Genomic DNA, 208,333 nt, shown 5'->3' with positions numbered 1-208,333 from the left:
GTCATTGAATGCACGCCTATTGCGTGATTAATTCCAGCATCCGTTCCTGCTTCGCTACGCTTGCAGTAACGGGCTGTCATTGAATAGGCCGCCGCCTTTTTTTGAAGTCCCTTCATCTTACGATGGGGGGACTTTTTTTTTGCAATATATCCAAATAGGCACGCCGATGGCGTGATCAGTTCCTGTGGCCCATTGTACTGCACTGCGTTTGTACTAATAATTGGTAAACAGTAGCCGCAGAATCCAATCTGCAAATCAACCAATTGACACATTGCCACATTGTATAATTGATAAATGGTAGTTACATCTTCAACCTATCAAATCGATACATTGCTACATTGCATTATTGCTACATTAAACCATTGTTACATTTCCAAATCTACCCATCTTCAAACCATTAAATTGATACATTGTAACATTGAATAATTATAACATTGTAGCTCTAACTTCAAATCGGCTCATTTTCAAATTGAACAATTGCTACATTGAATTATTGCTACATTAAAACATTGGTACATTAAATTATTCTTCCCAACTAGCAATATTCAACGCCCTCCCAAAATAAGTTCCAACAATATCTTTTGAGTAACCCATTTTTTAATATCTTGTCTCTTCTAAAATAATCAACAAAATGAAAAATAGTTTCGCATATCTTATGAGCCTAGTATTCTGTCTAGGAATTTTGAATACAATTACTGGTCAAACAGGGGGTGATAAAAATAAAGATGGTTGGATTTCCTTGTTCAATGGCAAAAATTTGGACGGATGGAAAGTAGGCGAAAACGCCCAAACATTTTCTATAGAGGACGGGGCTATTAAAGTTGAGGGACCCAAAGCACATTTATTTTACGTTGGTGATGTGGAAAACCATGATTTTCACAATTTTGAATTCAAGGCCTCAGTGATGACCAAGCCTGGCTCCAATTCCGGTATTTATATCCATACGCGCTATCAAGAGGCCAGTTGGCCAGTATATGGGTATGAAGTTCAGGTAAACAATTCCCAAGGGGATTGGAAACGTACCGGTAGCCTATATGATATAGTAAATGTTATTGAAACCTATGTTGGCGATGATGAATGGTATACCGAATATATCAAAGTAGAAGGCAAAAGGATAATTATTAAAATAAATGATATTGTGGTGGTAGATTATACCGAACCTGAAAATCCTAAACGAGACGAAGGGGAACGCCAGCATAGGGTGCTAAAGGGAGGAACTTTTGCACTGCAAGGTCATGATCCGAAAAGTATTATTTATTACAAGGATATTATGGTGAAACCTTTGCCTTAATGGAGAATAAGATTATAATAGGAATGCGCTTGTCCAAACCTTTATCCATTATTAGTTGCCTTGTATTGGGGTTATTAATGGTTGGCTGCCAACAACAATCCAAAAACTTAATTCAAAGACCTAATGTGGTTTTTATCCTAGTCGATGATTTGGGATTGGTAGATCTGGGTATAACCGGCAGTAAATATTATGAAACACCAAACATTGATAAATTGGCAAAAGAAGGTATGGTGTTTACCCAAGGATATGCCGCCAGCCGTGTTTGTAGTCCATCCAGGGCCAGTATTATGACCGGTAAATTTACGGCTAGGCACGGAATCACAGATTGGATAGGGGCTGCATCCGGTGCCGCATGGCGATCCCATAATCGTCATGATAAATTGCTTCCCGCCGACTATGTACATAGCCTACCGGCGAAGGATGTGACCATCGCAGAGACCATGAAGAAAGAGGGGTATAAAACCTTCTTTGCAGGAAAATGGCATTTGGGGTCTGAAGGATCCTATCCCGAGGATCATGGATTTGATATCAATAAAGGTGGATGGGAGAAGGGAAGTCCTATGGGAGGTTACTTTTCACCTTGGGACAATCCAACTTTGCCTAATAAAGTTGCCGGGGAGAACCTTACCATGCGCTTGGGCAACGAAACCGCGGATTTTATTAAACAGCATAAGGATTCCACTTTTTTCGCTTTTCTTTCATTTTATGCGGTACATGGGCCTATTCAGACCACCCAAGAAAAATGGGGCAAATACAGGGACAAGGCGGAAGTATTGGGCGTAGCCGAAAAGGGCTATAAAATGGAGCGGGTCCTGCCTATTAGGCAGGAACAGGATAATCCTATTTATGCCGGACTTGTAGAGAGTATGGATGATGCTGTAGGAGTGGTGCTCCAGGCATTAAAAGATTCCGGACTTGAGGAAAATACAATTGTAATCTTTACATCCGATAACGGTGGAGTGGCCTCAGGGGATTCTTTTTCCACCAGTAATCGCCCTCTTAGGGGAGGCAAAGGATATCAGTGGGAAGGTGGTATTCGGGAACCTTATTTTATTAAGGTACCCTGGCTTAAAAATGGAGGATCGGAAAGTGATTTTCCTGTTGTAGGTACTGATTTTTATCCCACAATCCTGGATTTGGCCAATATTGATGCCTTAACGGAACAACATATAGATGGTATTAGTCTTAAACCGATCTTGGAAGGCAAGAAAATGGATGTTGTTAGACCTTTGTTTTGGCATTATCCCCATTATGGCAATCAAGGTGGAAATCCATCATCAATTATACGTGAAGAAAACTGGAAACTTATCCATTATTGGGAAGATGGGAGCGAAGAACTATATGACTTGGCTACCGATGCGGGAGAGCAGTCCAATGTGATAACCCAATATCCGGAAATCGCTAAAAAGTTAAGCAAAAAACTTCATGAATGGCTTAAGGAAGTAGGAGCCAATATGCCGTCAAAGGATCCTGAATACAATGCTGAAATGTCTCAAAAGCGACATAATCGAATTGTAAATGAAAGCTGGCCTGCTTTGGAAGCTGAGCGGTTAAAATTCTTATCTAAAGATTTTGTACCCAATGAAGACTGGTGGGGTAGCAAGGTAACCCAGGATTAATAATAAGTTTTGGACAAACAAAACAGGACTCAACCACTTTTAAACTTTATCCTAAGTTTTAATACGCTAAGGCTCTAAAATATTTTTGTTGGAGTAAAAGTTGTATTAAATTTTCTGTTGCCCCCAACTTAGGAAGGGCCTAAGCAATTTGCCTTTTCCTTGGGGTGAAATGACAGAGACTCCCGGAAATTCTGCTATATACTCATGACTCTTGCCTGATTGGAAATTTATTTTCCGTATGTTGAATCTTGTGAAGTGTTTCCTGTAATTATTCTATTTTATTGGAAAAATCAACGGTTTTTTGTTTTTTAAATTGAGGAATGTTCGTATTGTTAAGAAGAGTTTTTTTAAATAAAAGGCCAATTACAGTTTTTCACTTAACTTTTCAGCATTTTCTTCACTCCCTTCAATTTATAGTAAAAGCCGGGTTTCTCCTTACAAATTTTCAGAGTATATAATGTGTCCACAGATTTTTCATGATTTTTTTTTGACTTTATCTAAGGATACATGGGAGGGAGCCAACTTATAACATGTTTAAAAGCAAAGATTTAAATTTTATCATACTATAAAGCAAGTTATGAGCAAATGATTGGGCGATATGAGCAAGATGCCCAGTGTCCTGCTAGCCTATATTTGGGGACACTCAAACGATAACCGGGTTGGAATATTTAAAACTAATGGAGCAAATATAGTCTCCATGGATTTTTAAAATAGCAACTAATGGTTACGGAAAGGTTAAGAACCAACAAGATTTCTTGAATAACTTAAAAACTTTAAAATGAAACGAAAAAATGAACCAGTGCGGGGTTTTAAACCCGCGCAAAAGGTACTATGGACCACCTTTGTATGTTCCATGGTCATGTTTCTTGCCAATGCTAAAACGGATATAAATAGGGTATTAACACCTATCAATTCCAAGTTAATTGGCGTTGAGCTTCAAACTCAGATAAATGGGTCCATTACGGATGCTGATGGTGTTCCCCTGCCAGGAGCCAATATCGTTGAAAAAGGGACCTCCAATGGGGTTACTGCCGATTTTGATGGCAATTTCACTATTGAGGTAGCCAATGAAAATGCAACCCTTGTGGTATCTTATATAGGGTATGCCACCAAAGAAATTGCTCTAAATGGGCAAACCGCTATTTCTGTGAAGTTGGAAGAAAGTGCCGCAGGATTGGATGAAGTAGTTCTGATAGGGTATGGTACCCAAAAGAAAAGTGATTTAACAGGAGCTGTGGGTTCTGTCTCCTCTGAAGAGCTTCAGGAGAGACCCGCAGCAAACCTTACGCAATCCTTATCAGGTAAAATGCCAGGGGTTAGCGTTTCTATCAATTCTGGTAGACCAGGAGGTAAATCCAATATAAGAATCCGAGGAAATTCCTCTGTAAGTCTTGCCAATGATCCTTTGTACGTTGTAGATGGGGTTATATTGGTTTCAACAGGCCTTGCGGACAACAGCACTCCAATCGATTATATTAATCCAAATGATATTGCTTCTGTCGAAGTGTTAAAAGATGCCTCGGCCACAGCTATTTATGGTTCCAGGGGGGCCAATGGGGTTGTTTTGGTTACTACGAAAAGAGGAAGCAATGCAGGTGGTAGAATCAGTTATGATAGTTACTACAGTTTGGGTACACTCGCCAAGAAAGTGGGGGTCCTTAATTCCGAGGAATTTTTAATGATCGAAGAGGTTGCTTACCAGAATGCGGAAAAATATGATGCGGTTGGTTTTGCAAATGGTAAATATACCGATCCTGCCTTAAAAAGGAACGATCCAAGATTGTTCGATGCCAATGGAGATCCAATATACGATACAGACTGGCAGGATGAAGTTACCAGACCGGCATTTACCCAAAATCATCAATTATCTTTCACAGGAGGAAATGAGAATGGAAGTTATGGAGCCTTTTTAGGATACATGAACGAAGAGGGTATCATGAAGGATTCTTGGTTAAAACGATATTCCGGGCGATTTGTTTTTGACTCCAACATTAAAGATTGGTTAAAGGTAGGTGGTAGTTTAAGCTATAATAATCAAAATGAAAGGGTTATACATGCTTCATGGGTAGGAAGGAATATGATAGAAAATATTCCTATAATTCCAGTTAAGTACCCTGATGGTACCTGGGCCAGCAACGCGGATTATCCAGGTATGGAAGGTGGTCCCAATCCGGTAAGGGTTGCGGAAGAATATAAGAGATACCTAAAGACCAATACTGTGCTGGGGAATATATTTGCCAATATTACTTTGGCCAAAGGCTTGGACTTTAGGACGTCTTTGGGTATTAATAGTATCGACCAAAAAATTAATGAATATGCTGGTAGGGAACTTAGTTTTATCGGGACCAACACGAATGGATATGCTACTAGATCATTAAACGAGTATTTGTCATGGCAATTTGAAAATTATTTGACATATCAGAAGGAGATTGCCGAAATGCATTCACTAACTGGTTTATTGGGTATTTCATGGCAACATGTCAACAGTTCTAGTTTCAGTGCTGGTTCTCAAAATTTTTCAGATGATTTTTTCAGCTATGATAATTTGGGAGCGGGGTCTGTTGTACGTACGCCAAGTTCAAGTGCTTATGCATATGGGCTTAATTCTTATTTTGGAAGAATCAATTACGGCTTGCTGAATAAATATTTACTAACAGTTACAGGGCGTGTAGATGGATCCTCAAAGTTTGGGGCTACCAATAAATATGCGTTCTTTCCGTCAGCAGCATTGGCATGGAAAGTGTCCGAAGAAAATTTCCTAAGGGAATCCTCTTTAATTTCCAATCTTAAACTGCGTACAAGTTATGGTGTTACCGGTAACTCCGAAATTCCTGCATATGGTGCACTTTCAGGTCTTGGAAACTACGCCTACGTAGTTAATAATTCTATTGTAAATGGTATTGGTATAGATAGGTTGGCCAATCCTAACCTGCAATGGGAAAAAACAGATCAGGTAGATGCCGGTATAGAGTTGGGTCTTTTTAATGGAAGGGTTTCCATGGAGGCCGATGTTTATAGAAAGTTGACCACGGATATGCTTTTGAATTCTCCGGTACCAACAAGTAGTGGTTATGCTTCGGTATTTAGGAATATAGGTAGTATGGAAAATAAAGGATTCGAATTTTCCTTGAATACAAAGAATATAATGAATACGGATTTCTCATGGGAAACCGATTTCAATATCGCCATGAACAAGAATAAAGTGGTGGCCCTTTCCGGGGGTAGTGATATATTTTCCAGTCGTACTATTATTAGGGAAGGAGAACCTGTAGGTTCATTCTTTGGATTGGTTAATTTGGGAACTTGGGGAACCGACGAAGAGGCTGAAGCTGCAAAATATTTCAGGTTGCCAGGGGATGTAAAAATAGAGGACAGAAATAATGACGGGGTTATCAACCAGGCGGACAGAACAATTATAGGGAAAGGTATACCGGATGGATACGGTAGTTTTATAAACACCTTCCGTTATAAGAATTTTGAATTGTTGGTAGATCTTCAATTCCAGTATGGTAATGATATCATGTATATTACTACGCGTCCACAAGAAAATCGCCAGGGTATCGCAAATAGCTTATCCACTGTTTTGAACGGTTGGACTCCGGATAATCAGGACACACCAATTGCCCAGTGGAGACCTGTATCCGCAGGTTATGATAACTTGGACACTTCCCATATGATCCAGGATGGGTCTTTTATTAGGGGCAGAAACCTTCTGTTGGGCTACAATTTTCCTTCCGAAATGACTGAAAAAATAAAACTCAATAGGCTTAAGATATATACTTCTGCACAAAACTTCTTTGTTAGCACAAAATATCAAGGTTATGACCCTGAGGTGCAAACCAGTGACAATACTTTTGGACAAGGAGAGGTTAATTTTGATCAATATCCCAAACCCAGGGTATTTATGATCGGGTTGAATGCAACATTCTAATTAAAAAAAGACAAAAATGAAAAATACTATAAAAACGCGATTTGGGTTATTTACAATAGCCTTTTCACTATTCCTTACTACAGGATGTTCCGATTTTCTTGAGGAATCAGATCCAACCAATATTACGGCTGAAAGTTATTTTGAGACTGCTGAGCATGCCGAATCATCCGTTATTTCCATATACTCCAGTTTAAGAACGGTAAGAGGAGGTAGTTATGGGGGCAGTCCATGGCTAATGTTGGAATTCGCAACAGGACTTGCTGATAGTGATTTGGGACAGGCCGATAATAGCAATATTATTAGAAATTTGACCAATACCTCGGATAATGCATATGGTAAAGCGTATTGGGATAGTAGTTATAAAGGAATTGCCAATGCTAATTTGGCCATTGCAAACATTCCGGAAATTGCTATGGACGAAGCAAAGAAAAATAGACTTATGGGCGAGGCCAGGTTTTTAAGGGCCTATTATTACTATAACCTGGTTAGAATTTTTGGTTCAGTGCCTTTGATTACAGATCCTATTGATCTAGGTTCGGAAAATCTATATGCTTCTCCAGAATCTGTTGAGAATATCTATGCTTCAATTGAAGAAGATCTTACCTTGGCAGAGGCTTCTGGATTGCCTTTTAATGATACTACGGGGAAAGTTACTTTGGGCGCTGTTAAATCTTTATTGTCAAGTGTTTACCTTACCATGGCCGGCTATCCTTTGCAAAAAGGGAATGAGTATTATAAAAAGGCTGCGGACAAAGCTAAAGAAGTAATCGATTCGGATCAGTACAGCCTATTTACATCATATGCAGATCTTCACGATCCGGCCGGTAATAATATAGGTGAGAATATTTTTATGGTGCAATATGAAGCTTTTGTAGACCCTTCAAATTGGCAACCATTAATAATACCTTATAATATGAACATTTCAGCGTATTCTGAGCAGACTGGCGCTATTTATGCAAATCAGAATTTTATACAGTCCTATGAAGCTGGTGATAAAAGGGTTGAAGAAAAGGAATTTTACTACACCACCTATACTTCAAAATTCGATAGGAATGAAACCATCGTTTTGGGAGGCTACTTTTTATATAAACATTTTGATATTGTAGCCAATTTGGAAACCGCTAGTAGTGACCTTAATTGGGATTTAATTCGCTATGCGGAAGTACTTTTGATCTATGCCGAGGCCCAGAACGAGATTTCCGGACCTACCATTGATACTGAAGAGGCCTTGAACAAAATTAGGAGGAGAGCCGAACTTGATGAATATACTGGATTAAGCAAAGAGCAATTCAGGGAAGCAGTTTGGAAAGAGAAATGGCACGAATTGAGCTACGAAAATGTAACCTGGTTCGATATGGTCCGTCTAAGAAAGGCTTTGAACGTGACCACAGGAAACTTTGAGGACTTTGTTGGTCATAAATTTGCTTATGGACCCACACTTACGGCTAGAGAATTATTGTTCCCAATTCCAACAGATGAATTGCGAAACAATGAAAATCTTGTGCAGAACCCAGGATATTAATTTAAGGACAATTTAATATTGTTATGGTTGTATAACCCAAATATGTCGACTCTGGAACTTTTATTAGAGTAGGTTGCAATCAATGTGGTTTTTCCAAGATTCATAATGGCTATTCTTCTAAATAAGAAATAGTTTTATGATTGGATAATATTTTTATAGAAAATAAAAGAATTGATAACTAAATTGTTCAAAAATAAAATAGGTTTGATTATGATCATAGACAACTTACGTCCATTCGGTTATTTGGCAGGATATTTTAAGGTTTTTGTTTTAGCCATATTTGTCCTTCCAATAATTTCAAATGCCCAAAGCACGGTAAAGAAAAAACCCAACGTCATTATTGTAATTACAGATGACCAAGGTATGGGCGATTTGGGCTGCTATGGAAACCCATACATTAAGACGCCCAACATCGATGAATTTTATAAAGAGTCGGTGCGATTTACCAATTTTCATGTGTCAACCACCTGCGCTCCCACCCGTGGAGCCATAATGACCGGCAGACATACCAATAGGATCAACGTATTCCATACGATAACAGGACGTTCCCTACTTTTTGAGGATGAAGTAATTTTACCGCAAGTTTTGGCCCAAAATGGATATACCAATGGAATGTTTGGAAAATGGCATTTAGGGGATAATTATCCATACCGTCCTGAAGACAGGGGTTTTCATGAGGTTGTTAGGCATGGTGGCGGAGGAATCACACAAGGCCCCGACTATTGGGGGAACGATTATTTTGATGACACTTATTGGCACAATGGGGAAACTCAAAAATACAAGGGTTACTGTACCGATGTTTTCTTCTCCGAAGCCATGGACTTTATAGAAGAAAATAAGAACGACCCATTTTTCTGTTATATCGCTACCAATGCTCCCCATGGCCCGTTGAACCTGCCAAAGAAATATTTGGACATGTACAAGGATATTGAGAACCTTGAGGAAAAGTATCAACGATTTTATGGGATGATAACCAATATCGATGACAATTTTAAGTTGTTGCAAAAGAAATTGGAAGAGTTGAAGATAGCGGACAATACCGTCTTGATCTTTATGACAGATAATGGTACCGCGGGAGGGAACAAGGTTTTCGATGCAGGCTTAAGGGGCTCAAAAGGAAGTGAATATGAAGGTGGACATAGGGTGCCTCTCTTTATTCGCTGGCCTGATGGACAACTTACTGGTGGTAAGGACATAGACAAACTGGTTGCGGCCTATGATTTGTTGCCTACTTTTGTTGACGTATTGGGACTGGATTTTAATCCGGTGAAACCCTTGGATGGCATAAGTCTAAAGCCATTGCTATATGACACGGACGAAAATTGGCCCAAAAGAACACTATATATTGATACCCAAAGACTCCAAAACTTGGTAAAGTACAGAAAATACTCTGTTATGGATGACAATTGGAGGTTTGTGAATGGGACTGAACTATATGACATGAACACAGATCGTAGTCAAACCAAAAATGTAATAGATCAACATCCCGAGGTGGTGGAAAAACTGGCCGAAGGTTACGAAAGATGGTGGCAGTCGTTCATGGATGAGGGCGTTGACGAAAGATATGCCTATATAAAAGTAGGATCGCCCCAAGAAAATCCAAGCCGTATTTCCTCACATGATATGCTCACGGGAAAATTTAATGGAATGTGGCATCAATATGGAGCTGCAAGCGCGGTCCAAGCTACTGGAAGATGGAAAATTCAATTCGTGGAAGATGGGGAATATAAAATTAGCCTATGCCGATTTCCTAGGGAGAGTGGATTGGAAATTAACGCAACTTTCCCGGCACAGGAGAAAATCGTGGAGCTGGATAGGACTATGCCGGCCAGCGTAAAATCTGATTTCGAAAAGGCTTATTTGTATGTTGCGGACATAGATGAAACGGCTAATGTGGAAAAGGGGCAGAAGGAAGTATCCTTTACTGCTAAAGTTTCGGCAGGGAAGTATGATATGGAAGCTCAATTAATAGATAAGGATAATAGGGTGCATCCGGCCTATTATGTCTATATTGAGAAATTATAACAGTAATTTTTGATAATAAATCTGGATTATTAAAAGTAGAGGGAATCATTTTTGAAGAAGTTGAATAACGTTTTATTTGTTTTTTGTTGCTTTATGCAGGGAAGCACGTTGACGAATTTCGTAAATAATTGATATCCCCAACTTAGGACCCCTAATTTGAAAGCCATAGCCTACAAATTAGGGGTTTTGAGGTTTTTAATACTGTCTATTGATTGCCAACACGTGCAATTATATCAAGGGCTGACATCTCCTTCGCTATCTAAATTATCTTGCCAAATGTTATCATATAAAACCTAAGGAAATCACCCGGGAAACATGTTCTCGATGTGAGTTGTGTAGGGGAATCAAAGATGTTGACTTGGAACCTCATTATTACACGTTCACAACCATAAGGAGATGTCAATAGGAATAAGGTATTCTGAAACCTTAATTTGTAGAGGTAAGCTTTTTGAGAAATGGGGCTTCGGAATGCGATTTTTGTTTATAAGTCACCATTTTTTATTCTACTATCTTGGCTTTGGCCAATAAAGATGACTAGGGGAACCAATACTAGAGGTTAAGATAAAATTTTGGACAAGGTCCGAATTACTGGGTAAGAGCAGATTTTACCTGATGATATCATTGAGTTATGATGTACGAAATAAGCACCGTCCATAGAAAAAAATGTAATAGATTTTCCGACGCCTCCGACCTTAGAAATGCATAAGCCCTTTTCATTTGTGTTTTAACGGTGTTGATGGAAATCCCCTGCATTTCTGCTATTTCGGCGTAACTCCTCCCATTAATAATGGCGGAAATAAATATTTGTTTTCGGCTTTCAGGGAGTTCGTTCAGCAGTGCCTGTATCTTCCTGCCGTTTGCACTGGGTGGCTCCATAGGTTCTGGCTCGTCGTATTTTGGCGTGTTTAGACTTTGAATAAGAAATTTTTCTTTTTTTGCCTTTTCAAGAGAAAGCAAGCTCAAGTTTTTTACGGCCTTAATGGCATATGCCTTAAAGGATATTGTTATGGAAACCGACGCTGCTCGTTGCCAGTACGAGATGTAAAAATCTTGTACAATATCTTTGGCGGTATCCTTATCCTTTACGATTCCAAAAGAAATTAGGCACAACATAGGGAAATGCTCTTTAAAGAGTTTCTCCATTTCTTGGTTGCAATTTTTCTTGTTTTTGGTCATGGTTTTATAGGATTTTATATCCTAATTGATGTTTGGGCAATTGTGTTTTTGGTTAAAAAGTATCATCAATTATACTAATTTAATTTCATTTGGCATAAATATTTATCAAATTCTGAAAGAAATAATATTTTTTTGTCACCCTAAGAACGTTAATTGACAACTTATAATAAAGAACCACAAATAGGCCTTATGCAAAAGTTGAAATCCGTTTTGGTAAGTATTGAACAATCCGGTCGAATAGAGATGGATGTTCTTCAACAACTTACCCAAGAAGAGAAGGAGATTGTATATACTCTTTTTCATGAAAACTTAGTGACGGAGGCTTTGGTGTTTCTGGAAGAGATGGACACTGATTTGGAATGGCAGGAATTTATGGAGAAGGCTTATGCTTCTAAAAAACAAAGGGTTTCCCTTTTGCGACCACTTCTAAAGTATGCTGCAATTTTTATTGGAGTTATTGCAACAGGGTATTTAGTATTTAGACAAAATGAAATGGCTAGCCAAAATACCATTTCAGAAACTACCATAAAGCTCAAAATGGGGAACGATAATGTGAAGGTAATTCAGGAGGAGAGCAGTCAACAGATAGTTTCCGCTTCGGGTAAAGTGCTAGGAGTGCAAAAGGGTAATAGAATTAGCTATAAGATTGATTCGGAAATCGGTGAGTTGGTGTATAATGAATTGGAGATTCCATTTGGAAAAATATTTGAAGTAGAACTTTCTGATGGCACTTTGGTACATTTGAATTCCGGAACAAAAATAAAATATCCTGTTAAGTTCCTAAAAACTGGGAAGAGAGAAATATTTATAAATGGAGAAGCATACTTCAAGGTGGCCAAGGATATGGAACATCCATTCGTTGTGCATTCAGAGGAAGTAGCTGTAGAAGTGTTGGGTACCGAGTTTAATTTCTCTTCCTACGAGGAGGATGAAGAAATCAGGACTGTATTGGTTGAGGGTGCCGTTAGCATGACAAATACTTTAGCCCCAGAAGAGGATTTGGTGCTAGTTCCTGGGACTAAGGGAGCTTGGAATAAAATATCCCATACCACGCATGAAGAGGAGGTGGATGTTCACCTGTATACAGGATGGATCAAAGGAGAACTGGTTTTTAGAAATGTAAGCTTTTCGGATATGTCCAAAAAGCTGGAACGTAGCTATAATGTGGTTATTGAAAACAACAATGATCTTCTAAGCCGGAAAATTTTAAACGCGCGGTTTAATGTTGACATTGAGAGCATAGAGGACGTAATGAAATCTATAGGTGAGGTGCATGCTTTTAATTATGTCATAAAGAATAGAAAAATAACTATAGACTAATATGAACCATAAAAATCAATTGCTTATGCCGTAACTTTTTGAATACAGAATAGAAAGTTCAAAAAAAATCGGAAAATGCTTGAGACCATTTCCCGATTTAAGAACTAATAATTAAACGAGCTTTTCAAAATCATTTAATCAAACCAAAATTATGAAAAATAAATTTATGGGGGTCATGCTATATAGGCTTTTCCCTAAATTCGACTTGAAGATGAAACTAACTACCTTTTTGCTTATAGTTTCGTTATTTGAGATTCAAGCAAATACCTATGCACAGGGTGCCAAATTAACCCTAGAATTCGATAATGTTCCGGTGGAAGAGGTTTTTAGTGAAATAGAAGCAATTTCGGAGTTTCGGTTTTTATATGAGAGTGCACAGATAGATCTTGATCGAAAAGTAACGTTACACGTCAAAAAAAGAAAAATATCGGAGGTGTTGGCCCTGCTTTTTGCCAACACCAATATAAGTTACAAAACTTTGGATCGACAAGTAATACTTACCAAAAGTATAAATACTGCCATGCCAGCCAAGATTGAGGATGTTAGTCCAACAAAAAAGGTTGGCCTAGTACAGTTCCAGATTTCGGGTGTAATCACAGATGCCGATGGCATTCCTTTATCAGGGGCCAACATCGTGGAAAAAGGTACTTCCAATGGTGTTACGGCCGATTTTGATGGTAATTTTAATATTGAAGTAGCCAATGAAAATGTGACCATCGTTGTTTCGTACATTGGATATGCTACCAAGGAGATCCCTCTTAACGGACAAACAAATCTTACCATTACTTTAGAGGAAGATGCTGCAGGTTTGGATGAAGTTGTTGTCGTTGGTTACGGAACGGTTCGCAAGAAAGATTTAACAGGTTCGGTTTCTTCGGTTAAGGGTGTCGATTTGGAAAAAACACCTTCTAACACTTTTGTTCAGGCCTTGCAGGGTAAGGCCTCTGGCGTGGATATCAGGGCGGCTTCTAATGCGCCTGGTGGGGGAATCCGAATTAGAGTAAGAGGTACTAATTCAATAAACGCTTCTAGTCAGCCACTTTATGTAGTTGATGGATTTCCAATAGATAATGGTGACACTACTCCAGAAGCTGGAGGTAATAGAGCTTCTGCCAGTGATCCTTTAACAAGTATTAGCCCGGGTGAAATAGCCTCGATCGAAGTTTTGAAAGATGCTTCGGCCACAGCCATTTATGGTGCTAGAGGGGCAAATGGCGTTGTAATAGTTACTACCAAAAGAGGAAGCGTTGGCAAAGCTAAAATTGATTTTGAATATTCTACCGGTATAAGTACGGTAAGAAAAAAATTAGATTTGGCGAACGCAGAGGAGCTGGCCATTTTGACAAATGAATGGGCCATCAACAACAATCAACCACTTATTTATGATGGTATAAATAAACCCTTGCCAGAAGAACTTGGCGAAGGTACTGATTGGCAGGATCAAATATTTAGAACCGCCATCACCAATAATTACGGTCTTACAGTTTCAGGCGGTCGGGAAGGTACACGATATTTAGTTTCCGGTAGTTATATGGATCAGGATGGTATAATTATCGAATCTAACTTTAAAAGGGCAGGACTAAAATTTAATCTCGACCAGGATTTGGGTGAAAGACTAAAATTTGGAATGAATACCAATATTACTAGAACTATTAATGATGCTGTGGATTCAGATGGTGGAGGTTATCAAGATGATACACCACTTTGGAATGCCCTAGCTACGACTCCTGTAATTCCTGTCACCGACAATGAAGGTAATTATATTCATAATCATGACGAAACTGTGAAGGTTCTCGAAAACCCTGTGTCCATTGCCAAAACACGTACTGATATTACTTACAATACGCGTATTCTAAGTAATGCTTTTTTGCAATATGAGCTGTTCAATGGTTTTTCTTTTAAGGCCAATTTTGGTGCTGATTTAATTAATTCGAAACGGAACGCTTACACACCCACAACAGCAGAAACACAAGCACTACCCAATAACGGTATTGCTTCTATAGGGAATGTGCAGAGAACCAATTTGTTGGCGGAATATACTTTCAATTACAACAAGAGCTTTGGAGATTTGCATCGCTTGGATGCGGTTATTGGATATACTTTTCAAAGTAACAAGTTGGAAAGTGTATTTTCAAGAACGGACGACTTTTTCACAGATTTAGTGGAGTTCAATAATTTGGAACTTGGTTCTGATCCCCGACCATCAAAAAGTGGGGCAACGGAAACAGCTTTGCTGTCCTATTTAGGAAGGGTCAATTATGTATTTAATAGTAAATATATTGCAACGGCTTCAATTCGTAGGGATGGTTCTTCGAAATTCGGAAACGGTAGAAAATGGGGCGTTTTCCCTTCAGGAGCTTTGGCTTGGCGATTGATAGAGGAGGATTTTGTCAAAAACCTAAATGTGTTCAGTAGGTTAAAACTAAGAGGGAGTTATGGTTTAACAGGTAATGAGTCTATTGGAGCCTATAATTCCTTGGCGCTTTACGCAGCAACTGCACAACCTATTATCGGTGGTGTCCCAGTTGTTGGTCTTGCCCCCAATCGAATTAATAACCCCGATTTAAAATGGGAGCGTACCAAACAGACCGACCTTGGTCTAGAAATGGGTTTCCTTGATGGAAGTTTAAATTTGGAAGCAGGATACTATGTGAAAACCACGGAAGACCTTTTGTTAAGTGTGGCCATACCTACACAGTCAGGTTATTCCACCAGTGTACAAAATATAGGAAAAGTGGAAAATAAAGGGTTTGAGTTTGATCTTGGATACAATCATAATTTTGGAAAATTATCGTGGAGTTCCAATTTCAACATTTCGTTTAATCGAAATAAACTTTTGGAACTTCCAGAGGGTACAGAAGAACTTATTAATGGAATCGGAAGGGGAGAGACGGCCTATGGCTATTCTATAGCAAGAGAAGGCCAACCATTAGGCCAGTTTTTTGGTTATCGTTTTTTGGGTATCTGGGAATCGGAAGAGGAGATTACATCTGCAGGAAATGCTGTTGGTGGTGTTAACAGGGTAGGACTTCCAAAATATAAGGATTTGAACGGTGATGGATTTAAAACCAACTTGGATGATAGAGAAGTTGTTGGTGACCCCAATCCTGATTTTATTTACGGATTTACCAATACATTTTCATACAAAAACATTAATCTCTCCATCTTTATCAATGGAAGTCAAGGGAACGACTTGGCCAATATGAATACTATAGGGCTATATGCACAGCCCCAAAAACACAATGTGCTACAAAAGGCTTTTGACGAAAGATGGACGGGGCCAGGAACGAGTAATACTATTGAGGCACCCCTCACTAATGCTGGGGAATGGAAGAATTTCAGCGACAGGAATGTTGAGGATGGTTCCTATTTGCGATTTAAAACAATTAATCTTTCCTATGACTTGCCAATAAATGAACTTGGTTTGGATTGGTGTAGAAGTGCACAACTTTTTGTTGCTGCCGATAACCTAATTACCATTACCAATTATTCTGGTTTTGACCCAGAAGTGGATTTGTACGCCACGAACAATGTCAGTTTTGGTGTTGACAATGGTGCATATCCATCATCGAGAAGTTTTAGGCTGGGAGTGAAATTGGGATTTTAATTTAAAGAGGAAAATATCATGAAAAATATAAAATATCTTATAAGTGCTTCGATGTCGATCTTGCTATTCATGACATCTTGCGAAAGTTATCTGGAAGAAAATCCTGAGGGAAACATAAGTATAGCAAATTTTTATTCTTCAGAGGATGATGCCATTGCCGGACTTTACGGGGTATATAATTCTGTATATAGTTTATACGGCAATAACGCTATAAATTATGGAGAGGTAAATGCAGATAATGCAACTGTCTCGCCTAATGTATCGGATTTGTTCGAATGGGATGAATTTACCTATAATAACGGTACCACTGAAGGGTTTTGGACAAATGCATATGACGGTATTAATTTAGCTAATGAAGTGGCGAGTTATACAGCGGAAATTGATTTTGATGTAGATAAGAGGGCTGATATTGTCTCCGAAGCTAAAGCGCTTCGAGCTTTATTTTATTGGCATTTGGTCCGTACGATGGGCGGGGTGCCAATTTATGAGACCCCTACAGTTGGTTTTGATGAGGTGAATTTACCCAGGGCTACCTCAGACGAGGTCTATAGCTTAATTCTGAGGGATTTGAACGAAGCTGCATTGGAATTGCCTACCACGAGTGCAGCTGGAAGATTGAATGCTTATATAGCAGATGCTTTGCTGGCGCGTATTTACCTTTATAGAGGGGATTTTCCGAATGCTTATGCCCATGCCAAAAAGGTAATCGATGCAGATAAATATGATCTTTTTCCAGATTACGCAAACGCTTTTAAAACAGAGCACAACAATGGTGTGGAACATGTGTATCAAATCCAATATTTAAGCGGTGAGAGGAATAACTCAATTCCAGGATCATTTGGCCCACGGGCATTACCCGGGCCATATGGCAACTCTTTTTGGGCAAATACTGTGGTGGGTGGTTCAATCGCACCAAGTGCAGAGTTTAATGCTGACAATCCAATATCGTATCGTCGATCTATAACTATTTCAGATAGCTATGAACATATTGATGGAGTGACCGGTACAATAACCATGGAGGAGGCTTATGGGCCAGGAGTTTATCCGTATTACGTAAGCAAATTTGATGATCGTGCCAACGAGCTGCAGTCAGGAGTTAACTTTAATGTTATTAGGTATGCAGATATTTTGTTAATTGCTGCCGAGGCTCTTAATGAAGTTGATCCTGGTGATAACCAAAAATATATTTGGATTAACAAAGTTCGGGAAAGAGCCCGAAATGGTGTTGTGGCCGACCTTCCTGATTTGGAAGGGTTGTCTCAAGATGATTTCAGGTCTGCGGTTTTGGAAGAAAGGAGATTTGAGTTGGCATTTGAAGGTCAAAGAGCATGGGATTTAAAAAGAAGGGGACAGTTCTTAGCGGTAATGAGAGCGCAGGGAAAGAATGTTGAAGACTATATGCTGCTCTTCCCAATTCCGGATAATCAAATTCGGTTAAATACTAGTTTAACTCAGAATCCTGGTTGGTAGAAGAGCTGTTAGTGTTAATTGAATATGATATTGCTTGATATACTTATTCTTTAAATTGGAATTTAGGTTGGGGAGTTAGAATTTCCCCAGCCTATAATTTCTAGGTGTTGAAAAAGTTAAAAAAAGGACTTTTTAATCTTAGTCTTTAATTTTTAACTTCACAACTGTATTCTAAAATTATTTTTTTGAGTTCATTACGTAGTTTTATTTAAAGATATTTTGATTGTAAGATAAATGTTGTGATATGAAATTAGTTCAAACTTGGATTGTTGGCATACTATTTTTGGTGAGTTGTTCAGAAGGTCCCAAAAAAAGCAAAGACATTCCACTGGAAAAAGTAAGACCTAATATCATCCTGCTGATGGCGGATGACCAGGGTTGGGGAGATATAGAGTATAACGGACATCCCCATTTAAAAACACCCAATTTGGATGCCATGGCCGCCAATGGGGCAGTTTTTGAACGTTTCTATTCGGCGTCTGCGGTCTGTTCCCCAACACGTGGAAGTGTAATGACGGGCAGGCATCCCCTTCGATATGGGATTTGCCATGCCAACTGCGGCCACATAAAACCTGAGGAAATTACTTTGGGAGAAATGGTAAAAGATCAGGGATATACCACGGGCCATTTTGGTAAATGGCATTTGGGAACCCTGACGCGCGATATTGTTGAGGCCAATAGGGGAGGAAGGGAAAAATTCGACGGCGACTACGCCCCTCCCTGGGAGCATGGTTTCGATGTGAGTTTTGTAACAGAATCCAAGGTGCCGACTTGGAACCCAATGATCACCCCTCCACAATCATCAGGTGACGTAAATGGGGATTTAAAGGAAGGGAAACCTTTCAATACCTCTTACTGGACCGGGCCAGGCCAAATTGCCAAAGAAAATTTAGAAGGTGATGACTCCAGGGTAATCATGGACAGGGCCATCCCATTTATAGAAGATGCCGTAAAAAACGATAAACCATTTTTAAGTATTATTTGGTTCCATACTCCCCATTTGCCGGTTTTGGCAGGGGATGATGACCGAAAGCCTTATTCCGACCTATCCGAAGACCAGCAACATTATTATGGCGTTTTAACTGCTTTGGACAAGCAAGTGGGGCGTTTACGCGATAAGCTTAGGGAATTGGGAATTGCCGAAAATACGGTACTCTTCTATACTAGCGACAACGGTCCCGAGGGAAAATCGGTTACTGGTAGGACCCAAGGCCTTACCAACGGACTTACGGGTAGAAAAAGAAGCCTGCATGAAGGTGGGATCAGGGTCCCGGGTATCATGGAATGGGAAGGAAAAATCGGGCCGGGAACAAAGGTGGATATCCCCTGCTTTACTTCTGATTATTTTCCGACGATTGCCAATATCCTAGGGGTAGACCTTAAGAAAAACAAAAGGCCCTATGACGGTTTGGATATGTTGCCCATAGTAAAAGGAGAAATCAAGCGAAGAACAGAACCACTGGCCTTTGATTTTCAAGGACAGGCAGCTCTGATTGATAATGAGTACAAGATTTATAGCGATGACAACGGACAGCATTTTGCCCTTTATAATATCCTGAATGATATAGGCGAAAATAGTAATCTTTCCAGTGAGCAGCCCGAAAAGTTGAACGAAATGGTTGCCTACTGGAATCAATGGAAGGATTCTCAGGAAACAAGTGCTTCTGGCAAGGATTATTGATTATTTTAGCGAATAGGACGAATAGGTGACTACCCAATCAAAAAAAAATTATTGAGATTTAATTTTACATACCAAAAATAACTATGAGATTACTTTATTGCATACTATTACTTAGTATTTTTCTCCTTGGATCCTGTAAACCATCTGGATCTGACAAGGCAGCCGAGGTTACAGGCAAGCCCAATATCGTTTTTTTATTCGCAGATGACCAGACCTTTGAAAGTATCAGGGCCATGGGTTTTGATGAGGTCCACACCCCAAATTTAGATCGATTGGTAACCGGGGGTACTTCCTTTACCCACGCTTATAATATGGGGGGTTGGAACGGTGCCATCTGCGTGGCATCACGCGCTATGATCATATCCGGTTCCTATATTTGGAATGCACAGGATAAAAGTGAACTATGGTCCAAGGGAGATTCAACAGCATTGAACCAGACTTGGAGCAGGTTGATGCAAAAGCAAGGTTATGATACTTACATGACAGGAAAATGGCATGTGCAGGCCCCTGCGGGTACTATCTTTAATGATGCCAGGCATATTCGTCCCGGTATGCCGAAAGATCATGCCAATAAATTGGGCGCATCCATAAAGAAGTGGAAAGAGGAATCCGGTGATATGAAGGACTGGAACGACTATATGCCGCTGGGCTATGGCCGACCAACGGGTCCGGACGATACCGAGTGGTCGCCTACCGATACCCTTCAGGGCGGTTTTTGGGAAGGTGGTAAACATTGGAGCGAAGTGGTCCGTGATGATGCCCTTGCATTTATAGATTTGGCGACCAAAAAGGAAGATCCTTTTTTTATGTACCTGGCCTTTAATGCAACCCATGATCCACGGCAGGCACCCCAACGCTTTTTGGATATGTATCCGCTGGAAAATATCAAAGTGCCCGAAAACTTTTTACCGGAATATCCCTATAAGGATGATATGGGAAATGAGCCAAGTCTTAGGGATGAGGCATTGGCCCCATACCCAAGAACTGAATATGCCGTTAAAGTACACCGTCAGGAATATTATGCGCTGTTGAGCCATATGGACGAACAGATAGGGCTTATTTTGGATTCCTTGGAGGCTTCCGGAAAAATAGATAATACCTATATCTTTTTCGGTGCGGACCATGGTCTGTCTGTAGGGCATCACGGCCTGATTGGGAAACAGAGCATGTTCGATCATAGTGTGCGTATTCCGATGATGGTTGTAGGTCCTGGAATTCCCAAGGGCAAAATTTTGAATCAGGATGTCTATTTACAGGACATCATGGCCACTTCCTTGGAATTGGCAGGTGTGGAGAAGCCGGACTATGTGGAGTTCAATAGTTTTATGGATATTATAAATGGAGAAAGAACCGAGAGCCATTATAATGGAGTTTACGGTGCCTATATAGATGTACAGCGGATGATTCGCAAGGATGGTTACAAACTATTGATCTACCCAAAAATAGATAAGATACTTTTGTTCGACTTGGAAAAAGATCCGAACGAAATGAACGATCTGGCCGATAATCCGGAGTATAAGGAGAAGGTCAAAACGCTTTTTTCCGACCTTTTGGAGCTTCAAAAAACAATGGAAGATAAGTTGGATCTCGGTGGTCTATATAACAAAATGTACAATTAAAGCTTAATATCCATTCATGTTGATACAAAGAATTCTTTTTGCTTGCACCCTAGTGTTTTTTTATGGTTGTGGGGATACGGCAAAAATCAAGTCATCCACGGACGAGCAACCCCCAAACATATTGTTCATTTTGGTCGATGATCTGGGGAAGGAGTGGATCAGCGGTTACGGTGCGGAAGATATAGAGACCCCTAATATAGATGCACTGGCCAAGTCTGGCCTTAAGTTCAACAATGTGTATTCCATGCCCCAATGTACTCCAACACGGGTCACATTGCTTACAGGACAATACCCGTTTAGGCACGGTTGGGTCAATCATTGGGATGTTCCCCGCTGGGGCGGGAGTGCTCATTTTGATGAAACAGAGAACCCTACCTTGGTAAATGAAATGAAAAGAGCGGGTTACAAAACCTGCATAGCCGGTAAATGGCAGATTGATGATTTTCGGATAGAACCGGATGCATTGGAGAAAGCTGGATTTGATGAGTATTGTATGTGGACGGGTTACGAAGCGGGTATCGGGGCCAGCGCTGAAAGATATTGGGATCCCTATATTTTCACCAAAAAAGGTAGTAAGACTTATCCTGGCGCTTTTGGACCGGATATTTTTCGGGATTTTATCATAGACTTTCTGCAACAAAATAAGGAAGGTCCCATGTTTGTCTATTATCCCATGGTATTGACCCATACTCCCTTGGTAAACACCCCGGACGAAACTGCAAATGATAATTTGGGCAAGCACAAGGCCATGGTTCGCTATACCGATAAGATTATAGGGCAACTGGTAAATGCTTTAAAGGAAAATGGTCTGTTGGAAAACACCATGATTGTCTTTACTACAGATAATGGTACTACGCAATCCATCACCGGTACTTATAAAGGAGAACAGGTAAAAGGTGGTAAGTCCACTACCTTGGAGGCTGGAATTTGTGAACCATTTGTGGTTAGTTGGCCAGGACATGTAAAAGCGGGTCAGGAATCGAATGCACTTATCGATTTTACGGATATACTTCCCACTTTTTTGGATATTGCAGGGGTTAACTCAAAGGATAAGTGGACCGACACGAACGCTTCGCACACAATCGACGGTAAGTCTTTTATGAATGTTTTGCTTAAGGGCGATGAGGCCTCGGAACGAAAATGGATACTTGGCATGGGTGGAGGAAATTTTGCAAGGCTCACCGAAAATGGTGTGGAAAATCAATATAGATACAGGGATAGGGTCCTTCGAGACCAACAATTCAAATTATTTATAGATTCCAAGGGTAAACCGGAAAAGTTCTTTGATTTGGTTCAAGATCCCTTTGAGCGTCATAACCTTGTCGACAGTTTGGACAATTCAGAGAGGAAAAATAGTTATAACAAGTTGTTGGAGGTAGTTAATTCCTTTCCACTGGAGGACAGTGACCCTAGGTACAAAAATAATCCAGTTCAGGAATGGGATGTGGAAATTACCGCTGAGAGCGGTAAATGGAAAATGTAATGCCACACTTGCACTAGGACTGATGCAATAGTTGGGATATCGTTGATTTTAAATTTTGTGGAGTTATCTTTTCCAAGATGCCATCAATAAAATTATGTTATAGGCCAATACACCTTATTAATAAAAGGGAATTCTGTAGTGACAAGAATCTAAATTTGAAAAATAAAAAAAATCCGACCCATTTAAGAGGTCGGATTTTTTTTGATCTATTATTGTATTCAGAAAATATATTAAACCCTTGGAAGGTCTCCTTCTCCTTTTAATGGTAAATAGGAGGTTCCCATGAGGTAGGTATCCACATGGTAAGCCGCTTGTCTACCTTCGGAAATGGCCCAAACTATTAAGGATTGTCCTCTTCTTTGGTCACCAGCCACAAATACGCCGGGGACGTTGGTCTTGTAATCTACTTCACTGGCTTTAATGTTGGTACGTGGATCGGCTTCAAGACCCAATTGCTCGGCAATAGTCATTTCTGAACCCGTGAAACCCATGGCTAAAAGTGCCAATTCACATTTCCACTCTTTTTCTGTACCTGGAACTTCCTTAAGTATAGGACGTTTGCCCGGTTGTGAAATCCATTCTACTTCAGAAGTAATAAGTCCTTTTAAATTACCATTTTTATCACCAATAAATTTTTTGGTGGAAATGCTAAAGAATCGCTCAACACCTTCTTTGTGGGAAGAACTGGTGCGCAAACGCATGGGCCAAAATGGCCATGGTTGATCTTCCGGACGTCCTACTGGAGGTTTTCCCAATATTTCAAAGTTGGAAACTGAAGTGGCGCCGTGTCTAATTGAGGTTCCAATACAGTCAGATCCCGTATCTCCCCCGCCAATAACCACAACGTTCTTGCCAGTAGCTTTTATTTCCTCGCCCAGATCTTTAATGCCGTCTACGCGCTTATTATTTTGTTTTAAGAAATCCATGGCCTGTACCACCCCTTTAAGGTCGGCTCCTTCTATAGGCAATCCTCTTCTAACGGTAGCTCCGCCGGATAGTACAATGGCATCAAATTGATCCTTAAGTTCTGTGGCCAAAACATCAACGCCCACATTAACACCGGTCTTAATAATAATTCCTTCTTCTTCTAAAATCTTAACCCTTCTATCAATGATAGTTTTTTCCATTTTAAAATCAGGAATACCATATCTAAGAAGACCACCAACTTTTTCATCCCTTTCAAAAAGGGTGACCAGGTGTCCAGCTCTGTTCAACTGCTGGGCCGCTGCAAGTCCGGCGGGACCAGATCCAATAACGGCAACTGATTTTCCAGTCCTGCTAACGGGAGGTTCTGCTACTACCCAACCTTTTTTGAAAGCTGTTTCAACAATGTTTTTCTCAATGTTCTCTATAGTTACCGGGTCTTCATTGATACCCAATACACAGGCTTCCTCGCAAGGAGCCGGACAAAGCCTACCCGTGAATTCCGGGAAGTTGTTGGTAGAGTGCAATATCTCAGCAGCTTTATCCCATTTGCCAAGGTAAACTGCGTCGTTGAAATCAGGTATTAGATTACCTAACGGACACCCACTGTGACAAAAAGGAATGCCACAGTCCATACATCTGGCACCTTGGTCCTTTAGCTCCTTTTCTTTCATGGGGAGCGTAAATTCCTTGTAGTTTTTTACTCTATCCTCTACAGGTGCGTATTCTTCTACTTTTCTATCGAATTCCAAAAATCCTGTTATCTTTCCCATATTTCGATTATATCGTTTCTAATTTTTCTTTTTCTAAACGTATCAAAGCCTGCTTGTATTCTTCAGGGAAAATCCTGACAAATTTTGGTAGGCAATCTTCCCAATTTTCCAAGATTCTTTGGGCTATTGGGCTAAGTGTGGCGTTATAGTGATTTTCTATAAGGCCTTTCAGTTCAGCAATGTCATTGTCATCCTCTACCTTTAAAATGTTTAGGGACTCTGTATTGCAATTTTTTCTAAAGGTATTTTTTTCATCAAAGATGTAGGCAATACCACCACTCATTCCAGCTCCAAAATTTCTTCCTACTTCACCAAGAATAACCGCTGTACCACCGGTCATATACTCGCAACCATGGTCGCCAATACCTTCTACGACAGCCTGTGCTCCTGAATTTCTTACGCAGAAACGTTCACCGGCTTTTCCGTTTATATAGGCTTCTCCAGAGGTTGCGCCATAAAGCGTAACGTTTCCGGTTATCACGTTTTCCTCTGGTTTTAGAGTGGACTTGTAGGGTACTTTTATAATTAGCTTAGCTCCGGATAATCCTTTACCTAAATAATCATTGGTGTTTCCATTGACGATCATGGTAAGGCCTTTGGTTGCAAATGCACCAAAACTTTGTCCGGCCGAACCGGTGAAATTAAGTTTAAGTGTGTTTTCTGGTAATCCTTCTGCACCGTAAATTTTAGAGATTTCGTTACTGGTAATCGCTCCAACTGCTCTGTCGGTATTATGGATTGGGAAATCCAAAGAGAGTTTCTCTTTTCTGAACAAGGCCGGATGCGCTTTTTCCAAAATTTCGAACTCAATAGATTTGTCAATATCGTGTTGTTGCTTCTGGGTATTGTAGAATTTGGTTCCTTTTGGTACGTCAACTTGATATAAAATCGGAGTAAGGTCTATACCTGCGGCTTTGTAATGTGCCAAAGCTTTTTTACGGTCCAGTTTTTGTACTTGTCCAACCATTTCCTCAATAGTCCTAAACCCTAACTGAGCCATTATTTCCCTAAGCTCTTGGGCAACAAAATACATATAGTTCACAACGTGCTCCGGCTTGCCTTCAAACTTCTTGCGCAGTTCAGGATTTTGTGTCGCAATACCTACTGGGCAGGTATTTAAGTGACATACACGCATCATGATACATCCTGAGGCTACCAAGGGTGCTGTGGCAAATCCAAATTCTTCTGCTCCCAACAAACAGGCTATGGCAACATCTCTTCCTGTTTTTAACTGGCCATCACATTCCAGGACTATCCTGTTCCTAAGGTCGTTCAGTACCAAGGTTTGTTGTGCTTCGGCAATTCCCAATTCCCAAGGAAGTCCTGCGTGCTTTAATGAGGTTAATGGGGAGGCCCCTGTACCACCATCATGGCCGGATATAAGAATAACATCGGCCTTTGCTTTTGCAACACCAGCTGCAACTGTTCCCACTCCCACTTCAGAAACCAATTTAACGTTTATCCTGGCTTCGCGATTTGCAGATTTTAAATCGAAAATCAATTGGGATAAATCCTCTATTGAGTATATATCATGGTGGGGTGGAGGTGAAATCAATCCTACATATGGCGTGGAATTTCTGGTTTTGGCTATGGACGGATTTACTTTTGGTCCGGGTAACTGTCCTCCTTCACCTGGTTTAGCTCCCTGTGCCATTTTAATCTGAATTTCTTGGGCGTTGGTCAAATAATTGGAGGTAACCCCAAATCTTCCGGAAGCGACTTGCTTTATGGCACTGTTTTTCCAATCCCCTGTTTGGTTCTTGTAAAAACGTTCTGCATCTTCGCCGCCTTCACCCGAATTACTTTTTCCGCCGATCCTGTTCATAGCGATAGCCAAATTTTCATGGGCTTCCTTGCTAATGGATCCATAGGACATTGCACCAGTTTTAAAACGTTTTACTATTTCTGTCCATGGCTCCACTTCATCCAAAGGAATAGGGTCGTAATTGGAGAATTCAAAAAGACCGCGTATGGTCATCAAATCCTTGGATTGTTCGTTCACCATTTTGGCAAAGTCATTATAGGATTCCGGCTCATTGTTTCTAACCGCCTTTTGCAGTTTGGCAATACTTAAGGGGTTGAAAAGGTGTTTTTCACCATCCCTTCTCCAACGATATTGTCCGCCGATTTCCAAATCCAGATTTGCGGCTATATCTTTATCTGTGTAAGCCTTGTGATGACGCTTTGAAATTTCCTTCTCTATTTCATATAGCCCTATGCCCTGAATTCTGGTAGGTGTGTTAGGGAAGTACTTGTCTACAGTTGAGGTGTTTATTCCAATACATTCGAACAATTGGGATCCGCGGTATGAATTTAGAGTAGAAATTCCAATTTTGTTCATTACCTTGAGAATGCCCTTGCCTACTGCTTTGTTGTAGTTGTTAATGGCTTCTTCAAAAGTGTATTGGGTAATATCTTGCTCCTCAATTTGTTCCGCTATAATTTCGTTTACCAAATATGGGTTTATTGCGCTGGCACCAAATCCAAATAACAATGCAAAATGATGCACTTCCCTAGGTTCGGCAGATTCAATAATTACGCTTAGTTTGGAACGTTTCCCCAACCGTTGTAGTCCGCTGTTTACGAACGAACATGCCAATAAAGCTGGAATAGGAGCCTTCTCTTTACTTACGTTTCTATCCGATAGAATAATGATATTGGTACCTTCATCAATGGCTTGTTCTGCTTGGTGCAAAATGGATTCCAAAGCATCCTCAAGGCCATTATGTCCCTTTTCAATGTCGTAAAGCATTGAAATGGAAACTACCTTGTAGTCTGGACTGGCATCATAATTCTTTATTTTATCCAAATCTTCTTTGGATATAACTGGATTTTTAATCTTTAATTTTCTGCAATGAAGTTCGGAAAATTCAAAAATATTATGATCGCTGCCGAGGGTGAGGCTAATATCCGTAATAAGCTCTTCGCGAATACCATCCAAGGGCGGATTGGTAACCTGGGCGAACAATTGCTTAAAGTAGTTGTAAATTAATTGTGGACGATCGGATAGGATGGCGATAGGAGTGTCAGACCCCATTGATCCCAATGGTTCCTTGGCCGTTTTTCCCATGGGAAGTATAATGGTGTTTATATCTTCCAGGGTATATCCAAATACCGCTTTTCTCTTTTGTACAGATGCCTCATTAAGGAAAAGTGGGCAGTCATTGTATGGGATATCCTTAAGGTGGACCAAATTCTTGTCCAGCCATTTTTTATAGGGATACTTAACGGCAATGGCTTCCTTAATTTCTTCATCATTTATAATGCGCCCTTCTTCCATGTTTACCAAGAACATTTTTCCTGGCTCCAATCTTCCGTGCATTTCAATATTTTCGGGCTCAAGTTCTACAACCCCAACCTCAGACGACATTATAACATAACCGTCCTTGGTCACAGAATATCTGGACGGACGCAATCCGTTTCTGTCCAATACAGCACCTATGTAGTTTCCATCGGTAAAGGGGATAGAAGCAGGCCCGTCCCATGGTTCCATTAAACAGGAGTGGTATTCATAAAATGCCTTTTTTGCTTCGGACATTTCATTATTCTTTTCCCAAGCCTCAGGTACTAAGATCATCATAACCTCTGGGAGTGATCTTCCTGTCATTAACAACAGTTCAACAACCATGTCCATAGTGGCTGAATCCGATTTTCCGGGTAGTATTATAGGAATAATATTTTTTATTTCGTCCCCAAACCAATCACTCTTCATTAATTCCTCCCTAGAGCGCATTCTTGTAACATTGCCTCTAAGGGTGTTTATTTCCCCATTATGGCACATATAACGGAAAGGCTGTGCCAAATCCCAAGTAGGGAAAGTATTGGTGGAAAAACGTTGATGTACAAGGGCCAGACGGGTAACTACCCTTGGGTCCATAAGGTCCTTATAATATAAACTTATATCTTCTGGCATCAAAAGCCCTTTGAAGATTATGATTTTCGTGGAAAGACTCGGAACATAGAAAAATTTGCTTTCCGACAATTTGGAAGCGTTTACGGTATGTTCCGTAACCTTTCTGGCTATGAATAACTTTAGGTTAAAATGGAAGAAATCTTGTTCATCATTCTCTCTCGCAACAAATACTTGCTTAACGTAAGGTTCTGTCTCTGCGGCTATTCTTCCAGGAATGGATTTGTTTACAGGGACTTCTCTCCAACCCAATAATTTTAAACCTTGTTTTTTTATATTGGATTCAAAAACCTGTATACAATAGTCCCGTTGGTTTTCCTTTTGAGGTAAAAAGACATTGCCCACGGCATAACTACCAGGTTCAGGAAGCTCAAAGTTGCATACGTCCTGAAAAAAATCATGTGGAATGTCTATTAGGATTCCAGCACCGTCTCCAGTTTTTCCATCCGAACTTACAGCTCCTCTGTGCTCCAGCCTTTCTAATATTTCCAAAGCCTTATGAATAATATCATTCGACTTTTTTCCTTTCAGACTACAAATAAATCCTGCGCCACAGTTATCATGTTCAAATTCCGGTAGGTACAATCCTTGTTTTCTCAGCTTCATAAATTATCATATTTATTCAAAAATATCAAAATATTTACATTTAATGCAGTGCTATATTAAATTGTGTATAAGAAATTCAACGTTTATAATTCAACGTTAAAAAAAATGCATATTCTGATATTTGAGCCCATTAAATTGGGATTTCCTCAATATTAATCTTTATATATTGATTTTTTTCCTATTAAAGGGGGGTTAATAATGTAAAATTGGTTATTTCTGGTTAATTCCCCTTCTTAGGTTAGGGGTTGTTATTTATAAATTATATATTTTTAAGCCTTACCCCGTAAAAAACAAGGGGTATGTCAAATTTAGTGATTTTTATCCTTTTAATATACTACGCGAAATTACAATTTTCTGAATTTCGGAAGTGCCTTCATTATGGATAAAAATAATTTTATTGCCTTTCTTTTTTAATTTTAATTGGAAGCAATCTTGCTTTTAATATTGGGATTTCAACCTTTTTTGAAGTTACTCTAAAAATTAAATCCTTGACATATAAGTTATTTCAGATTTAATATCATGAAAATATACTTAAAAGCCTAACGTCTGAAAAATCGCTCGTTGAAAGGCATTATAGTAGGGCTAAATTAATCATTTTTAGTTTAAAAAATGGAATTTGATGGTATGCATCATTTTTCTTTGTAATTTATTTAACAATTCCCTCAAGAAAACCGTAAATGCGCCATCTCTTTATCCTCTTAGTGATTATGAATTATGGTCTTTTTGCACAGCAACATAAGATTGATAGTCTCAATACTTTATTGGTGATTTCTCAGGGCAATCCCAAAGTAGATATATTTCTCGAACTAGTAGAACAGTACGATTATTTGAATGATGGGAAGGCAATTACATGTGCCAAGCAAGCGAACAACTTGGCTAAACAGTTGTCCTATAAAGAAGGGGAGATTCGGAGTTATTATGAATTAGGACGGCTAATAAACAGTAAGGGAGAAAAGAACAATGCTTTGATCTATTACCAGAAAGGCATGGGATTAGCAAGGGAGATAAACGATCAATCTCTTATTGCTTTGGGGTATAAATTGATGAGTGGGTATTATGAACAGGAAAATAATTTACCCAAAGCAGTGGAATATATCGACCTTTCCTTGGCAATCTATACAGATTTGGACCAAAAGAACGGGATGGCATCGTGTTTTCATTTTTTTGGTGTCTTTTATTATCGCTTAGCCGAATATGATAGAGCATTGGCCTATTACTTTAAAGCCCTGGAAATTAGGGAAACACTTTATGATTACAGAGAAATGTCTGTAGTTTATACGAATATTGGAAATATCTACCTGCTGACTTCCAAATTGGAAAAAGCCAAGGAATATTTTTTAAAATCCTTAACCTTGAGTCTGGATATTGATGACAGGAAAGGGGTTATGAACAGTCTATTGAGATTGGGAGTCGCAAACCAGAAAATGGGCAAGTATGACAAGGCCATTGAATATTATAGTGAGGCACTAATTTCGGCTAAGGAACTTAATTTCAAATTGGTTGAGGCAATTTTGATGGGCAATCTGGGGTCCACCTTGAGGAGTCAAGGGAAATTTTCGGAATCCCTAACCTATCTTTTTGCTGCTTTGAAGATTAAAAAAGATCTTGAGAATAAGCCAAGTGCAGCCCATACTTTCAATGACATTAGTGAAACCTATTTTGCTATGGGAAGGCCATTAGAAGCAAAAAAATATGCAATGGAGGCCATTGCAATCTCGGATGGCGTTGATATTAACCAACAACGGGTTGGTTATATGCTATTGGCTCAATCGGTTCAAAGTTTGGGGGATTTGATCAATGCTTATAATTATTTGGAACAATCGTATAAGTTAAAGGATAGCATTTACACCCTTAAGGCCAAAGCGAAAATAGATGAACTCGAAATCCAATACGAAACAAGTAAAAACGAAAAGGAAATTCTTCTGTTGAAAGAGCAAAGGCAAACGGCGGACTATACTAGAAAGACTTATTTGGCAGGCGGCGTATTGACTTCTGTTATCTTATTATTAATGTTTAACCAACAGCGATTAAAAACTAATAAAAATAGACTTTTACTGGAAAAAGAGCAGGAAGTAGATCAAATGAAATCTAAATTCTTCGCCAATATTTCGCACGAGTTCAGGACGCCGCTTACCTTGATTTTGGGGCCGATAGAAACCATGCTTTGCGAAACTGATGACCAAAAAGTAAAATATAGTTTGAAGGTTATGAAAAAGAATGCCAACAGGCTTTTGAAGCTCATCAACCAGCTATTGGACTTGTCGAAACTGGAAGCTGGGAAGTTTAAGCTCAAAGTGGCCGAGATGGATATAATTCCTATCGTCCGTGGCGTTGCCATGGCGTTTCATTCCTTGGCAGAGCTAAAGAAAATAGATTTACAAATAAACTCCGATTCAAATCATTTAAAAGTTTTTGTAGATCGCGAAAAATTGGAAATGATGTTGGTGAACTTGTTGTCGAATGCTTTTAAGTTCACCCCGCAAAACGGCACGGTCAAAGTCCTTGTCGATACCAATGCCGCCAACAGTCGAGCGAGTTTTTATACCATTACGGTAAGCGATACGGGAGTGGGTATTCCGGAAAAAGATCTCGCTCAGATTTTCAATCGTTTTTATCAAAGCACAAATGACCAAGAAAATGGATATGACGGTACTGGCATCGGCTTGGCCCTAACCAAAGAATTGGTAGATCTGCACCAGGGTGCGATCAAGGTTGCGAGCCAAGTCGGGTTCGGCACCGATTTTACAATTGAGATGCCGGTTGGGAAGGAGCACTTTAAGGCAGCAGAAGTGATGTCCATGGTGCCTTTGCTGAACCAAGAACATGAAACGATGATAAACACCCTTACAGAAATTGATTTTCCGGATGACGATGGCGCGGTCGATCGATCAAAGCCCTTATTGCTGTTGGTGGAGGATAATATAGACGTGATGAATTATCTAAAGGATATTTTTCAATGGGAATATCAAATTTTGCAGGCTCAAGATGGGCAACAGGGCATTGAAATGGCGCTGGAGCACGTTCCCGATATGATCATCAGCGATGTCATGATGCCCAAGAAAGATGGGTATGTTGTGTGCAAAACGCTGAAGCAAGACGAAAAAACCAGTCATATCCCTATCATTTTGCTGACCGCCAAGGCAAGTTTGGAAGACAAAATGGAAGGGTTGGAGACCCATGCGGACGATTATGTGACTAAACCTTTTGCTCCAAAGGAATTATTGTTGAAAGTGGACAATCTTATAAGCTCTAGAGAAAAATTGAGGGAAAAATACAAGCGAGAGGCAGTGCTTAAACCCAGTGATATTGCTGTTAATTCAGTCGATGAGGCCTTTCTTGAAAGAATTATTAAAGTGGTGGAGGCAAATATGGGCGACGAACTGTTTGGTGTAGAACCTTTGGCATTGGCGATAGGTATGAGTCGTTCCCAATTACATAGAAAATTGAAGGCCTTGTTAGGTCAGGCACCGACACAATTTATAAGAACCTTTCGCTTGCAACGCGCCCACGACCTACTAAAACAAAATGCTGCCACAGCTTCCGAGATTGCCTACCAGGTCGGGTTTAGTAGCCCTTCCTATTTTTCCAAGTGCTTTCATGAACAATTTGGGCATACCCCTTCGGAAATTCAGAAATAGCATTTAGACTGCCATCTTTTTAAACGAACGGTAAAAAAAAACGCCTGTATTCGGCTGGCTTTGTTGTTTCGCTACCAATGTAATAGCTTATGCGACCAATGTGATAGGCCTTGTAGAGGCATGAGTGTTTTCTTTGGATGGTAACCAATAAAATACAAACATCATGAAAAAAGTGAAGAACAACCATAAGATGGCCCTTGTGTTGTTAACCTTAGCATTACTTTATCAATGCTCAAGCGATCCTGATTCAGGTTCAACAAAGGAAGTTAGCCCGGAAGTAGAATCTATCAATACATATTTCAATAATATCCCCGATTGGGAAAACACTTCCATTACAGCCGAGCCAGATATTCCGTTGGATGATATTATTGCATACACAGAAACGAACGTTCCTTGGAAATGTCCTGCCATCAAGAAAAATTTAGTTGCATCTCAAGAAAAGATTATTTGCGTTGGGACCAATCAAGGAAAAATATGGCCCGGTGCGATCATTGAAGGAAATTCCGTTGAACCTGGTGATATTAAGTTGGTAATAACGGATCGGGCACCCATTACTATAAATTCTGACTTAGTAATAAACAATACCTTTCGAGTGGTTGATAAGCCGAACAGTGTAACAGTTCAACAAGCAATAGCCGAAATGCAAATTGAGGCCGGAAACATGGAAGAAGGCAACCAGGCCGGTGCAGGCCAAATGAATTTTAAAATTGAAGAGTCATCATCGTTTAGTCAATCAATGTTGGCTATGGGCGTAAGTGCAGGTTTTACCGAACCGCAATCACAGGTAGGATTAGAGGGTTCAACTAATGTGTCCAATAGTCGTGAAGCAAAGACTCATACAGTAATGGCAAGGTTTGTTCAGGAAAAATTTACCGTTAGGTTGGCAGAGGATCTTCTGCCCACTTCTGCCGATTTTTTTCGCGATGGGACCACTCTTGCCGATATAGAGGCACTTGAATCTGCAGGAAAAATTGGGCAAGATAATATTCCCTTATACATTGAATCCGTAACATATGGACGCATATTATTATTTTCAATGACATCTACCTCTGTAGGTACTGCATCTGAACTCTCAGCCGCACTTGAGGCATCTTTTGCTGATTATGTAGAGGGTGGTGCTAATTTAAAGAATGAGCAAAAAGAATTGTTAGAGAATTCCACTACCAAAATATATTCTGCCGGTGGTACAGAGGATGGTGCTAACGCTGCCGTGGCAAGTCTGGATTGGAGCCAATTTTTCGTACCAGCCCCTGTTGCGACTGCCATTCCAATTTCTTTTACCGCAAGAACACTCAATGGTAATAGGGTAAAGGTAAAGATAAACAGTAATATCATTTATGAGCAAAGGCAGGATTGTCAGGAGCCAGTAGCGTACAATATTAAAATATCCTTGGATAAGGCTGAATTAACAAAAGGTATTTGTGCGGCATGTCTTTATTCTTCTTATCTTCAACAAGATGGAAAAACTTTGGGAACATTAATAGATTCTGGTGTTGTATTGGGCGTATGGTCTGGCCCCGGGAGTGGAGGTTCATTGGATATAATAAGTAAACCTGATAACCCAAGTTCAGAAACTTCCTTTACTGTTACTTCAGGTTATTGCACAACTACATCGATTTTTCCTCTAAATGTTTGCCCAATTGTAAAATTGATAAAATCTGATAATAAAAGTTATTTGTGGCCATATGCCAATTTGAAAACTAATACTGCTACAAATTTTTCACATAAAATAAGTGAAGGAATAATAAATGTTAAGACCATTGAATTTGAGTACTCTATAGTAAAAACACCTATTTGGCAATAAACATAAAAGTTAAAACATAATTATATTTCATTTGGGCTTTTTGATTATTCATAAAGAAATCAAAAAATCAAGAATGATGGGAATTAGAAAGGGAACAATTATATTATAACATATTTGTTCCCTTTCTAATTCCCATCATTCCCTCAAAATACTCCTCGAAATTACGATTTTTTGTATTTCGGAAGTGCCTTCGTAGATCTGTGTAATCTTGGCATCCCTCATCATTCTTTCTACATGATAATCTTTTACAAAGCCATTCCCGCCGTGTATCTGTACAGCTTCTATGGTGGTATCCATGGCTACCTGGGAAGCATAAAGCTTTGCCATTGCACTTGAAAGGTCATAATTATTACCTTGGTCCTTATCCCAGGCCGCCTTATAGACCAAATGTCTGGCAGCTTCGATTTGTACGTGCATATCGGCCAATTTAAAAGCTATGGCTTGGTGATTGCTAATCTCGGTACCAAAAGCCTTTCGCTCTTTAGAATATTTAAGGGCCAATTCATAGGCGCCTGCAGCAATGCCCAATGCCTGTGCTGCTATTCCTATTCTTCCCCCGGCAAGAGTTTTCATGGCAAATTTAAATCCAAATCCATCTTCCCCTATTCTATTTTCTTTGGGAACCTTCACATCGTTAAATATGAGGGAGTGAGTGTCACTGCCCCTTATTCCCAATTTATTTTCCTTAGGGCCTATTTCAAAACCGGGCATGCCCTTTTCTATAATTATAGCGTTTATCCCTTTATGTCCCTTCGAAATATCGGTCTGGGCAATTACCAAATATATTTCAGCCGAATTTCCATTGGTAATCCAGTTTTTGGTACCATTTAGGACATAGTGGTCCCCTTGATCCACAGCTGTTGTTTTTTGGGAGGTGGCATCGCTGCCTGCTTCAGGCTCGGAAAGACAGAATGCCCCAATACTTTGTCCTGTGGACAAACGGGTTAAATATTTTTCTTTTTGTTCTTCACTGCCAAAAGTTTCCAGCCCCCAACATACCAAAGAATTATTTACGGATACGATTACCGAGGCGGAGGCATCTACTTTGGAGAGTTCCTCCATAACAAGGGCATATGAAATAGTGTCCAGGCCACTTCCTCCGTACTTAGGGTCTACCATCATCCCCATAAATCCGAGTTCCCCCATTTTCTTAACTTGTTCTACAGGAAATTTCTGGGCGTCATCCCTTTCTATGACCCCGGGTAGTAATTCATTCTGGGCAAAATCCTTGGCTGCCTGTTGTATCATCAACTGTTCTTCCGAAAGTGTAAAATCCATTTGTTAGAAAAAAATTATGAGAATATTACAAATATACGAGTATAGAATGGAATAATAATGGGGAATAAAAACATTAAAACCTAATCTATATTTTTATATTTGTTCGGTTGTATACTTTTTTATCTGTAAAAGAACTTAACAATTATGAGACAACATTAGCTAGGCTGGTAAAATAAACCAAAGGATGTTAAATATCCCCTAATAGCAAGTGAAATCAATTAATTAATTGTGAGGTGCAATGAAAGAGTTATTAAAAATATATGAAAATAAAGCCCCTGAAATTGTTTTCAACTGGAAAGATCCAGAGACGGAGGCGGAAGGATGGACGGTAATAAATTCCCTTCGCGGCGGGGCCGCTGGTGGCGGTACCAGAATGAGGGAAGGATTGGATATGAACGAGGTCTTATCTTTGGCAAAAACAATGGAGGTGAAATTTACGGTTTCAGGACCTCCGATTGGAGGTGCAAAATCCGGTATTAATTTTGATCCCAACGATCCTAGAAAATCCGGAGTGCTTAAACGGTGGTACCATGCGGTAGCCCCATTGTTGAAAAGTTATTACGGTACTGGAGGGGATTTAAATGTTGATGAAATTAACGAGGTAATCCCTATTACCGAAGATGCCGGTGTTTGGCACCCGCAAGAAGGTGTTTTTAACGGGCATTTTAAACCTACTGAGGCGGACAAGATAAATAGGATCGGTCAATTGAGATTGGGAGTTGTGAAGGTTTTGGAAGGGGAAGACTACTCACCGTCGGTGACCAGAAAATTTACGGTTGCCGATATGATAACTGGTTTTGGAGTGGCGGAAGCAGTTAAACATTATTATGACATACACGGTGGTTCAGTAAGAGGGAAAAGGGCCATTGTTCAGGGTTTTGGCAATGTAGGTTCCGCAGCGGCCTTTTATTTGGCCAAAATGGGTGCTAAAGTTGTCGGGATTATCGATCGGGCCGGAGGGGTAATCAATGAGGGCGGATATACTCTGGAGGAAATAAGAACATTCTTTCTAAATAAAAAGGGAAATGAGCTTTTTGCGGATAATATTATTCCATTTGCCGAAATGAACGATAGAATATGGAATTTGCCCGCCGAGATTTTTGTCCCCTGTGCGGCATCCCGTTTGGTGACAAAAGAACAGATATCCAAAATGATCCAGGCCGGGTTGGACGTGATTAGCTGTGGGGCCAATGTGCCATTTGCCGATAAAGAAATATTTTTTGGACCAATAATGGAGTATACAGATGAACGGGTTAGTCTAATTCCCGATTTTATATCCAACTGCGGAATGGCCCGAGTCTTTGCCTATTTTATGGAGGGGAGGGTACCAATGGATGATAAACTTATTTTTAATGACACTTCGAATACCATTAGAAACGCAATTTTAAATATATTTGACCAAAATAAATCAAAAGTTAATCTCAGTAAAACCGGATTTGAGATTGCTTTGAAACAATTAATCTAATAATCTAAACCAATAATAGCATGGAGACCATTATTATTATTTTATTCGTTGCCGGTTACTTGGCAATAACATTGGAGCATAACCTGAAAATAGACAAATTAATCCCCGCTTTGGCTATGATGGCTCTGTTGTGGGCGGTTATAGCTTTGGCACATATGCCGGTTTTTGAGGTCAATGCCGAGCTCCGGGAGTTGGAGGCGACCCATATAGATGAGATTTTGCTACATCATCTTGGAAAAACTGCAGAAATATTGGTCTTCCTTCTAGGAGCCATGACCATTGTGGAAATAATAGATTATTTCGATGGCTTTGCAACCATAAAAGGATTTATAAAAACTAGGAGCAAAAGAAAATTGTTGTGGTTGTTCTCTATTTTGGCTTTTATACTTTCAGCTATTATTGATAACCTTACTGCTACAATTGTATTGATTACCATTCTTCAGAAGGTGGTCAACGATAGGGAAACAAGACTTTGGTTTGCCGGTATGATAATTATTGCCGCCAATGCGGGTGGGGCTTGGTCTCCAATTGGGGATGTTACCACTACCATGCTATGGATCGCCAATAAGGTATCTGCAGCCCAATTGATAGAACACGTTCTTTTGCCCTCTATAATATGTATGGTAGTGCCTACCTTTATAGCAAGTAGGTACAAGGCATTTTCTGGTAATATTGATACTGATATGGACGATGAGGAGCCAACTAAGTCCAGATACGGGGCTACTATGCTTTATTTAGGATTAGGGGCTATTATATTTGTTCCCTTTTTCAAAACCATAACCCATTTGCCACCTTACGTTGGTATGATGCTTTCTTTGGCCTTGGTAGCTACATTCGCCGAAATATATAGTAGTTCCAAATTCAGTATTTCCAACATAGACGGTGAAAGTGAGGCAGAATCACATCACAGCCCTGTGCATTCATCCCTTTCCAAAATTGAATTGCCAAGTATTCTTTTCTTTTTGGGTATTTTGATGGCTGTGGCCGCTTTGGAATCTTTAGGGATGTTGTTCCATTTTGCTGGTACTTTGGATGAGGTAATGCCTATGTTGGGGACAGAGTCCGGTGGGGAATTGGTTTCGGATTTGGTGGTACTTTTCCTTGGTGTTGGTTCAGCGGTAATAGATAACGTGCCACTGGTCGCGGCCAGTATAGGAATGTTCTCCGTAGGAATGGATGATCCTGTTTGGCATTTCATTGCATATTCCGCAGGAACAGGTGGTAGTATGTTGATTATTGGTTCTGCAGCAGGTGTTGTGGCAATGGGAATGGAAAAAATAGACTTCTTTTGGTATTTGAAGAAAATAGCATGGTTGGCTTTCCTAGGATTTGCTGCCGGTGCCGTAGGATTTATATTAATTAGAAATTTAGTGTTGAACGCATAATTTAATCGATAAAAGACCGTTATTAAGGCAACTTAAATAAAGAAAATATATGTTATTGATACAAGACCTGGCTCAAGAGACAGGATTAGAGGGAGTTGTGTCCGAGGAAAAGACGCTTTCTGTCATTGATTTAATAGTTAATGGCGGTACAGGAAGTATCTTGATCATAAGTGTTTTGTTTGTAATGCTTTTTGTGGCACTGTATATTTATTTTGAACGGATTTTTGCAATCAAGGCAGCTTCTAAGATAGATAGCAATTTTATGAACCAGATACGGGACCATGTTACCAATGGTAAATTGGATGCGGCCAAAATATTGTGTGCCCAGACAGATTCGCCAGTAGCTAGGTTAACGGAAAAGGGAATATCCAGAATAGGGAAGCCTTTGGACGATATTAATACCGCTATAGAAAATGCAGGTACCCTGGAGGTGTATAAATTGGAAAAAAATGTGAGTGTATTGGCCACCGTAGCCGGAGCAGCCCCAATGATTGGGTTCTTGGGAACCGTAATTGGTATGATTTTGGCATTCCATCAAATGGCAAGCAGTGGCGGGCAGGCAGAAATGGGTTCTTTGGCCTCCGGTATTTATACGGCAATGACCACTACTGTAGCGGGACTTATTGTAGGTATTATTGCTTACATAGGGTATAATCATTTGGTGAACAGGACGGATAAGGTAGTACATAAAATGGAAGCCAATGCAGTGGAATTTTTAGATTTATTGAACGAACCTCTTTAGAACATAACAAATGAAACTAAAAGGTAGAAATAAAGTTAGTCCAGATTTTAGCATGTCCTCTATGACGGACATAGTTTTCCTATTGCTTATCTTTTTTATGCTAACTGCAAATTCGCCCAATGCATTGGATCTGTTGTTGCCCAAAGCAAAAGGGAAATCTACAAATACCCAAAATGTATCTGTAAGCATCAATAAGAATCTGGAATATTTTGTGAACAACGAGAAGATAAACGGACAGTATATAGAAATTGAATTAAAAAAGGCACTAAAAGGACAGGAGAAACCTACTATTATTCTTAGGGCAGAAGAGAGCGTTGCCATCAAAGAGGCGGTGAACGTAATGGATATTGCCAATAGAAATAATTACAAGGTTATTTTGGCAGTGCGACCAAATTAATGTCATTACTTAACACGAGACACGAGAAAAAATCATTTACACTTACCACAATTCTGTTGAGTGTACTATTGCTATTGCTTTTTTATATTGGACTCACCTATTTGGATCCTCCAATAGAAAATGGTATTTCCGTCAATTTTGGTACAACCGATTTTGGTAGCGGCAGGGTACAGCCCAAAGAAAAGATTAAATCAGAACCCCTAAACACTCCTATTAAAGAACCCAAGGTTCAAGAGGAGAAGGTAGAAGAAGTGGTGGAACAGGTGCCAGAGGAAAAGGTAGCCAAGGAAAAACCTGCCGAAAAATTACTTACCCAAGAAAACGAGGAATCCATAAAAATTAAACAGCAGCAGGAAGCTAAACGCAAAGCTGACGAGGCGGCCAAAAAGGCTCAGGCCGAAGCTGAGCGGGTTGCTCGCGAAAAGAAGGAAGCCGAAGAAAAGGTTAGGAAAGAGCAACAGGCGAAAAAGAACAAGTTGGATGAGCTTATTGGAGGTATAAATAAGTCCGAAGGAACTGCATCCGGAGGGGAAGGTGATGATAATAAGGCCGGGGATAAAGGCCAGCCAGACGGCGATCCATACGCAACAAGTTATTACGGAAGTCCCGGGTCGGGCAGTGGTACCGGAGGTTATGGACTCAATGGAAGATCCTTGGTGAATAAGGGCAAGGTTCAACAAGAATGCAATCAAGAAGGAATGGTTGTAGTCAAAATTGTTGTGGACCGAAATGGTAAAGTGGTTAGTGCCACCCCTGGGGTAAAAGGGACTACCAATACGCATCCCTGTCTAATGGAACCTGCCAAGAAAACTGCTTTTATGCACCAATGGAACCTGGATTCCAATGCTCCTAGCCAACAAGTTGGTTTTGTAGTGGTGAATTTTAAATTAGGGGAATAAGGTTTTTCTGCATTGCCCGAAATCAATTTTCCTAAAGTAATTTTACATATTCATTTACTTTTTTAATTAGATTAATTGAAGGTATTGCAACGGCACTTTGTTCTAACTTCAACAGACGACTATAAATGACCTATCAGGAAACTTTGGAATGGATGTTCGCGCAACTGCCCATGTACCAACAAAAGGGAATTTCTGCATTTAAGGGTAAGTTGGACAATATACTGGCCCTCTCCGCATATTTGGGCCATCCCGAACGAAAATTTAAAAGTATACATGTGGCTGGGACCAACGGGAAAGGATCCAGTAGTCATATGCTGGCCTCAATTCTACAAGAGGCGGGTTATAGAGTCGGTTTGTATACCTCTCCACATTTAAAGGATTTTAGGGAACGGATCAGGATTAACGGGACACCGGTCAGCAAAAAATTTGTTGTCGATTTTATTAAGAAAAATAAACTTTTTTTTGAGGCGCATGACCTTTCGTTTTTCGAAATGACAGTGGGAATGGCCTTTCAGTATTTTGAAAAGGAAAAAATTGATATTGCCATTGTAGAGGTTGGACTGGGAGGTCGTTTGGATTCTACCAATATAATTATCCCAGAAGTTTCATTGATTACGAATATCGGCTATGATCATGTGGAGATGTTGGGCGATACCATTGCCAAAATAGCCTTTGAGAAAGCAGGAATCATTAAGCCAGGGATACCAGTGGTCATCAGCGAACTGCAGGAAGAAACAGCCACTGTTTTTAACAGTATAGCTGGCGAAAGAGGCTCCAAAATAATTTTTGCAGGCGAGGTAATCCCTGGAAACTATAAAACTTCCTTGTTGGGGAGTTACCAGGCGAAAAATGTCAAGGGGGTTGTTGCCACCATTAAGGAATTGAAGGGTTTTGACATTAGGGAGAAGCATATTGCTGAAGGCTTGTTGAATGTTTCTACTAATACCGGATTACTGGGGAGATGGCAAACTATTGGTGAAAACCCAACGATGGTTTGTGATACTGCCCACAATACGGAGGGTTTGTCCATTGTTTTGGATCAAATAAAACAACAGAAATATACCGCTCTCCATTTGGTCATCGGGTTTGTAAAAGACAAGAATTTGGAACAAATTTTACCTCTTTTTCCAAAAAATGCACATTACTATTTTTGCAGACCTAACATTCAGAGAGGTTTGGATGAACTTGTACTCAAAACCAGGTCCTTGGAGTTTGGCTTGAATGGTAATGCTTATTCTTCTGTAAATGAAGCGGTTAATGCTGCTTTGGGCGTAGCGGATAAAACCGATTTTGTGTTTGTAGGGGGCAGTACTTTTGTAGTTGCAGAAATCGTATAAATTTTTCTATTTTTTCCTTTGGGGAAATTAAAAACTATTCTATATTTGCACTCGCTTCTGGAGAAATTAGGAAGCGATTTTAAATACTGATTAATTAGGGCTCTTAGCTCAGCTGGTTCAGAGCACCTGCCTTACAAGCAGGGGGTCACTGGTTCGAACCCAGTAGGGCCCACGGTAACAAAGACAAGGCTTCCAAGAAATTGGGAGCCTTTTTTGGTTTTACAAATTACATCTTTACGCTCACTTTACGCTCACTTTTACTTTTAACAAAACTTTAATATATTTTGAACCCAAATGACCTCATTTGAGTTCATTTGTAGTACTTAGTCTGAGTATTTGGACCTCCGACATGTTCGCGACGGATGGAGTCTAATTTTATTAACCCTTACATTTTTAGCATCGATCTGAATTTTGAATATTATTTACTTGTGTTAATTCCTACATTTATTGTATCTTTTTGGGAGTTAAATGTAAGTGAAGTCATTTTTAAAGATTATCCTAGTGATTTATAGATATTGGATACGTTGAGTAGTTTGTATCCTTTTCTAATTGGAACAATACATTTTAATGAATAAATTCATTTAGCTAGTTCGCCCAATCAACTTTTCCTGCAAGAATTCCATGCAGGAATTGCATAGGTTTTTGAGTACGATAAGTAGTTCGTACGATTTTTATCTGTAAAAGTTATTCAAGACTAATCGGTCGTCATTTATAAACCATCTTCAAAGTCTAAAGGTTCATCTGAATTTTTGGGTTATTTTGAGATATTGTAATTGGAATGCAGATGAAGTTTGGTACCAGCCATTTTCCGAATTACCGCCAGCTCGATCAAATGGATTGTGGTCCCGCATGTCTAAAAATCATCACCAAACATTACGGAAAGGATTATAATTTGGAGTATCTAAGACAAATTTCCAACCTTAGAAGGGGAGGTGCATCGCTAGCAGGACTTTCAGAGGCTTTGGAAACCATCGGGATCGACGCCATAGGAATACGATCTGATATCGAGGAATTGGTGAATGACGTTCCATTGCCAGCTATTGCACATTGGGAGAACAATCATTTTCTCGTGGTCTACAAGGCAACTAAGGGGTATGTATATGTTTCAGATCCCGCAATTGGGATAGCAAAATATGGTCATAAGGAATTTATTCAGAAATGGGCATCCCCGGACAATGAAAAAGGCATTCTTTTACTAGTGGAACCCAACCACAGTTTTACCAACATCCCAGGAGAGGATACCTCTCACACGGGGTTAGGCTTCCTGATTAAATATTTAATGCCATTTAAGGTTTATATTGGCCAATTGTGCCTTGGACTTTTACTTGCCACCACAATTCAATTGCTTCTTCCATTCTTGACACAGAGCCTTGTGGATTATGGAATTGATTTTGAAAATATTGGTTTTATCCACCTTGTTGTAATCGCCCAGATTTTTCTTTTTTTGACTCGTTTGGCCTCCGAGATTATTAGAGACTGGCTGTTACTACATATGTCCACTCAAATCAACATTTCCATGATTTCCGATTTTTTGGACAAATTGCTGCTTATGCCCTTTGCCTATTTTGATTCTAAGACCACGGGAGATTTTATGCAACGAATCTATGACCACCATCGCATTGACGAATTTTTGGGCGGTCGTTCCCTTTCCATTGTGTTTGATATGTTCAGCATCTTGGTCTTTGGAATTGTACTGGGTTACTTCAATATTGACATTTTGGTAATTTTTATGTTGGGCACTTTGCTCTTTATGGGTTGGACCGTATTGTTTCTAAAACGTAAAGCTCTACTTGACCATAAGCTATTCAATCTGAACCGCTCGGAACAGTCGCTTTTGATCCAACTGATAACAGCTATTCGTGATATAAGGCTGAATGGTTCCGAACGTCGGCGCAAAATGGAATGGAAGAAAGTCCAAGGAAGGTTGTACAGGTTAAAGATAGATATCTTGAAACTAGATCAGATCCAGCTCAAAGGAGGTTCCTTTCTTAATGAAATGACCAGCATTTTCATAATTTTTTGGTCCGCAAAAGCGGTGGTATATGGCGAAATTACACTCGGAACTATGTTGGCCATACAATTTATTGTAGGCAGTCTTTCCATTCCAATTTCTAATACTTTGGATTTTATAGTAGGATTACAACGTGCAACCCTTTCCCTAAAGCGTTTGTCCGAAGTCCATTCTGAAAAAAATGGGTCTTTGCCAATTGCCAAGACCGAAATCATTGAACCAGGACACATTGGCATTACAAATCTCGATTTTGTTTATGGAGAAAGTACTTCACATAAGGTGTTGGACAATATTACGCTAACCATTCCCAAAGGGAAAATTACGGCTATTGTTGGTTCTAGTGGTTCTGGAAAGACAACTCTTCTAAAATTATTGCTCAAATTATATGAACCTGTAAAGGGTAAAATAAATATAGGAAAGGATAACCTGAGATTTATGAACACGAAAAAATGGAGAGAACATTGTGGTGCCGTTCTTCAAGATAGTTCCTTGTTCAATGATACTTTGGGACGAAATATTACGGAATCGAGGGCAAACCGACCTACGGATCGGAACAGATTGTTCGAGGTGGTCGTCATGGCCAATCTTAGCGAATTAGTGGAGAATCTTCCCTTGGGCTTGGACACCTTGATAGGCGAACATGGCAATCTCCTTAGTGGTGGTGAAAAACAGCGCCTGCTAATTGCAAGGGCCATCTATAAAAATCCAGACTATCTCTTTTTTGATGAGGCGACCAGTGCCCTTGATGCCAAAAATGAGAAGGTCATTTCTGAAAACCTAAAGTCTTTTTATGTCGACAAAACGGTAATCTTAGTTGCCCATAGGTTGTCCACGGTGCGCAATGCAGATCAGATATTGGTCATGGACAAGGGAAAGATTGTGGAAAAGGGCAGCCATAAGGAATTGGTAGAACTAAATGGTTTTTATCATCAACTAATCCTTAATCAATTATAGAACACATGGAAGACCAGGGTATTTACATATATGAGAAAGAGGCCTATATAAGTAGGGAATCCAATTGGATGCTTAAATGGGGAATAGTATTGGTGATTTCTTTTTTTGTCCTTGTTGTAGTGTTTGCCTCTTTTTTCTCCTTTAACGAGAGCATTAAAGCATCGGTGGTATTGACCACATTGGATCCACCTGTACATTTAAGGGCAAAACAGACTGGTAAATTAATCGAGGTAAATTATAATCCAGGGGATACAGTTTCCAAAGGTGACATTTTAGGAGTGTTGGAAAACACTGGGGAAGCCAAGGACATGGTCATGCTAAAACAAAAACTGACATCTGGATATCCTTTGGTATTAAAACCGCAGACCTTATCATATCAATTCCCAAACCAATTGAGGCTTAGCGGGCAGATTCGACCTTTTTATAATAGATTTCTAAATGCCTATCGCAATCTTATATTTTATCGATCCCTGGACAACGAAGCGTTGAAAGAAACTGAACTTAAACAACAACTTCTTGGACAATCCACTGCCATTAAAAACAAAAAGGAAGAAATTATTGTTCTTCAACGTGACCTTGAAATAGCCCAAATTGATTTTGATCGATATCAAGAGCTTTTAAAAAAGGGAGTCATATCACTTGGTGATTTAGAAAAAAAGGAAAAGGAATATTTGAAAGTCCAACGTGAATATGGGAATCTAGAACAGGAACTAAATCAATTACGCATGGTGGAAACGAGTATTCGGAACACTCAAATGCAGTTCGATAATTCTCGACTAAAAAACGAGAATACGCATGGTTCCATTTTAGAATTGGAGCAAGAAGAACTCATATCTGCATTGACCGAGTGGGAGGAACAATATTTATTAACGAGCCCTATTGCCGGACGGATCTCTTTTTTCGATGTTTGGGGAAAACATCAAAATGTTAAGGAAAATCAGGTAGTTTTTACGGTGGTTCCATTAAGAAACCAAGGGTTATTAGGAAGGTGCCAGGTACCCATCCTAAACTCAGGAAAGATAAGGCCGGGTCAGCGTGTCATCATTAAATTGGAAAACTATCCCTATCGCGAATGGGGGTCCCTTAAGGGAGAAGTAAAAACAATTTCCGAAGTCCCCAGAACGGGCGAAAATGAAGGTTATGTGGTATATGTAAAGATCAAGGACTTAGTGACTTCATACGGTAGAACTTTGGAATTTAAACAGGAAATGATCGGCAGCGCCGAAATCATTTTAGAGGAGGTAACGTTACTACAGCGTATTTTTTATCAGTTTAGAAATCTCTGGTCAAATACACAATAATGACTAGGACCGTAATCAAATATAGAGTCTATAGATTTAGCCCTTTGGCAATATTAGTTTTGTTGTTTGCTACATTGAGCGTCTGCTTTGCTCAAGAACCCAACTTTCTCAAGGATACTCTTTTATTGACTACGGATTACTTATCGGATACGACCTATCAAAGCATTATGGACTTGGAGGATGAAGCCTATGAAAATGGTGATTTACAAAAGCTAAGATATCTAACCGAGGTCCATATCAATAAAGCTAAAAGCGAATCCAACGTAATGGAGCTTGCCAGTGGTTATTATTACCGAACTATTATTGAAGAACCGGAATTAGCAATTTCCTATTCCGATTCAATTATTTTGGTTACCGCTCAAAGTGACCATCTCGAATATCCCACTTTTGGTTATATACTCAAGGCTATTATTTTCTATGACAAAGGAGATTATCAACTTTCCCTGCAGAATTACATTACCGCTTATAATCTAGCGGTAGAGAAAAACAATCTTAACGATCAACTTACATGTTCCATGGCCATTGCTGCAATTCGCAACCTTAATGGCCAGCCTCATGCTGCAGCAGATATTTACACCAGGTCATTAAAGGTGTTGAAAAAGGAAAAAGACTTTGAAAACACGTATTATAATGACTATATGATCTTGATGTACAATCTTGCCTTAGCCCACCTAAGGCTTTCACAATTGGACTCCTCACGGCAATATTACAAAGCCGGCATTGATAAGGCATTGTCCAATAATGACAAAATGGAATACCGTGATTTTGTTCTGGTGGGCGCTCAATTGGATTATTATGAAGGGGACTATCAAATAGCGAGGGATACTCTTCTAAAATATGTCTTTCAATTGGAAGGAAAAAGCAAGGCGATCAAACTTTATTATTTGGCCAAGATAGCTCAATACTCAGGTAACAATAAACAGGCCATAACTTATTTTCAACAAATCGATTCCATCGTGGGCGCGTCCCGGGAACCCTTTGATAATATTAAAGAGGTTTACCAACAGCTGGTTATGTATTACAGTTTGGAGGAGAATCAAAAACGTGAAATCGATGCCATTGAAAAACTTATATTTTTTGATAGCGTGATGACATCGGAACAAAAAGGAATTATAGAACAGGCCACTGTTGCCTATGATATTCCTTATCTGAAGCGTCAAAAAAGCAAAGCAGAGGAACAACTCAAGGCCAAAGGTATTTGGATATTTGTATTAGGGTCAATGGCAAGCCTTGCAATCTTGATAGGTGTATACTTCTATATTAAGGCCCAAAAGACTAAAACCAAAGTAAAGGAATTATTGGCAGGATCTAAGCGGCCTAAACCTCTTTCACCCAAAGTCGAGGAATATCCAACATCTGTACCTAAAGAAATAAGAGATGATATTTTGATGAAATTGGAGGCTTTTGAAAAGTCTGACCACTATTTAAGCAAAGAATTGGATATGGCTCAATTGGCACAGGAAATGGATACGAACACCTCCTATTTGTCCACTGTTATTAACCATTACAAAGAAATGAGTTTCCCGAACTACTTGAAGGATTTAAAAATCACAACGGCAATTGATAGGCTTTCCAGTGAGCCTGAATTGTTAAAATACAACTATCAGGGGTTGGCGGACACCTTTGGTTTTAAAACAGGGGAATCCTTTTCCAGAGCATTTTATTCCAAGACCGGAGTGTATCCTTCCAAGGTATTAAAGGAGCTTAAGAATAGACAAATTGGACGTCATTTATAAATGGTAGGATATATTATTTGTAGTTTTTTACAACACGGGCTATCTTGGGATAAACCTTTAATTTATTAACTATTAAAACCGGAAATCATGAGAAAAAAAATGGAAGACTTCAAAAAAAGAGCATTAAAGAACTTGACTAAAATTAAGGGCGGTGGAGATGGGCCTATCGATACTGATAAAATTAAAAGGCCGAAAAGGGGACACAGAGACTAATACTTTAAGTTACTATAAATTCAGCGATCGCTTCGGCCGGTCTTAGATTTCTACGTTTTAAAATTAAAAAACAATGATAAGGTACATCTTATTATATTCTGGTCTTTTTTGCTTGATTACTTCCTGTAACAATAGGCAGGAAGCGGATTCTTGGAATTATCCAGAAATTGCCGAATACTCTATATCCCATAAGCATTTTGGAATGTCAGTGGTGGATAGTTACCATAATTTAACGAATTTGAAAGACCCCAAAGTCCAAAATTGGTTGAAAGCACAGGATTCTTTGGCCGAAACTTATTTTTTAAACAATCAACGTTTTAGGCAGTTTAAAAAGCGTTTCCAGGAATTAGAAGGTAGGAGCAGAGGTAATATCAGTAACATACGTATAGATGAAAAAGGGAATTACTTCTATTTGCGCTATGACGAAACAAAGGATATTGACCTGCTATACTATAAGGAAAAACTGTCCAATAAAGAAACTGTTCTTTTTGATCCGAGTACTTATGCCATCAAGAGTAAAAATATAAGCTATTTAGAACCCTCTTTTGACGGAAGTAAGATAGCGATTGGGTTGGATCCAAGGGAGGAATTTACCTCTACCATTATCTTTTATGATTTGGAAACTAAAAAAATTTTAAAGGACCAAATAACACAAATTAATCCGGATTTTGGAGGAATACAGTGGTTGCCTGATAACTCAGGGATAATATATCTTTACTTTCCTTTTGTTGAACAGTCGGACGCCAGGTACAAAAGGCAATCTTTTTCAGCTATCCATTTTTTTGGGGATAATCCTCAAAAACGAACGCCTATTTTTGGAGATGATAGTTTTTTGGGAATTGCCTCTGATTATTTCCCCAAGGTAAAAATAGGCTCTAGTTGGGATTCCTACATAATAGGATATTCTGCTAAATCAGGCATGTTTTACGATAGTTTTATTGCCAAATTAAGTGATGTAATGAAAGGAAGTCCCCAGTGGAAGCCGTTCTTTAAGACTATAGATAAGATTTATTATAATCAGGGCGAAATAAGGGGCCAACATTTTATATATCGTAGAGCTACTCCAAACGGAAATCAACTTTGTCAAGTAGATATTGAACGTCCCAAATTTGATAAGCCATTAATTCTTGCTACCGGTAGTCGTGAAGAACCCATTACCCAATTTGAGATTACTAAAGACAACATATATTTTATTCGGGAAAAATATGGGGTTGAGATATCTATTTTTCGAATTGACAGTTTACAAAATACTATTCAACTAAAACCGCCCTTTGTACCGGGCTATGCTTCATTTTTAGGGGAATCGGTTACTCACAACAAAATTGGTATTGGTGTGGATGGTTGGACTTCAAATTACGTTCGATATTATATAGATCCACATGGAAAATTTATTAACGAAGGGCTTTTGGATTCTGCCAACTTTCCTGAATTCCGCAACATAACCTCCAAACAGATTTTGGTCACTTCCCATGATGGGGTAGAAGTACCTCTTTCCTTGGTCTATAAAAAAGATATAAAACTTGATTCCAATAACGAAGTATTTATATATGTATACGGCGCTTATGGGGAAAGTATGAGCCCATTCTTTTCGCCCACATATCTGGATTGGGTAAGTCAAGGGGGTATTCTTGCCTTCCCGCATGTTCGCGGTGGAGGGGAAAAGGGCGAAGAATGGCATATTCAAGGAATGAAAGCCTTAAAATATAATTCATGGAGAGACCTTATCGCTTGTACCAAATCTTTAATTGAAAAGGGGTACACTCGAAAAGGATTGGTCTCACTTTACACCAATAGTGCTGGTGGTATTACGGCAGGTATGGCTGTCAATGAATGTCCTGAATTATATTCTTCCTTTATTGCCGAAGTGCCTAGAATGCACCCGTTTGGACTCGAATCCTCTACGATGTCCAGCAGTACCAGTTATATTGAGTATGGTACGGTAAAAGATAGCTTGGAATGCCTTGGGCTTGTACAAATGGACCCATACTTAAACTTGAGATCCAAAAAAAATTATCCTGCTACCTTGATTATGCCTAGCAACAACGACGACAGGATCCCCTTGTGGGATAGCGGTAAATATATTGCGAAGCTTCAAAAATACAATCAAGGAAAAGTTCCTATATTGATGGATATCGATTATCATTATGGTCATGAGAATTCACAAGGTTATGACACTTCTATAGACCTGAATGCACGAATTTTTAGTTTTGCCAAGTCTAATATGAAGTACTAGACAATTTCTTCTCCCTTTTGGATGCTGTATTGGTTATTCTAATTTATTGGAATTCATAAGAGCGTTCAACTTAAAAGCCTAATTTACTTGATATCAATAATAGTGCTCTATTTAATTTCCTTGACCCTAATCTGAACTAGGTTTAGAATACACTGATAGTTTAAATTTTCATGATCTCAGAAAATTTCTAGTTATTACCCCGTCATTTATAAATGCACACCTTTCGTTTATAAATGAAGGTGGCTCCGGCTTTTTTTGCCTTACTTATTTCTAGATATTAGAGGTAATGACAAAGGGTTAAAAGAGAAAAGATGGATTGGGTAAGGTCACGAAGTGAAATTGAATCAGAACTGCTCCAGATTGAGCAATCGTTCAGCAACCCAATTGCGTCATTTGATAAGGCCATTTCTTTTTGCCAAAAGATATTGGAAGATTATCGTAAAGCAGTGATAGTCCATGGCTTTCCTGATGAAGCTTCAGAAATTCGATTCTTTAAAAAGGACAAGCCCTTGCTTTTTGGTCTCCTTTTGCGATATTCCCATCAACTTACATTTGAGTTGGACTTCCCTAATATAGCTTATGGTATGAACAACGAAATTATAGTAAGAAAGATCCGGGACGTAAATGCTTTTTTGGCTGGTCATAAAGATATGGTGCTATATCTTGAACTGGAAAACAGTGCATTGGATTCACAGTATTTTTTAAGAAAGAATAGAAATTTATTTGTCTGTACTGGTCGAATTGGACATAGTTTTGATTCGGAATTTAGTGCTTCCCATGATGTATTGATTGCCCAGATATTGGGTTACCAAGGATTCTTGCAATTTCTTCAACAAAAATTGAGTACTTCTATGCCCTTACCGAAAATACCTATTCCCAAAATCAACTGGACCGGGTCAAAAATTGCCCTCACTGAGCTGGGGTTCGCCTTATTTTATAGTGGCATCATAAACCATGGCAATGCCAGTTTAAAATCTGTGATGCTATTCCTAGAACAGGTTACTGGCGTGGGTCTGGGGGATTATCACCATACCTCGGTCCGAATTAGAAACCGTACCCACCCAACCAAGTTTCTGGATAAACTGAAAAATTCCCTACAGTATTGGATTACTGATCTGGACGATTAAAAAATGTCAGGTCATAGTCAATTGACTGTTTAACATTTCCAAACGGAATAAATCAAATTATGCCAAAATTTGTATTTAATTCGGGGTATTTTCCTACCAATTTCTTCGAATTTAATGCAATAATAATTTATGTCAACTGACTATGACTTGGCTATTTATTCCAAAACTCTTTTTCATTTTTGTGTCCGAATCACAGACTACAACAATTAAGTAGGTTCTGTATTAAATCAATCGATATGCCAACGGCTATTATCACTACGGACGATCTTCGGGAATTTAAAATTGAACTTCTGGGGGAAATCAAGGAACTTTTACACGAAAACCAGGCCAAGGTCATTAAAAAGGAATGGCTCAAGAGCACCCAGGTTATGAACATGCTCAACATTAGCTCTGGAACGTTGCGGAGTCTGCGCCGCAGCGGCATTTTATCCTTTACAAAAATAGGAGGGCTTATATTTTACGATGCGGAGCAAATACAAAGAATTCTAATGGATAACCTTGTTAAGAACTCAAAACAAAAAAAATGAACTATATAAGACACCTCAATTCGGTATTCCAACATTTTGCCAAAGATTCAAGGCTAAACCCCACCCATGTGAGTTTGTATATGGCCCTGTTTCAATTTTGGAACATCAATAGATTTCCGGAGATTTTCTACATCAATCGCGAGGAAGTCATGGAAATGGCAAAAATAGGATCAAAAGCCACCTACCACCGTTGCCTTAGAAGACTTGACGATTGGAAATATATTCATTATATGCCATCCCATAATCCATTCAAGGGCAGTAAAATCAGGTTGCTCAAATTCTGTACAACTAGTGGTACGACCACTGGGACAAGTAATGAACAAGTAGTGGAACAAGCATTAGTACCTAATATAAACTATAATAAACAAATTAAAACAGAAAATAAACGCTCTAAAGAGCGCCATCCAAAAAATGAAGATGCTGTTATTAAATTTTTTAAAAAAAATAAATGGCCAATAATGGAGGGTACCAAATTCTACAACCACTATCAAGGTGTGGGATGGAAGGTAGGAAGGAAATCAACAATTGAGGACTGGAAGGCTATGGCAAAAAAATGGATGCTTAGGGCAATGGAATCAGATCGAGAGGGTGCTTTTTTAGGACGATCGAACAATAAACTTAAAAAGGATTTCTTGGATATTTCAATAAACAAAAATTATGGGGAACCCTTGTGATAAAATGGTAAATCTGTGCCCACATATTTTGATGGAAGGTGGCATTGAATACTGCCTGGGAAGCTTTGATGGCAAGCGTATTGATTACGACTTTTCCAAAGTGCTCACTTATCTGGATGCCAAGGGCAGGTCGCTATTCGGAGAAAGTTTTAAGGTTAGAGGAGAGGATAAGGGCACTTTCCTAAAGCTATGCAGTTACATGGTAAAGGATATCGAGAATTGCAGGAAAATGGAAATAGACACAAACAAAGGTATATTGTTGACCGGCCCTGTGGGATGTGGCAAGACAAGCATGATGCGATTGATTCGACATCTTGTCCCGCATAAAAGGACCTATGAAATTATTCCTGCCCGTAACATCACTTTTGCCTTCAACCATATTGGATATAAAATCATCGAGGATTATGGAAAAGGTAGGTTTTATTGCTTCGATGATCTGGGTGTGGAACCCTTGGGAACATATTTTGGAAAGGATTGCAATGTATTGGGCGAGGTGTTGATATCGCGGTTCGAACTGTTCCAGAAAACCAAAATATGCACTCACGTTACCACCAATCTGAATGCCGAGGAATTAGAGGAGCGTTACGGGAAAAGGGTCCGAAGCCGGATGCGCCAAATGTTCAACTTAATTGCATTTGAAAATAACACTAAGGATAAAAGAATCTAAAACTAAAACAATGAAAATAGCAACCTTGAATATTGAAAATCTCTTTCATCGTGACAAAAGCTTGATAAGAAACGGCCTGACCAAATGTGTGACCAATTGGATTTCGGAATTGGATGCCCTAATGCCAAGAATGCAAAAAAGTGTAAATGATATGGAACGCATTCGGGAACTTACCTTTTTATTAGGATTTGAAAATATCGATAACCACCCTTATGGGGTACTTAGAAAAAGACAGGGGGAGCTATTTTTAAAACAAAGAGGCTATACCAATGAAAACAGGGCTTCGCAGCTTACCGATTGGAACGGATGGATAGCCCTACATTCAGTGGCAATCGATCATAAAGCAATCCTAAATAAGGCGAGGTTGGTCTCGGAAATTGACCCGGATATTTTAATACTACAGGAGGTTGAAGACAAGGCATCGTTAATGGATTTCAATAGTATATTTTTAAAGGAATATGATATCGTTCCCTATGACCAAATCTTGGTCCTGGAAGGGAATGATGCCCGCGGATTGAGTATGGGAATATTGACCAAAAATGGTTATCGATTGGATGCCGTAAAAAGTCATGGATTGGATTTTGTGGATAGGGCGGATCCCATTTTTGATATTGATTGCCAAGAATATACTATAACCACACCTGAAGGGGAAACGCTGTATATCCTATCCAGTCAATTTTCATCGGACAACGAATCCAAAAGAAAAATACAAGCCAGGAAGGTTGCCTCCATCTATGACAAAATGAAAGCAGAAGGAAAGGAATTGATTCTCGTCTGTGGCACCCTGAACGATGTGTCATATAGTGACTGTCTTTCTCCGCTCCTTCGGGAGACCGATCTGGAAGATGTGTCCAGAAATCCAAGGTGTAGGGCGGACAAGGACAAGGGCGAAGATGCAGGATATTTCCGAATGGGTGCCTATCGTATGGGAGTTAACATTAAACAGAAGGACTATATGTTACTTTCCTTTGAGATGACCCAAAAGCTTATTGCTTGTGGACTTAATCGCAAGGGGATGTGGCCGGAGAGAAATTCAAATTGGGAAGTATATCCTACATTAAAAAATAAGGTGCATGCCGCTAGTTCCCATCCCTTGATATGGGGAGAGTTCGATAATGCCAAATGGCAATCAAGAACATACTTTCCCATATTGGAATAAATATTGGTAATTCTATTTAAGGCTACCAACTCTTCGGCACATTGCTCCTACATTACATTTCGGGCAATAAGCCTCATGCCCATCTTGGACACGAGCCATTGTTTTATGGGCCCCAGCCTCTCCCCATCCATAAAAAAATAGCTCAAGTCCGCTTTGCCCACTTCGTTAAAAAAATTAATCGTTGTGAAAATGAACAAAGGCGCTGCATATGACGGTAAGAACTGATCGGAATCTTTAAAGTTCACTTTGTACCGTTTCATAGGTTCTGTTTTCTTTTCATTGGATGTTCTATACTTACCTCTTCCTCAGTCCCTCTAACCTTTTTTCGATAGCGAAATAACAACATTCGGTCTTGTGCGACGGCATAAACCAGGCTCTCTTCGCCTGCACTCTAGGCAGGCTCCACTCGCTCCTATTTATACGTCTTGCCAAGTTCGAATGTTGTGCACTGTATAGCATCAAAAAAGGTAACAGTGAGAGCACTATGGGAAGTAAGTCTAAATCAGGAAATCATGAAAGCGTATCCAAATCCTAAAAATGAAACCGTACAAAAAAATCAAAAAAAGGAAAACGCTCGAGATATAAAAAGTAAATCATTTTTAAATCAATTATTAACCGTCTGCAACAATGTGGACATAAATATTTTCAATTATGAGCAAATTAAGAAACCATGTACAGTTGATCGGGAACGTCGGGGATGTTCCAGCGATTACAAATCTTGAAAGTGGTAAAAAGGTGGCACGTTTTCAACTGGCAACCAATGAGCATTACAAAAATGCCAATGGAGAGAAGGTCCAAAGTACCGACTGGCACACCATTGTAGCTTGGGGGAAGACTGCCGAGATCGTGGAGAAGTACACCGGAAAGGGCAAGGAAGTGGGTATAACAGGTAAACTAAAAAGCCGGACATATATCGCGGAAGATGGTAATACGCGCTATGTTACCGAAGTGATAGCAGATGAAATTCTATTGCTTGGAAACAAGTCATAGCAGATTCAAGAAAACAAAAGAGGGCGTTCCCGAAATTAAACGCCCTCTAAATCTTATCATTATTAACTATAAATCTATCAATAATGAACTGCAAAACTAAGGAAATAAGGGAAGGACTACAACATTTTAACGGTTCTGAAATGCTATTTCAAATACCCCTATTGAAGACTAGGTTTACCAATGGGATAAAATACCTTGCCAATGAAGCCGAATGTTTTTGGCTAGTTACGGATGCCTCCGTAATCGCCAAAAGTTTGATGAACAAAAGTCGATTTATTACAATCGATTTCAGAAGATTTTCAGAGGAAGAAAAAGAGGTGATGGGATACGAAGCCAGCATTGATTACAGTGATGGCAATGGCAACATCTTCGAAAGCCATAAATATCATATTACAGATTTTCCGTTGGACGAACTCAAGTTGTTCTTTGTGGACAATACCTTGATGCTGCCCAGCGAATATTAAAAATAAAAGAGGGCGAACTGACCATAGTACCGCCCTCTTTTCATTATTAACCTTAAATAAGAAAAACAATGAAAAGCGAAGTTAACGAAATTAAGATAAGTTATTGCGACAAATTAGGGACTTTTGACTCTGCCTCCCTTTGCGATTCCACGCATGTTGCCAAACTATTGTATGAAACATGGAACAAGGACACTATAGGGTTACAGGAAACCTTTAAAGTTCTTCTTTTGAACAATTCCAATAGGGTTAAAGGAACCTATCAGGTATCTACTGGGGGAATTACGGGCACTTTGGTGGATTTGCGAATACTCTTTGCCGTAATCTTAAAAACCTTATCTACGGCCGTAATTTTGGTCCATAACCATCCGTCAGGAACTTTGAAACCAAGTAGATCGGATACGGATTTGACCGAGAAGATAAAAAATGCCGCCGTTCTTTTCGATATTAAGGTTTTGGATCATTTGATACTTGTGCCCAATGGGAAATATTTCAGTTTTTCAGATCAAGGAATATTGTAAGCTGAACAGAATCGATTATGAAAAATCATCAAGGAGGAATCATTTAAAAAACGCTATACCTATAAATTTATAGATAAAGTTTAAAAATATTTAATCCAAAAGTAAAAGGGTAGCCAAGAGCTGCCTTTTTTTTGCGGGATTCGAAGCGTTTTTAAACATTAGTTGATAATTCCTCAAAAATCCATCTTCAAAACTCTTAAAATTTTTCAAGAAGAATTCAGAAAGCCAGGTCAACACTAAATTGTGAGGAAGTCTAAAAATTTGACCCTGCGGGAAAAAAGGAAGAGCAAGAGGACAACACGCGTTGCGATGTTGTGGAGTTTAATTTGTTTTTAAATAATTGATTATCAGCTATTTAAAATATATAAATTGAATTTTAAACCTGTTGAAAAAGAAGCGTAATAGGATAGAGGCCTTGGGAAGTCCCACTATAGCTGGGCAGCACTGTCCCAGTAAATATGAAAGTCATGAAAGTACAATTTGCACGTATCAACTTTCTGCTGGAAACTGTGAATCGGTTCCGGATTTTTTCAAATAAACATGAAAGAACACATAGCGATGTTCTGGAAGGAATGATGGATTTTTTTGAGAAATATCAGTTATCCCCTTTTCAAGATTTTGGTCCCAATTTGTGGGACATGGAGGCTAATATCAAAAGGCGTATCAATTCTATGATCGGGATCATAAAGGATATAGAAAAGCATCAGACCAAACCCACAACTGCCATGCTGGAACTTCTATTCGAACACTCGCCCAGAAAGAAGTACCGACAAGCACCATTGTTAATGGAAGGTCAGGAGGACAACCCGGAAAGAGATGCTTTTTTTCAGAAGATAGAGGAAGCTATAGTCCTAAAAAGGGAGCATACCAATCTTCAACGCGACCTAAACCAAAAAAAGTCGGAATTGATGGCGCTGGTCAATAAGGTAAACTTGGTGAAAAGCAATTTTGGTAAACCCAAACTGCAATTGGATATGACCACTGAAGAGTTCGAACAATTGAAAATGAAATTAAAAACAGAATAGCGTTATGTATATCAGTATCACCAAACAACATTTGGACACGACCTTTTCCCAGAGCTCTTCGGATTTTGTCGACTATTTGGAAAAGGAGAACGAGGGAAAAGGATTGGATCAGCAAGAACAGTTCTTTGATCAAAACCATGACCGTATCCCCCCGGAACAGGTGGTCAAGGAGATCGACGGCAATACCGCCAAACTGAAAAAGCAGGAACCCAAGTTTTATTCCATCACCATTAACCCAAGTCAGCGGGAACTTAATCATATCAACAATGACCCAAAACTTTTAAAGGAATATGTGAGAGAGGTCATGAAGGACTATGCGGCTTCTTTCCATCGTGATAATCCTGTATCTGTAGACAGTATCAAATACTATGCGAAGCTGGAATATGAACGCACTTTTAAAGGGTTTGATAGGCAGGTGAAAGAAAATCAGGTGTACAGAGCACAGATCGTAAAACTTGAAAATGAAATCCGTAAAGTGGAACGGGGGGAGGTTGCCGGCAATGCCAAAACTATGCAAAATGACATCGCCATGCTCAATGCTCAAATCCCACATCGTATCGATGGCAAGGTCGTTGTTCAGGGGATGAAAAAGCCAGGACCACAGACCCATGTCCATATCATTGTCAGTAGAAAGGATGTTTCCAATAGATTTAGTCTTTCCCCAGGGAGCAAATACATGGCGTCAGAGTCCAAACTTAACGGCAAAATGGTCAAACGTGGGTTTAGGCGGGACCAGTTTTATGACAATGCGGAAAAGAGGTTTGATACCATGTTCAAGTACAAACGAAATTTTGTGGAGTCGTACCAAGCCCGTAAGACTTATATCCATGACCCTAAAATTTATTTCGCCCATCTCTTGGGACTTCCGACCAATGAACGTAGTGCTGCATTTAAACTTATGGGTACTGCCGGGGTACATATTCCAAAACTTAATATTCCCACCAATAAGGTGGAAGCAGCCCTACAGGCCATTAAACAATTTAAAAAGGTAATAGACGTGGCCAAATCCTCAAGTTCCATAGGTATTTAAGAATGCCAGGAATTATTAGATGTTTCTAAAATAATCCAAGATGAAAATTACGGTTTTACTTTCTGTATTTATCTATGTGGCGGCCATGGCTTTGCAATATCTGTCCTTTAAGAAAAACAAGTATCCATTTGCTATCAACTTTATATTGTTGCTTGTTCTAGGAGGCGCATTACTAACCTTATTTGGGTGGCCAGTTTTTATCAAAATAGTATTGTTTTGGTTAATACCTTTTCAGGTGACAAACTTGGTATTATTTATATACTTCAATTATAATTTTGGAACTGCTATAGAACCAAAAAGATATAAGGTGAAGTTCGATTTATTGAACGGGAACCTGGTCCTGAAGAACATTAGGCGAGGGGCTTCCATAATTGGATCGGCGGGAAGTGGCAAAACGGAAAGCGTGGTCTATAATTTTTTGAAACACTTCAACGAGCATCAATTTGCAGGGGTCATCCATGATTACAAGGATTTTGAGATTACAGAAATGGCCTATCCCTTATTTAACAATACCGAAATACCGTTTCATATTATTTCCTTTGACGATATTCATCAGCGTGTTAATCCTATCGCACCTCGCTATATGGAGGACGAAGAAAGCGTTAATGAGGTTTCCAGGGTACTTTTGGAGAACCTTTTGGAGCAACGCGAGACAATTGCCATGGGTTCCTCAAAGTTCTTTAACGATGCCGTGGAAGGACTTTTGGGTGGCCTTATTTGGAAGCTGAAGACCAGCCATGGGAAATATTGTACCCTACCACACTTGATTGCTGCCTACCAATATTTGGATACGGAAAATCTGATACAATTTTTAAGTTCCGACTTTACATCCAAGGCTATGGCGGATGCCTTTATTTCAGGAAAGGATTCCGAACGTCAAACAGCCGGGGTAATGAGCACGCTGGCCAATGCCCTTAAAAAGATCAGTACCCAACGCATATTTATGGCACTGTCCGCCGATGAAGTGCCTTTGGATATAAATAATCCCGAACATCCCTCCGTAGTTTCCATAGTGAACAATCCTAAATTTGAAACGGCCTATTCCCCGGTGATAGCCACAATAATCCATACCATTACCAAGCAAATGAGCAAACGTGGCCGCCACCGTTCTTTCGTTTTGATGGAAGAAGCGCCTACGATACGATTGCTTAATATGCATAGAATTCCAGCGACTTTAAGAAGTTATGACGTTGCCACGATCTATGTGCTCCAGGATAAAATTCAAAACGATATGATGTATGGGGACAAAGCCAGCCGGGCCATTTTAAGTAATCTATCCTACCAGTTTTTTGGAAAGGCGAATGATCCCGATACCGCCAGATATTACGAACGTTTTTTTGAACTTGTAAAGCGGCCGACGAAGAGTGTTAGTAAGGGGGAGAATACGTTGAATTTTGATACCAGGATAACAAAGGGAGAGAGGGAGGTAAGCAAGATCCGGGCAGAGGAATTTTTTAGATTGAAGGAAGGGGAGTTTATTGCCTTCGCGGATGGCAAGGATAAAAAAGTAAGATTTCCAAAACCCAATATTGAGAAGGGGCTTCCAAAACCCAAATTTCGAATTAGAGATGGAGCGATAACGGAAAACTTTGAGCGGATCCATATGGACGTTCGAAAATTTCTGCCGTTAAAGCTGAAATAGTCTTAATTTGTTGATAACTAATGGATTTGGGTTTATATTCGTTTTAATAAGAGCATCGGATTTTGTAATTTAATAGGTCAACAATAATAAGGAAACCATGTATTTTAATCAGGCCATCTGCGATGTATATATCGGTACTGGAGCCGGCAAAAAATTGATGGAAGAAATTGAGAATGCAAAACGATCTGTAAAAATAGTATCGCCGTTTCTTTCTCCCTTTCTGGTCAAGAAATTGATCGACCTGCATTATAGGGGTGTTGAGGTACAGTTGATCACTATGGATACCATAGAGGACTTTTACGGGGATAGACAAAAGAATATCTGTCAACTTATTATTCAGGACAAAAGTATTGATATAGATGCAAAGGCCCTCCGATTAAAATGGATCAACATAAAAAGATGGCTTTACTTTTTTTTGATGGTAATGATTCTAGAGCTTGTTGTTATTGCATATAATATTCAGGATCGTATGGTTTTATGGGGAGGTATTCCTTTACTCCTAGCTTGGCTGTTGATTCGGAATTACACTTCGAAAATTAGGAACGCCAAAATCTACAAATATTCTTACCGACAGTTATTTCCTTTCAAGGTGTTTACAACTGCCGATTCCCATTCCTACTCACATCCTTTTATACATGGAAAATTGTACTTGATCGATGATGGGATTGCCTATTTGGGCTCATTGAATTTCACTGGTAATGGGACCAAGAATAACTATGAAACCAGGATCCGAATTGAGGACAGAAAAGCTATTAAAGAATTGGTAGGTGAATTTGATGCCTTGTTCCATAATGAAAACTACTTGGAAAAGGAGTTAACCGAGTGGGGTAAGGAGTTGTATCTTGAGCAAGGGAATTGAATAATAAGGCAATATTATACATTATAATAATAAATTTTAATCTGTTCCATTAAACATTCAGTTTACTGAATTACTTAGATTTATTACTCATTCATTAATTAAATCCAAATCATAGAAGGTTCTAAATCCAAAAATTCTAAATGTATCAATTCAATGCCTATTGTGAATCTTAAATTGAACTAATAATCCGAGCCAAATAGACCTTGGCAAACAATTTGTTACTCAAGGCCTGAAATGGTTCAGTTATATATCCGAAGATTTTTTATTTACACTAATTCCGGGGCGTCAGCAGCACTGGTCGGGCTTTTCAATACCAACTGATAAACACAAGGAATCACGACCAAATTTAAAATGGTAGCAGATAACAATCCCCCCAAAATAACCACCGCCATGGGGCTTTGTATTTCACTGCCAGGCTCGCCTCCTTTTAGGGCCAAGGGAATCAAGGCCAGGCCTGTTGTAAAGGCTGTCATTAAGATCGGGTTTAGGCGATCTAAAGCTCCTGTTTTTATCAATTCAAAACCTTTCATTCCTTCCTTTCTCAAATCCTCATATCTGGAAACCAATAGGATTCCATTTCGGGTTGCGATACCGAAAAGGCTAATAAAACCTATGGTCACTGCGATACTGATAATTCCGGAAGTGAAGTACACTATCAAAATACCACCGATTAAAGCCAAAGGCAGATTGATCAATACTACAAATGCCAGTTTTACATCTTTAAATTCATAATACAATAGCAGGAAAATGATAGCTATTGCAATGATTGCAGTGAACATAAGTAATTGTGATGCTTTGGACTCGCTTTCAAACTGTCCGCCATATTCCACCCGATAACCTTCAGGCATTGCTACATTACTGGCAACAACATCCTTTATTTCGTTGACGGCACTTCGTAAATCCCTGCCCTGTACATTGGCAGCTACTACAATTTTACGTTGCACATCCTCTCGGTTAATAGTATTTGGACTGCTCACGGATTGAACGGTGGCCAATTCACCTATTATTGTGTATCCGCCATTAGGAAGACTTACTAATGTATTGTTGATGTTCTCAATGTCATTCCTAAATGGTTTTTCGTAGCGCACAACCAGATCGAAATATTGTTGACCTTCATAAATTTCGCCTGCCTCTTCCCCGGCAAAAGCAATATCTACCTGCTCCATCAAATTTCCAACTGTCATTCCATAGGCCGCCAAAATTTGACGTTTAGGTTTGATGCGTATCTGCGGAACTTCTATTTGTTGGTCTACCGCTACATCCGCCAATCCATCAATATCTTTGATGTTCTGCTCTACACTCTTGCCTACTTCAAATAAACGTTGTAGATCGGAACCATAAATCTTGATCGCAATATTGGCACGTGTACCTGATAGCATATGATCTATCCGGTGTGCGATGGGTTGCCCCAAAGTAATATTTACCCCTGGGGCAATGCTTAATTTGGTTCGGACTTCTTCAAAAAATTCTTCCTTGGTTTTGTCTTTTAGAATAAATGGGACATCAATTTCTGAAGCATTTACACCTTGTGCGTGTTCATCCAGTTCTGCTCGTCCTTGTCGTCGGGTAACCACTTCAACTTCGGGCAGGTCCAATAATATCGTCTCTATCAATTTTCCTGTTTTGTTGCTCTCTTCCAAAGACATTCCCGGTGGTCCTACCACACTAATTACCAAAGAACCTTCATTAAATTCTGGAAGAAAACTTCTTCCCAATTGCGTTAAAACCAAAAGACTTACAAAGAAGGCAATGACCGTTACACCAATGACAGCTTTTGGAATTTTTGTGGCGCGTTCCAATATATTTCCATAATGTTTCTGTAACCAACGTTCCACCCGTGTGCCCTCTGCTTGTTTGTTCAAAAGCTTTTCGTTATCCAACAAATAGGAACACAATATTGGGGTTACAGTTACAGCAACGATCAAAGAGGTTAGAACAGATGTTACAAATGCAATGCCCAACGGTTGCAATAATCTACCTTCCATCCCGCTCAAAAAGAACAGCGGTATAAATGAGACAATGATAATCAAGGTGGCGATAATAATAGAACTTCGTATTTCTACGGAAGCGTCCCGCACGACCGTAATTGTCGATTGCCGATCAGACTTTGGTTTTCTGATATTTTCGCGCAGGCGCTTATACACATTTTCCACATCAATAATAGCATCATCCACCAAGGCGCCAATAGCGATTGCCATCCCACCTAAACTCATTGTGTTAATGGTATAACCCAGCCATTTTAAGATGATAATGGACACCAATAAGGAAATAGGAATGGCAAGCAATGAAATTACCGTTGTTCTCCAATTCATTAAAAAGATGAAAAGGATAATCATTACAAAGAATGCACCTTCCATTAAGGTTTGATTCAAATTGCTGATCGAGGCATCAATAAAATCGGATTGTCTAAAGATTTGACTTTTAATGTTTACACCTTTAGGCAAAGTTGCTTGTAAATCAGCAATAGCTTCATCCAAACGGTCTGTAAGTTCCAATGTATTTACATCCGGTTGCTTTGAAATGGTTAAGATCACCGCCGGATTCGCATTCAATGAACCATCCCCAATCTTATCGGCAGCTCCAATTTGAACCGTGGCCACATCCTTAATTTTGATGGTTTGACCATTGACCTGTTTTAAAACTGCTTCCCGTAAATCCTCCAAAGCATAAGCTCTACCACTCCCTTTGATAATGTATTGATTGCCATATTGGTTGATAACACCACCTGGCGCATTGGCATTGGCCTCTTTAACCTTTTCGACCAATTCTGAAAGACTTAGGTTGTAATACTTCATCTTTTCAGGGTTTGCAAATACTTGGTATTGCTTATAATCGCCACCTATGACCACCACATTTGCAATACCGCCAATAGCTTTTATACGTGGTCTAATGGTCCAATCGGAAAGAGTTCGTAATTCCATTGCCGAAAGGCTATCCGACGTAACTCCCAGTAGCATTATTTCGCCCATAATGGATGAAATAGGAGCCATAGTCGGCGCACCTATTCCTTCCGGTAAATTTTCCCTTACCATTGGGATCCGTTCGCTCACAATTTGTCGTGCTCGATAGATATCGGTTCCCCAATCAAATTCTACCCAAACAATGGATATGCCTGCTGCCGATGAAGAACGGATTCTTCGAACATTTGGCGAGCCGTTCAAGGCTGTTTCCAGTTGATAGGTTACTAATTTTTCGACTTCTTCAGATTCCATTCCATGGGCTTCGGTAAGAATGGTTACCGTAGGTGCCGTAAGATCTGGGAATACATCGACGTTCATTGTCCTGGCATAGTAAATACCCAACACGCTCAATGCAACCGCTCCCAATAGAATGAGCAATCTATTTTGAAGTGAAATTGATAATATTTTGTTTAACATTTCTCTTCGATTTTTTAATGTTCGTGACCGTGTGCAGGTGTTGAACCGGACATTGAAGCCATTTTAACCTGATATGCTCCTGTGGTTACTACTACTTCCCCAATCTCTAGACCTTGGAGTATTTCTACATTTTCCCCATTGCGCTTTCCAATTTTTACAGGCCTTCTTTCAAAACTTTCTCCTGAAAGTTGTACCATAACGGAATAACTACCATAATCTTCCAACAAAGCATTTACAGGAATCATTGTGTTTTGGGTTGCGTTGCCCATTGCAATTTGAACCTGGGTCAAGCTCCCTTCCGGCATTTCAATATCGTCATTGACCTGGGCAAAAACAGAAATTAGCGGTCTGTTGTTATCTACATCTTTAGCAATGGAAAGGATCGAACCTCCAGAAGATGCCACATTGCGCCATTGGGCATCCTTGGTTTGATACCAAATGCTTTGTGCATTCTCCATGGTGAGTCCATAAGAAGGTGCAATTTGGGTCTTTAAAACCCTGGATCGAAGCGTTCCCAACGTTAACATTGCGGCGCCTTGGTCTACATAATCTCCGTTGGCAACATTTATCGCTGTGATATAACCATCGAATGGTGCCCGAATTTGCTTTCCGTCACCAGCAACTCCTGCCGCAAGGCCTTGATAATTGGATCGGGCGATATTGAAATTGCTTTCTACTTTTTCAAACTCTGCTTTAGGAACAATTTTCGATTCGTACAATTGCTTTTTACGTTCATATTCGGACTTAGCCTGTTCAAAACTGGAACGTGCCTTTGCAATTTCTGTACTCAAATTATTGGATGCCAAACCTTGACTGCTTATATTGATCAATAATTGGCCTTTTTTAACTGGCGTACCCTCGGTAAGATTGCTTTCTGCAAAATCCACCACCCCGTTAGATTTTGCTACCATTGTCTTAACGGAGCCTGGCGAAGGCATCCAAACACCTGAGGTATTTATAACATCATAGATTTTACCATTGATCGCAGCCGCTGTCTGAAAGTCTATTTTCCAAGCTTGTTCCTTCAAAAATGAAATGCTCCCATCATCTTTAGCTGCACCCAAGGCCTTTATGGCTTCATCCGCATTGGCAAATACGGTAACACTATCAATAACGATCTTATCTGAATATCCGGGCGTAGTTAATTCAAAGACCAACTGATAGTTCCCTACTTCTTTGGGCTGAATTGCAGGTGAAAATATCCCAGGTGATGTGGGTGCATCCGCCGTATTCCTGATGCCCTTACCATCTTTTATCAGGCTTACGGTTACCGAACCTTCCCTAACAGGCTGGTGTTTATCCATTTCGGTAAAATGGGCAGCGAATCTACTTCCTTGGCCTACTATTAGTACCGGAAACTCAACAAATAGTTCTGTTTTGTCCGTCCAAATCGTATGGTCCAAACGGGGAATTTCTTCTCCAACATGACTACCATCTGCATTATGTGCGTGTGCATCTTCTGTCTTGTCATTACAAGACATTGCCAAAAAGGCAAGCACTATAATTATATATTTCATTTGCTACAACTATTTATATATTAATGATTGTGGTGCTCAGAACCATCATCATGTTTATGGGTTTCAGGTTTAATTTCCATAGAATCCTTATCAACATGGAACTCTTCTTGTTCTATAGTTTCCTCGTGCATATGACCACCGTCAGCATCGTGTTCATGACCGTGCTCTTCTGTGCTTTCTGGCTTTGATTTTGTGTCTCTACAAGAAGTTAAGGCCACAGTTGAAACTAAGGCTACCGCGAATACTATTTTTGAAATTTTCATAATGTTTTGTTTTAAAATTTATAATTGATGTTTTAATAATTCTGCTTGAAGCAAATGCAAATCTTTTTCCATTTGCAGCATTTTATCGAAGGCATTTCGGTAAAACTGAAGCTCTACATAGTAATCCATAAAAGAATACTCACCCAGCATATAGGCCTTAAAAAGTAATTTCTCACTTTCCAAACTGCCGATCGTAGTTTGATACTCATGGTACTTTGAACGCATTAATTGGTAGCGATTAAAAGATTCTTGAAATTGGGCGTAGAGCGTAGTTGAGATTACTTGCGAATTGGATTGCTGATACTCATGGCTTGCTTGCGCAGCTTTAACTTTGTTCTTACTGCCCCATAAGGGAATGGATAGTCCACCGTAAAATCCCGAATAATTATTGCCATTTACACCCTGATGGTTGTAGCCTAGAGCGACATTTGGAAGTACCTTGTTTTGCTCCAATTTCATTTTTTGCAAGGAAGCAACCTCATTGGCCTTTAATTCCAGGAGGGTAGGGTCTTGCACTAATTTTTCCTGCCAAAGGTTGTCCTTACTTCCTATTTCTACGGGCAAATCAATTAGCAATGAAAGTACATCCAAAGGTTTGTTGCCATTTAAGGTTTTTAGTTTGGATACCAGGATTTGGATGTCATTTTCGATCTGTCCAAGCACAAATTGTTCCTGAATCCATGCAATTTTGGCTTTATTCAAATCTAAAATACCTACTTGCTCCTTGTCATAGAGCTCCTTAAGCTGATCAAATACCTGTTTGCCCTGAGCTCTTCTTTCGGCCTCAATTCCTTTTTGCCTCCTTAAGAAAGCAAGCTCTATAAGAAGCTCCTTCGCATTTAATAGCACCAACTGTCTCCTTTTTGTATAGGCAGTTTGTAGTTGCGCCGACTTTAAATGGTTCCACTTACCCCTTGCAGCATAAACCGTTGGGAACTCAAACGATTGTGATATTTGATATTCCGTATAAGTATCTGTGGTATTATCGCCAAAGGGCAGATAATACCCAGAGAGCTGTGGGTCTGGCAAATTGTTGGTGCTCTTGTTTTCGAGCTGTTGACTTTCAATATAGGATTGATAGCCTTGTAACTCGGTATTATTCTGTTCTATTTCAAGAAGTAATTCCTCCAAATTTCTATTTTGAGAGAAACCACTAACAAAAAACAGGCATCCGCAAATAGCGAATACTATATGTTTATTCATTGTTTGTGAATTTTAGGTTTAATCTAAATTTATAAAAGGATTACTACCATAGCGGTAATTGCTCCTAAACGATTAACCTAAAGATGGGGGACCTCGTGTATCGAGGCATGAGAGAAAAGAATTAAAATAAGTATTCGGTGGATGATAAATAGGAGATGTTCTATTTTGCCCATCATCAATTAAAAAAAGACCTTGAATGTCAAAAACACCATTAGCAATCTCTTTACCAATAATGGTCTGCTTTTCAACAATGTCTCTGTTAAATAGGCCAATATCACTCGACACCGTAGAATGGACGTGCATATCCAAAAAGAATCCAAAGAAACCTAAAGGTGAATTTTCGTCTTCTTGGGAATGGTCATCATTGTGATGGTGTTCGCTAGTATGTGCAATTTCTGAATGTGAATGTGTTTCCTCATGTTGATGATGCAAATGAGGAAAGGCTTGATGCAGCATCATAAAGCTGAACAGGCCTAAAAAGAAAAATGCTTTTATGTGATTGTACTTTTGCATCAAAAACAAAGATAACTTTTCCGATTTAATTTTAAACGGATCTAAAGCTTTTTTAAAATTTTGAATGGGCTACGGTAAAAAAGGGTTTTTCCGTTGAAATATAAACTCAAGCAGCCCCAAGAAACTAGTTTTTAGTATGGGGAATGTGCCTAAAAAGGTATGTTTTAAACCATTTTGCGATTATTGCAATGAAAGTTTTGCACAACATGTACTTTTAGATACTAATTCAATGTACGAGGCAAATTTTTGCTACTTTTCATTTTTTGAAACATAAAGGATTTAATATTGCAAGTATAGTAGACAACCAAGTTAGAAAAATTAGCAAGCTCAATTGTTGGCTATGTGACGTTAGAAGATATGTTATGCATGCGTGAGCATTTCTTTTTCCCAAACTATCGCTATATTATATATATCCTGTTATTTACACTATACCCATTTCACGATTTTACTTATCGGAGAAAAGCAGGTAAAAGAAATAAAAAATAGCCTCAAAAAAATAAATTATTAATCCTACAATAAATATTCCAGTGATTACAAGGGTGCCACATAATCTATCCTTCTTGGTCACCGTCCGTCCTTTAGGTTCTTCAAGTTTGTTATTTTCTCTTCTCTTTCTCCGACTTTGAGACATTTCATAGGTATATTTATATATATATTCACTTTTTATGAGTGCCAAACCATTTTTTGGAGCCGTATGGCATTGAGTATTGCCAAAAGTGCCACGCCTACATCCGCAAATACGGCTTCCCACATTGTCGCCATTCCGAACGCTCCTAGGGCCATTACCAACACTTTTACGCCAAAGGCAAGACCAATGTTTTGCCAAACAATTCGACGTGTAGAACGCCCTATTTGAATAGCACGTGCAATCTTACTCGGTTGGTCGTTTTGGATAATGACATCGGCAGTCTCGATAGCGACATCACTGCCAAGACCTCCCATTGCAATTCCTACATCACTTGCAGCCAAGACAGGGGCATCGTTAATACCATCGCCAATAAATGCAACTTTGGTATCGAGCTGCTTTTTTAGTTTTTCGACTTCGTTAAGTTTATCTTCGGGTAATAGACCACCCTTCGCCCAATCGATTTTCAATTCTTTTGCTATCTGTTGGGTAATGGAATCCTTATCGCCAGAAAGCATGATGATTTTGGAAATCCCTGATTCCCTAATTTGCTTTATGGCTTGATGCGCATCGGCCTTTAATTCATCCGCTATGGTCACATAACCTGCAAATTTTCCATCAATGGCAACCATTACAATTGATTCTACGATGCCATCTGTTTGTGAATTGACTTCTATTTTGTTCGAGGTCATTAAGGCTTTATTTCCTACCAACACGGTTTTTCCATTGACCGTTCCTTTTAATCCTTTCCCGGCGACTTCGGAAACCTCGGTCGCTTCAAAATCAGCACCCTCTGCCTTGTATTCCAAAATTGCCTTTGCAATGGGATGGGTGGATTGTTCTTCCATCGACATTAGGTACTGCATAAATTCCGCTTCGGTAAAAGCCGAGCTGTTTACAACTCCTTTGATTTTAAAGACCCCTTTGGTTACCGTCCCAGTTTTATCCATTACCACGGTATTTACTTTTGTCATCGTATCTAAAAAGGATGCACCCTTGAACAGTATTCCATTTCTGGATGCCGCACCCAGGCCGCCGAAATAACCCAAGGGAATAGAAATTACTAGGGCACAGGGACATGAAATCACTAAGAATATCAGCGCACGGTAGAGCCATTCACGGAACACGTAACCATCTACAAAAAAGTAGGGCAGGAATGTTAGCCCGATAGCTAGGAAAACAACGATGGGGGTATAAATCCTTGCAAACTTTCTGATAAAAAGCTCCGTTTTGGACTTTCGGGCGGTGGCGTTCTGTACCATATCCAAAATTCGTGCTATGGAACTGTCCTTAAATTCCTTTGTCGTTTCCACTTCTATAACACCATCGAGGTTGATGCTACCGGCAAATACCTTTTCATCCTTTGCAATGGTATCGGGTTTGCTTTCTCCTGTCAAGGCTGCCGTATTAAACGAACCTTTTTCAGAAAGTAGCATACCATCAAGCGGTACTTTCTCCCCCACTCGTACCTGAATCTTCTCACCTATAGCAACCGTTTCTGGATTGACGGAAATAAACTCGCCATCGCGAAATACCAGTGCTTCATTGGGGCGTACGTCCAGCAAAGCTTTGATGTTTCCTTTAGCACGGTTGACAGCGGCATTCTGGAACAGTTCGCCTACAGCATAGAATAACATCACGGCCACACCTTCCGGATATTCGCCTATGGCAAATGCCCCCAAAGTTGCAATGGACATCAAGAAGAATTCTGTAAAGAAATCGCCATTTTTAATACTGTTCCAGCCTTCTTTTATCACAGGGAAGCCTACAGGAAGGTATGCTGCTGTGTAATAAACAATACGTATCCAGTCTTTAAAATAAGGTAATGCATCAAAATAGTCTATGGTAATACCGACTATCAGCATCACAAAACTAAAAATAGCAGGTAGGTAGGTTTTAAATTTACTTATCCTTTCTGAACTGCTGTGCTTATGACCATCGTCGTGAGCATGTTCTCCTTTATGTTCTTCGATATTGATATCACGAAGATTACGTTTTTTCTTGCTCATTTTATATTATTGAAAATTTATCCATTGCTTAGCTTGTTCCTTGTTCTTTAAATCGAAATATTTCACTTCAGAACTTGTGAAAAAATTAGTTGCTTTTGCAGCCCATTCCTGCCATTTCTTTTCTCCTACAAAAGCCATTTTTCCATAATCTGAAAGGTGGGAAACATCGACTTTAATATCAGCCCAAAGACCTTGCAGCTCATATCCGTGGAAATCGTGCATTTCAAAATAGAAATCCACTTTATTATTGGTTTTAAGAATTTTGTGGATTAGCGGATGGACTTGTTCAACATCTTCTTTTGAGATTTTACCTTCCAATTTTACTGCTATCAAATTTTCATTTTTTGAATTTATTAACTGTATCATAATTTTAATTTTTATTCAATGTATTGAAATAAAGAATGCAACGGAAGTGCATTTAATGGCCGCTACACTTCTCACAAATTCCCGTTATTACCAGGTTTGCATCCTCGGCGATGTAACCGTCGGGTAAGTTGATATGAGGAATTTTATGATCTGTTAAGCAAACTGTTTTATCGCAATTACTACAATGAAAATGTAAATGTAGGTCTTGATCCAGCTCGCAATTACACCCTTGTTCGCATAAGGCATATTTTGAGATACCTGTACCATCATCAATATGATGAACAATCCCCTTGTCCTCAAAGGTTTTTAGTGTCCTGTATAATGTCGTTCTTTCAGCTTTAACAAAGGCATCCTCAATATCTGTAAGTGCTATGGCTACTTCTTTTTGAGCCATAAATTTATATATGAGAATACGCATCGCTGTTGGTCGTATTCCATTGTTTTCCAATTTTTTTTCTATTTCGGTCATTATTTAATTTATACGTTTTAATGATTCGCCCGTTTTAATCTGAAAGGCATCTTCAACATTGGAAACATAAATAATTCCGTCTCCTGGTTCGTCAGTTTTACTATTCTTCGTAATTATTTCAATAGTGTTTAGGGATACTTCAGTTTGGCAGACCAGTTCCAATTTAATCACTGGGCTGTCTGTAAGGTGAAAATCCAAGGATGGTCTTGAACCTTTTGACTTGAATGCGCCTGTACCTTCTGCTTGTGAAAGGGTCATACTTTTAAAGCCATTATCAGTAAGGGCATCTATTACTTTTTGAATCCTGTTTGGTTTTATAAATGCTTTTATTTCTTTCATCTTTTCCAATTATTTAATTATGAATTAATCATCGTGTCCCAATTCGCCCTTTATCATTTCTGATGATAATGTATACGCACCTTTGGTAACCACTTTTACATCTTGTACAATTTCTGTAGGAAGATTGATTTCAACATATCCTAAATCTATAATTCCAACGTTCACTGGAATCATTTTAAATTTCATTTTGTTATCTCCTTTTTCGTCATCTGCATCCAATATGAATATAAAGGACTGTTCGCCCTCTTTTATGATGGCATCTTCGGGTACTGCAAACGCCATTTTTTGGTCTTGGACTATTCTTCCTTCCACATACATTCCGGGAAGCAATTCTTTATCTTCATTATGAACGTCTGCGTGGACGTGCAATGCTTTAGGGTCAGTTTCAAAAGTTTTACCGATGGCGTGAATTTTTGCCTTTAAAAGCTCGTCTGGTTTGGCTGCAACCGTAAAATATATTTCCTGACCTACCTTAACTTTTCGGATGTCCTTTTCGTACACTTTAAAATCCACGTGAATTTCAGAATTATCGCTTACTGTGAACATTTTGGTCTGGGGTGCTACATAATCGCCAAGACTTATCATTACTTCATCCACGTATCCGCTTATAGGGGTTGTTATGGGAACTGCGGAGTAAATCTGCCCTTTAAGTACTTGGTCGGTGTTTATGCCTAACAATCTCAATTTAGAACGAAGTCCGTTTACAGAAGAACTGGTGGAACGGAACTTGGATTGTGCCATTTGAAATTCCTTGCCAGACGAAACTCCCTTATCGTACAAAGTTTGCTTACGTTCAAAATCCTGTTTTAAAAATACAAGTTCATCATTTTTTTCTTGATATTCCTGTTGCATCGTTATAATATCGGGATGTTCCAAATATGCCAATACTTGACCCTTGTTTACCTTATCACCTTCAATGACCTTTATGGATCGCACGTTTCCACCCACAAAAGGACTTATGTTTGCCCTGTCTTGCGGAAATAGTTCCAATTGACCAGTAACTTTAATGGTATTGCCTAAACTCTTTCTTTCCAGGGTATTCATTTCAAGACCAATAGTTTCAGCCTGCTCCTTTGTAAGTTCTACCACACCCTCTTCATGCTTTTCTTCGCTGTGCTCTGTATTTTCCTCATTATGTCCCGAACCTGAATCTACTTTGTTATTGCAACCTATCATCAAAAAGGTTACTAGTGCTATACTGATTATAGATATATATTTCATTTTTTTTCTTTAATGTTATAGATTGCCCAACTGGTATTGTACCTCGATGGCCTGTTGGTTAAATTGATTGATATATTGTAAATGTGTTTGTTTTATCCTGATGGCACTATTTAGGATAGTGATATAGTTCACATATTCTATCTCGCCTTCCTTGGATGCCAATTGTGCCGTGGCTATCTGTTCTTCTGCCAATAACAATGCACCATCCTCATAATATTGCAATATCTTTTGTGTTTTTTCAAGGGATTTGAGCAATTGGGAAACACGGCTTTCAGTTATAGCTTTTTGTTCCAAATATTGATTTTCTGCGACCATCGCATCTGCCTTGGCTGCCTTTACCCTTGATTTCTGAGGATAAAACCATAACGGAATACTAATTCCTGCCTGATAGGTATTGAAGCCTGAAACATCATCTACCACTTGCCGTCCATAGGAAAGACTGAATTTTGGCAGGAACCCCGATTTTTCAACACCCACATTGGCTTTGCTTACTTCTACATTTTGAAGCGAATATTGCAATATGGGGTTATTTGCCACGGTCGTTGAATCCATTATATTGCTCAAATTCATTGGCTCATATAAAACCGAAAACGTTTCAATAGGTGCTTCCGTTCCCAAATACTGCTTTAGGGCCCGTTTGGCAATTTCAATATCATCATAGGCCTGTTGTCGCAATACTTGAATCTGCTGGTATTCCGAGGAAGCAGAAATAAATTCCAACTTTCCGGATTCGCCCGTATCGTAACGCAATTGTGCTGCGGTCTTAAAATTGGCATAAACACTATCCAATTGTTCGGCAAAAAGAAGTTGCGCTTTATTATAATTTATTTGGTCATACGCTTGCATTACATTTCTTATCAATTGTTGCTCGTTTACCGCATAGAATTTTTCGCCCAGTGCCACACGCTGTTTGTAAAACTTCGATTTTGAAAAGCCAGAAAGCAAATCGATATTGCCCTGCTGTACACCAATAGTAGTCTGTATTCCAGGAAGATTATTGCCATATTCTTCTTTTCCTGTAAAAACCTGCGTGCTACCCATGTCGAAACTTGTACCTTTCATTGCTTGTTCGCGTTCAATAAAGGCTTGACTTTCTTTAAGGGATGGATAATTTTGCTTTGCCATTGCAATAGCTTCTTCCAAAGTAATGGGCTTCAGAACTGAAGTGGCCTGTTTTGTTTCCTGTGCAAAGCTATTTCCGGAAGTGAATACAGTACCCAATACTAATAGAACAATAATTACCGTGGTGCTTTTATTGACATAGCTTTCATCACCTTTATTACCCTTTTTTTCTTTTCGGGTTTCGAGCCAATAGTATAAAACAGGTATGACTACCAAGGTTAAAAATGTTGCCGTAAGCAGTCCACCAATTACCACTGTTGCAAGAGGCCGTTGAACTTCAGCACCACCAGAGGTAGAAACCGCCATAGGGATAAAGCCCATAATAGCCGCAGTTGCAGTAAGCAAAATTGGACGTAAACGTTCGTGCGTAGCTTCGTATATACGTTTTTTTAAATCTGTCATTCCACCTTCTTTTAGTTCATTGAATTTATTTATGAGTACCAGTCCATTCAATACAGCAACTCCAAAGAGTACAATAAACCCAACACCTGCAGATATACTAAAAGGCATACCACGGACCAACAGGGCGAAAACTCCACCAATGGCAGCCAAGGGTACGGCCATATAAATCATTAAGGACTGAGAAAATGAGTTGAGTGCGAAATAGAGCAATATGAAAATTAAGAACAATGCAATTGGTACAACAATCATTAATCGGTCTGTGGCTCGTTGCAAATTCTCAAAAGAACCGCCGTATGTGATATAATAACCCGCTGGTAATTTAACTTCGGCTTCCAATTTCTGCTGAATTTCCTCCACCATCGTTTTTACATCACGCCCACGGACATTGACGCCAATGGAAATACGACGGTAGGTATTGTCCCTTGATATTTGCATCGGGCCAGGTTTGTAACTGATATCAGCTACTTCTTTTAAAGGTACTTGTGCACCACTTGGTAAATCGATATAAAGATTTTTTAGGCTATTGATGTCTTTTCTAAATTCCTTGGCCAAACGGATGACCACATCAAATCGTTTTTCGCCTTCGAAAATGACACTGGCTTTTTCACCCGCAAAAGCAGCGCTCACATAATCGTTCAACTTATCAACGGTAACACCGTATTGTGCCATCTTTGCACGGTTGTAAACCACGGTCATTTGAGGCAGACCGCTGGTGGCTTCCACATTCAGGTCGGCCGCTCCGGGAACGGTTCTAATGACGGCTGCTATTTCTTTAATTTTATTAGCCAATACGCCCAGATCCTCGCCATATAATTTTATGGCGACATCTTCCCGAACACCTGTAAGCAACTCATTAAAACGAAGTTCTACGGGTTGTGTAAAAACAAAATTGACACCGGGAATCACAGAAATTTTCTCTTGAATTTTTTCTATGAGTTCTTCCTTACTATCTGCCGAAGTCCATTTGCTTTTATCTTTCTCCAGAATAATATAGCTGTCGGCAATGTCCATAGGCATCGGATCAGTTGGGATTTCAGCAACACCAATACGTGAGACCATTGTTTTTACTTCAGGGAATTGTTTTACGATATTTTGAAGTTTTTTTGAAGCTTCAATGGATTCCGTAAGGCTACTACCAGGTTTTATAAGGGCCTGCATCGCAATATCGCCTTCATCAAATTTTGGAATAAATTCGCCACCCATATTGCTGAAAATAAATCCTGCAATCAATAATAGCCCGACGGCTCCAATTACAACACCTGCCTTAAAGCGCAGTGCAAAATTGAGCAACGGTACATACGCTTTGTTTAAACCGGACATTATTTTATCACTGAACCTGTCAATCTTGTTTTCAAATTTGGCGAACCAACTATTTTGATTTTTGGTGGGTTTTAAAAATAATGCAGAAATCATTGGTACGTAGGTAAGACAAAGAATTATCGCTCCCAAAACGGCAAATCCAAAGGTGAATGCCATCGGACGGAACATTTTTCCTTCAATTCCAGTTAAGAATAGAATAGGTGTAAATACTATTAGAATGATCAATTGTCCAAAAAATGCGGAATTCATCATCGTACTTGCCGATTCATAGGCTATTTCATCCATTTCAGATTGCTCGATAACGGTTGTAGTTTTTTTCATCCGTTGATGAATATGGAATACCATTCCTTCCACAATAATTACTGCTCCATCTACAATAATTCCAAAATCAATAGCTCCCAATGACATCAGGTTGGCCCAAACGCCAAATTGTTTCATTAAGATAAATGCGAACAATAGGGATAGTGGAATAACCGAGGCTGTTATCAATCCGCCACGGAAACTTCCCAAAAGTAGCACCAGAACGAATATTACGATCAACGACCCTTCTATAAGATTTTTTTCGACGGTACTAGTTGTTCTGTCAATGAGATCGCTTCGGCTTAAAAAAGTATCAATGTAAACGCCCTCCGGAAGGGATTTTTGAATTTCGATTATACGTTTCTCAACATTTTTGACCACGTTGCTCGGGCTTTGCCCTTTTAGCATCAAAATTTGTCCACCAACGGATTCGTGTCCATCTTGGGTAAAAGCACCATAACGCACCTGACTTCCATATCCTACTTTTTCTGCAACGTCACGAACTAAAACAGGACTACCGTTCTGTGAGGTAACAACAATATTTTCTAAATCGGCGATGCTACGTGCCAAGCCTTCGCCTCGAATAAAATTGGCTTGATGGTTTTTTTCGATATAAGCACCGCCCGTATTGGCATTATTAACTTTCAGGGCTTCAAAAACCTGATTCATTGTAATGCCAAAACTTTTCAATTTATCGGGGTTAATGGCTACTTCATATTGCTTTACAAATCCTCCAAAAGCATTGACCTCCACAACACCGGGCACTAATGCCATTTGACGCTTTACAATCCAATCCTGAATGGTACGTAGCTCCATTGCATCAAATTTATCCTCGTAGCCTTCCTTTACTTTTAGCGTGTATTGGTAAATTTCGCCCAATCCCGTAGTAATTGGTGCCATAAAGGGCTTCCCAAATCCTGCGGGGATTTCTTCGCTCACTTCTGCGAGTTTCTCTTGCACCAACTGTCGGGGCAAATATGTTCCTGCTTCATCATCGAAAACAATGGTAACTACGGAAAGCCCAAAACGGGAAACGGAGCGCAACTCAATAACATCGGGTAAATTGGCCATTGCCAATTCCACCGGATAGGTTACAAATTGCTCAATATCCTCTGTCCCCAGATTAGGTGCAGTTGTTATAACTTGTACTTGGTTGTTGGTAATATCTGGTACAGAGCCAAGGTTTATAGTGGCCATAGAGTAAATGCCCGTGCCTACAAGTGCCACTATAAATAGCCCAATAATAAATTTATTATTAATGGAAAATGAAATGATTTTGTTAATCATGGATTACAGCGTTAATTCAGTTAAAAAAATGATGGTATGCGCAATTGAATCCGATACTTATCGAAACGAAAGCTTCATAATAGGACAGAGTTATCCTAGTTGTCCTATGAAAACTGAATTATGCCCGTGGGGGTTGGTAAAGTGATTCCAGGAATCTGGAATTGAAGAGGAATGAATATTTGCCATACTCAAAGCTGTTTTCAAATCTTATAGACTTAATTTCAACTGAATTAGCGGGAGCAACAAATACTATGGGATGGCAGCACTGATTATGGGTATGTGATGGAATTTTGTCCTCTTCCGAACCCGTATGGTGGAATCCATTATCGCCTTCTGAATTAAAATAATCCTCGACCACATACTCAAAAAATGAATCTCCATCGTACTCCCTGTGATCTTGATAATGTTCAACGAAATGCGAAATTTTTTCAATTTGTTCACATAAGTCCATATCCATAGCTACTCCTTGAAGAAGAAAAATAAATGACATTGATATGGAAACAAATATATTCATTTGAATTGCAAAGGTAATTGAATTTTAGTGCAACTGGGTTGCAAAATTTTTAAATCCAATTGGTTTCATAAAACGACAGTGGCTGTCGCAGAAAGGGTAATTCTATAATTAGAGCTGTTTGTATTATAATATTCCGCGATATGTAATTTCGCTTTGGTACGGTATGATATTAAAAGGGCTTGCAGACCTTTTAATATTTGAGAGGTTGGCACTTTGTACCACACTTTGTATATGTTTTTCTTCTAAAAAGTTTCATTTACAAGCGTAATGTGAGCGGGATGGTAAATAATCCAATCCTTTCTTTTAGAATATAGATAGTTTTTTTCGCCGTATAACTTTTCCAACCGAATTGCACCTTAGGAATAGAACTTAATTCTTACATATTACGGTATTTTGATTCTTTAGTCTCGCTCATTTCAGGATAGACCAAAATGCTTTGTTTGCAAGGTAACATGATAGAAAAAATTATAACTGACATAAAATTCCTACAAAATATACAATATTCTCTACTAGATATACAATCTGTTCTTGGGATATTCATTTTTGAAGTACCTTCCTATATATTCTTTTTTTAAAGACCTCACGACTTGCCAACAGCGATTGAACTTTTGGCATGATTTCCTTCCTCCAGTTCTAAAACCTTGTTTTAGATTCCTTTATTTATAATACGAAAATATTAACAGTTAAATCGAATGCTATGGCTGCAACAGGAAACAATTATATCGATTTCGTTTCAGAATTAATTTACGGTGATTTGGGAGCCGGGGAATTGGGAGCAGTAGCCCCTATAGGAGCAAAAAACCATATCCATTGGACACGAGATAATATTCCTTCATCAGGTGCTACCGCGGTAACTGGTGATGCCTTTCTTGAGCATCACCTAGATTATATGCTAAGCTTATACGAATCATGGCGAAGTAAATATTTCCTTCCTCCGGTGAGACCATGGGATGGACAAAGCAGTATGGAAGGCGAGCAATCGGCTACAGTTCCTGGAGCCGGCCCCTTACCTGGAAATACAGATGCATTGGGAACGAGTATTCGACTATATTACAACACCAATTATCGTAGCCTAATTACAGAAGAGATGGCTGATGAAGTAAAGGCGCCCTATAGTTACCGATATTGGGCATTTGTAAAATGGGCAAGCGATTTAAGAAAACGAGTTTTGGGGCAACCGGTAATACATGTTCACAAGGTTTTTGATAGAAATGGTACGATACTTTCTGAAAAAGATTTCACCGATATTTTTCATCAGGTGCATCATGTTTGGCATCCTAATGGACCAATAGGTGGAGGCTGGACAACTGCAACACCTTTCTTCAATACGAGTGTAGGTCAGCACCAAGGAAAAAAGGAAATAAGCCGTACCCAAGTGGGTGCGGAATTCTTCACTTTTCATAGGGATCATTTGGAGTTATTTGATCGCTGGTTAAAAAGCACAGGTCAGGATGTAATACAAGACATAAATACATGTGCCCACGATACCGATCCCAATGACCCACCTCCTGCCGGAGTGCAATCTGATTACTCAGGTTATCCACATATTGAAGATTGGAGCGATAATCCACCGGATGTTATCTTTAACGATATTCATACGACTTATTGGGAAAGTGATGTGGATGAGTTTAGTAATATCGGTGAAATGGGTCAACGTTTTGCCACAGACTTTAATCAGTTTCCTACTATAAATGTACCGGGAGTTTCGGATACCGGTTATCATGGAACAGGGCATGTACTTAATGCTGATCTAGCGCCACCAGTTGATAATAATCATTCGCCTCGTTTTTTTGCATGGCACGGTTTTAATGATAGTGTTTGGCGTAAAAGAGAGCCTAGATTTGAGACTTTTAAATTGGTGCAATCAGACAATTCAGATTTTCCACAGCCAAATACATTGACCATTTTAAGAGATCTTAATGCATCACTTGATACTGTTGAACCAAGCTTGGGTGTTGCCGCTATTGATATTACAAACGGTCAAGGGGCAATAAGAATTGAATTGAATGTAGAACCAGACCCTTTTGGTCGCACTTTAGAATTGGAATTAAAATGTGAGGTTTTTCGCGGAGCACTAGGTAGTACTGCCGTAATAGCATTAACACGAAATCTAACAATAATTCCAGTGGGTGTTCCATCGGGGAATCAACGTTTGGCGAACATCGATTTTTTTGAAGATTTTGATTTTGACGGAACGGCCGGAACCGAGGATACAGATTTTGATGGGCCTTTTAAATCAGATAATTTACTTTTTGTACCTACTCCAGTTGGTTTTAAAAATCACACTATCCGAATTAGCGGTTATCTAACTTGTACTTCGAAGCCAGATGGTACTGTGCCCACTGTAACTGGAACAATTTCAAGTGCCGGTTTAAATGTAACCGGTGTTGGGTCAGCATTCTCTTCCGATTTAAGACAGGGTGATTTAATTCGTAGTAACGGACAGGTAAGGATGATTACTAGTATAAGCAACAATACCAGCTTAATTTTACTTGAACCTTTTAGCCCGGATTTACCCGCCGGATCCACCTATGAACGATTGGACGGTTTTGATCATAAATCGGAAGTAGAGATCTCGTTAATTCAGGAAAAATCGGCACCTGATATCACAACTTATTTGGATCTAAGTACTTTTAGTATTGAGCAGGTGGCCGCTGTAGGAACCACCGTTTTCGACGATGCATTTTATGTTGTCTTACAAGATCAAACTACTAGACCGTATTTAATTACATGGCCCGCAGATGTAGAGCCTGCCCTGTACGGCTTAATTGCTCCTCCATTATATTCAGCTGGTCTTTACACAGATTTGGCACATCGTCCTACCATTGAGTTGCGGGATGCTATAACGGATGCAGTGATACCGGGCGTGGAGGTGCTGGTTACCTCCTTACAACCGGAAGACCCGGGATTACATCCTACATTTCAGCAACGGGTCACTTGTCCTTGCCAGGTTACATTTACCGGGCAGGATGCGTTTGCCGGCTTAATTGCAGCAGGCGATTTCACTATGGTAAAGGTAGTGGTTACTGCAACAGACCGTTGTGGAAATCAAGTAGTTGATGATAGTATTCAAATCAGATTACAGTTTAATCCAAATCCATATATGTTGGATGGTCCTAAGCATTGGTTAAGCACCGATACAAGGGTATTTCAAATTCCAGAAGGGCAGGCTCGTTTTGGGGTTCCAGCCGGATGGACAGATCCAAATACATTTATTCAACAAGTAATTTCTAATTTTAGAACAGGGAACGGCACTGCAGGAGGGGAAACCTTCGATGGTTTGGAGGCTGATCAAGGAGATGCCAAATTGGAGTATTCTACTAGCATAGGTGGCGTTAATATTTATAATTTTGCTTTGGCACAAGTGCATTTACAGAGTGCGGTTCCTCTTGATGATCTTCGGGTAACATTCAGGTTCTTTCGTTGGGGAGTGGCAAATGTAGAGTTTAACAATACACTGGCATATCGCTCAGATGCATCAACCATTGGTTTGCTCGGGAAAACCACGTCTAACGAGTTGGCATCCATTCCGTTTTTTGCGGAACCTCGGGTGGCAACCACTGTGGATATGGGCACACAGATCGATCCTTTCAACTTATTTGATTTCGCCCCTACCGGAGGAACGGAAGCGCTAAGTTATTTTGGTGCTTATCTGGATATAAATCAGACAACGCCACGCTTTCCGCAGACGTACACGGGTGATGGACCCTTTATTGGCGCTTTGCAGAGCATTCGGGATTTATTGGAAGATCATCACCAGTGTATGGTAGTTGAATTGCTACATCCTTCAGATCCCACTATAAATGGATCTACACCTGGCAATTCAGATAATCTATCCCAGCGAAACTTGCTGATCGTTCAAACAGCAAACCCCGGTTCGGAAATAACCAGGACTGTACAACATGCTTTTAATATTGATTTAACAAGGAGTATAAAAAGACCACAAAAAGATCTTCCTCCAATAATAGATCCAATTCATTTGCATCATTCCCATAGTGTTGACGGGCACGGTCTGTCCGTGGCTGACACTGATAATCATGAAAATCACGATAAGGGCAATATACTATTGAACAATAGTTTATCACCAATAAAAATCAATCGAGCTCGACCCATAGTGGATGGGAACCACCATAATGGCGACTTGAAATCGGAAGTATTACATCTTGAGGAAAGTTGGTTGGCGCAATCTCCTGGATTGCTAAAGCGCTTTAAGGATAAGTTGCATGCCAAGCATGAAGCAATGGAAAGGTGGACCTTTAGTATTGACAAATGGAAACCCACAACAGGACTGGATGAGTTGGCAATTTTTTGGAATAACCTTCCCAAAACCTCAGAAGTTGAACTCTACCTACCAGGGGTGAATGTCGAGGAAATATTCAATTTCAGAAGCCTAAGACACGCACCCTCTACGGTAAAAATAGTTGATTCACATACCTTAAGACTTTTCCCCACAGGGACTACATATTTGCCAATTGCTCCATTCTGGGGTGATAATATATCGGGCTTGATAAAAGTAAAATTACCGGCCGGTATAAAAAAAGGACAACGTTTTAAAGTTGATATTTTGCAAATGCGTGCAGATGAAGCACGTACCTTAGGTGGGTTTCAGCTAAATATTCAAGTGGAAAAAGCGTTAGAAATTCTAGATGCCGATCTTCGCATACTTGAATTGTTTCACAAGCGGCTTAGTGTGAAAAAAGCGGACGATAGATGGTATCCTATAGTTGCCAGACAAGTTGAATTTGCAAGAAAACGTGCCAAAGATATGGTAGCTTTGGCAAATGAGGAGAACCCGGATATGGATCCATTAGAATGGAAGGACCCCACAGAATTTAAGAAGGGTAAAAAAGTGAGGGTCGTAATAGAGAAAATTCAAATCACAGATGATAGGGAACCTTTCTTTAAAGGCAAAGGTGAGTTTCGTTTTTTTGCCAAAGTATATACGCCGAACAACGGCGGCATATTAACAAAAAACATATTTCCTTTAAAGGGGCACTACCATTTAAGTGATATCAAAGGGTCGAATGAAATTATTCTCAATGCCGCCATATTTGAAAATTGGGTTGAGGACAAATTAAGGATCCAGATCGGCGGCGTAGAGTTGGACACCTTTGATCCGGATGATCATCTTCTTAATTATAAGCAAGAATATGACGGAAATCCAGTGTCATGGTTTAAAAATTATTCACCTTCAGGAGACCCCATTGATTCGATGGATATGGATGGATGGAAACTATGGTATCGAATTGAACAGGCTGGATAGCAATTAAGTCTTTTGGAAAAATATCTTGTAGGTTGGGATTTGAACCTATTAAACTTATATGTCAATCTGTACTATACTGTCTTGCGTGGAGCATGTCTCTACCCACCCGAGGGGAAACTTTGCTTGGATCGAATAAAAATGGAAGGTCTGGTAGGCTTTTTATTTTTGAGCAGGTTGGTGCCCTGGTGTATTGGCCAATACACTTTCTTTGACATTAGATTTGTCCTAAAAAGTGTAAGGTTATAATATGTTCTATAATGTTTTGCGTTATGTAACTTGAGCTTTGGTAAAAGCGAAAGATGCTACTTCAATTTCCTGAAAAAATTTCTTCTCAAAAGATTCTTCTTCAATGTGAATGGAACACTTTTTATGCGACCCAAGGTAGGAGGGGAGTGTAATGTGTGTGGAATGCTATTATTTAGACAAATTTTATTCCATTACGGAATTCCGCAAAGAAGTAATTGACTCTTATCTTACATTTACATAGATTAATTGATAAATGTTAATAACTAGTTCAAAACTAATTGTTTATGAAAACTAAAACAGTGTATTCAAAGTGTATATTTGTGTATGTATACAAATTTATCAGATAAAGAAGTAGAAGCGGTAAAGCTTATTCGGAATTTCCTTTTACATCAAGGTAGAACACCGAGTGTTCGTGAGCTTATGAAAGGACTGAATTACAAATCACCTCGATCTGCTTCAGTTCTTTTTAATTTACTAGAAGAAAAAGATATTCTGAAAAAGAAATCTGATGGTAGTTTTCAAATGGTTGATTTTGAAATTCTTGAAGAGTTTGGAGCAAGAGCCCAAACTGTGAAAATTCCATTATTAGGAAATGTTGCTTGTGGAATTCCAATTTTTGCTGATGAGAATATTGAGGCAGAAATCTCAATTTCTATTGAAATGATAAAAAAAGGATATAAATATTTTTTATTAAGAGCTAAAGGAGATTCTATGGATAAAGCAGGTATTAATAATGGTGATTTATTATTAATAAGACAGCAACAAGATGCGGAAAACGGAGATAGAATATTAGCTTTAATTGATGATGAAGCCACTGTTAAAGAATATAATAAGAGTAACGGAATGGTTATTCTAAAACCAAAATCAAATAACCAAATACATCAACCAATAATACTTACGGATAATTTTAGAATTCAAGGTGTTATTGAGAATGTGATAAAAATATAATTATGGCAAATAATATACAAGAAGCGTTTATAGAATTTCATTCAAAAATAAAGCTAGATTTTGAAAATAATCAGTTACTTGTTGATAAACGAGATATTATTATTGATGAAATAAGAGTTTACCTGAAAAAGAAGGCTGAGGATGAAGGTGTTAAAATTAGTTTCACTTTTGAAAATCAAGGTAGTTACTCAATGAGTACAGGGATTGAACCATTAGTAGGTGAAGACTATGACATTGATATTATGCTACTTTTTAATATAGCAAAAGAAGATTATACTGCAAAAGAAGTAAAACAATGGGTTTATAATGCTTTAAATAAATATCCTCGTACAGTTTCAATAAAAAAACCTTGTGTAAGAGTACAATATCATCAATCTGGAGAAACGCTTTATCATGTTGATTTAGCGGTATATTCTAATGGTAATAATGATGATAACAAATATTTATCCAAAAAACCAAAATATGCAAGTGATAATGAAGAATGGGAAGATGCTCAACCTAAAGAGCTAAAAAAACTTGTAAATGGAAAATTTACTGTAACTGACGAAAGGCATCAGTTTAAAAGATGTATTCGTTACTTAAAAAGATGGAAAGATTTCAAATTTAAGTATACTGAAGCTGGAAGACCTACAGGAATAAGTATTACCGCATTAGCTTTGAATGGTTTTTCGCCTGAACTAGATTATAATGGATTTACAAATACTTATAAGGCAAATGATATAAAGGCTCTTAGAAATTTTGTTGATTATATATTAAGTCAATTTACGTGGGCAAATGACATTGAAGTAAGGTTACCGGTCAAACCTTACAATAATCTTTTTGAAAAAATGAAAGATATTCAAAAAGAAAATTTTAAGGAAAAATTAAATGATTTAAAACATAAGTTGAATGAGGCAGATAACGAGACTGATCCTAATAAGGCAAGTAAAATTTTAATAAAGGTTTTTGGTAATGATTTCCCTGAAATAACTAAAAAAGAATCTGCTCAAGTTAGAACTGCGCCAGCAATTGTTAGTTCTCCAGACCAAGCATAGAGGTTGGATACTAGAGAATTGTTAAATATCGTCAAATCCCTTAAGGGTTTTACTTTCTTGAAGGAGCTAAAAAAAGATGAATTTCCATCAAAAAAATGGAATCTTGATTACGGATTTAGTGGGAATGTTGAAATTAATGGTATTAAAACTACCATAATAATAGCATTTAATGAACATTACCCATATAAAAAGCCAATCTTCTTTCTTAAAGACTATGATGCATTAGATTTTATTCCTCATGTGGAAAATGATGGGTATATATGTTACACTGACGATAATATTATACTTAATTCTCAAGTTCCGAATGAAATTTTAGAGCAAACAACACTCCTGGTTTTAGATACTTTAAAAAAAGGAAACAATAAAGTTAATATTAACGATTTTTTTGAGGAATTTGAAGATTACTGGAATCGAAATCATGCACAATTTGATACTACACTAATTTCATCGTTTAGACCAACTGAAGAAGTTCAATTAATAAGAAGAGCAAAAATCGGTGGAAAAATAATTATTGGCCTTGATGATAATGCAATTGTTGAAACAGCCATAAGGTTTAAAACTTCTCGAAGACCAAATAAGGCTTTATTTAGGAACTGTATTTATATACCTCTTGAGAATCCATTATTGCCTCCAAACTATAATGATTTTTGGGAATCAGAGGAGCTAAAATCTAAAATATTTGAGAATGTAAGTGCTGAAAATCGAAAAAAATTAAGCGAAATACTTGATAAGTATCACAAAATAAAAAAGGAAGAATTAATAGTCATATCACAACCAAAGAGTAATGGATTAGTTCTTTATGGTGTGATTTATAAAGGATTAAATGAAGATAACCATCCTTTAGTTATGGATGCAAGCTTTAATATAAAACCTGTTGATATAATTAGACTTGAAAAAGAAATTATTCAACCAAGAGGAGGAGGAGATACAACCTTAAACGAAAAGAAGATTTTACTAATTGGTTGTGGGTCTGTTGGAAGTATTTTGGCTCCAGAATTAATAAAGTTTGGAATAGGTAATATTACTATAGTTGATAACGATTTTATTTCTACAGATAATATCTATAGACATCAATTGGGCCTTAATTTTTTAAGTAAAAACAAGGCTATTGCTATGTCTAAGTTTCTTGAAGAAAACTACCCATACACTACCATTAAACCAATAGATAATTCTATAGAAAATTCAGTCACAAATAGTATTATTGATCTGCAAGATTATGATTTGATAGTAAGTGCAACGGGAAGTCCAAACACAAACTTTTATCTAAATAATTATCTTTTTAAAAACACTATTAATACACCAATAATCTATTGTTGGAATGAACCATATGGTATAGGTGGACACAGTTTATTGGTTCAAAACAGAAGTAGTTGCTATAATTGTCTTTATGATGAAAATTTAGTCAATAAAGGTTCTTTTTGTTTACCAGGTCAGCATTTTTCTAAAAAAATCGCTGGATGTTCTAGTTCATTTGTTCCTTTTAGCTCATTAGATAGTCATAAAACTGCTGTTTTAACTCTAGACTTGGTCAAGAACTTCCTTAATAATAATATCCATAATAATCCTTATTTATCATGGAAAGGAGACAATCAAGATTTTATTAATGCTGGTTTTATGACATCGAAAAGATACGATTTATCAAATAATGAGCTAATTAAATCACGATATGAATATATTGATAATACATGTTCTATATGCAGTATAAAATAGACAATATGGTATTTTCAATATCTAAAAGTAGAAGGCTTAAAATTGACAAAATTCCAATGGAAAACATGTTAAGCTATGCACAAGATTCAATTGACAAAAAAGAAGCTGGAGGAGTAGTTTTAGGAAGATTTATTAAGGATTCAAACGACATAGTTATCGATATAAATACATTTCCTATGAAAGGAGATATTAGAACACGAACTAGGTTTAAAAGAGGTAAAAGAAATCATCAAAAGATAATAGATAAAATTTGGATGGAATCTGAAGGAACTTGTAATTATTTAGGTGAATGGCATACACATCCTGAAGAAAATCCAACTCCATCAACAACCGATATAAATAGTTGGAAAAAAATTTTAAAGAATGATGTTTACACCAGTAAGAACTTGTATTTTATAATAATCGGAACAAAATCAATTGGAGTTTGGGAAGGAAGCTCAAAAACATTAGAAATTAAAAAAATCAATCAATATGAGCGATAGGAAAAGTATACCTGAACATATTAAAGTTAAGATTTGGTCTGATTCAGCTGGAAGATGTCAATTTGATGGTTGTAATAAACCATTGTGGTATAATGGTTTAACTTTTGCAGATGGGAATTTTTCCGAACTTGCTCATATAATTGGTGCGAAGAGTGATGGACCTAGAGGAAATAATGATTCTTTGAAGCTACAAATTGATCCTACAAACATTATGCTATTATGTAGAGAATGTCACAAATTAGTTGATGACAAATTGAATAAGTCAAAATATAGTGCTGATGTTTTAATTTCAATGAAAAAAAAACATGAGGAAAGAGTAAGGTTTTTATTAGGCATACCAAGAAATCAAACAACGATTATAACCTATAGTTGTAAAATAAAAGATCGTTTTATAACCTTAGATACTGAAAGTATCTATAATGCAATCTTACCTTATTATCCAGATGATCATCATGACTATTGGTTAAGTATCAATAACAAAGTTTTTAATCCGTTATATGATTGGAAATCTGCAACTGCAGAAATTGATTATTTATGTAATAAAATAGAGAGTAAAAATATTAATAGTACACTTTATAAATTATCCATTTTTGGAATTGGTCCTATGCCATTATTATTTTATTTAGGTTATAAATTGGGCGATACAATAAGCGGTGAAGTTTATCATGCCAGAAGAGAAAATATACCTGAAGAAAGATTTAATTGGAATGAAGAAGGAAATCCTCAAAAGTTAAATTTTTCTACTAGTTTGGTAAAAAAAACAAGTACAAAAAATGTTCTTATAACATTAGCTATTAGTGATTATATAGAAAAAGACAAATATGAACCTATAATAGACGAATCTTTTAGTGTTTATAATCTTTCTATTGATAAGCCAAATCCTTCATGCATTACAAGAAAATCCGATTTAGTTTCTTTTGGTTATAAATTTAGAGAGTTATTAAATTTGGTACAGAAAAATCATGGGAAAGATTGTGAAATTCATTTAATTCCGGCTGTTCCTGCTAGCATTGCTATTTCAGCTGGTAGAATTATTTTGCCTACAAAAGATCCTGAAATTAACCTTTATGAATATCTAAATGGTAGCCCTGAAAATGTAATAACAATTAATAAAAAATGAGGGGAGAAATATTAGCTGCAACGGATAGGAGGAGAGTAGCTGGCCTTCATTATATAATCTATTATGACAGAATTAAAGCGGATGAATTTTTAGGACCTATAATTACAACATCAGGAAATTACCCACAAAATATTCCAATGCTAGATGAACATTTCACTGAATTTGATGCTGATGGGAATGCTTATCAAATAACAAATAATAATTCATATATGGTACCAGCGAAGCTTATTAAACTTGAATCTTGGGGTCCTTTCACTAAAGTTGGTTCACTTACAAATCTAGGAATTAGGTTTATTGAAAGAATAATAGGTGATTTAGAACCAATTGTTTGGGAGAATGCAATCAGAAGAGCATCTCGATAGTTATAACATTATGTAAAATAGAATCTCGATATTTAACTTGGCCTCATAAAATTTTGGTAAAACAATTGGTAAGGGGAGTGGTGGCGAGGAAGAAAATGCGGGCCGGCGATGGGGTGAATTTGTGGCTTAACACAAAGAGCCATTGCCCTGGGCTTTGAGTTAGGGCGTGAAACGCACCGTGGCAGCGCCACAAGACACAAAGAGAAGGTGGAAGCATATTTTCTTCTTGATTTTTTGTTTCTTTTTTATCAAGAAAAAAGATAGAAATAAAAGATTAAAGGTTCCAGTGCTGAATTTCCATTTTACATAATATTAAAAGCACTTAAAGTTAAGCTTGAACCTTAGGATGGTGGTAGCAAGTGCTAAGAATTTTGCTCATAGGGAAAATATTAGTTTTTGCGGAAGGCTAACGAACAGTTTGTGAAATTTTTTAACTTAAATTTCGAATTTAAACTATTGGTTTCAATCAAGAACGAAAAGTTGAGCTTTTAATGGCGTGTGCCAAGCCGCTGAGAATTGAGTAAAAAATAATGCGCCACATAGCGTATTGATTTTTTTAAACAATAAGCGTTGGCGCGCGGCTATTTTGCATAACGGCAAATTATAGAAACAAATGAATTATTTCGCTATGCGTAGCATACCGTTTATAGATTCATGACCCGGGTTATAATTCGCTTAAATAATAAAATGTTCTGGGATATTTTACATAATGCAATTATAGCTAACGAATATGAACAAACTTTCCTGTAAAACGGCTTTGATATAATTGTTGACGATATAGAACACTGGCGTGTCGCTATATCTACAATTATATCAAATACACGGTATGCGCCGTTTTACGCTACAAGTACATTTGTTCTATAATTTTATTTATGTTTAACAGGTGTAATATTCTCATCGCGGAGTGAAGTTTATTATCTGCGTTTTACCAAAACATCCCTAGCCCCATTCAACTCTTCCAACTTAACCAATAGTTTCTCGCGGATTCCCAATGTAAATTTGCGATATACAAATACAAATTGTACTTGCTGGCCTTTTGGAACCATTAGCGGCACCTTATACTGATAAATAGGCGAAAGGAGTAGTTCCTGGTAGGAAGCCTTTCGTTTTTTGTTGCCGTTTATTTTATAAAGGTTCAAGGTGTTGATTTCGAAATCAATTTGGGAATCGTTATCAATTTCAAAGACCACATAGACCTCGTTAAGATAATAGATACTTTTCGTCATGCGAATAGTGACTCCATCCTTATATTTTATCTGATCAAAAGGCCTGGGATTTCGAAGCAATTGAGAACACAGCTTGGGATAGTCCAAAGCTTTATCTGAGTTTGGGATGGTGTCCAAATCAATCGAAGACAATTCCTGATGTGGCAATATAGTGGGGCCCGTCCTTTCATTGCCTATACTCTCGGATCCGGCAATAAAATAATTGAGCCTTTCCAATTTTTGGGAATACCGTAGCAGATAGGAATAGATCCCACCGTCCTGGGTTACTACCAAAAGATTACTTTCCTCGCCGGGAGTGGCCTGTAGCAGCCCAAAGTACTGTGCTTTTTCCCTATTGAAGCTAAAGGCGAAATTGGAGGCCCCTGTAACTCCCTGTCGAATGGGACCTGGAAAGAACAGGGATACCGTCTTTTGTTCATTTGCATAAATGGTGTCGATGACTTTTCCATTTTGCGCCTCTAAAGTGGCCATAATGATCAGAAGACCGAGCAAGGGTATCAATTTTTTCATAAGAATGTAAGTTTATTGCCCCATAGGAGCTTTTAAAATGAGTTTATAATTGTTGAGCACGGCCACTTTTGTTCTTCTATTGGTCCGTTGGAAAACTTTTTTGATACCGCTTACCTGGGGCACACCGACGATATTGATATCGTCCAGGACATCATCCACGACCTCGTTTGCCACTTCGCCCCGAAAACTGTTCTCCACATAAATGCCCTCCAGTCCGTCCTGTAGATCGAAGGCCTTGAGCTCAACAGGAATGTGATTTATATTATCAATTTTAAGGAGTGTCCGGTTGGGCTTAAAGCTGACAATGCCATAGATCAAAGTATTCTTAGGAATTTTTGTATTGCCCAATTGTACTTCTTGCAGTAGTCGCAGCTGCAGCCGGCTGTATGCCCGTACCACTTGACTGCCATCCACTTCTACTTTAACAACAGGGGGATCGAGAGCAAGGGATATAGGATTTGATTTTGGATCCGCAGCAAAAAAGAGCTGGTGCTCCAACGCCAATTCCTTAGTAGAAATAGGTAGCTCAGCTTCAAGTTCAATAGTATCCTTCTCTATGGGTGCAACCACCTTAGCTTTTTTGGTTTCCACTTTCCGGTACCTGCTTTCTGAATAGTCGATCCGCCCTTGGCTGTAGATGCTATCAACGATACGTTGTTTATCCCTGTCCAAAAAATCGGGATCATATAGCCCGGTAGAATCCAAAAACCTTTCATCATATACGCTGGGTGCATTTTTCACGCGTTCTTCTGGGATATTGTCTACAGCTTCCAGTTTGGATTTGTACTCATTTTGTTGTTCTTCCAATTGGGGTACTTCGGTCTGTTCCAAAGATTCCTCCGTTTCGTCGCCATTGTTTATGACCAACATGGTATATCCCCCAATGAACAGTACAATGACCAATATTACCGAACCAAACACGATCTTGTTCTTTTCAATTTTCATCCTGTATTTTTTTTAAGGAGTTCTCGAAATAGTTGGTGATCAGAAGCCCGTGGGTGTTTTTAGGGAAGTTGCGGTCCACATGGATCAAATTGCCCGTTGTCACCAATTCATAGGTGTCCGTTACCTTGCCCCGATTGATCTCGAATAGGGTAGTGGTACGAAAGGTGTAGGGTTCTTGGGACAGTTCTATTTTGGATTCGATCTGGAGTACCTTCTGCACCAAGGAATACTGCAATAATCTATTATATACCCCATCCGATTTTTTCTGTCTGTATAGGGCATCCACAGAACTGTTGCCCAACCAAAGAGCCTTCTCCAAGTTCTTTTCATAGTTGGTGGGGTCTATGTTGTAGAAATAGGTGTGGAACAATTCTAAATGGGACAAAACTTCCACTCCCAGATTCTCCTTTTGGGCAACCAATTTTAAGGGTATCACGTTCCCATCGGTATTGACCATAAACGCCTTGTTGACCGTTTCCCTATGCAGTTTTATGACCACGCATATGGAAACAATGCAAGTCATTGTTGCGCCTATGACTACGGACAAAACGATAAAACGATTTTGGTTCAGGATGCGGTAAATATTTTTATAAGGTGTTTTCATCAGTGGTTTTTTATAATTTATATACCGCTAAATAGTTTCAACGTAAACGAGATGGCCCTGCGGTACAATTTGAATTTTAAGAACACAATAAATCCTATGGACCCCAATTGTATTACAGGAGCAAAAAATTGGCTCCCCCAGTCCGTTCCGAACAGACTGGACCAAAAGTTGGTGTTCAGCTCGGTATATAGATAGTTGACAAATACATTTACCAAGAAAAATGCCGGCACCAACATATAAACCCCTGCATAGAGCTTAAAGAAATTGTATGCCAATGACCTAAACTTTTCGAATACGGCTAGGCTGATGATCAATGGAAAAAAGGCCTGCATTATCCCCAAGAGAAAGAAACGTTCTGCCAAAAACAAAGGATAGATGAACAGGTCCATCAACCAAAGAAACAATCCAATTATGAACGCCAAAATCTTTAGGCCGAACAAGGGTGTCACCAAAGCCTCATATAAAAGTGCCATAGCCTTTTTTGCTGCTTCGATCGCCCCCACATCCTGTTCTATGTCAATTTCCTGCATCTGCAAGGGAAGTAGGGCAGGGGCCGTGTCCCTATATTGAGACTCAACGGCCACCAAAATTGAGTCGAAAACCCCCAGCACCTGAGTGGAAAAAATGACAATAATGATTACCGTAAAATTCTTGGCCAGTTCGGCAGGGGTCAGTCCCCAGGTGTAACCTTCATTATTGGCCACGCCTTCATTGTATTTTTTTAGAATATTGATCAGAAAGAACAGTACCGCAAGGGTCTTCATTCCCGTAATGGTGTACCGTGAGAATTCACTGTTCTTAATGGCTTGAAAAACAGTGTCCACATATTCCAGACCGATACCTAAAAAAATGTCCGACATTAATACTTGGCTTCTCGGTTATTGATCTTGTCCTGCATTTCCCTAAAGGCGATTATTTCTCGATAACGGCGTGTTTTGGCCTCTATTTCGGCCACCATTTCCTTGGATTGCATTTCCTTTTCCTTGAGGATGGCAGCCCGTTCGGCATCGGTCATTCTCAGGTTGTCACTGGATAGTACCTCTTCTATATAATCCATCCCAGACAAAGAGTTTTCTATAATATCGTTGAAGGAATCCGAGATACGGGTAACCTCTTCAGGTTTTATATAGGGGGAGTTGAAAATCTCCCTCAAGTCGTCCTGTACGAAATCGAACAGGCGTTGGTTGCTAATGGCGAGTTCCTTTACAGCCTTTAGTTGTTTGATCACATCGTTGACCTTGTCCACGTTTTCTTTCTGTTGTTTTAGAAATTTGACGGTCTTTAACAATTGTGAGGTCTGTTTTCCCGATTCCAGAAGGGATTTCATAAAGGAAATGAAATTGGTATTGTCGTAAACCGGCACGCCTTGGGCCGTGGCACGGCCGGGCATTAATATGACCATAGTCAGGGCAATGACCATGGTAAGTACGCTTTTCTTAAAGGTTTGTTTCTCATTTGTTTTACTCACGGCGAACCTATTGCCGAAGTACTCGTGAATTTTTTTTGAAAATTTCATACTTTCTTGTTTTTTGGGTTAATAAATTCGATTATAGCCTTCTCCATATTATTGGTCTTTTCATATATCCGCATTATGCGGGCGTTTTCTTCGCCATCCGTTAAATAGGCGGCATAGACTTCAGGGGGTACCTCCAACCTGAAAATGTTACTTTCCTTCCCAATCTTGATAAACATTTCGGTGTACTTGCGTGGCCCGGAAAGGTTGTTCTTGATGGATTTCAATTGGTTCAGGTCGTGGCTGGACAGGTTCAGCCTGTTCTTCAGTTCCCCATAGCCCTTTTCGTTGTTGAGGCTATAAATGACTTGAGTATTTTCTAGTATACTCGCTGAAGTAGAATTGTTGGGCAATTGGTTGATGGATTGCAGGATAATTCCAATGGCCCCGTTTTGTTTTCGGATGGCTTGATAGTAGAATTCGACGCTCTCCAGAACATTGTCGAATTTCAGCTGTTTGGCAAACTCATCGAACAAAATGATACCCTTTTCCGCTCGGTTTTTCCAAATGGTGCGTTGGATGGCGGACTTGATAAGTTTCAACATTACCGAAAGGATTTCCTTATTGTCCTTTACTTCATCCAATTCAAAAACGATCAAACGTTTGTCCTCTATCTTAAAGGTCTGGTCCTCGCTGACCTCGAACAGGAAGCTGTACAGTCCATTGCCAACATATTCGGACATAATGTGGAGGAAGCCCGGAATATTGAAGTAATCGGCTTGAATTTTAAGCTGGTCCAACAAGCTCTTCTGATGCTCCTCTATAAAATGATAGAAGCTGTCCAAGGAATGATTCTCCTTGACCACCTGATAATAGTACAGCAGAATCTTTTTAATGGATACCGACTGGGCCTTGGTTGCTTTCAGCTCCGAGGCCAACAATTCAAAAAGAAATACCGAAAGGTCCTCCAATCGCTCCGGGGTAAGGTCTTCAGGATTGTGAACATAAAACGGATTGATGCCCAGGTTCTTGCCACTCTCATATCTCAGTACGGTATATTGTTCGGGATAAAGCTTCGCAAACTTAGTGTAGGACCCTCCAAGGTCGATGATGACCAGCCGGACGCCGGCTTCGAAATACTGGCGGAGTATATTATTGGCCAGGAATGACTTGCCTTCTCCCGTTGGGGCGAAAATGGCGAAATTCCGTGCTTTGATTCGTTTTTTCCTTTCATCCCAGACATCCTTTAGTACAGGGATATTGTGTTCACGGTCGTTGAAAATGATTCCTGTAGCATCCGATTTGTAGTTGCTATTGTTTATGTACAGGCAGATGGCATGTTTCAGGTCGGTCACGTAAAGATCCTCGTCCGAGAAATTGGGGGAGAAACAGAAATAACTATTGAGGATATAATTTTTACGTTCCTCCCCCCGGGGGTAATAGGGGACAATATCAAGCTCCTTGAATTCGGTCCTTATTTTTGAACCTATTTTTGCAAGGCCCTTGGCTTGGGGATCCCAAAAGATGACATTGAGATGGCCACGGATGATGCGCGAGCTGTCATCATTATTGATCTGGTCAAGGATCTGTTGGGCCTTTGCCAGTGTTACTTTGTTCTGGGAACCAAAATTGGAGCTTTTTTTAAGTTCTTCGATCTTCTTGTCCAACAACTTGCGCCATTTATGTTTATCGTCCAGGTAGATGATCTGGTTTACGATATGGTTTTCGTTCAACGCTAGTCCGATTCCATCGATAAACCCCTGATGGAACACAAAATCGTCCGAGGTAAATCGTTCATTGGTCTTGCTGCTCTGGACATTCTCTCCAAAGCAAAGCTCACTATTTAGGGCCAAAACATCAAAACAGTTTTCGCCAATGGAAATCTTGGACCGGTCCAAAAGGATGTCGGTATCAAAACCCTCGTTGAACCCGTTGAAATAATTGTCGGTTATGGATAGGATTTCTTTTTCTGCCAAAGGGACAAACTGCATTTTTCGACTGTTGTTGATAAAGGAAACGGAGTCGTTTACGGAGTCCATGAAACTTTTAATTTGATCGTCCAGCTCCTGAGGAATCCCTTGTGCAACCTTTCGGAATGGATTCGCATATTTGGCATTGTTCAATGCCTTGTTCTTGGTAAGGATAAAAAACACAAAACATCTATGTTCTATATAATCACGTCCTTTGAAATGCTTATGTGTAGCCTTGGCAAGAAAGGTGGTATTGGGCAAATTTTCAGAAGTGTATTGTTTCTTTAAATAAATATCCTGTTTATGGATCACGCATCCGATGGGCAACGATTTGATGGCCTGGAACCAGCACCCATGGATATCCTCAAAATCCTTCTCCGAAAGGGAATGAATCTCCGGCAAGGAACCGTCATAACATAGGATTACATTGCCATTATTGGCAAAGACCATGTTGGATCGTATATCCGCAATTGGATGGTGTGCCGAAAGATTAATCTTGTCCATAGCTAAGTAATGACGATTTTTTATTGCTGATGATTTTTGGGAATACCCCCCAAAGGGTAATTTGTTGGGGGTTATTTGTAATCTTGATCAAGGCTATATAAAGAGCAGCATTGAATACCAATACACCCATGATCATTGCAAGACTGAACGAGAAAATGATGACCATTAAAGAGCTGACCACGCAAATCATTTGTAGAGCAAAAAATGAGATGGATAGGCCGAATATCACGGCCTGTTTTCTGATGTTGCGATATACCTCGAACCTTTTCATTAAACGACTATTCCAATTAGGTACGTAAAGATGCCGACCACTGCCCCTGCGATAAGAACAAAGACTAGAACTCGAGTGATTCCTTTTTTAAGATCTGAGTTTTCTCCGAAGAAATGGCCGGCGTTGAATAAGAACCCTATGAGAAAAATGACACCTAGGATAATGGGGAAGATTGTCCTGATGGTATCCGAAACATCATTGACGGAGTCTTCTATTCCGCCGATTTGCGCAAATATTGACCCTGTCGTCATAAGTAAGAGTAAAAGAGTTTTAAGTGGTTTATTCATGACTGTTCGTTTTTGTGCTCCCCTAATAATGTAGGAAAGACCGATTGATGAATTATTCGTTATGGAATTTCTAAAGGATGGTAGAAATCGATGGGAATCGAATAAATTTTAACAGTCGAAAACGTTAAAATTTCACGGATTAGAGATGATTTAGGGAAAACGATGAAAATTGTGCAACACGCACTTTAAAAATTGAATAAAATGAAACGCTTTTGGATAGTTTGCCTTTGGATTGGATTTTCGTTGTTTTGCAATCTCATATTGGCGCAGGAAAATAGACGACAAATAGTAGTCTTAGATCCTGGACATGGGGGAGTGGATTCCGGAGCAGTTGGAATTAATGCACTAAAAGAAAAGGATATTGTTCTGCAGGTTGCGAAAGAGGCAATACGTTTGAACAGGAAACTGTTTGGAAACACCCTAGATATCTATTTGACCAGATATAATGATACTTTAATTTCTTTGGGTGATAGGGCCAAATTGGTGAAAGTATTGCAACCTGATGTTTTTATTTCTATTCATTGCAATCAAGCAGCAAGGAAGGCAGCACAAGGAATTGAGGTCTATGTGCAGCAACCCAATACTACCATGATCTCAGAACTACAATCCGTATCCGAAAACTTGTCAGAAGCCATCTTATTAGAATTCGATCAGGCTTTGGGGTTTAAAATTAGGGGAATGAAATATGCTAATTTTCAAGTACTCAGAGAAACCCAAGACTTCTGTCCTGGGGTACTTTTGGAGGTGGGTTTTTTGTCTAATATGGAAGAGGCGGAGCATAGTAGGAAAGAGGAGAGTGTTATGGGGTATGCGATGGTTATTTTGAATGCAATATTTAATTATTTAAAGGGATGAAAGAGCTGTTTGTGGCAATCATGGAGAGTTTGATAAGGCTATTGAAAATGATGTATTGTGAAGTGATAGATGCCATTGGAGATAGGAAATCTTAATAATTTACAGAAGGTAAAACAACATGCTCCTTAGCCTCAACCAAAATAGAGATGGGAAGGTTTTTCAAATATTTTTCAGTTATCCTAAAGGAGTAAGGGCCCAAGCCTTTACTGATTACCTTTATAGGTATTTCCAAATATTTCGGTTAATATAGATAAATTATGAAGTAAGATAGAGGATTAATTTCCACTTCGGTCCTGGCCTCCTCGGCAATAGCTTTAGGATATCCGTACATCCTTCCTAGATGAGGGTATTTTTCATAACTCCTTATTACACCTTCTAAATCCTATAGTTTTTCAAAAACCTTAAATGTGGAAGAAAAGTAAGAAAAAGCATCGCAGTACGTACCATTTGATAGGAAACCCAATTGGCTAACACTTTGAAAATACCCGCTCTATGACTTAAAGTATCTGATGTAACTTCGTTACACTGGCTTATAACTTTTTCAAAGTCAGCCTTAAGATTTTCGGCAAATTCTTCGGAGTGAATTTCTACGTTCATTTCAATACTGCCATAGCAACTAAGACTGTTCAGGTTAAATGAGCCGATGGTAGACCATTTATTATCAACTACTGTCGCTTTACCATGCACAACGGATTTGTTCCATTCATAGATCCTCATATGATGAATTAGAAAGGACGAATACAAGTGTTCGGTTGCCCTACGTACCAAAGGTACATCGCTAATGCCAGCTAGGATCACCGTTGTTTTTATGCCTTTTTTACACGCTTTTTTCAATGCCTTTGCCATAATGCTACCAGGCAAGAAATACGAGCCTACGATTACTATTTCTTTTTCAGCATGAATTAAGGCATTTGTGTAGGCATCACAGACTTCTGTTTTACGATGTAGCCAGTCGTTTTGTAAAATTCCCACAAGTGCGCTACCGGCCGAATGTAACACAGGTGGTATTTTTTTGAAGCTTCCTTTTTTGAAAAAGTAATCGCTGCATAGCTTTTGCAGATTACTGGCTGCCGGGCAGTTGAGCTGAACAGCATAGTCCAACCAAGGCTCCGAAGCTACTGTTCCGTGGTATTTATCGGCAATATTTATTCCACCGATCAATGCTACTTTTTCATCGGCGACAACTATTTTATGGTGCATTCGTCTTCCGATATAAAAATTATTCAAAGAGAATAAAGGCGAAAAAAAACGAAGTAAAACTCCATGCTGTATCAAATCCTCAACAAAACTATTGGGTAATGCAGCACTACCATAGGCATCCAATAAGACGTATACCTTTACTTTTCGTTTAGCAGCTTCTTTCAAACAGGCGGCTATGCTGTTTCCAGTTTCATCGTTTTCAAAAATGTAAGTCTGTAAATGGATTTCCTTTTCGGACTTATCTATAATTTCCTTTAACCGTACAAAATAGTCTTCTCCCGAATGGACCAACTCAATATATTTAGTATTGTCGACAGAATTTAAAAATGCCGTTTTACTATGTCTTTTTGTTGTTGATTTATGGTCCATTACTATATTTTTTTATGTTGGTCGCCCAATAAAACTGGATCAATCTCTTTTTCTTGATGATTCAATAAATAAACCAGTCCCATAGCGGCCAAAACTGTTGCCCCGGCAATGATGAAGGGATAATAAAATCCACCTCCAATCAGCCAAGTTCCCAATACCGGACCCAATATTTGACCGATACTGTTAGTGGAACTTTGTATGGATATATTTCTTCCCGTGTTCTGCTTGGAAATTAAGGAAACTGCTGAAAGCAGATTAGGTGTTACCATAGCTCCTCCGGCCGCAAATGTTACTATCGTAAAATATACGTATAGCTCATTACTTACGTAAGGGAACACAATTAACGAGACTCCAGATATTAATAATCCTAGAGTAATTTGTTGTTTTGAGGTCAATATTTTTTCGCCATAGGTCGCGAAAACAGGCTGTAAAACGGCCATAACCGAACCACAAAGCATAAAACCAATACCCACTTGACGGCTTGTAAATGCCAACTCATCCTTCCCATAAATAGAAAACACGGTTTCAAATAAAGTAACCACAAATTGCATCACAAAGGATAAGAGCAACAAAATGATAAAATATTTACTTAGCGAAAAACTGACTTTAACTACCTCCGAAGCAATACGACTTTTTATTTCAGTATTCTTCAACCATTTCACTATGATCAGTACTACAACGAAGCCCAAAAGAGAAGCAAAAATATAGGGAACCGAAAAACGATCTAAATGAAATAGTCCAAAGGAAAATTTAAAGTGAAGGTTCGTTTGCGACAGAAATCCTCCCAAAACAGGCCCAAAAATAAGGCCCGAACTGATAGCCACCCCGGACCATGCCATTATTTTTGTACGTCGCGTTTCTGAAGTAATATCACTTAAATAAGCATTACTGACAGGAATGACAGATGATGTAAATATGCCACCTACGATTCGGGCTATATAAAGCATTGTAAGTGACGTGGCCAGACCCGTTAACAAGTTCATCACTACAAAACCAAATAGACCGATTACAATTAGGGGCTTGCGACCATATTTATCGGAAAGCTTGCCCCAAACGATAACAAACAGAAGCTGGAACAGCGGATAAATGCTGGTCAACATTCCAATGTGGAAGTTGATCAAATTGGTGTCCGGATTGTCCTTCAAGGCAAGTCTTTCCGTATAGTATGGAAGGGTCGGTAATAATATACCGTATCCAAGCATTACAACAAATAGGCTCAACAGAACCAAAAATATCCTGTTGAGCTTTTCCTGTCTATCCATTATTTATTGGCTATTTTCCGCTTCAATAATTGTGCATTAATTGCCACTATAATAGTGCTCAGGCTCATAAACACTGCTCCAATAGCTGGACCCATAACAAATCCGGAAGAATACAATACCCCGGCAGCCAACGGAATAGCAACAACATTATAACCAGTAGCCCAAATCAGGTTCTGGATCATCTTGTTATAGGTAGCTTTCCCGAATAAAATCAGGTTGGCGATATCCTGCGGGTTGCTGTTGACCAAAATAATATCGGCAGTTTCAGCAGCTACATCGGTACCGGAGCCTACGGCTATGCCAACATTGGCCTGTGCCAAAGCAGGGGCATCATTAACCCCATCTCCTGTCATCGCGACAAATTCATTTTTGGCTTGTAGTTCTTTAACTATTTCAACTTTTTGATGGGGTAGTACCTCTGCATAATATCCGTCCAACCCAAGTTTATCGCTTACGGCCTTGGCAGTTTTTTCATTATCTCCAGTTGCCATCAAGACTTTTATATTATTCTTTTTGAATATTTTAATTGCCTCATCAGATTCAGGTCTAATCTCATCTGCAAGGGCGATGTATCCGGCCAGTTTTCCTTCGATTAAAATGAATACTACTGTTTCGGCAGCATCGCTATAGGCATCTTCTGGAATAGCTATTTTTTCATCCCTCAAAAAACCTGGACTAACCACTTTTACTTTTTTGCCCTCAACGTTCGCCTCGACCCCTTTACCAGTAATGGCTTTGAAATTTTCAGGTTTAGGTATGTCAACTTTATCCTCCTTGACCTTCTTGATGATTCCAACGGCAATGGGATGTTCAGAGCTTTGTTCCAAGGCACTTGCCAGTCGCAAGACTTCATTGGAAGTGTACTTTTTATCCACCGATTCAATACGTGTAACCCCAAAATCCCCTTTGGTCAATGTTCCTGTTTTATCGAAAAGCAATACCGAAATTTTACGGGATTCTTCAAAAGCAGTTCTGTTACGAATCAACAAACCATTTTGTGCAGAAACCGCGGTGGATATGGCCACAACTAATGGAATGGCAAGACCTAGGGCATGTGGACACGCAATGACCATTACGGTAACCATTCTTTCCAAGGCATATACAAAAGGAAATCCTAAAATTAGCCATACCGCCAACGTACCAAATCCAACGGTCAAAGCAATATACGTAAGCCATTTAGCAGCCCTGTCGGAAAGGTTCTGCATTTTTGATTTGGTTTTCTGCGCTTCCTCGACCATGGTAATTACCTTGTTGAGATAGCTATCTTTTCCGGTATGTTCCACTTTGACTTTTAAGGTACTGTTTCCGTTTACGGAACCCCCGATTACTTTTTCGTTCAACTCCTTCTTGACCGGCTTGGATTCTCCGGTAAGCATAGATTCGTTCAGGTAACTCGTGCCTTCTGTGATGATTCCATCTGCAGGGACTTTCTCCCCAGGTTTTATTAGGATGATGTCATCTTTCAATAAATCTTCCAATTTGATATCTTCAATAGATTCGCCTTTTACCCTGTGTGCTTCCGCAGGCATCATACTTACCAATAATTGCAATGCTTTTGAGGCTCCCAAAACACTTTTCATTTCGATCCAATGGCCTACCAACATAATGGCTATAAGTGTGGCCAACTCCCAAAAGAAATCGACCCCTTCCAAGCCGAAAACCGTTGCAGAGCTATAAAAATAGGCAACGCTAATGGCCATGGCAATAAGGGTCATCATTCCTGGGGCCGCCTTTTTAACCTCGGACCAGAACCCTTTTATGAAAGGCCAACCGCCATAGAAATACACAATGCTAGAAAGTGCGAACAAAATATATGGGTTGCCGGGGAGCAGTAAACTATACCCAAAAAAATCTTGGATCATTGGTGAAAAGAAAAGGATAGGCACCGTTAATATCAATGTAATCCAAAACCGTTTTCTAAAGTCGGCAATCATCATTTTATGGTGGTCGTGGCCTGCCATGCCCATTGGGATGCTGCCATGATCATGATTACCATGATTCATCTTACTGTGATCCATTTTTGAGTGATCCATTTTACTATGGTCATCCGATTTTGGGTCTTCCATTTTCGAGTGGTCCATCTTTGAATGGTCCATTTCTGGGTGATCATCTTTATCGTGATTCATTTTCGAGTGATCCATCTTTGAATGGTCATCTTTGTCGTGATTCATTTTAGAATGGTCCATCTTCGAGTGGTCCATTTTTTTGTCCTTGTGATCTTTGTTATTGTCCATATTGTTCTATTTAAGGGTTAACGCAATTTTTTTCGCATTTCTTCCGAGATATTCTCGGCATATACTCCGTAGGCATCCACTAAAATGCCTTTGACTCCGTTTTTAGAAGAAATGGCATATAGGATACTATTATCATCCGTACTGCTCATGCCTTCAAAACGGTGCAGTTCATCTACTTCAAATTCTTCCGGATGGATTTCTATTTTCAGTGACGCACATTCCAGACATTCTGGCTTTAAGTTGAAATCATAAGTATATCCTCTTTGCTGGAGATTGCTTATGGCTTCTGAAAGGGTATCGTAATTGTTCATCTTTTCATTATTTATAGGTCATTGTAAAATAGCTGCCGTCTTCCTCGGTAAATTTCTGAAAGGTCAATAAACCCTTGTCCGTCAATATTTCACTTGCGACATAAATTAACTGTTTAATTCGTATTCCAATAGCGTATGCTTTAATATTGATTTTAGATCTAATTTCTTTTCCATTTCCATTGGATTCCAACACCCGGTCATAAATTTTTATTTTACTATTGGAACCAAAAAAATTTAGCAATCCCGAATCAAAACTCATTACGAGTTCAATATCTTCTAAGTTTGTCAAATCATAGAGTTCCTTGAAATTTTTGGACACCGTATTGATTTCGGTTTCCTTTGATTTTGGTTTTGAAAAAGGAAAGGCCATAATCATAATACTAGATTCTTCTGGTTTACATCGGTAAGTGGTGGTATATTTATCGGTGGAGGCACCATTTTCATCAAAAAGTTCGGTCACGACCTGAATTTCATAATAATCATCGGATTCAATTATCTTTCCCGCTTTAAAAGTTTGTTTATTCATAAAATTGCCATTGTTATCGAAATTTTCCCGTACCACCAGTCTATCGGACAATTGTCCAATCAACATTTTATCTTGGGCATAGGCGGAAATAATCATTAAAACGAATAATATTAAGTGTAATCCTATTTTCATAAATGGCGCATCAATTCAGTGACTTCCTTGGCAATGACATCGCTTAAATCGATGGCGTTCGATTGGTGTGGGATAGTATTGCAAGTAACGATATCCTCCACATCGGCATCCCACAGATCTTGATAGGCATTTCCTGAAAATATAGCATGAATGCCTATACATATCGGGGGTTTCATTCCGGCATTTTTTAAATGAGCTACGGTTTCGATCATGGTCCGGGCGGTAGAAATAATATCGTCCACTAGCACCGGTGTTGAATCCTTATACTTCTCTATTTCGGGAACGGAAACTTCTACATCTCGGTCGCCATGACGTATTTTTTGCAATATGGTAAATGGGGCATCCGCCTTTTTTGCCACATCGGAAACCCATTGCTCACTTTCGGAATCAGGTCCGATAAGTATCGGATTATGTATATTTGTCTTAATGAATTTCGATATTTCGTCCGCAGCATGAATAACTCTGTTCGGAATATGATATACCTCGCCCAAGGAATGTATCCTATGTAGATGTGGGTCAATGGTCGTGATGCTATCTGCAAAACCAGAAATCAATTTTCCAAAAAACCCAGAAGTAACCCCTTCGCCTTCATTGAATACTTTGTCTTGCCTCATATAAGCCAAATATGGGGCCACTAGGCAGGTGCACATAGCGCCCAAGGATTTTGCGGTGTGGCTTAAGAAATACAAGGGTAACAGCTTTTCATCGGGTTCGTGCAAGGTGCAGATCATGACCACACACTTTCCCTTCACATCGGAAAGGATGCGGGTATAGGATTCCCCATCTGGAAATTTGCGTATGGTGCATTCCCCTACTTCCGCTTTCATTTTTTTTGCTAACAATTCCGTGAGTTCTTGGTTTCCCGGAAGACTGAATAATATAGTTTTCATTTTTCTTTTTATTTATTCTATTGCTATAATATCATCGTGATTCTCATAATATTCCAAGGCATAATTCAACTCGCCTTCAGATTCTGCAAAGAGCGTATAGAGCAATTGGCCTTTTTCTATTTTATCGTTCAAATGAACGTTCAATAAAATACCCGCAGATTTGGATTGCGGCGCTCCCGATAGTTTTGCGAGTTTAGAAATCTTTCGGTTATTTATTCGTTGAAGTTCCCCTGTTTTTCCGGCCCGAATTTCATGCGAATAGGATGCCTTTAAGGGGCGTGAAAACCTTCCTTGTGCCCTGCAAATGGCCTCGAATTTTTTATAGGCCTTTCCCGATTCCAAAATTTGCGTCGCGTTTTCGTAGCCTTTATCTTTCTCAACTTCTTCCGATAATTCGAGCAGTTCCCCTGCCAAGAATAAGGCTCTTTCTTTGAGGTCTTTTGGTGCTCTTTCTTCATTGCGCAGTACACTTAAGATATCGATGGCCTCCAAATTGGGTCCAATTCCCCTTCCAACAGGCTGGCTGCCGTCGGTAATAACTACTTTTACTTTTAAACCTACAGTATTGCCAACATTTTCCAATTGTTCTTGTAGTTGTTGTGCCGTTGCCAAAGATCGTACTTTGGCTGTCTCGCCCACGGGAATATCAATAACTACATGGGTAGAACCAGCGGCCGCTTTCTTGGAAAGTACCGATGCAATCAACTGCCCTTCACTATCAATATCCAAGGCTTTTTCAATTTTGATAAGCATATCATCTGCCGGACTTAATTGTGCAGTACCTCCCCACACAAAACAACCACCTTCTTTTTCTACCACAGCTTCAATTTCTTCCGAAGAGAGCGCAACATTCGTAATTACCTCCATGGTATCTGCTGTTCCTGCCGGGGAAGTAATCGCTCTCGATGATGTTTTTGGCATTGTAAGTCCATAAGCCGCAACAATGGCCACAACGATAGGAGTTGTGCGGTTACCGGGCAAGCCACCGATACAATGTTTATCGACTACGATTTTCCTGTTCCAATCCAATTGCTTTCCAGAAGCGATCATAGCCTTGGTCAGGTCTGAGATTTCAGTGACATCCAATCTATTTCCTGCGCAGGCGGTAATAAAGGCAGAGAGATGAATGTTGGAATAATCTCCTTCAACGATATCGGTAATAATCTCATTAAAGGCCGTATAATCCAGTTTTTGATTGTAGATTTTGGCCCTTACATGACTTAATGAATCTATGGGTTCTAAATGGGATACTCTTAACGTTTCATTACCGAATACCTTTAATTTTTTTGCTGCCGCATCTGATAGTCCAATTTCATGAGGCAACAGAATGTCCGAATTTATTACGTTAAGGCTAGCCACTATAGAGTCGGTGGTATTGGCAACCCTAATTCTGGTAAGTGCCTCAAACCCTTCGGAAATACAAACGTGACAATCTTCTCGCATGTAGACCACATGCTCGTTCTGTGTGTAAATACCAAGGTGTTTGTATTTTAGGATATTTGACCGTTGTTCCATATTATCTGTTGTTTTTGAGATTTTTATAACTATCCTATTTTTTCAATGCTATAAAGCTGAGGAATTTCAGAATCCCAATCATAGGTTTCTTTTATTCCCTTTTGAAGGGCTTCTGCACCTTCTTTTTCCCCGTGCACAATGAAAATTCTCTCCGGTTTATTCTTTATTTTATTCATCCAGTCCATAAGCTCTGTATGGTCTGCGTGCGCCGAGAGACCTTCTATTTCTGCTACCTCCATATGAAAAGGAACTGTTTTTCCATATACTTTCAATTCCCTGTTGCCTTCCAACAATTTTCTTCCCCGAGTACCTTCCGCTTGATAACCTATAAACAGCAGCGTATTATTGGGATTTTGAGCTTGTGTTTCAAGATAGTTCAGCATTCTGCCTCCTGTGAGCATTCCGCTACCTGCAATTACAATTTTTGATTTGTTGTCGGTTCTTAATTCCATAGTTTCTCGATAGCTGCTCACGACGGTGAAATATGAACACATCTCATCACATTCAATTTCTTTTAGTTTGTGCCAATCCCTAGTGCGATGGAACAATTCCAGAACATTGGCTCCCATAGGGCTGTCCATTATCATCGGGACTTTAGGGATTTTGTTTTCCTTTAGTAACCTCCAGAAAATGAGCATCATCAACTGGGCACGTTCTACCGAAAAACTTGGGATAAACAGGCTGCCGCCTCTATTGATGGTGTCATTGACCAATTTTTCAATCTGCGGAATGGCTTCCACTTCGTCAGGATGAAACCTTCCACCATAGGTCGATTCTATAAAAAGTACATCAGCTTTTTTAGGTTTTAAAGGCGGATAGAGTAATAAATCATTGGTTCTACCAATATCTCCAGAAAAGACAAAACGTTTTCCGTTTACGTCCAACTCGATGAATGTTGCACCCAAAATATGTCCGTTATACTGAAAACGAGCTTTGATACCTTCAAACAATGGAATCCATTGAGATTGGGGAATCGCTTTAAAATGCGGTATGGTATTTTCAACATCCTTTAAATCGTAAAGTGGTTCTGCGGGACTATGTTTGGAATAGCCTTCCTTATTGGCACGTTCAGCTTCTTGTTCCTGGATTTTTGCACTATCGTTCAAAATGATTTTGGCAATGTCCAATGTAGGGTTGGTACCGTAAATGGGACCTTTGAATCCTAGTTTTACCAACCTGGGCAAATAACCTGTATGGTCCATATGGCCATGGGTAAGCAATACCATATCAATTTCTGAAACCTTCACTGGCGGATATTCCCAATTTTTTAGCCGCAAATCCTTAAGTCCTTGAAATAGTCCGCAATCTATAAGGACTTTTTTATCCCCTGTATCCACTAAATATTTTGAACCGGTTACCGTACCTGCTGCGCCCAAAAAGTGAATGTTTATTTTGTTGTTGTTCATTTTTTTAGTTTAAAAGTGTTGCAAATAATTTTACTGTATCTTCTGAAATCCTTTTATTGCTAGTATCCAGAATCACTATTACCTTCTAACCATTACTCTTGTTTATTCACCTGTTTACGGACTTCAAGGCTCGTGCTTTCACAATTCCAAATATTAAAGTCCCCCACAACAGGAAGGTGCGTTCCCTTTGTCTTCGTCCGATTTGCATAATTCCGCTATTTCTTTGTACAGTTCATGAAAGTCCTTTTTGATAAGAAGTGCCAGTTTCTTTGCGGATTCAGGCTCGGAGTTTACCATCTCCAATAGTGTTTCAAAGGCCTCTTCAAGTAACCTTGGTTCATCCTCCAATGCTTGGTAAAATGTCTCAAGGTCTATTTTGTTCTGTTTTTGTAGTGCTTCTGTTTTCATCTGTATTCTATTTAAGATTAATACATGTTTATTTACTTATTTTTCATTTTAATGCGTGGTACATAATTTTTCCGAATCTTCAAGAATGTCTTTTTGTCGCCGTTTGGATATACCTATTTGTTCCAATAGTGAAGGGCTTTTGTTAATTTCCTTGCAGAGCACAATGCCTTTATCCAATAATTTGGACTTCTCGATCTTTGTCAATGTTGTTAAAGAGGTTAAGGGATGTAGGCCGGATCTGTCTATCCGTTCTTTTAGACCGTCCCCCTTTGGATAATCCCAACTTGTGAGCAACAACCCAACACAGGTTCCATATTGTATTGCATCTGTCGTGAAGCGGGTGTTAGTATATACACCACCTTGATGGAATTTGGTTTCATGGCCCTGCTGTTTCTCCCATTGTTTTTCTACATCCAAAAATCTGGATTGGATGTAGAGTGGAATCTTTACATTGCAGTACCTGCCCTGATCACTATGATATTTGCATTCGATCATAAAATGTCTATTGTCTTTTAGGGCTATCACATCCACTTCGTGCTGTACACAATTGCCCTGAACAATTACCCCGACTTTTGTGTCAAAACCTTCGTGTGCCAATAGTTTACCTACCAGTTTTTCAAATGGATAACCTGAAGGGCCGAGTTCCATAAGTGCCTTTTTAAGCTTATATCGAGAGGCATTTACCCTAGCCTTGCCTTTGAGCATCCTGAACGCCATTTGATATATCTTTTTGGTAGTCATTCCATCGTAAACTTCCTTTACAATATCTTGAACTATCTCTTCCACCAACAATTTATCGGTTCCAGCCCGTTCTAATGAAATTCTTACCTTTTCTATTTCAAAAGGTGCTTTGTCCCCGTTTGCTTTTATAATATTTATCTTATCCATTGATGTGTATTTTTTTAATATTGGCCAAAGCAAATACTATCAAGAAAAAACTTAAAAATATTTCTAACATAACAACGAATCTGGCTACGTCAGAAGTTGGAATAATATCGCCGTAGCCTACTGTTGAAAAGGTAATCACACTGAAGTAAAAAAAGTGGTACAAATTATACAAGTACGAGTTTGAATAATCGGGAACACCTTCAAATGTGGTAGGACTGAATTGGAAAAGACAGGCATAATCGGTTGCAAAGGAGAAAATACTTATGACGATTATCAATCCAAAAACCCAAAGCAATCTCTCCAATGAATGACAGATCTTTATCAATTTTGACAGTCTTTTCAAGGTAGTCATCGTAATCACAATGGTCTTACCCAATGCGGCCGTTATTATGATAATGTGGAATGGCAAAGTACTATGATCGATTGTTGACATTAAAACAACATAGAAGATGCCAATTCCCACAATGGTGACGAGTGGCAAGACCGTTCTTCCCAACAATAATTTGTAAAAGGGCTTTTCTTGTATTTGATTTAAGCTATCCGACATCGAATTATACTTTTTTTTAAATTTTAATCGTCATTACTGGAAGTGCGGAATGGTTGGCTATACCTTCAGCGATACTTTTGGAAAACAAACTCAAAAATCCCGTACTCCCGTGGGTGGACATAGCAATCAAATCCGTTGGTTCGTGTTTAACGAACGTGTTTATGCCAGTTTCCACAGTCGGTTCGTTATTGACGTACATGGAATAGTTTTTCAAATCGGGAAACTTCTCCAAAAACCTCTTGATCGGATCCAGACCTGCTGATATACTATTGGTATCAGTTTGGGTATTGATTCGCAACAAACGAATATGGGCATTGCATTTTTTCGCAATTGAAATTACATGCTCGAAAGCACCACTTACATCCTCCATAAAATCAGAAACAAATACTATATTTTTAAAAGGGAATGCAACGTCATCTCCTTTCACCACGATTACGGGTACATCTGATTTTCTAATGATTTTTTCCACATTGCTACCCAATAATTCCCTTACGGTCCCTTTGGTACCACTGCTTCCCGTTATGATAAAATCATGATGAAAATGACCGGAATGTCGTAAAATATTGGTTGTTTCTATTTGGTATTCCAAGAATGTCTGGCATTTTAAGCCTTCCTTTTCAGCCTTTTTTTCCAATTCCCGTAAGGCGGATTTGGCCGACCCGATTTCCCTCAAGGTATCAGGGTATCTTTTTTCTTTTAGCTTGTCAAGTTTTACCCAGTCTACGGGGGTATGTATCAAGTGAAAGAAATGGATTTCCGCTTCATACAGCTTGGCCATTTCAATTCCCAAATTAGCTGCTTTGGTACAGTTTTCGGAAAAATCGGTAGGTACTAGTATATTTTTCATAGTGATTGTTTTTTAAGATTCATATATTTAAACGATTAAAAGAAACTTGTCGTTTTTAGTTATTAGCAACTTCGTTTCCCGAATCGATTTGTTTTTCAAAGCAATCCAGATTATAAATTGTGGTGTCCGCAATGTTTGTCAGTGCAGTATCGGTCAAGAAGGCCTGGTGGCTCGTTATCAGAACATTGTTGAAAGTCATTAAACGCGCAATCACATCATCCTGAAGTATTTCATCCGAATGATCTTCAAAGAAGAGTCCTTCCTCTTCTTCATAGACATCCATCCCAAAATAACCAACTTTTCCCGATTTTAATCCTTGAATAACCGCTTTGGTATCCACCAAACCACCTCTACTCGTATTGATAAGCATTACTCCTGGTTTCATAAGAGAAATATGCTTGTCATTGATCAAATGTTTGGTGGAAGGAGTTAAAGGGACATGTAAGCTAATGATATCAGATTCACTGCATAGCGTTTTACAATCAGTATAGCAAACCCCATATTTTTCAACGAGCGATTCATCTTCGGAGGTATCAAAGGTCATTATTTTACAGCCAAAACCATGGAGTATTTTAACAAGGATAGCCCCGATTTTCCCGGTGCCCATTACCCCGACCGTCTTTCCATTCAGGTCAAAACCCGTCAATCCGTTCAAGGAGAAATTCATATCCCTCACCCTATTGTGTGACCTGATCAGTTTTCTGTTCAAGGCCAATATCAGGGCGACGGTATGTTCAGCAATGGCATAAGGGGAGTAGGATGGAACGCGTGAAACTTTGATACCCAATTCAGCGGCCTTTTTAGTATTTACATTGTTGTATCCAGCGGTTCGCAGGGCAATGTATTTTATTCCAAAGGCACTAAGTTTATCAAGTACTTCGGCCGAAGCATCGTCACTCGTAAATAGGCTCACTGCATCTGCTCCCTGAGCCAAGGAAACAGTGATTTCGGTCAGCCGTACATCAAGTAGGTTAAGCTCGTGCTTGCCTTTGTTTGCAGCTACCAAATGGGGCTCTTCAAATTTGTGGGTGCTGAATACCGTTGTTTTCATTTTGTTTTATTAAAATTTATTGTACTAATTCTTGGAGTTCTAATAGTCCTTATAAAGAGCCCATTTAGTTTTTCCATTTCCAGTTTCTGATCTCGGGCATATCCAAACCGTTTTTCCGTATGAAATAGTTGTGCTCGATCAGCTTGTCCTGCATTTCCTGTTTTAGATAGGCCACTTCATCTCCTAGGTTCGGCAACCTGTCCAAGACATCCTGTACTAAATGAAAACGATCCATATCATTTAGAACCGTCATATCAAAAGCGGTCGTGATAGTTCCTTCTTCCTTATACCCCCTTACGTGAATATTGGCATGGTTAGTTCGATTATAGGTTAGCCTGTGTACAAGCCAAGGATAGCCGTGAAAAGCGAATATGACAGGCTTGTTTTTAGTGAACAACATATCAAAATCGGCATCCTTTAATCCATGAGGATGCGCCGTATCGGTTTGTAGCTTCATTAGATCCACCACATTTACAACACGTATTTTCAGATAAGGTAATTTTTCACGTAATATGGACACTGCTGCCAACGTTTCAAGAGTTGGCACATCCCCTGCGCAGGCCATAACTACATCGGGTTCCGCATCTCTATCAGTGCTCGCCCAGGTCCAAATACCGATGCCCTTGGCACAATGTATGACCGCTTCTTCCATGGGAAGCCATTGGGGTGCGGGATGTTTACCGGCTATCACGACATTTACATAATGTTTGCTGCGGAAACAATGGTCCATTACGGATAAAAGACAATTGGCATCCGGTGGCAGATATACCCGGACTATTTCGGCTTTTTTATTTACGACATGATCAATAAAGCCTGGATCCTGATGGGTAAACCCGTTATGGTCTTGCCGCCATACATGGGAGGCCAAAAGAATGTTCAGGGAAGCAATTTTTCTGCGCCAAGGTAACTCTGAGGTTACTTTTAGCCATTTGGCATGTTGGTTGAACATGGAATCTATAATATGGATAAATGCCTCGTAGCAATTAAACAGACCGTGTCGTCCAGTCAAGAGATACCCTTCCAACCAACCCTCGCATTGGTGTTCGCTCAGCATTTCCACTACACGTCCGTCTTTTTTAAGAAGTTCATCGGTTTTCATGATCTCGGCTTCCCATTGTCTACTAGTGGCCTCGAAAACTGAATTCAAACGGTTTGAAAGTGTTTCATCAGGGCCAAAAATCCTAAAGTTTCGTTGTTTTTCGTTCAACTTGATAATATCCCTTGCGAATTCTCCAAGAACGCGAGTATCGCCGTTTCCCATCTCTCCACGTACCGATACATTTAAGCCATACCCCCTAAAATCGGGCATGCGAAGATCTTTCAGTAAGATGCCTCCATTGGCATGCGGGTTGGAACCCATTCGCCGCTCACCTTTAGGGGCCAAATCCACCAGATCGGCCAAAAGATGCCCTTGTTCATCAAAAAGTTCTTCAGGTCTGTAGCTTTTGAACCATGTCTCAAGTTGCTTAAGGTGTTCCTGATTACTGGCAGCATCAGCCAACGGCACCTGATGTGATCGAAAATGGTTTTCCACGGGCAAACCATCCACAAACTTGGGGCCCGTCCATCCTTTGGGGGATTTTAAAATAATCATTGGCCAATGGGGACGTTCCCAATTGTCATTTTGCGCCGCATTCTCCTTAATCGTTTTTATTTCCTCGATTACTTTATCCAACAATGCCCCCATTTTCCGATGCATTGTCATAGGTTCATCGCCCTCGATGAAATAAGGCTTCCAGCCGTACCCTAAAAAAAGCTGTTCCAGCTCTGTATCCCCGATCCGGGCAAGAATTGTTGGGTTGGCAATCTTATACCCATTGAGGTGCAGAATAGGAAGTACCACACCGTCCGTTACAGGATTTAGAAATTTGTTGGAGTGCCAAGCGGTAGCCAAAGGACCTGTTTCCGCTTCCCCGTCGCCCACTATACAGGACACGATCAGATCTGGATTATCAAAGGCCGCCCCGAAAGCATGGCTGAGCGAATAGCCCAACTCGCCCCCCTCATGAATTGATCCTGGGCATTCTGGGGATACATGGCTGGGAATACCGCCAGGAAAAGAAAATTGGGTAAACAGTTTTCTCAATCCCTCTTCGTCTTGGCTAATATCAGGATATACCTCACTATAGGTTCCCTCAAGATAAGTGCTTCCGACGATGGCGGGTCCTCCATGTCCAGGACCCGACACATAAATCATGTTCAGGTCATATTTTTTGATGATACGGTTTAGATGAACATATATGAAATTTTGGCCCGGGGTAGTGCCCCAATGACCCAATAACATGGGTTTAATATGTTCCGTCTTCAGGGGTTGTCGCATTAAGGGGTTATCCCTTAAATAGATCTGGCCTACGGAAAGATAATTCGCCGCCCGCCAGTACGCATCCATTTTATCCAAAAGTTCCTGCGCTATTTGAACTGACCCTAATTCACTATTTTGATTTTCCATGTCTTATTAATTTTTATGCTGTCTTTCTTTACTTTTAAAATCGTTGTATAGATCTGCCGTGCATTTTGCAATCATCAACTCTTCGTTAGTAGGGATTACCAATACTTTTATTTTGCTCTCTGCCTTCGAGATTTGAAATCCATTTTGTTCGTTTTGCTCTTCATCCAATTCTATTCCTGTAAAGCCCAAACCTTTACAGATTCTCGAACGGATGATTGGGGCATTTTCACCTATACCGCCGGAGAAGACCAATATATCAAGTCCACTTAATACAGCCATAAATGAACCGATCCACTTTTTTATCTGATAACAAAATAAGGCTACCGCCTCAGCTGCCCTTTCGTCTGAACTTTCTTTTTGCAGTAGGTCCTGCATATCGGCACTGGTTTCCGAAACCCCCAAGAGACCAGCTTCATGATTGATCAAATGATTGAACTGTTTAGTATTCAGACCTTCGCTTTTCATCATAAACCAAGCAACCCCAGGATCCAAATCCCCACTTCGGGAGCCCATGACACACCCACCTGCAGGGGTAAATCCCATAGTGGTTTCGACACTCCTCCCTTCTTTCAAAGCCACTAAACTGGCCCCGTTTCCCAAGTGGGCAAGAATGATACGCCCTTTAGCTTCTTCCACACCTATTGTTTTTTTCAGTTCTTCCACGAGGTAGGCATACGATAGACCGTGAAAACCGTATTTTTGAACGCCGGCTTGGTCAAAGCGCCTTGGTATGGGCAGAATCTTTGCTATGCGTGGTAATGTTGCATGAAAGGCAGTATCGAAACAGGCTACTTGAAATATTCCAAGGCATCGCTGCCTGAAAAGTTCGATGATTTCGATTTCGGCAGGAAGATGTTCCGGGTCATAGTCCTTTATTAGCTTTAATTCCTTTAACAAAGTTGCATCTATTACCTCCGCACAAGAATGTGCCTTTCCGTGGACGATGCGATGGCCGATACATTTGACCCTATCAAAACCAGCTTGCCTTTTTAACCAAAGGATCAAAAAGATGGCTGCCTCGTAAAAACCGGGACAGTATATTTCATATCCCTTCTTTTCATCAAGGTCGAGATTGGAAACATTGAAAGTCGTAGTCGCCAACCCAATTCGGTTAATACACCCAGAAAATATGAGTTTCGGAGTTTTGGCCATTTCATACATAGCGAACTTGATGCTGGATGAACCACCATTGATCGTTAAGATATTTGAATTTTCCGGAAGCATTTATTTTCTAGTTTACATTTATAAATTATCTATACCTAAGGTTTTGATGACGTGATTGCTATTTGGATCCTATCATAAATCCAGATAAGTAAAATCACAATCCTTTTCTTTCATAAAAGATGATGCCATTTCTTTATATTTCGCCCCAAGCTCATAACGCACCATTCCAATAATGCCGGTTGTTCGGAACAAGTGGTATTTCGAACCGCCTTCTTCAGTTCTATCTGCAACAGCTCCTCGTCGAAACAGACTTTTTTTATTATGGTTTCATGATATTTCAGTGTCTCCATTTTTCTTTTTATATTTTAAGTTCTATTCTAATACTGCCACAAAATCAAGTTGTCTTCTAATGGTACAGAAATGCCTTCGTAGCTTGGTACAATACGAACGGTATAATGATCTGAAGGACGGGAAGTATTTGCCTGTGCATAAAAATTATGTGCACCATCTTCCCCCAACCAATCAAATGTCATTTTGATCCTTTCGGACGCTTCACCGTTCAAGCCTTCCGCGAATAGTTCTACCTGAATATGTTTGGGGTCTATTCCTTTCAACCATATGACTACTTTAAAGTGGTGCTTTTGGCGTTCACTTTCAATTTCGACTCTCCCAAATTGTATGGTATCCCATTTATTTTTAAGATCATGTCCTGCGCTGACAATTCTTTTCCCTTTAGCTCCTTTCCTAGCTGCGCATTTTTTATAGTTGATTGCCCCTGGCAGATAATAGTCCTCCGTATATTCGCGAACCGTTCGATTGGCGGAAAAACGAGGCGTTAGGATCGCCATACTTTTTCGCATGCGTTCCACCCAGGATTCCGACACCCCTTTTTTGTTACGTGCGTAAAATTCGGGGACGACCTGTTGTTCCAGTATTTCATATAATTCTGCTGCCTCGTGTGCGTCCCATGCCGGATCATCTCCATGTTCTTGGCCATCGCCCAATGCCCAACCCACTTCAGGACTATATGCCTCGGCCCACCAACCGTCCAGTACCGACAAATTGAGGCCTCCATTTACAAGTACTTTCATGCCACTGGTACCACTGGCTTCCCATGGTCGTCTCGGCGTATTGAGCCACACATCGACACCTTGCACCAAACTTTCCGCCAACATAATGTCGTAATCACTTAGAAAGAGGACATGCTTGTACAAATTATGTTCTTGGATAAATTGCACCCATTTTCGTATCAAGGCCTTCCCGGATTCATCGAAAGGGGGTGCTTTACCGGCCAACACCAATTGTACCGGATGTTCTGGATGGGTAAGAATTCGTACAAAACGTTCCGGATCCTGCAATAAGAGGTCCGGTCTTTTGTAAGGCACAAATCGGCGGGCAAAGCCCAATGTCAAGGTGTCCGGGTCAAAAACTTGGTTAGCGATACCAACCACTTCCGACGGTAGGCCAGAAACTATTGCCTGTCTCTCAAACCTTTGCCTTATAAAACCGACGAGCCTGTTTCTGGATTTAGTCCTAAATTGCCATAACTGCTCATCGGATAACTTTGAAATATGTGCAGAATGATCATCGAGTTCGCCCCTCCAGCGGTCCTTTCCGCAGGATTCCGTCCAGATTTCATCTGCATATTTGGAGTCCCAGCATGGCATGTGCACTCCATTTGTTACATGACTTATCGGAACTTCCTCCACTGGCCAACGCGGGAAAAGATTGTTAAAAAGAGTTCTACTTACCTCTCCGTGCAATCGGCTAACGCCATTTACCCCCCCGCTGCCACGAATGGCAAGATAGGCCATGTTGAAACTCTCCGATCGGTTATTGGCGTCTGTCCGCCCCAAGGCCATCAAATCATGAAAGTTTATGCCCAATTGTTCTTTGGCATAAGTACCTAAATGGTATTCCATAGACTCATGACTGAAATGATCAAAACCAGCTGCAACCGCAGTGTGTGTGGTAAATAGGTTGCCCGCTCGAGTAACGGTAAGTGCCTCTTCAAACGAGGTACCGTTCGCCTTCATAAAATTGTTGGCTCGTTCCAGGACCAAAAAAGCGGCATGCCCTTCGTTCATATGGCAGACTTCGGGCATTATATCCAGGGCCTTAAGCAGCCGGTAGCCCCCGATACCCAAAATAATCTCCTGTTTTATGCGGAGTTCTGGCCCACCCCCATACAGCTCATCTGTTATTCCACGATGTATGGGCAAGTTGGCGGCGTCGTTGCTATCCAACAGATAGAGCTTAGACCGTCCTACCTGTACCTGCCATGCCCGGAGCCATATCGGGTGACCCGGCAACGATACCTTTATACGTAGCCACTCCCCGTTAGGTAAACGTAAGGGCGTAATGGGCAATTGTCCCGGGTCATTATAGGGAAATAAGGCATTTTGCGTTCCATATTTGTCAATTTCCTGACGGAAATAGCCTTTGGCATAAAGTAGTCCCACGGCAACAACGGGTACCCCCAGATCACTGGCCGATTTTAACTGATCACCCGCTACATTGCCGAGGCCTCCGGCATATATGGGTAGGGCCTCATTAAGCATATATTCCATACTAAAATAGGCAATAGTGGTAAGCGGTGTCTTCGGATGCTTTTTCTGAAACCAAGTGGGAGTTGAATTCGCTTGCTCATTTGCCTTTAATAGGCCATCGAGCTTTTCCCGAAAAGCTGGATCTGCCAAATGTTCCTCCAGTCGATTTCGTGAAATCGTTTGCAAAATTACCCATGGGTTCTGCGTGAATTCCCAAAGTTCCGGATCCAGTTGTTGCCATAGTTCATCCGAGGCATGGTTCCATGACCATCGTATGTTCAGGGCCAGTTCTATCAGTGCATCGATTCCCTCGATGTCTGTGTGCATTAATCCGTAGATTTGATTTGCATTGTATTTTTGTTTTTTCATGCTTGTAATGCTTGTTCTTTATTAAGTTCCTTTATTTAATGATTCTTGAATATCAAAAATTCCATGGGTTTTAGCTTTACCTTGATGAAAAGGCGGTCAGCATCTTGATCTATATTTTTTTCTATCCTGATTTTTTTCTTGTTCCCATAAATGCATTGCATAAGTGTACCCTCTTTATTGATAGTGGTATCAATTGCTATATATTCCTCTTTGATATCTTTTGGGGAGGAATTATAAACAACGAGAATTTCACCCGTATGCAGAATCCTTGAAAATGCCAAAAGACATTTCTCGCAATCAGGAAACTGAAAATCGAGTCCGTTTTTTGAAGTTTCCCGAAAATACATTCTGCCGAACTTTAGAATGGCCTCTTTTTGTCTTAGATGTGCCAAGACAGCAATTCTCTTGAATATCCATGATTCTTGGTTCAATACGTTCGACTCCTTATCATCGGGATTGAACATTCCTTCCCTAATATATCGGTCATCCATGCCGTTACCCTCAAAACCTTGTTCGGTACCATAATAAATACACGGAGCGCCAAGGGCACAAATAAGAAATCCCATTCCCGCAACAACTTGTGCAGTAGTGGCGTTATGGCCAAATCGGTGTTTAAAGTCCATCCCCACCTGATCATGGTCATCGATGTAGGTCACGAGGAACTCCCCATGCCTACCTCGGCTTAGAGCATTCTTTTGCAAATCCGAATACCTCTGTATCAATCTATTCGGGGATGAATTCCCTTTTATCACTTCTGCTAAAACACTGTGTAATGGATGATCTAATATAGAATCAAGCCCGTAATATATATTCCGGTCCTCGGGCAGTATTTTGGGACCTATATAGGGATTACCCGTCTCATCGTCCCCGATAATTTCACCAAATAGAAAAAAGTTTCTTTTGCCTAAGGAGTAGGCATATTCCCTTATCGTAGAGCAAAAACGGTTAATGTCGTTTCCCTTCATATGTTTGACGGCATCCAAACGGAAACCATCCACATCTGTCTCACGAATCCAGTAACAATGTATCTTGGCCAGTATCTCCCGTAAATCTTCACTATCAGGGGAACCATCGTTTCTAAATGTTTTTAAGGTAAAGAAGTCGCCTTCCTGTGTCTCGGGATAATTATCGAAATTTATAATCTGCCCTTTACGGTTATACAGTTCCATATTTCTCAGTTCAACTGGAATTGGCCTATCTTTTTCCCGCCATTCGTCCAAGGGAAAACGCTGGCCGTTAAAATAGTAATAGTTGTAATCAAAAGGATACGACCAATTATCTCCGGAATGATGCAAAACGATATCCAAGAACACCCTTATATCCAACCCGTGTGCCTTGTCCACTAGTTTTTCCAAATCTTTCTTGTTGCCCCAGCGTTTGTCCACGTCCATATAATTCTGGATGGCATATCCATGATAGGATTCTGGATTATTTTCAAACACAGGGCTTAACCAAATGGCGGTAGAGCCCAAATTTTTGATATAGTCAATGTTGTTGATGATTCCTTGGAGGGTACCGCCAAAAGGCTTTTGCAATTGATCTTCATTTCCGAAACCGGGATGTCTCATGTCGAACTTTAAAGAATGTCGTTTTCTACTATCATGAAATCGGTCGACCATCAGAAAATAAATGACCTCCTCCCGCCATTCCCTGTGACAGTTTACCCAGTAGGCCTTGCCCGGTTTTGGAGAAAAATCTATTTCGTTAATTGATTTTATCATCTTCTTCTTTAAATATTTAAATAGTGGAAAATTCCGTATTTGCTTTTACATCAGTCTCTTTGGATCCTTCCATTTTATTCCCGTAAAAACGATTGAAAACCATACAGGCTGTTAGGTCACCGGTAACGTTGACTGCTGTTCGGAACATTCCAAGCAAGCGCTCAACCCCTATTATTATGATAATTCCTTCGGCGGGAATTCCTACGCTGGATAGCACAGAAGCCAAAATCACGACGCCACCTCCTGGAATGGCCGGAGTTCCAATGGAAGCTGCAACTATGGTAACTACTACAACAATAATATTCAGAAGGCCCATTTCCAATCCGTAGGCCTGCGCTATGAACAAAGTCGTAATGGTCTGATAAAGGGCCGTCCCATCCATATTTACAGTAGCCCCGATGGGAATAATGAAATTGCTGATGGAGGCATCCACTATGAGCCCTTCCTCTGCTGTTTTTAGAGATAGGGGCATTACTGCGGCTGAACTTGTAGTTGAGAATGCCAATAGTTGAACATCCGTTATTTTTCGCAAAAATGTCAATGGGTTGCTCCGGCCAAGAATGCTTACCAACACGAGGTAAATACCTACCAATATTAGCAATCCTATTAGCACCACGAGCACATAAAAGCCCAAACCCCTTAGGGAGTTCAAACCGACGCTGGAGGTCAATTGTGCCATTAAACCGAATACGGCGATCGGAACTAATAACATAGCCCATTTGACCACGGTCATACATATTTCCTGAATGGCCCCTAGGAGTAACTTTACCGGTTTAAGCAAGTCGTCGGTTAGTGATAATACGGCAACTCCAATTATAATAGTAAAAATAACGATACTCAACATTTCGCTGCTTACCATAGAGGCCAATGGATTTTCAGGCAACAAATTTGTTATGGCGTTCGGAATATCATTTATTCCAAATGACAGTTCCGAACTTTCGGCAGTATTGGCCACTGCATTTGCATGACCAACTTCCGCCTGTTGGTGCAGATACTTTCCAGGCCTAAAAATTAATGCAAGAATTGTACCTATTGTCACTGAAATAATGGTTGTTGATATAAAATATAATAGAACACCACCACCCAACCTTTTCAGGTTTTCCTTATTGTTACTTGCAATACCAGTAATGATTGATGCTACGATCAAGGGAATCATGATCATTTGTACCAATTTTAGGAATAACATACCTGGTAGGGCCAACCAATTTCCTAATGCATCGGCAGTGTTTTTGGTTATCCAACCATTTTGAGGACTTAACAACAGGCCAACACCAACACCTAAAAACAAAGCAATGATAACCTTAAGCCAAAGCCTATTTTCTACCAACTTTTGCAAGTAGTGGTGTAGGGATTTTAATGATTTTATTTCCGTATCGACCATTCTTTTATCTGTATTATGCTACCGTGATTCTTTTCTCAATGTAAACGCCCTGAACCGCATTTATTAATTCCACCCCATCCTTGAAGGGTTTTTGAAAAGCCTTTCTTCCCAGAATTAAACCCGATCCTCCGGCTCGTTTGTTTACGATTGCGGTTGTGATGGCTTCTGCCATATCGGATGCTCCTTTGGAACCTCCACCTGAATTTATCAATCCTATCTTGCCCATATAGCAATTGGCAACCTGTAATCGACAAAGGTCTATAGGGTGCTCTGTCGTCAGATTCTCGTACATGGCATCGTCGTATTTTCCAAATTTCAGGTCTTTAAAACCAAAATTTGTGGTGGGCAACTTTTGTTTGATGATATCTGCCTGTATCGTTACCCCAAGGTGATTGGCCTGCCCCGTTAAATCTGCTGCTGCGTGGTAGTCCACTTTATCCGTTTTAAAAGCGTCGTTCCGGGTGTAGCACCATAAGATCGTAGCCATGCCAAGACTATGGGCTTCGGCAAATGCATCCGAAATTTCCTTTAACTGTCGATTACTTTCCCTAGATCCAAAATAGATGGTGGCCCCGATCGATATAGCACCCATGTTCCAAGCTTCCCTGACCTTTCCGAATAAGGTTTGGTCGTAGGCATTGGGGTATGACAGGAGTTCGTTATGGTTTATCTTAACAATGAAAGGAATTTTATGCGCATATTTACGGGCATAGAGACCCAACGCCCCGAAGGTTGAGGCGACCCCATTACAACCAGCACTAATGGCTAATTTTATGATATTTTCCGGATCAAAATAATCGGGATTCTTATAAAAGGAAAAGGCTGCACTATGCTCAATACCTTGGTCAACGGGCAGTATACTTAAATATCCTGTATCTTTCAGATTGCCATGCCCGTAAAGCTGGGCAAGACTTCTTAGCACTTGTGGATTCCGATTACTATTGACAAAAACTTTAGAGACAAAATTTTCATCAGGCAAATGGAGTTCATCCTTGGTAATCCTTTCGCTTACGTGGTCCAAATAGAAAGATGCTTTGTCCCCTAAATGATTCACTAAATTTTCATATGTTTTCATAACGCTATGTTTATATGATTCCCAAACTTATATTGGTTTTGGCGATGGATTTTGCTGCATCTGTCTCAATCCCAGTAAGTGCACGAATGGCATCTATAGTCTCTGGGATAACAATCGCCTGGTTATCCACCACATAAGCATAAAAAAGCTCATCACCCACTACTTTAAGCATATCTTCCCACAGGGCCACCTCGTACATATCTCCCCAAGGCCTGCCCATATCCAAGAACATTTCTTTTATTGTATTGTTTGAAACCAAACCTTGGTCATAATTAATTAGCTTAATCCGTGTAGAAGTTTTAAAAGCATTTAGCACTTCTTCTTTTGTGGCTTGTTTTTTTAATTTCACGTTCCAGTAATGCATATGGCTCAATGTTTCGGGCACTTTTACTGCGGCAGTGATGACATCCAGTTCGGGATCCACACTTTTAGCGTCAGGACCTTGATGGCTTGGAATATCTTTTTCGGGAACCATTGTATTCATAATACCACCTAAATGGCTTTCCCATGGGTCGGTGGCCCTTCTTAATAATGTTCCCCGTGCATAGTCCAATAGATCTGCTCTCTTCAAAGTTGTCAGGGTTCGAAGAATAGAAGTGGTATTGCAAGAAACTACCCTTGTAGCATCTAAATTTATCGCGGATTGATAATTATTTTCTGCACTAAAGGAATGGCCAGTAGTATGGTGTTTTTCACCACCTTGAAGAATGAATTTTATACTCAGTTTTTTATATATTTCCACATTCTTTGCCGCTATATTCTTTGGGGTGCAATCCACCACTAAGTCTGTCTTTTTCAACAGGTCTTGCAGGTTACCCTTTGCTGGAATACTTGCAGCCTTCATTTCTTTTTCGGCCTCGGCGGTTGCCGCGTAGATATCATACTCTTTTCTTATGGCATTCTGTATCCGCCAATCGCTGATGACATCGCAAACCCCGATCAAGTTCATATCGTCTTGTACATTAATGGCGTCGGCCACTCTTTTTCCGATGACCCCATAACCTACTACTGCAATACTTTTCATATCCTTATTATTTTACTGTTATTAATTTTTTACTGTTTCTATGTAATAGTATAGCGCCTATTACACCTGCTAACATAGAAGCGAATAGGATACTTACCTTGGCCGTGAATATCAAAGACTCGTCTGTGAAGGCCAGCTCATTTATAAACAATGACATGGTAAAACCAATACCTCCAAGAAAAGCTATACCATAAATCATGTTCCAATTCACTTTTTCCGGTAGTTTTGCAAGTTTAAGTGCGACCAGTATTCTTGAAAAAGCGGCAATACCGATAAATTTTCCAAGAATCAGGCCCAGACCAATCCCCAAACTAACGGGGCTGGATAGTACTTTCAACAAATCACCATGAAGATGTATTCCTGTGTTTGCCAAAGCAAACAAAGGGAGAATGATGAAGCTAACTATTGGGTTTAAGGACCTTTCCAATTTTTGAAGGGGAGTCTCCGCCTCTGAACTTGTAGTCTTGATATCCTCCAAAATATCCAACTGCGTTTTTGAGATAAGCGCGCCCCTTATCGACTTGGTTTCTTGAAATTTTTTGTGTAAGTTGTCTAAACGGTTCAAAAAGGTATTTTCCTTAATTTTTACCCTGCCTGGAATTGCAAATGCGGTAAGAATTCCAGCTATCGTTGGATGTATTCCTGAGAAAAAGAAGGCCAGCCAAACACCACCTATACCAATAATGGCATAAAACCATGTGCTTCTTACTCCCGCATAATTTCCGATAATCAAAGCTCCGAAGAACAATAGTCCATGAAGTAGATCCATCTCGGAAATACCGGAGGTATAAAATAGCGCAATGACCAAGACACCACCCAAATCGTCCACTATAGCAAGAGTAATAAGAAAGACCCTCAAAGCGGAAGGCAGTCTTTTTCCGACAATGGCCAATACCCCTAGAGAAAAGGCAATGTCCGTAGCCATGGGAATGCCCCAACCATTTGATGCCTCGCCCGAGCTATTGAACATAAAATAAATAAGGGCAGGAAGTACCATGCCTCCAATAGCCGCTCCAATAGGTAATACCGCACTCTTTGGAGATGAAAGTTTACCGCCGATTATTTCACGTTTCAGCTCTAAGCCAACTTGTAGAAAGAATAGGGCCATTAGGCCATCGTTGATCCATAACAATAGCGGCTCCGATAGCTGAAGGGTGCCAATAGTGAAGGCAATATCGGTTTGCATTAAGGCGATATAATATTCCTTCCATGGCGAATTGGCCCAGACCATTGCGATGACTACAGTGATAAATAGAATAACACCATTGTTATTGAGTTCTTTGGCCGTGTTGCCAAAGAATTTCATAATACCGCTATTTGTTTCGTGTTTAAGCATCAATGCTGGGTTTTTTGTATGTTTTTATCCTTTTCTAAAGCATTATTGGTATTGTTTTTTGATGGAGTTTCCGTGGTAGAATCACGTTTGAAATTCCGGATTATTACCCTATTGCTCTTTTCATAAGAAAAATAACTTATGGCCCAATTGAAGCCGACCAAAAGTTTATTTCTGAATCCGCTAATTGACATCAAGTGCACCACGGACCATAACAACCAAGCAAAGTATCCGGTAAACTTCAATTTTCCCAGATCCGCTACCGCCTTTCGCTTTCCAACTGTCGCCAAAGACCCTTTATCAGTATATTTAAAAGACTTTGATGGTATGTTATTGTTTAGGTTGTTCAACATTTGGGCAAGATAATTTCCTTGTTGAATCGCAGCCTGAGCTACCTGGGGATGGCCTATTGGAGTCTCTTCGGAAATCAGTGCCGCAATATCCCCGATGGCATAAATGTTTTCTTGCCCTTCAACCTTCAAATAAGCATCAGTTTTTAAGCGATTGCCCTTAGCTACATGCTTCTGATCGATACCCTTTGGAAAGTCCCCTTTTACACCTGCCGTCCAAATAAGGTTTTTGGCCAATATTCTCTTCCCGTTTTTGGTTTGGACAACCTTACCGTCATAATTGCTAACGGATTCATTCAACAAGACAGTCACATTTAGATTTTCCAGATAGGTCAATGTTCTTGAAGAAGCTTTGTCGGACATTGCTATAAGTAGTTTATCCATAGCTTCCACCAAAAAAATATTCATTATTGAAGAAGGATATTCTGGATAGTCCTTTGGAAGGATATATTTGCAAAACTCAGCTAGTGCACCTGCCATTTCTACTCCCGCAGGGCCACCGCCCACGATCACAAAATTGGTAAGGGCATCACGTTCCACATCATCGCATGTAATTGCCGCCTGCTCCAAGTTTTGCAACATCATATGGCGGATATTTAGGGAATCCCGGATATCTTTCATGCCCAAACTATTTCTTTCCACTTCTTCCATACCAAAAAAGTTAGTCTTAGTACCAGTCGCCAGTACCAAATAATCATAGGTAAGTTTTCCTTTGTCCGTTATGACAGTATTAGTAGAGGCCTGGATTTCCCGTACCTCGGCCAGTCTGAAGCTTACGTTTTTGTACCCTTTAATTTGTTTCCTAAATGGAAATACAATACTATCGGGTTCGAGGCCGCTCGTAGCTACCTGATAAAATAAGGGCTGGAATTGATGAAAGTTGTTACGGTCTATAAGCACTATCTGAACATTTTTGTTTTTTAGTCCTTCCACCAATGCCAAACCCGCAAAGCCACCTCCAACTATAACTATTCTCGGTTGCTCGGAATCGGGCAAGCAAATTTCATCTGCCACTTTACATTTATCATGATCTATACTGCCTAATATTTGATTATTGCTCATGCCAAATTGATTTTAATACATTTTCCGATACAAGTGCTTAAATAGTCCATACCCGCGCTTACTAAACTTTTTGCTCTTATATGCTGCGTTTTCTTACAATCAAAACTGAGCAGTCCGCATGTGTTGCTAAGGACTGGGAAACCGAGCCGAGCAAAAATCTAGAGAATGCACCATGGCCCTGAGACCCAACTACGATTAAATCTGCATCAAAGGCTTCGGCCTTTTCTAGAATTGCGCTTTTGGGAATCCCATTGACCACTACTGTTGTAATCGATAATTTGTCATTCTCGATTTTTAATAATTTTGAGGCATCATTAACAATTGCCTCCGCCGATTTTCTTGCATTGGATATAGCTTCTTCGTAATAATTACCAAGCGTGCCACCCATTGGAACAGCCAACATGGGGTTTTCGAACACATTTAATATACATACTTCCGTGCCTGCAGGCAATGGTATCGCCCCAAGTTCATTTACGGCCATCTTGCTATAATCAGAACCGTCTATTGCTAATACTATTTTCATCTTATGATTTTTATTTTTTGGTGATATATCTATGCTATGTCTCCTAATCTCAACTTATGATAATAGGCTTCATTAACTTTTTCCAATACAAGTGCTCGTTTAGCCCTGACCAATACATTCCGAAAGTGAACGCGAACAGCAGTTCCTCAATTGGGATGCCTAGAACAAGGATTTGGGTCAGATTTTCCAGGTTCCAGTATAGTTCTACATAATCTGGATAGAAGGGAATAATACTTCCAAAATACACAAAGTAGAGCAGCGTGAACAAAAGACCCCCGACCCATATTTTCCCCTTTAGATCTGGCCGGCAATACAGCGTTGCCAAACCTCCCATGAACATGGCCAAAATTCCGCAATAAATATGGTTCAAATCGGTAAAGAGACTCAAAACCAAAAACACTAGAACTGGGACGAAAAGAATGTATATGTGAAGTCTGTGCATGGCATGTCCGCGTTCCGTATGCGCCATTTCAATGTATCTTCTCTTAAATAGAAGGTTATATAACACCGTACCAATACCCCCAATGGCGAATGAAAAGATGAGACTTTCAATATCGAAGCCAGTCTTTATCGCAAAATCAAAAAGGGACGGCGGATGCCAATATTCTGGAACGAACAAAGGCTCTGTAAGCCCAAAAGGCATGGTAATCCAACTCATTTTGAGCATCTCTTTCCTAGAATCCTTTTTCAAAAGATAAACCAGGCCCCAGAGGGCGAGGAGAATAAGGGACCATATGAACCAGACGTATTGCATTTATTTCTTTAGTTGCACATTGTAAAAAGCCGCTATACAGGCCCCAATAAGCCATCCAAGGATAAAAGTTTGAATGATTCCGAAGAATGCTTCCGATAACGGCACATCCATTCTTATAATACTGGAAGTATCCAAACCGTGTAACAGGCTGTTGAAAAATGATATTGTACCTTCTTGACCTGCTGTTGTCATTACAATCATACAGCCCAGATAAATTAAGGCGCCTGTTAGGCCAAAAGCAAATCCTAATTTTTTTACATTAAATCGATTCATAATTCTTGTTTTAAAATTAATTGTCCAGTTTTTAAATATAATTTTTGAAACCCGTACAAACTATTTACAGATCCCTGTTAATGATCCATCTTTTTGTTGCCATCCATCTTTTTGTTGCCATCCATCTTTTCGTGCAAGGTCTTTTCCAGATTTTCATGTTCCAAGGTATGGTCGCAAAAAGTGTCGCTTAATTCACCGTGAGCCGCTATGACGGGCATAAAGTGGTGCGTTGTAAGGAGCATCAGGTCAGGGTATCTGGTAATCATTTCGCTAAGTTTACCGGCCAGGATGGTATCGTTTGCAGCCGCTCTTACGAGTTCATCTACTATCATGCCCGTGGCATGGTCATTTTCCATCATCTTGGCAATATACTTTTTGCCCAAATCGTGGTCTTCAACCATCAATGTCAACACCTTCTCTTGTTGTGAAGGGTCTTTAAGCATATCCTTTACAGAACTTTCTTGTTTTTGTGCACAAGCCGACAAAGTGAAAGTGGCCAAAACAATTCCTATTGCTTTTTTAATTTTTGTTTTCATTTCGATTAATTTTAATTGTTAAAATTTGTTGATACTTCCTATTCGGATTTTAGAATCTTTTTTGATTCTTCATATTCCTCTTTTGTAATCTCCCCTTTCGCAAATCTTTTTTTGAGAATTGTGAGCGGGTCTTCTTTTTTTGATTTTCGGTAAGGGATATCATATGGAACAAAGAATATCCATATTAAGAAGATGAACCATATGATCCACCATAAAAAGTGCATACCACCAAAGTGTCCGTTGAAAAAATGCATAGTTTTTAGTTTTAAAGATTAGACTTATTGCTTAAATAATTGTTGTTGATGTACTGACTGTTTTCTGTGATTATTTTTACGTTAAAAAACTATTTCAAGGTCTCCTTTACCGAACCGCATCCGGGCATTTTCAGCCCCATATAGGGATTGTTTATTTTTTCGCTCAGGGCTAGCCAATTTGCACCCTTACCATCCATGGCCATGGGACAATGATTCCAATAAAGCGTTTTCCCCTTCAAATCCATTTTCTTGGAAATAGTGTACAGTTGTTTGGACAATGTTGCAAAGTATAATCGTTGTTCAGTAAGACTGGAGGCTTTGGAAAGTTGATTCAAGGTCTTTTTCAGGTAGGTCTCGTTCACGGCGGTCGAGTCGTTAATCAATTTTATTGCCGCTTCCTGTACGGACTCGTAATTATCTTCGGCCAATGCATTTTCGATGTTCATATATCCCGCCAAAATTGAATCCATGTCCTCCTCTATACTTTTCTCCTTAAAAAAGCAATGTACTGCACAGGCATGAAGTTTGTAGTTTTTATGTATATAACCCAAGGAATGGCCCTTAGTATCCAATATTTTACATTTTTCATCATTTCCTTCAACATAGAGCACAAACTCACCACTATCGTTATAATACTGACCTCCTTTTTTTGCTTTTCCCAAGGAATTGCCCTCAGCATCATATACCTTCCCGTTTTTAATGAAACCGATTTTCCTTCCCTGGTTATTGAACACAATATCTTCCTTACTTATATAACCAAGGGTTATACCACGGTCCGAGACTTCACCATTACCGTTGATATACATCTGCCTTTTGGTTTTATCGCTTGCCTGTGCAGATATAGATTGTACCGAGAGCAGCATTCCAGTCAGGAATACAAGGCTCATGATGAGATGTTTTTTCATTGTTACTGTTTTTGTGTGTGTTTATAGCTTATTCATTTTAGGTATTGAAATCCCTCTTTAGGGCTTTGTTTCATTTTCCGATTTTAATGTTCTTTTTAATTCCTCGTATTCTACCTGAGTGATCTCACCCTTTGCGAACCGTATTTTTAGAGTTGTGGCCAGATCATCTTCCTTAGTTTCTGTGGAAGATGGGCTGGAGGGCGTAAAGAAAATCCACCATAAAAATATGAACCAAATTGTCCACCAGATAAGGTGCATTCCCCAAAAAAATCCATTGTTATAGAACATATTCTTAGTTTTAAGATTATTAATATTTTAAAGTATCTCCGTAATGGTATAACCTTCAAGTTTGTTGAGTTGCTGTTGTAATTCCTCAACTGAAAGCCTCTCTTTCATACTGATGATCGTTTTGCCTTTTGGGTTCAAAAAGATTTCCGTTTTCTCAATGTCTGGATGTTCTTCCAAGGTTTTTCTTACCCTTGCGACACATCCGCCGCAGCTTATTCCGTTTATTTGATATTTATGTTTCATTTGTTTTTACCATTATTAATGGTGACTATGGCCCTTTTGCTCCTCCTTAGTTTCTGCAGACAATGGTTTTTCTTTACCATGTTCGTGCTGCTTATTATTCTGTTCCGTATGGTTATGCGCCCCGTGGCTATGTGCACCATGTGGCATAAAGAGATGAAAAATGAACATTAGGACAATGAAGCCAAAAAGCCCGTTATTCCCGGTAATGCCCAGTGAGGGTGCGAAAAATATTAGTAACAACGGCAATCCACAACCGATAGCCATCCATATCCAGTGACCTTTCATAATTTTTATTTTTAGGTTTAAATGTTATATTCTTTAATGATGATCGCCATGGCTTTGGCTTTTGCTCAATTCGAGTTCGCCTTGCTCTTTGGCATCTAATTCACTTTCTTCCATCAATCCCATTCCTTTCATGTCCATTCCCTTGTTGCCCATCATCTTCTTGCACGACTCCATACAATCTTCACTCATCATGCCTTTTTCGTGCATCATTTTCATCATATTGCCCATCATCTTGCCTTCTTTCATCATGGATTGCATCATGTTTTTCATCATCATGCTATCTTTCATCATCTTTTGCATTCCGACACCCTGCATCATATTGCCCATCATTTTATGGTTTCCTTGCATCATCTGCATTGCATGGTCGTTATCTTGCATGTTGTCCATGAATTCCGTCATGTAACCGTGGTTACTTGCAATCGCCTCAAAAAGTTCCATTCTAGTTTCCGAATTTTCGAGGATTGCGTTGAGGTCTGTTTTCTGATCGCAACTGGATAGGATAACCAGTACGAGGACAGAAATAATTATTGTTACTGTTTTCATTGTATTTAGTTTTAATTAATATTAATTTCTTTTTATTAAAGCACATTTCCCTAGAGCCCTAAATTTCCATTCTCATGGAAAATGTGCTTTACCAATTCAATTAATTCGCGGATTTCAGAAATTCCTCGATTTTTGCAACGTCATTTTCTGTAAGATTGGCCCTTACGCGCATGTGCAAACTGATGGTTTCCCAATCCGTGTCGTTATAATCGGCTGGAGAAGGTGCTAAATGGCATCGATTACAGGTTTCTCCCCATAATTGGGCTCCTGATTTTTCCAGTTTGAACTCCTCTTCCACCCCTGCCACAACAGGAATATTATTTTCTGTAAGTGTTTTCTTAGAAGAAGAACAGGCAACTACGGTTATTCCAATGGTCAGGAAAACCATCACGATTACTAAAAATTTATTTATTGTCTTCATGTTTTCTATTTTTATGTATTCTTAAAATCCTATTGCCCAGTGGAGAAATAACCCATTAGTAGTCGTTATGCCTTCTCCGCCATGCCCACCTTCGGTTTCAGTGGTCTGATAACTTATTTTGATAAGGGATCTCCAGGTTAACCAGTAGTTCAATCCAAAGGCAAATTGGGTCGATTTCTCTTCCCACTCAGAACCCTCCGGAGCATTGAAATTTGAATATCTTCCAACAAACTCCAATTTTTTCATGAAGTCACTCTCCGCCATGGTAGGTCGATAACTCAATTGCCCATAAAAGGAATTGCTTTGGTTATCGAACGAATATTCTTCCTCATCTCCATCCTCATGCATCTCAATGAAGGTTGCCGTGTCCACATTGGAACTGTTGTATTGAGCCTTAATGTCAATAAAGCCACTAAGGGGCGACACTTGTTTAACAAAAGCAAAATCGATGGCATATAAGAAAGCACCAACGTCCTCATATGGCGAATCTTTTGCCCCGGCACCATTTGTTGAATAGGCCGAAATCCCTAATTCGGTAGAAGAATCTGAAAATGGCAATAACCCCAATCGGCCCCCAAAGGCCTTACTTGTATTATTATCTTCATAATTTTGAAACATGAGCATTCCCGCTTCCTCCGGCTCAATACTTCCGTCCTTTAATCGCGGACCGTTGGTAGAATAAATGGCATAGTTTAAAGAAGGACCGCCAAGATCAAAGGCACCTCTGAGTTCAACACCGATCCCTGAGGCAGGAGCTATCCCATCATGGCCAAAGCCCAAAGGTCTTGTCGGAAGTCTGTTTATCCATGCGGGATGAAGCCTCTCCATAAATGTTCCGAAAGGAAGTAAAAATTTTCCTGCCCTAACGGTCATGTTCTTGTTAAGGACATACATAACGTCGGCATATTCCAAGCCCACCTCAAGTTCGTTACTTTCTAGAACAAACTCTAATTCGGCTTCAAACATGAGTTTGTCCGAATGTTTGAATAAAAAGATCGGCGCGAAGGCCGAGCCTACATAAGAGGATTCTTTTTCATCTCCGTTACTCATATAGTTTAGCCCTGTATGTCCATAACCACGGATCATGAACTGGGTCTTACTTGGTTCAAAATTGTTGTATGTTTGGCTATATATAGGATTACCAAAAACAACTACGGTTAGTAATATTATTAGCTTTTTCATTTTTTAAGTGTTCTGATATAATTAATAATTTCCCATCGTTTGTTCTCCGGTATTGAGGTTTCGTATGAGGCCATTGGAGCCCGTCCTGTTTGAATTTTCCAAAAAATGGCTCCATCGCTCTGGGATTGGAATTCTGCGCTGGTCAAATTTGTCGGTTTTGGCGTTAGACCTGCACCGGCCACACCATCACCTTTTCCTTTTGCCCCGTGGCATACAACACATAGTACTTTGTAAAGTTTTTGACCGTTGGCAGCCGCATTGACATCACCTTTTAATGGGTTGACAATCTTATCAGCACTAAGGGGTGCTACCCATTTTTCCTGGGAATGGCTATTGAATCCCAGGAATAAAAAACTTACAACCATTACTATGGTCATACCCGGAAAAATTCTTTTTTTATTCATTTTATTGGCATTTAATTGTTAATAAATCTATTTCTTATTGAATGTTTACGTCTGCATAATCTTCGTTCATATTTATATAATTTCGTCAAGGAAACTTCTATCCCACATTTGGCCATTTTTATAATCGGTCATGCTTAATCCCGTAATGGTCTTAAACTGTCTCGATAAATGGTTTATGCTGCTGTAATCCAACAAATAGGCTATATCCGAAAAAGTGTGCTGTTGCAACTGAATAAGTTCCTTTGCTCTCTCAACCTTTAATTTTATAAGGTATTTTTCTATTGTGGTATTTTCATTTTTTGAGAATATTTTGCTCAACAACTTATAATCCCTATGAAGTTCAGATGCCAAATGTTCAGAGGTCTTTTCCTTAATATGAAATGGCAGGTCACCTACCAGTTCGATCAAAGCAATCTTTATATTTTCAACGATCATTTCCTCCTCGTTTTTCGCGATTTCAAATCCGTTGGAGTGAAGAACCTCGGTTATATTCGAATCGATTAGATTGTCAATACCAGTACTGATACGGACAGTAAGTTTCCCCAATTCGACGGAAAGTACTGCTACATCGATCTCTTCAAGCTCCTGTTTTATGACTTTCAGGCACCGCCTGCAAACCATGTTCTTGACCCAATATGTTTTTATGGATTCCATGTTCACAATATGTTATTGTTCCTTAAGTATAAGGTCCGTCAGAGTATTTAATCCCTGATAAATTAAAATTGGAAAAAGGTTGTCGTTGGAAAAAGGGTACGACATGAGGTAGCCTACAACTTGTTGCAGACTAATAGGAAGTACAGATTATCGTGACAATAATCTGCTCAATAATATTCAAATTAAGAAAGTTTCGTGAAGTACAAGGATGTCCTTCTCGATCCAAGGTGGATTGTAGTTTATAAAGGAAACCACATTAAATTCAAGTCCTTCGAAAAGATTTACGTAGGAATGGAAAAATGCCTGTAGGAAAACAATTTTATTCGTATCCAGTTCAACTTGTGACTTTTTAAGATTGTCTTCGGCCTTTTTTACAATAGATTTATTGCTACAGCAATCCATTTGCCCTATGGAACATTTTTTAAAAGGTTTTGATAAATTCTGCTTTTTATCTTTACAAGGCTTTGCTTTGCCAAAAACCGCAACATCTACCAACTTGTTGCAGCAAAAATGCATATCCACCATGAAAGACGAAGTTGCAAAAAGCACTGCGAAGGCTAGAGTAACGGACAATATTTTGGTCAAAATCTGTTTCACTTCCTAAAGATTTGAATTTTTTTTGTTCCAGTATCGGGTATTAAATTATTTTCAAAAAAATCATAGTTATTTTAAAAATAATATAGTTCGTGTTCTAAATGCAAAGAACAGTATCAAAAGTAGAACAAGGTTTTTAACCATCACATGATAAATGTCATATTGGTAACCTAAATTAGAAATTGGATGGCATTCTATTAAAGGCCTATGTAAGTAGATTGCCATTGCCATCCCATTCTGCCATGACCCCTCTTTGACTTTGATCTACACATTTTGCCAACCATTCTTCTTCATAGGCAACGCCATGCTGTTTCAATACGTCTGCGGGCACTCCGTCCCATACATTTGGGGTATTGCCCTTATACCCCAAATCCTCTAGGCCGATCTTCGATGTGTAATAACCTGTTAGCGTCAGATTTCGCAACATGGAAAAAAACTGTATTTCCAAGGGGCGTTCGCCCTCTGGAATTAATATATCGGGATAGGCTATAGTATCCAATAGTTTTTTTTGCCAAGCCTCAGTACTCGATTTGAATTCGGTACCGAATTGGGTATTGCTCTCATGGTCCAACCACATGAGGCCGCCCCTGAGGGTCGTTTGCAATTCTGGGATATCCTTGGCCATGAATTCTATAAAATTTGGTACTCCTGCGTCCGTAGCACTACCAAATTTATCATTGGAAGGCAATATCAGATCACTCAAAACGGCAATAGTCCCCAACTCGTGTCCGTTGAAAAATTGTACCGCTTCCAGTTCCATGATCCGTTCTTTCTCCTTCGGTGTCCGACCATATTTGTAACTATAGCCCTGTAGTACTTCAGTGTTCTCCGCTTTAGCCTCATCTTCAGGTTTGCAGCCGTGGACTGCCAATCCACCAGCGACCGACCCCAGGATAATCGATTTTATACTATTTCTTCTATCCATTTTTCTATATGTTTTGCTGTTTCAATTGTTCTACAATATAGTCAGATGTTCTCCAGGCTAGAGCCAAGATGGTCCAAGTGGGGTTCTTGTCGGCCTGGGACACAAAAGGCCCTGCATCGACGATAAATACATTGTTGGTATCGTGAAGTTGCTGAAACCTGTTCACTACAGAGGTCTTGGAGTCATTGCCCATTCTAGTCGTACCCACTTCATGGATGATCCACCCTGGTGGGGATATACCATAATCTTGTTCCTTGGTGGGTTTTTCTCCTAAAGCTTCTCCGCCCATGTTGTGGATCAGTTCTTCAAAAGTGTCCTGCATGTGCCTTGCCTGCTTTCGTTCGTGGTCGGACCATTTGTAATTAAACCGAAGTACCGGAATTCCAAACTCATCTACTTTAGTAGGATCTATTTCACAATAGTTATCCTTCATAGCGATAGATTCTCCCCGGCCACCAAAACCAAGGACGGCACCATAGTATTTTTTAACATCGTCCCTGAGGCCATTGCCATAGCCCCCCACTTTTGTGCCGAAGAATTTGTTGAACTCGTTAGCTTTAAAACCAAACCCATAGTTGGGCATGCCCATTCCACCCCATACCTCAATATGGTATCCGCGTGGGAAGTCCAATTTTTTATTGTCGCCCCACCAAGGGGAATATACGTGCATGCCCCCAACGCCGTCCTCGTTATAGGAAATTTTCCGGTTCATCAAGCCCGGAATAAAGGCCGCCCTGCTCGCCCCCGTGGAATCGTGAAGATATTTACCAACAATATCGCTGCTATTGCCCAATCCGTTCGGGTGTTGAGCACTTTTGGAATTCAAAAGTATCCGGGCCGAGCTGCAGGCGGATGCCGCCAGAACGACGACTTTCCCTTTTAGCTTATATTCCTTTCTATCCTCTTTATTGATGTACGAAACGCCCGTTGCCTTGCCCTCTTCATTCGTGGTAACCTCTCTTACCATGGCATTCAGGAACAGATCGATCTGACCGCCACTTTTCTGTGCCGGGAAAATCAAACAGGTTTCTGCAGAGAAATCGGCATATACCATGCAGGCCCTAGAGCATTGCGCACAATAGAAACATATGCCCCGATCCTCATTTATCATTTTGGTCAGGATGGACAGCCTAGAAGGATAAACAGGGATATTCGATTTCCGTGCCCCACGGATGTAAAAAAGTTCATGCAATCGAGGTTTTGGTGGGGGCAGAAAGAATCCATCGGGGTCATTGGGCAAGCCCTCGATGGTGCCGAAAACCCCGATCAACTTATCTACCTTGTCGTAATAAGGTTTAACATCCTCATAGCCTATGGGCCAATTATCGCCCAGCCCGTCCTCATTTTTGTGTTTAAAATCCCTTGGCCCGAAGCGCAATGAAATCCTGCCCCAATGATTGGTCCGACCGCCCAACATTCGCGAACGGAACCATCTAAAATTGCTTCCGTTACTATTTGTGTAGGGTTCTCCCTCGATATCCCACCCACCGTATGCGCTGTCGAAATCGCCAAAAGGCCGGACGGTACCTGCACCTCTTCTAGGCGATTCCCACGGCCACTTTAATTGAGTTATCTGTTCCGGGTCTTTAGGGTCAAAGAACGGCCCGGCCTCCACAACGGCAACCTTTAGACCTGAATCGGCAAGTATTTTGGTCGCCATGCCTCCGCCTGCCCCAGAGCCGACTATGATTACATCATATAGTGTCGAAGATTCCTTTATTTGCATGGTGTTGACATATTATAAGTTACCCAGGATTCAACATGTAGCAATCCTTTGAATGACAATAAATCTATAGAATGATCAATAATTATATCTGCATAATTTTCTTTCTTTTTTATATAATTTCCTTACAAAATTTCGTTTTAAACTGGAGATTATTATAATTGGTCATGCCCGTTACGTAAATGTTTTTGGACTATCCCGACAACTGGTTTACAATACCACAGTCGAGTGAAAATAGAATAATTGAAAAGATACATTGCAGAAATCCAATAATTTATGAATTGCACGAACAAAAGGAGCAAACATGATATTTATCATGTTGGAAATAAATGAAAGTAATTAAGTTTGTCTCTCAAAATAATGAATGTAGCAACTCTAAATTTTTGTTAAATACAAACCTTGAGTTAAAATTTTTGTAGTTTTGTATAACTGATGAAAAGAGTTTTATTTCAAATATCATCTTTTTTAATGGCACTTGTAGTGTTGTTCTCGACCTTCTCTTTTACGGTTGCACAACATTATTGTGGTGATGATCTTGTTGATTTCTCTTTCTTCGGCCAAGCGGAATCTTGCGGAATGGAGATTCAACGACCTTCGGATTCACACAAACACAATTTGGAAAAAAAGGATTGCTGCGACGATGTAACACTTTCAATTAGTGGACAACATGACTTGAAACTTTCATTTGAAAAATTAAGTTTTGAACAACAGCAGTTCGTTGTTTCATTCGTTTATAGTTATCTAAACCTTTTTGAGGGACTGCAAGAAAATATAGTTCCTTTCAACCATTACCCACCACCTCTTTTGGTCAAGGATATTCAAATCCTAGATCAAACCTTCCTTATTTAAGAGCATTCTTATGAAGTATTACCATGCTATTGATTTAGTATGGTTATAGGCATTTTTCGCCTTTGGAACATTTCTTTTAATTCCAATTCAACATTTCATAATATGCTTAATAAACTAATCAAATATTTTTTGGAGAACAAGCTGGTTACGGTTCTCATTTTATTAACAATTATAACCTGGGGCGTTGCCACCTCGCCCTTTAATTGGGATACGGGATTCCTGCCCAAAGACCCGGTTCCTGTTGATGCCATACCTGATATTGGGGAAAATCAGCAGATTGTCTTTACCCAATGGCCCGGACGATCGCCACAGGATATAGAAGATCAAATATCCTACCCCATGACTACTTATTTATTGGGAATACCGGGCGTAAAGACTATCCGTAGTTCTTCGATATTCGGATTTTCCAGTATCTACATCATATTCAACGATGATGTAGAATTTTATTGGTCGCGTTCCCGGATATTGGAAAAACTAAATTCACTCCCGGCCGGACTCTTACCGGATGCTGTGACGCCGACCTTAGGGCCCGATGCCACTGCTTTGGGCCAGGTCTATTGGTACACCTTGGAAGGTAGGGACAAGGACAACAACCCTACGGGCGGATGGGACTTACACGAAATACGTACCGTTCAGGACTTTTATGTAAAATATGGTCTCAATGCCGTTGAAGGTGTCTCCGAAGTAGCATCCATTGGTGGGTTTGTTCAGGAATACCAGATAGACGTGAACCCCGACGCTTTAAAGGCCTATAATATCCCGTTGCACAAAGTGATGCAGGCGGTACAGAAATCCAATAAAGATGTTGGGGCAAAGACTATAGAGATCAATCAAGCGGAATATTTGGTCAGGGGTTTGGGCTATGTTAAAAAGACAGAGGACATCGAAAAGGCGGTCGTTGCAGTTCAGGACAACGTTCCAGTTCGAATCAAAGACATTGGGGTCGTAAGTTTAGGGCCTGCGACTAGAAGAGGTGTACTTGATAAAGGAGGGGCAGAGGTTGTTGGGGGCGTTGTTGTTGCCCGGTATGGCTCCAATCCCTTGGCGGTCATCAACAATTTAAAAGAAAAGATCAAGGAAATTGCCCCGGGGCTTCCAAAGAAGACGTTGGCGAACGGGATGGAGAGCCAATTGACCATCGTTCCGTTCTATGACCGAACGCAGCTTATCCACGAGACCATAGGGACATTGGAAAATGCGCTATCCCATGAAATCCTTATAAGTATTATTGTAGTATTGATTTTAGTACTTAATCTAAGGGCCTCCATTATAATTTCAGGGCTATTGCCCGTAGGGGTTTTAATGACCTTCATCGTTATGCGGTATGCCGGTGTTGATGCCAATGTAGTGGCACTTTCGGGTATTGCCATTGCTATTGGGGTCATGGTCGATGTCGGGATCATCTTCATAGAAAATATTATTCGCCACCTAGAAATGCCAGAAAACCATGGCGTAAAGGGGAAGGAACTCATGCAGGTAATTTATAAAGCGACCATTGAAGTGGCATCGGCAATAACTACGGCCTTGGCTACTACCGTGGTCAGTTTCGTGCCTGTTTTTGCAATGGAATCTGCAGAAGGAAAACTTTTTAGGCCATTGGCATTTACCAAAACTTTTGCCTTGTTAAGTGCTTTTGTACTTGGTCTCGTGGTATTACCTGCCCTTGCACATTTCATCTTCGGCATCAACTATGACAAGAAAAGGGTCCGCAGGTTCTGGGGTATCCTTTTGATTGTGGCTGGAATTATTTTTGCTGTCTATGCCTCGATGTTGTTGCCACTTGCCCTTACTTTAATTGGAATAAACAATCTTTTGGAACCCAGGTGGCCCGAAAAATATAAAGCGTATCCCAATTACATCAATTTAGGGCTTACCATTTTTATAGCCTCTTTTTTCCTTACGGAGGAATGGATGCCCTTAGGGCCCCAAAATGGCATTATAATCAACTACTTGTTCGTATTGTTTTTGATAGGAATCATATTGGCAGCCTTAATGGCGATAGTGCATTTTTATGAACCTGTACTCAAATGGTGCTTGCAGAACAAAGGGAAATTTATGTTGATTCCCTTCGTAACCATATTTTTTGGAGTATTGATATGGCTAGGGTTCGACAGTACTTTTGGAATTGTAGCTAAAGGTTTCGAATTCGTAGGTTGGAAAAACGTCAGGCAAACTTCTGGCTGGCAAGCTTCCTCAAACAGATTTCCTGGAATAGGCTCTGAATTTATGCCATCTTTGAATGAAGGCAGCTATTTGTTAATGCCAACTTCAATGCCACATTCAGGGGTGGAATATAACCGAAATGTAATTGGTCAATTGGATATGCTTCTTGATGGAATTCCAGAAGTGGATATGGCAGTCGGAAAATTAGGACGTGTGGAATCGGCACTCGATCCTGCACCTATTTCCATGTTCGAGACCATTATCAACTACAAACCCGAATTTATCCTAAACGAAGCAGGTCATAGGGTCCATTTTAAAGTGGACCGTAAAGATCGGTTCATTACCGTTCAAAAGGATACCCTTACCAATGGAGAGGCATTGGAAAGGGGTATTACAGAAGAAGACTTGATTGCAGACGAAAATGGAGAATTTTATCGAAATTGGAGGCCCCACATCAAATCGGCAGATGATATTTGGGACGAAATCGTCAGTGTGACCAAAATACCCGGAATCACTTCAGCACCAAAATTGCAGCCTATAGAAACTCGTTTGGTAATGCTCCAGACAGGGATGCGCGCCCCTATGGGTATCAAAGTTTACGGCCCGGATTTGAAAACAATAGAAGATTTTGGGATGCAGTTGGAAGTGATATTAAAAGAAGTCGCTTCCGTAAAGTCAGAAGCGGTATTTGCCGATCGGATCGTTGGTAAACCGTATTTGCATCTCAATATCAATAGGGATGAAATATCACGATATGGTCTCAATGTTGAGGACGTGCAACAAAGCATTGAGACCGCCATTGGAGGAATGAAAATATCCTCTACCGTCGAAGGTAGGGAGCGGTTCCCAATTAGAGTGCGCTATCCAAGGGAACTAAGGGATGATCCTGAATCTTTAAGTAAGATATTGATTCCTACCCCCGTGGGGGCCCAAATTCCGCTTTCACAAGTGGTCGATTTTGAATATGTAAGAGGGCCACAGGCCATCAAGAGCGAAAACACATTTTTGGTTGGTTATGTTCTTTTTGACAAAAGGGATAGTTTTGCGGAGGTCGATGTGGTAAACGATGCACAAGATGCCATCCAACAAAAAATCGATGCAGGGGAATTAACGGTCCCTGCGGGAATAAGCTACAAATTTTCTGGCAGCTATGAAAACCAGATAAGAGCGGTCAAAAGATTGTCTATAGTAATACCGATCAGTTTGGTTGTCATATTCTTGCTGCTGTTCTTTCAATTTAAGACAGTTATTGCATCATCAATCCACTTCTCGGGGGTATTCGTCGCATTTGCGGGCGGATTTATCATGTTGTGGCTCTATGGGCAGGACTGGTTCCTAAATTTTGCCATATCGGGTGTGAATATGCGAGATCTTTTTCAAATGCACACCATCAATTTGAGTGTTGCTGTTTGGGTAGGATTTATTGCCCTCTTCGGTATCGCAACAGATGACGGGGTTATTATGGGGACCTATATTCATCAAGTTTTCGAGGAAAAAAAGCCAGATACTATAGAAGGGGTAAGGGCAGCTGTTTTGGAGGCCGGTAAAAAAAGGGTCCGCCCGGCAATGATGACCGCAGCCGTTGCTATTATTGCCCTCCTCCCAGTATTGACATCGACTGGTAAAGGCGCTGATGTAATGATTCCCATGGCAATCCCCACCTTTGGAGGAATGACCATCCAGATCATGACCATGTTCGTCGTGCCAGTTCTTCAGTCGTTTTGGAGGGAAACGGTCATTAATAATAAGAACAAAAAAAATAGAATAAAATGAAGAACATAATCGCACTGTTACTATTATTTACCTGTTTAGGATTGCAGGCACAGACATTGGAAGATTATTTCAAAATAGCTTCGGACAACAATCCGGGCCTACTTTCCCAATATAAGGAGTTCGAAGCGGCTTTGGAAAAGGTACCACAGGTAAGCACCTTGCCAGATCCATCCATTTCTTTCGGGTATTTTATATCTCCGGTAGAAACAAGGGTCGGGCCACAAAAGGCACGGTTTTCATTGACCCAAATGTTCCCATGGTTTGGCACGCTGAAGGCCCAGGGCGATGTGGCCACACTTATGGCAGAGGCAAGATACCAATCTTTTTTAGATACCAAAAACAAACTCTATTTTGAGGTATCCACGGCTTATTTTCCTTTATACGAATTGAGGGAGTGGATGAAAATCGAGGAAAGGAACATTGCCATACTAGAATCATATAAGTCCATTTCCAACTCGAAGTTCAAAAATGGTAATGGGACACTGGTTGATGTGTTGAGAGTGGATATCATGCTAAAAGAGGCAAAGACAAATTTGGGAATTCTGAATAAAAAAGAGACGCCCCTGTTGGCATCGTTCAATAAACTATTGAACCGCGACGAGATAGAACCAGTTATTATCGCCGATACCATTGAAATAGATCATATACTATTGGATTATGCGAAGGATTCCCTTGTTGTGGACCATCCACTTTTGAATTCACTTGAATTAAAAATAAAGGCAAGCGAGGCATCTGAATATGCTGCAATAAAACAAGGCCTTCCAAGGCTCGGGCTCGGGTTGGATTTTGTAATAGTCGATGAACGGACCGATATGGTTTTGCCGGACAACGGGAAGGATGTATTGATGCCAATGGTAACCGTAAGCCTTCCCATCTTTAGGGGAAAGTACAAAGCAGCTGTCAAAGAGGCGCAATTGATGCAAGAAAGTTATTCGCTTCAAAAAACGGAAACCGTAAATGCGCTGAATTCAAATTATGAAATGGCACTGTTCGATTTACGACAACAGACCGATTTGATTTCACTTTTTGATCAGCAGATATCGGAATCAGAACAAGTTCTCAATCTCTTGTTCACGTCTTATGGAAACTCGGGAAAGGATTTCGAGGAGGTACTTCGGATGCAGCAACAACTGCTTAAATACGATAGACTTAAAATAACCGCATTTACGCAATATCGCATTGCGCAAGCAAAACTGAATTACATCACAGCAAAAAAATAGTACTATGAAAACAGAAACTAAAAAAATAATAGGTATAGCTGCAATTACCTTGATCATAGGGTTATTGCTTGGATGGCTGTTTTTCGGAGGTTCGGAAAACAGGACAGTGGACGAACACCAACACGACGGCGAAATCGTCAGTGAGACCATTTGGACCTGCTCCATGCACCCACAGATCAGACAGAACGAACCGGGTAACTGCCCCATCTGCGGCATGGAATTGATTCCTTTGGATAACGATAGCAATGCTGAATTGGATCCCATGGCAATCAGCATGTCTCGGACCGCAATGCAGATTGCAAATGTCGGTACAGAAATTGTCGGAAAGACCAAGCCTGTAAAGTTATTGCGATTGAATGGAAAGGTACAGGCCGATGAACGGTTGGTCTATTCCCAATCTTCCCATATTCCTGGCCGCATTGAAAAATTGATGGTTAATTTTACCGGCGAATACGTCAATAAAGGGCAGGTAATCGCCTCTATTTATTCTCCAGATCTGGTCAATGCCCAAGAAGAACTTTTCGAGGCCCGAAAAATAGTCGAGACCCAGCCAATGCTTTTTAACTCGGCAAAGGAAAAACTTAAAAACTGGAAGCTTTCGGATATCCAGATTACACAAATTCTGGAATCGGGTACAGTTCAAGAAGAACTCCACATACTGGCCGATATATCTGGCTATGTGACAGAAAAGAAGGTCAATCTTGGGGACTACGTCAATAAAGGCATGCCTATATACCAGATTGCCAACCTGAGCACTGTTTGGATATTGTTCGATGTTTATGAATCCGACATGGTCTGGATAAAAAAGGGTGATGAGGTAAGTTTTACGGTACAATCTGTACCAGGCGAAACCTTTAAAGGAAAGATTTCGTATTTGGACCCTGTGATCGATCCTATGACCAGGGTTGCAAAAGCAAGGGTAGAAGTGAATAATCGGAATCTACAACTGAAACCCGAAATGTTCGTTTCCGGCACTGTTGAGGCTAAATTGCCTTTAAAGTCCGATGCAATCGTTATTCCCAAAACAGCGGTCATGTGGACAGGAAAGCGTTCTGTGGTCTATATAAAGAATATTTCGGACAAAGGTGTAAATTTTATGATGCGCGACGTCACGTTAGGCCCGGCTTTGGGCGAAAGTTTCGTAGTGAACGAAGGACTGGAAGAAGGTGAGGAAATTGCCATTAACGGAACCTTCAGCATAGATGCCGCTGCACAACTTGCCGGCAAGCCCAGCATGATGAATCCCGAAGGGGGCCCAGCCATGACAGGGCATAATCATGGAGGTATGGATAAGGGGGGAGAAAAAGAATCGGAAAGTGGAATGAGATCCAATGAATCTACGGACCATTCTGAAATGCCCGATAAGACTGACCACAGCCGTATGGAAAAGAGAATGGAAGTGTCAAAAATCTTTGTTGGGCAGCTTGAGAAAGTCTTTGACAACTATCTGGACCTCAAAGACGCCTTGGTAAAGGACGAGGCCACTGCGGCAAAAAAGGGGGCCGATAAATTGTTGGCCACATTGAAAAAGGTAGATATGAAACAATTGACCGACCAGGAGGCCCATAATCACTGGATGGCCATTTCAAAGGAGATCAAGTCATCTTCAGAAGCTATTGGCAAAACCTCTGATATTGAAAAGCAAAGGGGTCACTTTAAACATCTATCGGCACATTTATCAAAAGGTGTACGCCTGTTTGGTGTAAACAAGGAAGTATATGAGCAATTTTGCCCAATGGCAGATAACGAAAAAGGGGCATATTGGCTTAGTATCCATGAGGAAATCAGGAATCCTTATATGGGAAACAAAATGTTGACATGTGGCACCACGGAAGCTATCATCAGTAAGTAGCAATAACATTTTAGAAAATTAAAATATAGCTTAAAGTTGACATATAAAAGAATTAGGACCCTCTACAGTAAGAAATATTAATTGGAAATTAAAACAAAAAATGATAAGACAATGCGAATACTACTTTCAGGAATTTTAGTATTGACCTTAATGGGTTGTAAATCAGAAAATAAGAACGTGTCGGCACAAGATACTAAACAAGTGGTTGCCACTGTAGAACCTGAAGATATCATAAATAAAAATCCTCAGGTAGGCTCCCAAGTACCAAAGGAGTTGGTCTGTATGGTAAATGATGCCTTCATGGGAAAAATGCAAATTCCCGTTCCCGTAAATGGCAAGACTTATTATGGCTGTTGCGAAATGTGTGTTAAAACATTGAACAACAATGATGAAGCCAGAACGGGCATTGACCCTTTTAGTAAACATAAAATCGATAAAACAGAAGCATTCATTGTACTGATGGGCGTGGACAACAAAGTTGCCTACTTTGGATCAGAGGAGAATTTTTTAAAGTTCAAAGAAGTTAGCCGAATGGACCATTAGGACAAGTCTCCATAACAAATTGAGATTTATTTTCGAATATCAGCTTAGTGAAAAATTCAGAAAAATGATAGCGAAATTAATTTCAAAATGATTAGAAAAGAACACAAACTATGAAATGATGGAAATGTACTGGTGGGCTTTGGGTGTTGGTATTCTCGTGTTCATAATATCAATAGTCGTGGGTAGGTTCAAAGAACGGTCGGACCGTTCAGAGTAATACATAGCGTTTGATTGAAAATACAATGATGTTCAACCATATGTTTCTATTTCTTACGGAAATGGATAATGAGACAACTTTAAAATCAATCAAACCAATATATGTGCTAACCAAGGAATAATATGAACTTGAGAAAATAAAATATTAACTATGATTAAAAAAATGACAATACTATTTGTGTTTCTCATAACATCTATGAGCATCGCCCAAGTAGGTACCAATGGTAAGGATAGAAAGGAAGAAGGACGTGCCGTTAAGGAATACAGCCTTATTTTAGAAAACAATAAAATAACGCTTGGAGGGATAACTGCTTACGGGATGACCATCAATGGCAGTATTCCCGGACCAGTCTTGAAATTTACCGAAGGTGACCTTGCCATAATCAACGTAACCAATAAAATGGACGTTGAAACATCGGTACATTGGCACGGATTGATTCTTCCAAATTTCTATGATGGTGTACCGTATTTGACAACACCACCTATTGAACCTGGAGAAACATTCCAGTACAGAATTCCTATCAACCAGTCAGGGACCTATTGGTACCATTCCCATACGATGCTACAAGAACAGAAAGGTGTGTATGGTTCCATTATGATTCAGCCCAAGGAAAAAACCTTGGACTATGATAAAGATTTAGTTGTAGTACTGTCTGACTGGACCAACGAAAAACCGATGAACGTACTGCGTAACCTAAAAAGGGGAAACGAATGGTATCAAGTTAAAAAAGGTACAGCGGTCCCTTTGGGCAGGGTCATCAAGGAAGGTGCTTTTGGTGCACAACTTAAATTTTGGAGAGACCGTATGGAAGGAGCGGATATTGCCGATATCTATTATCCAGCATTTCTGACCAACGGGAAAATATTGGCAGAATATCCAGAATTCAATCCAGGGGAAAAGGTGCGGCTTCGCTTTATCAATGCTTCGGCCTCTACCTATTATTGGATGGATTTTGGAGGGGGTAACCCAATGGTGGTTTCCGGCGATGGTATTGATGTGCAACCTGTATCCAAAAGCCGATTTCTATTTGGTGTTGCCGAAACCTATGATGTAATCGTTACCATACCTGACGGTACTTTGGAAGTTAAGGCAACAGCACAAGATGGCTCTGGGCATACATCATTGCGTTTAGGACAAGGGACACTTTATCCTGCAAAAACGATTGACAGACCGGACAAAGTGGAAATGATGAAGCAAATGGCAAAAATGGATATGAAAATGGGAGCACCTGCAATGGCTGGTAATAAAAAGAAAAACACCCCTGAATTTTTAATGCAGAAGTATGGAATGAAGATGGATATGAAAGACGGTCAGATGAATATTGGGATGCACGATAAGATGTTGATGAACAATGGTAAGATGAATGATCAAATGGAAATGAAGATGGATGATAAAAAGCCTGTGAAAAGTGACCATATGAATATGGACAATAGGTCGGGAATGAAAAAAGACTCGATGCCAATGAACCATAACGGAACATCGGATAAAATGAAAGGCCATATGGGTCACAATATACCCAAGATGCAGCAGGATGCTTCCTCATTTAATTACGACACTCGTAAAACTTATTTCAACTACGACTTTTTAAAGGCCAAGGAAAATACCACCTACAATGCGGATTTGCCGACAAACGACATACTGTTGAACCTAACGGGAAATATGCAGCGCTATGTATGGAGTATGAACGGTGTACCACTTTCAGAAGCCGATAAAATAAAAATCAAGGGAGGTGAAGTAACGCGGATTACGCTCAATAACCTTACGATGATGCACCACCCGATGCACCTGCACGGTCATTATTTTAGGGTCATCAACGAAAATGGCGAACGTTCCCCATTAAAGCATACAATAAACGTACCGCCAATGCAGAAAGTGGTCATAGAGTTCTATAACGAAGAGTATGGCGATTGGTTTTTTCATTGCCACATACTGTATCATATGATGGGAGGTATGGCAAGGGTTTTCAGTTATGATACGCCAAGGGATGAAAGAATGAAGGATTATCCTGTTCAGAAACTTATTGATGAAACAGACCATTATTATTCTTGGGGAAGAGCACGTCTAGGTTCAAATTTTAATGAGCTCAATTTAATATCGAGTAATATTCGAAATGAATTTGGCCTACGTGCCGAATTTGACTACAACCAAAACACCGAAATAGAAGTGAATTATAATAGATACCTGAATGATTGGGTCCGTGTGTATGCAGGAGTAAATACCGAAACTTCTTCTCCGGATTCTTACGACACATTTAATACAGTAGGATTGGTTGGTGTTAAATATTTTATGCCTTATAGATTTAATGTAGATGTGAGTATGGATCATCAACTGCGCCCAAGAATACGTTTGGACAGAGAATTATTGATTTTTCCTAGAGTTTTTCTGGAAGGTGAATACGAGTATAGAGCAGACTTTGGGTGGGTAAATGATATAGAGAATAATAAATCCTTTGAAAGTGAAACCCAATGGTTGGTAGGGGTAGCATACATTCTTTCCCGCAATTTTTCAATCCAAGGAAACTACAATAATCGATATGGTTGGGGTGGTGGACTATTAGCCAGATTTTAAATATGTCACAGTACAAAAAAAATAGTCTCAGTTTAACAGGTGCCGTATCTCTTGGTACGGGAGTAATGATCGGTGCCGGTATCTTTGCATTATTAGGTCAGGTAGCCGAATTATCTGGCCAGTGGTTTCCGATTGCATTTTTAGTTGGTGCGATTATCTCTGGCTTTAGTGCCTATTCGTATGTTAAGATGTCAAACGCATACCCCTCTGCCGGGGGAATTGCCACCTATCTTAAAAAGATTTATGGCAAAGGTGCACTTACAGCTTCGGGGGCTTTACTGATGGCTTTTTCCATGGTCATCAACGAGAGTCTTGTCGCCCGTACTTTCGGCTCGTACACCTTGCAACTGTTCGATGTTAGCGATAATAGTGTCTGGGTTCCTGTTTTGGGGGTCATACTTTTGATTACGGCGTTCTTGATCAATATTTCGGGAAATAATGTTATCGGGAAATCTTCGTTGGTAATGGCCATCCTGAAAATAGGTGGTATTTCCATTTTTGCGATAGGCGGTCTATGGGCCGCAGGATTCTCCTTTTCGGAAGTAGTCCCATCCAGCAGTTTGTCCGAATATCCGGTCTCCAGTTACCTAGGGGCTTTGGCATTGTCCATTTTAGCCTACAAAGGTTTTACTACTATAACCAACAGCGGTGGGGAAATCGTTAATCCTAACAAGAATGTCGGTAGGGCCATTATTATTTCATTGGCCATTTGTACCATTATCTATCTTTTGGTCGCTTTTGCGGTTTCCTCTAATCTTTCGATTGAGGAAATCATACGGGCCAAGGACTATTCCTTGGCGGAGGCATCTAGACCTGCCTTTGGTAAATACGGTCTTTGGTTTACGGTAGGTATTGCCATTGTTGCCACAATTTCGGGAGTTATAGCCAGTGTTTTTGCCGTTTCAAGAATGACTGCCATGCTAACGGATATGGATTTGATACCCCATAGGCATTTTGGAATGCCTGGAGGCATACAGAAGCATATGCTGGTATATACTGTAGTCTCGGCAATCGCATTGACCGTTCTGTTCGATTTGACAAGGATTGCATCTTTAGGTGCTATTCTCTATTTGGTCATGGATATTGGAATCCATTGGGGCATTTTGAGAAACCTTCGAAAGGAAATAAAGGCGAATGCAGCCATTATTGTAACCGCCATTATCCTTGACCTTATCGTTCTGGGAGCTTTTTTATGGATTAAAGTATCAAGTGATCTGTTGGTGGTCGTTGTAGCGGCGGTACTTACGGTACTCGTTTTTACTGGGGAAAAATGGTTTTTAAAAAAAACGGATAACATTTAAAATTTCAAATGATGATGATGTACGGGTGGGTAATTGTTTTAGTTGTTTTGGTTCTAGGCATATGGATGTATGTTGGGAAGAACGGGAACACGCTAAAAAGAAAACAGAAACCTATGGATATTCTGGACGAACGTTTCGCTAAAGGCCAGATATCCAAAGAAGAATATGAAGAACAAAAACGAATGTTGAATTCTAAAAATTAAAACAATGAAATATTATTTCAACAAGACTATTAACGAAGATTTTGAAAAAGTAATCGACAAGGTTACGGAAGAGCTGAAAAAAGAAGGTTTTGGTATTCTGACCGAAATCGATGTCAAAGAAACACTGAAAAAGAAACTCGATGTAGACTTCAAAAAATATCGAATCCTTGGTGCCTGTAATCCGCCCTATGCCCATCAAGCTTTGGAGGCCGAAGACAAGATTGGCACCATGTTACCTTGCAATGTGATCGTACAGGAAATTTCAAAAGGGGTTGTTGAAGTTGCGGCAGTAAATCCAATGGCATCGATGCAGGCTGTCGATAACAAACAATTGATGGAAATTGCCGATGAAATAACAGCTAAGCTTGAAAATGTAATTGAAAAACTTTAAGAGGCCAATCTTTAAATTATGTAAAAAAATTATATAAATAAATCTAAATCTAAAATCAGGTATTATGGGAAAATTAAAAGTGACTACAAGTATAATGGCGATTGCATTCGTAACCCTTATGGCTACTTCATGTAAAGACGCAAAAAAAGAACACAGTACTACAGATGGGCACCATTCAGAAATGGGAAGTGGCGAAAACCATCATGATGAAGGTATGGACATGCCCCATGATGGATCCCTGGAGTCAAAAAGCATGATGGGTGACGGGCAAAAGTCATCAAAATCGGATATGTTGGTGGCTAATTATTTGGAACTTAAAGATGCTTTGGTGGAGGATAACCAGAATGCTGCATCGAAAGCGGGTGGAAAAATGGTTATGGCTTTTAACAATTTTGATATTAGTTCTTATGCTTCCGAACAACAGGAAGAATTAAAGGACATCATCGAAGATGGCAAAGAACATGCAGAACATATCGCCGAGAGCCCAATCGAACATCAACGTGAGCACTTTGATGTTTTGAGTATAGATTTAATAGATCTGATAGCTATTACAGGAACGGAAAAAACCTTGTATCAGGATTTTTGCCCTATGTACAACAATAATAAGGGGGCACAATGGTTAAGTGCCACGAAAGAAATCAAGAACCCCTACTATGGTAGTAAAATGATGACTTGTGGCAGTGTGCAAAAGCAAATTAACTGAGAAGGTAGTTACGATCATAGGATCAATTTTGCTGGTAGTTTTGGTGGGTATCCAGTTTGTGCCCACCAAACCCAATCTGAGCGAAATTGTACCTGAAACTGACTTTATGGTAATCAATTCGGTACCTAAAACGATTCAAAACAAGTTACAAGTAAGTTGTTATGATTGCCACAGTAACAATACGGAATATCCGTGGTACAATAAGATCCAGCCGATCGCTTGGATTTTGGAAGACCATGTAGTACAAGGTAAGGAAGAACTTAATTTTAACGAATGGGGAAACTATTCAGCACGGAGGAAAAATAGCAAATTGAAGTCCATTATCAGCCAAATAGAAGACGATGAAATGCCGCTTTTTTCCTACACCATTGTACATGGGGATGCAAAACTCTCAGAAGAGGATAAAAAGGAAATTATAAAATATTTGACACAGGTTAAAAAAGACTTATAACAAAATGAAAGAATTAAGTCTCAGCATTTACGTCGTACCGACCATAGCATTGGTTTTGGTAATTCTCTTCTATTACCATTTTGTCAATCAAGTTGGGAACAAGCTAAATTATAGAAAGTCCATAATTACGGTGTCTTTATTGGCGTTTATTTTGAATTTTATTTGGGAATTCGCACAAGGTCCATTATACAAAGGATTTAAATACGATTGGCAGCATATTTCATTCTGTATGTTGGCATCCATAGCAGATATGTTGATGGTACTCATATTGCTCTTCTCGTTTGGATTGATTTATAAAAATGTGTATTGGATAAATAGTATGGATTTGAACAAAGTGTTGCTTTTGGTCTTTGTTGGCTTTTCGGGTTCAATACTTGCGGAAGTCTTTCATACCATGCGGGGCGATTGGTCGTATACCGATACGATGCCATTACTGCCAGTAATGGAGGTAGGTGTTTCGCCCGTTCTACAGTTTATGATATTGCCATGGCTGATTTATTCGATAAGCAAGCAAATGGTAAAAGAATAATAAGATAAAAATCTGGGAGTGATCGGGAAGTGTTTCCCGCCAAAGTACAGATCTTTATTGTTTAAGAAAAAGTCCTGTTATGGGAAGGGAATATTTAGTTAGTTATTAGTGTTTAATGCCCTTCCCTTGACAGGCACAATAAACTAAATGAGTTGTTATGAAATGAGCCATTACAATTTTAGATACCAATAGATATGTTCAATGGCGCATTACACCCGACTGAAAGAAATAGTCTGGCAGGTCTGACTTACAAAAATAAATAGATATCAACAGATGAAAGATTGTTGTAAAAATAGACCTCCAAAGTCGAAAAAACGAGGTTGGAAAATTTGGTTGAACTATGCAATTTACATCATAATAGGCGCTATTTTCATAGGTGCGCTTATTTTACAAATAATTAATAACCTGTATTATAAATAATTAAACATGAAAATACCGATTTTATTTTCCTTGCTGCTTATAAGCCCCGATTCTGGTAGCTCTGGCTATTAGTTGTGCCTTTTATTCTCCATGGCTTTATAAACTATTTAGAAAAAACTGGTACTATCAAAAGAAAAGGTGAAACTAAAACTAATTCGTATGAATAAATTTATTACAGTGGAAAGTGATAGGGATTTATGTCTATCCAGAAACTTGATTGTTTTATTATCGACCTTGTTACTGATTCTTAGCAGTAATGCGTCGTCTGCACAAGTATATACCACCAAGGAAGGAATTGCGAATTTCAAGGCAAAAATGTCATTTAATTCATATACTGGCGAGTCAGACCGGTTAAACGGAACCATTAATTTTGTAACTGGAGAAGTAGCTTTTAGGTTACCAGTTAAATCCATAAAGACAGGTAAGGATAAACGTGATGAACATATGTACGAGTTACTTAAATTGCAAAAATATCCCGATGTTGTCTTTGAAGGAAAACTAATCGATGACTTTGATTTTGATAAAAAGGCCAAGCAAACGGTCAAGGTAAAAGGAGATTTTACCCTTGCGGGATCCACCCGACAAATAACGGTTCCACTAGATCTGAATCCCGTGTCAAAAGGCATACAACTGAACGCAACATGGTCGCTGTTGATTACCGATTACGGTTTGGAACGCCCAAGTTTGGCATTTATAAAAGTTAATGATAAGCATGATTTAAGTGTTGTTGCAGTGCTTAAAGAGAAATAAAATTCAAAAAAAATATGACCCTACCAAAGATGATATCCAACGTATAATTTCCTTTTTCAGTAATCCAATAGTAATGGTAACAAGACAAACAGCAATAAAAATCAGAAAAGCACACCGGTATTTAGGTCTTTTTTTGGGTATCCAGTTCCTAATATGGACGATTAGTGGCATGTATTTTAGCTGGACGGATATTGATGAGATACACGGCGACCATTTCAAAAAGGAAATTCTGGAACAAACCGCTTTTTCCGATTTATTGGGCACAACACAATTAGAGATTGAACAACCAGTTCGATCTATGGAATTACTTGAAATTGCAGGCAGTCCCTATTATTGGATTAATGGAACAACCCTGTACAATGCCCGAACAGGGAACAAAAAAAATGAAACTACCCAACAAGAAGCCCAACAAGTAGCTAACCGGTATATGCAACCTGAATTAAAAGTGTCAGGAATCAAACGTATAGAAGAAGTGGATAAGCACCACGAATACCGCGGTCGCCCCTTGCCAGCTTATGAGATTTCCTATGAAACCCCTCAAAATCTCAAGGCCTATGTAGCAATTGAAAATGGGGAGTTCCAAGCGGTACGACACCGCAAGTGGCGTTGGTTCGATTTTCTGTGGATGACACATACCATGGATTACGAAGGAAGGGATGACTTTAACACCTTTGTACTAAGGGCGTTTTCTCTATTGGGATTGATTACCGTAGTAAGCGGATTTACCTTATGGTACATATCCTCGCCAACAATGCGAAAAATTGGAGAAAAAACATAATTATTAACTACAATATACATTGGGATGGAAATCACAACTCGATGGATCACAACGAAATAGACAAATATAATTCTGGAAATGGAGCGAAGTATATATTATAAGTTATTAATGATTCCAAATAAAATTCGAAACGGGCTATTCTTTTTTACTTTAAGTAACTTTTTAACCCGATTTGGTCTGAATATCTATCCTTATTATTGGGATAAGGAAGAATTTATCCATGTCACTGAACCAAAGATAAAAGATAATCCTGCACCCTATAGGGTGGTGCAATTAACAATTGATGAAATAGGCCTCATGAATAAAGTACTGGGAATAGCCCCAGGAAAATTAGAGAATGATATACAGGAAGGGCATTTGTGCCTAGGCTTAAAGCATAAGAATAAAATTGTGTCTATGGTGTTCGCCAAAACCCAGAATTTCATATATAAAGAGCGGACCATTAAACTAAATAATGACCAAGCATATATATACAATCTATATACTCTTGAAGAGCACAGAGGCAAGAACCTAGCGCCCTTTCTGCGCTACCATTTATACAAGACATTAGAAAAAACGGGAGTCAAAGAAATTTATTGCATAACCGGGTATTTAAATAAACCGTCACTTAAGTCCAACAGAAAGTTGTCCATATGGCACAAGCAATTGTTTCTATATGTTGGACTTTTTAAAAAATATCACTGGCATTTTAAATTGAAAGATTATGGAACAACACAAATCGGATAATTGGCACCAAGTAACAGCTTGAATTATATGGGTTTAAAGAAGGATTAGTGTCCACATAGCTTTAATAATATTAGTGGGACAACAGGGAGGATTCATTTTTGTTAGGAAAGACCATATCAACAAATCTAAAATTGGTATGGGGTAATTTTTTAGCTATTAATTAAGTTGGATGATGAGTCAAAATAGAAGAAGTAAAAGAAAAAATCAAGAGAAACGACTAAAAGGAAGTATTTCCAAACGAGATAAAATATACGGAATACTGGCGATAGTGTTGTTATTTCTTTTAGCGGCAATATTGGTTATTATCAATGCAATTAGATAATCGCGTGGCGTACTATACAATTTGAAACTGGAATTATATGAGCAACATCATCCACATAAAAAATATGGTCTGTCCAAGATGTATCTCTGCAGTATCCAATATTTTGGAACAACTTGAGATACCGTATGTTTCTATCAATTTAGGGGAGGTGAAATTACTTTCCTCTTTAGATACCAAAACTAAAAGCGATTTATCTAAGGCCCTTCAAAATTGGGGTTTTAATTTGATCGACGATCGTAAAAGTCAACTTATTGAACAAATGAAAACATTGGTTATAGATAAGATCCATCATTCTGCGAACGAATTGGATATTAAATGGGCAGACCATATAAGTGAAATCCTGCACCTTGATTATAAATACTTGAGTTCTCTTTTCTCATCCGTTGAAAGCATCACGTTTGAACAATATATCATCAACCAGAAAATTGAACGTGTAAAAGAACTCATTGTTTATGACGAACTGACTTTGAGTCAGATAGCCTTTAAACTACACTATAGTAGCGTTGCCTATTTGAGCAATCAGTTTAAAAAGATAACAGGTATGACACCTTCACAATTTAAAATAAGCACGAACAAGAACCGTAAATTCTTGGATGGGATTTAGAGTAAAATAATGTGATATTTGGATATAGTTCTAAAATGGTATTTTAATTGGCCAATTGAAATTATGATATTTCAGAAAATTCTTAAAAACAATCTGTAATGCAAAAAACAATATTTGAAATCTCAAAGTTGGATTGTCCCTCAGAGGAAAACCTAATCCGGATGAAATTGGACGAAATTTCAAGTATTGCGAATTTAGATTTTGATATTCCCAATCGAAAATTGACTGTTTTTCACAACGGAGAAATTTACCAAATTGAAAAGTCAATAAACGAACTTAATTTAGGCGGAAAAAAATCTCAACTGAAAAAACTGAGCAAACCGATTTTGAAGAACATACTAACCAACGAAAATTACTTTGGACTGTTCTTGGAATTAACTTTGCTTTTTTTGTTATTGAAATGACAACGGGCTTGATTTCAAAATCAATGGGACTTGTTGCGGACAGTTTGGATATGTTAGCAGACAGTTTTGTTTATGGAATTAGTCTTTTTGCAGTTGGCGGAACTTTAATCAAAAAGAAGCGAATTGCAAAAATTGCAGGATATTTTCAAATCACACTTGCAGTTATTGGATTTATAGAGATTTTAAGACGATTTTTGGGAAACGAAAGACTTCCAGATTTTGCGACAATGATTGTTGTTTCAATTTTCGCTTTAATCGCAAACGGAATTTGTTTGTATTTATTGCAAAAGTCAAAAAGCAAAGAAGAAGTGCATATGAAAGCAAGCATGATTTTCACTTCAAATGATGTGATTATAAATTTAGGCGTGATAACAGCAGGACTTTTAGTGAATTGGTTAAATTCAGGAAAACCTGATTTGATTGTAGGAACAATTGTCTTTGTTTTAGTTATCCAAGGTGCTTTTAGAATATTAAAATTGAGCAATTAAAGTGTCGTTAGTTTCCATAATCAGCTAATTCTACAAATTTTTCAGTAAATAACGTAATACATTAAAGTCCTTTAATTCCGAAATTTGAAGTGTACAAATAAGAATGGGATTATGGAGACAGTTAACATATTGGAAACCAAAGAAAAAAGCAATAAACAGGGAATAAAAGAATCATTCCCAGTTACAGGTATGACCTGTGCGTCTTGTGCAGCGAGTGTTGAATCTGTATTAAAACACACAGAAGGCGTTTTTGATGCCAGTGTCAACTTTGCCAATAGTTCTGTTCTTGTGGAGTATGATCAAGAGTTGAGCCCTAATCAACTTCAAGATGCGCTTCGCGAAGTTGGTTATGATATCATTATTGATGCAGAAGATCCTTCAGAAGTGCAACAAGAACTTCAGCAGAAGCACTACCAAGATATTAAAGAGCGTACTATCTGGTCGGCGATTCTTACACTTCCCATTTTTGTATTAGGAATGTTTTTTATGCAATGGGAACCTGGGAAATGGATATCCTTGGTATTAACTTTTCCTGTCCTCTTTTGGTTCGGTCGCAGCTTTTTCATCAATGCTTTCAAGCAAGCCAAACACGGTAAGGCGAATATGGATACATTGGTAGGCTTGAGTACAGGAATCGCTTTCCTCTTTAGTGTATTTAATACTTTTTTCCCTGAATTTTGGTTGAGTCGCGGTATCGAGCCTCACGTTTATTTTGAGGCGGCTACGGTAATTATAACCTTTATTTCATTGGGGAAACTATTGGAAGAAAAGGCTAAATCCAACACGTCTTCTGCTATTAAAAAGCTGATGGGTCTGCAACCGAAAACCCTCAAAATTATTGAGAATGGGGAAGAAAAGGAAATTCCTATTTCCGCTGTGCAAGTGGGTCAGACCATTTTGGTACGTCCGGGAGAAAAGATACCTGTAGATGGAGAAGTTTCCAAAGGAAGCTCGTATGTAGATGAAAGTATGATTACGGGAGAACCTCTTCCAGTAGAAAAAACAAAGGATGAAAAAGTCTTCGCTGGTACGGTAAACCAAAAAGGGAGCTTTCAATTTACCGCTGAAAAAGTAGGTAGGGAAACCTTACTGTCCCAAATCATAAAAATGGTTCAAGAGGCACAAGGTAGCAAGGCTCCCGTTCAAAAACTTGTAGATAAAATTGCTGGAATATTTGTTCCAATCGTTTTGGGTATTTCTATCATTACGTTCATTGTATGGATGTCAGTAGGTGGCGAAAATGCATTTTCACAAGCCTTATTAACCTCAGTAGCGGTATTGGTTATAGCCTGTCCCTGTGCATTGGGATTGGCAACACCTACCGCGATAATGGTAGGTATCGGTAAAGGAGCCGAGAACAATATCCTAATAAAAGATGCCGAAAGTTTAGAACTCGGTCATAAAGTAAATGCGGTCATTCTTGATAAAACAGGTACAATTACAGCAGGAAAACCATTAGTAACTGATATACTTTGGAATGTTAAACTTGAAAATAATAATGACTACAAGCAAATTCTTTTAGCCATTGAAGCGCAATCAGAACATCCTTTGGCGGAAGCAGTAGTCAACCACTTAAAGGAGGAAGATATTGAACAAGCTGAAATTGCTTCTTTTGAAAGTATCACGGGACAAGGTGTGAAAGCTCAAACAGAAAATGGTTCACAATACTATGTTGGAAACCATAAATTAATGCTTGAAAAAAATATCCGGATCGACCCTTCCTTAATGCAAACAGCAGAAAGTCTCGAAGAGCAAGCGAAAACGGTTATATTCTTTGGGAATGAAAAACAAGTACTGGCGATACTCGCCATTGCCGACAAAATAAAGGAAACCTCAAAATTGGCCATAGCAACACTTCAAGAAAGAGGTATCGAGGTATATATGCTTACCGGAGATAATAATAAAACCGCATCTGCTGTCGCAAAACAAGTAGGAGTAACAAATTACCAAGGCGAAGTAATGCCTTCAGAGAAAGCAGCTTTTGTTGAGAAATTACAAGCGGAAGGAAAGATAGTAGCTATGGTAGGTGATGGCATCAACGATTCCCACGCTTTGGCACAGGCCAATGTTAGTATTGCTATGGGTAAAGGTTCGGACATAGCGATGGACGTCGCGAAAATGACATTGATAACGTCAGATTTACAATCCATCCCAAAAGCGTTGGAACTATCAAAGAGGACTGTATTGGGGATACGTCAGAACCTGTTTTGGGCATTCATTTATAATCTCATTGGTATTCCTATTGCAGCAGGCGTTTTGTATCCTGTAAATGGATTTTTATTGGACCCAATGATTGCAGGAATGGCCATGGCTTTCAGTAGCGTATCTGTAGTTCTAAATAGCTTAAGACTTAAACGAGTAAAACTTTAATATTAATTATAAATTCAAATACTATGAAAACTTTAAAATTTAAAACAAATATTAATTGTGGTGGTTGTGTATCAAAAGTAACCCCATTTTTAAACAAGCAAGAAGGTATAGAAAGTTGGGAAGTGGATACCGATAATCCTGACAAAATTTTAACCATAAAAAGCGCTGGTGCTTCAGAAGAAGATGTAAAAACTACGTTGCAAAAAATTGGGTTCAAGGCAGAAAGTGTAAGTTCGAATTAGTGGCATTTTTTTGGTCAATTGGGAGAAAACAGAGCATTCAAAAACCATAATAAATTTGGAGCTTAGTATTGGCCATTTTGAATGTAATATTTAAATATCGTGAGGGGTGAAGGAGTACTATTTAGAAGTTTTAAAGAGTTTAATAAGTTATTGAAAATTCTCTATGGTGAAGTTTTGGATGATATCATTCGGATATTTAAACGAAAATAAAGAAGGAGTCTAAGAAACAACAAGCTCATTGGCCTCATCCAAAACAGAGTTGGTAAAACTTTTCAAATAGATTTCGGTAGTTCTTAAGGAACTATGACCTAAACCTTCACTGATTATTTCTGTAGATATGCCCATAAATTTGGCTATCGTGGCCCAGGAATGGCGGATGTAGTAGGTCGTGAATTCTCCTTCTATCCCCGCATCTTTCGCAATGATCTTAAGACGTTCGTTCATTCTCCTCCTTTGCGATTTGTACTTTTGAAAATGTTTGGTGCTTCCGTCATAGTTCGTGGGAAACAAATAATCCTCTGGTTGTTTCCCCTTAAGGTAGAACTCCAGGGTGTTCCCCAGACTTTCGGTAATCCTGACGGAGAATGGGTCACCCGTTTTGCTCCTGCCATATTGAAGTCGGCCGTCCTTGATATTCTGCACTTTAAGCTTTACAAGATCTATAAAGTTCATTCCCCTGCAGTAGAACATGATCAGGGCATAGTTCTTTGCATGCCAAAGAGGGCTTTCGTGCTCATATTCCAATTCCTTTATATCCATAATCTTGACTTTTGCCACGGCCTTCTTTTTGGTCCTCGCCATTGATGGCGTCCTATAATGATCGAACGGATTTTTGATCGGAACAAATTGGTCCTCTTTAATGGCACTATTGTATATGGACCTAATCGCCCTGATGTACATCCCTATCGTGTTCTTGGAATTTCCCTTGCTCAGTTGTTGGGCCTCGAAGTCCTTGAGAAATGTCACGGAAATATCGTAGAGAAATATATCCTTTCCATTGTTAAATTTAGTCATGGCATCCAAGCCACTTTGGTACCACTGTGCCGTGCCCGGAATGTTCGCTGCCCGTTTTCTTTTTATCAACACACTTCCCCATTGGGATAATGAAATATTATTTTCCACCTTCTTTTTTATCTCAAAATCCAGTTCGGTATCCCATCTGCCCTTGATATGGCCCAGAAGGAGGTCTACGTCCATCCGGTCGATACTATCGCCGAGCTCGTATACCACTTGTTTGGCCCAATGGAACTTATCGCCAAGTTCAGCGTTTATCTTTTGGCAATCCGAACTATTGTTCACTGCTGCGGATTTGCGCAGAAGATGGTTTTTTGAGTCCCATCCTGCAGGGGAGGTGTAATGGCCAATGCCAAGCAGTCGATTCTTTATATGGAAGACCCTGAGGACTATGGGATATAGGCCGGTAATCCTACTTTTGGATTTCTTCCTTGTGTCGAGTATCAGACTTACCTTGGCCATTGATTCTTGGATATTATAAGTAAAAGGTAAGAAATAAAAACGCTCACTTTACGCTCACTTTTCCTTGATATCAAAAGGCTACAAATGACTACAAAATAAGTCAAAATGATTTAAATTGTTGATATTCAAGTACATAAGATAGGCATATAACATGTTTTGATGTCCTATCTTATAGACTTACAAGCAGGGGGTCACTGGTTCGAACCCAGTAGGGCCCACAGTAACAAAGACAAGGCTTCCAAGAAATTGGAAGCCTTTTTTGTTGGCCTTGAAAATTGCTAAAAACGCTCACTTTAGGCTCACTTTTCTTCTATTTTGTCGAAACTGAATTGTACTCTAGACTATTACATTCATTATAATCAACTTATAATCAATTTTTTATCAATATTCTTAATGGAAATATATTTGGTTTTGAAAATCAAAAAGCAGGGGGTCATAAATTTTAGACATACAATGTTCGTGGTTGCCGATACTATATAAATGAGGGGAATGAAATATGCTAATTTTCAGGTGCTTAGAGAAACCCAATACGTTTGTCCAGTGATATTATTGGAGGTGGGGTTTTTGTCTAATAGGGAGGAAGCGGAGCATTCTATTAAGGTCTCGAGCATAAGAGCATATGCATTGGTTATTTTGAATTCAATAATTAACTCTTGATAAGAATATAAGGGTAAAGAATGTTTAAAATAATGCTTCAATAATTGGAATAGGAAAGAATTATAATTCCAAGTCACCATGAAGAATGGAAGGTATGGTTGACCCCTGAATATTTTTCCGAGATATAATTTGAATTGGGTCTATGATTGCTTTTTTGAGAACATTGGAATAAGGTAGCAATTTATTCAAAGTAACTTTGAATGACTTTTAAATATCACTGCATATCTGTGTCGTAACCTAGCCTTGATTTAAGGAATATATTGGTTTAGTGACATTGTTTACTCCAAAATATGACTTTACCTAATTGAAACTGGCTTAACACTTTTTTTTTCATTGAAGATAGCTAAAACTATGTTTCTGTAAAATACTCTCCAAGTGCCATTTCCTATTTCCCTTTTCTTCAGGACCAAGCGACTGTGAAATGTATGTATAATATGTTTTCCAACAAATTGAATTTTTTTGGTTGGTTTCAAAATGTACTTAGTAGGTCCATAAGCAAATACGGGTATTCTTTCGGATATGCTACAGATGGATAAGGTGTGAATTTTTTAGTAAAAATCATATCACCTTTTATAATAATCATACGCCCCTCAACCTTTATCTGAAACTTAATAGCATTGTATTGTTAAAAAAGAATAGCCTTTTAAATGACAGTTCATGTATACTATGTAACTGACCTAAATTATAATATTGGTGTATAATGAATTGTTCCAATTGTGTTTATAAACAATGTAAAATATGAACTTTAAATTTTTACTCTTTTGTATAAGCATATTACAGATGTCGTTTGCCCAAGAAAACGCAATTGGAATTTTTCAAAACAATAAAGACATTGGCAACCCAAAATTAGCTGGGTCGGCTTCTTACGATGACGCAACTCAGACATATATGATAAAAGGTGCAGGTTATAACATCTGGGGACAACGGGATGAACACCGTTATCTCTTCAATAAAATCAAGGGTGATTTTATAGTGACCGCCAATTTCGAATTCGAAGGCTATAACGAGGTTCATCGCAAAATTGGATGGATGGCACGAGCCACTAAGGCTGATGATGCAGTGATGGCAGGTGGATTTTTACATGGAGACGGACTTATGACGGGTCAATGGCGTGAACGTAAAGGAGCAGAAATGCGTAATCCGGAAAATAACGTTGCTGCCGAAAAGCGCTTTCAACAAATTATACAATTAGAGCGCCAGGGAAATCTGTTTATTGTACGGACGGCGCATCCTGGAGAACCATTGCAAGAAATCAGTTCCAAAGAATTGCCATATATGCCAGAAGAGGCTTTGACAGGTGTTGTAATAAGTTCCCATGATGTTGATAAAATTGAAACGGCAAAAGTTTGGAACGTCCGTATTGATCAACCAGTGGCAGATTCCTATAACCCTTATAAAGATGGTTGGATTGGCTGCCGTATGGAAACTATGAATGTTTTCGATGGCAAACGTAAGGTAATTCTCGAAAAGGATGGGCGCTTTGAAGCTCCTAACTGGATGCCCGATGGTAAAGATTTGTTGTTTAATATGGATGGGTCGTTGTATACTATTCCGATAAGTGGTGGCGAAACGAAAAAATTAAATACAGGATTTGCTGACAAGATAAATAATGACCATTGTATTTCTTTTGATGGTAAAATGTTGGGTATTAGCTATAAAGATGGTAAGGGTTCAAACGTTTTTGTGTTACCGCTTTCAGGAGGTGAACCTAAAGCGATTACGACAGAGGCCCCTTCTTACCTCCATGGTTGGTCGGCAAACAACAAAGAGGTCGTATATGTAGCTCAAAGAGACGGTAATAAAATCTATAATATTTACAAAAAATCGATTAAGGGTGGACTAGAGATAAAATTAACAAACAATAAGAAATTAGAACATGTTGATGGATGCGAATATTCCCCGGATGGTAAATACATTTATTATAATGGGTCAAAGAACGGGGGTACCATGCAACTATGGAGGATGAAGCCTGATGGAAGTAATAAGGAACAGCTAACTTTTGATCAGTACAACAATTGGTTCCCCCATATCTCCCCAGATGGAAAATGGTTAGCCTTTATTTCCTTCAATCCGGATATTGAATTGAATTCCCATCCAAATTACAAACAAGTTATGTTGCGCTTAATGCCCGTTTCAGGGGGAGCCCCAAAAGTAATTGCCTATATGTATGGAGGACAGGGTACATTAAATGTCAATTCATGGTCGCCTGATAGCAAACATATCGCCTTTGTAAGTAATTCGAAGAAATAGATGGTTATGTCAAAAAAATAAGAGACAGTCGAGTTGAAATTTGATTCAGAATATAGATGTTCATGATTTTTAGTGCAGTTAAGTTAGTTGTTTGAAAGCACGGGTTTAGGCCCGTGCTTTTATTTTTTTGAGAAAGTGATGGTCAATGTTGAAGACGATAAAAAAATGATTCATAAAAGCACTTTTATTGTTTGGTTTTGAAAAATATGGGCCATTTGCATTAAAGATTGGAAAGGCTAGGAAAACTATTGCTACTGGAAAATGGTTAAGGAAATTAGGTCAATGCAAATTTTAAATTGCAAAAATAAAGTATCGAGGGTTGGTTGAATTAGCCGAGAGTTTTATGGGAAATCATATAACCTTATTTGTTAATCATATGTCCCTAAATTTTTACCAGAAAGACCTTAAAATTGTATAGTAGGAAATAAAAAAGATTTATGAAGTGTCATGAATATGTTGAACCTGAATGTGTTGTTCAAGATGTGATTTCTAATGAGAATATAATAAAAGCTAGATTATATAGAGGAGATAGAGGAACCTATTAATCGGTGTTGAATTCAAGTAGAATTTCACGTGAAGTGATACTTTCATTGTCGGATAAAATGAAATTAATAGAAGCTAAAGATATCTGGAATGTTACACCAATACATAATGACAATACTTCCGTTGCCTTAACTATTGGAGATCGCGATGCTGCGATTATTAAATTAAATTGAAATATTGAATTTTAGCAACAAAAAAATATGAAACGTTTTTATCCTTTGTTTGTTTTCTTTTTTTTTATAATAAACCATAGTCAATCACAATCAGTAAAACCAAGACTAATTGTTCTAGCCGACATGGGGAACGAGACGGATGAAGTGCAGCAGATGCATCACCTTTTGATGTGTTCAAACGCCATCGATATTGAAGGACTAATAGCTGTAACGGGTATTTTTCTGCAGCCGAGCAACCCGACTGCTTATAGAAGTGTCACCCATCCAGAGCTTTTTCAAAAACTGATTGATGGATATGAGAAGGTGTATCCAAACTTAAATTTACACGCTAAAGGTTGGCCACCTCCCTTTGGCTTGCGAATAAAAGTATCAAGTGGGCAGCCTGAATATGGTATGAGCGGTGTTGGAGATGGTAAATCCACTGAAGGGTCAAACTGGATTATTAATCGGGTTACTCAAGACGACTCACGTCCAATTCATGTTGTAATCAATGCAGGATCCAATACTCTTGCTCAAGCTCTCTACGATTACCGCAAGACCCATACGACTAAGGAAGTTGATGCCTTTGTTGAAAAGCTTCGAGTATACGAAAATGCTGCCCAAGATGAGGCCGGAGCATGGATCAATAATCAATTTCCTAAAATCCATTGGATACGTTCCATCCATCAAACTAAGAACTTTGGAGGTCCAGACAATAAGAACCTAGGGCCGCATAACTGGAAGCCCTTCCCTTATACAAGTAAGGGGCAGGATGATTGGGCTCACGAACACGTGCGTTCTGCACACGGTGCTTTGGGTGAACTGTATCCAATGCGACAACACACTGAAACTGACCAGGCCTTCGATAATCCTCCTTTTATAGAGGGTGGTGGCACCATTCCCTGGATGAGTCTTGTGCCGCACGGGTTGACCGATCCTTCAGAACAGACCTGGGGCGGTTGGAGTGGTCGTTTTGGCGCAAAAAAGGTAAAGAATGTTCCTTCTCGCATAGGCAGAGTGAAGCCGCACGAAGAAGTGTACAAACCTTGGGAGGTATACACTGATGCCATTGACCATTGGGTCGATCCAGAAACAGGGATAGAGTATCACGATGAAAACACGGCTATCTGGCCATGGCGGCAGGCCATGTGGAATGATCTTCACGCCCGAATGGACTGGTGCATCAAAACTTACAAAGAAGCTAATCACCACCCCGTAGCAGTTATCAATGGGGATTCATCAGACCAAATCGTTCGTGTATCGGCAAAGGTTGAAGACAAGCTTGATTTCGACGCCTTGGCTTCGACGGATCCAGATCGAGATTCTCTAGACTACAAATGGTGGATTTATCCAGAAGCCGGGATGAAGCCTTACGGGACGGAACTTAGCATCGAGAATGCTGACCAGGCCAAGATCTCAATCACGGTTCCGAACGACGCAAAAGGCAAAGAGCTGCATTTGATTCTCGAAGTCTGGGATGAGAGCGAGATTGTACCACTGGTTGATTATAGGCGCGTAGTAATCTCAGTAGAATAGAAATGTCAATTAATGGTCGCCTGATGGTAAATATATTGCCTTTGTAAGTAATTAGAAGAAATAGATTGTTGTGTAAAAAATAAGGGACTGTAGAGTTGAAATCTGATTTAAAAAATAGGTATTCAAGATTTTTAGTGTAGTTGAGTTAGTTGTTTGAAAGCACGGGTTTCGGCCCGTGTTTTAATTGTTTTAGGAAAAAGACCAGCCAATGTTGAAGACGATAAATAGAATAATTTATAAAAGTGCTTTCATTGTTGTGTTTTAAAAAATAAAGTAACTAGGGATGGTTGAATTAGTTGTGAGTTGTGTGAGAAAATCATATTACCCTATTTATTAATCATACGCCCCTAAACCTTAATCTGAATGTTCATAGCATTGTATTGTAGGATAATAAAAACAATTTAAAAAGTGTTTCTTGAACGCTATGTACTTGATAGGAATTCAATTTCCGGTATTTGAGGAATTGATCCAACTGTATTTATAAATTAAGGAAGGTGAAAGAAAACTTTAGTCGAAGTATGACACATGGATGTAAAAACCGAATGCTAATGAGCAAAGGTTCTTCAATTGGGGTATCAAGAAGTGGTAAAAACCGGTAACAACATATTATAACTGCATAATAAAGACTTATGAAAACACTAGATAACACTGTCATGATTAAGAAAAAAAATGGTTTGGAAATTCCACTTTTTATTTCAATCTCTCTTTTTAGTTTACTTTTTTTCTTGAGCTCAACAGCAAATGGGCAAATTAAAAGTGGCCAAGCACCTAATATAGTACTTATTTTCATGGATGATATGGGGTATGGCGATCTGGATTTAAATGGCGCTATTGGTTATACATTGCCTAATATAAATAAGTTGGCATCCCAAGGAATGCGATTCACCAACTTTTATGCTGCTCAACCGATTTGTAGCGCTTCGAGGGCCGGTATCCTTACGGGATGCTATCCAAATCGTATTGGGCTAACTGGTGCATTATTTCCGGATTCAAAAATTGGAATGAACAGTGCGGAAGAAACTATTCCAGAAGTATTGAAGAAAAAAGGTTACGCCACTTCCATGGTAGGTAAATGGCATTTGGGAGATGCGAAGGAATTTTTGCCTTTGCAGCATGGTTTCGATGAGTATTTTGGCTTGCCGTATTCCAATGACATGTGGTCTATCGCGTATGATGGAAAGTTAGAAACGGATAAGTCATCTTGGCGGTCAAAAGTACCACCTCTTCCACTTATTGAGGGCAATAATATTATTGAGACTATTCAGAATATGGACCAGATGAATACGTTAACGACCCGTTATACTGAAAAAGCGGTCAGTTTTATCGAACGCCATAAAGGGCGACCTTTTTTTCTATATTTTGCCCATACCATGCCTCATGTCCCTCTTGCGGTATCCGATAAATTTAAAGGTAAAAGCGAACAAGGCCTGTATGGCGATGTTATGATGGAGATAGATTGGAGTGTAGGTCAAATCATGAAGATATTAAAAGAAAATGATTTAGAGAATAATACCCTAGTGGTTTTTACAAGTGACAATGGTCCATGGTTGACCTTTGGTGCCCATGGAGGTTCTTCGGGAGGGTTAAGGGAAGGAAAACAAACCACTTTTGAGGGCGGGCAACGGGAACCGGCAATTATGCGTTGGCCAGGAGTAATACCCGAAGGAACTGTTAATAATAAGTTGGCCTCTACCATCGATCTATTGCCCACATTTGCTGCAATTACCGAAGCCCCACTCCCGGAAAAGAAAATAGATGGAATCAATATTCTTCCTTTATTTAAAGGAAATGAGTACGAAAATCCCCGAGATACCTTTTATTATTATTACGGTAAAAACAGTTTGGAAGCAGTACGGGAAGGGCCTTGGAAGTTGGTGTTACCGCATAAATATAAGTCTGATGAAGGAGAACTTCCCGGTAAAGACGGGAACATAGGAAGTCGACATACCGATTCTATCGGATTGGCACTTTATGATTTACGAAGGGATCCTGGTGAACGATACAATGTGCTAAAACATAACCCGGATGTAGTTGAAAAATTACAAAAATTAGTGGAACGGGCCAGAGTGGATCTTGGGGATGATCTTACTGGTAGACCTGGGAACAATCGAAGAGAGCCGGGAAGAATTGGTGCTGAATAGAACAATACCTATTTAACGGTTGTAGACTTGTCTACCTGGAATTGAAACTTATACATTAAAATTCAATGGATGTTGGTTTATATATGATGTGATTCGTTTGACCATTGAATAGGAATGAATTGAGTTGAAGATGTCAAAAAATTGTAGAATCGCGATTATCATATTGAATAAAATGGTAACGAACCTAAATTGAAATTTACATCTCTTTCAAAAAACTTGGAGTAGAAGTAGATCAAATTTTACCCAATTTAAATGCAAACCGATTAATTAATCTAAAAAACACACTAGGATATGAACTTATTAAACAGAAGTATTTTTTTATTCCTCCTAATTAGCTTTAAAAGCGGACTTTCTTATTCTCAAAAAACAATAGTATCAATTGTCGAAGATCAATTTTTTATCAACGGAAAACCAACCTATGAAGGGCGTTATTGGCAAGGTCATAAAGTTGAAGGGCTTTTAATTAATTCGCGAATGGTTCAGGGTATTTTTGATGATATTGATTCTACTACATCGAAGTCCTTTGCGTATCCCGATACCAAAGTATGGGATGCAGATAGAAATAATCGTGAATTTGTAGAAGCCATGCCTGAGTGGCACAGTTATGGACTCAACAGTTTTACATTATGTATGCAAGGCGGAGGCCCAGCGGGATATAAAGGTAAACCATATATAAACCCTGGATTCTATGAGGATGGTTCTCTCAGAGAACCCTACATGAAGAGGCTTGATAATATTCTTAAAAAAGCAGATGAATTACAGATGGTCGTTATACTAGGTATCTTTTATTTTAGACAAGACCATCATTTAAAAGATGAAGCTGCAATAATTAATGCAACTTCCAACTTAATAGATTGGTTATTTGATAAGGGATATCGTAATGTGCTAATAGAAATTTGTAATGAAACCAATACCAAGAGTTACGATCATGATATTCTTTATCCAGATCGAATATCGGAATTGATTAGATTGGTAAAGAAAAAGAAAAAGAAAAACTATAGATATTTAGTAGGCACAAGCTTTGGGGGAATTACCGTGCCTAACTCGTCTGTGGTAAAGGCGTCCGATTTTCTATTGATTCATGGAAATGGGGCCGATACTCCCGACCAATTGACAAAGTTGGCGAATGATACACGGAAGGTGAAAGGGTATCGAAAAATGCCAATAATCAATAATGAAGATGACCATTTTAACTTTGATAAAGCAATAAATAATTTTACGACATCTATTGAGAGTTATGTTTCTTGGGGCTATTTGGATTTCCGTTTTCCAGGAGAGACAGATTATAGTGAAGGCTACCAGAGTGTTCCTGTGGATTGGGGGATAAACTCTGATCGAAAAAAAGCTTTCTTTAACAAGGTACGGGAAATTACAGGAGTCAATCAACCCTAATTTATATCCTCAAATCGAAATATTTTAAATAAACCATTTTAAACACAAAGTAGATAAATATAACCTCATGAGATTCACTACAATTAAAACAATCTTTGTTTCCCTTATTTTGTTGATCTTAACTTTTGATATACAGGCACAAACCAAAAATCCGATATTACCGGGATTTTATCCTGACCCAAGTATTTGTAGAGTAGGCGACGACTATTATATTGTAAATTCATCCTTTTCATTTTTTCCAGGAATTCCTATTTTTCATAGTAAAGATTTGTCCAACTGGAAACAGATAGGGCATGTGTTAGATAGACCTTCCCAATTGAATCTAACCGATGAGTGGATGTCCGCTGGCCTCTATGCTCCATCTTTACGTTATCACGAAGGCACATTTTATTTAATCAACACCTTAATGGGAGCTAAAGAAGGTAAGCAGGGAGGTAACTTTTATGTAACAGCCAAAAATGCAGCTGGCCCTTGGTCAGACCCAATTTGGTTGGATGAAATCGACGGTATTGACCCTTCATTTTTCTTTGATAATGATGGTAAGGCATATATTGTCAATAATGGCCCTGTTGCAGATGGAAAGCCTAGATATAGTGGACATCGGTCGGTGTGGTTGCAAGAGTTCAATTTAAAGACACAAAAACCAATAGGGAAACGTGTTGAATTATTGAACGGTGGTATTGACCCTTCAACGAATCCTATTTGGATCGAAGGTCCACACCTATTTAATAAGGATGGATTCTATTATTTGCTCTGCGCGGAAGGAGGAACAGGAATAGAACATCGAGAAGTTATTTTAAGGAGTAAAAATATATGGGGGCCTTATGAAGTTGGTAAAGATAATCCTATTCTCACCCAATTCGGTTTACCTGAAAATCGGAAAAACCCTGTAACCTGTACAGGACACGCCGACTTTGTGGATACTCCAGATGGAGATTGGGTTTCGGTTTTTCTAGGATGTCAGCCATATGAAGGTGAACATTTTAATACAGGGCGTCAGACTTTCATTCTTCCTGTTGAATGGAAAAAAGGAAAATGGCCTATGATTCTAGAAAAAGGCAAATCAGTTCCATTTGATGTTTCCCTACCCTTGAAACCTGCAGAAGGAAAAGTTTCTTTCCAAGACTATTCCTCGGACTGGAAAGATGATTTTGACAGTTTAAAATTGAATTTTGAATGGAATTTTATCCGGACTCCAAAGGAGAAATGGTATAATATCGATAATGGAAAATTAACCATAGACGCGAGGCCTATTAGTATCGATGAAGTAGGTAACCCTTCATTTATCGGTCGTCGTTTGCAACATAAAAAAGCTGAATTTATAACGAACGTTACGTTAATTCAAAGTCAAGGCAAATATGAAGGTAGACCTATGGAAGCTGGCATCGTAGCTTATCAAAATGAAGAGTTCTATTATAAATTGGTTCTGGAAAGAAAAGAGAATGGATATTATTTAATACTTTCTTCAGCCACACAAGAATTTGATAAAATTCAACTCAACGATTATAAACCAGGTCAATCCATTTTTCTGAAAATGCAAATTATAGAGAAGGATTTTCAGACCTATTATAGTTTAGATGAAACGAATTGGAAACCATTGGGTAGTAAATTAGATGCAAGACACTTGAGCACCAAGAGTGCTGGGGGTTATATTGGTGCATATTTTGGTCTTTACGCGCATGCTAAATCATCACAAAAAGCAGTATTCAATTGGGCAAAGTATAAAGAATTAAAATAAAAAAGCTGTATACCCTATAAGAATTGACATCAGTTACCCATCTATTGACGATTTAAGAGCGGGGCACTAAGTAAAATTACCAAATTGTCTTTGAGGGCTTAAATGGGAGCTGTAAAGAGTTATATCGAAAATACGCCATAGCGATAAAGTTGATTCCTGGATGGTGTAAACGAAATATGGCCTGTGCCCCAGAAAGAAATCAATCTGAGAAATGGAAAAATAATACAGGATTCTGGTGAACTGAACTGGCGCATTTGCCTGTGATAAAGCAATTTATATTGGTCAGTTGAAGATAAATTTAAAGCTCAATTCTTTATGCTTTTTCGCTTTGCTCCTTGGGAAGGGCCATGAGAGAATTGATTTCACAAGAAGCAAGATTAAGTATATCAATGTATTAATTTTTATAAAAAAAAAGATTCTTATAATGTGGACCAATACATCCAAAAATTCACAATCAAGCCAATATTTTGTTTTAAGCCTTTTTGTGGCGGTAATTTTTTTTGCCCTATTAGGTTGTACTGAAAAGATAGTTGATGGAAACAATCAACACAGGAGCTGGGAAGATTATGGAGGTAGCCCTGATCAGTCCAAATATGTTGATTTAAATCAAATAGACAAATTCAATGTTAAGGAATTAGAAGTAGCTTGGTTTTATCCTACCGGCGATAATAAGGCATATCAATTTAGTCCAATAATAGTGGATAACCAAATGTTTGTTTTAGCAAAAAACAATTCACTTGTGGCACTGAATGCATCCACTGGAGAAGAAATTTGGATTCATGCAAATTTAACCGGAATAGCCAGACGAGGAATTAATTATTGGGAAAGTAAAGATGGTAGAGATAAACGGCTTATTTTTCAGATTAACGATTATTTACAAGCGATTGATGCAACAACAGGGAAATCTATTCTCGCTTTTGGTGAAAATGGGTTGGTTGATTTAAAAAAGGGACTGGGAAGGGATCCAAATTCATTGGTGAGGGTTCAATCAGGATCTCCGGGAAAAATATTTGAAGATTTACTTCTTCTAGGTTCCTCGACTGGGGAATCGTATATGTCTACCCCAGGACATTTAAGGGCATTTAATGTTGTGACAGGCAAATTGGAATGGACTTTTCACACCATTCCACAACCTGGTGAATATGGTTATGAGACTTGGCCAAAAGATGCGCATAAATATGTTGGAGGAGTTAATTGTTGGGGAGAGATTTCATTGGATATTGAAAGGGGAATTGCCTATTACCCTTTGGGTTCACCCACATTTGATTACTATGGGGCCGACAGAATCGGAAGTAATTTGTATGGTAATTGTATTTTGGCATTGGATGCAAGAACTGGTAAAAGAATTTGGCATTTTCAAACCGTTCACCATGATTTATGGGATTATGACTTGTCTGCTGCGCCTCAATTAATTACCGTTAATCATAACGGTAAAGAAATCGATGCGGTTGCCGTAGCTGCGAAGAATGGCTTTCTTTTTGTTTTTAATAGGGTAACAGGAGAACCTTTATGGCCAATAGAGGAGAGACCAGTTCCCTCAAGTAAAGTGGTTGGGGAAGAGGCATGGCCTACTCAACCATTTCCTACTGTAGTTCCGCCTATTTCTCGTCAAGAAATTACGAAAGAAGATTTGAGTATCATTTTTCTAACTGAAAAGGAACGTGAGGAGTGGAAGCTTAAATTGGATAGTATTCCAAGCGGCCTCTATACTCCTCTCTCTGATAAGACTGAAACATTGGCCATGCCAGGACCTGTCGGAGGAGTCAATTGGGGAATGACTGCCGCAAATCCAACAGAAGGAACAGTGTTTGTGATTTCAATAAATTGGCCTTCAGTTTATGACAAATTATTGACGCTAGACCAATTACAGAATAGAAGTACTAAAGTGCCAGTTTCAACGGGAAATTCTGTGATTTACCAACAGAACTGTGCCTCATGTCATGGAGTAAACAGAACAGGCTTAGTAGGACCTTCACTCATAGATATTGAACAAAGCATGCAATTTAATGATTTTAGTCAGGTTTTAATCTCCGGACGAGGAGATATGCCGTCTTTTTCTCATTTGAGAGATGAAGAGATTAAAGAACTTTATGATTTCTTAGCGGATCAATCTCGAAATCAATCTGAAGGAAGAGGTAAAAATACCTCAGAAATCCCTCTTGGTCCTGTTGTGGCAGTGGGTGGGGCTTCGGGCGGATTGGAAAAAAGAACAATAGTACGTGAAGGCGGTAGATATGGAGCGCCTTACCCAGATGGGGTTAAAGTAGATCATGGCCGTATGTATCTCGACGAATGGGGGTTACATGCGCCTTATATAATAAATCCTCCTTGGTCAGAAATAATGGCCTTTGACTTAAATAAGGGAGAGATCAAATGGAAAAGATCTTTGGGTGAAGATTCTGAAGCAAATAAATTAGGATTTAAAAATACAGGGGTAATGAGAAGCACAAGAAATGGAATGATAGTTACATCTACTGGGTTAGTTTTTTCGACTTCAAAGGATGGAAATATTTATGCCTTTGATGCCGATAATGGTGAGGAATTATGGAGTTCAAAATTACCGGCTGCTACTCAAGGGCTTCCTGCCATGTATGAAGAAAATAATAGACAATACTTGGTAATACCGGCAATGGCGGGCCCTTTGAAGTTTGGTAGAGGAGGTAATACACTCGCAACAGATAAGGATTCTGACCCTCAAGGAGGTTATATTGTATATGCTTTGCCAATTGATTAACGTACTGTTTTGACGTTTGAAAGTTCTCTTGGATGAGGAACCTTTTAAGGATCCAAAATCTAGTATTAATTAGAATTTTTAATAATAACTCATGAAAACTAAACACATTTTATTTTTTATTTTTATGATGCCTTTGCTTATTGTTTCTCAAGAAATACCGCAGGTAACGGATATAAAATCAATGACATTTATACCGGATTATTTTTTTACGGGATCAACCCTTAATAAATGGAAGGGGCTCGGTACGGGAAAATGGAGCGCCCAGAACGGCACAATAACGGGAATGGTACAACAAGAAAACAAATCTGGAATCCTGATTTTCAATGAAGCGTTTCAAGATGTTGCCTTTCAAGTTTCGATCAAGAGGAACAGCAAGGTAGAGACAGGACTCCTTTTTAGGTTTCAGGAGAATAATAAGGGATTTGAGGCAGTTCTATTGTCTGTCGATGGAGAAGGAACGTTAGTTCCATTTAACGTCTATTTTGATGAGCAAGGAAATGAGACAAGCCGGGAACAGTTAGCCCAAGCTGGAGGTATATGGTACCGGGTAGCACCTGCTTTAAAGGAAAGTGCCCGCCAATATAAATCAGAGAAAATTTCCAAGGCTCCACTAGTCCCAATTGACCTTCCCGTTAAAATGCCGAATACGGATTTTGTAAATGGGGAATGGAACCAATTGGAAGTTTATTTGGATGTTAATGTTATAAGGTCATTTCTGAACGATGGTAGGGAAGTTGGCGGAACAACTGGAGAAGAAAAAAACGAAGATGGTTTTGGTCCTGTAGCCCTTTATATTCATGGTAAGGGAGAATCGCAATTTAAAAATATTTTGATAAAAGATATATCCATAAAAGAAACGCCAATTGAAAATATCTCTGGTAGATTTAGGGTACAACGAATAAGCGATATGTACTATTCTTGGGGAGCAAACGCGGCTGATTTTAACAGAGACGGATTTCTTGATGTTGTAGCTGGACCCTATATCTATTATGGACCTGACTATACAAAGCGAAGGGAGATTTTTCCGGCCGTTGCCAGTAGCCCCTCTCTGGAAATTCCCTACAGCAAGGTTCAGGATACCTATGATATTAATCATGATGGATGGCCAGATGTACTAGGAAGTGCCTTTAAAACAACACTTTACATTAATCCTAAAGGAGAAAGTAGGCGCTGGAAAAGCTACAATGTTCTCCCTGAAGGTATTAGGCAAAATGAAATAACAGTGTTTGAAGATATCGACCAGGATGGCACTCCCGAATTGGTATATGGAGCAGGTGGTTTTCTACGGTACGCAAAACCAGATAAAGATGACCCATCAAAACCTTGGACAGAATTTACAGTTTCTCAAAAAGGGTATGCCACGGCACATGGAATAGGAACCGGGGATATTAATGGAGATGGTCGGATTGATATATTGAATGCTTTTGGGTGGTGGGAACAGCCTATGGAATTAAATTTTACTCAACCATGGGACTACCACCCTGTTGCATTTGGGAGGTATGGCAAAAGAAGTACCAATATAGGAAGTAGCATAATGGCTGTCTATGATGTTAATGGTAATGGATTGAATGATGTTGTTGCAAATTTAAATGCCCATGGATTTGGTTTGGCATGGTATGAGCAGAAAAGGGATAAAAAAGGAGAAATCAGTTTTATCCGACATATGATTAATGATGATTATCAGTTCAATAATAAGGGCGGGGTGACATTTTCTCAACCTCACGGGGCTGCGTTTGCAGATATAGATAATGACGGAATAAAAGATTTTATAGTGGGTAAAAGGTATTTTGGACATTTAGATAATTATTACGACCCTGACCCATATAGCGATCCTGTACTGTATTGGTACAGAACTGTTAGAAATCCGGCTGCACCTGGTGGTGCTGAATTAGTTCCGGAACTTATACATAATCGTTCTGGCGCTGGTTCAGAAGTAACAGTCGTTGACCTTGATAATAATGGCACTTTGGACATTATCACATCTACCACCAATGGTACCTATATCTTTTGGAACAATGGTGGTAATAAAGAACATTGAGCTCCGTGCTTAATCTGGTACCTAAAACAAATTAAAGTGGTGAGTTCTAAATTGTGTAATCAAATTTATACTATCCCATCCTCAATGATAAATCTAGGTTATTTATTGATTACGCAGAATCCAGTCTATTCCACATCTTTATGGAACTGAATTAAACATGGATTACGGCAAAATTTTATTCTGTCTACATTTATGATTTTTGCAGTAATTTACTTATAAGACCACAAGTAAGAAGCAGTTTAAAATACCCATTTGTCCTTCTCTTAAAGTTATATCACCCGATTTGTCAATAGCGGGAAACGTATACTTGTGATTGTAGATTTGAATTTGGTGGTTAATAAGGTTTAGAGGTTTTTTATGATACTATAACTTTAATGAATCCACCATAACAAAACGAATTCTGCTAAATAACTGTAAGTGACTTTTGAATTTAACAAAATTATTATGAACCAAATAAAAAAAGACTTAATCCTTATCAGCAAAATGATTCCATTCAAGCAAATTACTATATCCGCTTTTGTACTCATATTTATTTCATGCAATATTTCTTCAAAAAAACCAAAACCAGAAAAAAAACCAAATATCATCTATATCATGGCTGATGATTTGACTATCCAGGCTATTAGTGCGTATGGTGGAATTTACAAAGATATCGCCCCGACTCCCAATATCGATAAGATTGCTAATGACGGCATGTTATTTCATGATGTACTTTGCAACAATGCCATATGTGGTCCGAGTAGAGCCTCCATTTTAACTGGGGACTATAGTAATTTAAATGGTTACTATAAGAATGAAAACGGGGGAAAATTTAATGATACACTATGGACATTTCCACAAGAATTTCAAAAACAAGGATATCGAACCAGTTTATTTGGTAAATGGCATTTAGGGACAACCCCAAAAGGGTTTGACACATTCAAGTATCATAATACGGCGGGTCAACAAGGACTATATTGGGATCCGATTTATAATGAAAACGGTGTGGATGTTAAGGAAAAAGGTTATTCTACAAACTTAAGTACAGAATTCGCTTTAAATTGGTTGGAAAACAGTAAACAGTCTAATGATCCTTTTTTAATGGTATTGCAATTTAAGGCTCCTCACCGTCCTTGGGAACCTGATACGAAGTACGAACAACTTTGGGAAAATATAGATATGCCTTACCCCGCAACTTTCAATGATAATTATGAAGGTAGGGAGATGACTGCCGGGAATACTGAAATGACTATGGAATATTTTAGTAATAAGGATATGAAATTACCAGAACCAGCCGGATTAGAAGGTACAGAAAAGTTGAAATGGACTTTTTACGGGGCAAGACCTGGCGAGGTTGTACAGCCAGAAGGGATGAGTGACGAAGAAGGGAGAAAATGGAGATACCAAACGTATATAAAAGATTATTTAGCGTGTGTAAAATCTGTCGACGATAATGTGGGAAGAGTTTTGAGTTATTTAAAAGAAAACAACCTTGAAGATAACACCATTGTTATCTTGACTTCAGATCAAGGTTTTTACTTAGGGGATCACGGATTTTTTGATAAACGTTTTATTTACGAAGAATCATTGCGCATGCCGTTCATGGTCAAGTTCCCAAGAATGATTAAACCTGGTAGTGTTAATGAAGACATTATATCCAATATTGACTTTGCACCAACCTTATTGGATTTAGCTGGTTTAAAAACGGACCATAAAATGCAAGGAACAAGTTTTGTGCCTTTGTTAGAGGGAAAAACTCCAAAGGATTGGCAAGATGCTATGTATTATCACTATTATGAATTCCCTTATTGGCATCACGTACAGCCTCATTACGGAATTAGAACTCAAAAATACACTTTGGCACATTTCTATTATAATATTGATGTTTGGGAACTATATGATTTGGAAAAAGATCCAAATCAATTAAATAATATCATAAATGATAGTAGTTATAAAGAGGTCGTTGCTGAGTTAAAAGGACAACTAAAAGAACTTATGGTAAAATATGAAAATAACAAAAGCTTAGAAGAGTTTCGTATGATAACTGATAAGGATTTTGGTAAAATCGTTGAGCAAAAGAGCAATGAACCCTCAGTCCAAGATCTTTTAAGAAAAGATAATCAGAAAATGAATTAATAGAAACTAATATTTTTCAGTGTACTACTATGGTGCTAAATATAAACGGATTAACATAAAAGTGGAAGTAATTATTTAATGTCTAAATACCAAACTAGTACCATGTAACTAGATTAATTAAAAAGATTGTACCTTTTTGTTTTACTTTAAGAGTGTGTTTTATTCAACAACAAATTGATATTTAATCGCTTATGAATATTTGCTCACCATAAATTAAATGACCACAATTGTGAAACAATATTTTTTTATCGGATTTTTTTTGATTTTGTTCACTCCCGTCACCTCGCAATGGCAATTAAACCAAATTGCTGGAGATGAAGGATTGTCCCATCAAACAGTTACAAGTATTATACAAGACCGTAGTGGTTATATGTGGTTCGGTACTTATTACGGTATAAATAAATATGATGGGTACACTATGAAACAATACAACTTTGCACAGAGTTCTTATGGATTGAGCAGTAATGTAGCTCATAAACTGTATGAGGATAACGATGGCTATATGTGGGCGGGAACGGAAGCAGGTCTAAATAGAATAGCCCCAGATACGGGAAAAATTGATGTTGTTTTAAATAATGAGGTGGAAAATCGATATGTTGGTAAAAATATACTCCATCAGTCTAATTCTGGAGTTTTTATCCTTGCTACTCAAAAGGGAATTAAGTTTTTTAAAATAAATAACCAAGGAGTATTGGAGAATGAGTATTTTTTGGATAGCTATGGAGATTTGGCTTTGGATAATGCAAATTTAATACCTTCTATTAACGGTCAATATTGGTTTTTAACCCCATCTGCTAAAGTCAAATTACATCAAATAGAGATATATAATGGTGTAAACTCTCCTAAATTAAAGATCACGGATACGGATTATATACAACAACTGTTTGACAAAGGTACGGTTCTCGATATCCTTGAATATCCAAAGAATACAATTTGGGTAATTAGTAATCAATTGGAGCTATTAAAAATAGAAATGGATAATGATCTAAAGGTTATCGAGTCCGAGAGAATACTACTGCAGCCAACGCAGCGTAGGGAGTTTGATGTAGCACACAGTACTATAAACATGAGTGTTGATAAAGAAGGGAGAATATGGATTGCAGGAAATAAATTGTTTCTGAATTATGATAATGAGTCGGGTGAAATAATTGATTACTCTACAAACAATCAGCTTCAGAGTTTTGTAAATACACAGGATTTTCGGGAAATATTTATTGACAAATCCAATATTCTCTGGTTAGGCACTTTGAACAACGGCTTGTATAAAATGGATTTGGATAACCACACGTTTTATAATTCCACAGAATTATTAAGCCCCAAAGAATCACTTTCGCTATTCAATTCTCCTATATTATCCATGTGCGAAGATCAAAATGGGGATATTTGGTTTGGAACCCAAGATGGTACCATAGCCGTTTTAGATGGTAATGAAATGCAAAAAGGATTCTCGAAGATGTTAAACCTCCCATCGCAATATAGTTATTTGAATACAATAAAAGAAACAGTTGGGCCAAGACGATTACCGGAAATTAAACGATTAATGAGGGGTAAGGATGGGGCTATTTGGGTCGGAGCCATGAATGGACTAAGTAAAATCGATTACAATAGGCAATCTCGCTCATTCAAAATTAAAACTTTTGATAGTATTAAAGATGGTTCGAGAAATATTTATGACAATCGCGTTTTTGCTATCGAAGAAGATAGTAAAGGGGATATCTGGTTTGGGTCTTGGACAAATGGCTTGTTCAAGTTGTCCTATAATAATCAAAATGGTTCATATAAAACCGTTAACTATAAATCATCACCGAAGGATACCTGTAGCTTAACAAACAATAATATAAGGGATATATTGGAAGATGACCAAGGAACCATTTGGGTAGGCACCACTAATGGACTTAATAGATTAAAGCGGTCTGATACGGGAAACATTACCTTCGATAGGTTTCAGAGTGATATATCCAATGCGAACTCATTAAGTAATGATTATGTGCTGGATATTTTTCAGGCTAAAGATGGTAGTTTATACATCGGTACTTACGGTGGAGGCCTCAACCGTATAAATTATGTTGACAATAGTGACCTCGAATTCAGACAATATTCGATAGAGAACGGATTGCCAAGTGATGTCGTTTATCAGATAAGGGAGGACTTTGAAGGGAATATTTGGTCCATGCACATTAGGGAAATTTCAAAACTAGATCCGCATACCGGTATTATAACCTATTTTGAAAAAAAAGATGGTTTTAATGTTGAGGGGTTTATGGATAGTTCTATGGAGTTTACCTCCTCTGGGACTATGATTTGTGGAGGAGTGAACGGATTTACATTTTTTCATCCTAATCGAATAACGGTCAATAATAGAGAACCTCAGTTAGCAATTACCGACTTCAAAATCTTTAATGAGTCTGTGACACCTAATGATGTAATTGAAGGAAATATTATACTAAAAGAGGGTATAAATGAGACCGAGAAAATCATATTGCCCCATCATTTAAATTCTTTTGAGTTTGAGTTTTCAAGCATGCATTTTTCCAACCCTAAAAAAAATAAATTCAAATTTATTTTGGAGGGTTTTGATGAGAAAATGCAAACATCCATTGGTGAGGAGCGGAGGTTCGCAGCTTACACGAATGTGCCGGCAGGTAACTATACTTTTAAAGTTTATGGGTCCAACAGTTCAGGCGTTTGGAGCACAACCCCCAAAGAAATATTGATAACAATTACCCCACCGTGGTACGCGACTTCTGTCTCTATTCTATTTTTTATAGTCATGGCCATTGTAATTACATATATCATAGTTAACGTTAGAGGGAATCAAATAAAATTGAAAAATGAACTTAAATTGGAAAGCGCTTTGCATGAAAAATCAGCAGAAATAAATCAGATGAAATTGCGTTTTTTTACGAATATTTCCCATGAATTAAGAACACCACTTACCTTGATTATCGGGCCACTTCAACAAATTATGCAGGGTAGTACCGATATTCAATATTTACAGCGGTTAAATGGGATAATGTACAAGAATTCAACACGATTATTGAGACTGATCAATCAATTGCTCGATTTTAGACGTGCTGAGTCGGGTGAAATAAATTTAGTTGTTGAGGAAGGGAATTTGGTGACTTTTGTAGAGGAGATCTATAATGCCTTCGAAGAAATCGCAATTGAAAGGCATATAGAATTCACCTTTAAAACAGAGGAAAGAACGATTGATGCATGGTTTGACAACGATAAAATTGAAAAAATTTTATACAACCTTTTATCCAATGCTTTTAAGTTTACACCTCCAAATAGAAAAATCGAATTGATTCTCAAAAAGGAAATAAGGGATAATAGAGAGAATGCCATAATCCAAGTTATAGATGAGGGTATTGGCATAGCCAATGACGAGCTATTAAATATTTTTGAACGTTTTTATCAAGCTAAAGAAGAGAGTAACGTTATACAGTCCGGATCGGGGTTAGGTTTGGCTTATTCAAAGCACTTGACGGAGATTCATAAAGGCAGTATAAGTATTAGTAGTGCATTAGAAAAGGGGACTACTTGTGGTATTTCGATTCCTATTTCGAAAACCGTATATGAGGTAGATTCAATATTGGAAAGTCAGCCTAAACAATACAATTTTAAATTCATTAAAAATGAAATTAAAGATTTTAAAAGTACGATTATACCTCGTCCAGATACTATGGACAGGGTTGAGCATACGAAAGAAACCGCAACAATTTTAATAGTAGAGGACAATTTAGATCTTCGAGAATATCTATCGAATTATTTCCAAAATTATTATAAAGTTTTGAGCGCTCCTAACGGGGAAGAAGGATTGAAAATCGCCTTAGAAATGGGGCCGGATATTATTATCTCGGATTTAATGATGCCCATAATGAATGGTATAGAAATGTGCAAATTAATTAAGAACGATTTGAACACAAGCCATATTCCAGTGATTATTCTTACGGCAAAAGCAGGTTTGGAAAATGAAAAAGAAGGACTGGAAACAGGTGCTGACGAATTCGTGTTAAAGCCTTTTAGTATAGAAGTTTTAAGACTTAGAGTCAATAATATTTTGCAAACAAAACAACAGTGGGTTGAAAAGTTTAGGACCAAATCCACCTCTTCCTCTTGGAAGGAACTATCCAGTAAGCTGGATAAAGAGTTTTTAAAGAAGTCCCTTAAAATTATAAAGCAAAATATAGACAATCCAGACTATTCGGTAGAAAAGTTCTCATTAGAAATGGGTATGAGCCGTTCGGCGCTTTTCAAAAAAATCAAGTCGATTACCGGGCAATCGACTTCTGAATTCATTAGAACCATAAGAATAAAACGCGCTTCAAATCTTATGAAATCAGGCGAATATTCGATAACGGAAGTAGTTTTTATGGTGGGTTTTTCAGATCCAAAATATTTCAGAACTTGCTTTAAAAAGCAATTTGGAAAAACTCCTGGGAACTATATTAAGACCTTTAGGGCTAAGACCTAGCTGAGGAATGTTTTATAAAGGACAATGTTTGCCGACAATGTTGTAGTAACTCCAATTATATATTACTTGGATTCAACTCCATTTCTCTAGTAGAATCATTTTAGTAGAGGAAATTTGCTAAAAATCGCGCAATACCAGGGTAAAAATCATTTCCCCCTTTCATAAAACCATATATCCTTTAAATCAACAGAATTTCTTATTAGTATTGAGGAATGCAATTATTTTGTTTTATTAGGATTTCAAAATAGTTGTAAAACTAGAAATTAATTGGCCGCTACGGCTTAAACTTATTTAATTGGACTCAAGGAATTTTATGCCTTCTTTATATAAATCGGTTACTGCAACCTTAATCAAACAACGGAGATATGAAAAAAATTAATCCATTTGGAAAGCGATTATTCGAGAATAGTTTTCAAATTTTTGATGAATGCCCTAATTAATCTTTTATGTTAGGAATAAATCAAATCATGAATTCTTGGATTAGAAACAAATCAAATATACTAATCCCCTTATTGCTTTTACTCGTAAACATATCTTTTTCTTCCTGCATAGTTGAAAGAACTTTACAATTGTCAATTGTTATTGATCAAGAAATGGAAATGCCTGCTAAGCATGGGCTGAGGTCATTGATTTCAAGACTAGAAAAGCAAAAAATTACTTTTGAGAAGGTGGATTCCATTGATAAGGCTATTGGCGAAACTTGTTTGGTTCTAGGGACCAACGTTGGAAAAGGTTTGGCGAGCGAACTTGCTCTTGGCTCTAATAGACCATTATTAATTCAGCCCGAATCATTATCGGTTTGGAGAACGGAGTATAAGACAAAACCAGTTTGGGTGATTCAGGGTTCAGATAGCAAAGGATTGATGTATGGAATTCTTGATGTTGGTGAACGCCTTAGCTGGAGTTCTGATGAAAATGACCCATTTAACGAAGTTGAGCCAATCACCGAATCTCCGCATGTAGGTAATCGAGCTATATCCTTGTATACTATGAACCGTGCCTATTGGGAAAGTAGGTTTTATAATGAAGATTATTGGGCTAAGTATATGGATATGCTTGCGATTAATAGGTTCAATTCTATTATTGTCATTTTTGGATATGAAAATGGTGGTTTTCTTGCTCCATGTTATCCATACTTTTTTGATGTAGATGGGTTTCCGAATATAAAAATGGGTAATTTAACTTTCTCGGAACAACAAAAAAATCTTGCGGCACTAAATCGCATGATTGAAATGGCTCACGAAAGAGGGTTAGAATTTAAAGTAGGGATATGGGACCATATCTTTCGTGGGGGTATTCAAACGGGAGGGCTTTCTGGAGAAGTGGAGTCCGAAGATGATAAAAATTATTTGGTCACAGGGCTTAATGGCAGGAATCTAGCGAATTATACTAAAGCAGCTTTAGACAAGTTTCTTCAAGAAGTGCCAAATATTGACGGAATTCAATTTCGTATGCATGCTGAATCTGGCTTAAAGAGTGGAAAAGAAATGGAACTTTTTTGGACTGAAGTTTTTAAAATGATAAAGGCCAAATTCCCAAACCTTCAAGTAGATTTGCGAGCCAAAGAATTGCCTGAATCGATAATTCAAATAGCAAACAGTTTGAATTTGAATTTCCGAGTAACTACAAAGTACTGGATGGAGCAAATGGGGCTTCCCTTTCATCCCACTCACATAAATCGTGAAAACCAATTCGATCGTCGTCATAGTTATGCAGATATGTTGCGTTACCCTAAAAACTACAAAATTCATTGGCGTTTGTGGACCGGGGGTACTCAACGAATACTCCTTTGGGGCAGCCCAGAATATGCTCGGCGATTTGCTGCTAGTACGCACCTTTATGATGGAGAAGGATTTGAAATAAATGAACCTCTTGCCACTAAAATGGAGGCTCAACCACACAATATGGAGCCGATAAATTTATTGTCCCCACCATATATCTATTACGACTATGAATTTGAGCGTTATTGGCATTTTTTTCAGGCTTTTGGCCGTTTGGCTTATAACCCCAACACTCCATCGGAGACGTGGCATCGCGAATTTGAGAAACGCTTTGGAAAAGATGGGGGTGCAGCGGTAGAAGAAGCTTTGCACAAGGCCAGTTGGATATTGCCCAAAATTATAGCAGCCTGTTCACCTTATGGCAAGTTTCCTACAACACGTGGTTGGCCGGAAAAACAAAGGTTTGGAGATTTGCCACAGTATGCTTTGGCGGAGGGAAGCGATATTCAACAATTTGCTAGTTTTGATACGGAAGCCCAAATATTGATAGAAGGCTACGAAACTGCTAAGAGGTTGCCGTCAAATACTAGTAGATGGTTTGCGCAGACCAACCTCGAAATAAACCAACTCATTGCCAAAGCCGAAGGATATATTGACCATGGAAATAAGGAGTTTTATTCGACTATTACAGATTTAAAAATACTATCTAATTTGGCCCTATATCATTCAATAAGGATTCCAGCTGCCATTAGCTATCGTATTTATAAACGTACTAACGACCCACATGCACTAGATGATGCTATAAATTATGAAAAACAAGCTATTGAGGCATGGCGTAATATCGTTGAGGCTGCAGCTGATGTTTATACTTCTGATTTAATGTTTGGAATAGATGAGGCTGTATACTTGGATATTAACCACCACCTTTCAGGACATTGGAAAGATGAACTCACTTATCTCGAAAAAGGGTTACAACAACTTCAGATAGAGAGAAGTACATATAGCAAGATAGATAGCCCGAGAAGTGCACCAAAGTACCAAGTTAACGCGAAGATAAATTCTAAGCCTAGCTTTGATATTAGACATCATGCGGTAAGTCATACCCCTCTAAATCATGATATCAATATAGCGGCTAGTATAAAAGCTCCTTCAGGTATAAAATGGGCCAGACTTCGCTACCGCCCGGTAAATCAACATTTGGATTTTAAGACGTTGAATATGGAGCGTAGAGGTGAAAGTGGTGAATTCCTTGGAATTGTACCTTCTAGTCAAATAGATCAGAGATTTGATTTGATGTATTTTTTTGAAGTAATGGATAATGAAGGCAATGGGTTTATCTATCCTGACTTGGATTTGGAAACGCCATATATAACAATACAATTTGATAGAAGGTAGGTTCATCAATTTTAAGTGTTGTCGAAGGCGAAATATTAGTACTTGTTCAAAAAATAATCTGGTGAAATCAGGAAACAACTTGAATGATGTTGAACGCTAAAAATACAAGAGTAAACCATAGATTTTGAAGATGAAGATTCAATTTTATTGATGTTTGCATCTTTTTTAACTGCTCTTTTAGAGCACATAAATTAATTATAGACAGATGAAAAAAATATTTTTAATTATGGGTATTGGTCTTTTTGCAATCCCCTTATCAGCACAAGAAATAGGCTTGCAGTTGTATAGTCTTAGAAATGAATTTAAAAAAGACGTACCAGGAACTTTTGCTAAAATAAAGGAATGGGGAATTACCAATATCGAGGACGGTAACGACGGGACCCAGGGGTACACCTTCCAAGAATATAAAGCATTATTGGCCAAAAATAATTTAGATATGGTTAGTGTAAGCGCACCGTTTAGCGAATTGCAAAAGACACCTAAAACCGTGTTGCAAAGGGCTAAGGATTATGGGGCCAAATATGTAGTTTGTTTTTGGATTCCCCACAACGGGGCTATTTTAACCCTAGAAGATACCCAAAAAGCACTTGTTGTTTTTAACAAAGCAGGTGAGATATTCGAGAGAGAGGGTGTAACACTAGCTTACCATCCGCATGGGTACGAATTTGGTCCTTACCGAGGTGCCACTTTAATGGACCACATGATTAAAAACTCGGAACACTTTGATTTTGAAATGGATGTCTATTGGTTTGCTCATCCCGGGGAAGACCCTATAGAATGGTTACATCGCTATCCTGAAGAATTTAAATTAATGCACCTAAAGGATTGTAAAAAGGGTGTGGAAGGAAATAAAATTGGAAAATCTGATGTGGAGACCAATGTGGTATTAGGCACAGGGCAAATAGATATTGCGGCAGTGGTAGCAGAAGCAAAAAAAATGGGATTGGAATATTTATTTATCGAGGACGAGTCTTCGAGGGCCGTTGAACAAATTCCTCAAAGTTTGATATATCTAGAAAATTTGGATGATTAAAGGTTTGATTAATATAAAGTTCATCCATAATTTTCCCCGATGACCACCAAAATTGGATCTATTGGATAGCACAGGGTAGAGCCCGTTTTGTTGCTTGGGAAAGGGTAGTAATTTCAAATCTGTGTATTATTCAATTATTAATAAAATAATGAGAAATCAAATGGAACAAGAAGCCTGTCTCCTTTTGTTCTAAACATTACTTCACTTTCATCATAATAACAAGTAGATCAACTATGAAATTTAGACGATTAAAATTAGTAATAGCCTTATGTCAATTTTGCATAATTTTCGGAATGAAAGCAGCCTGCTTGTTTTCTCCTTATAATAAATTGGAGCAAAACAATTTGATGTCTGGTCAATACAATATTTATTACGAAAGTTCCGAACCATCCATAGCCTTTGCCGCCGAAGATCTTAAAAGAATATTGTCAGAGAAGAACATGTCAGTATCACTTCTACCTCTTATGGAATTTTCTAATAACCCTAATAGTGTGCAAATAGTGATAGCGGATAATAAATCTGAAGTGATTGGAGCTATGACAGAGGCCAACGGCAAAGTAATCAAAGAAATGAAAGCTCAGGATTATGCATTAAGAGTTACAGGCCAAGGGAAAAATAAAACATACTGGGTAATTGGCGGAGATAGAATCGGCGCTATGTATGGGGGTATTCACCTCGGTGAAATTGTAATGTCATCTGGGCTAGATTCAATGATAGATAAAGATTTCTCACCTTATATTGCTAAAAGAGGATTGAAGTTTAACATTCCATTAGATTCAAGAACGCCTAGCCACGATGATCGAGGAACTTCTGCACAATCCAATATTATTAATATGTGGGATTTTAATTTTTGGACAACATATTTGGATGAATTGGCGAGACAGCGCTTTAACGTAATTTCACTTTGGAGCAAACACCCCTTTCCTTCGATGATAAAATTGGAGGAATATCCCGATGTGGCCTTAAATGATATTTATGATGATACAGGTAAGATTAAAACCATGACAATAGATGAGAAAATAGTACTATGGCAAAAAGTCATGGACTATGCCGATCATCGTGGTATTGAATTTTACATTATTACTTGGAATATTCATATGAACGGTGCATTGGGTAAATATGGCATAACCCAAAGTAAGGAAAATGAAATTACAAAAGATTACCAAAGAAAGTCGGTATCAAAACTTCTTTCTACTTACCCTAAACTTGCCGGGATTGGTACTACTGCTGGCGAAAACATGCACGGTGTAAATTCTGATGAAAAGGAAGAATGGTTATGGGAAACATATGGGAAGGGTATACAGGATGTTCAAAACGAACAGCCGGACAGGAAGATTAGATTTATTCACCGCTATTGGTGGACCGATTTTAATAAAATCAATAGTCGATTTAAACAGCTTAAAGATGGTTATGATATGAGCTTTAAATATGGCAGAGCAAGAATCTATTCAGCGTATAATCCCCAATTTGCTGAAAAAGAATTTTTTCCTAATATACCAAAAGGGGTTTCAACATGGTGGAATTTAAGAAATGATGATATCTATAATTTACGGTGGGGTGATGCGGAATATGTTCGAAAATATATTCTAAACCTTCCAAAAGGCGAAAGAACAGCCGGGTACTATATGGGGTCAGATCGTTTTGTATGGGCGCGCGAAAGTATCAGTAAAAATCCAACTTCACCACGCATTTTAGAGAACGAAAAGCATTGGTTTAGTTTTTTGCTTTGGGGGCGAATGGGTTATGATCCAGAAACCTCTCCCGAACTATTGAAGGGTTTGATTGGCAATCGATTTCCGTCTGTGGATAGCAATGATCTCTATACGGCCTGGCAAGAATCTTCTAAGGTTATTCCATTAATCAATAAGTTTCATTGGTTTAGTTGGGATTATCTTTGGTGGCCAGAAGCGTGTATTGGTTCAGGGGTAGCCAATGCCATTGATGGATATCATAATATTTATGATTTTATCAATGCTCCAGTAATGGATGATAGTAATCTAATAACAATTAAAAATTATGTCAGAGCTATTATAGATCAAAGTAAAATTTCAGGAACAACTCCTTTACAAGTGGCTGACATGCTTGAATTGTATGGGAAAGAAGCATTATCCCTTACCGAAAAAATGAATTCTTATGATAACAATGAGTTGGCCGAAACGATTGGCGATATTAAAGCGATGGCTCATTTGGGTAATTATTATAGCGCAAAAATTCGTGGAGCGACGAACCTTAAATTGTATCTAGTATCAAATAATGAAAAATACAAAACCATTGCAATCGGCCAATTGGAAGAATCATTAAAATTCTGGAAATTATACAGCAAAATTTTAACCGAACAATATATAAAAATGAATATATCGATGCAGGGTGTTTTTGACTGGGACAAACTAGAGAAGGAAGTTAAGGCTGATATAGATTTGGCCAAAAAGGCATAATATGCTAAAAAAAATAAAGTATTTGAATACCATTTGTGGATAAGTAAATTATTATATCAGAATAAACGAACAAAATAAATCACAATTTTTATATCATGAAAACCATTTCAATCTCAATCTTTATTTTATTTCTAATCAGCAGTTTGACCAGTTGTAATGACAATATTACCAAAAAGATAAGCGGGAATGACGTTTCAGAAATCGAGGTGCTGGAGGAATTTTATCAATATTCTATTTGGTATGCCTTTGTTAACAAGGTTTTTGAAGGTGACCTTACGGTTAAAGAATTAAAAAGGAAGGGGAATATAGGTCTTGGGTCCTATACCATGTTAGACGGTGAATTGGTAATGTTAGATGGTATACCATATCAGATTAAGGAGGACGGGACCGTATATGTGCCATCGGATAACGCGAAAATTGTTTATGCCAATGCTGGTTTTTTCCGAGAAGATCATAGCTTCAATATCGATGATACCTTAGGTTTTGATGAATTAAGGAGAAGAATCAATGAAAACTTACCTTCAAAAAATATGTTCTATTCATTCAAAATTCATGGCAAATTTAATTGGATGAAATGTGGAGGTTTACATAAGCAGGAACCACCCTTCACAGATGGATTGGATGTATTGATTCCTAATCGCCCAGTGTTCACACGTGATAATTTCGAGGGTACTATTGTAGGCTTTTATTGCCCGGAATTTATTGGAAATATTAATGTTGGTGGTTTTCACTTCCATTTCATTTCGGATGATCTTAAATTTGGCGGCCATGTTATGGAATTTGAAGCAGAAACGCTGGAAGTTTCAATGGATGAAATGCATGAGTACAAATTCGTTTTACCAGACACAGATGCCTTTAGAAATGTTGGATTTGAAACGGAATTCCAGTATAGGAAGAAATAAATAGGACAGCATGTTCTGTAAGGATAAAAATTGTGTAATGATTGTTGGGGCTTAGATTCTTATTGTGTACAATCTTTTGTGATAATAGTGTATTTTCTGCGGAATAAATAAGAGGAAATATAGGTAAATTTTAGAAGTGTTGGTGTGCTCTTGGTGGCCAGGTATTCCCAATTCATATTGCAGTTATAAATTTCACTATTTATGTAGATAAGAGTGTTCGAGGGAGGAAGTTATTTTGTGTAAGCGATGTAGTTTTTCATATAGACAGAAGATTAAGAGTTATCCAACAGAACTAGTAAGATAAAGCATTAATAATTTCATGAAAATTGACATACATGATAAAGTGTAGCCTAGGTGTAATGTTTATGGGATAAAGATTTCTTCCAATCCCATTTTAATCAAAAATGGACAATTAGCTTTTAATTATCCTTAAAAGTGAATTTATTTTAGACTTAATTAACATCATATTAAAAAAATGAAAAAAATATTTAAAATTATAATTATTGGATTTTATATTTCTAACCTTGGGTGCTCAAGTACAAATGTACCGAAGGGTTCAAATATTGATAATAGTGTTTTATCATTGAGTAGGAAAATGGTAAGTACAGAAGAAACAAGTAAAGTTTTAATACACCATCTTACCGCATTTGGAGAAAATAATTTGGTATCTATAATGTCCGATTACACAGATGAATCCATAGTTGTAACTCCTAATGCTACTTTTAAGGGGCTTGACCAGATAGAAGCATTTTATGTTACACTTTTTGCTAAATTGCCAAGTAATGACACTCAATTTGAAATGAATCGAAAAGTTATTGAAAATGAGTTGGCTTATATCGTGTGGTATGCGAAATCCCGAACTGTAGAAATATCTTTAGGTAGTGATACCCTGGTTGTTTACGATGGGAAAATAAAACTACACACTTTTGCGGGGGACATTACAACTATTTTCTAAAGGCATACCTATTATATACAGACATTCCTCAACCTTAGTTATAGTTTTATATTTAATTGGGTTCTAAGTATTAGGCATTATGCTCTATTTCGTTGTAGAATTGAATGCTATTTAAAAGGATTTGGATTATGTATTGGATAATGTCACATTTCATTAGTTTTAAATGCCAAAAATAATTGTTTCATATTTGGTAGAATTCGTTTATACGCCAATCGACCTCTGAATTCATTAGGACCATAAGAATAAAAAGAGCTTCAAATCTTATAAAATCCGGCGGATATTCTATTACGGAAGTAGTTTTTATGGTGGGTTTTTCAGATTTAAAATATTTCAGAACCTGCTTTAAAAAACAATTTGGAAAAACTCCAGGCAACTACATCAAGACCTTCAGAGCTAAAGCCTAGTTTAGGAATAATTTTATGAAAATCGGTAATGTTAGCAAATTTTGCAGACAGTCCAGTGTTCCCTACTATTATTCCATACTTAAATACGATTATAGTACTTCCATATGGGTTATTAAAATTCATATAATTGGGTAGTAATGCCTTATAACCATTTCACCCGAATATTAAACCATAATTCCCTTTAACAACTTCCACCTCTTATTAACATTGCTGTACCATTCGAAATTTTAATGTTGGCTACGAATTATTGTTCGCACTCTTGAAGTCGAAACGAAAATCGGTTGGTTAGAGTTGAAGAAATATGGGATTTAAGAAAATTGATAAAAGAATCACTTCAGACATATGAATAGTGTATTGGCATATATGATACTCTCTTTGATTTGTTCGATAATAAAAAACATAGTGTAGATGGATTTAGCTTTAGTAGATACACATATTCATATTTGGGACATAAAAGAACTGACTTACCCTTGGCTGGAAAAAATGCAACCTATTGTAAATCAAACCTATTTAATGCCAGATTATGATAAGGCTATAGGAAATCAAGAGGTAGAGGCTATGGTTTTTGTACAATGTGAGTGTAAACCTGAGCAATTTTTGGAGGAACTGCATTGGGTTCAAAATATAGCAGACGCAGATATGCGTTTGAAAGGTATCATTCCTTGGGCGCCATTGCACACCGGGAGTGCAGTCGAACCTATATTACAAGTTTTCAAAAAGGATTCGAGAATTAAAGGAGTGCGTCAAATTATACAATTTGAAGATGACCCAAATTTTTGCTTAAAGCCTGATTTTATTCGAGGTGTGCAATTACTAGGAGAATATGGACTGCATTTTGAAATAACCATTGACCCTTCCCATTTTTTAGCGGTAATGAATCTCATGGAAAAATGTCCAGATACACGTTTTATTCTGGATCATATTGGTAATCCAAATATTGATAAACAACAGCTGAAACCATGGAAAGGACTTATCAAAAACTTTGCAGATTCAGGATCGCACTATTGTAAATTTTCAAACTTTTTAGGCAATGCCAATTTAGAAAACTGGAAAATGGATGACTTAAAACCTTTTTCTGAAGTGGTTATTGAAAGTTTTGGGCCTGATCGCTTAATCTGGGGCAGCGATTGGCCACCATTATTGCGTGCTGCTTCATGGAAAACTTGGTTACAAGTTTCAGATGAATTAACAAAAGGGTTAAGTGAACAAGAAAGAAAACTTGTTTTTAAGGAAAATGCCATTCAGTTTTATAGGTTAAACCAATCAAAAAAATAAAGAATGAATTTAAATAGATTTAAAAACAAAGTTGCCATAGTTACAGGTGGATCTTCGGGATTGGGACACGCTATAGTGGAAGAATTTTGTAAAGAAGGAGGTAAAGTGCTTTTTACTGGTATAAGTGAAAGAGGTATAAGGGTTGAGAAAAACTTTAGAAAAGAAGGGTACGATGTAACGTTTCTTCAAGGTGATATGGGACTGGAAGAAGTATGTGAAGAAACCGTTTCGAGGACCATAGAAACTTACGGTAAAATAGATTGTTTAGTAAATAACGCTTTCTCCTTTACAGCAGAGGGAATTGATGCGACGAAAGAAGATTGGATGCGTAGTTTAAATACAGGTCCAGTTGCTTTTGCCAGGATGGTTCAGTTCACTGTTCCTCATATGAAAGCAAACGGTGGTGGCGCAGTAGTCAATATTTCCAGTATTTCTGCATATATAGCACAAATAGATCGCTGGACATATAATGCCGCAAAGGGAGCAGTACACCAATTGACGAAATGTCAAGCGTTGGATTTAGCACCCTTTAATATTCGTGTTAATGAAATTGCGCCGGGTTGGACATGGTCCAATGAGACTGATAAGGCTGCAGATTTGGATGGTGGCGGCCGTGAGAAATGGGGCCCTATATGGGGGAAATATCAAATGTTAAACCGTATGGCTCAGCCTTTTGAAATTGCACGGCCCACACTCTTTATGTTAAGTGACGATGCATCTTTTATTACAGGAACCACTTTGGACGTAGATGGGGGTTACCTTGCTTTAGGGCCAGAAGGATTGGGTGAAACTACTGTCAATGCAGGGTCAAAATAAATGAGAACTAGATGATTTTAATAAAGAATATAATTTGTACAAATGAAGGAAAATAAAAAGAGGTATAGAAGCCAAGAATGGTTTGATGCAGCCGATGATAAAACTGCATTTATTCACCGCTCATGGTTGCGTAACCAAGGATATCCCGATGATCAATTTGACGGAAGACCGGTTATAGGTATATGTAACACTTGGTCAGAATTAACACCATGTAATGCACATCTTCGTGATTTTGCAGAAGAGGTAAAAAAGGGTGTACTTGAGGCAGGGGGCTTCCCACTCGAATTTCCTGTGATGAGTATGGGAGAACCGTTAATGAGACCTACGGCAATGTTGTTCCGTAATTTATCGAGTATGGATACAGAAGAAAGTATACGTGCAAATCCATTGGACGGGGTCGTTTTATTGACAGGATGTGATAAAACTACACCTGCCACAGTTATGGGGGCATCCAGTGTTGATTTACCGACTATCGTGGTCCCTGGAGGCCCCATGCTTAACGGAAAGTACAAAGGCAATCGCATAGGTTCAGGTACTTTTTTGTGGAATATTAAAGATAAGGTAAGCACTGAAGGCTATACTAAAAAAGATCTAATGGAGGCCGAGGTTTGTTCGGCTAGAAGTGCGGGAAGCTGTATGACTATGGGTACTGCCTCAACAATGGCTTGTATGGTCGAAACAATGGGGCTTACGTTACCTGGAGCCGCAGCTATACCTGCAGTAGACTCTCGTAAAAGGTTATTGGCTAGACTGTCGGGAAGACGTATTGTGGACATGGTAAAGGAAGATTTAAAAATATCCAAAATTCTTACTAAGGAGGCATTTGAAAATGCTATTAAAGTAAATGCGGCAATCGGAGGTTCTACCAATGCCATTGTGCATTTAAAAGCTATAGCAGGAAGAATAGGGGTAGACCTTGACCTTAAAGAGTTCGATAGCCTGGGCAGTAAAATTCCACTTCTAGTCAACTTAATGCCTTCTGGTAAATTTCTGATGGAAGATTTTTTTGATGCGGGTGGACTTCCTGTAGTTATTAAGGCGATGAAAGAACATCTTCATAACGACGCAATAACTGTTAATGGTAATTCAATCGGTAAAAACAACGTGGACGCTGCTTGTTACAATGATGAAGTGATAGCTAAGCTAAAAAAGCCATTTCAAGAAACTTCTGGTATAGCAGTACTTTATGGAAATTTATGTGAAAACGGTGCAATAATTAAGCCTTCGGCCGCAAGTCCTAGATTGATGGTTCATCGTGGTAAGGCAATTGTTTTTGAGACTGTAGAAGATTATCATAAACAGGTAGATGACCCGAACCTTGACATTGATGAAAACAGTGTTATAGTGCTTAAAGGTGCTGGTCCGGTAGGGTACCCTGGAATGCCTGAAGTAGCTAATGTAGATTTGCCCGAAAAAATATTAAAGAAGGGAATTAAAGATATGGTGCGTATATCCGACGGAAGGATGAGTGGTACCGCTTTTGGAACCGTAATACTTCATGTTTCACCTGAATCTGCGGTGGGTGGCACTTTAGCCGTGGTACAAACTGGGGATATGATTGAATTGAATGTGCCAGAGCGTAGATTGCATCTAGATATTTCTGATGAAGAGCTTAAAAAGAGAAAAGCAGCATGGATTCCAAAGGAACCAGTTATGAAAAGAGGGTACGTGAAAATGTACACGGACCATGTGCAGCAGGCTCATTTAGGCGCGGATTTGGATTTTTTAAACGGAAATTCAGGAAGTGATATTCCGAGGGATTCCCATTGAAAATAATAATAAGCATATTCACTTTTAAGGGTAAATAGGCCACCAATGGCAGAGGTGGTAAAAAAGCCTGGCTATAGTGGTAAGTTAACCAGGAGATCTAGTATGTTCAGTAAGCCAGGAGGATCAGTCAGTTGTTACTATAGCGAAAATTATAGATGAATTACAACTTAGTAATAATTACAAAACAAACCAAATTCAAAATTTGTACTAGGAATAAATGTCTAACTAGAGATGCAGGGTAGGAAGTCAGATACAAATACGTATTTACACCTAATCTTGTCCTGCATTGTAGTTTGGTCAAGTATGAATATAAAACCGATATAGATTAACATGGGAACATCAGTAAATAACTCTAGGTATCTTATAAAATTGACAATGATTGCCGCAATAGGTGGTATGTTGTTTGGTTATGATACAGCCGTAATATCAGGGACTGTGGGGTCTTTGGAAAATTTCTTCGTTATTCCTTTTGGTTTGGATGAAATGGGAGCTAATTCACGATTGGGATTAGTTGTCTCCAGTGCATTAATTGGATGCGTTATAGGAGGGTTTTCCGGAGGTATTATCAGTAAGAAGATGGGGCGTAAAAATGGACTTATCCTTGCTGCCATATTATTCATAATTTCAGCTCTTGGTTCAGCTATGCCCGAAATGTTCATTAGACCTATAGGTAAAGGCGACCACACCTTTATCTATATATTTATTCTTTATAGAATAATAGGAGGCCTAGGTGTTGGTTTAGCATCCATGCTTTCGCCACTATATATTGCTGAAATAGCGCCGGCAAGAATAAGAGGTAAATTGGTATCTATGAATCAATTCGCTATTGTTTTTGGTCTTTTAGCTGTTTATTTTGTTAATTATTTCATTGCCAGACAAGGAGACGATTCTTGGCTCAATACTGTGGGATGGCGCTGGATGTTTGCTTCAGAAACGATACTAGCTGCCTTATTTCTAATTATGCTGTTTTTTGTTCCAGATACACCTAGATCGTTGGTTTTAAAAGCCAAGCCAGAAAAAGCCTTGGCTGTTTTAAATAAAGTAAACGGAATAGAGGAAGGAAAAAAGATATTGGCGGAAATTCAAGGTTCGGTCATAAGCCGTTCAGGGAAGCTTTTTTCATTCGGTCCTAAAATAATTATTATAGGAATATTACTATCCGTTTTTCAACAATTTGTAGGCATTAATGGGGTGTTGTATTATGCTCCAGAAATTTTTAAAAGTATGGGGTCAGGAACCAATGTGTCCCTTCTGCAAACCATAGCTGTAGGAGCTGTTCTCTTAATATTTACCGTATTGACAATTTTGACCATTGATAAATTAGGAAGAAAACCCTTAATGGTTTATGGTGCGCTGGGAATGGCTATTTCAATGTTTGCACTGGGCACTACCTTTTACCTAGAGGTGTCAGGACTTACCGCAGTTGTATTTATGCTAATTTATATAGCATGTTTTGGGATTAGTTGGGGCCCTGTAGTATGGGTGCTTTTATCTGAAATATTCCCAAATAAAATTAGAGGAAAAGTTATGGCAATTGCAGTTGCAGCTCAATGGATTTCCAATTACATAGTTTCATGGACATTTCCCATGATGGACAAAAATACCTATTTATTAGAAAAATTCCACCATGGTTTCTCCTATTGGATCTACGGATTAATGTCTCTATTGGCAATGTATTTCGTTTGGAAATATGTACCAGAGACAAAAGGTAAATCCTTAGAAGAAATGGAAGAAATTTGGGATAATAACAAGTGAAGTAGCCTATTGAGATTATAATCATTTTAATTAAATATGGAAAACTATAATCTTAGGTTATTAACTGTAATAGTAACCAAGAAAAAACCCAGGAATTTAAAATAAAAGCTCTTCTAGCAACCCATTCTATCCACATCATATTAACTGAATTGAGGGTATATTCAAAATGAAAGGAACCTACTATAAAAAGAACTGGCCTTCATTTGAGGATAATTAAATAGAATGGGAAATGTATAAAACCAAGAAAACAGACCACTTATTATCTAACTAAATTTTGAATTCAACTAAATGATTATGAAAAAACCAACGATGAAATTATTTTACAATTATCCACTTATTGGATTCTGTATACTGATTATGGGGCTACAGGGAATGAAAGCACAGCAAACCATAAAAGGAACAGTCTCCGATAATACGGGAACCCCTTTACCGGGTGCTAGCGTGGTCGTAAAAGGCACGACAAATGGTACACAGACTGACTTCGACGGAGTATATTCCTTAAACGAAGTAGCAGCCGATGCTACAATGATTTTTAGCTATATTGGATTTACCACAATTGAGGTTAATGTAGCTAATCAAACAGTTATCGATTTAATTATGAAAGAAGACTCACAACAGCTGGATGAGGTCGTTGTGGTCGGTTATGGTACGCAAAAAAAATCGGACCTTACTGGGGCCTTGACTTCAGTTTCTTCCAAAGATTATGAGAAGCAACCGGTTACTCGAATAGACCAGGCCTTGCAGGGAAGATCTGCAGGTGTTCAGGTAAACCAAGTTAGTGGAGCACCGGGAGCAGGTTTCAAAATACGTATAAGAGGTACGAATTCGATAAACGGCAGCAACGAACCCTTGTACGTAATCGATGGCATCGCTGTTTCCGATATCAATGCCATAAATGTGAATGATATCAAGTCTATGGAGATTTTAAAAGATGCTTCGGCAACTGCCATTTATGGATCAAGGGGGGCGAATGGAGTCGTACTTGTGACCACTAAAAAAGGAAGACAGGGCAAGGCACGGATAGAATTGAACATGTCTACCGGTATGCAACAGGTCTCCAAGCGACTTGATATTATGAACGCCGCAGAATTCGCGGAGACCGTAAACCTAGCAGATGCGGGCGCTTCGTTTTCCGAAGCCGAGATCGCGGCCTTCAGAAGTAGTGGCGGCACCGATTGGCAGGACGAAATTTTTAAAACGGCACCCATGTCTAATTTACAGATGGGGGTAAGTGGGGGCAATGAAGATATTGACTATTATTTATCAGCCAACCATGTAGGCCAAGAAGGAATTGTTCAAAGCCAAAATTACAGACGCTATTCTTTACGGTCGAACATTAATGCTAAACTAAATGAAAACCTAAGTCTAGGGTTCAATATATACGGAAGCAGGGAAGAACGTCGGGGAGTTGCTACCAACATCAACAATGCGGTTACCTTCGATCCGACCACACCGGTCTATGATGAAAACGGGGACTATAACTTTTCAAGTGTGAACAGTGTGGGTACAAGTGGGACTAATCCCCTTTTGTATGCCTTTGAAAACAGAAGAAAAGACTTTGATAATCGGGTTATTGCAAACTTGAGCCTTGGTTATAAACTTACTAACTCCTTGACCTTTCGCACGACCTTTGGCTCCGAATTTTCTAACAGTAAGGATAAGCTGTACATCCCCATAATTGTGAATCAGACCGGTAACGCCACTATTACCGATATCAATAGGGTAAATTTACAGAATACCAACGTGCTAAATTATAGCAAGGAATTTGGCGATGACCACGGCCTTCAAATAGATCTGGTACATGAACAACAACATAACAAATGGGACTACCTTGTAGCGGAATCAGAAAATTTTGCAACGGACCTAACGGGCTTTCAAGGGCTCGAACTGGGCAAGATTCAGCGTACCTCGAATGAGTTAAATAATATGCTTCCTTCCGATCAGAGCCTCCAATCATTTCTTGGCCGTATAAACTATGTCCTGAAAAATAGATATCTATTAACAGCCAGTCTAAGGGCAGATGGATCCAGTAAATTTAGAAAAGAGAATCGCTGGGGTTACTTTCCTTCAGCATCCTTAGCGTGGAAAATTACCGAAGAAGATTTTATGCTGGGTTCTGCCTTCACTTCACTAAAACCACGTATAAGTTATGGTGTTACAGGTAGTCAGGCTATAGATGCATTAGCTACAAGAGCACGTTCGATTACTGGTGAGGATTATAATTATCCATTTGACGGCGGAGCCGGGATTACAGGTATAGCGCCTTCGAACCGTATTGAAAACCCCGATCTGACCTGGGAAAAAACTAAGCAGATAAATGCCGGTATTGATATTGGCCTGTGGGCCTCTCGTTTGACCCTTTCCCTTGACTGGTATCAAAAGAATACCACCGATCTTTTGCTTGATGTGGTGTTGCCCGAATTTGTAGGGGCCAATATAATTACCAGAAATGTCGGGGAAATTGAAAATAAAGGTTTCGAAATTAACTTGGGAGCTAAAATCATTGAAGGAGATGATTTTAGTTGGAACGCGGATTTCAATTTTTCTAGAAATAGAAATAAAGTACTTTCCTTGATCGATGGTATCGATTTTATCAATGCAGGTAGAAATAATTATTTGGGACAGGGAGTCAATAACATTCCTCCCACACGTGTTGAGGTAGGCCAGCCATTGAGTACTTTTAGGGGATATGTATATGAAGGCGTATATCAGACTGGCGAAACAACTATTGAAGGCAGGAAGGCCGGAGATCCTAAATATAAGGACATTGATGGTGATGGGGCAATTACCGCCGTGGATGTTGTCAACATCGGAAATGGTGCAGCTGACTACACTTGGGGGTTAAATAGCTTTATGTCCTATAAAAATTTTGACCTGAACGTTTTGGTACAAGGTTCCGAAGGCAATGATGTCTATAATTTCGTCAGGGCAAGGCAAAATGGTTTAGGGACTTCTACCTTTAATGGTGTACATAAAGATCTGTTGAACAGTTGGACGCCCAGTAATGCCAGTAATATTCCTGCATTCGATAAAACAGCTTCTTCCCATCAAATATTGTCTACCCAATTTTTGGAAGACGCTTCCTTTATACGATTTAAGAACATTAGCCTTGGCTATAATTTTTCAAGTGAACTGTTGGAAAGCATCAAACTACAATCCTTACGTTTGTATGTTACGGCGGAGAACCTTATTACTATTACCGATTATTCCGGTTATGATCCCGAAATATCGAGTAGCGGATCCTCAGATGTAGATTTGGGCATTGATCAAGATGCCTATCCGTTGGCCAAAATCTTTTCGTTTGGTGTGAACTTATCTTTTTAGAAAACCCATAAAATTAATTTATCATGTACATAAAGAAAAATTTTTTAAGACTTTCAGTACTCGTGGCTTGCACTTGGTTATTTTCATGTGCCGATCTTGAAGAGGACACCAGTGCACTTTTGAACACCGCAGGGTTAACCACCGAGTCCGATTTTAATGCGGCACTGTCGCCTATATTCGCACGAATGGCTTTGTTATTTAAAGAACCTCACGTTAACATTACAGGTATGGGAGCTGATGATGTCACTACATGGAACGGTGGAAATAAAGCCCCTTTCCGTTTGTACGACGGCTTTGGTTATGGTAATGGTGAGGGAGAAGAGGCTACTTGGTTGGTCGATAAGTCCTGGGATCCCTATTGGGACATTATCTATGCTTCCAATACAGTGATCGAAGGGGCCGATATTTCGGAAGGAAAGCCAGAAGTGGTTACTGTGGCAAAGGCTACGGCAATGTTTACCAGGGCACTGGCCTATTATAATTTGGTAAGGATTTATGGGGGCGTACCCTTGATATTGGATACGAATGCCACGGGAGACGAGAATAGGGCCACCGTTCTTCAGATGTATACAGCAATAGAGGCAGACCTTCTTTTTGCCGCTGCAAACTTGCCAGAACCGGGAGCAGTATCCAGCATAGGAATGCCTTCCAGCGCAGCCGCCAAAACGGCCCTGTCAAGCTTATATTTGACATGGGGCGGATGGCCAGTTAAAGATTCGTCAAAGTATACATTGGCAGCTAAATATTCAAAAGAGGTAATTGACCTTGGTTACTTTGAACTTTTGGATATTACCGAGCTTTGGAAATTGGAAAACGGTAATAGTAGGGAATCAATATTTTCGATACAATATTCCACAAGTGATTTGAAACCACAGGAAATGCCACGGGGCTTTGCGTACCACAAAGCTGGTGGCTGGTCTGATGTTTTTGCCGAATTGGGCTTCTATAACAGGTTCCCTGAAGGCCCTAGAAAAAAGGAGACCTTTACGGAAGAGATTATCATTCGGGCCAACGGAACTTTGGTTCCTTTGGAAACGGTCCCTTGGACGGATTCCGAGACTACACAGCGATTCAATCCTACCTATCAGAAATTTTTAACGTCTGCAACGGGTGAAGGGGTTCCTAAATTGGTGAGCTATCGTCCTATTGAAATTTTCCGTTACGCCGAAGTATTATTGATTTACGCAGAGGCACAGGCCAGAATTGGAGCGACCACCGCCTCATTGGACGCCTTGAACCAAGTACGAAGAAGGGCCATGGGGCTGCCATACTTAACTCCAGATTCTTCCGTAGATCTAGCCTCCGCCTCACCCGACGAAATCGTGGAAGAAAGTGGTTGGGAACTTGCTGGGGAATTCAAACGATGGTTTGATCTAACTAGAACGGAAAAGGTAGAGGAAATCACCTTATTAAGAGATCCCAATGAAAAAGTGGTATTGGTAGGTACTCCCAATAAAAACCATTATATGGCACCGCTACCATTAAAAGCTTTAGAAGGAACAAATCTTGTACAGAACCCTGAAGGTTTTGTTGTTCAATAATCTTAAAAGGAAAATAGAATACTTTTAACATTTCTTAATGGAATTGGTTTGGATTGCTAAAAGGTTGCTTGGACTTTTGTCCAAGTAATCTTTTTTTAAACCCTGTTGTTACTCACTTTACGTAACAACAATTGTTGGCCTATTGATAGTATAAATCGTTGTTTTTGGAGAAGCTACTTTTGCCTCCAGCATGCGATATTTTCTTAGGATGACACAAATGAGAAAATAAGGTAGTTACATTATTTAAAGCTTTTAAAACAAATAGCTAAAGTACAAAGCAGAGATATTTTCTATGGTGTCCAAACTATTTAGACAGGAACCATCGGTAATATCATTGATAAAGAAGAGCACGAAAAATTATTGTATCCCTTCCTTGATTCTCCAGTTTAAGGCGATTTGTAATATAGGAGGTCAAGACATAAAGCAACTTTATATATATGAATTTTAAAACTAAATAATAACGAAACCATGACTATACTAACAGTAGTTTTCTGTGTAATTGTTCTTATTCTAATAATTACTTGGGGTAAAATAAATCCATTTTTAGCCTTTCTTATTGTGTCCATTATGGCAGGGGTCTTATTGGGTATTCCACTAGGAGATATTTCTAAATCCCTAAAAGTAGGTATTGGCGATATGTTAGGCTCCTTGGCTATAATAATCTGTTTGGGTGCCATGTTTGGTAAAATTATTGCGGATAGTGGTGCGGCCAAAAAAATCACAGAAGTTTTGATGAAGGGTTTTGGTGAAAAATATATTCAATGGGCCTTAATGATTACAGGCTTCATAGTCGGTATTCCTCTTTTTTACAATGTAGGTTTTGTGCTTTTGGTGCCCTTGATTTTTTCGGTTGTCTATCAGTATAAATTACCGGCCTTATACATAGGCATCCCCATGTTAGCTGCCTTATCCGTAACTCATGGTTTTTTACCACCACACCCATCACCTACCGCATTGGCTGATCTTTTTGAGGCCAACTTGAGTACAACCTTAATTTATGGGTTTATAGTTGCGGTACCAAGTATGATTATCGCTGGACCTATTTTTGCAATAACATTAAAAAATGTGCAATCAAAACCTTTGGATTTATTTATACCCAAAGAGACTTCAGATCGAGAATTACCTAGCGGAATTAATTGCTTTATAACGGCTTTGTTACCTGTATTTTTATTGGCAGGGTCTGCGGTGTTGCCTTATCTTTCTTCAGGTAATAAAACACTTGAGGATATTTTTTCATTTTTAGCGGACCCTATTACTGTTATGCTAATTTCCTTAATTATTGCAACATATACACTTGGGATTAAACAAAATTTGAAGATGAAAAACATTATGGATGGTTATGCTGATTCTGTAAAAGATATAGCCATGATTCTTTTAATTGTTGCAGGTGCAGGTGCACTTAAACAAATATTTATAGATAGTGGAGTAAGTACTGACATTGCCAATTTACTTGGAGGATGGGACGTTAATCCTCTTATTTTAGGATTCTTAATGGCTACTATAATTAGAATCTGTTTAGGTTCTGCTACAGTTGCAGGTTTAACTACGGCAGGTATTATAGCACCGTTAATAGCCGTGACAGGTGTTAATCCAAACCTAATGGTACTTGCCATTGGTGCAGGAAGTTTAATGTTTTCTCATGTTAATGATTCGGGTTTTTGGATGTATAAGGAATATTTTAATCTAAGCCTTAAAGACACTTTTAAATCATGGACAGTTATGGAAACCATTGTTGGCGTGGTTGGTATTCTAATGGTTTTATTGTTAGACTTAATAGTTTAAACGAATTGATATCATTATAAATCTTAATTAATATCACTAACCTTAGATATTATAGACTAAACAGTCACATAGTTTAATAAAAATTAAGTTATTTGATTAAACCGGGCAATTGCTATTAATTTATTATTTTGTCAACAGCTACAATCTTGACAATGAAAGATAGTTAAAAGAGAATTTTAAGAGGATCGGGGTAGGGCCTAGGCTTTATTAAAAGATATCCTAGTATAACAAGATATAAAAGTTTATAAGGGTAATTTTGTAGAGATAATGAAAATTAAAGGATAAATATTTTCAAGGGACACATGAACCAATCTAATAAATATTTTTCTAGATTGAATTGAACTGTAGAGCACTAACTACTTATAAATGAAGTTTTTAATATTGAGCATAGTTTATGCATTCCAGCTAATAGGTTTTAATATAATCTCTAAGCACGCAAACCATCAGACATATAAATTCGGTTACACATTTCTTCAAACCTTATTTAAAAATAAAGTTTGTTATTGATTCAACCTTTAGAAAAAGTGAGCCTTCTTTTTATCAAACTTATATTGCAGGTTTACATCATATATTATGTAAGATTGGATAAGATACACGAAAATCTGTGACAAGTGCAGTTACCAGGACTCTATCCTGCAATAATAAAATTAATACATCGTAATACACGAATTATACGTCTGCTCTATTCCACTATTTTATGCTACCCACTTTTATTCCAAGTTGGTGAGAATGGTCTCAGGACCACTCCAACTAACTGATCCCGGCAGAGAATTACCTATAAAAATACTGTGAACACCTTTTTTTAACCCTATTACCCCGTATCTTTTCGAAGTTTTAGTGGCTCGAGTATTAAAAGGAACTACCTCTTGATTATCTACCTCGAGTTTACCTTCCCCGCTAATGTAAAAAGTATAATATCCATCTACGGGAACTTCAATATGCCTGGCAGACTTAATGATTTTAGGTTCATGCAAAGACGTATCTATTGCCACCGGAAATCCCGATTTTACTGCCGGCATATGTTCAATAGCCAATAATTCTGTTATAATTCCTTCATCCCCCACTTGTGACATCCATTTCTGTAATTGTCCTTTTAGTTCTTTCTTGATCTTTTTATAAATGGGGTCGCTAGCAAGATTGTGTTGATTGTATGGATCTTTGTCATCATCATATAATTCCTCCGCTGGCCTAAATCTATATTTTTGTACCAGTTTTTTTGTTTGTGGGTTGGACTTAGCATCTTCCTCCCATTCGGTAAAAAAAGGTTGGGAAAACACCCAGTTTTTAAAAGGAACCTCTGATGCGAGGTTAGAAATATATCTATATCTACCATTACTAATAGAACGGATAGGATAATAATCGGAGCCATTAATAATGCCCCTCGTAGTCATTTGACCGTAAGTATATTTATTATGCTTCTTTTTTTCTTGTGTCAAAACTGGTACTATGCTCTTCCCATCCAATTCACTTATAGGTTTCCCTCCAGCAAGATCTATCATGGTTGGGACAATATCGCTATAGTCTACCAAGGCATCAGATACAGAACCAGGTTTTACCATTCCAGGCCATTTTACTATTAATGCCGATTTTAAACCCGCATTATAACATGTCCATTTAGCAAACGGCAGGGCATTTCCCTGTTCGCTGGCAAAAATAAAAATAGTATTGTTCTCGAGTTTGTGTTTTTCCAGCAGATTTAAAGCTGTTTGTACTTGTCCGTCCAGATAATTAATTTCAGCCAAATAATCCCTGTATGCACTTCTTGTTTTCGGTAAGTCAGGATAAAAAGGAGGTAATTTTAATTTTGTTTTATCGAACAAGGTAGTATCCCCCTTGTTCCATGGAGTGTGCGGTTGATTTGAACTGATAAATAAACAGAAGGGCTGTTCCTGCGAGCTTGTTTCACCTAAAAAGGAATCGATGTTATAAAAATTCGGATCAGAATCTTTGCCTTCAGCCTTCCCAAGATATTCCAATGGAAAGTTTTCGGCAGGACCGTAGTGTTTTTTTCCGCTCAAAGCCACTTTGTAACCTAAGGTTTTTAGATAATGTTCAATACTTTTTACATTTTCTTTTACACTAGTATGATTAGGATATGCACCAGATCTGACCGGATACAAACCAGTTAAAATATTCTGCCTAGTTGGTGAACACATCGGTGCAGATTGATAACACTTGGTAAACATCATACCCTCTGCCGCCAATCGGTCTATTGTTGGCGTTTTTGAATCTTTATTTCCATAAACACCTATATCCCAAGAAGTGCAGTCGTCAGCCAGCATGAATACTATATTGGGCTTCTGTTGGGCGTAGGAACAAAATGCCAACAACATTGAGGACAATAAATTGAAGATAAATTTCATATTAGCAAATGTTGTTAAGTTGATAAAATTAAATTTCATTCTTAACGTACAAACTTTTTCCGATAGATTAACCAACCAATTACAGTTATAATTCCCGCTAAAATGATTTTTAAAAATAGCACGTAGTTAAATCCACTGTAGATATTATCGTCATCTGGTACTTTATGAATCGTATTATAAATAGAATCTTGATACCGCTGCCCTTTCTTCGAATTCAAAGAAAATATAATGCGCATTTGATCAACTGGTTTGAGGTCCTCACTTGATAATTTTAAAAGCACTTTTTTTCCATCTTTGGAAATTTCAATTCCTTGTACTGCAATGGTATCTCGTCCAAGATTTTCAGGGTTTTTTACCGACCAATCCTCTGATCCATAATTATCGGTCCAACGATAGTTCCATTGTGCTATCTTGTAATTATCCAATTGCTTTGCACTATCGGGATCTAATTCTTGGTTAAATGTGAGCTCAATCCCGTTTGATCTAACATTAACAGCATCTATAAAAAAACCTTCACCCCCAGTATACCTTATGCGATCTAGACTTCCATACTTTGTGGCAAAAGAATCGTCCCAGCCAGTGATACCTGCCACATAGAGCTGTCCATCGACCGGGTTGATACGTGCCCTTTGTGTGCCTGCCGAAAATTGAAAGGGTAGGGCGGATACCGTCGCTTGGGTTGTTCCATCTATCTCCTGCGTCATCACTTGGTATACCCAACCTTTTCCAAAACTGGTATGTAAAAGCCGGTTGCCTAATGGTCCCCAATTTTTGGGCGTCCAGGCACCATTTCCTGGGGAGTTGTCAAATTCCTGAGGCAACCAAATAATAGGTTTGTCAAAGGTTTCTGGTAATATATCCTCCGGGTAGTTTGCAGAAGCTAATGGAGCTCTCAAGCTGTATTCACTTCTCCCTGGACTGGTATTTCCTCTTTTTACAGAGGGGATGTAACCATAAAACCCACCTTTCCTAATAAGATTAATTTTGTTAGCAGGCATCCATCTACCTTGATTATCACTAACGTAAATATCATCCTTAGGGCCGAGGGTAACGCCATTGGGTGTACGAAACCCAATGGCTAAGGATATTTGTTTCTTACCGTCTGGGGAAACTTGGATTATGTGACCAGGCTCATCATCATGTGTAAATTCACCTCCTTTGGAATAAATAAAGTTACCTTTACTATCTGTTTGTAAACTGTAATTAAAAGCTTGGACCGGAACGTTTGAAACATCGCTATCGGCAAAAAAGCTATGGTAAAAATCTGTCTCCCCATCCCCATTAATATCTTTGAGCAGTACTATTCGGTCACGACAAGTAACATAGACCTCTCCTTTAACCACCTTTACTCCAAAGGGGTCGTAAAGCCCGGTCGCAATGCGTTGCCATTTTACATCGCTCAGTGTATCGTCGATTCCATTGGCAATCCAAATATCTCCCATATAAGTACTCATTACTAGGCGCCCATCCGGAAAGAAATCAAATCCTGAGGGCCGGATCCAACTATTCCATGGATTGTTAAAAGGCAAAGGGATTCTATCAACAACATATGGGTAATTTTCAGGAATTTCCACCAAGTTTTCATTTGATGTTTTATTTTCCTTTTCATAATTTTGTGGGTCATAGCGTGGAACACCTACGTCCAGTGTTCCTTTGATTGTAATGTTTTTTTTCCATAACGGATCACCTCCTTTGGTGTAATCGGTAAGGTCGGGAATTGACTTTTTTTGTTCTTTTAAAAGATATTCGGCAAAATCTTCGAGCTCACTAACATTATCACCTATAAAACGATGCAGCCTTATCACGCGTTTCTCTTTAGTTGGAGGAATATAAAGTGCCATATTTTGGTCATGGTCTAAAACCCATTTCATGCCATCCGTGTCCCCTTGAACCCCAGTGGCAAAAAATGTTTGGGAGCCGTTGTCTTTGAATGCCGAAACTATTATGCTGTTTTGGGGTTGTGTCCATTTATCTTCAGGAAGACTTTTTGTTGCTCCTACATTATTTAAGTCAAATACTCCATTCTTAATTGTTTGTATCTTATCGTATTCAGTATAATCCAGGACCAACTTTCGCCAAGAATCTCCAGAAGCAATAGTATAGGTATTTTGAATTATAGATTTATCCTTATAATCTATTGCCGAAGGCATTTCAAGAATCTCCCTACCTACAATGGAGTAAGAAAGGATGGTTTTATCACCATACTGGTAGTGACCATTATAATTCATCCATTTGGGCGGGTAGGGGGTGCGATCGGAAACCAAGTTTTCCAATTGATAGTACCGATCTTTAAAACTCCATCTCAGTCCGCTAAACCCCTTAAGAACCTCACCGTTTAGTACAGGCGCCCCATCCCCGCGATAAAGTTTGTATTTGGTTTTACTTAAATCCAAGGCGCTTTTCCATGTTACTGAATTTGACATTCGTTGCACATTGTAACTTGTGTAAATGTCATTGTCCAAATTAATAACAAGCGAACTACCTGGATAATCTTTGATCTGGGTGTAAAGTGCTGGTCCATAATCACCTAAATGGTCTTCAAAATACAATTGCCCATACACTTGGGAACCAGAAAGGGCCTCTTCCTTTATAGTATTTTGTAGCTGCTCAGGAGAAAACGTAGGCTTGGGCAGTCCTGCCAAGTATTCATTAGTTATCTTAAAATAGGATTGAGGATTCTTATCTTTTATAAGATTTTCACGAATATATTGAATTACCGAATATGTGTCCCCGGATGATAACCAACGCTGCGCCCCCATTTGCCCAGCACCATTAGTGATGGTTTTCCACATGCTATAAGGGTCGGAACCAAATTTGAACTCATCCGAACTAAAAGAGCGTGCTGCTGCAAGTGGTGAATTTCCATCTGTGCCATGACAAGCTGCACAAACCTGATTGTAATACTCTTTTCCTATTTCTAAGGTCTTGTCAGTGAGATTTTTTATAGCCGAAGCATGGTCGATTATCGTCCCAGAAGTTTGAGGGACAACCATCATTTTCCCTAAACCTAATTTGTTCTTTTTACCTGGAATCTGTGAAGTTACCTTACCCTCCCATCTATCTTCCAAAAAATTTAAATCAGCAGTCATTGGTGCTAATGGTCCCTTGTTCAAATAAATATGCAGGTTATGATTATTGGACTCAACCTTATCCAATTTATATGTTAGGGTTGTATTTCTAACATTCTTAAAGGTTATAATCCCGATGAAATCTCCGTCCTCTTTAGTTATGACCAATACACCCTTATATTCTATATCAAATTCTTGAACCTTATAGGTGAAATCCCAACTGCCCACTGTTTGAGGCACGGGTTGTGCCATAATAGGTTTGGTACAGATAAAAAAAATGAATAAGAAAATCAATTTGAGTTGAAAGAATACGGCTGTAAAATTCATATTAATATCATAATCTATTTGTTAATTCCGAGTTTATCACAGGTGATTTACACTTATATGACCAAAATCTAAGTCTCACGTACTTCAAAAATTTTATTTCCTTTTTGTTATA

The 208,333-nt window shown here is 38.9% G+C and carries 154 protein-coding genes, 1 tRNA gene and 1 pseudogene; 87 read left to right on the top strand and 69 right to left on the bottom strand.

The genetic code is table 11. The annotated features are described in order from the left end of the window. Window positions 1-272 (bottom strand): hypothetical protein (locus LV92_RS21905; RefSeq protein WP_211322996.1); only part of this gene is annotated, 272 nt, incomplete at its 3' end. A gap of 359 nt (window positions 273-631) precedes the next feature. On the opposite strand from LV92_RS21905, the gene LV92_RS15525 reads away from it, so the two are divergent. The 5 genes from LV92_RS15525 (at window position 632) to LV92_RS15505 (ending at window position 10,388) form a co-directional block, all read left to right on the top strand. After that, window positions 632-1,291, top strand: a complete 660-nt coding sequence (locus LV92_RS15525) for a 3-keto-disaccharide hydrolase (protein WP_111624503.1) — start codon at window positions 632-634, stop codon at window positions 1,289-1,291. Further along, a complete protein-coding gene (locus tag LV92_RS15520; RefSeq protein ID WP_245946399.1) occupies window positions 1,291-2,910 on the top strand; it encodes a sulfatase in 1,620 nt (539 codons plus the stop codon). Before LV92_RS15525 ends, LV92_RS15520 begins: the two co-directional genes overlap by 1 nt. 778 nt (window positions 2,911-3,688) lie before the next feature. Continuing rightward, complete coding sequence (locus tag LV92_RS15515) at window positions 3,689-6,841, top strand: SusC/RagA family TonB-linked outer membrane protein (protein ID WP_111624502.1); 3,153 nt, start codon at window positions 3,689-3,691, stop codon at window positions 6,839-6,841. Between the two features lie 16 nt (window positions 6,842-6,857). Then, on the top strand, window positions 6,858-8,363 hold the full coding sequence (locus LV92_RS15510; protein ID WP_111624501.1) for a RagB/SusD family nutrient uptake outer membrane protein: 1,506 nt from the start codon (window positions 6,858-6,860) through the stop codon (window positions 8,361-8,363). Window positions 8,364-8,573: 210 nt separating this feature from the next. Beyond that, window positions 8,574-10,388: an arylsulfatase gene (locus tag LV92_RS15505; protein ID WP_111624538.1), complete on the top strand. Its 1,815-nt coding sequence runs from the start codon at window positions 8,574-8,576 to the stop codon at window positions 10,386-10,388. Between the two features lie 618 nt (window positions 10,389-11,006). Here the strand turns inward: LV92_RS15505 and LV92_RS15500 are convergent. Then, window positions 11,007-11,564, bottom strand: coding sequence for an RNA polymerase sigma factor (locus LV92_RS15500; protein WP_111624500.1), 558 nt, complete (start codon window positions 11,562-11,564; stop codon window positions 11,007-11,009). Window positions 11,565-11,753: 189 nt separating this feature from the next. Between LV92_RS15500 and LV92_RS15495 the strand changes: the two genes are divergently transcribed. The 6 genes from LV92_RS15495 (at window position 11,754) to LV92_RS15470 (ending at window position 22,744) form a co-directional block, all read left to right on the top strand. Further along, complete coding sequence (locus tag LV92_RS15495; protein ID WP_111624499.1) at window positions 11,754-12,884, top strand: FecR family protein; 1,131 nt, start codon at window positions 11,754-11,756, stop codon at window positions 12,882-12,884. Between the two features lie 151 nt (window positions 12,885-13,035). Beyond that, window positions 13,036-16,491, top strand: a complete 3,456-nt coding sequence (locus tag LV92_RS15490) for a TonB-dependent receptor (protein WP_111624498.1) — start codon at window positions 13,036-13,038, stop codon at window positions 16,489-16,491. 18 nt (window positions 16,492-16,509) lie between these two features. Beyond that, the gene (locus tag LV92_RS15485; RefSeq protein WP_111624497.1) at window positions 16,510-17,961 is read left to right on the top strand and encodes a RagB/SusD family nutrient uptake outer membrane protein; all 1,452 of its coding nucleotides are present in this window, start codon (window positions 16,510-16,512) and stop codon (window positions 17,959-17,961) included. Between the two features lie 244 nt (window positions 17,962-18,205). Beyond that, a complete protein-coding gene (locus tag LV92_RS15480; RefSeq protein ID WP_111624496.1) occupies window positions 18,206-19,642 on the top strand; it encodes a sulfatase family protein in 1,437 nt (478 codons plus the stop codon). A gap of 83 nt (window positions 19,643-19,725) precedes the next feature. Then, window positions 19,726-21,261, top strand: coding sequence for a sulfatase-like hydrolase/transferase (locus LV92_RS15475; protein WP_111624495.1), 1,536 nt, complete (start codon window positions 19,726-19,728; stop codon window positions 21,259-21,261). Window positions 21,262-21,277: 16 nt separating this feature from the next. Continuing rightward, the gene (locus LV92_RS15470) at window positions 21,278-22,744 is read left to right on the top strand and encodes a sulfatase-like hydrolase/transferase (protein WP_111624494.1); all 1,467 of its coding nucleotides are present in this window, start codon (window positions 21,278-21,280) and stop codon (window positions 22,742-22,744) included. Window positions 22,745-22,974: 230 nt separating this feature from the next. On the opposite strand, the gene LV92_RS15465 is transcribed toward LV92_RS15470, so the two are convergent. After that, on the bottom strand, window positions 22,975-24,441 hold the full coding sequence (locus LV92_RS15465) for a glutamate synthase subunit beta (RefSeq protein WP_111624493.1): 1,467 nt from the start codon (window positions 24,439-24,441) through the stop codon (window positions 22,975-22,977). A 7-nt stretch (window positions 24,442-24,448) separates the two neighbouring features. Continuing rightward, a complete protein-coding gene (gltB, locus tag LV92_RS15460) occupies window positions 24,449-28,957 on the bottom strand; it encodes a glutamate synthase large subunit (RefSeq protein WP_111624492.1) in 4,509 nt (1,502 codons plus the stop codon). A 677-nt stretch (window positions 28,958-29,634) separates the two neighbouring features. Between gltB and LV92_RS15455 the strand changes: the two genes are divergently transcribed. Together LV92_RS15455 and LV92_RS15450 are read left to right on the top strand one after the other, a co-directional pair. Then, entirely contained in the window at window positions 29,635-32,595 is a 2,961-nt protein-coding gene (locus LV92_RS15455; protein WP_111624491.1) for a tetratricopeptide repeat protein, read from the top strand. Between the two features lie 163 nt (window positions 32,596-32,758). Further along, window positions 32,759-34,399, top strand: a complete 1,641-nt coding sequence (locus LV92_RS15450) for a thiol-activated cytolysin family protein (RefSeq protein ID WP_111624490.1) — start codon at window positions 32,759-32,761, stop codon at window positions 34,397-34,399. 135 nt (window positions 34,400-34,534) lie between these two features. Here the strand turns inward: LV92_RS15450 and LV92_RS15445 are convergent, their stop codons facing one another. Further along, entirely contained in the window at window positions 34,535-35,677 is a 1,143-nt protein-coding gene (locus tag LV92_RS15445; protein WP_111624489.1) for an acyl-CoA dehydrogenase, read from the bottom strand. 238 nt (window positions 35,678-35,915) lie between these two features. Between LV92_RS15445 and LV92_RS15440 the strand changes: the two genes are divergently transcribed. The 17 genes from LV92_RS15440 to LV92_RS15365 all read left to right on the top strand — a co-directional run bounded on the left by LV92_RS15440 (window position 35,916) and on the right by LV92_RS15365 (window position 54,504). After that, window positions 35,916-37,142 carry a Glu/Leu/Phe/Val dehydrogenase dimerization domain-containing protein gene (locus LV92_RS15440; protein ID WP_111624488.1) on the top strand — a complete coding sequence of 409 codons (1,227 nt, stop codon included), beginning with the start codon at window positions 35,916-35,918 and terminating at the stop codon, window positions 37,140-37,142. 20 nt (window positions 37,143-37,162) lie between these two features. Beyond that, window positions 37,163-38,527: a sodium:proton antiporter NhaD gene (gene nhaD / locus LV92_RS15435; RefSeq protein WP_111624487.1), complete on the top strand. Its 1,365-nt coding sequence runs from the start codon at window positions 37,163-37,165 to the stop codon at window positions 38,525-38,527. Between the two features lie 49 nt (window positions 38,528-38,576). Further along, on the top strand, window positions 38,577-39,269 hold the full coding sequence (locus LV92_RS15430) for a MotA/TolQ/ExbB proton channel family protein (RefSeq protein WP_111624486.1): 693 nt from the start codon (window positions 38,577-38,579) through the stop codon (window positions 39,267-39,269). A gap of 10 nt (window positions 39,270-39,279) precedes the next feature. Further along, on the top strand, window positions 39,280-39,666 hold the full coding sequence (locus tag LV92_RS15425) for an ExbD/TolR family protein (protein WP_031445231.1): 387 nt from the start codon (window positions 39,280-39,282) through the stop codon (window positions 39,664-39,666). Next, a complete protein-coding gene (locus tag LV92_RS15420; RefSeq protein WP_111624485.1) occupies window positions 39,666-40,565 on the top strand; it encodes an energy transducer TonB in 900 nt (299 codons plus the stop codon). The genes LV92_RS15425 and LV92_RS15420 overlap by 1 nt, the downstream gene beginning before the upstream one ends. A 125-nt stretch (window positions 40,566-40,690) precedes the next feature. Next, window positions 40,691-41,902, top strand: coding sequence for a bifunctional folylpolyglutamate synthase/dihydrofolate synthase (locus LV92_RS15415; RefSeq protein ID WP_111624484.1), 1,212 nt, complete (start codon window positions 40,691-40,693; stop codon window positions 41,900-41,902). A gap of 97 nt (window positions 41,903-41,999) precedes the next feature. Continuing rightward, a tRNA-Val gene (locus tag LV92_RS15410) sits at window positions 42,000-42,074 on the top strand. A 612-nt stretch (window positions 42,075-42,686) separates the two neighbouring features. Then, window positions 42,687-44,867: a peptidase domain-containing ABC transporter gene (locus LV92_RS15405; RefSeq protein WP_103440932.1), complete on the top strand. Its 2,181-nt coding sequence runs from the start codon at window positions 42,687-42,689 to the stop codon at window positions 44,865-44,867. Between the two features lie 5 nt (window positions 44,868-44,872). Then, window positions 44,873-46,168, top strand: a complete 1,296-nt coding sequence (locus tag LV92_RS15400; protein WP_111624483.1) for an HlyD family secretion protein — start codon at window positions 44,873-44,875, stop codon at window positions 46,166-46,168. Continuing rightward, window positions 46,168-47,904 (top strand): helix-turn-helix domain-containing protein, encoded by a 1,737-nt coding sequence (locus tag LV92_RS15395; protein ID WP_111624482.1) that lies wholly within the window; start codon window positions 46,168-46,170, stop codon window positions 47,902-47,904. The genes LV92_RS15400 and LV92_RS15395 overlap by 1 nt, the downstream gene beginning before the upstream one ends. Before the next feature lie 87 nt (window positions 47,905-47,991). Further along, complete coding sequence (locus tag LV92_RS22090) at window positions 47,992-48,117, top strand: hypothetical protein (protein WP_262509682.1); 126 nt, start codon at window positions 47,992-47,994, stop codon at window positions 48,115-48,117. A 73-nt stretch (window positions 48,118-48,190) separates the two neighbouring features. Further along, the gene (locus LV92_RS15390; protein WP_111624481.1) at window positions 48,191-50,350 is read left to right on the top strand and encodes a prolyl oligopeptidase family serine peptidase; all 2,160 of its coding nucleotides are present in this window, start codon (window positions 48,191-48,193) and stop codon (window positions 50,348-50,350) included. 311 nt (window positions 50,351-50,661) lie between these two features. Beyond that, window positions 50,662-51,477: an RteC domain-containing protein gene (locus LV92_RS15385; RefSeq protein WP_103440928.1), complete on the top strand. Its 816-nt coding sequence runs from the start codon at window positions 50,662-50,664 to the stop codon at window positions 51,475-51,477. A gap of 236 nt (window positions 51,478-51,713) precedes the next feature. Continuing rightward, on the top strand, window positions 51,714-52,004 hold the full coding sequence (locus LV92_RS15380) for a helix-turn-helix domain-containing protein (RefSeq protein ID WP_103440927.1): 291 nt from the start codon (window positions 51,714-51,716) through the stop codon (window positions 52,002-52,004). Further along, on the top strand, window positions 52,001-52,678 hold the full coding sequence (locus LV92_RS15375; protein ID WP_192877654.1) for a hypothetical protein: 678 nt from the start codon (window positions 52,001-52,003) through the stop codon (window positions 52,676-52,678). The genes LV92_RS15380 and LV92_RS15375 overlap by 4 nt, the downstream gene beginning before the upstream one ends. Next, the gene (locus LV92_RS15370) at window positions 52,662-53,345 is read left to right on the top strand and encodes an ATPase (protein WP_394336270.1); all 684 of its coding nucleotides are present in this window, start codon (window positions 52,662-52,664) and stop codon (window positions 53,343-53,345) included. Before LV92_RS15375 ends, LV92_RS15370 begins: the two co-directional genes overlap by 17 nt. A gap of 10 nt (window positions 53,346-53,355) precedes the next feature. Then, window positions 53,356-54,504 (top strand): exonuclease/endonuclease/phosphatase family protein, encoded by a 1,149-nt coding sequence (locus LV92_RS15365; protein WP_146613552.1) that lies wholly within the window; start codon window positions 53,356-53,358, stop codon window positions 54,502-54,504. A 47-nt stretch (window positions 54,505-54,551) separates the two neighbouring features. Here LV92_RS15365 and LV92_RS15360 read toward each other — a convergent pair whose 3' ends face one another. Next, a complete protein-coding gene (locus LV92_RS15360; RefSeq protein ID WP_111624479.1) occupies window positions 54,552-54,764 on the bottom strand; it encodes a hypothetical protein in 213 nt (70 codons plus the stop codon). Between the two features lie 391 nt (window positions 54,765-55,155). Between LV92_RS15360 and LV92_RS15355 the strand changes: the two genes are divergently transcribed. The 7 genes from LV92_RS15355 to LV92_RS15325 all read left to right on the top strand — a co-directional run bounded on the left by LV92_RS15355 (window position 55,156) and on the right by LV92_RS15325 (window position 61,032). Continuing rightward, a complete protein-coding gene (locus LV92_RS15355) occupies window positions 55,156-55,494 on the top strand; it encodes a single-stranded DNA-binding protein (protein ID WP_111624478.1) in 339 nt (112 codons plus the stop codon). A gap of 83 nt (window positions 55,495-55,577) precedes the next feature. Next, complete coding sequence (locus LV92_RS15350) at window positions 55,578-55,958, top strand: DUF6876 family protein (protein WP_103440922.1); 381 nt, start codon at window positions 55,578-55,580, stop codon at window positions 55,956-55,958. Window positions 55,959-56,026: 68 nt separating this feature from the next. After that, window positions 56,027-56,476 carry a JAB domain-containing protein gene (locus tag LV92_RS15345; protein ID WP_111624477.1) on the top strand — a complete coding sequence of 150 codons (450 nt, stop codon included), beginning with the start codon at window positions 56,027-56,029 and terminating at the stop codon, window positions 56,474-56,476. Between the two features lie 467 nt (window positions 56,477-56,943). Then, the gene (locus tag LV92_RS15340) at window positions 56,944-57,501 is read left to right on the top strand and encodes a BfmA/BtgA family mobilization protein (protein ID WP_111624476.1); all 558 of its coding nucleotides are present in this window, start codon (window positions 56,944-56,946) and stop codon (window positions 57,499-57,501) included. Between the two features lie 4 nt (window positions 57,502-57,505). Next, window positions 57,506-58,531, top strand: a complete 1,026-nt coding sequence (gene mobB, locus LV92_RS15335) for a MobB family relaxase (protein WP_111624475.1) — start codon at window positions 57,506-57,508, stop codon at window positions 58,529-58,531. A 40-nt stretch (window positions 58,532-58,571) separates the two neighbouring features. Beyond that, the gene (locus LV92_RS15330; protein ID WP_239985735.1) at window positions 58,572-60,173 is read left to right on the top strand and encodes a type IV secretory system conjugative DNA transfer family protein; all 1,602 of its coding nucleotides are present in this window, start codon (window positions 58,572-58,574) and stop codon (window positions 60,171-60,173) included. 97 nt (window positions 60,174-60,270) lie between these two features. Next, entirely contained in the window at window positions 60,271-61,032 is a 762-nt protein-coding gene (locus LV92_RS15325; RefSeq protein WP_103440918.1) for a phospholipase D family protein, read from the top strand. Window positions 61,033-61,298: 266 nt separating this feature from the next. Here LV92_RS15325 and LV92_RS15320 read toward each other — a convergent pair whose 3' ends face one another. The 12 genes from LV92_RS15320 to LV92_RS15260 all read right to left on the bottom strand — a co-directional run bounded on the left by LV92_RS15320 (window position 61,299) and on the right by LV92_RS15260 (window position 77,855). Continuing rightward, a complete protein-coding gene (locus LV92_RS15320) occupies window positions 61,299-64,409 on the bottom strand; it encodes an efflux RND transporter permease subunit (RefSeq protein WP_111624474.1) in 3,111 nt (1,036 codons plus the stop codon). Between the two features lie 14 nt (window positions 64,410-64,423). Next, a complete protein-coding gene (locus tag LV92_RS15315; protein ID WP_111624473.1) occupies window positions 64,424-65,926 on the bottom strand; it encodes an efflux RND transporter periplasmic adaptor subunit in 1,503 nt (500 codons plus the stop codon). Between the two features lie 20 nt (window positions 65,927-65,946). Continuing rightward, entirely contained in the window at window positions 65,947-66,189 is a 243-nt protein-coding gene (locus LV92_RS15310) for a hypothetical protein (RefSeq protein ID WP_069859106.1), read from the bottom strand. Window positions 66,190-66,207: 18 nt separating this feature from the next. Further along, on the bottom strand, window positions 66,208-67,392 hold the full coding sequence (locus LV92_RS15305) for a TolC family protein (RefSeq protein ID WP_111624472.1): 1,185 nt from the start codon (window positions 67,390-67,392) through the stop codon (window positions 66,208-66,210). 72 nt (window positions 67,393-67,464) lie between these two features. Further along, window positions 67,465-67,905, bottom strand: coding sequence for a hypothetical protein (locus tag LV92_RS15300; protein WP_111624471.1), 441 nt, complete (start codon window positions 67,903-67,905; stop codon window positions 67,465-67,467). Between the two features lie 663 nt (window positions 67,906-68,568). Then, window positions 68,569-70,539 carry a heavy metal translocating P-type ATPase gene (locus tag LV92_RS15290; protein WP_111624470.1) on the bottom strand — a complete coding sequence of 657 codons (1,971 nt, stop codon included), beginning with the start codon at window positions 70,537-70,539 and terminating at the stop codon, window positions 68,569-68,571. A 6-nt stretch (window positions 70,540-70,545) separates the two neighbouring features. Beyond that, complete coding sequence (locus LV92_RS15285) at window positions 70,546-70,872, bottom strand: SpoIIAA family protein (RefSeq protein WP_245946398.1); 327 nt, start codon at window positions 70,870-70,872, stop codon at window positions 70,546-70,548. Window positions 70,873-70,957: 85 nt separating this feature from the next. Continuing rightward, on the bottom strand, window positions 70,958-71,374 hold the full coding sequence (locus LV92_RS15280) for a Fur family transcriptional regulator (RefSeq protein WP_103440910.1): 417 nt from the start codon (window positions 71,372-71,374) through the stop codon (window positions 70,958-70,960). A 3-nt stretch (window positions 71,375-71,377) separates the two neighbouring features. After that, window positions 71,378-71,713 (bottom strand): P-II family nitrogen regulator, encoded by a 336-nt coding sequence (locus LV92_RS15275; protein WP_111624468.1) that lies wholly within the window; start codon window positions 71,711-71,713, stop codon window positions 71,378-71,380. Between the two features lie 24 nt (window positions 71,714-71,737). Continuing rightward, entirely contained in the window at window positions 71,738-72,934 is a 1,197-nt protein-coding gene (locus tag LV92_RS15270; RefSeq protein ID WP_111624467.1) for an efflux RND transporter periplasmic adaptor subunit, read from the bottom strand. A 15-nt stretch (window positions 72,935-72,949) separates the two neighbouring features. After that, complete coding sequence (locus tag LV92_RS15265; protein WP_111624466.1) at window positions 72,950-77,365, bottom strand: CusA/CzcA family heavy metal efflux RND transporter; 4,416 nt, start codon at window positions 77,363-77,365, stop codon at window positions 72,950-72,952. A gap of 118 nt (window positions 77,366-77,483) precedes the next feature. Next, window positions 77,484-77,855, bottom strand: coding sequence for a hypothetical protein (locus LV92_RS15260; protein WP_069859089.1), 372 nt, complete (start codon window positions 77,853-77,855; stop codon window positions 77,484-77,486). A gap of 721 nt (window positions 77,856-78,576) precedes the next feature. Here LV92_RS15260 and LV92_RS15255 point away from each other — a divergent pair. The 7 genes from LV92_RS15255 to LV92_RS15225 all read left to right on the top strand — a co-directional run bounded on the left by LV92_RS15255 (window position 78,577) and on the right by LV92_RS15225 (window position 89,044). Next, on the top strand, window positions 78,577-83,142 hold the full coding sequence (locus LV92_RS15255; protein WP_111624465.1) for a hypothetical protein: 4,566 nt from the start codon (window positions 78,577-78,579) through the stop codon (window positions 83,140-83,142). 570 nt (window positions 83,143-83,712) lie between these two features. Further along, window positions 83,713-84,336: a transcriptional repressor LexA gene (gene lexA, locus LV92_RS15250; protein WP_111624464.1), complete on the top strand. Its 624-nt coding sequence runs from the start codon at window positions 83,713-83,715 to the stop codon at window positions 84,334-84,336. 2 nt (window positions 84,337-84,338) lie between these two features. Beyond that, window positions 84,339-85,370 carry a nucleotidyltransferase domain-containing protein gene (locus tag LV92_RS15245; RefSeq protein WP_111624463.1) on the top strand — a complete coding sequence of 344 codons (1,032 nt, stop codon included), beginning with the start codon at window positions 84,339-84,341 and terminating at the stop codon, window positions 85,368-85,370. Window positions 85,371-85,373: 3 nt separating this feature from the next. Then, window positions 85,374-87,080 (top strand): ThiF family adenylyltransferase, encoded by a 1,707-nt coding sequence (locus tag LV92_RS15240; protein WP_111624462.1) that lies wholly within the window; start codon window positions 85,374-85,376, stop codon window positions 87,078-87,080. Further along, a complete protein-coding gene (locus LV92_RS15235) occupies window positions 87,065-87,562 on the top strand; it encodes a Mov34/MPN/PAD-1 family protein (protein ID WP_211322995.1) in 498 nt (165 codons plus the stop codon). Before LV92_RS15240 ends, LV92_RS15235 begins: the two co-directional genes overlap by 16 nt. Further along, entirely contained in the window at window positions 87,552-88,682 is a 1,131-nt protein-coding gene (locus LV92_RS15230) for an SAVED domain-containing protein (protein WP_111624461.1), read from the top strand. The genes LV92_RS15235 and LV92_RS15230 overlap by 11 nt, the downstream gene beginning before the upstream one ends. Further along, window positions 88,679-89,044 (top strand): hypothetical protein, encoded by a 366-nt coding sequence (locus LV92_RS15225; protein WP_111624460.1) that lies wholly within the window; start codon window positions 88,679-88,681, stop codon window positions 89,042-89,044. The genes LV92_RS15230 and LV92_RS15225 overlap by 4 nt, the downstream gene beginning before the upstream one ends. Window positions 89,045-89,958: 914 nt before the next feature. On the opposite strand, the gene LV92_RS15220 is transcribed toward LV92_RS15225, so the two are convergent. The 8 genes from LV92_RS15220 to LV92_RS22015 all read right to left on the bottom strand — a co-directional run bounded on the left by LV92_RS15220 (window position 89,959) and on the right by LV92_RS22015 (window position 96,814). Further along, entirely contained in the window at window positions 89,959-90,780 is an 822-nt protein-coding gene (locus LV92_RS15220) for a DUF4138 domain-containing protein (RefSeq protein ID WP_111624459.1), read from the bottom strand. Between the two features lie 12 nt (window positions 90,781-90,792). Then, window positions 90,793-91,725 carry a conjugative transposon protein TraM gene (traM, locus tag LV92_RS15215; RefSeq protein ID WP_111624458.1) on the bottom strand — a complete coding sequence of 311 codons (933 nt, stop codon included), beginning with the start codon at window positions 91,723-91,725 and terminating at the stop codon, window positions 90,793-90,795. Further along, complete coding sequence (locus LV92_RS15210) at window positions 91,715-92,329, bottom strand: conjugal transfer protein TraK (protein ID WP_111624457.1); 615 nt, start codon at window positions 92,327-92,329, stop codon at window positions 91,715-91,717. Before LV92_RS15210 ends, traM begins: the two co-directional genes overlap by 11 nt. A gap of 17 nt (window positions 92,330-92,346) precedes the next feature. Then, window positions 92,347-93,189 carry a hypothetical protein gene (locus LV92_RS15205; RefSeq protein ID WP_111624456.1) on the bottom strand — a complete coding sequence of 281 codons (843 nt, stop codon included), beginning with the start codon at window positions 93,187-93,189 and terminating at the stop codon, window positions 92,347-92,349. Next, window positions 93,189-93,749 carry a conjugal transfer protein gene (locus LV92_RS15200; protein WP_111624535.1) on the bottom strand — a complete coding sequence of 187 codons (561 nt, stop codon included), beginning with the start codon at window positions 93,747-93,749 and terminating at the stop codon, window positions 93,189-93,191. The genes LV92_RS15205 and LV92_RS15200 overlap by 1 nt, the downstream gene beginning before the upstream one ends. Before the next feature lie 92 nt (window positions 93,750-93,841). After that, entirely contained in the window at window positions 93,842-96,256 is a 2,415-nt protein-coding gene (locus tag LV92_RS15195; protein WP_111624455.1) for a TraG family conjugative transposon ATPase, read from the bottom strand. Then, window positions 96,243-96,527, bottom strand: coding sequence for a hypothetical protein (locus tag LV92_RS15190; protein WP_111624454.1), 285 nt, complete (start codon window positions 96,525-96,527; stop codon window positions 96,243-96,245). The genes LV92_RS15195 and LV92_RS15190 overlap by 14 nt, the downstream gene beginning before the upstream one ends. After that, the gene (locus LV92_RS22015) at window positions 96,527-96,814 is read right to left on the bottom strand and encodes a hypothetical protein (protein ID WP_111624453.1); all 288 of its coding nucleotides are present in this window, start codon (window positions 96,812-96,814) and stop codon (window positions 96,527-96,529) included. The genes LV92_RS15190 and LV92_RS22015 overlap by 1 nt, the downstream gene beginning before the upstream one ends. 201 nt (window positions 96,815-97,015) lie before the next feature. Here LV92_RS22015 and LV92_RS15180 point away from each other — a divergent pair, with 201 nt between their 5' ends. Then, the gene (locus tag LV92_RS15180) at window positions 97,016-97,669 is read left to right on the top strand and encodes an N-acetylmuramoyl-L-alanine amidase family protein (protein ID WP_111624452.1); all 654 of its coding nucleotides are present in this window, start codon (window positions 97,016-97,018) and stop codon (window positions 97,667-97,669) included. 375 nt (window positions 97,670-98,044) lie between these two features. Here LV92_RS15180 and LV92_RS15175 read toward each other — a convergent pair whose 3' ends face one another. The 40 genes from LV92_RS15175 to LV92_RS14980 all read right to left on the bottom strand — a co-directional run bounded on the left by LV92_RS15175 (window position 98,045) and on the right by LV92_RS14980 (window position 136,242). Next, a complete protein-coding gene (locus LV92_RS15175; RefSeq protein ID WP_111624451.1) occupies window positions 98,045-99,238 on the bottom strand; it encodes a phospholipase D-like domain-containing protein in 1,194 nt (397 codons plus the stop codon). 2 nt (window positions 99,239-99,240) lie between these two features. Next, window positions 99,241-100,500, bottom strand: a complete 1,260-nt coding sequence (locus LV92_RS15170; protein WP_111624450.1) for an MFS transporter — start codon at window positions 100,498-100,500, stop codon at window positions 99,241-99,243. Further along, complete coding sequence (locus LV92_RS15165) at window positions 100,500-102,626, bottom strand: copper-translocating P-type ATPase (protein ID WP_111624534.1); 2,127 nt, start codon at window positions 102,624-102,626, stop codon at window positions 100,500-100,502. The genes LV92_RS15170 and LV92_RS15165 overlap by 1 nt, the downstream gene beginning before the upstream one ends. Before the next feature lie 125 nt (window positions 102,627-102,751). Then, a complete protein-coding gene (locus LV92_RS15160) occupies window positions 102,752-103,045 on the bottom strand; it encodes a phosphoribosylpyrophosphate synthetase (protein WP_069858935.1) in 294 nt (97 codons plus the stop codon). A gap of 7 nt (window positions 103,046-103,052) precedes the next feature. Beyond that, window positions 103,053-103,703, bottom strand: coding sequence for a hypothetical protein (locus tag LV92_RS15155; protein WP_111624449.1), 651 nt, complete (start codon window positions 103,701-103,703; stop codon window positions 103,053-103,055). After that, window positions 103,700-104,593, bottom strand: coding sequence for a ribose-phosphate pyrophosphokinase (locus tag LV92_RS15150; RefSeq protein ID WP_111624448.1), 894 nt, complete (start codon window positions 104,591-104,593; stop codon window positions 103,700-103,702). The genes LV92_RS15155 and LV92_RS15150 overlap by 4 nt, the downstream gene beginning before the upstream one ends. 12 nt (window positions 104,594-104,605) lie before the next feature. Then, on the bottom strand, window positions 104,606-106,108 hold the full coding sequence (locus tag LV92_RS15145; protein WP_111624447.1) for a thymidine phosphorylase family protein: 1,503 nt from the start codon (window positions 106,106-106,108) through the stop codon (window positions 104,606-104,608). A 29-nt stretch (window positions 106,109-106,137) separates the two neighbouring features. After that, a complete protein-coding gene (locus tag LV92_RS15140) occupies window positions 106,138-107,514 on the bottom strand; it encodes an MBL fold metallo-hydrolase RNA specificity domain-containing protein (RefSeq protein ID WP_111624446.1) in 1,377 nt (458 codons plus the stop codon). Between the two features lie 153 nt (window positions 107,515-107,667). Further along, window positions 107,668-107,922 carry a hypothetical protein gene (locus LV92_RS15135; protein WP_111624445.1) on the bottom strand — a complete coding sequence of 85 codons (255 nt, stop codon included), beginning with the start codon at window positions 107,920-107,922 and terminating at the stop codon, window positions 107,668-107,670. A 48-nt stretch (window positions 107,923-107,970) separates the two neighbouring features. After that, the gene (locus tag LV92_RS15130; protein ID WP_111624444.1) at window positions 107,971-108,810 is read right to left on the bottom strand and encodes an ATP cone domain-containing protein; all 840 of its coding nucleotides are present in this window, start codon (window positions 108,808-108,810) and stop codon (window positions 107,971-107,973) included. Further along, complete coding sequence (locus LV92_RS15125; RefSeq protein WP_111624443.1) at window positions 108,803-109,357, bottom strand: ion channel; 555 nt, start codon at window positions 109,355-109,357, stop codon at window positions 108,803-108,805. Before LV92_RS15125 ends, LV92_RS15130 begins: the two co-directional genes overlap by 8 nt. 16 nt (window positions 109,358-109,373) lie before the next feature. Next, a complete protein-coding gene (locus LV92_RS15120; RefSeq protein ID WP_111624442.1) occupies window positions 109,374-110,204 on the bottom strand; it encodes a universal stress protein in 831 nt (276 codons plus the stop codon). Between the two features lie 55 nt (window positions 110,205-110,259). Next, window positions 110,260-111,255 (bottom strand): 2-hydroxyacid dehydrogenase, encoded by a 996-nt coding sequence (locus LV92_RS15115; protein ID WP_111624441.1) that lies wholly within the window; start codon window positions 111,253-111,255, stop codon window positions 110,260-110,262. 64 nt (window positions 111,256-111,319) lie between these two features. Further along, the gene (locus tag LV92_RS15110; protein WP_069858916.1) at window positions 111,320-113,704 is read right to left on the bottom strand and encodes a phosphoketolase family protein; all 2,385 of its coding nucleotides are present in this window, start codon (window positions 113,702-113,704) and stop codon (window positions 111,320-111,322) included. A 6-nt stretch (window positions 113,705-113,710) separates the two neighbouring features. Continuing rightward, window positions 113,711-114,928, bottom strand: a complete 1,218-nt coding sequence (locus tag LV92_RS15105; RefSeq protein ID WP_103440876.1) for an acetate/propionate family kinase — start codon at window positions 114,926-114,928, stop codon at window positions 113,711-113,713. Between the two features lie 110 nt (window positions 114,929-115,038). After that, on the bottom strand, window positions 115,039-115,218 hold the full coding sequence (locus tag LV92_RS15100; RefSeq protein WP_069858912.1) for a hypothetical protein: 180 nt from the start codon (window positions 115,216-115,218) through the stop codon (window positions 115,039-115,041). Between the two features lie 27 nt (window positions 115,219-115,245). Continuing rightward, window positions 115,246-117,786, bottom strand: a complete 2,541-nt coding sequence (gene glgP / locus LV92_RS15095; RefSeq protein ID WP_111624440.1) for an alpha-glucan family phosphorylase — start codon at window positions 117,784-117,786, stop codon at window positions 115,246-115,248. Window positions 117,787-117,821: 35 nt separating this feature from the next. Beyond that, window positions 117,822-119,507, bottom strand: coding sequence for an alpha-amylase family glycosyl hydrolase (locus LV92_RS15090; RefSeq protein ID WP_111624439.1), 1,686 nt, complete (start codon window positions 119,505-119,507; stop codon window positions 117,822-117,824). A 16-nt stretch (window positions 119,508-119,523) separates the two neighbouring features. Beyond that, the gene (locus tag LV92_RS15085; RefSeq protein ID WP_103440875.1) at window positions 119,524-120,888 is read right to left on the bottom strand and encodes a dicarboxylate/amino acid:cation symporter; all 1,365 of its coding nucleotides are present in this window, start codon (window positions 120,886-120,888) and stop codon (window positions 119,524-119,526) included. A gap of 13 nt (window positions 120,889-120,901) precedes the next feature. Beyond that, complete coding sequence (locus LV92_RS15080) at window positions 120,902-121,963, bottom strand: class I fructose-bisphosphate aldolase (protein WP_069858904.1); 1,062 nt, start codon at window positions 121,961-121,963, stop codon at window positions 120,902-120,904. A gap of 10 nt (window positions 121,964-121,973) precedes the next feature. Next, window positions 121,974-122,987 (bottom strand): type II glyceraldehyde-3-phosphate dehydrogenase, encoded by a 1,014-nt coding sequence (locus tag LV92_RS15075; protein ID WP_069858902.1) that lies wholly within the window; start codon window positions 122,985-122,987, stop codon window positions 121,974-121,976. A gap of 7 nt (window positions 122,988-122,994) precedes the next feature. Then, complete coding sequence (nhaA, locus tag LV92_RS15070) at window positions 122,995-124,323, bottom strand: Na+/H+ antiporter NhaA (protein ID WP_111624438.1); 1,329 nt, start codon at window positions 124,321-124,323, stop codon at window positions 122,995-122,997. Further along, window positions 124,323-125,732: an NAD(P)/FAD-dependent oxidoreductase gene (locus tag LV92_RS15065; RefSeq protein WP_111624437.1), complete on the bottom strand. Its 1,410-nt coding sequence runs from the start codon at window positions 125,730-125,732 to the stop codon at window positions 124,323-124,325. The genes nhaA and LV92_RS15065 overlap by 1 nt, the downstream gene beginning before the upstream one ends. 76 nt (window positions 125,733-125,808) lie before the next feature. Continuing rightward, the gene (locus tag LV92_RS15060) at window positions 125,809-126,255 is read right to left on the bottom strand and encodes a universal stress protein (RefSeq protein WP_111624436.1); all 447 of its coding nucleotides are present in this window, start codon (window positions 126,253-126,255) and stop codon (window positions 125,809-125,811) included. A gap of 49 nt (window positions 126,256-126,304) precedes the next feature. After that, entirely contained in the window at window positions 126,305-127,009 is a 705-nt protein-coding gene (locus LV92_RS15055) for a lycopene cyclase domain-containing protein (protein ID WP_111624435.1), read from the bottom strand. Then, a complete protein-coding gene (locus tag LV92_RS15050; protein ID WP_069858890.1) occupies window positions 127,010-127,282 on the bottom strand; it encodes a DUF5676 family membrane protein in 273 nt (90 codons plus the stop codon). Window positions 127,283-127,359: 77 nt separating this feature from the next. After that, window positions 127,360-127,818 (bottom strand): hypothetical protein, encoded by a 459-nt coding sequence (locus LV92_RS15045; RefSeq protein ID WP_111624434.1) that lies wholly within the window; start codon window positions 127,816-127,818, stop codon window positions 127,360-127,362. Between the two features lie 38 nt (window positions 127,819-127,856). Further along, complete coding sequence (locus tag LV92_RS15040; protein ID WP_245946400.1) at window positions 127,857-128,042, bottom strand: SHOCT domain-containing protein; 186 nt, start codon at window positions 128,040-128,042, stop codon at window positions 127,857-127,859. A gap of 119 nt (window positions 128,043-128,161) precedes the next feature. After that, window positions 128,162-128,977, bottom strand: a complete 816-nt coding sequence (locus LV92_RS15035; protein WP_111624432.1) for a DUF3347 domain-containing protein — start codon at window positions 128,975-128,977, stop codon at window positions 128,162-128,164. Window positions 128,978-129,034: 57 nt separating this feature from the next. Further along, complete coding sequence (locus LV92_RS15030; RefSeq protein ID WP_111624431.1) at window positions 129,035-129,265, bottom strand: SHOCT domain-containing protein; 231 nt, start codon at window positions 129,263-129,265, stop codon at window positions 129,035-129,037. A gap of 27 nt (window positions 129,266-129,292) precedes the next feature. Further along, window positions 129,293-129,508, bottom strand: a complete 216-nt coding sequence (locus tag LV92_RS15025) for a heavy-metal-associated domain-containing protein (protein ID WP_111624430.1) — start codon at window positions 129,506-129,508, stop codon at window positions 129,293-129,295. A gap of 15 nt (window positions 129,509-129,523) precedes the next feature. Next, window positions 129,524-129,793: a hypothetical protein gene (locus LV92_RS15020; RefSeq protein WP_245946396.1), complete on the bottom strand. Its 270-nt coding sequence runs from the start codon at window positions 129,791-129,793 to the stop codon at window positions 129,524-129,526. Window positions 129,794-129,826: 33 nt separating this feature from the next. Next, the gene (locus tag LV92_RS15015) at window positions 129,827-130,336 is read right to left on the bottom strand and encodes a hypothetical protein (protein WP_111624428.1); all 510 of its coding nucleotides are present in this window, start codon (window positions 130,334-130,336) and stop codon (window positions 129,827-129,829) included. A gap of 100 nt (window positions 130,337-130,436) precedes the next feature. Next, the gene (locus LV92_RS15010; protein ID WP_069858876.1) at window positions 130,437-130,757 is read right to left on the bottom strand and encodes a hypothetical protein; all 321 of its coding nucleotides are present in this window, start codon (window positions 130,755-130,757) and stop codon (window positions 130,437-130,439) included. Between the two features lie 21 nt (window positions 130,758-130,778). Then, entirely contained in the window at window positions 130,779-131,939 is a 1,161-nt protein-coding gene (locus tag LV92_RS15005) for a porin family protein (RefSeq protein WP_111624427.1), read from the bottom strand. Next, entirely contained in the window at window positions 131,936-132,343 is a 408-nt protein-coding gene (locus LV92_RS15000) for a c-type cytochrome (protein WP_245946395.1), read from the bottom strand. Before LV92_RS15000 ends, LV92_RS15005 begins: the two co-directional genes overlap by 4 nt. A 72-nt stretch (window positions 132,344-132,415) precedes the next feature. Next, complete coding sequence (locus LV92_RS14995; RefSeq protein WP_069858871.1) at window positions 132,416-132,997, bottom strand: helix-turn-helix domain-containing protein; 582 nt, start codon at window positions 132,995-132,997, stop codon at window positions 132,416-132,418. 177 nt (window positions 132,998-133,174) lie between these two features. Next, entirely contained in the window at window positions 133,175-133,594 is a 420-nt protein-coding gene (locus LV92_RS14990) for an HYC_CC_PP family protein (protein WP_069858869.1), read from the bottom strand. A gap of 202 nt (window positions 133,595-133,796) precedes the next feature. Beyond that, complete coding sequence (locus tag LV92_RS14985) at window positions 133,797-134,516, bottom strand: gluconate 2-dehydrogenase subunit 3 family protein (RefSeq protein ID WP_111624426.1); 720 nt, start codon at window positions 134,514-134,516, stop codon at window positions 133,797-133,799. A 4-nt stretch (window positions 134,517-134,520) separates the two neighbouring features. After that, entirely contained in the window at window positions 134,521-136,242 is a 1,722-nt protein-coding gene (locus LV92_RS14980; RefSeq protein WP_111624425.1) for a GMC family oxidoreductase, read from the bottom strand. Window positions 136,243-136,671: 429 nt separating this feature from the next. Between LV92_RS14980 and LV92_RS14975 the strand changes: the two genes are divergently transcribed. From LV92_RS14975 to LV92_RS14885, 19 genes and pseudogenes are all read left to right on the top strand, one after another. Beyond that, entirely contained in the window at window positions 136,672-137,088 is a 417-nt protein-coding gene (locus LV92_RS14975; RefSeq protein ID WP_111624424.1) for an HYC_CC_PP family protein, read from the top strand. A gap of 102 nt (window positions 137,089-137,190) precedes the next feature. Continuing rightward, window positions 137,191-141,024 carry an efflux RND transporter permease subunit gene (locus LV92_RS14970; protein WP_111624533.1) on the top strand — a complete coding sequence of 1,278 codons (3,834 nt, stop codon included), beginning with the start codon at window positions 137,191-137,193 and terminating at the stop codon, window positions 141,022-141,024. Continuing rightward, window positions 141,021-142,244, top strand: coding sequence for a TolC family protein (locus LV92_RS14965; RefSeq protein ID WP_111624423.1), 1,224 nt, complete (start codon window positions 141,021-141,023; stop codon window positions 142,242-142,244). Before LV92_RS14970 ends, LV92_RS14965 begins: the two co-directional genes overlap by 4 nt. 4 nt (window positions 142,245-142,248) lie before the next feature. Then, on the top strand, window positions 142,249-144,096 hold the full coding sequence (locus tag LV92_RS14960) for an efflux RND transporter periplasmic adaptor subunit (RefSeq protein ID WP_103440866.1): 1,848 nt from the start codon (window positions 142,249-142,251) through the stop codon (window positions 144,094-144,096). 111 nt (window positions 144,097-144,207) lie between these two features. Then, window positions 144,208-144,639 (top strand): hypothetical protein, encoded by a 432-nt coding sequence (locus LV92_RS14955; RefSeq protein ID WP_069858851.1) that lies wholly within the window; start codon window positions 144,208-144,210, stop codon window positions 144,637-144,639. 379 nt (window positions 144,640-145,018) lie between these two features. Next, the gene (locus LV92_RS14950) at window positions 145,019-147,424 is read left to right on the top strand and encodes a multicopper oxidase domain-containing protein (RefSeq protein WP_245946394.1); all 2,406 of its coding nucleotides are present in this window, start codon (window positions 145,019-145,021) and stop codon (window positions 147,422-147,424) included. Between the two features lie 2 nt (window positions 147,425-147,426). Next, complete coding sequence (locus tag LV92_RS14945) at window positions 147,427-148,725, top strand: APC family permease (RefSeq protein WP_069858847.1); 1,299 nt, start codon at window positions 147,427-147,429, stop codon at window positions 148,723-148,725. 8 nt (window positions 148,726-148,733) lie between these two features. Beyond that, window positions 148,734-148,928 (top strand): SHOCT domain-containing protein, encoded by a 195-nt coding sequence (locus tag LV92_RS14940; protein WP_317046770.1) that lies wholly within the window; start codon window positions 148,734-148,736, stop codon window positions 148,926-148,928. A 4-nt stretch (window positions 148,929-148,932) separates the two neighbouring features. After that, window positions 148,933-149,319: a DUF302 domain-containing protein gene (locus LV92_RS14935; protein WP_103440864.1), complete on the top strand. Its 387-nt coding sequence runs from the start codon at window positions 148,933-148,935 to the stop codon at window positions 149,317-149,319. Between the two features lie 64 nt (window positions 149,320-149,383). Then, window positions 149,384-150,022 carry a DUF3347 domain-containing protein gene (locus LV92_RS14930; protein WP_111624421.1) on the top strand — a complete coding sequence of 213 codons (639 nt, stop codon included), beginning with the start codon at window positions 149,384-149,386 and terminating at the stop codon, window positions 150,020-150,022. Then, complete coding sequence (locus LV92_RS14925) at window positions 149,994-150,473, top strand: heme-binding domain-containing protein (protein WP_245946393.1); 480 nt, start codon at window positions 149,994-149,996, stop codon at window positions 150,471-150,473. Before LV92_RS14930 ends, LV92_RS14925 begins: the two co-directional genes overlap by 29 nt. 4 nt (window positions 150,474-150,477) lie before the next feature. Further along, complete coding sequence (locus tag LV92_RS14920; protein WP_111624420.1) at window positions 150,478-151,002, top strand: hypothetical protein; 525 nt, start codon at window positions 150,478-150,480, stop codon at window positions 151,000-151,002. A gap of 579 nt (window positions 151,003-151,581) precedes the next feature. Continuing rightward, window positions 151,582-152,172, top strand: a complete 591-nt coding sequence (locus LV92_RS14915) for a YceI family protein (RefSeq protein ID WP_111624532.1) — start codon at window positions 151,582-151,584, stop codon at window positions 152,170-152,172. Window positions 152,173-152,245: 73 nt separating this feature from the next. Then, a complete protein-coding gene (locus tag LV92_RS14910) occupies window positions 152,246-152,950 on the top strand; it encodes a PepSY domain-containing protein (protein WP_111624531.1) in 705 nt (234 codons plus the stop codon). Between the two features lie 108 nt (window positions 152,951-153,058). Beyond that, complete coding sequence (locus LV92_RS14905; RefSeq protein WP_170126338.1) at window positions 153,059-153,676, top strand: GNAT family N-acetyltransferase; 618 nt, start codon at window positions 153,059-153,061, stop codon at window positions 153,674-153,676. 359 nt (window positions 153,677-154,035) lie between these two features. Beyond that, on the top strand, window positions 154,036-154,602 hold the full coding sequence (locus LV92_RS14900) for a helix-turn-helix domain-containing protein (protein WP_111624418.1): 567 nt from the start codon (window positions 154,036-154,038) through the stop codon (window positions 154,600-154,602). Window positions 154,603-154,700: 98 nt separating this feature from the next. Beyond that, window positions 154,701-155,494: pseudogene (locus LV92_RS14895) on the top strand (cation transporter). 111 nt (window positions 155,495-155,605) lie between these two features. Beyond that, window positions 155,606-157,864 (top strand): heavy metal translocating P-type ATPase, encoded by a 2,259-nt coding sequence (locus LV92_RS14890; RefSeq protein WP_111624417.1) that lies wholly within the window; start codon window positions 155,606-155,608, stop codon window positions 157,862-157,864. Window positions 157,865-157,887: 23 nt separating this feature from the next. After that, on the top strand, window positions 157,888-158,106 hold the full coding sequence (locus tag LV92_RS14885) for a heavy-metal-associated domain-containing protein (RefSeq protein WP_103440861.1): 219 nt from the start codon (window positions 157,888-157,890) through the stop codon (window positions 158,104-158,106). A gap of 219 nt (window positions 158,107-158,325) precedes the next feature. Here the strand turns inward: LV92_RS14885 and LV92_RS14880 are convergent, their stop codons facing one another. Then, window positions 158,326-159,582 (bottom strand): tyrosine-type recombinase/integrase, encoded by a 1,257-nt coding sequence (locus LV92_RS14880; RefSeq protein ID WP_103440860.1) that lies wholly within the window; start codon window positions 159,580-159,582, stop codon window positions 158,326-158,328. 480 nt (window positions 159,583-160,062) lie between these two features. On the opposite strand from LV92_RS14880, the gene LV92_RS14875 reads away from it, so the two are divergent. The 23 genes from LV92_RS14875 to LV92_RS14765 all read left to right on the top strand — a co-directional run bounded on the left by LV92_RS14875 (window position 160,063) and on the right by LV92_RS14765 (window position 202,463). Then, window positions 160,063-160,239, top strand: a complete 177-nt coding sequence (locus LV92_RS14875; protein WP_111624416.1) for an N-acetylmuramoyl-L-alanine amidase — start codon at window positions 160,063-160,065, stop codon at window positions 160,237-160,239. Between the two features lie 738 nt (window positions 160,240-160,977). Next, window positions 160,978-162,489 carry a TolB family protein gene (locus tag LV92_RS14870; RefSeq protein WP_111624415.1) on the top strand — a complete coding sequence of 504 codons (1,512 nt, stop codon included), beginning with the start codon at window positions 160,978-160,980 and terminating at the stop codon, window positions 162,487-162,489. A 743-nt stretch (window positions 162,490-163,232) separates the two neighbouring features. Then, on the top strand, window positions 163,233-164,720 hold the full coding sequence (locus LV92_RS14865; RefSeq protein ID WP_111624414.1) for a DUF1593 domain-containing protein: 1,488 nt from the start codon (window positions 163,233-163,235) through the stop codon (window positions 164,718-164,720). Between the two features lie 629 nt (window positions 164,721-165,349). Further along, on the top strand, window positions 165,350-166,861 hold the full coding sequence (locus tag LV92_RS14860) for a sulfatase family protein (RefSeq protein WP_211322994.1): 1,512 nt from the start codon (window positions 165,350-165,352) through the stop codon (window positions 166,859-166,861). Between the two features lie 291 nt (window positions 166,862-167,152). Beyond that, entirely contained in the window at window positions 167,153-168,253 is a 1,101-nt protein-coding gene (locus LV92_RS14855) for a hypothetical protein (RefSeq protein ID WP_111624412.1), read from the top strand. Window positions 168,254-168,320: 67 nt separating this feature from the next. Continuing rightward, on the top strand, window positions 168,321-169,991 hold the full coding sequence (locus LV92_RS14850) for a glycoside hydrolase family 43 protein (protein ID WP_111624411.1): 1,671 nt from the start codon (window positions 168,321-168,323) through the stop codon (window positions 169,989-169,991). Window positions 169,992-170,277: 286 nt separating this feature from the next. Continuing rightward, window positions 170,278-172,725, top strand: a complete 2,448-nt coding sequence (locus LV92_RS14845; RefSeq protein ID WP_111624410.1) for an outer membrane protein assembly factor BamB family protein — start codon at window positions 170,278-170,280, stop codon at window positions 172,723-172,725. A gap of 91 nt (window positions 172,726-172,816) precedes the next feature. Continuing rightward, window positions 172,817-174,763, top strand: coding sequence for an FG-GAP-like repeat-containing protein (locus LV92_RS14840; RefSeq protein ID WP_111624409.1), 1,947 nt, complete (start codon window positions 172,817-172,819; stop codon window positions 174,761-174,763). Between the two features lie 444 nt (window positions 174,764-175,207). Continuing rightward, entirely contained in the window at window positions 175,208-176,878 is a 1,671-nt protein-coding gene (locus LV92_RS14835) for a sulfatase family protein (protein WP_245946391.1), read from the top strand. Window positions 176,879-177,107: 229 nt separating this feature from the next. Next, entirely contained in the window at window positions 177,108-181,355 is a 4,248-nt protein-coding gene (locus LV92_RS14830; protein WP_170126337.1) for a hybrid sensor histidine kinase/response regulator transcription factor, read from the top strand. A 446-nt stretch (window positions 181,356-181,801) separates the two neighbouring features. Beyond that, the gene (locus LV92_RS14825) at window positions 181,802-184,471 is read left to right on the top strand and encodes a hypothetical protein (RefSeq protein ID WP_211322993.1); all 2,670 of its coding nucleotides are present in this window, start codon (window positions 181,802-181,804) and stop codon (window positions 184,469-184,471) included. Between the two features lie 205 nt (window positions 184,472-184,676). Next, entirely contained in the window at window positions 184,677-185,504 is an 828-nt protein-coding gene (locus LV92_RS14820; RefSeq protein ID WP_111624407.1) for a sugar phosphate isomerase/epimerase family protein, read from the top strand. Between the two features lie 293 nt (window positions 185,505-185,797). Then, on the top strand, window positions 185,798-187,939 hold the full coding sequence (locus tag LV92_RS14815; RefSeq protein WP_111624406.1) for a carbohydrate-binding family 6 protein: 2,142 nt from the start codon (window positions 185,798-185,800) through the stop codon (window positions 187,937-187,939). A 95-nt stretch (window positions 187,940-188,034) separates the two neighbouring features. Further along, the gene (budA, locus tag LV92_RS14810; RefSeq protein WP_111624405.1) at window positions 188,035-188,841 is read left to right on the top strand and encodes an acetolactate decarboxylase; all 807 of its coding nucleotides are present in this window, start codon (window positions 188,035-188,037) and stop codon (window positions 188,839-188,841) included. Window positions 188,842-189,316: 475 nt separating this feature from the next. Further along, a complete protein-coding gene (locus tag LV92_RS14805; RefSeq protein WP_111624404.1) occupies window positions 189,317-189,796 on the top strand; it encodes a nuclear transport factor 2 family protein in 480 nt (159 codons plus the stop codon). Window positions 189,797-189,999: 203 nt separating this feature from the next. Beyond that, window positions 190,000-190,200: a helix-turn-helix domain-containing protein gene (locus LV92_RS22175; RefSeq protein ID WP_111624403.1), complete on the top strand. Its 201-nt coding sequence runs from the start codon at window positions 190,000-190,002 to the stop codon at window positions 190,198-190,200. A 408-nt stretch (window positions 190,201-190,608) separates the two neighbouring features. Continuing rightward, entirely contained in the window at window positions 190,609-191,475 is an 867-nt protein-coding gene (locus LV92_RS14795; RefSeq protein WP_111624402.1) for an amidohydrolase family protein, read from the top strand. A 3-nt stretch (window positions 191,476-191,478) separates the two neighbouring features. After that, window positions 191,479-192,291, top strand: a complete 813-nt coding sequence (locus LV92_RS14790; RefSeq protein ID WP_111624401.1) for an SDR family oxidoreductase — start codon at window positions 191,479-191,481, stop codon at window positions 192,289-192,291. 42 nt (window positions 192,292-192,333) lie between these two features. Then, window positions 192,334-194,061: an IlvD/Edd family dehydratase gene (locus LV92_RS14785; RefSeq protein WP_111624400.1), complete on the top strand. Its 1,728-nt coding sequence runs from the start codon at window positions 192,334-192,336 to the stop codon at window positions 194,059-194,061. A gap of 330 nt (window positions 194,062-194,391) precedes the next feature. Next, window positions 194,392-195,816 carry a D-xylose transporter XylE gene (gene xylE, locus LV92_RS14780; RefSeq protein WP_111624399.1) on the top strand — a complete coding sequence of 475 codons (1,425 nt, stop codon included), beginning with the start codon at window positions 194,392-194,394 and terminating at the stop codon, window positions 195,814-195,816. Window positions 195,817-196,110: 294 nt separating this feature from the next. Then, complete coding sequence (locus LV92_RS14775) at window positions 196,111-199,140, top strand: SusC/RagA family TonB-linked outer membrane protein (protein ID WP_170126336.1); 3,030 nt, start codon at window positions 196,111-196,113, stop codon at window positions 199,138-199,140. Window positions 199,141-199,163: 23 nt separating this feature from the next. Further along, complete coding sequence (locus tag LV92_RS14770; protein ID WP_111624397.1) at window positions 199,164-200,681, top strand: RagB/SusD family nutrient uptake outer membrane protein; 1,518 nt, start codon at window positions 199,164-199,166, stop codon at window positions 200,679-200,681. A gap of 468 nt (window positions 200,682-201,149) precedes the next feature. Continuing rightward, on the top strand, window positions 201,150-202,463 hold the full coding sequence (locus LV92_RS14765) for a gluconate:H+ symporter (RefSeq protein WP_111624396.1): 1,314 nt from the start codon (window positions 201,150-201,152) through the stop codon (window positions 202,461-202,463). 710 nt (window positions 202,464-203,173) lie between these two features. Here LV92_RS14765 and LV92_RS14760 read toward each other — a convergent pair. Both LV92_RS14760 and LV92_RS14755 read right to left on the bottom strand, forming a co-directional pair. Beyond that, complete coding sequence (locus tag LV92_RS14760; protein ID WP_111624395.1) at window positions 203,174-204,826, bottom strand: sulfatase family protein; 1,653 nt, start codon at window positions 204,824-204,826, stop codon at window positions 203,174-203,176. A 41-nt stretch (window positions 204,827-204,867) separates the two neighbouring features. Further along, entirely contained in the window at window positions 204,868-208,146 is a 3,279-nt protein-coding gene (locus LV92_RS14755; RefSeq protein ID WP_170126335.1) for a DUF6797 domain-containing protein, read from the bottom strand. Between the last annotated feature and the right edge of the window lie 187 nt (window positions 208,147-208,333).

The organism is Arenibacter echinorum, assembly GCF_003259375.1.
Classification (GTDB): domain Bacteria; phylum Bacteroidota; class Bacteroidia; order Flavobacteriales; family Flavobacteriaceae; genus Arenibacter; species Arenibacter echinorum.
This window is presented reverse-complemented; position numbering and strand designations above follow the sequence as displayed.

Coding starts and splice junctions, on each gene's coding strand:
- LV92_RS15525 (WP_111624503.1), top strand. CDS start 632: ATGAAAAATAGTTTCGCATATCTTATGAGCCTAGTATTCTGTCTAGGA.
- LV92_RS15520 (WP_245946399.1), top strand. CDS start 1,291: ATGGAGAATAAGATTATAATAGGAATGCGCTTGTCCAAACCTTTATCC.
- LV92_RS15515 (WP_111624502.1), top strand. CDS start 3,689: ATGAAACGAAAAAATGAACCAGTGCGGGGTTTTAAACCCGCGCAAAAG.
- LV92_RS15510 (WP_111624501.1), top strand. CDS start 6,858: ATGAAAAATACTATAAAAACGCGATTTGGGTTATTTACAATAGCCTTT.
- LV92_RS15505 (WP_111624538.1), top strand. CDS start 8,574: ATGATCATAGACAACTTACGTCCATTCGGTTATTTGGCAGGATATTTT.
- LV92_RS15500 (WP_111624500.1), bottom strand. CDS start 11,564: ATGACCAAAAACAAGAAAAATTGCAACCAAGAAATGGAGAAACTCTTT.
- LV92_RS15495 (WP_111624499.1), top strand. CDS start 11,754: ATGCAAAAGTTGAAATCCGTTTTGGTAAGTATTGAACAATCCGGTCGA.
- LV92_RS15490 (WP_111624498.1), top strand. CDS start 13,036: ATGAAAAATAAATTTATGGGGGTCATGCTATATAGGCTTTTCCCTAAA.
- LV92_RS15485 (WP_111624497.1), top strand. CDS start 16,510: ATGAAAAATATAAAATATCTTATAAGTGCTTCGATGTCGATCTTGCTA.
- LV92_RS15480 (WP_111624496.1), top strand. CDS start 18,206: ATGAAATTAGTTCAAACTTGGATTGTTGGCATACTATTTTTGGTGAGT.
- LV92_RS15475 (WP_111624495.1), top strand. CDS start 19,726: ATGAGATTACTTTATTGCATACTATTACTTAGTATTTTTCTCCTTGGA.
- LV92_RS15470 (WP_111624494.1), top strand. CDS start 21,278: ATGTTGATACAAAGAATTCTTTTTGCTTGCACCCTAGTGTTTTTTTAT.
- LV92_RS15465 (WP_111624493.1), bottom strand. CDS start 24,441: ATGGGAAAGATAACAGGATTTTTGGAATTCGATAGAAAAGTAGAAGAA.
- gltB (WP_111624492.1), bottom strand. CDS start 28,957: ATGAAGCTGAGAAAACAAGGATTGTACCTACCGGAATTTGAACATGAT.
- LV92_RS15455 (WP_111624491.1), top strand. CDS start 29,635: ATGCGCCATCTCTTTATCCTCTTAGTGATTATGAATTATGGTCTTTTT.
- LV92_RS15450 (WP_111624490.1), top strand. CDS start 32,759: ATGAAAAAAGTGAAGAACAACCATAAGATGGCCCTTGTGTTGTTAACC.
- LV92_RS15445 (WP_111624489.1), bottom strand. CDS start 35,677: ATGGATTTTACACTTTCGGAAGAACAGTTGATGATACAACAGGCAGCC.
- LV92_RS15440 (WP_111624488.1), top strand. CDS start 35,916: ATGAAAGAGTTATTAAAAATATATGAAAATAAAGCCCCTGAAATTGTT.
- nhaD (WP_111624487.1), top strand. CDS start 37,163: ATGGAGACCATTATTATTATTTTATTCGTTGCCGGTTACTTGGCAATA.
- LV92_RS15430 (WP_111624486.1), top strand. CDS start 38,577: ATGTTATTGATACAAGACCTGGCTCAAGAGACAGGATTAGAGGGAGTT.
- LV92_RS15425 (WP_031445231.1), top strand. CDS start 39,280: ATGAAACTAAAAGGTAGAAATAAAGTTAGTCCAGATTTTAGCATGTCC.
- LV92_RS15420 (WP_111624485.1), top strand. CDS start 39,666: ATGTCATTACTTAACACGAGACACGAGAAAAAATCATTTACACTTACC.
- LV92_RS15415 (WP_111624484.1), top strand. CDS start 40,691: ATGACCTATCAGGAAACTTTGGAATGGATGTTCGCGCAACTGCCCATG.
- LV92_RS15405 (WP_103440932.1), top strand. CDS start 42,687: ATGAAGTTTGGTACCAGCCATTTTCCGAATTACCGCCAGCTCGATCAA.
- LV92_RS15400 (WP_111624483.1), top strand. CDS start 44,873: ATGGAAGACCAGGGTATTTACATATATGAGAAAGAGGCCTATATAAGT.
- LV92_RS15395 (WP_111624482.1), top strand. CDS start 46,168: ATGACTAGGACCGTAATCAAATATAGAGTCTATAGATTTAGCCCTTTG.
- LV92_RS22090 (WP_262509682.1), top strand. CDS start 47,992: ATGAGAAAAAAAATGGAAGACTTCAAAAAAAGAGCATTAAAGAACTTG.
- LV92_RS15390 (WP_111624481.1), top strand. CDS start 48,191: ATGATAAGGTACATCTTATTATATTCTGGTCTTTTTTGCTTGATTACT.
- LV92_RS15385 (WP_103440928.1), top strand. CDS start 50,662: ATGGATTGGGTAAGGTCACGAAGTGAAATTGAATCAGAACTGCTCCAG.
- LV92_RS15380 (WP_103440927.1), top strand. CDS start 51,714: ATGCCAACGGCTATTATCACTACGGACGATCTTCGGGAATTTAAAATT.
- LV92_RS15375 (WP_192877654.1), top strand. CDS start 52,001: ATGAACTATATAAGACACCTCAATTCGGTATTCCAACATTTTGCCAAA.
- LV92_RS15370 (WP_394336270.1), top strand. CDS start 52,662: ATGGGGAACCCTTGTGATAAAATGGTAAATCTGTGCCCACATATTTTG.
- LV92_RS15365 (WP_146613552.1), top strand. CDS start 53,356: ATGAAAATAGCAACCTTGAATATTGAAAATCTCTTTCATCGTGACAAA.
- LV92_RS15360 (WP_111624479.1), bottom strand. CDS start 54,764: ATGAAACGGTACAAAGTGAACTTTAAAGATTCCGATCAGTTCTTACCG.
- LV92_RS15355 (WP_111624478.1), top strand. CDS start 55,156: ATGAGCAAATTAAGAAACCATGTACAGTTGATCGGGAACGTCGGGGAT.
- LV92_RS15350 (WP_103440922.1), top strand. CDS start 55,578: ATGAACTGCAAAACTAAGGAAATAAGGGAAGGACTACAACATTTTAAC.
- LV92_RS15345 (WP_111624477.1), top strand. CDS start 56,027: ATGAAAAGCGAAGTTAACGAAATTAAGATAAGTTATTGCGACAAATTA.
- LV92_RS15340 (WP_111624476.1), top strand. CDS start 56,944: ATGAAAGTACAATTTGCACGTATCAACTTTCTGCTGGAAACTGTGAAT.
- mobB (WP_111624475.1), top strand. CDS start 57,506: ATGTATATCAGTATCACCAAACAACATTTGGACACGACCTTTTCCCAG.
- LV92_RS15330 (WP_239985735.1), top strand. CDS start 58,572: ATGAAAATTACGGTTTTACTTTCTGTATTTATCTATGTGGCGGCCATG.
- LV92_RS15325 (WP_103440918.1), top strand. CDS start 60,271: ATGTATTTTAATCAGGCCATCTGCGATGTATATATCGGTACTGGAGCC.
- LV92_RS15320 (WP_111624474.1), bottom strand. CDS start 64,409: ATGTTAAACAAAATATTATCAATTTCACTTCAAAATAGATTGCTCATT.
- LV92_RS15315 (WP_111624473.1), bottom strand. CDS start 65,926: ATGAAATATATAATTATAGTGCTTGCCTTTTTGGCAATGTCTTGTAAT.
- LV92_RS15310 (WP_069859106.1), bottom strand. CDS start 66,189: ATGAAAATTTCAAAAATAGTATTCGCGGTAGCCTTAGTTTCAACTGTG.
- LV92_RS15305 (WP_111624472.1), bottom strand. CDS start 67,392: ATGAATAAACATATAGTATTCGCTATTTGCGGATGCCTGTTTTTTGTT.
- LV92_RS15300 (WP_111624471.1), bottom strand. CDS start 67,905: ATGCAAAAGTACAATCACATAAAAGCATTTTTCTTTTTAGGCCTGTTC.
- LV92_RS15290 (WP_111624470.1), bottom strand. CDS start 70,539: ATGAGCAAGAAAAAACGTAATCTTCGTGATATCAATATCGAAGAACAT.
- LV92_RS15280 (WP_103440910.1), bottom strand. CDS start 71,374: ATGACCGAAATAGAAAAAAAATTGGAAAACAATGGAATACGACCAACA.
- LV92_RS15275 (WP_111624468.1), bottom strand. CDS start 71,713: ATGAAAGAAATAAAAGCATTTATAAAACCAAACAGGATTCAAAAAGTA.
- LV92_RS15270 (WP_111624467.1), bottom strand. CDS start 72,934: ATGAAATATATATCTATAATCAGTATAGCACTAGTAACCTTTTTGATG.
- LV92_RS15265 (WP_111624466.1), bottom strand. CDS start 77,365: ATGATTAACAAAATCATTTCATTTTCCATTAATAATAAATTTATTATT.
- LV92_RS15260 (WP_069859089.1), bottom strand. CDS start 77,855: ATGTCATTTATTTTTCTTCTTCAAGGAGTAGCTATGGATATGGACTTA.
- LV92_RS15255 (WP_111624465.1), top strand. CDS start 78,577: ATGGCTGCAACAGGAAACAATTATATCGATTTCGTTTCAGAATTAATT.
- lexA (WP_111624464.1), top strand. CDS start 83,713: ATGTATACAAATTTATCAGATAAAGAAGTAGAAGCGGTAAAGCTTATT.
- LV92_RS15245 (WP_111624463.1), top strand. CDS start 84,339: ATGGCAAATAATATACAAGAAGCGTTTATAGAATTTCATTCAAAAATA.
- LV92_RS15235 (WP_211322995.1), top strand. CDS start 87,065: ATGCAGTATAAAATAGACAATATGGTATTTTCAATATCTAAAAGTAGA.
- LV92_RS15230 (WP_111624461.1), top strand. CDS start 87,552: ATGAGCGATAGGAAAAGTATACCTGAACATATTAAAGTTAAGATTTGG.
- LV92_RS15225 (WP_111624460.1), top strand. CDS start 88,679: ATGAGGGGAGAAATATTAGCTGCAACGGATAGGAGGAGAGTAGCTGGC.
- LV92_RS15220 (WP_111624459.1), bottom strand. CDS start 90,780: ATGAAAAAATTGATACCCTTGCTCGGTCTTCTGATCATTATGGCCACT.
- traM (WP_111624458.1), bottom strand. CDS start 91,725: ATGAAAATTGAAAAGAACAAGATCGTGTTTGGTTCGGTAATATTGGTC.
- LV92_RS15210 (WP_111624457.1), bottom strand. CDS start 92,329: ATGAAAACACCTTATAAAAATATTTACCGCATCCTGAACCAAAATCGT.
- LV92_RS15205 (WP_111624456.1), bottom strand. CDS start 93,189: ATGTCGGACATTTTTTTAGGTATCGGTCTGGAATATGTGGACACTGTT.
- LV92_RS15200 (WP_111624535.1), bottom strand. CDS start 93,749: ATGGTCATTGCCCTGACTATGGTCATATTAATGCCCGGCCGTGCCACG.
- LV92_RS15195 (WP_111624455.1), bottom strand. CDS start 96,256: ATGGACAAGATTAATCTTTCGGCACACCATCCAATTGCGGATATACGA.
- LV92_RS15190 (WP_111624454.1), bottom strand. CDS start 96,527: ATGAAAAGGTTCGAGGTATATCGCAACATCAGAAAACAGGCCGTGATA.
- LV92_RS22015 (WP_111624453.1), bottom strand. CDS start 96,814: ATGAATAAACCACTTAAAACTCTTTTACTCTTACTTATGACGACAGGG.
- LV92_RS15180 (WP_111624452.1), top strand. CDS start 97,016: ATGAAACGCTTTTGGATAGTTTGCCTTTGGATTGGATTTTCGTTGTTT.
- LV92_RS15175 (WP_111624451.1), bottom strand. CDS start 99,238: ATGGACCATAAATCAACAACAAAAAGACATAGTAAAACGGCATTTTTA.
- LV92_RS15170 (WP_111624450.1), bottom strand. CDS start 100,500: ATGGATAGACAGGAAAAGCTCAACAGGATATTTTTGGTTCTGTTGAGC.
- LV92_RS15165 (WP_111624534.1), bottom strand. CDS start 102,626: ATGAATCACGATAAAGATGATCACCCAGAAATGGACCATTCAAAGATG.
- LV92_RS15160 (WP_069858935.1), bottom strand. CDS start 103,045: ATGAACAATTACGATACCCTTTCAGAAGCCATAAGCAATCTCCAGCAA.
- LV92_RS15155 (WP_111624449.1), bottom strand. CDS start 103,703: ATGAAAATAGGATTACACTTAATATTATTCGTTTTAATGATTATTTCC.
- LV92_RS15150 (WP_111624448.1), bottom strand. CDS start 104,593: ATGAAAACTATATTATTCAGTCTTCCGGGAAACCAAGAACTCACGGAA.
- LV92_RS15145 (WP_111624447.1), bottom strand. CDS start 106,108: ATGGAACAACGGTCAAATATCCTAAAATACAAACACCTTGGTATTTAC.
- LV92_RS15140 (WP_111624446.1), bottom strand. CDS start 107,514: ATGAACAACAACAAAATAAACATTCACTTTTTGGGCGCAGCAGGTACG.
- LV92_RS15135 (WP_111624445.1), bottom strand. CDS start 107,922: ATGAAAACAGAAGCACTACAAAAACAGAACAAAATAGACCTTGAGACA.
- LV92_RS15130 (WP_111624444.1), bottom strand. CDS start 108,810: ATGGATAAGATAAATATTATAAAAGCAAACGGGGACAAAGCACCTTTT.
- LV92_RS15125 (WP_111624443.1), bottom strand. CDS start 109,357: ATGTCGGATAGCTTAAATCAAATACAAGAAAAGCCCTTTTACAAATTA.
- LV92_RS15120 (WP_111624442.1), bottom strand. CDS start 110,204: ATGAAAAATATACTAGTACCTACCGATTTTTCCGAAAACTGTACCAAA.
- LV92_RS15115 (WP_111624441.1), bottom strand. CDS start 111,255: ATGAAAACAACGGTATTCAGCACCCACAAATTTGAAGAGCCCCATTTG.
- LV92_RS15110 (WP_069858916.1), bottom strand. CDS start 113,704: ATGGAAAATCAAAATAGTGAATTAGGGTCAGTTCAAATAGCGCAGGAA.
- LV92_RS15105 (WP_103440876.1), bottom strand. CDS start 114,928: ATGCTTCCGGAAAATTCAAATATCTTAACGATCAATGGTGGTTCATCC.
- LV92_RS15100 (WP_069858912.1), bottom strand. CDS start 115,218: ATGGAGACACTGAAATATCATGAAACCATAATAAAAAAAGTCTGTTTC.
- glgP (WP_111624440.1), bottom strand. CDS start 117,786: ATGAAAAAACAAAAATACAATGCAAATCAAATCTACGGATTAATGCAC.
- LV92_RS15090 (WP_111624439.1), bottom strand. CDS start 119,507: ATGATAAAATCAATTAACGAAATAGATTTTTCTCCAAAACCGGGCAAG.
- LV92_RS15085 (WP_103440875.1), bottom strand. CDS start 120,888: ATGGTCGATACGGAAATAAAATCATTAAAATCCCTACACCACTACTTG.
- LV92_RS15080 (WP_069858904.1), bottom strand. CDS start 121,963: ATGAAAACATATGAAAATTTAGTGAATCATTTAGGGGACAAAGCATCT.
- LV92_RS15075 (WP_069858902.1), bottom strand. CDS start 122,987: ATGAAAAGTATTGCAGTAGTAGGTTATGGGGTCATCGGAAAAAGAGTG.
- nhaA (WP_111624438.1), bottom strand. CDS start 124,323: ATGCTTAAACACGAAACAAATAGCGGTATTATGAAATTCTTTGGCAAC.
- LV92_RS15065 (WP_111624437.1), bottom strand. CDS start 125,732: ATGAGCAATAATCAAATATTAGGCAGTATAGATCATGATAAATGTAAA.
- LV92_RS15060 (WP_111624436.1), bottom strand. CDS start 126,255: ATGAAAATAGTATTAGCAATAGACGGTTCTGATTATAGCAAGATGGCC.
- LV92_RS15055 (WP_111624435.1), bottom strand. CDS start 127,009: ATGCAATACGTCTGGTTCATATGGTCCCTTATTCTCCTCGCCCTCTGG.
- LV92_RS15050 (WP_069858890.1), bottom strand. CDS start 127,282: ATGAATCGATTTAATGTAAAAAAATTAGGATTTGCTTTTGGCCTAACA.
- LV92_RS15045 (WP_111624434.1), bottom strand. CDS start 127,818: ATGAAAACAAAAATTAAAAAAGCAATAGGAATTGTTTTGGCCACTTTC.
- LV92_RS15040 (WP_245946400.1), bottom strand. CDS start 128,042: ATGCACTTTTTATGGTGGATCATATGGTTCATCTTCTTAATATGGATA.
- LV92_RS15035 (WP_111624432.1), bottom strand. CDS start 128,977: ATGAAAAAACATCTCATCATGAGCCTTGTATTCCTGACTGGAATGCTG.
- LV92_RS15030 (WP_111624431.1), bottom strand. CDS start 129,265: ATGTTCTATAACAATGGATTTTTTTGGGGAATGCACCTTATCTGGTGG.
- LV92_RS15025 (WP_111624430.1), bottom strand. CDS start 129,508: ATGAAACATAAATATCAAATAAACGGAATAAGCTGCGGCGGATGTGTC.
- LV92_RS15020 (WP_245946396.1), bottom strand. CDS start 129,793: ATGAAAGGTCACTGGATATGGATGGCTATCGGTTGTGGATTGCCGTTG.
- LV92_RS15015 (WP_111624428.1), bottom strand. CDS start 130,336: ATGAAAACAGTAACAATAATTATTTCTGTCCTCGTACTGGTTATCCTA.
- LV92_RS15010 (WP_069858876.1), bottom strand. CDS start 130,757: ATGAAGACAATAAATAAATTTTTAGTAATCGTGATGGTTTTCCTGACC.
- LV92_RS15005 (WP_111624427.1), bottom strand. CDS start 131,939: ATGAAAAAGCTAATAATATTACTAACCGTAGTTGTTTTTGGTAATCCT.
- LV92_RS15000 (WP_245946395.1), bottom strand. CDS start 132,343: ATGAATAAAAAAAGAATTTTTCCGGGTATGACCATAGTAATGGTTGTA.
- LV92_RS14995 (WP_069858871.1), bottom strand. CDS start 132,997: ATGGAATCCATAAAAACATATTGGGTCAAGAACATGGTTTGCAGGCGG.
- LV92_RS14985 (WP_111624426.1), bottom strand. CDS start 134,516: ATGGATAGAAGAAATAGTATAAAATCGATTATCCTGGGGTCGGTCGCT.
- LV92_RS14980 (WP_111624425.1), bottom strand. CDS start 136,242: ATGCAAATAAAGGAATCTTCGACACTATATGATGTAATCATAGTCGGC.
- LV92_RS14975 (WP_111624424.1), top strand. CDS start 136,672: ATGAAAAGAGTTTTATTTCAAATATCATCTTTTTTAATGGCACTTGTA.
- LV92_RS14970 (WP_111624533.1), top strand. CDS start 137,191: ATGCTTAATAAACTAATCAAATATTTTTTGGAGAACAAGCTGGTTACG.
- LV92_RS14965 (WP_111624423.1), top strand. CDS start 141,021: ATGAAGAACATAATCGCACTGTTACTATTATTTACCTGTTTAGGATTG.
- LV92_RS14960 (WP_103440866.1), top strand. CDS start 142,249: ATGAAAACAGAAACTAAAAAAATAATAGGTATAGCTGCAATTACCTTG.
- LV92_RS14955 (WP_069858851.1), top strand. CDS start 144,208: ATGCGAATACTACTTTCAGGAATTTTAGTATTGACCTTAATGGGTTGT.
- LV92_RS14950 (WP_245946394.1), top strand. CDS start 145,019: ATGACAATACTATTTGTGTTTCTCATAACATCTATGAGCATCGCCCAA.
- LV92_RS14945 (WP_069858847.1), top strand. CDS start 147,427: ATGTCACAGTACAAAAAAAATAGTCTCAGTTTAACAGGTGCCGTATCT.
- LV92_RS14940 (WP_317046770.1), top strand. CDS start 148,734: ATGATGATGATGTACGGGTGGGTAATTGTTTTAGTTGTTTTGGTTCTA.
- LV92_RS14935 (WP_103440864.1), top strand. CDS start 148,933: ATGAAATATTATTTCAACAAGACTATTAACGAAGATTTTGAAAAAGTA.
- LV92_RS14930 (WP_111624421.1), top strand. CDS start 149,384: ATGGGAAAATTAAAAGTGACTACAAGTATAATGGCGATTGCATTCGTA.
- LV92_RS14920 (WP_111624420.1), top strand. CDS start 150,478: ATGAAAGAATTAAGTCTCAGCATTTACGTCGTACCGACCATAGCATTG.
- LV92_RS14915 (WP_111624532.1), top strand. CDS start 151,582: ATGAATAAATTTATTACAGTGGAAAGTGATAGGGATTTATGTCTATCC.
- LV92_RS14910 (WP_111624531.1), top strand. CDS start 152,246: ATGGTAACAAGACAAACAGCAATAAAAATCAGAAAAGCACACCGGTAT.
- LV92_RS14905 (WP_170126338.1), top strand. CDS start 153,059: ATGATTCCAAATAAAATTCGAAACGGGCTATTCTTTTTTACTTTAAGT.
- LV92_RS14900 (WP_111624418.1), top strand. CDS start 154,036: ATGAGCAACATCATCCACATAAAAAATATGGTCTGTCCAAGATGTATC.
- LV92_RS14890 (WP_111624417.1), top strand. CDS start 155,606: ATGGAGACAGTTAACATATTGGAAACCAAAGAAAAAAGCAATAAACAG.
- LV92_RS14885 (WP_103440861.1), top strand. CDS start 157,888: ATGAAAACTTTAAAATTTAAAACAAATATTAATTGTGGTGGTTGTGTA.
- LV92_RS14880 (WP_103440860.1), bottom strand. CDS start 159,582: ATGGCCAAGGTAAGTCTGATACTCGACACAAGGAAGAAATCCAAAAGT.
- LV92_RS14875 (WP_111624416.1), top strand. CDS start 160,063: ATGAGGGGAATGAAATATGCTAATTTTCAGGTGCTTAGAGAAACCCAA.
- LV92_RS14870 (WP_111624415.1), top strand. CDS start 160,978: ATGAACTTTAAATTTTTACTCTTTTGTATAAGCATATTACAGATGTCG.
- LV92_RS14865 (WP_111624414.1), top strand. CDS start 163,233: ATGAAACGTTTTTATCCTTTGTTTGTTTTCTTTTTTTTTATAATAAAC.
- LV92_RS14860 (WP_211322994.1), top strand. CDS start 165,350: ATGAAAACACTAGATAACACTGTCATGATTAAGAAAAAAAATGGTTTG.
- LV92_RS14855 (WP_111624412.1), top strand. CDS start 167,153: ATGAACTTATTAAACAGAAGTATTTTTTTATTCCTCCTAATTAGCTTT.
- LV92_RS14850 (WP_111624411.1), top strand. CDS start 168,321: ATGAGATTCACTACAATTAAAACAATCTTTGTTTCCCTTATTTTGTTG.
- LV92_RS14840 (WP_111624409.1), top strand. CDS start 172,817: ATGAAAACTAAACACATTTTATTTTTTATTTTTATGATGCCTTTGCTT.
- LV92_RS14835 (WP_245946391.1), top strand. CDS start 175,208: ATGAACCAAATAAAAAAAGACTTAATCCTTATCAGCAAAATGATTCCA.
- LV92_RS14825 (WP_211322993.1), top strand. CDS start 181,802: ATGTTAGGAATAAATCAAATCATGAATTCTTGGATTAGAAACAAATCA.
- LV92_RS14820 (WP_111624407.1), top strand. CDS start 184,677: ATGAAAAAAATATTTTTAATTATGGGTATTGGTCTTTTTGCAATCCCC.
- LV92_RS14815 (WP_111624406.1), top strand. CDS start 185,798: ATGAAAGCAGCCTGCTTGTTTTCTCCTTATAATAAATTGGAGCAAAAC.
- budA (WP_111624405.1), top strand. CDS start 188,035: ATGAAAACCATTTCAATCTCAATCTTTATTTTATTTCTAATCAGCAGT.
- LV92_RS14805 (WP_111624404.1), top strand. CDS start 189,317: ATGAAAAAAATATTTAAAATTATAATTATTGGATTTTATATTTCTAAC.
- LV92_RS14795 (WP_111624402.1), top strand. CDS start 190,609: ATGGATTTAGCTTTAGTAGATACACATATTCATATTTGGGACATAAAA.
- LV92_RS14790 (WP_111624401.1), top strand. CDS start 191,479: ATGAATTTAAATAGATTTAAAAACAAAGTTGCCATAGTTACAGGTGGA.
- LV92_RS14785 (WP_111624400.1), top strand. CDS start 192,334: ATGAAGGAAAATAAAAAGAGGTATAGAAGCCAAGAATGGTTTGATGCA.
- xylE (WP_111624399.1), top strand. CDS start 194,392: ATGGGAACATCAGTAAATAACTCTAGGTATCTTATAAAATTGACAATG.
- LV92_RS14775 (WP_170126336.1), top strand. CDS start 196,111: ATGAAAAAACCAACGATGAAATTATTTTACAATTATCCACTTATTGGA.
- LV92_RS14770 (WP_111624397.1), top strand. CDS start 199,164: ATGTACATAAAGAAAAATTTTTTAAGACTTTCAGTACTCGTGGCTTGC.
- LV92_RS14765 (WP_111624396.1), top strand. CDS start 201,150: ATGACTATACTAACAGTAGTTTTCTGTGTAATTGTTCTTATTCTAATA.
- LV92_RS14760 (WP_111624395.1), bottom strand. CDS start 204,826: ATGAAATTTATCTTCAATTTATTGTCCTCAATGTTGTTGGCATTTTGT.
- LV92_RS14755 (WP_170126335.1), bottom strand. CDS start 208,146: ATGGCACAACCCGTGCCTCAAACAGTGGGCAGTTGGGATTTCACCTAT.